Genomic DNA, 230686 nt, shown 5'->3' on the forward strand with positions numbered 1-230686 from the left:
TATTCCGCCCGCCAAAGGGAAGTACGCCACCAGCTGAGAACCGCCATCATGTGAGTTTTCATCATCAGACACTCTTGTTTGTTTATGAAGCTAACGTTTTTAAAACGTAAGCTTTCTGAATCGGTTTGTCACGCTGTTCATTTCTGAACTGTTCCGTGAACTTGCGTACTAGTAAACTAGTTCAGCGATGTAAAGTCAACCCTCTTTTTCATGCACTTCCCCGCTTTAGTGCGGCTGTTTTGTGCAAAAAGTGTTATCGCACCGTTGCAGTGCATCACGTTCAGGTGAAAATCATCCCTAACGTGAAAAGCCCTAACGCGTTATGATGGGTGCTGCATTCCGAAACAGGTTAATTCCCCACGTGACGACGACTTTACCCGTAAACACTTCATCTTCAGCAGACGATCAGACCACCAGCACTGCATTCACGATTTACGATCTTCACAGCCATACCACGGCGTCGGACGGCTATTTAACGCCGGAAGCCCTGGTTTCGCGTGCGGTGGAAATGCGGGTGGGCGTTCTGGCGATCACCGATCACGACAGTACCGAAGGGCTGGCGCGGGCGGCACAGGCCATTGCTGAAAATCAGCTGCCGTTGCAACTGGTGAACGGTGTTGAAATTTCTACATTGTGGGAAAACCATGAAATCCACATCGTCGGGCTGGGCATCGACCCTTCGCATCCGGCGATGATCGCGTTACTGAAAGTACAGGCCGATTTGCGTCAGCAACGTGCGCAGGAAATGGGCCGTCGTCTGGCGAAAGCGCGTATCGAAGGTGCATGGGAAGGCGCGTTGCGTCTGGCCGATGGCGGTGCTGTCACCCGGGCGCATTTTGCCCGCTATCTGGTGGAATTTGGTGCGGCTGACAATATCGCGCAGGTGTTCAAAAAATTCCTCGCCAAAGGCAAGACCGGCTACGTTCCGCCACAGTGGTGTACAATAGAACAAGCGATTGATGCGATTCATCAGTCTGGCGGGCAGGCCGTGGTCGCCCATCCGGGCCGTTATGACTTGTCCACAAAATGGCTGAAACGCCTGCTCGCGTTCTTTGCGGAACAGGGCGGCGATGCCATGGAAGTCGCGCAGTGTCAGCAGGCACCCAATGAGCGTGCGCAACTGGCGGCTTACGCCCGTGACTATAATTTGCTCGCCTCGCAGGGATCTGATTTCCATCAGCCTTGTTCGTGGATTGAGCTGGGGCGCAAACTTTGGCTTCCCGCAGGCGTTGAACCGGTATGGCAACACTGGCCGGTCGCCGGGAAACAGCCTGAAATTGAACCGGTCTGAAGCCCGACCGCAGAAGAAGAATTAAGAGGGAACAATGAGTCAATATTTTTATATTCACCCCGAAAATCCGCAGCCACGTCTGATTAATCAGGCGGTTGAATTGCTGCGCAAGGGCAATGTGATCGTTTATCCGACGGACTCAGGCTATGCGCTGGGTTGTCGTCTGGAAGAAAAGAACGCGATGGAGCGCATTTGCCGCATCCGTCAGTTAGACGGAAACCACAACTTTACTCTGATGTGCCGTGATCTCTCTGAGCTGTCCACTTACGCTTACGTGGATAATTCGGCATTTCGTCTGATCAAAAATAACACGCCGGGTAACTACACGTTCATTTTGAAAGCGACCAAAGAAGTGCCGCGTCGCCTGATGAGTGAGAAGCGTAAAACCATTGGTCTGCGCGTGCCGTCAAACCCGATTGCTGTCGCATTACTCGATGCACTGGGTGAGCCGCTGATGTCCACCACGCTGATGCTGCCGGGCAATGACTTTGCGGAATCTGATCCGGAAGACATCAAGGATAATTTAGGCAAGCTGGTTGATCTGGTCATTGACGGCGGATCCCTCGGTCAGCAACCGACCACGGTGATTGACCTGACTGAAGCGTCACCGGAAGTGATCCGTGAAGGCGCGGGCGATCCGGCACCTTTCCGCTGATCTTCCCGTGAGTCATATGTGGCATTTTGTTTGAAAAATAATCAGCCCGTAACGTCCTTAGCGGGATACAAATTACTGATAAATGTGTATAATGGCGGGCTGACTTTTTTGTAAGTCATTGTATCACTACGCAATAACTGAATTTTGGCGGGCAGATGGCGAATCACGTCATGCTGCCGGCTCCCCCCGACGCCTGTGAAGGCGACAAATGAGGCTGCTCAATGAGCGAGAAGTATAATTCCCAGAAGCACACCAGCGATAAAGCCAAACCGGCACGTCCATCTGGTGACAAGCCAAAAAGTGGCAGAAATTCCGGCGCAGCTAAAAGCCGTCCGGAACCGTCACGGGCTGAAAAACGCGGCGAAAAGCCACGTACTGACAAACCACGTACAGATAAACCACGCAGCGACAAGCCGCGTTCAGACAAACCACGTTCTGACGCAGGCCGCGGCGATTCACGCACCGAGAACTCCCGTATTGAAAAACCACGTACAGGCAAACCGGGTCGTCCGGAAAATGCCCGTGGTGAAAAACCTCGCGCGCCGCTAAAACCGCGTGGTACCAAACCTAAAGCTGAAGCGCTGTTTGATGAAAACGGCGAAGAAGAAGAAGTGAAATACCAGAAGCCGAAGAACGCGCTGGACAGCACCGAAGGACAAAGCGAAAAGCTGCAAAAAGTCCTGGCGCGTGCAGGCCACGGTTCACGTCGTGAAGTTGAAGCGATGATCCAGGCGGGCCGCGTCAGCGTTGACGGTAAAATTTCTACGCTGGGCGACCGCGTGGAAGTCACCGGCGGCACCAAAATTCGTCTTGATGGCCACGTTCTGTCAGTGATGGAATCTCAGGACACTGTCTGCCGCGTGCTGGCGTACTACAAGCCGGAAGGCGAGTTGTGTACGCGCAGTGATCCGGAAGGCCGTCCGACCGTCTTTGACCGTCTGCCAAAAATGCGCGGTTCACGCTGGATTGCGGTAGGGCGTCTGGACGTTAACACCTCCGGCCTGCTGTTATTCACCACCGACGGTGAACTGGCTAACCGCCTGATGCACCCGAGCCGTGAAGTTGAGCGCGAATATGCCGTACGTGTGTTCGGTCAGGTTGATGATGAAAAAATCAAACAACTGAGCCGTGGCGTGCAGCTGGAAGACGGTCCTGCGGCATTCCGCTCGATCAAATTCCAGGGCGGTGAAGGCCTGAACCAGTGGTACAACGTGACCCTGACAGAAGGGCGTAACCGCGAAGTTCGTCGTCTGTGGGAAGCCGTTGGCGTGCAGGTCAGCCGTCTGATCCGCGTGCGTTATGGTGACCTGAACCTGCCTAAAGGCCTGCCTCGTGGCGGCTATAAAGAGCTGGATCTGCCAGACATCAACTATCTGCGCACACTGGTCGATATGACCGAAGAAACCGTCAGCAAACTGCCGGTTGAACGTGACCGTCGTCGTGTGAAAGCTAACCAGATCCGTCGTGCTGTTAAGCGCCACACTCAGGTTGCACCGGCACGTCGCGCAACCGGACCGGCAAAACGGGGTTAATCGCTGACAAGCGAGGCACTTGCGTCTATGCTCATAAACCGCAGTCAGTGACTGCGGTTTTTTTTGCTCAAAATTCAGGGCATAACGTCATTTCTGACGAATGTTGAATTAACAAACAGAAAGCAAGGAGCCGATTATGATGCTGATCACCGGCGGTGCCCGCAGCGGCAAAAGCCGTTTTGCCGAGCAGGTGGCTGAAAAACGTGGCGGCGAGGTGCTGTATATCGCCACCTCGGTCGTGACCGATGCCGAAATGGCGGAGCGCATCCGTTATCACCAGCAACAACGTCCGGCTCACTGGCATACTTTTGAAAGCTATCGTGACCTGGGTAATGTTGTGCGTGCGCATCAGGCGCAGTTTCCGACCATTATTATCGAGTGCATCACGACGCTTATCACCAATCTTCTGTTTGATATTGCCGGTGAAACACCGCCGGAAGAGATGGATTTTGACGCGATAGAACAGCACATTTTTGCGCAAGTTGCACAGCTGATGGAAGCTGCGCAACATCCTGAATCCGAGGTGATTATTGTCACCAACGAAGTGGGCATGGGTATCGTGCCGGACAACCTGCTGGCGCGGCGTTTTCGTGATATCGCCGGGCGGGTAAATCAGCAACTGGCCGCCGCAGCGGACGACGTTTACCTGATTGTCTCCGGCATTCCGCTACCGGTAAAAACATCGGAATAAAACCACTCAGAAAAGGGAATTTATTATGGCTTTTGGGCGGCAGTTTCTGGCGATGTTGCAGTTTCTTACCCGCATTCCGGTGAAGGAACGATGGTGCGACGGCGTTGATCTGAAAGAGTATTCCCGCGGGATTGTCTGTTTTCCGCTGGTCGGACTGGTGATGGGTTTACTTACCGCGCTGGTATGGTGGACTGTCATGCCGCATGTCGGCGCGCTTGTCGCGGCAATCGCCGTTGTCATCGCGCACATTATGCTGACCGGCGGTCTGCATCTCGACGGATTAGCTGACAGTTGCGACGGTTTGTTTTCGGTACGCAGCCGCGAGCGGATCCTTGAAATCATGCGCGACAGCCGCATCGGCACTAATGGCGCGCTGGCGCTGATTGTAGCCGTTGTACTGCGGACAGCGCTGATTTATCAGATGAGTGCGGACGGATTGCCGGTGCTGGCGCTTCTTATCGTCACGCCGGTTGTCGGGCGGGGCATGATGGCGGTGATGATGTACCGTCAGGCTTATGCCCGCGAATCGGGAATGGGCAATTTATTTATCGGTAAAATCAGTGAAGGGCGCTTCGGTGTCACATTGCTGCTGATGGCGGCGCTCGTGTTGTTCATCGGCGGGTTATCATCCCTGTTTGCATTGCTGGTGACGCTGCTGTTTGTCTTCGGCTTCCGGCGTTTTGTTGCCAGCCGCATTGGCGGTCAGACCGGTGACACCCTGGGGGCAGCGTGCGAATTAAGTGAACTGGTCTTCCTGTTTTTCCTGCTATGGCACTGAGATAAAGGACAAAATAATGAAACTGTATCTGATACGGCACGGACAAACTCAGGCTAACGTAAGCGGCGTTTTTTGCGGCAGCAGCGACATTGCGCTGACTGCTGAAGGTGAGCGACAGGCGCAGCACGTCGGCCGCCAGCTGGCTTCTGTGCCACTCGATGCGCTGATCCACACCGATATGCGCCGCAGCCGCGATACGGCGGCGATAATTGCTCACGGACGCGAACTGATGATGGAAACTCAGCCTCTGTTGCAAGAGATGGCGTTTGGCGACTGGGAAATGCGCCATCACAAGGAGCTGGAAGCCTCGCAGGCTGAAGGTTATCAGGCCTGGTGTCAGGACTGGCAAAAGGCCGATGTCCCGCAGGGCGAATCTTTTACAGATTTCACCCTGCGTATCCGTCAGGCTTTGCAGCAGCTGCATTTGCGTCCACAGGTAAGCCGGTTAGCGATCGTAGCGCATCAGGGTTCGCTCAGCCTGTTGCTGGCGATGATGCTCAAACTGGCACCCTCCGACATGTGGCGCTTCCCGTTTAAGCAGGGCTGCCTGTGTGAAATCGATCTCAGTCATGGCGCTTGTGTGATCCAGCGTTTTAACGACAGCGGTATTTAACTTTTTAAAATAATAAGGACAACCCGATGGCTTCGCTGGCAAATATCCTCCGTCAGATTGCTGAACCTGATACACAGGCCGCGCAGAAGGCGGCACAACGGCTCGACAGTCTGGTTAAACCGCTGGGCAGCCTTGGCCGCCTGGAACAACTGGCGATCCAGCTGGCCTCCATTCGTGGCAATCAGCCGTTGCATTTTCCGAGCAAAGAAGTGCTGGTGATGGCTGCCGATCACGGTGTGTGGCAGGAAGGTGTCACGCCGTCTCCGCAGGTTGTAACTGCCATTCAGGCGGTGAATATTGTGCAGGGGAAAGCCGGGGTTTCCGTGCTGGCGAGAGCGGCCGGTGCGCAGGTTACGCTGATTGACTGCGGGATCATTGGGCCGGATATTCCTGGTACGCTCAACCATAAAGTGGCGCAGGGAACGGGAAATATTGCCACCGGCCCGGCGATGACGCGCGAACAGGCTGAGTCATTGCTGATCTGGAGTGCAGAACGGGTGATAGCTAAAGCTGAAAGCGGCTTATCGCTGCTGGCTGTCGGCGAACTCGGTATGGCAAACACCACGCCCGCAGCGGCGATGGTCGCGGTGCTGACCGGTGCTCAGCCTGCACAAACCGTCGGACTGGGTGCTAATTTGCCACCGGACAGACTGGCGCATAAAATCAGCGTGGTGGAAAAAGCCATTGCGGTCAATCAGCCTGATCCGTCAGATGCAATGGATGTGATGGCGAAAGTGGGGGGCTTTGAACTGGTGGCGATGGCGGGTGCCATGATGGGAGCGGCAGCTGCCGGTATTCCGCTGGTGCTGGATGGTTTTCTTTCTTACGCATCCGCGCTGGCGGCATGCCAGATTGCGCCTGCGCTGAAACCCTATCTCATTCCTTCACATCTTTCGGCAGAGCAGGGCGCGACGCTGGCGCTTGAAGCACTGGGCCTGACACCGTATTTTGATCTGAACCTGCGGCTGGGCGAAGGCAGCGGCGCGGCGCTCGCGTTACCGCTGATTGATGCCGCCTGCGCGATTCATAACGAAATGGCGACGCTGGCAGAATGTCAGATAGAGCTTTAACCGGTGAAACAGGGCGTCACCAGTCGATGCCCTGTTGCGCCATAATACCGGCGTCAAAGGCATGTTTTACCGGTCGCAGTTCGCTGACGGTATCGGCCATTTCCAGCAGGTCACGATGACAGCCACGTCCGGTAATAATCACCGTCTGGTGCGCCGGACGGGCATTCAGGGCATCCACCACATCCTGTAAATCCAGATAGCCGAAACTGACCATGTAGGTCAGTTCATCGAGCACCACCAGATCCAACGCGGCATCGGCCAGCATGCGTTTGCCGTGCTGCCAGACAGCCTGACAGGCTTCGGTATCGGTCTCTTTATTCTGCGTCTCCCAGGTAAAACCGGTCGCCATCACCTGAAATTCTACGCCGTGCGGCTCGAGCAGGTTCTTCTCGCCGTTCGGCCATTCACCCTTGATAAACTGGATCACTGCCGCACGCATACCATGCCCGACCGCGCGGGTGACGGTACCAAAGGCCGCGGTGGTTTTGCCCTTACCGTTGCCGGTAAAAACAATCAAAATGCCGCGCTGTTCTTTGGCAGCATCAATACGTGCGTCAACCTGTTCTTTCAGTTTTTGCTGGCGCTGCTTGTGGCGATCTTCGGTCATCAGTGGCTCCGTGATTATTCTGCCGGACCGGCTTTACGCCCCGGCTGGGCATCAAAACTGATACCGGTTTTACGGCGGCTGTCATCGCCCATCAGGTAAAGATACAACGGCATGATGTCGGCCGGTGTTTTGAGTTTATCTTTGTTTTCATCGGGGAACGCCGAGGCACGCATGCTGGTGCGCGTACCGCCCGGATTGATGCAGTTGACGCGCAAACCGGTATGCTTATGTTCTTCAGCCAGCACCTGCATCATGCCTTCGGTAGCGAATTTGGACACGGCGTAGGCACCCCAGCCGCTGCGACCTTCGCGTCCCACGCTGGAGGTGGTGAAGACCAGCGAAGAACTGGCGGATTTCAGCATCAGCGGCAGTAACGCCTGCGTCAGCATAAAGGTTGCATTCACGTTAACCTGCATCACGTTCATCCAGTCCTGCAACTGAATTTCGGCCATCGGCGTAATCTCAGTCAGCAGGCCTGCATTGTGCAAAACGCCGTCGAGATGCGGTACCCATTGCGCGATTTGATCGGCAACGCGCTGGCAATCCTGCTGGCTGGCGGTCAGTAAATCCAGTGCATAAATAAAAGCCGGGCGCAGGTTTCTTGCCGCAATTTCCTGCTGCACGCTGGCCAGTTTGCTCTCAGTGCGACCCAGCAAAATCAGCTGCGCGCCGAAGCGGGCGTAGGTCAGGGCGGCTTCGCGACCAATGCCGTCGCCAGCGCCGGTAATGAGAATAATGCGGTTATTGAGCAAATCAGATTTAGGATGGTAATGCACAGTCAGTCCTCTTAAACAGGGTGCGATGTGGCGGCAAATGGCCGTCATCACATCTGGCGCACTTAATATCAAAAATGCCGGGAACGGGAGAAATTGCGCTCAACCGGGATCCGACATTTGGCGAAAATTTGGGGTGTTTTGGCAGTGATCACCGCTTGTATGCCTCAAATGGGCATGAGTTTCAATGATTAACCTAAAAACGGACAGTTCTTTTGTAACAAAATTGGAACACTGACGCACTCAGTTTTACGTACGATTGACAATGTCATATTCAAACAAGACGCCGCAGCGACGATTGTCTAGAATGTTCAACATCTTTCTGACCACGGTTTTATGACCACATAGATAAGGCGGTTTTGTGGATTTACTTTCTCTTTATGGGCTGTTTTTGGCCAAAGTTGTGACCGTAGTGATCGCCATCGGCGCACTGATCATTCTGGTGATTGGCCTTCGTCACCGTAAATCTCACAGCAAAGGTGAGTTACAGCTGATCGACTTAGGCGAACAGTACCGCGAAATGCAACGTGAAATGCGCAGTGCGCGTATGAATCCTGCCGAGCTGAAAATTCGCAGCAAGGAACTGAAGAAAAAAGACAAAGCGGAAGCCAAACAGAAAAAACTGCAGGCAAAAACCGGTGGCTCGAAAAGCAAACCGTGCCTGTATGTGCTCGATTTTAAAGGCAGTATGGATGCCCACGAAGTCACGTCGCTGCGTGAAGAAATTTCGGCGGTTCTGGCGGTGGCGACACCGGAAGACGAAGTGCTGTTGCGCCTCGAAAGTCCTGGCGGTGTGGTACACGGTTATGGCCTTGCGGCCTCTCAGCTGGTTCGCCTGCGTCAGAGCGGGATCCGCCTGACCGTTGCCGTGGATAAAGTGGCGGCCAGCGGCGGTTATATGATGGCGTGCGTGGCGGACAGAATCGTTGCCGCGCCGTTTGCCATCATCGGTTCCATCGGTGTTGTGGCGCAAATCCCTAACTTCAACCGTTTGCTGAAAAAGAACGACATTGATATTGAGTTGCATACGGCGGGTGAGTTCAAACGGACGCTGACGTTGCTGGGTGAAAACACCGAGGAAGGGCGCGAGAAATTCCGTGAAGACCTGAACGAAACGCATGTGCTGTTCAAGGAATTCGTGCATCAGAACCGTCCTTCACTGGACATTAATGCGGTAGCGACCGGCGAACACTGGTTCGGTACGCAGGCACGAGAAAATGGTCTGATTGACGCGATCGGTACCAGTGATGATTTACTGATTGCTGAAATGAAAAATCATGAAGTGATCGCGGTGCGTTACAGCCGCCGTAAACGCATGATGGACCGGTTTACCGGCAGTGCGGCAGAAAGCGCCGATCGCCTGTTTCTGCGCTGGTTGCAGCGCAGTCAGAAGCCGTTACTGTAACGCCTGAACGGGCAGAACGTTAATGGTTGTTGCTGAGCATTAAAAGCAAAAAGGGACATTATTGTCCCTTTTTTATTGTCCCGATTTACTGCAAGAGATAATCGGTAACGCTTACCTTTATTAGTCTTTTTTACGCTTAATCGACGAGATGGTATTTTTCTGAAAAAAGATGCGCCAGATGTTTAAACATATTAAATACCGCCGTGGTTTTTCTGGTCGGTAAACCGTCGTCATCCATGAAAAACTCCCCGCGGAAAACCAGCACATTGCCTTTCTGCTCAACGTCTGTCGCCAGCATTCCGTGCATGTAATCTTCGTGCTCACGGATAACCTTATTCGCCTCGACCAGTAAAGCTTCGCGGCTAATTGCCGATGTATTTTCGTGCATGATATTTACTCCCCACTATAATTGCTGACGTTATTGTAATCCCGCGACGGAGAAAACCGCAAATCTGCTGTGGGTAATCCACCTGAACGGTTGATTGTTATTTGTACTAAACAGTCAAGAGTTTGCACGGATTGGCGAAAAGAGCGTTTACGTGTTAATTAGTTTGCGTGACGATTTTAATCAGGTAGAGTGTGGGATTTTGTGGCTTCAGGTGGAATGTTTTGTTTACGCTTGGTCATTATTTGACATAAAAATGGGCGCATTCTGCTGAGCCCTGTCTGGTTAATCCCTTGCAGAATCAGTGTTTTGAACCTCTGGAAGTCAGTTCGCTCCTTCTTTTAAAGAAATGAGTTGACGTTCTGACTCACTGCCGCAATATAAAAAAAGACGTGATATTGTGCCGCGGCATAACTAGACAAAATCTTCTTCAGTTGATGAAGAATCATTCAGGTAAAGGTAATTATGGGCAAAGCTCTCGTAATAGTTGAGTCCCCGGCAAAAGCCAAAACGATTAATAAATATTTAGGAAATGACTACGTGGTTAAGTCCAGCGTTGGTCATATCCGTGATTTACCGACCAGTGGATCCGCTGCTAAAAAAACCGCCGTCTCAACCGAAGAAAAAACAAAGAAAAAAGTAAAAAAGGATGAGAAAACTGCGCTGGTTAATCGCATGGGCGTCGATCCGTTTCATGGCTGGACTGCTCAATACGAAATACTTCCCGGTAAAGAAAAGGTTGTTGCTGAGTTAAAAGCGTTAGCGGAAAAAGCTGACCATATCTATCTCGCAACCGACCTTGACCGCGAAGGAGAGGCGATTGCCTGGCATTTGCGGGAAGTGATTGGCGGTGATGACAAACGTTTCAGCCGCGTGGTATTTAACGAAATTACCAAAAACGCGATTCAGAATGCCTTCAAAGAACCCGGCGAACTGAATATTGATCGTGTTAATGCTCAGCAGGCGCGTCGCTTTATGGACCGCGTGGTGGGTTACATGGTGTCCCCGCTGCTGTGGAAGAAAATTGCCCGTGGTTTATCTGCTGGCCGTGTTCAGTCCGTGGCAGTGCGTCTGGTCGTGGAACGCGAGAAAGAAATCAAAGCGTTCGTGCCGGAAGAATACTGGGAATTGCATGCAGATTTGCTGGCGAAGAAAGAAACCGCCCTGCAAATGGAAGTTACGCATCACCTGGAAAAACCGTTCAAGCCGGTGAATAAAGAACAGACTCACGCAGCCGTTTCGCTGCTTGAGAAAGCGCGCTACACCGTGGTTGATCGTGAAGACAAACCGACCAGCAGCAAACCGGGTGCGCCGTTCATTACTTCTACGTTGCAACAGGCTGCCAGTACGCGTCTGAGCTTCGGTGTGAAGAAAACCATGATGATGGCCCAGCGTCTGTACGAAGCCGGTCACATTACCTATATGCGTACTGACTCCACCAACCTGAGCCAGGACGCGGTGGAAATGGTACGCGGCTATATTGGCGAGAATTTCGGCGATAAATACCTGCCGAAAGCCCCGCTGCAGTACAGCAACAAAGAGAACTCTCAGGAAGCGCACGAAGCGATTCGTCCTTCTGATGTGGCCGTTGTTTCCGAACAGCTGAAAGATATGGAAGCGGATGCACAGCGCCTGTATCAGCTGATCTGGCGCCAGTTTGTGGCGTGTCAGATGACACCAGCTCAGTACGATTCCACCACGCTGACGGTTAAAGCCGGTGATTATTCCCTGCGAGCCAAAGGCCGTACGCTGCGTTTTGATGGCTGGACCAAAGTGATGCCTGCGTTGCGTAAAGGCGACGAAGACAGAACCTTACCGGCGATTGAGGTGGGCACTGAACTGGAGCTGCAACAACTGCTGCCAACTCAGCACTTCACCAAGCCGCCTGCGCGTTTCAGCGAAGCATCACTGGTTAAAGAGCTGGAAAAACGTGGCATTGGCCGTCCGTCTACTTATGCGTCGATCATTTCGACCATTCAGGATCGCGGTTACGTACACGTTGAAAACCGTCGTTTCTATGCCGAGAAAATGGGCGAAATCGTCACCGATCGTCTGGAAGAAAACTTCCGCGAACTGATGAACTACGATTTCACTGCGCGCATGGAAGACGGGCTGGATCAGGTCGCTAATAACAAGGCGGAATGGAAAGCGGTTCTTGATGAATTCTTCAGTGAATTCAGCCAGCAGTTAGAAACCGCCGAGAAAGATCCTGAAGAAGGCGGTATGCGCCCGAATCAGATGGTACTGACCAGCATCGAATGCCCGACCTGTGGCCGTCCGATGGGGATCCGCACCGCCAGCACCGGCGTCTTCCTGGGTTGTTCCGGTTATGCGTTGCCGCCGAAAGAGCGCTGCAAAACCACCATCAACCTGATTGCTGATGCCGAAGTGCTCAACATTCTGGAAGGCGACGAAGCCGAAGCCAATGCGCTGCGTGCGAAACGCCGTTGCGGCAAATGCGGCACGGCAATGGACAGCTATCTCATCGATAATCAGCGTAAATTGCATGTCTGCGGTAATAACCCGGAATGTGATGGCTACGAAATCGAGCAGGGCGAGTTCCGCATCAAGGGCTATGACGGCCCGATCGTTGAGTGCGAGAAATGTGGTTCTGAGATGCACCTGAAAATGGGGCGTTTCGGTAAGTACATGGGCTGTACCAACGACGAGTGTAAAAACACCCGTAAGATCTTACGTAACGGTGACGTTGCGCCGCCGAAAGAAGATCCGGTTCCATTGCCAGAATTGCCGTGTGAGAAATCAGACGCCTATTTCGTTCTGCGTGATGGTGCGGCAGGGGTCTTCCTGGCGGCCAATACTTTCCCAAAATCGCGCGAAACCCGTGCGCCGCTGGTGGAAGAACTGAAACGCTTTAAAGATCGTCTGCCGGAAAAACTGAGCTATCTGGCCGATGCGCCAGTCGCTGACCCGGAAGGCAATAAGTCGATGGTACGTTTCAGCCGCAAGACTAAGCAGCAGTACGTATCCTCTGAGAAAGACGGTAAAGCCACTGGCTGGACGGCGTTCTTTGTTGATGGTAAATGGGTCGAAGGCAAAAAATAATTATCGCCGTCATACTTCAACGTGCCGATGCGTTGGCTGCGCTCAGTCACCCCGGTCACAGGGTTAGCCCTGCTCCAGGGGATGCCAGAGTTTGCCGCCTTGCTGCAACTTGAATTATTTAGGCGATAACCGAATGACTGCATCCTGTTGCGCAGTTGTAAAAAACCAGTCCTCCGGGCTGGTTTTTTTATTGCATTAAGATCTATCATCGCTGAGTTCTGCGTATTTTTATTATCAGTCTGCGACAGACCGCGGTTATCGTTATGTTCTTCGGGTATACATGACGTTAATAATTGATATAATTGTTATATAAAATTTATTCTTATGCACTTAAGTAATAAGTTAATGCGTCTGGGGCATAAAAAACGGTGCGTTCACAGACTTCCGGTAGTCGATAAAAAAATCATTTCCAGACTGTTCAGCCAACGGATGAACAGGGATGGCGACAGGGTTTGAAACCAGGGTGGTATGAGATATGAAATTGCAGCAACTGCGCTACATCGTAGAGGTTGTTAATCACAATCTGAACGTCAGTTCGACGGCAGAAGGCCTGTACACGTCGCAGCCGGGTATCAGTAAACAGGTTCGCATGCTGGAAGATGAACTGGGGATCCAGATTTTTTCGCGCAGTGGCAAACATCTCACGCAGGTGACTCCCGCCGGGCAGGAAATTATCCGTATTGCCCGTGAAGTCTTGTCTAAAGTGGATGCCATCAAAGCCGTGGCTGGCGAGCACACCTATCCGGACAAAGGGTCGTTGTATGTGGCGACCACGCACACGCAGGCACGTTATGCCCTGCCGAATGTGATTAAAGGCTTTATCGAGCGTTACCCGCGCGTTTCGCTGCATATGCATCAGGGTTCTCCGACTCAGATTGCTGAAGCCGTTTCCAAAGGGAATGCGGATTTCGCTATCGCCACCGAAGCCCTGCATCTTTACGATGACCTGGTGATGTTGCCTTGTTACCACTGGAACCGTGCGGTCGTGGTTCAGCCGGATCATCCGCTGGCGGGCAAAGAGAAAGTCACCATCGAAGAACTGGCCGCTTATCCTATCGTCACGTATACCTTCGGCTTTACCGGCCGCTCCGAACTGGATACCGCGTTTAACCGTGCCGGTCTGACGCCACGCATTGTTTTCACTGCCACCGATGCCGACGTGATCAAAACTTATGTACGTCTGGGGCTCGGCGTCGGGGTGATCGCCAGTATGGCGGTAGATCCGGTGCAAGATCCGGACCTGGTCACTGTCGATGCGCGCGATATCTTCACCTACAGCACCACTAAAATCGGTTTCCGCCGCAGTACGTTCCTGCGCAGTTACATGTACGATTTTATCCAGCGCTTTGCGCCGCATCTGACGCGTGATGTAGTGGATTCCGCCATTTCCTTGCGATCTAACGAAGATATTGAAGAGATGTTTAAAGACATCAAATTGCCGGTGAAATAAACCGCAACATTTTCTTTGCTGACCGCCAGTCCCACCGCCTCTGATGATGCTGCGGGATTTTTTTGTCTGTTGAACACTTTGAGCTGTTATCGGAATGTTAACAATTATTTGTGTTATCTTTAACTATGCACTTATAAGCCAGCGGGTTATTCCTTAAGGCCACGCTGAGCGCTAAAGGAGAAGCTATGTCGTCTATTCGCAAGAACAGTCTGGATAAGCTGGCGGTCCAGAACAAGGAGTTCCACTACTACAGCCTGCCACTCGCAGCCAAAACGCTGGGTGATATCCAGCGCCTGCCTAAATCCCTCAAAGTGTTACTCGAAAATCTGCTGCGCCATGTCGATGGCGACACAGTCACGGAAAGTGATTTACAGGAACTGGTCAGCTGGCAGAAAACCGGCCATGCGGACAGAGAAATTGCTTACCGCCCGGCGCGCGTTCTGATGCAGGACTTCACCGGTGTACCCGCCGTGGTCGATCTGGCGGCAATGCGTCAGGCGGTCAAACGGCTTGGCGGTAACGTCGAACAGGTAAATCCGTTATCGCCTGTAGATCTGGTTATCGACCACTCCGTCACGGTCGATGAATTTGGTGATGATCAGGCCTTTGATGAAAACGTCCGCCTCGAAATGGAGCGTAATAACGAGCGCTACCAGTTCCTGCGCTGGGGACAAAAAGCCTTCAACCGTTTCCGCGTGGTTCCGCCCGGCACTGGTATCTGTCATCAGGTCAACCTTGAGTACCTCGGGCAAACCGTCTGGTATGAAGAACAGGATGGCAAAACGGTCGCCTATCCCGACACACTGGTCGGCACCGATTCGCACACCACCATGATCAACGGGTTGGGTATTTTAGGCTGGGGCTGCGGCGGTATCGAAGCCGAAGCGGCCATGCTCGGACAACCGGTTTCCATGCTGATCCCGGATGTTGTCGGGTTCAAACTCACCGGTAAATTACGCGAAGGCATCACCGCGACTGACCTGGTGTTAACGGTCACGCAGATGCTGCGCAAACACGGCGTGGTGGGCAAGTTTGTCGAATTCTACGGTGACGGACTGGCTGACTTACCACTGGCCGACCGCGCCACCATTGCCAATATGTCGCCGGAATTCGGTGCCACCTGCGGATTCTTCCCGGTGGATGACGTCACCCTGAGTTATATGAAACTCAGTGGCCGCAGCGACGAGCAAATCGAACTGGTGAAGGCCTATTCTCAGGTTCAGGGCTTGTGGCGTAATGCTGGTGATGAGCCGGTGTTTACCAATACGCTGGCGCTGGATATGGGTGAAGTCGAGCCGAGTCTGGCCGGGCCGAAACGACCGCAGGATCGCGTGGCACTGCCGAACGTTCCCAAAGCGTTTAAAGCGGCGACGGAACTGGAGCTGGGCAACAGCAAAGCGGGGCGCAGCGATAAAGAGACGTTCACGCTGGACGGGCAGCATTATGCCCTGACCACCGGCGCGGTGGTGATTGCCGCCATCACCTCGTGTACCAACACCTCGAACCCGAGCGTGCTGATGGCGGCCGGTTTGCTGGCCAAGAATGCTGCTGAAAAAGGTCTCACCAGTAAGCCGTGGGTGAAAACCTCGCTGGCGCCGGGTTCTAAAGTGGTGACCGATTATCTTAATGCCGCCGGTCTGATGCCGTATCTGGAACAACTCGGATTTAATCTGGTGGGTTACGGCTGTACAACCTGTATCGGTAACTCGGGGCCGTTGCCGGAACCGATTGAATCGGCTATTAAAGCCGGTGATCTGACCGTCGGTGCGGTGCTTTCCGGTAACCGTAACTTCGAAGGACGTATTCATCCGCTGATTAAAACCAACTGGCTGGCTTCACCGCCGCTGGTAGTGGCCTACGCGCTGGCGGGGAATATGAATGTCGATCTGACGACCGATGCGCTCGGCGAGGACAAAGACGGCAAGCCGGTGTATCTGAAAGATATCTGGCCTTCTGCTAATGACATTGCCAATGCGGTCGGACAGGTGACGACGGAAATGTTCCACAAAGAATATGCTGAAGTCTTCAACGGTGATGCCAGCTGGCAGGCGATTCAGGTTGACGGTACGCCGACCTACACCTGGCAGGAAGATTCCACTTACATCCGCCATCCGCCGTTCTTCAGTGATATGAAAGCCGAACCGGATGCGCTCGAAGACATTAAGGATGCCCGTATTCTGGCGATTCTGGCGGACTCCGTAACCACCGACCACATCTCGCCAGCCGGTAATATTAAGGCGGAAAGCCCGGCGGGGTTGTATCTCAAACAGCATGGTGTCGAACCAAAAGCCTTTAACTCTTATGGTTCACGCCGTGGTAACCATGAAGTCATGATGCGCGGGACGTTCGCCAATATCCGTATCAAAAACGAAATGGTGCCGGGTGTGGAGGGCGGTTATACCCGTCATATTCCTTCGCAGGATCAGCTGGCGATTTACGACGCCGCGATGCGTTATCAGCATGAAAGTGTGCCGACGGCGGTGATTGCGGGTAAAGAATACGGTTCGGGTTCAAGCCGTGACTGGGCAGCAAAGGGACCGCGTCTTCTTGGCGTGCGCGTCGTTATCGCCGAATCTTTCGAACGTATTCACCGTTCGAATCTGATCGGGATGGGGATTCTACCGCTCGAATTCCCGCAGGGTGTGACCCGTAAAACGCTGAAACTGACCGGCGACGAGCAGATTAGTGTCAGCGGATTACAAACCCTGACGCCGGGGCAGGACGTCGCGGTGCATATCGTTTATGCCGACGGGCATAAAGAAACGGTCAATGCCCGCTGTCGTATTGATACCGGCAATGAGCTGACGTACTTCCAGAACGGCGGCATTCTGCATTATGTGATCCGCAAAATGCTGTAATACCTGACCTTCTGCCATAAAAAAGGGCACCTTCTTAAGGTGCCCTTAATATTTTCATCGGACTATATAGCCGTTACTTATCGAGCAGGTGACCCATTTTGGCTGCTTTGGTCGACAGGTAGCGCTCGTTTTCCGGATTACGGCCCACGATCAACGGGACGCGTTCGGTAATATGGATCCCGGCTTCAGTCAGGATTTCGACTTTCTTCGGATTGTTGGTCAGCAGACGAACGGAATCCACGCCGAGCAGTTTGAACATGTCCGCACACAGCGTGAAGTCACGCTCGTCAGCGGCAAACCCGAGCTGGTGGTTGGCTTCAACGGTGTCGTAGCCTTTGTCCTGCAGCGCATAAGCACGGATTTTATTGAGCAAGCCGATGTTACGGCCTTCCTGACGATGATACATCAGGATACCGCGGCCTTCCTCAGCAATGTGATTCAGTGCTGCTTCGAGCTGAAAACCACAGTCACAGCGCAGGCTGAATAAAGCATCACCGGTCAGACATTCAGAGTGAACTCGTGCAAGAACGGGTGTTTCACCGCTGATGTCACCAAAAACTAACGCCAGGTGGTCGTGCCCGGTGGCCAATTCTTCAAAACCCACCATCAGGAAATCGCCCCAAGGTGTTGGCAGATTGGCTTCTGCCACCCGTTTCAGCTGCATTTTACGCTCCAAAAAAACCACAAATAGTCTTGATTCACAGTGAGTATTTTACTTGTTGATGCGCATCCTACGTTCAGATGCGGCCTGTGGATAGGGAATCGGTGCCTTTCCATCATGACAGGGCACCATTTTGCCACAGTTTGCTGTTCATTTTAGCGGGAATATTTGAACGATTAGTTAATAAGATATGAATTATAACTGCATCCTCAACAATCTAAGCGTTGAGAATGTGATGCAGTGACAACGTTGCTACACTCCAATTCTTTTTTACGACTGACGGAAAGGACAACTATGTTTGATATCGCCAAACGCACCGCTCTCGGGGCTGTAATTTTAATGCTGATGCCCGCAGCGGTATGGATAAGCGGCTGGCTCTGGGTGCCGGGAGGAAATCCGGCCGTGTTGCGCCCGTTGTACTGGGTCACTGAAACCGTGAGTCAGCCGTGGGGAATCATCACCACAGTGATCCTTTGTGGTTGGTTTTTGTGGTGTCTACGTTTTCGGCTTAAACCCGCCATCGGACTGGGCCTGATTATCATCGCCTCTCTGCTGGTCGGGCAGTATGCGAAAGATTACATCAAGGGGGAAGTCCGTGAGCCGAGGCCCTATGTGGCGTGGCTGGGTACTGACCATCATATGGATGTTGAGGATTTTTACGCCCAGAAAAGGAAAGTGCGCAGCGCTCAGGTGAAAGAAGTGTTGGGCGATAACGTGCAAATCCCGCACTGGCTGAACAAAAGCTGGCAGAACGATACCGGATACGCATTTCCTTCCGGTCATACCATGTTTGCGGCTACCTGGGCTTTGTTAGGTATCGGGCTGTTGTGGCGCCGTAAGCACTACAACACGGTCACGGTGCTGATGGTGTGGGCAGTGGTGGTTATGGGCAGCCGCCTGATGCTGGGTATGCACTGGCCGCGTGACCTGCTGGCATCCGTGGGGATCAGCTGGATACTGGTGACGGTGGCCTGCTGGCTGACCGAACGTTACATCGGCCCGCTGACGCCACCGCCGGCAGAAAATCAGGAAATTCGTGAGCGCGAATGACCGGACAAAACCGGTAAGTGTTTGTCACCAAAAGGGGCGTTCGCCGCGCCCCTTTAATTCCCCGTACTGAATCCCCATATACTTCTTATTGGCCTGATGGCAGTGATATGCGCAACTTCGGATATAGTGTTTAAAATTGGTCGAAGTTGATACAGACTGCATCTAAAGCCACTGCAATATTTCCCAGCTTTGTTCGGAAATGCTAACTTATTAGGTCGGGACGAGAGTTTTTGGCATAATTCATCCGGAACATCCGGCATTACAGGAACGAATGTGAAATATCTGCTGATTTTTTTATTTTTGCTGGTCATCGTTGTGATTTCTATCACTCTGGGTGCCCATAACGATCAGACTGTGACCTTTAACTATTTGCTGGCGCAGGGTGACTATCGCGTTTCCACACTACTTGCCGTGCTGTTTGCCACCGGTTTTATCCTCGGCTGGGTCATTTGCGGGTTGTTCTATCTTCGCGTCCGTCTGTCACTGGGGCGCGCGCAACGTAAAATCAAACGTCTTGAACAACAAATTGAGCCCGCGGCTGTCGTTACGCCGCCAGCAGCATCTTATGATGTCAGCAAGGAATAATCCTCTATGTTAGAACTGCTGTTTCTGTTGTTGCCCGTTGCGGCCGCCTATGGCTGGTACATGGGGCGCAGAAGTTCTCAGCAGGATAAACAGGAAAATGCTAACCGCCTGTCGCGTGAATACGTAGCGGGGGTTAACTTCCTGCTTTCCAATCAGCAGGACAAAGCGGTCGACCTGTTCCTTGAGATGTTAAAAGAGGACAGCAGCACAGTCGAAGCGCACCTGACTCTGGGTAACCTGTTCCGCTCCCGTGGCGAAGTGGATCGCGCAATCCGCATCCACCAGTCACTGATGGAAAGCGCCTCACTGACCTTCGAACAACGCCTGCTTGCCGTCCAGCAACTGGGACGTGACTACATGGCTGCCGGTTTTTATGACCGCGCCGAAGACATGTTCAATCAGCTGGTTAAAGAGCAGGATTTCCAGCTGTTTGCGCTTGAGCAACTGTTGATCATCCATCAGGCAACCAGCGACTGGCAAAATGCCATCGATGTGGCTGAGCGACTGGTCAAACTGGGTAAAGAAAATCGCCGTAAAGAAATCGCGCATTTCTGGTGCGAACTGGCCTTACAGGCGATCGTTGCCGATGATTTTGATAAAGCGATGGGGCTGCTGAAAAAAGCGGCTGCTGCGGATAAACTCTGCGCCCGCGTCTCTATCATGCAAGGGCGAATTTTGCTGGCGCAGGGTGAATACCGCAAAGCGACAGAAGCCCTGCAGCGCGTGCTGGAGCAGGATAAAGAGCTGGTCAGTGAAGCGTTGCCGATGCTCCAGGAATGCTATCAGCACCTGAAAGATACTCTCGGTTGGGCTGAATTCCTCAAACGTTGTGTGGATGAAAATACCGGTGCGGCTGCGGAGCTGATGCTGGCGGAAATCATTCATAATGAGGAAGGGCGTGAGACGGCGCAGAACTACATTAACCGTCAGCTGCAACGCCATCCGACGATGCGCGTGTTCCATCACCTGATGGATTACCATCTTGCGGATGCAGAAGAGGGACGTGCGAAGGAAAGTCTGGTCTTACTGCGCGACATGGTAGGCGAGCAAATCCGTACCAAACCGCGTTACCGTTGCCACAAATGCGGCTTCACCGCGCATTCATTGTACTGGCATTGCCCGTCATGCCGGGGCTGGGCGACGATCAAGCCTATAAGAGGACTGGACGGACAGTGATCTTTTGACTCGCTGTCCCTCCGGCTGTCTCGTTCTGATTCTCAGTGTTACTTCTTCTTGGTGCTCGTCTTACGCGTGCTCAGTAAGGTACGCAATTTCTTGATTTCTTTGGCGGTCAGGGCTGGTTCGCTTTCTTCCGCCAGATGCTGGTTATCAATCTCGTGTTCGGTTGCTTTGGCGGCCTTTTTGCTTTTTGGCGCAGCAGGATTAAAACTCTGTTCCAGGCGTGCTGCCACTTCTGCGCTTAATGAATGTTCTGCGTCAGCGGCGGCGTTTTTGATCAGTTCTTTTAATTCAACCGGGATTTTGACGGTCAGGGTTGTTATCTCACTCATTTTTCAGCCTTTCCTTAGAGTAAAAGTAACAAGCTATGCCAGCCTTGTTGCATCGTCTAGTGATTCACAAAAATTTAATAAATCTGTCACATTATGTGTAGCTGTGAATTCAGCGTCTTGCCATGTAAAATGCGGGCGGCAAAAAAATTATTTCCCCTTTCTGATTTGAATTCACACAAGAGGCTGACGATATGAAGTCTGAAAATAACATTAACAACAATGACTTAAATACATCACCTATTGTTGTCGCACTTGACTATGCCGACAAAGCCTCTGCGCTGGCTTTTGCCGATAAGATTGATCCCCGCGATTGCCGCCTGAAAGTGGGCAAAGAGATGTTCACGCATTTTGGTCCGCAGATGGTCAAAGATTTGCAAAGCCGCGGTTTTGACGTTTTTCTGGATTTGAAATTCCACGACATCCCTAACACTACCGCACGTGCCGTTGCCGCTGCGGCGGATCTGGGCGTGTGGATGGTGAATGTTCACGCCAGCGGCGGTGCGCGCATGATGACCGCAGCCCGAGAAGCGCTGGCACCCTTTGGTAAAGATGCACCGTTGCTGATTGCAGTGACCGTGCTGACCAGCATGGAAGGCAGTGACCTGGCGGATTTAGGCATTACACTTTCCCCTGCGGATTACGCTGAGCGTCTGGCACGTCTGACCCGCGATTGTGGTCTGGACGGCGTGGTGTGTTCTGCTCAGGAAGCGACGCGCTTTAAATCTGCGCTGGGGCAGGCGTTCCAGCTGGTGACACCGGGCATTCGTCCGGCGGGCAGTAAAGCTGACGACCAGCGTCGCGTCATGACCCCGCAGGAAGCGCTGGCAGCCGGTGTGGATTATATGGTGATTGGCCGTCCGATTACGCAGTCCGCCGATCCGGCGCAGACCCTGCGTGATATCCGCGCATCACTGCGTTAAGAGGGAAACGTATGAGCAATGACAACAACAACCGTCTGGTCTATTCAACCGACAGCGGCAGGATTGATGAGCCGAAGGCCGTCGTCGCGCGCCCGAAAGGTGACGGTATTGTGCGTATTCAGCGCCAGACCAGCGGTCGTAAAGGCAAAGGCGTGTGTCTGATCACCGGCGTTGATCTTGATGATGCAGCACTGGAAAAACTCGCGGCAGAACTGAAAAAGAAATGCGGTTGTGGCGGAGCTGTGAAAGAGGGCGTGATTGAGATCCAGGGCGATAAACGTGACCTGCTGAAACAGTTGCTGGAAGCGAAAGGAATGAAAGTGAAGCTGGCTGGCGGCTGATGTACTTAAGCTGATGTGAAGAAGGCTGATGTAAACAAGATGCTGCGCCGGTCGACAGCGCAGCGTCTTTCTGTTTTTTGATTCTGTTTTTATTTGCTGACCTGATGACCCACAATACCACCGACTGCTGCGCCACCTAATGTACCTAAAGTACTGCCATCAGTCAGAACCGCACCACCCAGTGCACCGGCACCGGCACCAATTGCCGTGTTACGGTCACGTTTAGACCAGTTACCGCAGGCGGTAACAGACATCGCAAGAGTCAGAACCAGTGCAATACTGGCAACGCGTTTATTTACGAGCATCATAGTTATCTTCCTCAAAGGATTAACGTTCAGCATCATTTATAAGTATAGGTAAGTTGCAGCGTTATCACCGAAATTCACCTTGTGATCCTTCACACTACTAATAAATTTTTTGGCTGTTCCGAACCTTTATTTATATTTCGTATCATCCGGACGCACTTTTGCATCCGTTGAATTAAAATAGTGAAACCACCATTCATTCACTAGGTGAATAATCTTAATTCACCAGCGCAAAGCTTCACCGGAGCACAAAAGACTAAAGCCGGTGACATTTCATCCCTCATCTCGCCCGGCTGGCACTTTTGTGTTTGCAGCAGATCTGTACGCACTCTTTAGCGATTTGCCCCATACCTGCACACCTCCGCACCCCAGACAATAAAGCATCGCAATATGAGGGAACCAAGATGCTGAAACAACTTAAAGAGCAGGTATTAGAGGCCAACCTGGCACTTCCGCGCCACAATCTGGTGACCTTTACCTGGGGAAATGTCAGCGCTGTTGACCGCGCGCTCGGGCTGGTCGTGATTAAACCCTCGGGCGTGGAATACGACCACATGGGCGCGGACGACATGGTGGTGGTGGAACTGGAAACTGGCAAAATTGTAGAAGGCAGCAAAAAGCCGTCTTCGGATACCGATACCCATCGGGTGCTGTATCTCAATTTTCCGCAAGCGGGCGGTATTGTTCATACGCATTCGCGCCACGCGACCATCTGGTCGCAGGCCGGTCTGGACATTCCGGCCTGGGGCACCACTCATGCGGATTATTTCTACGGCAATATTCCCTGCACCCGCCGGATGACGGAAGAGGAGATTGCAGGGCGTTACGAATGGGAAACCGGCGAAGTGATCGTCAAAACCTTTGCGGAAAGAAACCTGTCACCGGCGGATATTCCGGCGGTTCTGGTGCATTCACACGGACCGTTTACCTGGGGAACCGACGCAGATAACGCCGTGCATAATGCCGTCGTACTGGAAGAAATCGCGTATATGGGGATTTTTTCGCGTCAGTTATCGCCGCAGCTGCCGGATATGCAGCCGCAACTTTTAGATAAGCACTATCTTCGCAAGCATGGAAAAAACGCTTATTACGGGCAGTAAACTACGGGCAGTAAACCTTTTGATGCCAAAGGTCAGCCCACAAGGCTGACCTTAATGCCAGCCGCAGAAAGCAGTTGCTGGTACTCGGGTGACAATTTATCGTCAGTGATCACCCTGCTGAATGCGCTGACAGGACCGAGCGGATTGAGATTGATCTGGCCAAATTTAGAGGAATCGGTCAGGACGATATTTTCCGCCCCTTTCTCTACCACCGCATTCACTACATCGGCGCGCAGCATGTCGCGACCGGTAAAACCCGTCGACTCTGTGAAACCGTCAATCCCCATAAACGCCTTGCTGAAATTCATTTGTTGCAGACACAGTCTGGTCAGCGGGCCGACCACGGTCTGACTGGTTTTCTGATACATTCCGCCCAGCAGAACCACGTCACATGGCATACTTTTCAATAATGACGCCACATAACTGCTGACGGTAATCACAGTCAGATTCTTTTTGTCAGCAAGATATTGTGCCAGCAGGGCGATACTGCTGCCGCTTTCGAAAAACACAGTTTCTCCGTCCTGAATCAATGATGCAGCAAATCTTGCCAGTTTCTGTTTCTGTGCAAAATTCGACATCATGCGGGTATCCACGTCGTCAGTCTGGATCGCGACGGCAAAACCGTGGGCCCGGCGCAGATAATGGCGCTGCTCGAGCTGGGTCAGATCATGGCGGATCGTGACTTCGGAAACCTGACAAATCTGTGATAACTCAGACACGCTGATACGTTGTTTGTCATTTACCCATTGCAGAATAATTTGTTGTCTGTCGTTCATAATCGCCCGAAAGTAAGGGCGGCCGGAACCGCCCAAAAAAAGAAATATCAGTTGAGAACATTAAAGTGAGTGTTCAGTACGGGCGATAATATCATCCTGAGCCTCCGGCGATAAGGCGGTAAAGAACGCGGAATATCCGGCCACGCGAACCACAAGGTCACGATAGTTCTGCGGCTCTTCACGGGCTTTCAGTAATGTCTCGCGGGAAACAATATTGTACTGAACATGCCAGCCGTGATGTTCCTCGAAGAAAGTCCGCAACATCAGCATTAACGTCTGGCGGTCATTTTCGTTTTCCAGTGAAGCCGGATTGAGCTTCTGGTTCAGCAATACACCGCCAAGAATTGCTTCAGTCGGCAATTTACCCAGCGAGTTAAATACGGCGGTCGGACCGAGATGATCGGTACCCGATGCCGGACTTGCGCCTTCGGCCAGCGGGGTAAAGGCTTTGCGACCATCCGGCGTTGCCGTGGTGGCTGCCCCGAAAGGCACATTGGCGGAAATTGACGACGTGCCCGCATAATACGTGCCGCCAATCGGGCCGCGACCGAAGCGGGTATTGTGATAATTCGACAGTTCGTCGATATAACACTGATAGGCGCGCACCAGCAGATTATCCACGCCGTCATGGTCGTTGCCATATTTCTCTGCGCCGTTAATCAGGCGTTGACGAAGACGCTCGCCATCCAGCCCTTCATAATCGGAAGCCAGCGCTTCAGCCAGTTCCTGCTGACCGATAGTTCCCTGCTCGAAGACCAGCTTTTTCACTGCCGCCAGACTGTTACCCAGATTGGCGATACCGACCTGCAAACCGGATACACAGTCATATTTCGCGCCGCCTTGCTTGATGGTTTTGCCGCGTTCAATGCAGTCATCGACCAGTGCGGAACATAAAATATCCTGCGCGTTTTCTTCCAGCACCGTATCGACCACGCATTCAATCTCGATTGATTTGCGGGTGTAATAACGGATCTGTTCATCCCACTGCGCAAAAACCTGTTCGAAGTTATCGAAATTACCCTGCGACAAACCGCGCTCCTGAGCCAGGAAACGGGTATGACTTTTCGCGTCTTTGCCTTGTTCCAGCGCCGCCAGCATGACACGGGCAAAGTTGATGAAACTCATGCCGGTGCAGCGGTATCCCCATTTGCCGCCGACCGCGGTTTCGATACAACCAATGGCTGCATAATCATAAGCATCTTGCTTTTCGACGCCCAGCTTAATGAATTCAGGAATGACGATTTCATCGTTGTTGAACGCAGGCATCCCAAAGCCGCAGCGGATCACCTGTACGCAGGCATCAAGGAAGTCATTACTCATACCGGCGTGATAACGCACGCTGAGGTTCGGCTGGGTAGAACGCAGTTGTCCGCAGGATTCCAGCACCGCGTAAGACAGTGGATTGACCGCATCCGCCGCCACGCCGTGATGCAAAGTCTGGCCGCCGATGGTGACGTTCTGATAAAGCGGGCTGCCTGCCGACGCTTTTGAGTGTGTGCCGGAGCGAATTTTGTTCACTTCCAGCAGTTTCAGCCAGCAGCTTTGCAGCAGCTCAATCGCCTGACCGCGTTCCAGCGTCTGTTCCAGCTCCACATCACGGCGGTAGAACGGATACAGATACTGATCCATACGCCCGAACGAAACGGAATGTCCGTTGGATTCAATCTGCAGAATCAGCTGAATGAAATAGCATAACTGCAACGCCTGCCAGAAATTCTCGGGTGGCCGGTGGGCAATCACTTCGCAGTTCGCTGCCATGGTCACTAATTCCGCACGGCGGTTTTCGCGGGTTTCAGAAATTGCCATTTCACGCGCCAGCTCAGCGAAGCGCAGAACATGATGGCTCACGGCAGTCAGGGTGATATCAATGGCCTTCAGCAACTGTTCTTTGTGCAGATCTTCCCAGTCTGTCAGCTGAATGTGGCTGCGGCGTTCGTCCACTTTATGACGTAAACCGTCAAGCCCGAGTTCCAGCAGCAGCGGGAAATTCACCGCCAGATGCGCGTCTCCTGACGTCATATTCCCTTCAGCTTTCACGATCCCGCTTTCGAGCAGCGCTTTCTGTTCGTCGGTAAACATCCCGTAGCAACGGTCCTGAACCGTCTGACCACGCCACCACGGGCAGATTTCATGCAGAACTTTTTTGTTGGCTTCGCTGACGGCAAAACCCGCACCCGGCCGGTCCACCAGCGCATCGATTTCACTTTCGATCCAGCCGACGGTGTATTCCGGGAAAATCGGCGCGGCACGGACTTCACTGGCCTGGTTCCCGACAATCAGTTCATCATGTTTGATCCAGATAGTTCGCTGGCGCAGATGTTCAGCCAGCGCCAGGGCGCGACGCACCGCCAGCGGCTTGTCGGCATGTTGCTGATAAATCTGCGTGTAATGCTGCGCGCGTTCAGTACAGACCGGTGGTTTTACGATATGGATCAGGGCATCTTTGTGTGAGCGGATCCGGGCGGAAAGGGTATTCAGATTCAGCTGGGTCATTATTCTTATCCTCTTAACTGTGAACATAGCCCTTTTTGTGCGGCGTATTCTTCGGCAAACGTCAGCAGGTCAGGGTCATTTAACGGCTGGCGCGGAGCCAGATAAGGTTGCCCGAGCAGGGCGTATTTATTGATGCCAAGTGTGTGATACGGCAAAAAGTGAATGGCTTCGCAGCCGGTTTCTTCAGCGGCAAAATCCACAATCTGCCGGATGGACGCACGGTCAGCGTTGAAATCGGGAATTAACGGAACGCGCACGATAAGCCGTTGTCCGGCAGCGGCCAGACGGCGAAAATTATCCATCACGCGTTTTACCGAGCCGCCGGTCAGGCGTCTGAAGGGTTCATCCCCGACATGTTTTAAATCGGCCAGCACCAGATCGAGCGCACCGAGTGAGGGTTCAATGTATTTCCACGGCACATGCAGACAGCTTTCCACCGCCGTGTGCAAACCTTCCTGTTTGCAGCGTTGCAGTAACGTTTGTGCTGTTTGCGGTTGCATAAAAGGCTCACCACCGGAAAGCGTGATGCCGCCACCGGTACGCTGATAAAAAGGTTTATCACGTAAAATTTGCTGCATCAGTTCATCGACATCTGCCTCACTTCCGCACACGCTCAGCGCGCCGGAAGGGCAGGTTTGTTCTATCTGACATAAATCTGCCGCAGTAAAATTTTCCTGCCGGACGCGGATCCTGCCATCCTCAACACTGACTGCATGTGGGAAGACCTGCGCGCAATAGTCACAGCCAGTGCTGCACAGGCGGGTATCGAACAAAATATCGTGGCTGGCGGAGCGACTTTCCGGGTTCTGGCACCAGGTGCATCCCAGCGAACAGCCTTTAAGAAACACGACTGTGCGGATCCCGGGGCCATCATGTGTGGAATAACGCTGCACATTGAAAATCATCTCGACACTCCTTTGTGTCTTTTTCTTCTTTCGTAATTTACATGCTTTCATTCGAAAGTGATTTTGATGATGATCAACAAATCTTCTGCTTGCAGGCGTACACTCACTGAACTTTGCATTTGCTCACATGTTTAAGGAGAGGGTTATGGAGTTGTATCTCGATACTGCTGATGTGGCTGCGGTCAAACGTCTTTCACGCATATTGCCGTTGCAGGGGGTGACGACAAATCCCAGCATTGTGGCGAAAGAAGGTAAATCGCTGTGGGAAGTGTTACCTGCGTTGCGGGATGCGCTGGGCGGTAATGGCAAATTATTCGCGCAGGTGATGGCGTCTGATGCTGAACAGATGGTAGCGGAAGCGTTGTTACTGACGCAGCGCGTATCTGGTTTAGTGGTAAAAGTCCCCGTAACCCGTGAAGGTCTGGCCGCGATTAAAAAACTGAAAGGGATGAATATCCCGACCCTCGGCACCGCCGTTTACGGGGCGGGTCAGGGGTTATTATCGGCACTGGCAGGGGCTGAATATGTCGCGCCTTACGTCAACCGTCTGGACGCGCAGGGCGGTGATGGTATTGCGGTAGTGAAGGAGTTGCAGACCCTGCTGAATCTTCATGCGCCACATGCAAAAGTGCTGGCGGCCAGTTTCAGAACGCCCCGCCAGGCGATGGATTGTCTGCTGGCAGGTTGTCAGTCAATCACTCTGCCGGTCGATGTCGCTGAGCAACTGCTCGATACACCCGCAGTGCAGGCGGCCGTCGAAAAATTTGATGCCGACTGGCGCCAGGCTTTCGGAACAACGTCAATCAGTTGATTTTCATTCCCGCCATACCGAACCCGCACAGGCAACTGCTGCGGGTTTTTTGTTTTCTGACAGGCACCTTCTGAATAATAAAAATCTGAAAATGTGATTGCGCTCCGAAATTAAATATTGACGGAATAAATTAATAAAACTACCGATCTAAAAAATAGAAACATCGTTTCAATTTATGAGGCGAGTCACTTTTATACACCTGATAAATGGATAACGTAGCGGCATTCAGTGGTCCGTTACTCTTAATCAGGTGAAAAAATATGCACATTAAACGAGCGATAGAAAAAATCCCTGGCGGAATGATGTTAGTACCCCTCTTTCTTGGTGCGTTGTGCCATACCTTCGCGCCCGACTCAGGCAAATATTTTGGCTCTTTCACTAACGGACTGATGACCGGCACCGTACCGATTCTGGCAGTGTGGTTCTTCTGCATGGGAGCCTCGATCAAACTGAGCGCAACCGGAACCGTGTTGCGTAAGTCAGGCACGCTGGTGGTCACGAAAATCGCGGTCGCCTGGGTTGTGGCGGCGATAGCATCACGGTTTATGCCGGAGAATGGCGTAGAGTTTGGCTTCTTCGCCGGGCTTTCGGTACTGGCGCTGGTCGCCGCAATGGACATGACCAACGGCGGCCTGTATGCCTCAGTAATGCAGCAATACGGCACCAAAGAAGAGGCGGGGGCTTTCGTCCTGATGTCTCTCGAATCCGGCCCGCTGATGACGATGGTCATCCTGGGCACAGCAGGGATTGCGTCCTTTGAACCTCATGTGTTCGTTGGCGCAGTGTTGCCATTCCTGGTCGGTTTTGGCTTAGGCAATCTGGATCCTGAACTGCGTGAATTCTTCAGCAAAGCGGTACAAACGCTGATCCCGTTCTTCGCCTTCGCCCTCGGTAACACCATCAACCTGAGCGTCATCGCACAAACCGGTCTGTTAGGCATATTGCTGGGCGTGTCAGTCATTGTGATCACCGGTATCCCGCTGATCCTCGCCGACAAATTTATCGGCGCTGGGGATGGCACCGCAGGTATCGCCGCGTCCAGTTCCGCGGGTGCCGCCGTGGCGACTCCGGTACTGATTGCCGAAATGGTGCCGCAGTTCAAACCTATCGCCCCGGCCGCCACGGCGCTGGTCGCTACTTCGGTTATCGTTACCTCGATACTGGTGCCGATCCTGACAGCGATGTGGTCAAGAAGAGTGAAAAACAAATCAGTGAAAGGCAAAGTGGCGATGGATCCGCCGATGGCGAGTGTCAAATAACTGGGCGTTATGGCCTCTTAGTTATGGACTTGATAGTTTCGCTTTTTCAACAGACGCTCCGCTTGCTGGCTATGTTCCAGTAATCATGGTGAGTTTGGAACCTGCGACACCTTCTCAATCAATGGCAGTTTGGATTTTGGTTTTGAATTTAAGATCATGCGGGCGATTCAGAAAACTTGCTGAACGGAGCGGGTTCGAGACGTAGGGCTCGAACACCGAGAGAAGGGACCGCGTAGCGGCAAGCTTTCCAGCCTGTCACTGTAGTAACTGAAACATAGTGTCTAGCGATAGCGCGTAGTGAAAGAGCCGGAGATTCTTAAGAGGCGCGGCGATAGGCGCCTCTTAAGGCCAGTTTGGGTGGCAGCCCAAGGTGTTGACCTTAAAGCTAGTGTGGGCGGCGAGCCCACGACCTTGACCTCAGGCAGCCAGTTAGGGTGGCTAACCCTCACAATCCTGGTGCTTTCCACATCGACGTCGTCAGCTGCCTGTCCACCAGCCCAAGCTGATCCGCATACACTTCCTGCCAGTTGGCTTTCTGCACCAGATATTTTGCGTGATTCGCCACATCCGGCTGATATTCCCGTTCCCAGCGCACCAGCGCTTCACCGGTGTCGGCGAGCGACGAATACACACCTGCAGCGACACCCGCTGCAATCGCACAACCCAGCGCGGTTGCTTCTTTTACCACCGGCACATTCACCGGAACGCCGGTCACATCACTTAAAATCTGACACCACAATTTGCCCTTCGAACCGCCGCCTGAGAACACCAGCGATTTGGCCCGTACGCCCGAAAATGCAGCGATCATATCCAGATTGCAGGCCGAGACGATGGCGGCGTTCTCTTCCAGCGCACGGAACAGCACCGGTTTGTTGCACTTTTCAGGATCGATGGAAAGATTGATGAAAGACGGGGCGGCGTGATACCAGTTCTTGAAATGCATCGCATCCGAGAATACCGGCGTCACGCCCCAGGCACCGACGGGTACCCGCGCCGCCATGTCTTCCAGCAAACTGTAGGCATCCACGCCAAGACGATGCGCCATGGTTTTTTCTTCCGTACAAAAAGCATCGCGGAACCAGCGCATGGTCAGGCCGGTGAAGAAACTGATGGATTCAGCCTGCGCCATGCCGGGAATGACGTGCGGATTGACGCGGATATTCATCTCCGGATCGGTGACCGCTTGCGGCAGATTGACAATTTGCTGCCAGAATGTACCGCCGAGAACCGCCGTCTGACCGGGACGCACCAGCCCGAGGCCGAGCGTGCCCAGTTGCGCATCGCCACCGCCCATGCCGACGGGTGTTCCGGCTTTCAGGCCGCAGGCATCCGCAGCGCGGGCCGTCACATAGCCGAGGCGGGTACCGGTTTCTGCCACCGGCGAAAGCATATCGGCGCGAAGCCCCGCCATATCCAGCAGTTCAGGGCGCCAGTTGCGGGTGGCTAAATCCAGCATACCGGTGGTGCCGGCGTTGGACGGATCCACCGCCAGCTCGCCGCTGAGCATATACGCCAGCCAGTCGCTGATCATCGTGATGGTGGCTGCCTGCCGGTAAATGTCAGGCCGGTGATGCGCCAGCCACAGCAGACGCGGCATTGCGCTCAGCGCCAGCGTCTGGCCGGAGCATTCATAGACTTCGCGTTCAAATTCGAAATCGTGGATTTCTTTTAATTCGGAGACTTCACGGCTGGCGCGGGCATCGACGTTGGCACACGCCCAGACAGGCTCGCCGGATTTGTCGTACAGCACGATGCCCTCGCGCATAGAACAGGCGGCAACGGCACTGATAGCGGAAGCAGGGAGATGCGCTTCATGCAGCGCCTGGCGAATACACTGACAGGCAAGCTGCCAGTTTTTTTGCAGATCAAACTCCATCGAACCGGGGACATCCGGCACGGCGAGATGGATCCACTCTGCTTGTCCGGCGGCAATCTGCTCACCTTCAAGATTGAAAATTACCGCCCGGATACTGCCGGTACCGGCATCCAGCGCCATCAGATAGCTACGATCGTCGTCAGAGTTCAGGGTAGGGGTCATCGTGATGTTCTCTCGTGCCAGTTTATCGGGCACCGGTTACCTGACCGCCACACCCCTCACTCCCTGCGGGTCAGCCGAGCAGCGCCAGCATGGCTCTTGCTGTGCTCTCTTCAGTAACCAGTGCGTTTATTCGTTTGCCTTTCAGTGCGGCGACAATTGCTTCGGCCTTCTCGACTCCGCCCGCTACGCCTAATACCGTCGGAATGCTGGCCAGTTCGTCCGGTGCGACGGCAATCAGTTCGTCGTGGATCGCCATGTTTTCCGCCAGCTCACCATTGCGCTGCATAAAGAACCCGAGAATGTCGCCTACTGCGCCTTTACGGCCAAATAAAAGCTGTTCGCCTTCGCTGATATAACCGGAGCGCAAAATGGTCGCCTCCTGTTTCTGGTTCAGCGAACCGATGCCGACGACGGCGATATCCGCAGCGCAGGCCGCCAGCATCACGTCGTGAACATTGCGTTCCTGACGGAAAATGGTCGCCACGCTGGCTGATGACGCCCGCAACGGCGCAGGAATAATGCTCACGCCGCAGGCTGCATCAAGCTGCCCGATACCGGTCATATACGGACCGACTCCGCCGGAAAGCGTCACCATACGGATCTGCTGAGAGGCGATAAACCCGCTCAGATGCTGCAAGGTGCTCATGGCGGTTTCGCCAAATCCCACGGCCAGCAATTGCTCTGGTTTTAACATCGTCATCAGCATATGCGCCGCGCCGACGCCCAGTCGTGCGCTCAGCGAACCGTCGGCAAGCTGGGGCAGCACACGAACCTGCTGCAAACCAAAGCGCTCAAGCAGCGTGTTTTCCAGCGACAAACAGCCCTCAAAACGCGAGTTGATTTGTACGCGGATCACCCCGGATTGCCGGCCTTTTTCCAGCAGGCGCGACACTTTAAGCCGTGTCAGTCCGAGCCGTTCACCAATCTCATTCTGGGTCAGGCCGTCGTGGTAATAGAACCACGCGGTGCGCGCCAGCAGTTCCTCTTCACCCATGCTGAATTCCGGATGGTTAGTCAAATCGGAAAGCGTTGTTTTGTCATTCATAGTGAACACTTATCAAAATGTAGATCAATTGTTCGTTAACGAAATGTTGTTAACTGTGATGTATTTGGCAAATTTCAAATGATTACTGCCCGAATCATAACGCAGAGTATATGAGTTGAACAAACTGTGATCAGGGCAAAAGTTTTCCGCGTCACCACAGACTAACTTTATGAACATTGTTAAACAATAAATACATTTGTTCACTTAATGTATCTCACCCGAGGCCAGCGTATGCAGTCCAGCGAAAACTCATCAGCAGACGCACCATCCCCGGACCTGCTGTTGCAGGTCAGCGGTGTCAGTAAAAGCTTTTCCGGTGTTGCGGTGTTGAAAGATATCGATTTCAGCCTGCAATGCGGTGAGGTACATGCACTGCTGGGCGGGAATGGCGCGGGGAAATCGACGCTGATGAAAATCATCGCCGGTGTCGAGATTGCCGACCGGGGCGAAATGCGACTTGGTGGCGCGCCGCTGGTGGCGCTGACACCTGCCAAAGCACATCAGGCGGGTATCTATCTGGTGCCGCAGGAACCGATGCTGTTTCCGAGCCTCAGCGTGCGCGAAAACATTCTTTTCCGTCTTCCCGCACACCAGGCCAGCGAGAAAAAACTGCAACAGTCGCTGACTGAACTGGGCTGCAATCTGCCGCTCGGTTCACTGGCCGGAACGCTGGAAGTGGCGGATCAGCAACTGGTGGAAATTCTGCGCGGGCTGATGCGTGATGCGCGTTTGCTGATCCTCGATGAACCGACGGCTTCGCTGACTCCCGCGGAATCCGCCCGACTGTTTAAGCAGGTTCGACACCTGACGGCGCAGGGCGTCGGCGTGGTGTTCATCTCGCACAAATTGCCGGAAATCCGCGCCATTGCCGACCGGGTCAGCGTGATGCGCGACGGTAAAATTGCGCTCAGCGGCGCGCTTTCTGAGCTGGATAACGATGCGCTGATTGCGGCTATCACACCGCAAACGCAGGCCGCGGCGCTGCCCGCAGAACAAAAGCTGTGGCTGGATTTACCGGGAGCACGGCGTAATTCGTCGGGAAACCAGCCGGTCTTGCAGGTGCAAAATCTGACCGGTGAAGGGTTTATCAATATTTCATTCAGCGCCCGCGCCGGGGAAATCGTCGGGCTGGCAGGCGTTGTCGGCGCTGGGCGCACCGAACTGGCCGAAACCCTGTATGGCCTGCGGGATGCACAAAGCGGTCAGGTGCTTTTGTTGCAACAGGACATCAGCGGGTTTAGCACCTTACAACGTCTTAGAAAAGGGCTGGTGTATTTGCCGGAAGACCGGCAGGCGTCCGGCCTTTATCTGGATGCGCCATTGAGCTGGAACACCACATCGCTCACGTTCAACCGTCACAGCTGGTGGCTGAATATCAAACGTGAGGCGGCAGTGCTGGAGCGTTATCACCGTGCGCTGGGTATCAAATATCGCGACGGGTCGCAAACTGCCCGCACGCTTTCCGGCGGAAATCAGCAGAAATTGCTGATTGCGAAATGTCTGGAAGCCCAGCCCGCGGTGCTGATCGTCGATGAACCAACGCGCGGAGTTGATGTTTCTGCGCGAGCGGATATTTATCAGCTGCTGCGCAATGTCGTCGAACAGAACGTGGCGGTGATCCTGATTTCTTCTGATCTGGATGAAATTGAAGGGCTGGCCGACCGGGTCTTTGTCATGCATCAGGGCGAAATGAGTGGAGAGTTGCAGGGCAGCGACATCAACGTCAGCAACATTATGCACATCGCGTTTGGTAATCACGCCAAAACCCCCGCCACCGGAGGATCTTCATGCTGAAGCGGATACAAAACAACCGTGAACTGACCGCGCTGATGGCGATCATCGCCTTGTTTGCCTTACTCGGCGCGATGGACAGGCAGTCGTTCAGCTTTCAGACGCTGGGCATGATTTTCGGCAGCGCACAAATTCTGATGTTGCTGGCGATGGGCGCGACGGTGGTGATGCTCACCCGCAATATCGACGTGTCGGTCGGTTCCATTACCGGCCTCTGCGCCGTGACGCTGGGGGTTTTGCTCAACAGTGGCATGAACCTGCCGCTGGCCTGTGTGGCAACTCTCGGCACCGGTTTGCTGGCGGGATTATTTAACGGCGTGCTGGTGGCCTGGCTGCGCATTCCGGCGATTGTCGCCACCCTCGGCACACTGGGTTTATACCGCGGGCTGATGTTGCTGATGACCGGCGGCAAATGGATTGAAGGCTTACCTGCAGGACTGAAATCGTTGTCCGAACCGGTGTTTCTCAGCGTTTCATCGCTGGGCTGGCTGGTGATGGTTTTACTGGTGGCGATGTTCTGGATGCTCAGCCGAACCGTATTTGGCCGCAGTTTTTACGCGGTGGGCGATAACTTACAAGGTGCGCGGCAACTGGGTGTCGCTGTGAACCGCGTACGCATTCTGGCGTTCGGCATCAACGGCATGATGGCGGCCATCGCCGGTATTGTCTTCGCCTCGCAAATCGGCTTTGTGCCTAATCAGACCGGTAGCGGACTGGAAATGAAAGCCATTGCCGCCTGCGTACTGGGTGGTATCAGCCTGCTCGGCGGCACCGGATCTATACTCGGCGCGGTGCTCGGCGCGTATTTCCTGACACAAATCGACAGTGTGCTGGTGCTGTTACGCCTTCCTGCCTGGTGGAACGATTTTATCGCCGGACTGGTGTTGCTGGCGGTGCTGGTATTCGACGGCAGGTTACGACAGGCGCTGGAGAAAAACCTGCGGCGTCAGAAATATTCACGCTTCCTGACGGCCAGTCCGCCGCTTCAGAAGAAACCTGCTGAACGTAAATCTCAGCCATCAAAAAATACCAGCCGTCGGTTAAGTACCAGCAAAAAAAGCGGGGTGATGTGATGAATAAACTCCAACAATATGGCTGGGAAATCGCGCTGCTGGCGTTACTGGTCATCGAAATCTTACTGTTCGGTTTCGCCAATCCGCGCATGCTGGATGCGAATACGCTGCTGTTCAGCACCAGCGATTTCATCACCATCGGAATTGTGGCATTGCCGCTGACCCTGGTGATTGTCAGCGGCGGCATCGACATTTCCTTCGGTTCAACCATCGGCCTGTGCGCCATCGCGCTCGGCGTACTTTGTCAGGCTGGCGTGCCGCTGGCACTGGCGATCATCATGACGCTGGCGCTCGGCGCGGCCTGTGGTTTGCTGAATGCGGCTCTTATTCTTTATACCGGGGTTAACCCGCTGGTCATCACGCTTGGCACGCTTTATCTGTTCGGCGGCAGCGCCTTACTGCTTTCCGGGCTGGCGGGTGCGACGGGTTTCGAGGGTATCGGTAATTTCCCTGATGCGTTCACCAACTTTGCTAATCAGGTGGTGATGGGGCTGCCGATGCCGCTGGTGATCTTCCTGCTGGCGACGCTGTTTTTCTGGCTGCTGATGCACCGCAGTCGCACCGGTCGCAATGTCTTCCTCATCGGACAGAATGCCCGCGTGGCGCGCTATGGCGCATTGCCGGTCAGCCGCACGGTGTTTGCCCTTTACGGGATGACCGGCCTGGCCTCTGCGGTTGCCGCCATCCTGATGACGTCTTATTTCGGCTCAGCCCGTTCTGATCTCGGCAACGCTTTGCTGATGCCCGCTATCACGGCGGTCGTGCTTGGCGGCGCCAATATCTACGGCGGTTCAGGTTCCATTCTCGGCACGGCGCTGGCGACGCTGCTGATCGGGTATCTCCAGCAGGGCTTGCAGATGGTCGGCGTCTCCAGTCAGGTTTCCAGTGCGCTGTCCGGCGCGCTATTGATCCTGGTAGTCATCGGTCGTTCTGCCAGCCTCAACCGTGGTCTTATCCGCAGTGTTTTCCAGCGTTATCGCCAGCGCTGGTCTGCGCCTTCTCCTTCCTTGACGTCTTCTAAATAAGCCGGGGTTAATGATGAAAGCCAACACAATGAAAACCTTACTGATTGCCAGCGCCGTAAGCCTCGCCTGCGTGAGTGCGCAGGCGGCAGAACGTATCGCGTTTATCCCAAAACTGGTGGGCGTCGGCTATTTCACCAGCGGCGGCAATGGCGCGACGGCGGCGGGGAAAGAACTGGGTGTGGACGTCACGTATGACGGCCCGACCGAACCGAGTGTTTCCGGTCAGGTCCAAATGATCAACAACTTCGTCAATCAGGGATACAACGCGATCGTAGTCGCGGCGGTATCACCGGATGGCCTGTGTCCGGCACTTAAACGCGCTATGCAACGCGGCGTGAAAGTGCTGACCTGGGATTCTGACACCAAACCAGAATGTCGCTCGATTTACATCAATCAGGGCACACCGCAACAGCTCGGCTCGATGCTGGTGGACATGACGTCCAGCCAGGTGAAGAAAGAAAAAGCCAAAGTGGCGTTTTTCTACTCCAGCCCGACGGTGACCGACCAGAACCAGTGGGTAAAAGAGGCGAAAGCCAAAATTGCCAAAGAGCATCCGGGCTGGGAAATCGTGACCACGCAATACGGCTATAACGACGCCACCAAATCACTGCAAACCGCCGAAGGGATTTTGAAATCCTACGGTGATCTCGACGCGATTATTGCACCAGACGCCAATGCATTACCGGCGGCCGCACAGGCGGCGGAAAACCTCAAACGTACCAATGTGACCATTGTCGGCTTCAGTACGCCAAACGTCATGCGCCCGTATGTTGAGCGCGGGACGGTGAAACAGTTCGGCCTGTGGGACGTGGTCAGTCAGGGCAAGATTTCGGTTTACGTCGCCGATCAGTTACTGAAAAAAGGCGAACTCAACGTAGGTGACAAACTGGATGTGCCAAACGTCGGATCGGTAGAAGTCGTGCCGAACAGCGTGCAGGGCTACCAGTATGAGGCCAAAGGCAACGGCATCGTCTTACTGCCGGAACGCGTGGTCTTCACCAAGGACAACATCGGCAAATATGACTTCTGACGATTAAGGAGAAATAAACATGGCAGATCTGGACGATATCAGAGACGGCAAGAACTTCGGCATCGGCACGCCGCAGGATAATCATGCGTTTTTCCTCAAAGGCAGCGGTCAGATGGACTGGGGAATGCAGTCGCGGCTGGCGCGTATTTTCAATCCGGAGTCCGGGCGTACAGTGATGCTGGCGTTCGACCACGGCTATTTTCAGGGCCCGACCACTGGCCTTGAGCGTATCGATATCAATATTGCACCGCTGTTTGCGCATACCGATGTACTGATGTGTACCCGTGGCGTGCTGCGCAGTGTGGTTCCGGCGGCGGTCAATAAGCCAGTGGTAATGCGCGCTTCCGGCGGTAACTCGATTCTGACTGAGCTTTCCAATGAAACCGTAGCCGTAGCGATAGAGGACGCGCTGCGCCTGAACGTCGCAGCAATGGCGGCGCAGGTGTATATCGGCAGTGAATATGAGCATCAGTCGATTAAAAATATCATTCAGTTAGTCGATCAGGGGATGCGCTACGGCATGCCGACCATGGCGGTGACCGGCGTCGGCAAAGACATGGCGCGTGATCAGCGTTACTTCTCGCTGGCAACCCGTATTGCGGCTGAAATGGGCGCGAACATTATTAAAACCTATTACGTCGATGAAGGTTTCGAACGCGTCGCGACGGGCTGTCCTGTGCCGATTGTAATTGCAGGCGGTAAAAAACTGCCAGAACGCGAGGCGCTGGAAATGTGTTTCAAAGCTATAGACCAGGGCGCATCCGGTGTGGATATGGGGCGTAACATTTTCCAGTCAGAATCGCCAATCGCCATGCTGAAAGCCGTGAAAGCGGTGGTGCATGAAAACGCCAGCGTGGCGCACGCATACGAACTGTTCCTGAGTGAAAAGGGGTGAATCATGGAAGTGACACTGGTCGAAATTAATGTTCAGCCGGAAAAGGTGGATGAGTTTCTGGAAGTGTTTCACGCCAATCATTCAGGTGCGGTGAAAGAACCGGGAAACCTGAGGTTTGATGTGTTGCAGGACGAAAATGTACCGACGCGTTTCTTTATCTACGAAGCCTATCAGGATAATGATGCTGTGCTGGCGCACAAGAAAACCCCCCATTATCTGAAATGCGTTGAAGCGCTGGAGGGGATTATGTCGGAGCCGAGGAAGAAGACAACTTTCAAGGGGATTTACCCTTGACCTGTAATTTCTAACTGCAACTGCAACTGCAACTGCAACTGCAACTGCAACTGCAACTGCAACTGCAACTTCAAAACCGTGGGCGTCGGCCCACACCGACTTGGGGGGCGGCCTATCGCCGCCACCCCCCAAGACCCCCCGGGCTCTTTCACTGCGCGCTTCGCTCGCTGACTATGTTTCATCAGCCGCAGTGATAGCCGCAAAACCCCGCCGCTGCGCGGTTCCCTTCGTTCGGGTTACAACCCGCGTAAAAAGCCACGCGGTTTTCCACCTCTCCCTCCGGCGGTATTTTGGAACCGGCCTCAGGCTTCTACTTCGCAACCTTACTGATTTTGATATGAAAAGCGGATTGGTTTTGACTTTAAGATCGCGCGGGCGATTCAGAAATCTTGCTGAGCGGAGCGGCCTGGAGACCAGAGGCTCCAGGACCGAGAGAAGGCACCGCAACGCGGCAAGATTTCCAGCCTGTCGCTGCGATACCTGAAACATAGCCAGCGCGCGGATCACGTGTTTGAAAAAGCGAGGGGAGTTCAGAGGGGAAAAGCCTTTCCCCTCTGGTCGGTTTCGGCACTGTGCGTCAGGTGACCGCAGCACTTGAGAAACCGAAATCTTCTCGAGCAGGTCTTCATTGACATTGCCCTGATGGCCAATCCGCCATTACATCAACCCTTCAAGCCTCACATATAACTCCCTGAAGACTTTCCTCCGCTCCGCATATGCCGTGTGCTTAACACTGTCTGGTTCATGCACTTGCTCAAGTGCCAGCTCCGGCAGGAACTGTTCCAGCGGTTTACCCGCATTCATCGCAATTTGCGCCAGACGCGCTGCGCCCAATGCCGGACCGACATCGCCGCCGGTGCGGTATTCCAGCGTCTTACCGCTGATATCCGCCAGCATTTGCCGCCAGTAAGGGCTTCGGGCACCGCCGCCAATCAGCGTGATGCTGTGCGGTTTCAGACCGGTTGCGTGCAACACGTCCATTCCGTCTGCCAGGGCGAATCCCACACCTTCGAGCACCGCGCGGGCAATATCGGCAGGGCCGTGCTGATGGGTCAGGCCAAACAACGTTCCCCTGGCATTCGGATTATTGTGCGGCGTGCGTTCACCGGACAGATACGGCAGGAACCAGACCGGAGAGTCCGCCGGTTGAGTTTTCTGAGCCAGATTGATCAGTTCACCCACTGAAGCGGTGCCGGTCAGATTCGCGGCCCAGTCCAGACAGGATGCGGCACTGAGCATAACCGACATCAGATGCCAGGTGTCCGGCAGCGCGTGGCAGAAACTGTGTACCGCCTGTTGCGGATTACTCAGAAATCCGTCGCTGACTGCGAAATACACGCCGGACGTGCCAAGAGAAAGCATCGCCTGACCCGTTTTGTATAACCCGACACCCACCGCGCCAGCAGCATTATCGCCGCCACCGGCGATGACTGGCACACAATCCATTCCCCAGCGGGAGGCGAGTTCCGGCAGTAACTGACCGGTAATCTGATTGCCTTCGAAAAGCTCCGGCATGTGTTTACGCGTCAGGCCGGTTGCACTAAGCATTTTGTCGCTCCAGTCGCGTTTCGCTACGTCGAGCCACATCGTGCCTGCGGCGTCAGACATATCTGAAGCAAAAACGCCGGTCATCAGCCAGCGAAGATAATCTTTGGGCAGCAATACTTTGTCTATTTTCGCGAACAACTCGGGTTCGTTTTCGCGCAGCCAGAGCAGTTTGGGCGCCGTAAAGCCGGGCATCATCAGGTTGCCGGTTATCTGGCGGGAGTCCGGGAGTTCTGCTTCCAGTTTCCCGCACTGGCTAAAACTGCGGCCATCGTTCCATAAAATTGCCGGACGCAGAACCTGATGCTTTGCATCAAGAACCGTGGCGCCATGCATCTGACCCGTCAGGCCGACCGCTTTTACGCTTTGCAGGACATGTTGCTTAGATAATGCAGACACCGCGCGGTCTGTTGCAGTCCACCAGTCGGCAGGATTTTGCTCAGACCACAAAGGATGGGGACGGGAAAGGGTTAACGCCTCACTGTGGTTGGCGACCACCCGACCTTCTTCGCTAAGCAAAATGGCTTTGACGCCAGACGTGCCGAGATCTATTCCGAGATACATATTTTTCCCTTATCTGTTAACCCGTTTCCAGAAAGATTTACGCCCTGCGATACCGCACAAAGCGGGCAGGGCGTCAGCTTATTTTACAAGATTAACCAAACAGATAACGGTTAACCAGATTCTCCAGACGTTCCTGCTGGCCGCTCTGGTGCTGAGGTGCCAGCGCGTTTTGTTGCGCGTAGTTGCTCAGCGATTCCAGAGACATTTTGCCTTGCAGGATCTGCTGACCCAGTTCTGTATTCCAGCCTGCGTAACGCTGTGCAACGTGTTTATCCAGTTCACGGCTTTCAATCATACGTGCCGCCACTTTCAACGCCAGCGCCATGGTATCCATGCCACCAATATGGCCGTAGAACAGATCATATTTGTCGGTGCTCTGACGACGCACCTTAGAGTCGAAGTTCAGACCACCGGTGGTGAAACCGCCGGCTTTGATGATTTCATACATCACCAGCGCATTTTCTTCCACGCTGTTCGGGAACTGGTCAGTGTCCCAGCCGCACTGCGGGTCACCGCGGTTAGCATCGACGGAACCAAAGATCCCAAGGGCAATGGCGTTGGCAATTTCATGATGGAATGAGTGACCTGCCAGCGTCGCGTGGTTCGCCTCGATATTTACTTTGATCTCTTTTTCCAGACCAAACTGTTTAAGGAACCCGTAAACGGACGCCACGTCATAATCATACTGATGCTTGGTCGGTTCCTGCGGTTTTGGCTCAATCAGCAGGGTGCCCTGGAAACCAATTTTGTGTTTGTGCTCAACCACCATTTGCATGAAGCGACCCAGTTGTTCACGTTCCTGACGCAGGTCGGTATTGAGCAGCGTTTCATAACCTTCGCGGCCACCCCACAACACATAGTTTTCACCGCCGAGCTGTTTAGTGGCGTTCATCGCATGAACAACCTGCGTCGCTGCCCAGGTATAAATTTCAGGATTTGGATTGGTTGCCGCACCCGCGCCGTAACGTGGATTGGTAAAGCAGTTCGCGGTGCCCCACAGCAGTTTAACGCCGCTGGCTTCCTGTTTTTGCGCCAGAACATCGGTCATCACGGCAAAATTATTGATGTATTCTTTAATCGTCGCGCCTTCCGGCGAGACATCAACATCGTGGAAGCAGTAGTAAGGCACATTGAGTTTCTGGAAGAATTCGAACGCCACATCTGCTTTACGTTTCGCCAGCTCCAGCGCATCGCCGGGTTGTTGCCACGGACGATCAAATGCGCCCACGCCGAACATATCATTGCCGTTCCAGCAGAATGTGTGCCAGTAGCAGGCGGCGAAACGCAGATGCTCAGCCATCGTTTTGCCGAGGATGACTTCTTCAGGATTGTAATGACGGAATGCCAGCGGATTAGTGCTGTTAGCACCTTCGTAGCGGACGGCGTCAAGCTTGTCGAAATATGCGTGCATTGAAAACTCCTTGAAAACGGGCCCAGCGGGACTGGGTAGCTGAAGCTCTATCTTCGGAGGAGATGTTAAATCCCACAATTACGTTATTTCACACTCAATTTAATAGAATTATTAAGTGTGCGGTAGATCGCATAAATAAGCAGTTTTCTTCATGATTTTTATTAAACTTCCACGATGTCTCGATAATAAAAAGTCTTATCGTGCGCGTATTACAGGCAAACCATGATCCCCATCATAATTCCTGAAATAAACAAAAAATCGTAATGCAGTGATTAAAATCTGCAATTGCCGATTAATTACCCAGCGACAACAATCCTTGTGTCATTGCTGTACGAACTCTTCTGTATCTGCCTCTACTTATTCTTATAAAAGGTCTGACATGATGAAAATGAATAAAATAATTCTTTCTGCCTGTGCCGCATTAGTGCTTTTCAGCCAGTCAGGGTTGGCGAAAGAAATTAAAATTGGTATGGCTATTGATGACTTACGTTTAGAACGCTGGCAAAAAGACCGTGATATTTTTGTGGCTAAAGCCAAAACGCTCGGTGCCGATGTTTTTGTTCAGTCTGCGAATGGTAATGAAGAAACCCAAATGGCGCAGATTGAAAATATGATCAACCGTGGCGTCGATGTGCTGGTGATCATTCCTTATAACGGACAAGTGCTGAGTAATGTTATTGCCGAAGCCAAACAGGAAGGCATAAAAGTGCTGGCGTATGACCGCATGATTAACAACGCCGACATTGATTTTTATATCTCTTTTGATAATGAAAAGGTGGGTGAACTTCAGGCACAAAGTCTGGTTGAACGCGTACCCCAAGGCAATTATTTCCTGATGGGTGGCTCGCCGGTGGATAACAACGCCAAGCTTTTCCGCGCCGGTCAGATGAAAGTGCTCAATCCGTTAATCAAAGACGGCAAGATAAAAGTGGTGGGCGATCAATGGGCTGATGGCTGGTTGCCTGAAAATGCTCTGAAGATTATGGAAAACGCGCTGACCGCCAATAACAACAAAATCGATGCCGTCGTCGCCTCCAACGATGCGACCGCCGGTGGCGCCGTGCAGGCGTTATCTGCACAGGGTCTGGCGGGTAAAGTCGCGATCTCCGGTCAGGATGCTGATCTTGCGGCGATCAAACGTATCGAAGCGGGTACGCAGACCATGACGGTTTACAAACCAATCACCAAACTGGCCAATGATGCTGCCGAAATTGCCGTGCAGTTAGGCAAAGGTGAAACGCCAAAATCTAATGCGACATTAAATAACGGTAAAAAAGAAGTGCCTTCGTATTTATTAACACCGATTCAGGTGGATAAAAATAATATTGATAGCACCGTGGTGGCTGACGGTTTCCATAAGAAATCAGATCTCTAATTTTTCAATATTTTTCTACGAAAACAACACTTCTTTTTGACGTGTTGTTTTTGCTGGAGGTAAACATGCCAGATCAATATGAAAAATTACCCCTGCTGGATATGCGAAATATCACCAAGAAATTTGGTGCGGTAAAAGCGGTTGATAATATTAGCCTGACGCTGGCCGCAGGCGAAGTGTTATCCCTGTGCGGCGAGAACGGGTCCGGAAAATCGACATTAATGAAAGTGTTGTGCGCAATTTATCCGCACGGAACTTTTGAGGGGGAAATTTATTTTTCAGGTGAACGACTTACTGCAAAAGGTATTCGTGATACCGAACAAAAAGGGATTGCGATAATTCATCAGGAGCTGGCGCTGGTAAAACAACTGAGCGTGCTGGAAAACATGTTTTTGGGCAATGAGTGGGGCAGCTTTGGCATGCTCGATACCGATAAAATGTATCTGCGCTGTCAGCGTATGCTGGCGCAGGTCAAACTCGATATCGATCCGCATACGCTGGTGGGCGAACTGGGATTAGGACAGCGGCAGCTGGTTGAAATTGCTAAAGCCCTCAACAAGCAGGTGCGTTTGCTGGTGCTTGACGAACCCACGGCGTCTCTCACTGAAAGTGAAACCGCGATTTTGCTCGATATTATCCGCGATTTGCGCCATCACGATATCGCCTGCATTTATATTTCTCACAAACTGAACGAAGTGAAAGCTATCTCCGACAAACTTTGCGTCATCCGTGATGGACGTCATATCGCCACCTGCAATGCGACCGGCACGTCGGAAAAAGACATCATCGCTATGATGGTGGGCCGCGAACTCACTGAGTTATTCCCCCCGCGTGAGCGGCAGATTGGTAATGAAATTTTGCGCATTGAAAACCTCACTGCGTGGCATCCGGTGAATCGCCACATAAAGCGGGTGGATAACGCCGGTTTTACACTGCGTCAGGGCGAAGTGCTGGGCGTCGCAGGGCTGGTCGGTGCAGGCAGAACAGAAATGATGGAGTGCCTTTTCGGTGTTTATCCGGGGCGCTGGTCAGGAGATGTGTGGCTGGAAGGCCATAAAGTGCAAATTACCGATTGCCGTGATGCCATGCGCCGTGGCCTGGCGATGGTGCCCGAAGACCGCAAACGCGACGGCATCGTGCCGGTGATGGCGGTGGGCAGCAATATCACGCTGGCAGCGCTGAGCCAGTTCAGCGGTGGCGGCGTTCTGCGTGAAGCGCAGGAACAGCACACCATCAGCGAATCGGTGAAACAACTAAAAATCAAAACATCTTCTCCCGAGCTGGCAATCGGAAGGCTCAGCGGCGGCAATCAACAAAAGGCCATTCTGGCGCGTTGTCTGCTGCTTAAACCAAAAATCTTAATTCTTGATGAACCTACGCGCGGAATCGATGTGGGTGCAAAACATGAAATCTACAAACTGATCGGCCAGCTCGCGGCACAGGGAATGGCAATCATCGTTATCTCATCAGAGTTACCCGAAGTGCTTGGACTGAGTGACCGCGTCGTGGTGATGCATCTCGGGCAGGTGAAAGCCTGCCTGGAAAATAACAATTTAAGTCAGGAGCAGGTCATGGAAGCCGCATTGAGGAGTGAAGCTTATGTCTAAATTTCCCCAGCCAGGGGCCCCTTCCGCCGCCGTCAACGAGAGCGGTTCAGAGGCCGTGCTATCGGTCAAAAAACTGAAAAGTATCAACCTGCAGGTTTTTGTCATGCTGGCGGCGATTGCGGTGATTATCGTGTTTTTCAGCGTGACCACCGACGGCGCGTATATCAGCGCGCGTAACGTTTCTAATTTGCTGCGCCAGACCGCCATTACCGGCATTCTGGCCGTCGGCATGGTGTTCGTGATTATTTCTGCGGAAATCGACCTGTCCGTCGGCTCGATGATGGGTTTACTCGGCGGCGTGGCGGCAATTTTTGACGTCTGGCTCGGCTGGCCGTTGCCACTGACCATCGTGGTGACGCTGGCGCTTGGATTGTTGCTTGGCGCATGGAACGGCTGGTGGGTGGCGTACCGCAAGGTGCCGTCATTTATCGTCACGCTGGCAGGGATGCTGGCGTTTCGCGGCATTCTGATTGGTATCACCAGCGGCACCACGGTGTCACCGACGACGCCTGCGATGTCGCTGATTGGTCAAAGCTACCTGCCGGATACCTTAGGTTTTGGTATCGGTGCAGTGGCGCTGGCGCTGTTTATCGGCTGGCAATGGCACCGGCGTAAACAGCGTGCAGCTCTCGGGTTGCCGGTGAGCGCGGCTAAAAACGATGTCACCCGTCAGGCACTGACGGCCATCATTGCGCTGGGTGCGATATATCTGCTCAACGACTATCGCGGGGTGCCGACGCCGGTGCTGATTCTGGTCGCTCTGATGCTGGGCGGCATGTTTATGGCGTCCCGCACCTCATTTGGTCGTCGTATTTATGCCATTGGTGGCAACATCGAAGCGGCGCGGTTATCCGGCGTGAACGTTGAGCGCAGCAAGCTGGCGGTATTTGCGATAAACGGACTGATGGTCGCTATCGCCGGTCTGATCCTCAGTTCACGTTTGGGCGCGGGTTCGCCATCGGCGGGTAATATTGCCGAACTGGATGCCATTGCCGCCTGCGTTATTGGCGGAACCAGCCTGGCGGGCGGGGTGGGGAGTGTTGCGGGTGCCGTAATGGGCGCTTTCATCATGGCATCGCTGGATAACGGCATGAGTATGCTGGACGTGCCAACGTTCTGGCAGTACATCGTCAAAGGCGCGATCCTGCTGCTGGCGGTCTGGATGGATTCGGCCACCAAGAGACGCGCATAAATCCACCGCTGTGGCGGTGATTATACGAGGCAATGCAGGAAAACCTGAGGAACCTCACATAATCACTATGCCAAATCAACCTAAGCCATTGCGCTGTGCTATTGACCAACGCAATCAGCCTCATTCAGTTAGCGCAATGAATGAGGCTTAGTCTATTAGAAACCGGTGAGAGACAGGCATGTTTGAGAAACGTTATCGGATCACTCTGTTATTTAACGCTAACAAAGTCTACGACCGTCAGGTAGTAGAAGGTGTGGGTGAATATTTACAGGCCTCACAAAGCGACTGGGATATCTTCATTGAAGAGGATTTCCGCTGCCGTATAGATAATATTAAAGACTGGCTCGGCGACGGTGTCATTGCCGATTTTGACGACAGGGAAATCGAGACGTTGCTTAAGGATCTCAACGTTCCCATCGTCGGCGTCGGAGGTTCTTATCATCAGGAAGACGATTATCCGCCAGTGCATTACATTGCCACCGACAACTACGCGCTGGTTGAAGCGGCCTTTATGCACCTCAAAGAGAAAGGTATCAACCGCTTCGCATTTTATGGTTTACCTGATGCGGGCGGGAAACGCTGGGCACAGGAGCGCGAGCATGCCTTCAAAAAACTGGTATCGGCCGAGCAATATCAGGGTGTGGTGTATCAGGGGATGGAAACCGCGCCGGAAAACTGGCAGCACGCGCAAAACCGGCTGGCCGACTGGATCCAGACCTTGCCGCAGCAAACCGGCATTATTGCCGTCACCGATGCCCGGGCACGGCATCTGTTGCAAGTCTGTGAGCATCTGAATATTCCGGTGCCGGAAAAGCTCAGTGTCATCGGCATTGATAACGAAGAACTGACGCGGTATTTGTCGCGTGTGGCGTTGTCTTCGGTGGTACAGGGGACGCGGCAGATGGGATACCGGGCGGCAAAACTCCTGCATCAGTTGCTGGATCAGCGCGATTTACCCTTACAGCGCATTCTGGTGCCACCGGTGAAAGTGGTTGAGCGCCGTTCAACTGATTTCCGTTCTTTGCGCGATCCGGCGGTTATCCAGGCCATGCACTATATCCGTTATCACGCCTGTAAAGGGATTAAGGTAGAGCAGGTTCTTGATGCCATCGGGATGTCGCGTTCGAACCTGGAAAAACGCTTTAAAGATGAAACCGGGCAAACAATCCACGGTGTGATCCACGAAGAGAAACTCGACCGGGCGCGCAATCTGCTGGCGGCGACGTCGATTTCAATTAATGAGATCTCGCAGATGTGCGGCTATCCGTCGCTGCAATATTTCTATTCGGTATTCAAAAAAGGCTACGAAATGACGCCGAAAGAATACCGGAGTATTCACGGCGAAAGTGTCTATCAGGACGTTTAGAAACCACATAAAAAAAGCCCCGTTGTGAGGGCAACGGGGCAAGGCAGACCTTCCGCTTTTTAAGGTTCGACGACCTTTTGATAACCGGCAAGCATCAGAACCGGCGGCTTACCGCTTTCTTTTGCTTCGACACTGATGGTGCGGCCGGTCCGTTCGCCGCCTATGTAATACGCCACTTCGGTTTGCCCTGCAGCAATAGCTGCTCGCACGGCTTTATCGACATCGACATAGCGGAATTGCTGAACGTTATCCATATACAAACTGGCATCCGCAGTATATTTGAATGACGGTTTGTTATTCCAGTTCACTGTATTTTCATCCCAGCCATCAGGTGTGGTTGGGTAGAAGAAAATAGTAAAGGCACTGGTATCAGAAATATTTCCATTATAGATGCGGATTTTATATTTAAAGCTTACGCCGGGGTAATCATCCACATTTGGCGGTAAAGCGGGAATTTTGAATTTAATTAATGCCAGCATTTGTTTATGATAATCGCGGCTGGAGTTTCTCCAGTCATCCTGCACTAATAATGTCGGGACGCTGCCATAATTATTTTCGGCATCGGTTTGATTGCTGACATAGGTATCAGCTTCTGCATCGGTATAGCTGTAAGGGATATTCGTCGAGCACTCCATAGAATAATTCATGCAACGGTCAGCCATGAATTTGGTTGCATCTTCTGTCCACCCATTCATGAAATCACCATGTGCGGTGTAAATACTGCCCCAAAGTGGTGTCAGATGACCGTCAATCATCTGAGGATCCAGTGATAACTTGATTTTACTGACATCCAGCGATTGGATCTGAGGAAGAACATACGCAATGTTCATATTCACTGAGGCAATTTTGACCGGATGGTCGGCCGGACATTTCCCTGAATTGTCGCTGTAGACGGCATTTTTTGTGCCCTTGGCTTTCAGGTTGACACCATCCCAGCAGTTAGGAAACATCACGGCAATATTGAACTGCACGGCATCGCCAGCGGAGCGCAGGCCGCAGGTCTGGTCGGCAGTGTGGGTATAACCATTACCATTTGCACATAAGAAATTAACCTGAGGATTCGGCCCCGAGCCCCGGTGATCACCCGCCAGTAACTGCAAACCGTGCGGATAAGCGGTGATAGGGTACTGTGCAACGTTATTTGCCTGATAATAAATTTTGATGTAGGACGGGTTCACCACCTGACCATCAGGTAACATCATGGTCGGCGCCCAATAACCGGTGCTGTCCGCCGCGTTATTACAGGTTGTACCAGAATGCAGGAGAAGGCTTTCTGCCGTAGAGAAGGCATCGGTGGAGCGGTTACCCACAAAATCATGGGACATTGCCATGCCTGGCATTCCGGGCATTAATATGGCGTCATCCGGTTTCATATGACTGAAACTACACACCACGTTAGCCTGTCCGTCAGCAGCCTGAACGGACGGTAGCGATATTCCTGCGCAACAGGCCAGCAGCAAAGAAAAGTAAATAATAAGCTTCATAGAGGTATCCTTTGAAAGGCGCAGATAATATATCTGACGGTGGTGTCATGTTTAAAAATAAAGAGAAAACTCCTGAGTAATAAAGGGGTGAACTTATTATTTTCATTATGTGGCAGACACGCACGTAAAATCAGATGAAATAATAAAACGATGATGTGTTTTATAACGATGAGTACAAATGAGTGATGCTGAAATTGACGGGAATAAAAAACCCGCTACCTGTGGAGGTAGCGGGGCTGGTTAATGATAAATTTTATAACGTAATAACGTACTTTTTGCAGCCCGTCACCGGGGTCAGGACGACGCCCTGCACCTGAGTGGCCGAGGTACCCTGACTGAAACCGCTTATCTGCGCGATATTGCGCAGACAAATTGTCCAGCCAGGCGCGTCACCTTCACAGGTCAGGGTAATGGTGTTGCCGTTGCGCGCTGCGCTGAGGCTGAAGATCTTCTTCCCGTTCAGATCCGTGATAGCACTTTCCGCTACCGCACCGTCTTCCAGTTCAAATAAATGGAATTCGGTTTGCTGACTGTAATCGTAATCCGGTTTCTGGTCGTTACTGCCGAGTGCAAGCAACGTGTTCGGGCGGACATACAGCGGCAGGCTGTCGAAGCCATGCTGCTGACGATGCCAGCGTGAACCTTCTGCGACTTCGTTATTCAGAAGATGCGTCCAGCGACCCTGCGGCAGATAGAAATCGACGTCGCCTTCTTCGCTGAAGACCGGCGCAACCAGCAAATCATCGCCCAACATATACTGGCGGTCGAGATAATCGCAGGCCGGATCTTCCGGGAATTCCAGCATCATGGCGCGCATGACTGGCGTTCCGTGGCTGGCTGCCTGTGAAGACGCAGGATACAGATACGGCATCAGGCGGCATTTAAGTTGCGTGAACTGGCGCACGACATCACAGGCTTCATCGTCATAGACCCACGGCACACGATAGGATTTGCTGCCATGCAGACGGCTGTGACTTGATAGCAGGCCGAAAGCGCACCAGCGTTTGTAAATGTGCGCCGGTGCGGTATTTTCGAATCCACCGATATCGTGGCTCCAGAAACCGAAGCCAGACAATCCGATAGATAACCCACCGCGCAGGCTTTCCGCCATTGATTCGTAGGTAGCGTAACAGTCACCGCCCCAGTGAACCGGGAATTGCTGAGCACCGACCGATGCTGAACGGGCGAACAGCACGGCTTCCGATTCGCCGAGTTTGTCCTGCAATGTTTCGTACACCAGTTTGTTGTATACGAACGCGTAATGGTTGTGCATTTTCTGCGGGTTGCAGCCATCATGCCAGACCACGTCGGTCGGGATGCGCTCGCCGAAATCGGTTTTGAAACAGTCCACACCCATATCCACCAGACGTTTCAGATGTCCTGCATACCATTCGCAGGCCTGTGGATTAGTGAAATCCACAATGCCCATTCCGGCCTGCCATTTGTCCCATTGCCACACGCGACCGTCCGGACGTTTTAGCAGATAACCTTTTTCTTTGCCTTCATGGAACAGCGGTGATTTCTGACCAATATACGGGTTGATCCACACACAGATTTTCAGACCGCGCGCTTTCAGGCGTTGCAACATGCCCTGCGGATCCGGGAAGGTTTGAGGATCCCACTCGAAATCACACCACTGGAAGGCTTTCATCCAGAAGCAGTCGAAGTGGAAAACGTGCAACGGCAGCTGGCGTTCCGCCATACCATCGATAAAGCTGTTCACCGTGGCTTCATCGTAATTAGTGGTGAAAGAGGTCGTCAGCCACAGACCAAATGACCAGGCAGGCGGCAGCGCAGGGCGGCCGGTCAGACGGGTATAGCGGTCGAGCACTTTTTTCGGCGTCGGGCCATCAATGACGAAATATTCCAGATACTCGCCTTCCACGCTGAACTGCACTTTTGAGACTTTCTCCGAGCCCACTTCAAAAGATACACATTCTGGATGATTCACCAGCACGCCATAGCCGCGGTTGGTGAGATAGAACGGAATGTTTTTGTAGGATTGCTCCGTGCTGGTACCGCCATCGCGGTTCCAGGTTTCGACAGTCTGACCGTTTTTAACCAGTGCGGTGAAACGCTCACCGAGACCGTAGACCGTTTCGCCGACGCCGAGATCCAGACGCTCCATCATGTAGGTTTTCTGCGAGTTCGCGTCCTGCACGTAGCCATTAGATTTGGCGACGCTGCCGGTTATCCGGCGACCATTGCGCAGGAAATCCAGCGTCCAGTTATTGCCTTTGGTCACACGCACACAGAGGTCACCGCTGTGCAAAGCAGCGAATTCCTCGTTATCTTCAAATCGCAATTCCGGTGTGTCGGATTGCAGCAGCGGATAGTGCGGGCCTTTATCGGTTTCGCCGTCAAAGTGGGTAATGCGCACACCAATAACACCGGTTTGCGGCGAGAAAAATCGCAGCGTGAACAGCGGTGAATCCAGCTGGCTGGCACGCTCTGACGCATCTTTCGGCGCGGCGTAAACCACCATGTCGTTGCCTGAGCGCTGTACCTCAAACACCTGTAGCGGGTGTGTGAGTGTGAGACCGTCCTGGATCAACCAGTTACCGTCACTGATTTTCATAATGAATTCCTCCTTTAGCCCTTCATCCTTCGCGCTGACTCTGCGTTGGCTGCCTTCGCCAACCCCGGTCACATACCTGTGTATGCTCCCGGGGATTTACTCAGTTGCCGCCTTGATTCAGCACGAATGATTTTGGGCATGTTCAGTTAAATCAATTTCAGTTTTTCAAAAACAAATTCATTTCATAAATTCTTGCTGATTACGGCGGATGCCCTGAGCCACTTCATCGAGAATGCGGCGCAGCAGCGGGGTGCGCAGAATGTAATAGCGTTTGCAGATGATGGCGCTCAGCAGATAGCAGACTGCCGGAACCAGAGTGAATAACGCGATAATGCTTGTCAGGGTGGCCGCATTTTGAGTCGTGGCACCGGACTGATAACCGGAACCTGCCAGCATCCATCCAATCATCGCGCCGGCCAGTGCCAGACCGAGTTTCAGTACAAACAGGGTGCCGGCGAAACTGATACCGGTCAGACGCTTGCCGTCGTTCCATTCGCCGTAATCGACGGTGTCGGACATCATGACCCACTGGATTGGCGTCACGAGCTGGTGCAGAACACCGATGACGAAGATGAAGATAAACATCAGCACGCTGCCGTTCACCGGCAGGAAGAACATGCCGATGCTCAGTACCGCCAGAATGGCGTTGGTCCACCAGAACACGCTGACTTTGCATTTCCAGTCAGTCAGCGGTTTAGCCAGTGCGCTACCGAACAGGTTGCCGACCGAATACACGCCGAGGAACCAGGCGAACAGCACCGGATTGCCGAGAATATAAGTGACGTAATACATCATGGCGCCACCGCGAACCGCGACCGCCATAATATTGAGGATGGTCAGCAGGCCGACAATGCGCCACTGATCGTTGTGCCAGATATCACGCAAATCTTCGCGCATGGTGCCGGTCGGTTTGCCCGGGTCGACACGCTCTTTGGTGGTCGCGAAACAGATCGCCAGCATGACGGCAGCGACAATTGCCAGTACCGCGATCCCGCCCTGATAGCCGAGTGCTTTATCTTCACCACCGATGTAATTCACCAGCGGCATCATCAGCACCGTACTCAGCATCCCGCCGGCGGTGGCCAGCACGAAGCGGTACGATTGCAACGAAATACGCTGTGTCGGGTCAGAGGTGATCACGCCACCCAGCGCACAATAAGGGATATTCACCACGGTATACATCAGCGTCAGCAGCGTATAAGTGATGGCGGCGTAAATCATTTTGCCGGTCATGCTGAGCTCAGGCGTGGTGTAGGTAAAGACGCAGACGATACCGAACGGGATAGCACCGAACAGTACGTAAGGACGGAATTTCCCCCAGCGGGTGCGGGTGCGGTCGGCCAGTAATCCCATGCAGGGATCAGAAATTGCGTCCAGCGCGCGGGCGAGCAGGAACATGGTACCGACATAACCGGCCGGAATGCCGAAGATATCGGTATAAAAGAACATCATGTAAAGCATGACGTTATCGAAAATTATGTGACTGGCCGCATCGCCTAATCCATATCCAATCTTTTCCTTGACCGAAAGGATCTCAGTACTCATTGCTTCAATGTCCGTATGAAATGGGAGAGTAGGAGTTTTAACGTTTACAAGGCGTTGAGGCTATTGAGATTTTTGTTTCTGAAATTATGTTTCTTTATTTCTGTGATCGCGCGGGGCAAACGGGGAAAAGTTGAGCGGAACAAACGGGCGAAGTACTGAACAGCGAAGTAAAACCTCCCGTTTCCGGGAGGTCTGAGGCGGTTACTTTTTGTATTTTGCTTCCAGCGTCGCAAACCACGGCGCAGTGAAATCTTCAGATTTTCCCCAGCCCGGAATGATTTTACTCAGGCCGGTCACGTTGATGCCCTCCGGCTGGCTGAGCAGCAGGGATTGAGGAATGGTTTGTGCCGGGAATTCGTAAGTGGCAGGCGTTTTCTCACCGGCAATTTTCAGGGCCACGATACGCAGGTTCACGGCGCCGATCAGCTGAGTATCGACAGCGGCGGTCATCTGCCATGGGCTGCCTTTTTCGCGCATCAGCTGAAGATCCTGATTCGACACGTCGATGCTGTAGAGTTTGATTTCAGTACGGCCATTCTCTTTCAGGGCCTTATATGCGCCCTGGCTGAAGGCATCCCATGCACCCCAGATCGCATCAATCTGACCTTTCGGGTATTTCGCCAGTATCGCGCCGACTTTGTTCGCCGTATCGCCCTGAACGTCAGATGACACCGCGCCGATAGACTCCAACTGATGAATACCCGGATTCTCTTTCAGAATGGCTTCGTAAGTTTTCTGGCGACGTTCCATTGGCGGGAAACCGGCTACCCACAATTTGACGATATTGGCTTTACCGTTGAAATCTTTCACCAGCTGGCCCACAGACGCTTTTGCCAGCGAAGCATCGTCCTGACGAGTCACCGTGACGCCTGGAATATTCTCCGGCACTTCGGTATCAAAGGCAGACACCGCAATACCGGCAGCGGCGATGCGTTTCACCAGCGCTTCAGAGTAAGGTCCGCGACCTTGCGAAAGGATGATGCCGTCGTATTTCTGGCTAATGGCCTGATTGACGAAATCCTGGAATTTGGCGTCATCGCCGTTGCTCAGGAAGGTATCGACTTTAAACCCAAGCGCACGGCCTTGTTTGATGGCACCGGCCAGAAACTGGGTGGTGTTGTCGTCGGAGCCGAGATTACGGATAACCGCGATGCGGACAGGGCCGTTGTGCTGGGCAATGGTCGCCGGAACGGGCGCTGGCGTTTCACCTGCAGCGAAGGCGGGTACAGCTGAAAACAGGCTCAATGCCAGCAGGGATGCGGATATTTTTCTCATTATACTGTTCTCATTATATTGCTCTTATTATTAAAGAGGTCCGTCGGACGCGGTTTTTCTGGTGTCATTTTTAACTGAGGATGTACAGAAGTCTGTCTGTCCAGACGTCTATTCTGCCGGGGCAGTTTACCGGTATGTTAAGAAAGAGGGAATGCCTTGTTGTTATTATATTTCGGCCAGGCGTTATTCCTGTTGGTTATAGGGAACGAACCGTCGCACAGCAAAATCAGTCACATGGCCTAAACTGAAACTTCACCTCTGAATTTCATTCTTAACAATGCCTCCGGGAGAAGCCTTATGTCCTTTTCTTTCCGCGACACATTATTGCCTGTTTTTACCCTTTTCCTGATATCCGCTCACGCCGGTGCCGCGACGAAGTCACCGGTTCCGCCACCCGCAGCGGGCGCACAAGTGACGGAACTGGCGAATGGCTTAGATCATCCCTGGTCGCTGGCTTTTTTGCCGGATAATCAGGGGGCGCTGATCACCGAACGTAGCGGACAGCTTCGTTTATGGAAGCCGGACGGCGGGCTTTCTTCGCCGCTGAAGGGCGTGCCACGCGTCTGGGGCAGCGGACAGGCCGGTTTGTGGGATGTGCGTTTATCGCCGGATTTTGCCAGCAATCGTCGGGTGTATCTGACTTTCTCGCAGCCGGGTGAAAAGGGCGAACCTCATGCTGCGCTCGGCTACGGCACATTGTCGGCGGATAATAAAACGCTGAGTAATTTTAAAGTGATCTTCATTCAGCAACCGGCCCTGCAAAGCGGTATCAATCTTGGCGGTCGCATGGCGTTTGATGATAAGGGCAATATTTATCTGTCCACCGGCGATAACAATCAGCGCATTAATGCCCAGCATCTGAATCAGCTACAGGGCAAGATTTTGCGCCTCACGCCGGAAGGTGGCATACCGCAGGACAATCCGTTTGTGCACGACAAGAATGCGAAGCCTGAAATCTGGACGTACGGCAACCGCAATCCGCAGGGGCTGGCCATCAATCCGTGGAGCGGAGCGCTGTGGGAAACCGAACACGGGCCGCGCGGTGGCGATGAAGTGAATTTACCGCAGCCGGGGAAAAACTACGGCTGGCCGCTGGCGACGTTTGGGATTAACTATTCCGGTCAGCCGATCCCTGAAGCGAAAGGGACGACGCTGGCGGGCGCGGAAGATCCGATTTACTACTGGGAGGTGTCGCCTGCGCTGAGCGGAATGGCGTTCTATAACGCGCAGACATTCCCGCAGTGGAAAAACTCGCTTTTTGTCGGGGCGCTGGCGGGTGAATCACTGATCCGCCTGACGCTTGACGGCGATAAAGTCACTCATGAGGAACGGCTGCTCAGCGATCGTAAAGAGCGTATCCGTGAGGTGCAGGTCGGCAGCGACGGGTTTGTGTATGTGCTGACGGATGAGAGCGACGGTAAGTTGCTGAAAGTTGCGCCACAAAACTGAAGTTATTTAAAGCAACAGGCGGTGAGAAATGACCGCCTGTTGCAGGTTAAATTGAAGCCAGGATTAACCGACGCGAAGACCGGTCAGCTCAGGGGCAACATCACGCGCTTACAGAAAGCCGGACGCTGCTGAAGTTGCTGATACCAGCGTTCCAGATTCGGATGCGCCTGACGTTCAATATCAAGACGGAACCAGGTATCGGCGTAGCAGGCAACCGGAATATCCCCGATGCCGAACTGCTCACCGGAGAACCATTTTTGCTTCGCCAGCACGGCGTCGGCAATCGCCCAGTATTTTTCAAATGCCGCCATACCCGCCGCGACCACCGACATATCGCGTTCTGCTTCCGGCGTGCGCACCAGCGTCAGGAACACCTGACGAAACGGTACGGTCAGCGAGTTACTGCACCAGTCCAGCCATTTATCCGCTGCTGCCCGTTGTTGCAGATTGTCCGGCCAGAAAGCTTCTTCGCCGGAACGTTCTGCCAGATAGCGCAGAATGGCATTGGATTCCCACAACACGAAATCGTCGTCCTGCAGACAAGGCACCAGCCCGTTCGGGTTTAGCGACAGATAAAGCGGTTCATTGTTTTTGCCATACACGCCGCCGGCATTGATGTGCTGAAAGGTCATATTCAGTTCATCGAGCAGCCACAGTACTTTTTTGACATTGCTTGAATTTTCGCGGCCCCATAGGGTGAGCATCCGGAACTCCTTGTTTTTAATAGGGGAAAACAGAAGGTGTACACCTTTCTGGCTAAGACTATAGGCCACGGTCAGTGATTAAGCGACGTGAAAAAAGTAACACTCAGCAACAGGATCTCCCGCCGCTGAGTGCTGCTGAGGCGAAATCAGCGCTGAGTTTTTTGTGCTTTAAACAGTGACCAGACGCTGAGCAGGGCGACAACCATCAGATAGTAACCCGGTGCCAGACTGCTGCCGGTGGCGGAGATCAGCAGCGTACAGATGAACGGTGCAAAACCACCGAAAACAGTCACCGCAACGTTGTAGCTGATCGCCATGCCGCTGGCGCGGGTGGTTATCGGGAACAAATCCGCCATCATCGAAGGCACGGTAGAGAAATACACCGATTTCAGCAGTGCCAGCCAGCTAATAAGCAGCAGCAATGACATCGCCGACGTGTATTGCAGCATCAGCCAGAACGCCGGATAAATGGTCAGCAGCAACAGAATCAATGAGCCCCACATCAGCGGCAGACGACCAATTTTCTCTGCCCACAGCCCCATAAACGGCGTGACTACCGTCAGAATAATTCCGGCGGCCAGCGTGGCGCTGAATCCGGCGGAAGCAGGCAGATGCAGCGTTTTGGTCGCGTATGTTGGAACATAGTTCAGCATGTAGTTGATGGCGGTAGACACCACCATCAGGCCGATGGCTGTAAAGAACAGACCTTTCTGTGAACGGACGATTTCTTTCAGCGGAGAGGCCGTCTTTTCGGCTTTACTGAAGCTTTCCGATTCTTTGATATGGCGGCGGATATACAACCCGACCGGGCCGATCAGCAGACCGAAAATAAACGGAATACGCCATCCCCAGTCCTGTAACTGCGTTTCGCTCAGGACGGCGGATAACCCCAGCCCGAAAGCCGAGGCCAGCAGCGTGCTGGCACCCTGCGTGGCGAACTGCCAGCTGGCGATAAACGCTTTACGCTCCGGAAAATGTTCGACCAGAAACGCCGTCGAACTGCCGAATTCCCCGCCTGCGGAAAACCCCTGAATCAGCCTGGCGGCCAGTATCAGCAGCGGTGCCGCCATGCCGATAGTGGCGTAAGAAGGCGTGATAACGATAATCAGCCCGCCGATCATCATCAGGCTGATGGACATCAGCAACGAGGCTTTGCGACCGTGTTTATCGGCGTAAGCGCCCAGAACAATGGCACCCAGAGGGCGGATCAAAAATGAAACGCCGAAACTGCCAAATGCCAGCAGCAGGGAGACGGTCGGGTCTGACGTCGGGAAATACGCATGGGCGATATAGCTGGCGAAAAAGCCGTAAATAGCGATATCAAACCATTCCAGTGCGTTACCGATACAGGTCGCGAACAAAGTTTTCATCAGGCTGGGCTTTTCTGCCGTTGAGCCTGCGTGTTGAGATGTGGCGCTTAACTGGCTCATTTTGCACCTCCGGCGTGGGCAAGATGCTGTTCCAGCAGGCGGGGACCGCGCTCACCGAGATCCCACAAAAGATGAGTCATGATAGCCAGCCCCTCGCGGGCCACGGAAATCAGCATATGTTCGTTAACGCCATGCTGGCCGCAGGCCGGATAAGAGTGCGGAACCCAAAGCGTCGGCAAACCGAGAATGTCGGCAAAGACATCATTAGGCAGCGAACCGCCCAGATTTGGCAGCAGTGCCGGTTTTTTGCCGGTTGTCAGCTGCATGATATCCAGCGCCCAGCCGACCAGCGGGTCGGTCGGATCAAATCGTGTCGCCGGTGAGCCGCGTACAAATTCCACATCGACCTGCGGGAAACCGTGAGCATCCAGATGTGCGCGCACGTGCTCTGCCAGATTCTGCCAGTCGGTGCCGACCACAAACCGCAGCTGACAAACTGCTGTAGCATTGCCCGGAATAGCGTTCATCGGGCGCTGCGGATTACCGGTCAGGAACGACAGCACTTCCAGCGTATTCCACGCGTACAAACGCTCGGTTGGCGTCAAACCCGCTTCGCCCCAGTTCGGGTCAGTTTGCGGATCGCTGGCACCACCACCCACATCGACATCACTGAGGATCTCACGGATAGCCTCGCTGACCGCCGGTGGTTTCAGTGCCGCAACCTGCAGCTGACCGTGCTGATTCACCAGCGATGCCAGCGCATTCGCCAGCTGCGTACCCGGATTGGTGAGCAGACCGCCCCAGTTTCCGGAGTGATAGGCATTGTCGCGTGCGTTAATCGTCAGACGGAAATTCACCGCGCCCCGTGAGCCGAGGAATAATGTCGGGCGTTCTGCGCTCAGACGCGGACCGTCCGAGGCCAGAAAAATATCGGCGCTCAGTTCTTCATGATAATCACGGCAAAGTTCAGCCAGCCCCGGAGAGCTGATTTCTTCGCCCATTTCAAACAGCAGTTTGCAGTTGAATCCCAGGCGGCCGCCGCGGGCTTTGAAAATCTGCTCCAGCGCGGCAATGTTGACGCTGTGCTGGCCTTTATTGTCGGCACTGCCGCGTCCGTACCAGCGGTCACCGTCCTCTTTAAGCTCCCACGGCGATAAATCCTGCCGCCAGTTTTCATCGTCGCCAAACACCACATCACCATGGCCGTAACTCAGTACGGTTGGCAGGTTGCTGTCTTCAATGCGCGTGGCAATCAGAAAAGGACGGTGTGAGGCATGAGGATTTTCCACGCTGAGCAGGCTGAAACCCATCGCGGAAAGTGCCGGTTTGATCTCTTCATCGAGATAGCGCGCCAGTTCTGCGTCGCGCTGAATACTCTGGCTTTCAGTCGCAATAGCGACCCTGCGTGCCAGAGTTCGTTTATATTCACCCTGATCGAACCAGGCCAGCGCCTGTTCAACGATATTTTCCGCTGTCATATGAAACCTGCTTGTAATTGTTTTGAGGATTTATTGTTGGTTTTTTTAGCAGTTTCACTCTAAGCGCTGCGCAAGCGTTGCCACAATAATAATAATTGCAACTTAGCGTTGCTTTTATTGTAATGCTCATCTGCACAGTTATGAGGCAATAAAGTCATGCAAAGTTCGGAGATCCGCTATTTTCTGGCGGTAGCGAATACGGGGTCACTGAGCGGGGCGAGTAAGCAATTATTTGTCGCCGTATCTGCCATCAGCCGCCAGATCCAGCGGCTTGAAGAGCGCATCGGTGCGCCGCTTTTTGAACGTCATGCCCGCGGGATGGTGCTTAACGATGCCGGGCAGATCCTCGAAAACCACGTGCGTAAAAGCATGATGGATATGGAACATGCAATAGCGGAAATTCAGGGGCTGAATGCGGTACGCCGCACGGTGATCCGCATGGCCTGTACCGACGGGCTGGCGTTTGATCTGCTGCCGCAGTTGTTTTCACAGTTCAGACACGATCATCCCGGCGTGATGTTTTACCTCAATGTCGGTACGGCGGTGGAAGTGTCGGAAATGATCCATAAGGGGGAAGTGGACTTCGCCTTGCAGTTCAGCCTGGTGGCCGAGCGCGGCGTGGATATCATGGCCTCTTTTCCCGCACCGGTGAGGATGGTCATGCGGCCGGATCATCCGCTGGCTGGAAGCCATGTGCAACTGACTGATTTACATCCGTATCCGCTGGCGATGAACGAGCAGGGCAGCACCATCCGTCAGCTGTTTGATTTGTCATGCCGGATGAGCGGCGTTTTTCTCGAACCGGCGGTGAGCTGTAACCGTTTCTCTGTGTTGTACGATTTTATGGTGCATACGCCCGGCGCGATTGCGGCATGCAGCCATTTTTCCATTATGTATAAAGCGCGCCGCGACAATCTGCGCGTCAAACCGGTGAACATTGAACAGCTGAATCAGCGGACGTTGCAGTTGCAGTCACCGGCTGGAAAACGGCGTTCCGCTGCGCTGACGCAATTCATCGAGTTTGTTCGCGGTGAGATAGCGCGGGAAAGCGAAGCGTTTATCCGTGATTTTGGTCTGTAGGTAAAAACATCTTTCTTCAGCAGGTGGCCTGTTGCAGATGTGGATAACGCGACCAGTGCTGAGAAAGCCAGCCCTTTTCGGCCGCGATATTTTGCAGCGCCTCGCCGGGATTAATCACCGTCGACACGTCGGCAAATTCCAGCAAAGGCTGATCGTATAACGTGTGACTGTAGGCAAATATTTGCTGATAAGCAGGGGGCTTGCGGGTTTCCAGCCAGAGTTTCAGCCGGTCGAGGCGACCCTGATGAAACGTCAGATGGCCTTCCACCACACCGCTGAACCGCTGATTGCTGACGCCCGCCTTTAACCCGATACCAGCCTGCGCGCCAAGACGTCTCGCCACCGGTTTCACCAGATGTTCGCCGGAGGCCGAGACAATCAGGATTTCATCCCCGCGCGTCCGGTGCCACTCCAGCTTTTCACGTGCCTGCGGATACACACGCGGCATGATATCGCGGTGAATAAACCGCTGAACCCAGTTCGCCACGGTCGGGCAGCTCAGACCGCTCATCGGGACAAAGGCACGGGCAAGATAATCACTGTATTGGGCGGCAGATTGCGGGGAAAACTGTGTACCGGCGACTGAATTTTGTGCAGGCAGGGCATGCAGGCGGTAATGACAGAGTTCATCCGAAGAGACATAACCCTGAGAAATCAGCCAGTGCAGCCACAGGTTGTGGCTGTCATCACAAATCAGGGTATGGTCGAGCTCAAAAATGGCGAGATCCATGGTGCGGATTCCCTCAGCTGACAGTCTTCATTCAGCGTAGCGCAATTTTGGCGTTTGAGTGTTTTGTGAACGATATTGCCACGTAATCTTAATAAACCGATTTACCCGGCGTGAAAACGAGTCCACAGGCTGATCAGTGCCCAGGCGGCCAGCGACCAGCAGGCGACGGCGGCAATCAGAGCGTAAGGTAATTTCATCGAACCGATGAAAAAATATAAGGAAAGCAGATACACCATGTAGGGGATGACGGCCCACAGGCCGAAAATGATGGTGGTGCGTAGTGCCTCGATATTGCGTTCAGTGCCGACTATATAATGGGCGATCAGAGCGAAAGTCGGGAACAACGGCACCAGCCCGGCAATGTAATAGTTACGTGTTTTAGAGAGTATTCCGATCAGGATCACGACCAGTGCGCCAGTCAGTGCTTTAAAGACTAAACCTGCCATTTCTGCCCCTGCCATCAGTTCACCCACGTTGAAGTCACGTTGTGAATAAGCCGTTTATTGTTATAGATATTTTGTATGTGTTTGTATGCCAAATTGCCGCACATGTTTGAAATGGTCAAGCACTGACTGCCGTTTTTATCGCCAGGTGAATCTGCGCAAGCAGCGGAAAACTTTACTATTCTTAAGATCTTTACACTATTTAGGTTTATTCCCGACGCGGAAAGCAGTAGGTTTTACACCTGACAGACTTGCACAATCTGATTGAAAGATAAGATAAATTTCAGTTACCCGGACAAAAGCGCTGATACCTATGACAATTTCTTCCCCATTCAAACGGACTTTCATTTACGCGCTGGGCAGTGGAATACTCCTGCTGGCGCTTCCCGCCGCTCAGGCGGATACCGGCCCCGTCGCCCCTCAGATTAATGCCAAATCCTGGGTGTTAATGGATTACAACAGCGGGAAAATCATCACCGAATCTAACCCTGATGCCCGTCTCGACCCGGCCAGCCTGAGTAAAATTATGGTCAGCTATGTGGTCGGACAGGCGATCAAATCTGGCAAAATCAAATCCGATGATCTGGTTTCTGTCGGCAACGATGCCTGGGCAACCGGAAATCCGGTATTACGCGGCTCCTCGCTGATGTTCCTTAAACCGGGCGACCGCGTGCCGGTGTCCGAACTCAATAAAGGCATCGTCATTCAGTCGGGTAACGATGCCAGTATCGCGCTGGCCGATTACGTTGCGGGTAGCCAGGATTCATTCGTCAATCTGATGAACCGTTACGCAGAACAATTGAAACTGCAAAATACGCATTTCAAAACAGTTCACGGGCTTGATGCGGATGGTCAGTACACCTCCGCCACCGATATGGCGCTGCTTTCACAGGCCTTAATCCGCGATACGCCGGATGAATATGCGCTGCACAAAGAGAAAGAATTCACCTTCAACCACATCAAACAGATCAACCGTAACCGCCTGTTGTGGAGCTCAAACCTGAACGTTGACGGGATTAAAACCGGCTACACGTCAGGCGCGGGTTATAACTTAGTCTCCTCGGCCAGCGATTCAACCGGCATGCGCCTGATTGCCGTGGTGATGGGCGCGCCAAGCGACCGTATCCGCTTCAGCGAAAGCGAAAGCCTGCTGACATGGGGTTTCCGCTTTTACGAAACGCTGACGCCGATTAAAGCCGGTGATGCATTTACCAGTCAGCGCGTCTGGTTTGGTGAGGAAAAAATGGTGCCGCTGGGTGTCGCGGAAAATGCGTCGCTGACGATGCCGAAAGGGCAGTTGAAGAATCTCAAAGCCAGCTTTAATCTGACCAACAAGCAACTTGAAGCGCCGCTGGCGAAAAATCAGGTGGTGGGTACGGTAGATTTCAGTCTGGACGGTAAAGTGATTGAACAGCGTCCGCTGGTCGCATTGCAGGAAGTGAAGGAAACCGGCTTTATTGGTCGTATCTGGGACTTCGTGATGATGAAAATCAGCGGTCTGTGGGCAAGTATTTTTGGGAAATAAAACCCTGTCATCCCTCAGGCTGTCTCTGCGGTAGCTGCGTTTGTTCACCCCGGTCACTTACTGATGTAAGCTCCGGGGTTTCACACACTTGCCGCCCTGATGCAACTCGAATGATTCAGGGGGAGCAGTTGTTAGTTCTGTACCCAGCCTTTCTTAATCGGGAAGGCAAATCCGAAGCGGTAAACCTTACACATCATCGCGTTAATCTGCTCACCGAACAGGTTCCACACCAGTTGTGCGAACAGGCAGCCGAGCATCCCCACCAGTAAACCGCCGACCATATCCAGCGGCCAGTGAACCCCCAGATAGACGCGTGACCAGGCGATACCCACGGCGGTCACCATCAGTAATGCGCCGGACCACAGGCGATGCCAGAACAGGAACGACAGGGCGAAGGTGAAGATGGCGGTGCCATGATCGCTCGGGAATGAACTGTCAGGGGCGTGCTGGATGAAGGTATGTCCGAAACCCTCCACAAAAGGGCGTGCATGAGGGAATAACAGCGATAACGACTTAGCGGTCGCCATCGCAAAAAGAAGGGCAATGGCTGTTTTGCTGACCAGAACGCGTTGCTGGCCAATGTTCTCGCGCTGTCCCCAAAGCCATAGACCAGCAATCAGCAGGGGGACAATGATAATCAGGTCATTGGCCAGAAATGAGGCGAACTTGATCAGCATCTCCGGCGAGGCCGGCGTCGCATTAATCCAGAGAAAAACCAGATGGTTCAGCTGTTCCATTAAACTACCCTCGAATAAACAGGCCAAAATAGCCTTCAAAAAATTGCGATCAATCAGTCACCCTTCATAAACGCCGGATACGTTAATAGGCGTGGTCACGGAGGTAAAGTGGACGTCGTCTGAATATCCGCAGTCATTGAGCAACGGTATAGTTTCGCGATGAAATGAAGTGTAAACAGAAGAACTTAAGGAAGCCTTAAGCAGGCGGGAGGACGAGCCTCCCGGCGGTGATGCCTGACTGGATAAATGAAAGAAAAGATTTCAGAAAGAGGGGGTATCAGGGGGGGGAACGATTAACGCGGTTTTCGCACTGACATCAGGAACAGCATTGGTCGTTCGGCTTCCTCAGCAAGGTCCGGATAAGCGGCAATCTGCTTAGCAGAAGGGCCCCATTCATCCAGATGACAGATAACGAATCCTGCTTCAATCAACAAATTGATATAAGTGCCGAGCTTCCGGTGCTGCTTAATAACGCCTTCTGCAAACCAGTCAGTGACGCGCTGGCCTTCACGCTGATAACCTTCCACCGGCCAGGTTTTATGACCTTGCCCGTTGAGTTTCCAGCCCGGCTCTGAAGGCGCGGTATACATCGGATGCTCGGCGGAGAAGACGAAATCCCCCCCTGCTTCCAGCGCCTGATAAACAGTACGGAACATCGCGGGCAGTGCGTCAATGTAATGCAGAGTCAGGGAACTGTAGGCAAGGTTGAAAGAAGCTTCGGGTAAGGATAGCGTCTCCAGGTCGCGTCTTTCATAGCGGATAACCGTATCCGGGGTCATGGAACGGGCCTTATCCAGCATTTTTTCTGAGACATCCAGGCCGAGAACGTCATCTGCGCCCATTTCACGTGCAGCCCGGCAAAACCAGCCGTAGCCACAACCCAGATCGACCACGCGCGCGTTTTTCATGTCTGGCAGCAATGCTTTCAGGGAAGGCCATTCCGGTGCGCCGTCCAGCCCGAACTGCGAGCGTCCGAGTTGGGCATAGCCATCGAAAAAGGCCTGATCATCGTAAATATTTTGTGTCATGAGAATGACTCCTATAAAAATAGTCTTAACTGCCAATTCATTTTGGCCTGAATAGTGTAGTGAAAAATTTTATAAGAGAGCAATGAAATGGAGATTCGTAAGGCCGTTTTTGCTGATTTAAGTGTATTACAACGTCTCGGGCGGGAGACCTGTCGCCATTATTTTGGTAGTTTGTGGCAAAATAGTGACGAGCCGGATGCATCAGATGGCTGAGACTGCCTATGTGACGGCCACACAGACGACTAAATTGTGGATGATGAAAAAGGATATCAATGATTAAAATACGCCTGGGCGGCCTGTTTATTACACTGGAAGCGGGAGAAGATATTCCTTACGCGCCGGAATATTGTGAACATTACACTTACCTTTTTCATCCGGTAGAAGGCGGCTATGAAATTTTGCGTTACGATGCATATTCTGGCTGGCATAAACGCCCGGACCAGTTATTTGAAGACGGACATCAGGCATTTGTATTTGCTTATCAGGCGTACCAAAATGAATGGAATCAGACCGACGGGCGGTTAGGCGGTAAAGATCAACATCTCGAACGTATTATGTAATAAACATGTGTACAAATAGATCCATCAGCCTCCCAACCCGGAGGCTTTTTTGTGGATGAAATTGCAACCCTGCCACCGCAGATATACAAAACATTACATTAGGCTTTTCAATATCCAGATTATGTTTCCATGCCATAGTTCCGCAGCGAAATGATTATTATCATCAGGCATCACTGCAAAGATAATAGTAATTACTGGGTGGGGTAATCGTAGTCAAGATTATGTTTTATATGGTTTTATTATTATGAGCTGATGATTTTTTAAACTTAAACCAATGCCAAACGAAAACAACTTCAAATTTTTTTCGGTTGCAACGGAACTTATCCTGGATTATTTTGACGGCCATCAGTTCCAGACCCTAAAGAAGAAATATAACTTCACGGTGGGCTGAGAATTAACTTGCCGGGTGGCAATTTAGATAGCTTCCAAATAATCAAGGATATTGATGATGAAATTACGCGCACTTTCTCTGGTAATTCCTGCTCTGATGATGGCCGGCACTGCTGGCGCTGCCGAAATTTATAATAAAGACGGCAACAAACTCGATCTGTTCGGTAAAGTCGACGGCTTACATTATTTCTCCAGCGATGACAGCACTGACGGCGACCAGTCATATATGCGTTTGGGTTTCCGCGGTGAAACCCAAATTAATAGCGAACTGACCGGTTACGGTGAGTGGGAATATCAGGCAGCTCTGAATTCTCCGGAAAACGCTGATAACAACAACTTTACCCGTGTTGGTTTTGCAGGTCTGAAATTCGGCCAGTGGGGTTCACTGGATTACGGCCGTAACTATGGCGTGATGTACGACGTCGCGGCATGGACCGACGTATTGCCTGAATTCGGCGGCGATACTTACGGTGCAGACAACTTCATGTTCCAGCGTGCTAACGGCGTGCTGACCTACCGTAACAAAGATTTCTTCGGTGTTGTTGATGGCCTGGATGTTGCTGTTCAGTATCAGGGCAAAAACGGCAGCGCGACCGAATCTAACAACGGCCGTGACGTACTGGCTCAAAACGGCGACGGCTACGGCATGTCCCTGTCTTATGACCTGGGCGAAGGCTTCAGCGCTGCAGCAGCCATGATGGCTTCAGACCGTACCGCCGAGCAAAATGGCCGTAACAATCCGGCAATCATCGGTAACGGCGACAAAGCGACTGCTTACAGCGGTGGTCTGAAATACGATGCGAACAACATCTATCTGGCCGCGATGTACACCCAGAGCTACAACGCAAACCGCTTCGGTAAAGCAGGCAGCACCGCTTACGGTTACGCGGACAAAGCGCAGAACTTTGAAGCGGTAGCGCAATACCAGTTCGACTTCGGTCTGCGCCCGTCTATCGCATATGTTCAGTCCCACGCACGTAATATCCCGGGCTACAGCAACCAGAACCTGACCAAATATGTTGATGTTGGCGCGTCTTACTTCTTCAACAAAAACATGCTCACTTACGTTGATTACAAAATCAACCTGATGGACGACACCCGTCTGACCCGCGACGCCGGCATCAACACCGATGACGTTGTGGCTGTTGGTCTGGTTTATCAGTTCTGATAAACCGACGCTGCCCTTATTGGTGAGGGCGCCTGCGTCTCATGTGTCTGGATCCCCTGCCGAAAGGTAGGGGATTTTCGTTTACATTCAACTTTTCTTCACATTGATGGCTCAGGCATGATGGCGTGAACGTTTAACGACATCTTCCGACGACAGAGAGCCGCTATGACCGATTTCGCTACACCTAATCTCCCTTCCCGAAACTTCAGCGCGACACAAGATTTCTATGGCAGTTTTGGCTTCACCACGACCTATGTCGATGACGGCTGGCTGATCATGACCCGCGGAACCCTCACGCTGGAATTCTTCCTGCACACAGATCTTGATCCGCTCACAAGCTGGTTCAGTTGCTGTTTACGCGTCGATGACGCCGATGCCATGTTTGCTGCTTTTAAAGCCGCAGGTATCGGCGAGGATCCTCATTCACGTCCCTGCGTTCATCTGCCTCAAATCCAGTCAGGGATGAAAATGGGCGTCATGATTGATATCGATGGAACATTGGTGCGGGTGATTGAGAATGAGTCATAGCAGAACGGGAGATAGTTAAAGGAGCAAAAGAAATAATTTGTGGCAGGCTGAGATATCACCAGGGTAGAAATGGAAATTTATTGATATCATTACGCACAAATTATTTCTGTTTCCTTACAATTTACCAACAGGATGTTGGCTCATGATTTACGATTGCTTTTTGTTTTATGACGAGGATATGTTGTTAGATATCCGTCTTAACACACTCTATCCGCATGTTGACTGGTTTGTCATCGTTGAGTCGCGATACACATTTACGGGCAAGAAGCGGGAGAAACTCCATTTCGATATCAGCAAATATGAGAAATTCAAAGACAAGATTATTTATGTAATCAATGAAGCTGTCCCCGTCATTCATGATAAATCCTTTAAGTCTAATTGCTCAGTCGTTGAAGCTGGACAATCTGATCCCTGGGAAAATGAGACTGTGGCACGCAATTCCATCATGTTGGGACTTAAAAATGCGCAGGATGATGACATCATCATCATTTCTGACGTTGATGAAATAATAAACCCGGAAAGCATTTCTCAGTTCAGCCATTTCCATCTTTGTACCATCCTGCATCAGAATTTCTACAACTATAAATTTAATATTCAGGTACTAAACAATGATGGGTCGGCGCGCAAATGTAAGTTGCCGAAGATGGTTAAGTTCAAAGTGCTGAAGAAATTCTTTTTATCCCAACCTGATTTGCTAAGAAATGTGAAGCGAAGGGGATCTGTCATCAGGGATAGCTGGCTGCGCTGGAACTGGCTGAAGTACAGAACTAAAACGCTGAATAATGGGGGATGGCATTTCTCGTGGGTTATGACTGATGAGCGGATCTCAGAGAAAATGTCTACCATCTCTCACACAGAACATAACACCCCGGAATTCAACAACCCTGATCATATCCGCCGCTGCGTTGAAAATAATCAGGATTTATGGAACCGGCAAAGAGTCATGAAAGTGATCCCGATGACCAAAGAGTTCTTCCCTGATTATCTGGTTAACAAAAAAGATGAACTGGCAGCGTTTATCCGTCAGGAAAAATCGATCACAGATAATTGAGTTGATTTTAAAGGGATTTTGAATCAGAAAAGAAAAAACCCATCAATCTTGAACCTAACGAGGCGGGATTGACGGGCTCTCCAAATTTGGGGACTTCAAAGAAAAGCAGTGGCACTAATTAAGACTACAGGTAACTTTAAAAGTTCGTTCCATGTGGCAAAAATTTAAAAAAATTATTGATTTTTTTTTGCCACATTACGGTTCAATGAGTTACGTCATGCCCCGGGCCAGATGATGACAATCAATGTCCCGGCGAGTGTCAGCAATACGTTAGCAATCGCGTAGGTTCCTGCATAACCGAGTGCCGGAATGTTACTACGTGCGGTATCACTGATGATTTCCATCGCAGGGGCACAAGTTCGTGCGCCCATGATGGCGCCGAACAGCAGCGCGCGGTTCATGCGTAACACATATGCCCCGAAGATAAAGCAGATCACCACCGGTACCAGGCTGACGATCAGGCCCGAAAGCAACATCTGACCACCAACCGCGCCAAGCCCGTTATTGATACCTGCACCGGCACTCAGGCCGACGCCCGCCATAAACACCATCAGGCCAAACTCTTTCACCATATTCAGCGCACCCTGCGGGATATAACCAAAAGTAGGGTGATTGGCCCGCAGGAAGCCCAGCATGATCCCGGCGAACAGCAGGCCTGCTGCATTGCCGATACCAAAGCTGAAGTTTTTAAACTGGAAGGTGATAAGACCAATCATCAGGCCGACGATAAAGAAGGCGCAGAAGGCCAGCAAATCGGTGAGCTGGCTGTGAACGGAGATAAACCCGATACGCTCCGCCACGCTTTTGACGCGTTTCGCATCGCCGCTGACCTGCAAGACATCACCTTTATTGAGAACGATGCTGTCGTCGATCGGCATTTCAATCTGGCTGCGGATCACGCGGTTCAGGAAACAACCCTGATCGGTCAGGTTGAGCTGGCTCAGACGTTTACCGACGGCATGGTTATTTTTGACCACCACTTCCTCGGTCACAATGCGCATGTCGAGCAGGTCGCGGTCGAAGACTTCCTTACCGTTTCGGAAACTCGGATCAAGACGCGAATGCGCATCCGGATAACCCACCAGCGAGATCTCATCGCCGACCTGCAACACCGCGTCACCGTCCGGCGTCGCCAGAATGCCATTACGGCGGATGCGTTCGATATAGCATCCGGTCTGGCGATAAATGCCCAGTTCGCGCAGATTTTTGCCATCCGCCCAAGCCACCAGTTCCTGTCCGACGCGATAGGCGCGGATCACCGGAAGATAGACTTTGCGTTTGCTGTCAGTATCCAGGCCACGTTCGCGTGCTATTTGCTGGGCGCTGGTCGGTAAATCCTGATGTTGTAGCTTCGGCAGATAACGCGCGCCGAAAATCAGACTGACCAGTCCGATCAGATAGGTCAGGGCGTAACCGAGACTCAGATTGTCCAGCTCAGAACCGAGAAGATTATTGCCGCCCATGGTGTTGCGCAGGGTATCCCCGGCGCCGACCAGAACCGGCGTCGAGGTCATGGAACCGGCGAGCATACCGGCGGTAAGGCCGATATCCCAGCCAAACAATCGCCCGAGCCCGAGAGCCAGCAACATGGCGCTGCCGACCATCACCAGTGCAAGCATGAAATAATTTTTGCCGTCGCGGAAGAAAATCGAAAAAAAGTTCGGTCCGGCTTCCACGCCAACACAGAAAATAAACAGCATAAAGCCGAGGTTCAGCGCTTCGGTATTGATGCTGAAATGCTGCTGACCTAAAAGCAGCGAAACCACTAATACGCCAATAGAATTTCCGAGCTGGACGGAACCCAGACGAATTTTCCCCAGACACAAACCGAGTGCCAGAACCACAAATAATAACAGGATGTAATTCCCGTTTAACAAACTAGCGACGTTTATATTCACAAGGATAACTTATTGTTTACCAACAAATTCTTGATATAGGAGAATGTAAAGGATAAATTCAGAAACGGAAAATTCCTACTTAGCTGGCACCGTCTGAACAGCCCCGGGAAGTGGAAATTGGGTTTCGGGCGTCATTTTAGTCACAGAACGCCAGTTCAGCCAGAGAAATGCCCGTATAAATCTTCTGAAAGCTTTTTTTGTGTTTCGCGGGATTGCGGAACGCGCTGGGGAAATGAGCCAGAAGGCTCTGACAGGTAATAAAGAACGCATTTTGTGCAGAGAACCTGTGAATCTCGCCAACTTTAAGGAGGAAGTAAAATGGCCATTTGGCGAAAGGTACTAGCGACGTTTATTTGTTTCATGATGTTCTTAATTCTTTATATTATATTAAGGAATGGTTGGATTGTTGTTATAAGTATCGCGCCGGGCCCTGAATACGGGCTGCTATTATTTTTACTACCCGGCATGGTGACGTCGCTGATTTCCCGTGACTCGGCGATATTTTCCTCCCTTGTCGGAGGGCTGGTTTCCATTCCTGTCTGTTTTTTATTGCGTCTGGCCTTTTACCCACGCGTTCGTCCACTGGTTCAGGAATTAGCTTATGCCACCAGCGCGATATTCTGGTGTGTTCTGGGCGCTATGCTCGTGCAAATGCTGCTCATCGCTTACCAGCAGTTCAGGCAACACTGACATGTGATGATGTCGAGGCCATAAAAAAGGCGCTCATTGAGCGCCTTTTTGCTGTGTGTATGTCTTTATTTTTTTGCGGATCAGTTGCTGAACAACGCCAGATGCTCTTTGGCATAGGCTTCAAAATCAGTGCAACCGCCGATGTGTTTCTGATCCAGGAAAATCTGTGGAACCGTTTCAACCGGTTTACCCACGGTTTTTTCCAGGTCGGCTTTAGTGATGCCTTCCGCGTGGATGTCGATGTAACGGAAGTTGAAATCATCACGTTCTTCAGTCAGTTTTTCAGCCAACTCTTTAGCGCGCACGCAATAAGGACAGCCAGGACGCCCGAAAATTACTGCAAACATGGAGACTCCTTTGTTAATACCAGCAAGATAAAATGAAAGGGGAGTGACTATTTTTGTTATCCACATCACCTTTTTGATGTCGCTACTATGCCTGTTGCAAACCATAAAAAAAAGCAGGAATTACCTGTCAGTCCGATACCTTTGACCTATCCAAATGAACCTGCTGCTGTTTTTAGCTGCCACACATTGTTGCACCAATTGATGCCGCAAGCCTTGCAAACGGTGCTCACAGCATGAATGATTGATACAGATTTCTCCTCACTTACACCATTCAGGAATTTTTTAATGACGCCGACTATCGACCTTTTGCGCTCTCACCGTTCAATTCGCGCCTTCACCGACCAGCCGGTATCCGAAGAACAACGCGAAGCCATTATTAGCGCTGCACAATCAGCATCGACTTCCAGTTTCCTGCAATGTTCTTCTATTATTCGCGTCACCGATCCTGCGTTACGCGAAACGCTTGTGCAGTACACCGGCGGCCAGAAATATGTCGCCAGTGCGGCAGAATTTTGGGTTTTCTGCGCCGATTTCAACCGTAATTTGCAGATCAATCCCGAAGCTGAACTTGGCCTTGCCGAACAGCTGCTGCTGGGTTGCGTGGATACCGCGCTGATGGCGCAAAATGCCATGACGGCGGCAGAATCGCTCGGTCTGGGCGGGGTATTTATAGGCGGGATCCGTAATCAGGTTGAAGATGTTGTCACGCTGCTGAAATTGCCAAAATTTGTCATGCCGCTGTTTGGTTTTTGCATCGGTACGCCAGCACAGGATCATCAGGTGAAACCGCGTATGCCACAATCCATGCTGGTTCACGAAAACAGTTATCAGCCATTGGATAAAGCGGTACTGGCAGAGTACGACGAACAATTAAGCGAGTATTATCTGCAACGGGACAGCAATGCGCGTCGCGATACCTGGAGCGATCTGATTATGCGCACGCTGAAAAAGGAACAGCGTCCGTTTATGCTGGACGCTTTGCACAAGCAAGGTTGGGCAACACGCTAAAACGGCGACGGAGTGTCGGATGAAAATTGCAATTCTCTCCCGTGACGGGTCTTTGTATTCGTGTAAGCGGCTGAAGGAAGCAGCAGAATCCCGCGGGCATGAGATAGATATTATTGACCCGCTTTCCTGCTATATGAATATCAATCCGGCCGCGCCAAGTGTGCATTACCGTGGACGTCAGCTCGATATTTATCAGGCGGTGATCCCGCGTATCGGTTCTGCCATCACTTTTTATGGCACTGCAGTCTTACGCCAGTTTGAAATGCTGGGCAGTTTTCCGCTCAATGAATCGGTGGCCATTACCCGCGCGCGCGATAAATTGCGCTCTATGCAGATTCTGGCTCGCGAATGCATCGATTTGCCGATCACTGGTTTTGCCAATGCTCCGGATGATACGTCGGATTTGATTGCACTGGTGGGCGGTGCGCCGCTGGTGGTGAAACTGGTGGAAGGCACGCAGGGCATCGGCGTGGTGCTGGCGGAAACCCGTCAGGCGGCGGAAAGCGTGATTGACGCATTTCGTGGCCTGAACGCGCATATTCTGGTGCAGGAATATATTCGTGAAGCGCAGGGGCGTGATATCCGCTGTCTGGTCGTGGGTAAGAAAGTGGTGGCGGCCATTGAGCGTCAGGCCAAACCGGGTGATTTTCGATCCAACCTTCATCGCGGCGGCACGGCGGCTAAGGTCAACATTACGTCACAAGAGAAAGAGATTGCAGTGAAAGCCGCGCTGACGTTGGGGCTGGACGTCGCCGGCGTGGATATTCTGCGGGCAAACCGTGGCCCGCTGGTGATGGAAGTCAACGCGTCACCAGGGCTGGAAGGTATCGAAACGACCACCGGGCTGGATATCGCCGGTATGATGATCGACTACATTGAGCAACGGGCTCGCCCCGGATTTCGTCTGAAATCCGGGGGCTAATTCTTATTTAGCCGCGCTAATGTCCATCAATCCGGTATTGATCGTAGCGCTTACCGGCATAATTCCGTAAGCTATGACCCCTTCGTAATGCCGATAGCGTTACGAAGGGTTTGTTTTTTCCGTTGTGTTGAACTCGTGAGGCATTCTATGGATTCGCTCATCGTCCCTGATTTAGCGCTGCTTCGGCGCTGGCTGGATCAGCTGGGCATCTCTTTTTTCGAGTGTGATTCCTGTCAGGCTCTCCATTTGCCGCATATGCAGAATTTTGATGGCATTTTTGATGCCAAACTCGATATCGTAGATAACGTTATTTTGTTCTCTGCGCTGGCCGAAGTAAAACCGACGGCGCTCATCCCGCTGGTCGCTGACCTGAGCTCAATTAATGCCAGCTCGCTGACCATCAAAGCGTTTGTCGATATTCAGGATGATAATCTGCCGAAACTGATTGTCTGCCAGTCGCTGACTATCGCGGTAGGCGTGACTGAAGAGCAGTTTGCTTTCTTCCTGCAACAGGCAGAAGAGCAGATGTCGATGATTATTCTCGAAGCGCACGCCAATGACTTGCTGTTTTTGGGTGATGAAGAAGAAGGTACGCCGGTGACTTCCGTGAATTTACCTTTGCTGCACTGATTTTTGTGTCATCTGCCATTTCCCTGATGGCGGTTATTTCTGTAAAGACCTTTTCCCCCTTTGAAGATCCTTTTCTGCGAGCCGTGTTTATTGCGGCTCCGCTGCCTTTATTCGCTTTCGCCATAAGTTATGCTGGTATTGTGTCATTGTTGCCAGATATTTCACTTTGTTAAAAGGCAAAATGCCAGACGGTATAGACTAAATCTGCATAATTAATCGATAAACGCCGGTTTTGCCTCGCGAGGCTGGTGCGCAGGGGTTGCAGGCGCTATGCTTCTGACTCTGCATCACGCGTGATTACGTCGTAAAACCAAACGGTTAATTCGCAGGCAGCGTATGCGTCAACGTTGAATGCCTATGCACATTCGTGGATGGCAGTTGGCCTTAGTGTGAAAGGTTTTGTATCCGTTCCAGTGATACAAATTCAATTTTATATTCCCCTGTCTTGGAGGTAGTAACGGATGTTCACCCTGCGTAAAAAGTGGTTATCGGGTGTTGTCGCCGGTCTGGTTATGGCTGCGTCCGTCACAGCGTCTGCGGAAGAAAAAACGCTGCATATCTATAACTGGTCTGATTATATCGCGCCAAATACCGTGCCTGATTTCCAGAAGGAAACCGGCATTAAAGTGGTTTACGACGTGTTTGATTCCAACGAAGTACTGGAAGGCAAACTCATGGCAGGCAGCACCGGTTTCGATCTGGTGGTGCCATCGGCCAGTTTCCTTGAGCGTCAGCTGGCGGCAGGCGTCTTCCAGCCACTCGACAAGAGCAAACTGCCTAATTACAAAAATATGGATCCTGATCTGCTGAAGATGGTGGCGCAGCACGATCCGGGTAACAAATACGCAATCCCTTATCTGTGGGCGACCACCGGCATTGGTTACAACGTTGATAAAGTGAAAGCGGTTCTGGGTAAAGATGCGCCGGTCGACAGCTGGGATTTAGTACTCAAGCCTGAAAACCTCGAGAAACTGAAAAGCTGCGGTGTTTCCTTCCTCGATGCACCTGCGGAAATTTACGCTACCGTGCTCAATTACCTGCATCTGGATCCGAACAGCACCAAAGCGTCTGATTACACCGGTGCGGCCAACGATCTGCTGCTGAAACTGCGTCCGAACATCCGTTATTTCCACTCTTCCCAGTACATCAACGACCTGGCGAATGGCGATATCTGCGTCGCTATCGGCTGGGCAGGGGATGTGATGCAGGCGTCTAACCGCGCGAAAGAAGCGAAAAATGGCGTGAACGTGGCGTACAGCATTCCTAAAGAAGGGGCGCTGGCCTTCTTCGACGTGTTTGCTATTCCTGCGGATGCCAAAAATCTCGACGAAGCCTATCAGTTCCTGAATTACCTGATGGAACCGAAAGTTATCGCGCAAATCAGTAACACTGTTTACTACGCCAGCGGCAACAAAGCCGCGACACCACTGGTGAACGAAGATGTGCGTAACAACCCGGGCATTTATCCACCGGCAGACGTTCAGGCGAAGCTTTTCACCCTGAAAGTTCAGGATCCGAAAATCGACCGGGTTATCACCCGTTCGTGGACCAAGGTCAAAACCGGCAAGTAATACTCTTCATCCTTCAGGCTGCCTCTGTGTTGGCTGCGTGAACGCGCCCCGGTCACTGACTTGTGTCAGCTCCCGGGGACTTGCTCACTTGCCGCCTTGATGCAACCAGAATGATTTTGAGTATCGTTAACGCGGCTCCGCTTATTGATGGCGGGGCCGCTGACGTTTTGCTTCCGGCTGTATTTTGGGCATACAGATCAGGCACTTTTCCCCCTGACTGTTATGCTTATTTGAATTGCTTCATTTTGATACCGGAGATTTCTCTGAGTGAACGACGCTATCCCCCGCCCGCAGCCTAAATCCCAGAAGGGTTTCACGCCTTTGCTGGAAATCCGCAATCTGACCAAATCTTTTGATGGTCAGGCCGCCGTTGATGACGTGAGCCTGACCATTTACAAAGGCGAGATTTTCGCACTGCTCGGCGCGTCCGGCTGTGGAAAATCGACCCTGTTGCGTATGCTGGCCGGTTTCGAGCAGCCTACGCAGGGCCAAATCGTACTGGATGGCGTAGATCTTTCGCAGGTGCCGCCTTATCAGCGTCCGATCAATATGATGTTTCAGTCATACGCCTTGTTCCCGCACATGACGGTCGAACAAAATATCGCGTTCGGCCTTAAGCAGGACAAACTGCCGTCGGCAGAAATCAAAAGCCGCGTGGCGGAAATGCTGACGCTGGTTCACATGCAGGAATTTGCTAAACGTAAGCCGCATCAGCTTTCCGGCGGTCAGCGTCAGCGTGTGGCGCTGGCGCGCAGTCTGGCGAAACGGCCAAAGTTATTACTGCTCGACGAACCGATGGGCGCGCTGGATAAAAAACTGCGCGACCGCATGCAGCTGGAAGTGGTGGATATCCTGGAGCGCGTCGGCGCGACCTGCGTCATGGTCACGCACGATCAGGAAGAAGCGATGACCATGGCCGGGCGTATCGCCATCATGAACCGCGGTAAGTTCGTGCAAATCGGTGAGCCGGAAGAAATTTACGAGCACCCGACCAGCCGTTTCAGCGCCGAATTTATCGGCTCTGTAAATGTTTTCGAGGGCGTGCTGAAAGAGCGTCTGGAGGATGCGCTGGTTCTGACCTCGCCGGGGCTGAAGCACCCGCTGAAAGTGGATCCGGATGTCTCCGTGGTCGACGGTGTACCGGTGTTTGTGGCACTGCGTCCGGAAAAAATCATGTTATGCGAGGAAGTGCCGGAAGACGGTTGCAACTTTGCTGTCGGTGAAGTGGTAAACATCGCTTATCTCGGCGACCTGTCGATTTACCACGTCCGGCTGCACAGCGGACAGATGATCACCGCGCAATTGCAGAACGGTCATCGTTTCCGCAAAGGCATGCCAACCTGGGGCGACGAAGTGCGCCTGTGCTGGGAAGCCGACAGCTGTGTCGTGCTGACTGTTTAGGGGGGATGAAAATGTCTGTAATCTCCGAAGCGCCGGCCAGTAAACCTCCGGGCGGATTTAAAGCTTTCACGGGTCGTCTGCAACAACGCCATGGCCGCAAACTGGTTATCCTGCTGCCGCTGGTGTGGTTCCTGCTGCTGTTTTTACTGCCTTTCCTGATTGTTTTCAAAATCAGTTTTGCAGAAATGGCGCGGGCTATTCCGCCGTATACCGATCTGGTCTCCTGGTCAGACGGTATGCTGGATATCGCGCTTAACATCGCCAACTACATCGGCCTGACGCAGGATCCGCTGTATATCGATGCCTATCTGCAATCACTGCAAGTGGCGGCCATATCGACACTGCTTTGTCTGCTGATTGGATATCCGCTGGCGTGGGCGGTGGCGCACAGCCGCACTTCGACGCGCAATATCCTGCTGTTGCTGGTGATTTTACCGTCGTGGACCTCATTCCTGATCCGCGTCTATGCCTGGATTGGCATTCTCAAAGACAACGGTGTGCTGAATAACGTGCTGCTGTGGCTGCATGTTATCGATCAGCCGCTGGTAATTTTGCATACCAATCTGGCGGTTTACATCGGCATTGTGTATTCGTATCTGCCGTTTATGGTGTTGCCGATTTACACCGCGCTGACCCGCATGGATTACTCGCTGGTGGAAGCGGCGCAGGATCTGGGCGCTCGTCCGATGAAAACCTTCTTCAAAGTGATAATGCCGCTGACCAAAGGCGGGATTATTGCCGGTTCGATGCTGGTCTTCATTCCGGCGGTAGGGGAATACGTGATCCCGGAACTGCTCGGCGGGCCGGACAGCAATATGATAGGTCGTGTTCTGTGGCAGGAATTCTTCAACAACCGCGACTGGCCGGTGGCTTCCGCTGTCGCAGTGGTCATGCTGTTGCTGTTGATCATGCCCATCTTGTGGTTCCAGAAATACCAAAACAAAGAGCTGGGAGACAAAGAATGAATCAGTTACCGGTTGTCCGTTCGCCGTGGCGAATTCTTATTCTGGTGCTCGGCTTTACGTTTTTGTATGCCCCGATGCTGATGCTGGTTATTTATTCGTTTAACAGCTCCAAGCTGGTAACGGTCTGGGCGGGCTGGTCTACCCGCTGGTATACTCAGCTTTTTCACGATTCCGCGATGATAAGTGCAGTCGGAACCAGTCTGACCATTGCCACCGCTGCCGCCACAATGGCGGTGATTGTTGGTACGCTGGCCGCAGTGGTGATGGTGCGTTTTCAGCGGTTTCGTGGTTCGACCGGTTTTGCCTTTATGCTGACCGCGCCGCTGGTCATGCCGGATGTCATTACCGGTCTGGCGTTGTTGTTGCTGTTTGTGGCGATGGGCCACGCGTTTGGCTGGCCTGCGGAGCGCGGCATGTTCACCATCTGGCTGGCGCACGTGACGTTTTGTAGCGCGTACGTAGCCGTGGTGGTCTCTGCGCGTTTACGTGAACTGGACCGTTCGATTGAAGAAGCGGCAATGGATTTAGGTGCAGCGCCGCTGAAAGTGTTCTTTATTATCACGCTGCCGATGATTTTACCGGCGCTGATTTCCGGCTGGTTGCTGGCGTTTACGTTGTCGCTCGACGATCTGGTTATTGCCAGTTTTGTCGCCGGACCGGGTTCGACCACTTTACCGATGCTGGTCTTTGCCAGCGTGCGTATGGGCGTCAACCCTGAAATAAACGCGCTGGCGACGTTGATCCTGCTGGTGGTTGGGATCATCGGCATGATTGCCTGGTGGTTTATGGCGCGTGCCGAAAAGCAGAGAAGAAAGGAAATTCAGCGCGCTGCGCAGCGCGAATGATTAAGGGGATAGTATGAGTATTAACAACAATAAGGAAATCATGAGGAAGTGAAACTGGCATTTATCCCTGTTCCCGTGATGATAGGTGCGTCGGCAATTGTCGCGACGCGCTTACTCGAATTCATTTTACTGTTCGATGCCATGGGCTTTTCAGGGCTGATGAGTTTTATCGAAGTCAGTGCAGAGTCCTGGCTGAACTGTTTCATCATGCTGGCCAGCTTGCTGATTGTTCTGGTCGAATGCCGTGCTGCCTATGCCATGATGCGCGGCCGTCGCTGGGGGCGCCGGGCGTTTATCGGTTGTCAGGTGATTGTGGTCGGTTACATGCTGCTGGCCTCATTTGACTGGTTCGGGCCACGCATCTTTCGCTTTAACGTCGAAACTCAGGGCGAATTTCTCTATGCGCTGCTGATGCAAAAAATCCCTGATATGGTGGTGCTTTTCCTGTTGTATGCGCCTGCCAGCAGCCGCAGATACTTCTCGCGTAAAAAGTCGAACGAAAAAAGCAGCCCGTCACAAATAGCCAAAGCGTAAGTGAGCCTTTCCCGGCGCGCAGTGGTAAACTGCGCGCCAGTTTTTTCCGCATAATCTGACCGGACTTTTTCATGCATTGCGCACTTTACACCGCAGGAACCTGCCGTTCCTGCCAGTGGCTCGACAAACCTTATTCACAACAGTTAGCCGACAAGCAGCAGGATCTCAGTGATTTGCTGTCAGATTTGCCGGTGGGTGAATGGTGTGAACCGGTCACCGGCGCGGAAAGTGCCTTTCGCAATAAAGCCAAAATGGTGGTCAGCGGCAGCGTGGAGCGTCCTTTACTTGGGATGTTGCACCGCGACGGCACGCCGGTGGATTTGTGTGAATGTCCTCTTTATCCGGCCAGTTTCCCCGCAGTATTTTCAGTCCTGAAAACCTTTATTGCCCGCGCCGGACTGACGCCTTATAACGTGGCGCGTAAGCGCGGTGAGCTCAAATTTCTGTTACTGACCGAAAGCCAGAAAGACGGCGGCATGATGCTGCGTTTCGTATTGCGTTCTGAAACAAAACTGGCGCAACTGCGCGCCGCGCTGCCGTGGTTGCAACAACAGTTGCCGCAGCTCAGGGTAATTTCTGCCAACATACAGCCGGTACATATGGCGATCCTCGAAGGCGATACTGAAATCCCGCTGACGGACGTGCAGCGTCTGGAAGAAGACTTTAACCATGTGCCGCTGTTTATCCGTCCGCAGAGTTTCTTCCAGACCAACCCGGTGGTGGCTGAAAAACTCTACGCTACGGCGCGTGACTGGGTGAGGGCGCGGGGTGATATTCAAAGCATGTGGGATTTGTTCTGCGGCGTCGGCGGTTTTGGTCTGCACTGCGCAACGCCGCAGATGAAACTGACCGGTATCGAAATCAGCGCGGAAGCTATTTCCTGTGCAAAAGAATCGGCGGCGCGTCTGGGGTTGCAAAACGTCGAGTTTCAGGCGCTGGATTCGACCGGTTTCGCGACCGGCAAAGGCGAGGTGCCGGATCTGGTGCTGGTGAATCCGCCACGTCGCGGCATCGGTAAAGCGTTGTGTGAGTACCTGAGCCACATGGCGCCCGACACCATTCTTTATTCAAGCTGTAACGCTAACACCATGGCGCAGGATCTGGCATTACTGCCGGATTATCACATTCTGCGTGTCCAGCTTTTCGACATGTTCCCGCATACCGCGCATTACGAAGTGATGGCATTATTAGAGCGGCGATAATATATCCCGACCGGTCAGCGGAACGATTAATCAGAACATATAATCAGCTCAGATAGCTGCGGCTTATCCAATCCACAAAGCCACAACATATTGTGATATAAGGATATTTATTCCTCATTTGTGCCCGCGGATAAATTTTCGTAATGTCTCCCGGCGACTTTGATGTGGTACATTAACCGCATTAATCATAAGGGAATTATTTTCATGGATATGAAAGAGCAGGCACAGCGAAACAGCGATGCCGCCCATCAGGCGGCGGCTACCCCATCAGGTTGTAAGGCCTGCCAGCGTACCGGCATTCCGGTATTTCCGTTACGTGTGGCCGTGGTTCCCGGCAGCCTGATGCGAACCGACTGGCATCCGTCGGTTCCTGAACAGACTGTTACCCTCGCCAGCCGTGAATTCAAATATTCCCTGCGTACTCTGCGCATGGGCTACCTGTATGTGCTGCTCGATAAAAGTGTCTGGCAGGCGTACGAGGTGACCGCCGAGGGTTGCCTGCGGCAGTTTAATGCCCATGAGATGCCCGAAGGAATGACGGTAAATCCGCTGGCAGAAGCCTGCCGAACAGCGGGTCACGACATCATCGCAAGCTTTATTAATCTCGATGACAACCTGTACAGCGAGGCCTGGCTGGCGTTCAGTTCTGATCCGTGGACGCAAACCGTGCTCGATGATTACCAAAACTTCCTGCGCCCGGACAGTCGTTTCACCAAAATCTCTCTCTCTGATCTGAAGGATGCACCGGCAAACCTGCCCGGAGCGCTGGTTATCGATCCGTCACTAACGTCGTTGAAAGAGAACGTGGCGGAGTTTTCGACGGTGTTTTTCCCGGACGTGATCCGGATTGGTGAGAAGGTATCGGGCAGTGTACACGGTTTTTATCCGCGCCGGGATCCGGACAAACAGCGCCAGATGGGGATGAAAATCGCGGAAATGGGGATGCGCTACGATTGCCGGATAGTGGCACTGCCGCTGAATGACAGTGTGGGCGTGGTGCAGGAGCTGAACAATAGCCGGATGCAGATAGCCGAGTACACCCAGGCCTATATTGAGCAACCCGGCGTTTTTCACCGGCATATGATTTCTGAAGCCATCACGGATTACCTCCGGAAGCTAAAAACCGGCATCGCTGAAAACGCGCATCCTGAATTTGACCTTGACCCGTCAATGTATGTGCTGGCCGGACCATCATTCGGAAAAGCACCGCGCATGATTTCAAAAGATGATGTGGCGGAAGCGAGCTTCTCAGAGCAGCGTGCCCGGCTGATGACCAACTATGATGAACCTGCAAGGGCGAAATTTGCGCAGGAATTTGAAGACTATTTCAGCACCCCCCAGCGTTTGCTGACGGCGATCGATAATGACCTCGCGGCCTGGTACCGGTCTGAGGAATGGCTGTCGCTTATCCACCATGACTACTCCCCGGAGACCAGCGTAAACAGTTGGGTGGCACAGACCTGCACGCTGGCGGCCTGTGTACAGGGGGGCGCGATGGGCGCGGCGACAGATAAGGTCTGGCAGGAAGAGTGGCTGACGAAAGGCACCTCTCCTGCCTATCTGGGCTTTACCGGCATGGATCCATCACAGCTGGACAGCGTATTCAACTTTGGTAACTACAAAACTATCCTGACCTCGGATGATTTTGCGAATGCGCTGAAAAGCCCGATTGTGCAACGAAGCCTGAGTAGCAGGATGCTGGCGGCCAGCGGATCCGTCGGGCGACTGGGGGACAAGCTGGACGAGTCAGCCCGCAAGGGGTTTATGTGGATGACCCAGGCCGCGATGCTAAGCGCCGGTGAGCCGGTGGTGCTCCTGCGCTACCGGACGACGGTGGGTGAGTTGCAGGCGCAACTGCAGCATTCTCCGGCACTGGCCTTGTCGGTGGCAAGTCATAGCGACGTCTTTGGCGGAACAGGTCATCAGGGGAGCAGTGCAGCACGGATAACCGCCATTATGGCGGCTCAGGGGAAAATGCGGGATAGGGTCGTCGACGTCGAATTCAGTGCGCCGGGAACGGTTGCAGGGTTGCGCAAGATGACCCCGGCTGCCGGTGTTACGCAAAAAGTGGCCAGCAACCCGCGGCTGCTCAGTGCATACCATGACGTGTTTATCTCCGGACTGTCACTGGCGGAGAAAGGCACAGGCGAAGCGGTGCTGCGCACAACGCCGGAGGGCCTGAGGTATTACCGTGAACTGGGGCGCCGGATGGTCAGCGGCGACAGTGCTGGCCTGATTTTGGGGGCCGGGCTGATGGGGCTGCAGATGTACCACTGGCAGAAATTGTCGGCCCGGCTGAAAGCGTCAGTAGGTAACGATGTGGATATGACGGCGGACACGGCAATCAGCACGTTGCTGCTGATTGAGGGCTTCTCTGAAGTGATGGGTTTTGCCTACAAGCTGTCAATAAAACAAAACTGGCTGATACTGAGTGCATCGGAGCAGGTACCGGTGCCCGTGCGGTTTGGCGCCGTGTTGGGTGGGATTGCGGGGGTTGTTGATGGTATACGAAACGGGGTGCATGCCAGTGAGTCCTTTGGTGCAGGAGATAAAAATGCCGGAGATTATTATGTAGCATCTGCATTTACTTCTGTTGCGGGGGGAGTTATCTCCGTCATTTATGGTGCTCAGGGAGCTTTTGCTCTGACGGCTATTACCGAAGCTGGGATTATGCTGACACCATTTGGTTTCGCGTTCCTCATGCTGATTGCGGGAGCAATGCTGGCGGCGAAAGCCAGTGCCCTGCGCAGTACACCGCTTGAAATCTGGCTGCGGCGTACCTGCTTTGGCATTCCGGCCAGGCGGCATCCCGGGGATATCGTCTGGCATGCGGAAAGTATGAATGACCTGGCGGAGGCCATGGTGGATTACCGGGCGATTGTCAGCGGAATGGTGGCGGATGTGGCATTCGGGGGCACCACTACGCTCCAGACGGTGCCCTATAGTCGGGTAGAGTTCAGGGTGGCGCTGCCTGGCTGGGATGCCGCGAAAGGAGGCTGGTCGGTGAAAGTGACCCGTGACGGTGACAGCGGGGTGCTGTTTTCTGAGTCACAGGGTGCGCCCGGCCGGGATGACCATCAGCAGAGTATGCGTGCATCGGATTACTACGCCGGTACCCATGAGCTGACGGTCGAGCAGGGGACACTGGTGATGAACGGCACTGTCTGGGCGGAACAGAGCCGGACGCCGGGCGTCACGATGGTGGCGGACTACTGGGTAGACAGCGCAAAGCCGGATACGCAAATGAGCCTGACCGTCAGAGCTGAACCATCGTGGGTGAACAGTGACACCACGCAGCAATGGAGCATCAAGTGATGGGGAGAAGAACATCCCGGCTGATTAAACCGGTCAGAGGCTGGAGTGAAGACCTGCCTGATCCGGAAGAAGAACAAAGGGTGTATCCGCGTCTGATCCGGGTGAATGAAATTAATGATGTGTGGATGGAAATCCCTCGTTATGTGAATTATGGGTGGGGGGGGCAATGGTTTGCTGCTTGGGTTTCTATATTGGCTTTTGGGATTCTATTTTCTCTCGGTCTTTTTCCAGATTTTTTTTCTGATATATCATCTTTTTTATTAGGCAGCCTACTGATTTTTCCATCAGTTTCACTGGTCATTTATATCTTTAGATCTGCTCTGTTTGAACCTCGTGGCGCACCTGTTCGCTTTAACCGTAAGCAGCAAAAAGTGTATGTCTACGAGTATAAAAAAAGCATCTGGCCGTGGGCTCGCTGGCCGGTGACGATCAAGGTATTTGACTGGGCGGATATTCAGGGGGAGCGGGTTGAGATGTCCGGACATGCGGACTGGGGGCACCGTGTTTACTGCGCGGTTTGCCGTCCGGGCACGTATCAGGTGGTGGATCGCTTTGTCCTGACCTGGACCGTGGGCAGTATCCATGACGTGTATGGACTATGGAGCGCCTGTTGCCAGTATATGCAGGGAAAAGCCGTGTCTGATAAACCGCTTCGAACCGATACACCGCCGGACTGGACGCCGTTCAGAACCGTCCGCTGGCCTGAAGAAATGGATAAGGCTTCCCGGGCCGTGCCTGAGTGGAGCATCAAATGATGGGGAGAAGAACATCCCGGCTGATTAAACCGGTCAGAGGCTGGAGTGAAGACCTGCCTGATCCGGAAGAAGAACAAAGGGTGTACCCGCGTCTGATCAGGGTGAATGAAATTAATGATGTGTGGATGGAAATTCCTCGATACGTGAATCATGGATGGGGGAGCTCGTGGTTTTTTGGAATAATGGGTGTGTGTTGTCTTATTTTTCTTACATCGCTTTACTCGGAAATAGGAATGCTTTCGACTCCTGTCGGATTATTGCTTATTTTTGCATTACTTTCTTTCGTGGTGTTTCTTTTAAGAACCGCGTTTTTTGAACCTCGTGGCGCGCCTGTTCGCTTTAACCGTAAGCAGCAAAAAGTGTATGTCTACGAGTATAAAAAAAGCATCTGGCCGTGGGCTCGCTGGCCAGTGACAATCAAGGTATTTGACTGGGCGGATATTCAGGGCGAGCGGGTTGAGATGTCCGGACATGCCGACTGGGGGCACCGTGTTTACTGCGAGGTTTGCCGTCCGGGCACGTATCAGGTGGTGGATCGCTTTGTCCTGACCTGGACCGTGGGCAGTATCCATGACGTGTATGGACTATGGAGTGCCTGTTGCCAGTATATGCAGGGAAAAGCCGTGTCAGATAAACCCCTTCGAACCGATACACCGCCGGACTGGACGCCGTTCAGAACCGTCCGCTGGCCTGAAGAAATGGATAAGGCTTCCCGGGCCGTGCCTGAGTGGAGCATCAAATGATGGGGAGAAGAACATCCCGGCTGATTAAACCGGTCAGAGGCTGGAGTGAAGACCTGCCTGATCCGGAAGAAGAACAAAGAGTCTATCCGCGTCTGATCCGGGTGAATGAGATCAATGATGTGTGGATGGAGATCCTTCGTTATGTCAATTATGGATGGGGGGGGCAATGGTTTGCTGTTATCCTTTTACTCTGCTGCTCACCATTATGTTTATGGTTTCTCCTGCTACCGGGATTTTTCCACAACGTCCCAACATCCCTGATTTTTATGATCATCACTGCTTGTTTTTTTCTAGTTTCATTTGTTTTAATTCATCTCAGGTCTGTTCTGTTTGAACCTCGTGGCGCACCTGTTCGCTTTAACCGTAAGCAGCAAAAAGTGTATGTCTACGAGTATAAAAAAAGCATCTGGCCGTGGGCTCGCTGGCCGGTGACGATCAAGGTATTTGACTGGGCGGATATTCAGGGGGAGCGGGTTGAGATGTCCGGACATGCGGACTGGGGGCACCGTGTTTACTGCGAGGTTTGCCGTCCGGGCACGTATCAGGTGGTGGATCGCTTTGTCCTGACCTGGACCGTGGGCAGTATCCATGACGTGTATGGACTATGGAGTGCCTGTTGCCAGTATATGCAGGGAAAAGCCGTGTCTGATAAACCCCTTCGAACCGATACACCGCCGGACTGGACGCCGTTCAGAACCGTCCGCTGGCCTGAAGATATGGATAAAGCTTCCCGGGCCGTGCCTGAGTGGAGCTGAGCTCATTTAACCCCGATGGCAGCGAAAAGCTGGGTTTGTTGTTGTAAATAACTGTGCAGTACTAAAAGCCAGGCGTTAATCCATCGCCAGCTGATTCATGATCAGCACGATCTTATCCAGGATCTCACTGAACAGATGCTCGCTGAACGGGGCGAGCATCGGCATCATCAGGCCTATCGCCAGAATACCGATGCTGAGCGTCAGCGGGAAACCGATAACGAAAACGGAAAGCTGTGGCGTGACACGGTTTAACAGGCCGAGCGCCATGTTCAGCGTCAGCAGCAATGTCACAATCGGTAATGCCAGCATCATTCCGCCGCTGAACACGATACTGCCCGCTTTGGCGACCGCCATAAACCCTTCGGCATTGACCGGATTATGGCTGATAGGCAGGGTGTGGAAGCTGTCAGCCAGCAGGGAAATCAGCCACAGATGCGCGTTAAACGTCAGGAACAACAGCACCGCCAGCAGGTTTAAAAACTGCGCCAGCAGCGGAGTGTTCAGGCGATTGCTCGGGTCATAAAACGTGGCAAAAGAAATCCCCATCTGCAAACCCATAATCTCACCCGCCATACGAATAGCCGCAAATGCCAGTTGCATGGTGATGCCTAACGCGGTGCCAATCATGATTTGCTGCATCGCCAGCCACAGCGCGGGGGTGGAGAAAATCGGCGTGTCCACCGGTGGCAGAGAGGGGGCAATCAGGAAGGTAATCATCATCCCCAGACCGAGTTTCACCCGGTTAGGGACTGACTTTTCACTGGTGATCGGCGCAGTGCTGATCAGCGCCAGAATTCGCAGCAGAGGCCAGAAATACATGCTCAGCCATCCGGCGAGCTGGGTGCTGTCGAAGGAAACCATAGATTACCCAATGATGTACGGCAGGTTGGAAAACAACGTGCGCATGTAATCGAGCAGCAGATTTAGCATCCACGGACCGGCGATAACGATAGTCGCTACCACAGCCAGGATCTTAGGGATGAATGACAGCGTTTGTTCGTTGATCTGCGTCGCCGCCTGCAACAGGCTGACGATAAGCCCGGTGACCAGCGCGGCCAGCAACAAAGGCGCAGCAACGGCTAATGCCACTTTCATCGCCTCATTGCCCAGTGCCATTACCGATTCAGGAGTCATAAGATTCTCGTAAAATGCGAACCTGCTTGGGCTAGCTCACTTGCCATTTTGTCCTCCGGCAGTGCTCGCACTCCTCACGTACTTATGTACGCTGCGGGTGCTCCGCGCTGGCGGCGAACAAACTGGCTGCGACGCTGACGCCCATTAAGTTTTGCGTTTTGAATTAACTGTAAAAACTCTGCGCCAGTGATCCGAGCAGCAGTTGCCAGCCATCGACCAGGACGAACAGCATCAGCTTGAACGGCAGCGAGATGGTGGCAGGTGGCACCATCATCATCCCGAGGGCCATCAGTACGCTGGCGACCACCAGGTCGATAATCATGAACGGAATGAATACGGTGAAGCCAATCTGGAACGCCGTTTTCAGTTCGCTGGTCACGTAGGCCGGCAGCAAAATACGCATCGGCACCGCTTCCGGACCCGCCAGCGGAGGGATGTTCGCCAGTCGTGCATACAGCGCAAGGTCGCTTTCACGGGTCTGGCGCAGCATAAACTGGCGTAAAGGCTGAGCGCCTTTGTCCATCGCTTCCTGCATGGTGATTTTGTTTTCAGTAAACGGCTGATAGGCATCGCTGTAAATTTTGTCGAATACCGGCGCCATGACGAAAAAGGTCAGAAACAAACCCAGCCCCAGTAATACCTGGTTTGGCGGCGCAGAGGGTGTACCCAGCGCATTGCGCAGCAGGCCGAGCACGATAATGATGCGGGTGAAACTGGTACACATCAGCAGCATTGCCGGTAACAGCGTCAGCGTGGTGATAAATACCAGCGTCTGGATCGGCAGTGACCAGTTTTGTGCACCGTTGGACATCTGCTGGCTGATGATCCCCGGCAGTTGCGCGAATGCCGACGGGCTGATTAACAGCAGCAGCGGCAGGCAAAAGGTAAGGGGGGATTTCATTATTTTCTTCACGACGGACAGAGTCATGCCTGCTTTCCCGGACGTTTCAACATTTTCTGCATCAGCTGACGGAAATCAGCGGGGGCGTTATTGGGATGGCCTGAATCCGGCGTCTGTTCAACCGGCGGCGCGCTCAGGGTATGCAGCGGGGTGATGTTTTGCGCGGTCACGCCCAGCACCAGCCAGGTGTTATCGACTTCAACAATCACCACTTTCTCACTGCGTCCGACCTGCACGCTGGCAGTCACTTTCAGCAGCTTGTTATTTTTCGACTGTGGCGCGAAACCGGCGCGCTTCACCACCCAGCCGATAAACAGGATCAGCAACAGAATGCCGCCAAGCACGGAACTGACCTGCGTCAGCACAGAACCGGCGGGCATTGCCTGAGGCGCTGCCTGCGTGGTGGCATGGTTTACCGGGCCGGAAATGTACGGAGAATCCGTCGCGGTATTCTGGCTCATCAGCGGCTCAGACGACGCATACGTTCGGATGGCGTGATGATGTCGGTGATGCGCACGCCGTATTTATCGGCGACGACAACCACTTCACCCTGGGCAATCAGATAGCCGTTGATCAGGATATCCAGCGGCTCTCCGGCCAGACCGTCGAGTGCCACCACCGAACCCTGCGAAAGTCGCAGCAGTTCTTTGATGGTCATTTTGGTGCGACCTAATTCAACGGTCAGTTTCACCGGAATATCGAGGATCATGTCGATATCCTGCAAACTGCCGGTTCCGTCCTGGGCACCCAGCGCGGCGAAAACACCGTCAGTTGACGCTTTCGCGCCGCCCGCAGACTGTTGTTCGTTAAACGCATCAGCCCATAAATCGTCAACGTTATCCGATCCGGCGTCAGACGGTTTATTGGTGTCACTCATGGGGCTGTTCCTCATCTAGAGAATTTAAAATTGGGTTGATCAAATGTTCAACGCGCAGGGCGTATTGTTCGTTTAAGGTGCCATATTGGCTGGTCAGCACGGGCACGCCATCGACATGGGCAATCAGACGATCCGGTTTTTCAATCGGCAGAACATCGCCCGGCTGAAGCTTGAGGATCTGCGACAGGCGCAGCGGAATTTCGACGAAATTCGCCACCAGTTCCAGCTCTGATTGCTGAACCTGAGTGACCAGATTTTCGCGCCACTGACTTTCTTCATTACGTGAGTTTTCGACCGGCGGATTGGTCAGTAACTCACGCAAAGGTTCGATCATGCTGAACGGAATACAGATGTTGAAATCACCGCTCAGCGCACCAATCTCCACGTGGAACGGCGTGGTCACCACGATATCGTTCGGGGAAGAGGTGATGTTGGTGAATTTGATCTGCAATTCCGCACGGACATATTCCACGCTCAGCTTGTAAACACCGCTCCAGGCATCTTCGTAGGCATCGAGTGCCAGCGTGAGCATGCGTTTGATGACCCGCTGTTCAGTGTGGGTGAATTCGCGTCCTTCCACTTTGGTCGGAAAACGGCCATCGCCACCGAACAGGTTATCCACCGCGATAAACACCAGGCTTGGCGCAAACACAAACAGAGCGGTGCCACGCAAGGGTTTCAGGTGGATCAGGTTGAGGTTAGTCGGTACCGGCAGGTTGCGGGCAAACTCGTGGTAAGGCTGGATTTTGATCGGCCCTACGGTGATGTCCGGGCTACGGCGTAACAGGTTAAACAGCCCCATACGGAAATGACGGGCAAATCGCTCGTTAATGATTTCCAGCGCCTGTAACCGCTCGCGAACAACGCGGCGTTGTGTCGTGGGGTCAAAAGGTTTTACGCCGTCATCAGCCGCGGCGGCCTGTGCGGTTGCCGTATTATCGGGTGCGCTGTCACTGTCACCATTGAGCAGCGCGTCGATCTCGGCCTGTGAAAGAAAGCTGTCGCCCATAATTTGTTTATCGCAGTATGAAAGCAGTGAAAAGCACGTCGTTGATCACCTGAGGGGGCTGACCTTTGACAAGTGGCGCATCCAGAACTTGTTTGATGTCCTGAACCAGCTGTTGTTTACCGGCTTCGCTGACTAAATCAGAGGTTTTCTGACGGGACAGGAGCAACAGCAAACGGCTGCGGACTTCAGGCAGATATTCGTTAAGCGTAGCGCGGTTCTTTTCATCCGGCAGACGCAAGGTCAGGCCGATATACAGCACGCGATCCGGGTCGTTATCCGGCGTTTGCAGGTTAACGGTGAAGGTGTCGAGCGCCAGGAAAATAGGGGCCGCAGGCGGTTCATTCTTCTTCGCTTCCGCAGCCTGCGCTGCAGTTACGGGCTGTTTATGCAACATCCACCAGGCGTAACCGGCTGCACCACAGGCTCCGATGGCAATCAGTAACAGCAGAATCATCATTAACGGGCGCTTTTTCTTACGCGACGCCGAGAGAGCAGAGTCAGACATGGATGAGGCGATTTCCTGTAAGTATGAGCAGAGTTGCGAGGGAACCGCGAAGCTGCTGAGTCAATTCTGACAATGATTATCCCGCTTATCCTGTTGTTCAATAGTCAGAATAGGCGGGAAAAATAAGGTCAGCTCTGCCGTTTGAATTAAGGTCGCACAGGCAGGGCTGAAACATCAGGTAACGATTATGCGAAGATATCCACGCTATTGTTGCCACCGATCCGCTGGGCGATAGACGCCGGAACCGGCAGGGCGTCGCTGGCAGATGTCGTGCCGCCGCCATTAAATGCAGCCCAGCTGGCCGCATTCCCTTGTTGTGAACCGGACTGACCGCTTTGCTGCTGCGCCTGTTGCCACTGCGAACTGTCGCTGCCGACGCTGCTCTGACCGAGGCTGATGCCGTTGTCGGCCAGCGCCGTTTTCAGATCCGGTAACGCGGCTTCAATGGCAGAGCGCACGCCGCTGTGGCCGGAGACAAAGTGCAGCTGCGCCTGATTGTTTTCAATCTTCATGCTGATTTGTATCGAACCTAAATCTTCAGGATGCAGACGAAGTTCAGCGGTTTGTTGTCCCTGACGGTTAAACATCATCACCTGCTGACCGAGCTGCTGCTGCCATTCCGGCGTACCGAGCTGTGCGTTGAGCAGCGGGGTAGACGGGGCGGTAACCGCGGTGGTGGTGGTCGGCGTGGTGGAAACCGGCGCAGATGAAACGGCAACCGCCGCGGTGTTCAGCTGATTCAGCGACTGCGTGCTGTTATCCAGCGCGCTGCTGTCGTTCTGCTGTAACGCTGCGGCATTGCCGCTGGCGGCGCTCATTGAAGCCAGCGCACTGCTGAAATCAGGTGTATTTGCGGTCGTGGCTTTACTGGCGGCATGTTGTGATGACGCGGTCGTCGTATTCGCCGCAGTGGCAGCTTTCGGATCGGTATCGGTGACGGCAGTTTTACCGTCACCGGTCAGTAAAGAAGACGCGGTCAGACCAGAAAGCAGCGAGCTTTTTTTGTCTGCACTGGTGGCGTCATCGCTGGGGGTCTGCGTTGCCATCGCACTGGCGGTTTGCACCTGCTGTGCCGGTTGCTGCTGCGCGGCTAACTGCGCGAACAGCGCCTGCAATGGCAGGGTATTGGCATCGTCAGTTTTGCTGTCTTTGTCTTTATCGCTCAGCCCGGCGTTTTTTACCGTCGATGCATCGCTGCCTTTCAGGCTGCCATTCGGCAATACCTGAATGGCGGCAATCATTTTGCTCAAATCACTTTCATCAAGCATCAGACTGCCGTCGTTTTCGCCGGTGGTCACCGCCTGAGTCAGCGTGGCTTTATCGACAGTTTCGCCTTTGGCTGAAATCTGCTGACCGAGTTTGGCTAACGTGCTGGTCAGTTTAGGGTCGAGTTTCGAGCCGAGCTGGGCTTCCAGCTGGCTGGCGAAATCGGCCGGTGAAGTCGCCGTGCTATCGCTGATCGCTGATGCGTCAGCCGCAGAAGCGGTTGCTGATGATGAACTGCCGGACGCCGCGCTCGCGGTGGTCTTTGCCGTGGTCACGGCAGCAGGCAAAATATTCAGATTCATGATTGTTTCTTCCTGTGTGCGCTGCGCTGGGCGAACTCATCGTTCTGTTTTTGATCGAGCTTGTTTTCCAGAGAACGCTGTTGCTCACTGGCGCGGGATTGCAACGTCTGGTAGGCATTGAGCCGTTGCTGCTTGTCCTGCCACTGGTTTACGGCGGCGTTAAGCCGCTGATCCCACTGCTGTAATTGTTTGCGGTGCTGATCAATCGCCACTTCCAGCGTGCCGATAAACTGCTGGTAGTTCTGCCAGGTATTCGCCGCAATCCCGCCGGTCATGGTGGTATTGAGCTTTTCCCGGTACTCACGCTGATAGTTGAGCAGCATGGTGAGCTGTTCTTCAGCCTGATGATGTGACTGCCTGATTTGCCCCAGATGACTGGTGGCCTGATCCAGCGCTTTTTGCGCCAGAGAACAAAGGGTGATCAATGGTGATGCGTTTTCCATCTGATTTACCTTTATCGGTTAAAAAGTTAGCCCGGGAACAACATATTCAGTTCCAGACAGGCGTCTTCGTAGGTACTGCGTTCCATGATGTCCTGCTGGAGGAAGTTCTCCATTTGCGGATACAGTTTTATCGCGCGGTCGAGCATCGGATCGCTGCCTGCGGCGTAAGCGCCGACGCTGACCAAATCGCGATTGCGCTGGTAGCTGGACAACAGTTGTTTGAAATTACGCACACGCCCGTACTGCGCGTCATCAATCAGCGATGTCATGGCACGGCTGATAGACGCTTCGATATCAATCGCCGGGTAATGTCCCGATTCCGCCAGACGGCGTGATAACACGATGTGCCCGTCAAGAATGGCGCGGGCAGAGTCAGCAATCGGATCCTGCTGGTCGTCGCCTTCAGTCAGTACGGTATAAAACGCGGTGATCGAACCACCGCCGCTGATGCCGTTACCGGCGCGCTCGACCAGCGCAGGCAGTTTGGCAAACACGGAAGGCGGGTAGCCTTTGGTGGCCGGAGGTTCACCGATAGCCAGCGCGATTTCACGTTGCGCCATCGCATAACGAGTCAGGGAATCCATAATCAGCAACACGTGCTGACCGCGGTCACGGAAATCTTCGGCGATGCGCGTGGCATACGCCGCACCCTGCATACGCAGAAGAGGGGAAACGTCAGCCGGTGCGGCGATAACCACCGAACGGGCGCGACCTTCGTCACCTAAAATGTTCTCGATAAAATCTTTTACTTCACGGCCACGTTCACCAATCAGCCCGACGACGATCACGTCGGCTTTGGTGTAGCGCGCCATCATGCCGAGCAGCACGGATTTACCGACACCGGAACCGGCGAACAGACCCATGCGCTGACCGCGACCGACGGTGAGCAGGGCGTTAATGGCGCGGACGCCGACGTCCAGCACATCGGTGATCGGTGTACGTTGCAGCGGGTTAAACGGTGGCGTAATCAGTGCGGCGCGATAACCGGTATCCGGCGGCGGCAAACTATCGAGCGGTTTGGCGCTGCCATCCAGCACGCGGCCCAGCAACTGCGGCCCCAGCGGCAGTTGTTTGCCTGCGCTCTGACCATCCGCGGCGATACGGGCATAAACCCGCGCACCTGGCAAAATCCCTTCGACTTCTTCCAGTGGCATCAGGAACAGACTTTGTCCGTTAAAGCCGACCACTTCACTTTCGACTTCCTGCACTGCTGGCCCGTCGTGGCGCTCAATCAGACACGTTGCGCCCAAAGGTAACTGCAGGCCGGTGGCTTCAAGGACCAGACCCGTTGCCCGCGTCAGACGGCCATAACGGCGAACCGACGGCGTGCGGGCCATGCGTTTTTCCGCGTCATCAAGCGTTTTCAGCAGGCGGCTCAGGCGGGCGGTCATCAGAGATCTCCCGGTGCCGCAAGACGGCACAGTTCATGCCAGCGGGTAGCCAGTGACGCGTCCATGTCGCCATCTTCCGCGCTGACTTTGCAGCCACCGCTGTGGATCTGGCTGTCGGCAAGCAAACGCCAGCCGTTCATGCTCAGGCTGGCACCAAGCTGTTGCTCGACGCGCTCGAAATCGGCCGGATTGACACGCAGCTGCGGTTTGCCTTTAAACATCGGCTCCTGCTGGATCAGCTGTTGAATCTGATTAAGCAGGGCAGAACCGTCACAAATCGGTGCCTGACCAATAATCTGTTTGGCAGCGGTCAGCGCCATCTGCATGAGTCGCGAGGCGATCACGCTGTCCAGGGCATCCAGCGTTTGCTGGAAATCCGACACCATATGCTGCCAGTGCTCAGTCAGTACGGCCTGCTGTTGCTGGCCTTCCTGCAAACCCTGTTGCTGTCCGGCTTCCTGACCTTGCTGGAAACCGGCGGCGTAGCCTTGTTTCTGACCGGCTTCCAGACCCTGCTGGAAACCCTGCTGTTCAGCGCGACGTTGCAGATTCAGCAATTCGTTCTGATCGACCTGAAGTTTGGGTTGTCCGTCGTCCGGCTCCTCTTCGCTGTCAGCCAGCAAAGGTTCATCGGGTTTGCTGAAAACAGGGACTGCGAGGTCGCCCGGTCTCCACGGCTGCCACGGCAAGGCATTAATACGTTCGGCGTTACGCTCTTCAGCGGTTTTCTTTTCCGGCGCAGGTTTGTCGGACATCGGGTTATCAGACATAGGAGTCCTCGCCGCCGCCAACCATCATTTCGCCGGATTCTGCCAGACGACGCACCGTCTGCAGGATAGCTTTCTGTTCGTTCTCGACCAGAGACATACGCATCGGGCCGCGGTTCGCCAGGTCGTCGCGCAGGATATCGGCCGCACGCTGGGACATGTTGCGCAGGAACTTGTCGCGCAGCGGCTGTTCCGCCCCTTTCAGTGCCACCAGTAACGATTCGCCTTCGACTTCCTGCAACAGGCGCTGGATACTGCGGTCGTCCACGTCCACCAGGTTTTCGAACAGGAACATCTCGTCGATAATTTTCTGTGCCAGCTCGCCGTCGTAACCACGAACGGCTTCGATAACCGCTTCTTCCTGCTGCGTTTTCATCAGGTTGATGATTTCTGCCGCAGTACGAATACCCCCCATCTTCGAACGTTTGAGGTTCTGGCCGTCGAGCAGGTTGTTCAGCACTTCGGTCAGTTCCGCCAGCGCCGCTGGCTGGACACCGCCGAATGTGGCGATACGCAACATGACGTCGTTACGCAGACGCTCGTCGAACAGCGCCAGAATATCTGCCGCCTGACCCCGTTTGAGGTGGACAAGGATGGTGGCGATAATCTGCGGATGCTCGTCGCGGATAAGATCGGCAGCCATCAGCGGTTCCATGAAGTTCAGTGTCTCCATGCCGCTGGTGGTTTCGCGCGATTCCAGAATGTCTTCCAGCAGGCTCGACGCACGTTCCTCGCCGAGCGCTTTGGTCAGAACCGCACGCAGGTATTCGCTGGTGTTCACGCTCAGCGCCGCGTACTGCTCGGACTCGTCTTCAAACTCGTTAAGGACTTCCGCCAGTTGCTTGTTAGAAATCTGATGGATGTTGGCCATCGCGCCACTGATTTGCTGGACTTCGCGAGGGGAGAGGTGCTTGAACACCTCCACCGCGCGGTCTTCGCCCAGGGTTATCATCAAAATGGCGCTTTTTTCGGTTCCGGTCATAGTCATGGTTGTTCGGTACTCATCCATTGGCGGATAACCAGGGCGACGATACGAGGATCCTTATCGGCCAGCTCCTGAACACGTTGAGTCTGCACTTCGACGCTGACGCGTTGCTGTGAACGCTTACGTTTCTCCAGCTCGTCGTTGCTGAGTTTGACCGGTTTGCTGCCTTCAGGCTGCGGCAGGGACGCGGCAAGAGCGGCTGCCGCTGCGGCATCTTTCTCTGCCTGCTGTTTGCGCAGCATCGGACGAACCATCTTGCGCCACAGCAGCCAGGCCACAATCAGCACCAGTAACCAGCGACCGGCATTGAGCAGTTGATCGAAGAACGCCTGTTGTTTCCAGAATGGCAATTCGCCGGTGTCGTCGGCCGCTTCGTTGAACGGTGTATTCACCACGTTCAGCGTATCGCCGCGTTCCTGCGAGAAGCCCATCGCTTCACGCACCAGATCATCAATTTTCTTCAGCTGATCGTCAGTCAGCGGTTTGGCTTTGCCGTCCGTACCAACCTGATAGTTAACGACGACTGCCGCAGACAGACGCTGAACGGCACCGGCGCTGTGCTGGGTGTGAGTGATGGTGCGATCCACTTCATAGTTCGTGGTTTCATCACGACGACGGTTAGAAGGACCGGAAGAACTGGTATTGCTGGCGGTGTTCTGCGCGTTATTACCGGCCTGATTCTGTGCGCCGTTAGCATTATTAGCCGCTGGCGGATTGGTCACCGGCGCGGTTGCAGCCGGTGCTGGCTGATTGCTCAGCGCGCCCGGCACGCCACCAACAGCAGTCGCGCCAGTCTGATCACTGGTGCTTAACTGACGCGAACGCACTGCTGCTTTATCCGGCGAGCCGTTCGGCTGATAATTTTCATCCGTCTGTTCGCGGCTGGCGTAATCAATCTGCGCGGTGATTTGTGCGTGAACGTTGCCGTTACCGACCACCGGTTGCAGGATGGATTCGATACGACGTTGCAGGCGGCCTTCCACTTCATTGGCATATTTCAGCTGGGAAGCATTAAGGTCGCGGCCATTGTTATCGGACTGCGTCAGCAGGTGACCGCTCTGGTCAACCACAGTGACGTTAGCCGGAGGCAATCCTGAAACGCTGCTCGACACCATATAAACGATGGCGTTGATCTGACCGTCATCCAGCGCGCGACCCGGTTGCAGGTTCAGCGTTACGGAAGCGGAAGGATTTTTTTGTTCGCGGACAAACAGGGAAGGCTTAGGAATAGCTAAATGCACACGGGCGCTGGACACCGGACCGAGAGTTTCGATGGTGCGGGAGAGTTCACCTTCCAGCGCGCGTTGGTAATTAATCTGCTCGCTGAACTGACTGATACCAAACTTTTCCTGATCCATCAGTTCAAAACCAACAGCGCCACCTTTCGGCAAACCGGCAGCCGCCAGTTTCAGACGCGTTTCATACACTTTATCAGCAGGAATAAGCAGTGCGCCGCCATTATCAGAAAACTGATAAGGGATATTCATCTGAGTCAGCTGAGTGACGATGGCACCGCCATCCTGGTCACCGAGGTTGCTAAACAACACCTTATAAGTAGGCTGTTTGGCCCACAGCATCATCACAACAACAATAGCCACGGCGGCCGCAGCAGCGATGGCGATAGGAATTTTTGGGTTGGCGCGCAGGCGATTAAGCAACGCAGTAAAACCGCTTCGAGGGGTTTCTGCGCCGGCTATTGCGGAACTCATACAAGATCCCTATTTAGCTGTTGGATGGTGGTGTTCATGTTGTCTCTTAACAAAACAGACTCCCAGGTGGCGCAATCGTTGAAGCGTGACATTTATCAGTCCTCCATAAAGGCAGGCCTATTTTCTAGGTGAGCCATTATTTGCCCCTCAAGGCAAAGTTAATGGCCCGATAAGCCATGGTTTTTAGGTTCAATTACCGCGTTTAGGAAAAAACTGATGTGATAGGGTGTCATTCCATGAAATAGGCCATTTGTACCGTGACACCCCGACAGACGGAGAAAACATGTCAATTCAAGGCATTGAGAGCGTTTTACAGCAGATGCAGGCCACTGCCATCCAGGCAGGCGCGGCACCGCAGACCGATACGGCATCAGAAGCGGGTTTCGCCAGCGAATTAAAAGCGGCATTAGGCAAGATCAGCGAAACGCAGAACAACGCGAAACTGGAATCTGAAAAGCTCGAGATGGGCGTTCCCGGCGTCAGCCTGAACGATGTGATGGTCGATCTGCAAAAATCGTCAATTTCACTGCAACTGGGGGTTCAGGTCAGAAACAAACTGGTGGCGGCGTATCAGGATGTGATGAACATGTCGGTGTAAATAAACTGGTTTTCAAATTTCATAATGAAATCAATTAAATTGTACCTGTAATCCGAAGGGGTTAGCGGGGGCAGTTTATTTGTGTTTGGGAATGAAAAGAATTTATTTCCACACAATTTGGTGTTTTTGATTTTTAAAAACAAATGTCTGAAAACCGGTATTAGAAAAACAAGGCGGTAAAACGATTAATAATTGTCCTCGGCGTCTTTAGCCGCTGATTTCATTACTCTCCATGCCACCAGCGCTGCCAGCAGAATAAAGATAACCAGAGAAATAAGTAAAATTGTCAAAGCCCTAATCCTTCAATGTATTTGGAAGGTCGCCGTGGACTGTCGCCATGTACTGAAGCGGATGTTCAAACTATAGCGGCAGTTGAAGCACTGCGGCGAAAATGAACATCATTCAGTGAATACAAGAATTGCGGCTCAATACTATTATCGGCACGAAGTAACCACAACGTGAGGGGCAGAGGAGAATTGTTGCAAATTGTTTAGTTACGTTATTATTGCAATGTAATGGGTTGTAAGCGGATTCAAGAAAAAATGTTACCAATGTCACAAAATTGTCCTTTGCATGTGCAGGTTTATTTGCAAGAATCGCAAAAAAAATCGCTTCACCTGCATAAAGCACCTGCTCAAAATGATAATCCGTCCTCCCCGTCACTGGTTCTTGCGTTTGTTCGCCTGGCATGGCTCCGTCCTGCCCAGTATTTTGTTCCGTCTGAGTCTCAATCTGCTGATGTCACTGGCTGCTATCCTCAGTCTGCCCTGGTACGAGACGCTGGGCGTTAAGCTCACGCTGGCGCCTTTCAGCCTGCTCGGGGTGTCCATCGCAATCTTCCTCGGCTTTCGAAACAGCGTGGCCTATTCACGCTATACAGAAGCCCGGCAGCTGTGGGGCGGATTGCTGATTGCCTGTCGTACGTTGCAAAGTCAGGTGATGGCGGTATGTCCGGGTGAGGCGCAGCGTGTGACAGCACTGTTGCTGGCATTTTGTTACAGTCTTAAACATCAGTTGCGCCACAGCGATCCGCGTCCTGATCTGGAGCGTTTGCTGGGTGAGGATGCAGAAGACATTCTGTCGCGCCGCGCACAAACCAACATGGTGCAGCTGCGGCTGTCGCAATGGCTGGCCGAACGTCGCCGGACCGGCGAGCTGTCAGATGTGGTGTATGCACACATGGACACCACACTTTTACAGCTTTCTCAGGTGGTCGGCGGGTGCGAGCGCATCGTCAGTATGCCGATCCCGTTTGCTTACGGTCTGTTGCTGCACCGGACGGTCTATTTATTCTGTAGCCTGTTGCCGTTCGCGCTGGTCGTTGATCTGCATTACATGACGTTGCTGGTGTCGGGATTTATTTCCTACACTTTCCTGTCGCTGGACACGCTGGCGGAAGAGCTGGAAATGCCATTTGCTTATGCCAATAACCACCTGCCGATGGATGCCATGTGTACCAATATCGAGATTAACTTGCGTGAGATGAACAACCAGACGCAGCTGCCGGATACGCCAGTGCCGGATAAACATTTTCGTCTCAGCTAGATGTGACGGATTGCACGGAATGAACATTATTTGTGCGATGAATGGGCAAAACTCTTAATATTCACAAGACTGTCATAATTACGAAACAAAAGTGAAATAACCTGTTTGGGCAAACACAAATCCAATCTGTTCTCACGAGGTATTTATGTCAGTCATTCAGGCCAAATCATTGCACGAAGCCGAAGACCTGCTTAATTCCGGTATAGTGAAAAAAGTCGAACTGGCTTTTAATATTAACAGTGATGAGTTTTTTAAACTCGCGCTGGAATGCGGTGACCGGGGTGCGAAAATCACTAAGGGCAAAGAACACTTTGTTATCACCTTCAAAAAGTGGGTTATTCCTTCCAATGATCTCACGGCAACGAAAAGCAACGTTTTGATGTAATGGCTTTTCGCGTCTCCATAACACTGTCAGAAGGCAGCGTTATGGAGATATTTGTTTTCCTGCCTGTAACGCTTTATGCCACCGCTTTCATCATATAAACACTGAGCGGATCCGGTGCCTGCTGATAATCCCCAAATGCCTGCGTCCGTGAATAACCCAGTTTCTCGTACAGGGTAATGGCCTTTTCCTGAAACACGCCCGTTTCCAGAAACAGCTCCCGGTGTCCCAGCGCTTTCAGTTTCTTTTCCATTGCGGCGATCAGCAGTGATGCGATACCTTGCCCGCGAAACAAAGGATTTACATAAACCCGTTTCATCTCAGCCAGCCCCTGTCGGGTAATGTACAGGCAGGCGCAACCGGCCCAGTCGTCATCTACCTTCGCCATGAAACAGGTAATTTCACCTTCATCAAGCTCAGTGATGTTAATCCCCTGAAAAGATTCAGGCGGATAAAGCGGGTATTGATACGCGTCCAGCTCTGCAATAAGCCGGGTTAAATGCGGGTGGGTGGCATCGGTTTCAAAAATCTGGGCACTCACAGCGTGGGCTCTCATCGCAACAAAATGGACACGTATTCTTAACCGGAATTACACCAAAAACAAGGGAGCAAATAAGGGAACTGTGGCTGAAAGCCGTGCAGACGCAGGAAGAGTGTGAAATTTAATGATGATCTGGAAACGTCTGTCAGAGTTGTCTGATTTTCAACCACTGCGTTCTTTTTATAGGTTATACCTAATTCATTTCAGTAACATTTATCCGACGTGATTAATGTATACAATGAAATAACTCTGTGTGATTAATAGAAGGCGCATGATCACTCAGGGTGCAAAGCAGTAAAATATAAGAAATTGATTCTAAGGATAAAAATATGGCTGTCTATCCTGTTGGCGTTTTTGTCACGCTTACTTTTACACCAGGTTTGTTTGAAGTTGTCGCTGTGCTGGATGAGCTTACGCCAGTGCAATACCAGGTCATGAATGTGGAGACCGGGAATGTGATCCGGGTGAATGAAAACTTCATCCGGGGGATTATAAAACCCTAAACTTCAACGCATTAAGCTTAAGAGATCAGAGGCCGGACAGGAAAACTGTCCGGCCTTTCTTATTCATCAGGTTCATCAGGAAACACGTTTATCAGGAAACACGGATCCGCGTTCAGGTTAATCAGGCATCAGGTTGTTAAAATCGTCTTCATAGAGGCCACGGCACTCTTGCATAAATTCCGGGTAGCCCAGTTCTGATGTCTGAACTTCGCGGCCCAGGCGTTTTTCCAAATCCTCGTGAAACCACTCAAATTCGCCATGCAGAATGCCGGTAAAACCGGTCAGGATGATGCATTGCTCTGGCGTTAATTTTTTCACGGCCAATCCTTATGATGTTTTGAGCACAATAAATGCTGAAAGAGAGAAGTGCTTCACGCCGGTATCCGGCAGGACGCGGTGACATATTCTATCCTTTAATTAATCTCACTGGAAAACAAGGAGTCACATATGGATCAGGATCTGTTCGAACAGGCACCGTTGCCGTTGCTTACACGTTTTCAGGTAGGCGACCGGGTAAAATTACTCACGTTTCCGGTGGGTGTTCATCCGGCCAGTTATCAGCTTGATGTCGTGATCACCAGCATTCAGGATGGCGAATTTGAGGGGGAAATTCTGCGCATCGCCCCTCTCGGACGGCTGGGACATCATGAAGCGCACTTTACGCTGGGCGGTCATGTCGCTTTCTTTGCCAGAAACATTCAGGGGATGGCGGCTTAAAAGCAAAAACCCCGCGAAACGGGCGGGGTTTAATGACTTCATCATAATGTGTTGCGGGTTACATCAGGGGCTTGACGTGCTTGGTCAGCGCCTGGTTACTTAATTCATCAGCCTTGATTTTCGAACAATTTCCGCAATAGCCAACGAGATACCAGTTCCCGTCTGCCCCTTTTTCCGGATTCACTTTGTAGCGCTCGTTTTGCTTACCGTAAAATTCGCGCTCTGCGTGCTTTGATGCATCTTCCCAGAAGCACAACGAAAACTGATGGCATTTATCGACATGCCGTTGTCCGTTGCGACTTCCTCCAACCAGTAAATAATGATACTCAGACATGCATGCTCCTTTTCCCAATGTGGGCAATTATCCTGACAACAAGTTTCGAACTCGTTTCACCTGGAAAAACCATCTTAAAGACTGCACAAGAAGCACTGCTAAAAGGGTGCGCTGAGGGCTACCCGTGACACTTTTTTAAATTCCTTAAAATTATAGAGCACGATGGGGGACTGGCTGGTGAAAGCTAAAAATATGTGATGAAAGTCACTTTTTATTTTTCTCTGAGTGTGACATTCCTCTTACAACAAATTGAGTTGTTGTGCTTCATCGCCGTTATCGGGCTTTTTCTGCTTAGGTTTTCGCGGCTTAGCGACGGGAACAGGGCGCTGCATTTCGATATTCAGCCAGTGCATGATTATCGTAACGGTATAATCTTGCTGGGTTTTTGACATTTCGCTATGCGCGGGAATGCCATGCCATTTTTCCAGACATCCCCGGCAGCAGGTGGCGGTCGCGTGTTGCGCGATAAATACCGGATGGCCGCGCATAGGTGTCTGTTTCCCATCATTTTGCGGTTCGGATGGCGCAAGACGGCTGGCAATGAAATCTGCAGCGTGGCGGCTGATGTCTGCCGCGCCTTTATCCTGACAATAAGAATACTCTTTCGGGCCAAGATGAAAGCGCTGGCGGAAGGGCGAGGCTGCCAGGCGCTGAAAAACAGCTTCAGTGGAAAACATTGTCATTTGTCCGTTAAAAATCTACACGCTGAAATAGCGGGTCAAACCTTATCAGCTCAGCCTTTCGCATTGATGCCCACGTGCTAGTCTGGCCTGACTGATTCACTAACCCGGCAGGCTCCCGCGATGGCAGAGAAACATGTTATAGATTTGGTCATGACGGTCAACAAACACGCCGAAGAAACTGCCATGCAACAAATGATGTTGCGCAATTTTATCATCGTGATGTGCCGCAGCATGACCGAAGAGCAAAAAAATCAGGTGAGATGGCAGATGCGTCAGATTCATCAGGTCACAGATGCGGAGTACCGTGACGGGGATGTGCAGTTACTGGAAAAAGCCCGCCGTGACGTAGAAATCATGCTCGAGCTGATCAATTAGGTTTCATCTGATGTCCGGGGCACAGGGCGATGGTCTATCATTAAGTTAATGATAACCAAAGGGAGATAAGTATGGGATTTTGGAGAGTGTTAATCACTATTCTGGTGCCGCCGCTGGGCGTGCTGATAGGTAATGGTTTTGGCGGTGCGTTTCTGCTGAACATCATTCTGACACTGTGTGGTTATCTGCCAGGCTTGATCCACGGCTTCTGGGTTCAGACACGTAAGTAATCGTCAGAACCCTAAAGATACAGCGTTTTGAACGTAACCCGGTTTTGACCCTTACAGGTCAGGCCGGGTTTTCTTTTGGCCAATATCTACAGGCACTCTGCATCAGGCACTATGCATCAGAACAGAGAGAACAACATCACCACGGGCAGGCTCATAGGCCAGGTGAAACCGATAATGCCGGAGGTTAACAATCTTATTTTAATCGTGTCACGGCTCACCAGAAGGGTAAACAACACCGCAATACCCAGTCCGCCCCAGTAAATCGTCTTAATAACTTCCCACCAAACGTGCACAACTGACCCCTGAATATGGATAAAAATGACGGCGGGTATGATATTCCGTTAACATCTGGTAATCAATTATTGTGTGATGTTACTCAAGCTTTTGTTGTGTGGCGCTTTGGTGTGAATTGTTATATTTCTTCGGTTGTGCCTTGCGTCTGCGCCGAAAGAGGGCGCAAATGTCCGCGAATAGCGGTCGGGGCGAAGCCAAAACGTTTACGAAAACGCTCCGCAAAACGTGAAGCACTTTCGTAGCCGACCTGATGGGCAATATGCGAAATCGCCAGATCTGTACATTGCAAAAGCCGCAGGGCATGGGTCATGCGTACATCAATCATCAGATTTCTCAGGACACAATCTTCTGCCGCCAGACGTCTTCGCAGCATCACCTCGTTCATCATCAGATTTTCGGCCACTTCTGCCGCCGTAAATGATTTATGCAGATTATTGATCAGCAGTTCGCGTACCTGTTCTGTGACGGTTTCAGGGTGTTGCAGCGAATAACGCACGCCGAGTTGTGATAACCATAAGAGTTGTTCGATCATGCGGTGGCGGGTAATGGCTGCGGGCAGGCCGTGGTGCCAGAGAATGGCGCTGTGCGTGTCGGTAAAACTTTGTTTAAAGGCGGTGGGAATATGCGGAATAACCTGTAAGTTTTCGACAGAGATAAGCGGCGGACTAAAGCCGGTGGCATGGAGTCCGGCATCGGTGAGTAACTGATGATCCCACGCCATAATGGCGCTGCTAAACGGGCCGTTATCGGAAAGATGGTGTGTCAGGCTCAGGGTTTGTCCGCTGTTAAGAACCAGCATTTCGCCGGATTGCAGCGTAACCTGTTGTTCCTGATAGTTTATTGAAAGACTGCCATTCTGAACAAGGATCAACTGTGGCTTATTAATATAAACATCATGAATAAAAAGTTCACTGTGCTGAATAAGCAGTGAAATAGTTCCTATCCCTGGTGTCACTTTTATTTTACGAACCATGTTGATGATGCCCGAAAAAAGACGACCGCAATTTGTTGCTTGCTGCCTGATATAAAGTTCCCGCTTATGCTGATACAAACAGGCTGCCGGATGGAACGTGTGTCACAAGAGAAGACCAGAGAGTGCCAGCCCTGGCAGCCAGGCGCTCTCTGCCTCTGAAAACTTTTTGTACAAGAAATATTGAAAAGTAAAACCAACTTAACTTTAAATTTTTCAGGGATCAATAATTACTGGCGATCGCCAAATGCAATCGAACGGAGATCAATCTTTCCGTAAGTCATATTTACTTGTTGTTGTTTTGACGACTGCCCGATCAGCTCGGTGAGTTTTTTCATCCGCGCTTGTAATAACGTTTTAACCGTATTTTCATTATCCAGAATGATACGCAAATAACGGCGGATATCATTCTGAACCATGATCGATGTCTGTTCTGACATCGGTAACTTCGTCGTTGCATCTACTGCTTTAACGTAACTGACTTCGAGCTCGACCAGCTCATCCCATTTCTCTTCATTCGCCAGCCGCAACATCTGCTCGCTTAAAGACAGGATCAGTTGATATTCATTAACCAGATACTGATGTTGATCCATTATATTGGTCCTGCGACGGGTGGTAGTTTGGGCCGATTTGCCGCCAGGCATCGGCGATGTTTTCAAGCAAGGCCAGCACTTCCGTGATGGCCTCTTGATCGTTGTGTAAATTGGCATGTAATAAACGACGGACCATATAGGAATAAAGCGCTTCCAGGTTATCCACTAATTCAGGATCGCCTTTCTCGCGACTTAATCCGGCTTTCAGTCCGCTGTCGATAATATTTATAGCCATAGACAGCGATTTGCCTTTTTCGGCAATGCTGCCTTGCTGGATAAAAATACGGGCACGGATCAGGGCGCTGCGCGCCCCGTCAAATAACATGGTGACCAGCTGATATGGCGTGGCGCTCATGACGCCACTTTCGAGGCCTACCTGAGCATAGGCGTCGGTTCCTTTAGGGTTATACATGGCTTTCTATCCTTACGAACTAGAACTTGAAGTTGTCATTGCATCGAACTGCTGCGTTAGATAATCCGCGGTGCTGTTGAGCTTTTGTATAGCCACATCAAGTGCTGTGAATTGCGTTTTATAACGGGCAATAGTGGTGTTAATACTGTCGTTGACCTTGTTGTATTGCTCGGTCAGGCTTTTCAACGTGGTATTAACGGCTGTTTTTGCTGTCGCAATGGTGCCGCTATCGGTATTGAGGAAAGTGACGTTGAGATTATTAATTCCTGTGATAACCCCGGTTGTTTTACCATCCCCCAACAGCATGGTTTTAAGATCGCTAGTGCTATTACTCAGCGCTGTATCGAGTTTATCGCTGTCGACTTCAAGATTACCCGTATCAGGATCTGTTGTGATCCCAATGCTTGCGAGTGAGCTAATTCCATTGGAATTAAATGCTGAGGTTACAGCAGTCTTAAGCTTTGACTGAATCGTGCGTAAGGCACTGTCACCTAACAGAGCGCCATTACTGGTGTCTTGTGTATCGGTGTTACTGTCTACCGCGGTGTATTTGGTCAGATTTGTGAAGGTGGTTTGCAATGCATTATACGCGGTCACAAATGCCTGGATCTTGGTGCTGGCATCGCTGGTGTCTTTCTTCACAGTCAGCGTCGCGGCGCTGTCAGTGGTTGCCAGCAGATTTAGCGTCACCCCTTCTGGAGCATCGGTCACTTCATTGCTCTGACGTTCAAGAGCAATGCCATTTACGCTGAGTTCAGCATTTTTCGCTTCAGCGTTCTGCGTCATGCCACCGGTGTTGGTTGCAGAGTCATAACCAATGAACGCGTTCAGCGTGTCATCGCCGGTGACGCTCAGGGTCATTTGCGAATCTGTTCCGGTATCGTTCGCGGACACAATCAACTGATAGCTACCGTCAGATACCTTCAAAATACTGGCAGTAACGCCCGCATCTGCACCATTAATGGCATCACGCATCCCGGCTAATGACGTCTGGGCATCGGTCAGAGAAATAGTGACCGGCTTGCCATCGCCCTGAGTGATGGAAAGGGTGCGAGTCCCTGATGTTGATGTTTCGCCCAGCGCGCTGCTGCTATCAGTCGCTGTTCCTGAAACCAAAACTTGCGCCTGCGCCAGTTGCGTAACGTTTACCGTATATTTGCCTGATGCCGCGCCAGCCGCTGTCGTTGCAGTAAATGCGGACGTGTTGCTGGAGGTTGCTGTTGTTGATGCGTAAACATCTGCGCTATTTAGGGCGGAAGTGGCATCAGCAAATGTCTGCAGTGAACTTTGCAAAGTTCCATAAGCAGTCAGCTTCGCGCTGTAGCTGGTTTGCGCTGTAGTGATCGGGGTTAAACGCGCTTTTTCTGCGGTCGTCAGGTTATCCAGCAAGGTGGATAAATCTAAGCCTGAGCCGATACCTAATGAAGAGACAGTGGCCATATGTATCCTTTACAAGTTGTATAAGAGTCTTTAAGCCCTATCGGCACGACGGAGAAAAAGTTTAATGGAATGCAACAAAAAGTAATGGGCTGAATAGGCGGTATAAGGAAGGGTAATTCTCAAGGTAAGAAATCGAAGTTTTTTGAGAAATAATTCTAAAGGTTGCGGGTGTAGCGCCGATACAAGTTTGGACGGTGATGAACGCCGTGGGCAATAAGCCCGAACCCTTAACCAGATTTGAAGGAATACACTCATGGCTCAAGTTATCAATACCAACACGCTGTCTCTGATGACTCAGAACAACCTGAACAAATCCCAGTCCGCACTGAGCACCGCTATCGAGCGTCTGTCCTCCGGTCTGCGTATCAACAGCGCAAAAGATGACGCTGCTGGTCAGGCGATTGCTAACCGCTTCACTTCAAACATCAATGGTCTGACTCAGGCTTCACGTAACGCCAACGACGGTATCTCCGTTGCGCAGACCACTGAAGGTTCACTGAGCGAAATCAACAACAACTTACAGCGTGTTCGTGAGCTGTCTGTTCAGGCTGCTAACGGCACCAACTCCGATTCCGACCTGAAATCAATCCAGGACGAAATCACCTCCCGTCTGTCTGAAATCGACCGTGTATCTGGTCAGACTCAGTTCAACGGCGTGAAAGTACTGGCTTCCAACCAGACTATGTCTATCCAGGTTGGCGCAAACGACGGCCAGACTATCGATATCGACCTGCAGAAAATTGACTCATCAACTTTAGGCCTGAGCGGCTTCAGCGTCCAAAGTCCAACCACTTTGACTACCGGTACAGCTATTACTACATTGGGTACCGCTGGATCTACGGTGGCAATTGATGATGCTGCAATTGCCACGAGTGTTGCTGGGTTTGCAGGCGGTGCGGCTGCGTATACGTTGTCAAAAGATAGCACTGGTGCTGTATTTGCAACGGTGACAGGTTCCAGTACTCCGGCAGAGAACGGCATCTATTCCGTCAACGTAGCCGCAAACGCCACGGCAGGCACAGCTCGTGTTGCAACACTTGGAACAGTTGGTGCGACTCCAGGTGCAGGTAATACAACGATTACCGCTGCTACTGCAGCAGTTGAAGACAGCACAGCTCCTGCTACTACCGTTTCTATCGGTACAGACACTAACACCGCTTCTATTACCGGGGCGGCACTTTACAAACTTCAGGACGCAGACGGTAAAGATACCGGCGTTTATGCTCTGAAAGGTACCGATGGTAAGTTGTATGCAGCAAATGTAGACGCAACTACTGGTGACGTATCTGTTAAAACCGCAACTTATAAAGATTCTACTGGCACTTCTCAGACTGCTAAAGTTGAATTAGGTGGTTTAGACGGTAAAACTGAAGTTGTTACTGTTGGTACTGGTTCGGATGCAAAAGTGTATAAAAGCGCAGATTTGTCAGGTGCTGATTTGTCTAAAGACACTCTGACAGCTGTTCCAACGGCTAAGACTACTGATCCGCTGGAAGCTATCGACGCAGCAATCAGCAAGGTTGATGATTTCCGTTCTTCACTGGGTGCGATTCAAAACCGTTTCGATTCTGCCATCACCAACCTGGCGAACACCACCACCAACCTGCAGTCCGCACAGAGCCGTATTCAGGATGCTGACTACGCAACAGAAGTTTCAGCAATGTCTAAAGCACAGATCCTGCAGCAGGCGGGTACTTCAGTATTGTCTAAAGCTAACCAGGTTCCTCAGTCTGTACTGTCCCTGCTGCAATAATTGTCTTCGCAGACAAATTACGCAGTCCGGTCATAAACAGCTTAAACCCCGCTTCGGCGGGGTTTTTTTTAACCAAAATTTACGATTCAGTGGGTTAAATGAAAACCATTCGCTGGTATAATTTAGGATAATCTTTATGTTGTGATGGTTTTTTATACCATCGTTCGCGCGTCGTGATGGGCAGTCAAAAACAGAATGTGCGAGACATAATCAAAATAACCGCGCTTTTCTGGCCTTATTCAGCCGATTGAACAGCAAATAGCACTGGCACAATGATACTGACCCTCAATTTGCCAGGTTACGACAGTGAGCGATCTGTATACCGCCGACGGCGTGATAGACAAAAATTCTTTGTGGCAGCGCTATGTTCCGCTCGTGCGCCATGAAGCCCTGCGTTTGCAGGTGCGGCTTCCCGCCAGCGTAGAGCTTGATGATCTACTGCAAGCGGGAGGGATCGGCCTGTTAAATGCGGTTGAGCGTTTTGATGCGATGCAGGGAACGGCGTTTACTACGTATGCCGTCCAGCGTATCCGCGGTGCAATGCTTGATGAGTTGCGCAGCCGCGACTGGGTACCACGCAGCGTCAGACGTAACGCGCGCGAAGTGTCTCAGGCGATGCATAGCGCAGAACAAAAATTAGGGCGACCACCGAGTGAAGGAGAGGTGGCGCAGACGCTGGATATTCCCATTGAGGAATACCGGCAAATATTAATGGACACGAACAGCAGCCAGTTGTTTTCATATGACGAGTGGCGTGAAGAGCACGGCGATACTGCCGAGGCATTGATGGAAGGGCACGAAGAGGCCAACCCGTTACATCATCTGTTGGAGGGCAATTTGCGCCACCGGGTGATGGAAGCTATCGATGCGTTACCAGAACGGGAAAAGATGGTACTTACGCTTTACTACCAGGAAGAGTTGAATTTAAAAGAGATCGGGGCGGTGCTGGATGTCGGGGAATCCCGGGTAAGCCAGCTCCACAGTCAGGCGATTAAGCGCTTGCGCACACGTCTGGCAAACGACCACTGATCCGCTTTTTCCTGGCCGGTTATACATTTTATATCCCTTATCAGGAATAAATTTATGCCAGCGGGAATCAAAACAAGGCCTTTAAGCCGTTATCTTAAAGATTTTAAACACAGTCAGACTCACTGCTCACAGTGTGCAAAAGAACTCGACAGGATGGCCTTGGTGTTTCGCGGGCAAATCATCAATAAAGAGGCCATCGCCAAGATGGACCAGCCTATTGATGATGACGTGTGGCACAACCTGTCGCAGGAACTGACCGCACTGTGTCGTTTTTGCAGTGAGATAAGCTGTAACAGCCATTCGTCTTATTTCGACATTATGGCGTTTAAACAATATCTGTTCGAACAGACTGAGATGAATCACAGCACGGTGCGCGAGTACGTTGTCCGCCTCCGCCGTCTGGATGAAATCCTCTCTGCCAATAACTATCCTCTGGATAAACTTTCCGGGGACAGTATCCACCAGCGGATCATCAGTGATTTGCCGGTGGCGGGACACGATAACTACCGTATTGCCCTGCGCAAATACGACCAGTATCTGGCCTGGCAGAAATCTGCATAACGCAACACACAAACAGGCTCCTGCGGGGGCCTGTTTTTTTGTCTTGCATCCCGCTCTGCGCAAAGTATAAATTCTTCATATACTGACTTTATTACCATTCTCCAGACTCTACCCAACTTCGACTATAACGACTTCGCACGGCGACACGTCTGTGCGTCAGGGGAACATTGTGCCTGCTAAAATTTCTTTGCTTAAAACCCGGCTGGAAGCCTTTGACCGTCTCGAACTCTTAAGCAGCCCGACGCCGCTGGAGAAACTGCATCGTCTCTCGGAATTCACCGGACGCGACATTTACATTAAGCGCGACGACATCACCCCGCTGGCGCTGGGCGGCAACAAGCTGCGTAAGCTGGAATATCTGGCGGCAGCCGCGCTGGCAGAAGGCGCGGATACGCTGGTGACCGCCGGGGCTATTCAGTCTAACCATGTGCGTCAGACGGCAGCCGTGGCAGCCAAACTGGGTCTGAAATGCGTGGCGCTGCTGGAAAACCCAATCGGCACCACAGAAGCCAATTATCTGACTAACGGTAACCGTCTTCTGCTGGATTTATTTAATGTGGAAGTGGTGATGTGCGAGGCGCTGCATGATCCGATGGCGCAGCTGGCAGAACAGGCAGAACGTCTGGAAGCGCAGGGGTTCCGTCCGTACGTTGTGCCGGTCGGCGGCTCGAATGCGCTCGGTGCGCTGGGCTATGTGCAATGCGCACTGGAAATCGCCGAGCAGTCTTCGGCCAATTTTGTTGATTTTAGCGCCGTCGTGGTGGCTTCCGGCAGCGCCGGAACGCACGCCGGGCTGGCGGTAGCACTGCATCACCTGATGCCAGACACGCAACTGATTGGCGTGACAGTGTCACGCAGTGCGCAGGATCAGCGTCCGAAAGTGGAAGCCATTGCCCGTGAAGTGGCAACATCGCTTCAGTTTGATGACAACGCGCCACAGATTATTTTGTGGGATGAGTATTTTGCTCCGCGCTACGGTGAGCCGAACGAAGCCGGAATGGCAGCAGTAAAACTGCTGGCAGAGCAGGAAGCCATGCTGCTGGATCCGGTGTATACCGGCAAAGCGATGGCCGGATTGCTCGACGGCATCGAGCGCGGTTTGTTCCCGGATGAAGGCCCGATCCTGTTCATTCACACGGGTGGCGCACCGGCACTGTTTGCGTATCATCCGCAAGTTTGATCGCCTAAAATGCGCTTATGCTTTTTTGAGCTAAGATTATAGAATTATATTCCTGATAACTGATGCGACCGGTGCTACTGTGCGCAAATCAGTAAGGCATATAACTTTTTATAATGAACAATAATTGAGGTGAATATGGGTTTTTCAGCGTTACGTCGTCGTTTAGTCCTCGGGGCAGTGGCCGTGACATTATCCACCGGGCTTATCAGCAACAGCTTTGCGGATGAAGGTTTACTGAAGAAAGTCAAAGATCGCGGCACATTGATCGTCGGTCTTGAAGGCACGTATCCTCCGTTCAGTTTCCAGGGTGAAGACGGCAAACTGACCGGTTTTGAAGTGGATTTCGCTGATGCGCTGGCACAGCACATGGGCGTGAAAGCTAAACTGCAACCGACCAAGTGGGACGGTATGCTGGCTTCACTGGAATCCAAGCGTATTGATGTGGTTATCAACCAGGTGACCATTTCTCCTGAGCGCCAGAAAAAATACGATTTCTCTACGCCATACACCGTGTCCGGTATTCAGGCGCTGGTGAAGAAGGGCGCAGAAAGCTCGATTACCAAACCTGAAGATCTGAAAGGCAAAAAAGTCGGCGTGGGTCTGGGTACTAACTACGAACAATGGCTGCGTGCGAACGTGCCAGGTGTTGATGTCCGTACTTATGATGATGACCCGACTAAATATCAGGATCTGCGCGTAGGCCGTATCAATGCGATTCTGGTTGACCGTCTGGCGGCACTGGATCTGGTGAAGAAAACTGGTGATACCCTGGCTGTTGCAGGCGCACCGTTCTCCCGTCAGGAATCCGGCGTAGCAATCCGTAAGGACAACCCTGAACTGCTGGCGGCGATCAACACGGCGATTGCTGAAATGCAGAAAGACGGTTCACTCGCGAAGATCTCTGAAAAGTGGTTTGGTGCTGACGTGACGAAGTAATGCTCGTCATAACTGAACTTGCCCCGGCGTTAGCTGCGCTTGCTCGCCCGAATCACTTACCTGTGTAAGCTCATCGGGACTCGCGCACTTGCTGCCTTGCTGCAAGTTCATTTATTTAGAGCATATGTGAATATCTCAAAGATCCAGAAAATCTAAAGGTCTTAGATGCAAGAAAGTATTCAACTGGTGCTGGATTCAGCACCATTTTTATTGAAAGGTACCCTGTTTACCCTTCAGCTCAGTCTGGGCGGAATGGTCTTCGGGTTGATTCTGGGCTTCATCCTGGCGCTGATGCGCCTTTCGCATTTCTGGCCGCTGTCGTGGATATCGCGTTTTTACGTGTCCGTATTCCGTGGCACGCCGCTGATTGCTCAGTTGTTCATGATTTATTACGGCCTGCCGCAGTTCGGTATCGAGCTGGATCCTATTCCGGCGGCGATGATTGGCCTGTCTTTAAACACCGCGGCTTACACCTCGGAAACCCTGCGTGCGGCGATTTCGTCGATTGAAAAAGGGCAGTGGGAAGCGGCGGCAAGTATTGGTATGAGTCCGTGGCAGACGCTGCGCCGCGTGATTTTACCGCAGGCCGCGCGCACGGCGCTTCCGCCGCTCGGTAACAGCTTTATCGGTCTGGTGAAAGATACTTCGCTGGCCGCCACCATTCAGGTGCCGGAACTGTTCCGTCAGGCGCAGCTGGTTACCTCGCGCACGCTGGAAGTGTTCACCATGTATCTGGCCGCCTCCGTTATCTACTGGGTGCTGGCGACCGTTTTATCCTTCCTGCAAAACCGTCTGGAAGACCGCGTTAACCGTCAGGATCAGGAGCCTTCATGAGTACTATCGACGTAAAGCAACTGACTAAAAAGTTCAACAAGCAGACGGTGTTACATGGTATTGATTTGCAGGTGAATGCCGGAGAAGTCGTGGCGATTATCGGGCCGAGCGGTTCCGGTAAAACCACGTTACTGCGCAGTATTAATCTGCTGGAAGAGCCGGATGGCGGCACCATCAAAGTCGGCAATATCGAAATTGATGCCAGTAAGCCAATCAGCAAGCAAAAAGATAAAGTGCGCGAACTGCGCAAACAGGTCGGTTTTGTCTTCCAGAACTTCAATCTGTTCCCGCACCGCTCTGTGCTGGAAAACATTATTGAAGGGCCGGTGATTGTGAAGGGCGAGCCGAAAGAAAAGGCTATCGCCACCGCGCGTCAGTTGCTGGAAAAGGTCGGATTAAATGGCAAAGAAAATGCCTATCCGCGACGCCTTTCCGGCGGTCAGCAGCAGCGTGTGGCTATTGCCCGCGCACTGGCGATGAACCCGGAAGTGATTTTGTTCGATGAACCGACCTCAGCGCTGGATCCGGAGCTGGTCGGCGAAGTGCTTAACACTATCCGCGCACTGGCGCTTGAGCATCGCACCATGGTGATCGTGACGCATGAAATGAGCTTTGCCCGCGATGTCGCGGACCGGGCGATCTTTATGGATCAGGGCCGGATCGTGGAGCAGGGGCCCGCGAAAGAGCTGTTCTCTAATCCGCAACACGCCCGCACAAAACAGTTCCTCGAGAAGTTTTTGGCTCACTAATAAAGCCTGGTCTGCTCCTTCCCCTGCGCAGGGGAGGAGTACGGCAAACCTAAAAGAGTTATTCGTTCCCCTTGTTCTCACGATGAGATCTTATGACGCTGAAAGCCCTAAATCCTGAATACCTGCAAAAGAGCGATCTGATAAACCTGCTGATTGCCATTCCCGCCGGGATTGTCGCCGCGCTGGTGACGATTGCATTTCGCGGGGCCATTTCAGGTGTCAACGGCCTGATGTTCACGGACGGCAGTGACATCACCAAAGCTTTCAACGAATACCCGAAACTCATCTGGCCGCTGATCACCACCGCCGGTGGCGTGATTGCCGGTTTCATCCTGATCCTGGCGCTGCGTTACGAAAACAAACACGGCAAGATGCCCGATTATCTGGATGTGATTGATCAGCGTTTGCCGGGCATTCCGGTAGTCAGCACCGTATTGCGCGGGTTGTCGTCACTGGCCAGTATTGCCAGCGGCGGTTCAATTGGTCGGGAAGGGGCGATGGTGCAACTTTCGGCGCTCAGCGGCAGTCTGCTCGGGCGCTTTTCACGGTTTAAAGGCGTCCATCAGTCGGATATTATCGCGATGGCCGCGGCTGGCGGGCTGGCGGCGGTGTATCACGCCCCGTTTGCCGGTGCGCTGTTTGTGGCAGAAATCGCCTTCGGCGTGACCGCCGTGCAGCGGCTGATCCCGCTGTTCATTTCGGCCTCGGTCGCAGTGCTTACCGTGAGATCGCTGACGGACTACGCGCCGCTTTATCTTTATTCCTCTGTGTCTTTCAGTCCGTCTCCCGGCGCGATTTTAACCGTGCTGATTATCGGCGTGGCGACGGGGATCCTCGGGCCGTTGTTTATCTCGTCTATTGATAAAGTCCGTCAGTGGATGAAACCCATTTCTCATCCCGCGCTGCGTCTCGGGCTGGGCGGACTGGGTGTCGGGCTGGTGGCGATGATTTCGCCGCTGGTGCTCGGTAACGGTTTTGAAGTCATCGATTTAATTCTTAACAATGGCGACTTACAGACGTCGTTGCTGGTGCTGCTGATCCTGAAAATTGTCGCGACGGCGATCACCATCGGTTCCGGTGCGGTGGGCGGATTATTTACGCCATCGTTACTGATTGGTGCAGCGGGCGGGGCGCTGGTCTGTACTTTCCTGCAATGGCTGGGATTTGATCCCGGTCCGGTCGGGCTTTACGCCGCCATTGGCATGAGTGCGCTGCTGGCAGCGACCAGTCACGCGCCGCTGATGTCGATCATGATGGCGTTCGAAATGACCCTCAACAGTTCGCTGCTGTTCCCGCTGATGCTGGCGACGGCGATCTCTTATGTGGTGGCTTCCCGCCTTAAAGTCGGCGGAACCTATCCGGTGCTGGCACGGCATAATGCGCGGTTTGCGGCGAAAAATGCCTTTGAATACAGCACGGTGGCCTCGCTGATTTCACCGTGTTCGAAAATGTACGTTGATGCCTCGCTGTCTGAAGTGGTCAGCGAAGGGCTGAAACAGCGCACGCGCTATGTGTACGTGGTGGATCGGGAAGAGCGTTTTCTCGGCGTGGTGCCGACTAACGTGGTGGCCGCCGGTCTTATCGATGGCAGCGTGAAATCCGACAGCCCGATGGACTCATTTATCGAGCAGGAGTTCACCACGATTTTCCAGCAAGCCAGCTACGAGCAGGCATGGGCGATGTTCAGCAACTCGCCGCTGGAACGTCTTCCGGTGCTGGAAGATGCCGAATCGCGGCGGTTACTGGGCGTGATCACTAAAGCTTCACTGCTGAATAAAGCCAAAGATTTCCTCTGACTTACAGCCGGTTTGCTCAATGGAAACCGGCTGCTTTCTAAAATACCCCTCATTTTCCATATCCTCCCGTCCTGCATAAAAGGGCTTGCCTGTTTTTAAATTACATACTGTAAATCAATAAGATGACGTTTCCCCTGCTGATACCTCTTTGGTGGTATCTGGCGTTATGTAAAAAAATACACGACGGAGCGGCCTTGATCGCAATCAAGTAGACGCGCGTGTGGGATGAATACCCTGAGGCCAAATTGAGCAATGAAGTTGTATTCCCCGCCATTCACATAATGACAAAGCGCAAATAAGCCTTTGCACAGGAGAGTTCCGGATGAGCAAGTTTCTTGACCGGTTTCGCTATTTCAAACAGCTAGCTGAACCTTTCGCTGACGGCCACGGCCAGACGCTGGATACCAATCGTGACTGGGAAGACGGCTACCGCAGCCGCTGGCAGCACGACAAAGTGGTGCGATCCACACACGGTGTGAACTGCACCGGTTCATGTAGCTGGAAGATTTACGTTAAAAACGGTCTGGTCACCTGGGAAACCCAGCAGACCGATTATCCGCGCACCCGTCCGGATCTGCCGAACCACGAACCGCGTGGCTGCCCGCGTGGTGCCAGCTATTCCTGGTATCTCTACAGCGCAAACCGCCTGAAATATCCCCTGATGCGCAAAAAGCTGATCCAGTTATGGCGTGAAGCCAAACTAAAACACAGCGATCCGGTCGATGCCTGGGGCTCGATCATTAATCAGCCGGAAAAGGCCAAAGAATATAAAGCTGCGCGTGGTCGCGGTGGTTTTGTGCGTTCAAGCTGGCAGGAAGTGAATGAGCTGATTGCCGCGTCCAACGTTTATACCGCCAAGACTTTCGGTCCGGACCGCATTATCGGTTTCTCGCCAATCCCGGCGATGTCGATGGTGTCTTACGCATCCGGCGCTCGTTATCTGTCGCTGATCGGCGGCGTGTGTCTGAGCTTCTACGACTGGTATTGCGATTTGCCACCGGCTTCTCCGCAAACTTGGGGCGAGCAGACCGACGTGCCGGAATCGGCTGACTGGTACAACTCTTCATATATTATCGCCTGGGGCTCTAACGTTCCGCAGACCCGTACGCCGGATGCCCACTTCTTTACCGAAGTGCGTTACAAAGGCACCAAAACAGTCGCCATTACGCCAGATTACGCCGAAATCGCTAAGATTTGCGACCAGTGGCTGGCACCGAAACAAGGCACAGACAGCGCGCTGGCGCTGGCAATGGGCCATGTAATCCTTAAATCTTTCCATATCGATAATCCAAGCCAGTACTTCACTGATTACGTGCGTCGCTATACCGACATGCCGATGCTGGTGATGCTCGAACCACGCGAAGACGGTTCCTATGCCGCAGGCCGTATGCTGCGTGCGTCTGATCTGGTAGACAATCTCGGTCAGGAAAATAACCCGCAGTGGAAAACCATCGCCTTTGACGAAAACACCGGCGAGCTGGTTTCACCGTTAGGTTCTATCGGTTACCGCTGGGGCGAAAAAGGCCAGTGGAATCTGGAATCCCGCGAAGGGAAAGAACATAAAGACGTTAGCCTGAAGCTGAGCCTGCTCGGCGATCACGACGAAGTGGTCAGCGTGGGTTATCCGTACTTCGGCGGCGCGGTCAGCGAGCATTTCAACAGCGTCGCGCTGGATGAAATCCTGATGCACAAACTGCCGGTCAAACGCCTGCAACTGGCGGATGGCAGCACCGGTCTGGTCGCCAGTGTGTATGACCTGACGCTGGCGAACTATGGCATTGAGCGCGGTCTGAACGATGAAAACTGCGCGCAAAGCTATGACGAAATCAAAGCCTATACGCCAGCCTGGGCCGAGAAAATTACCGGTGTTTCTCAGCAGAACATTGAGCGCATCGCCCACGAATTTGCCGATAACGCCAACAAAACCCACGGTCGTTCGATGATCATCGTCGGTGCCGGGATGAACCACTGGTATCACCTCGACATGAACTACCGCGGTTTGATCAACATGCTGATCTTCTGTGGTTGCGTCGGTCAGAGCGGTGGCGGCTGGGCACACTACGTCGGACAGGAAAAACTGCGTCCGCAAACCGGCTGGCAGCCGCTGGCGTTTGGCCTCGACTGGCAGCGTCCGCCACGCCAGATGAACAGCACGTCGTTCTTCTATAACCATTCCAGCCAGTGGCGTTACGAAACCGTCGCGCCGCAGGAACTGTTGTCCCCGCTGGCGGATAAATCCAAATTTACCGGCAGCATGATCGACTATAACGTGCGCGCCGAGCGTATGGGCTGGTTGCCGTCTGCGCCACAGCTGAGCGTTAACCCGCTGCGCATCGCGGAACAGGCGAAAGCCGCCGGTTTATCGCCGGCTGATTTCACCGTGGCAGCGCTGAAAGAAGGCAGCGTGCGCTTTGCTGCTGAACAGCCGGACAATCCGCAGAACTTCCCGCGCAACCTGTTCGTCTGGCGCTCCAACCTGCTGGGTTCTTCCGGTAAAGGCCACGAGTACATGCTGAAATATCTGCTGGGTACTGAACACGGTATTCAGGGTGATGATTTAGGCATTCAGGGCGGTGTGATGCCGGAAGAAGTCGAATGGCAGGCGCAGGGTGGCGAAGGCAAACTGGACCTGGTGGTGACGCTTGATTTCCGTATGTCCAGCACCTGTCTGTATTCCGACATCGTTCTGCCAACCGCGACCTGGTATGAAAAAGACGACATGAATACCTCGGATATGCATCCGTTTATTCATCCGCTGTCAGCGGCAGTCGATCCTGCCTGGGATTCGAAAAGCGACTGGGAAATCTACAAAGGCATCGCCAAAGAATTCTCCCGCGTCTGTGTCGGTCATCTTGGCATCGAAACCGATGTAGTGACGTTGCCTATCCAGCATGATTCTGCTGCTGAACTGGCGCAGCCGTTTGGTGTGGAAGACTGGAAAAAAGGGGAATGTGACCTGATCCCGGGGCGTACCGCACCGCATCTGATGGCCGTTGAACGCGATTATCCGAATACTTACGAGCGCTTCACGTCGGTCGGTCCGTTGCTGGAAAAACTCGGTAACGGCGGTAAAGGCATCAGCTGGAATACCGACAGCGAAGTCGATTTACTGAAAAAACTGAATTACACCAAAGCGGATGGCACCGCCAAAGGCCAGCCGATGATTAACACCGCGATTGATGCGGCAGAAGTCATCCTGACGCTGGCACCGGAAACCAACGGTCAGGTGGCAGTGAAAGCCTGGGCGGCGCTGAGCGAAAATACCGGCCGCGACCATACGCATCTGGCGCTGAATAAAGAAGACGAGAAAATCCGCTTCCGCGATATTCAGGCGCAGCCGCGCAAAATCATCTCCAGTCCGACGTGGTCGGGTCTGGAAGATGAACACGTTTCTTACAACGCCTGTTACACCAACGTGCATGAGCTGATCCCGTGGCGCACGCTGTCCGGCCGTCAGCAGATTTATCAGGATCACGCGTGGATGCGTGCGTTCGGTGAAAGCCTGCTGGTGTACCGCCCGCCAATCGACACCCGCGCGGCGCAGCCGTTGCTGAATGCGAAGCCGAACGGTAATCCGGAAATGGCGCTGAACTTCCTGACGCCGCACCAGAAATGGGGCATTCACTCCACCTACAGCGACAACCTGCTGATGCTGACCTTAGGTCGCGGCGGCCCGATTGTCTGGCTGAGTGAAGACGATGCGACAAAACTGGGTATCGAAGATAACGACTGGATCGAAGCGTTCAACGCCAACGGTTCACTGAGCGCCCGTGCGGTGGTCAGCCAGCGCGTTCCGGCGGGGATGACCATGATGTATCACGCGCAGGAACGCATCGTGAATATTCCGGGCTCTGAAATCAGCCAGCAGCGCGGCGGTATTCACAACTCCGTTACCCGCGTTTGCCCGAAACCGACTCACATGATCGGCGGCTATGCGCAGCTGGCATACGGTTTTAACTACTACGGCACGGTCGGTTCTAACCGCGATGAATTCGTGATTGTGCGCAAAATGAACCGCATCGACTGGTTAGACGATGAAGGCAATGACTACGTGCAGGACGCCGTGCAACAGGAGAAAGCCAAATGAAAATTCGTTCACAAGTCGGCATGGTGCTGAATCTCGACAAATGCATTGGCTGCCACACCTGCTCCGTGACCTGTAAAAACGTCTGGACCAGCCGCGAAGGGATGGAATACGCGTGGTTCAATAACGTGGAAACCAAACCGGGTCTGGGTTATCCGCACGACTGGGAAAACCAGGAAAAATGGAAGGGCGGCTGGATCCGCAAAATCAACGGCAAACTGCAGCCGCGTATGGGCAACAAAGCCAACCTGCTGCATAAAATCTTCGCCAACCCCCACATGCCGGAAATCGATGATTATTACGAACCGTTTGATTTTGATTATCAGCATCTGCACACCGCGAAAGACAGTAAACATCAGCCGGTAGCCCGTCCGCGTTCACTGCTGACTGGCAAACGCATGAAGAAAATTACCGGCGGCCCGAACTGGGAAGACGATCTGGGCACCGAGTTCAGCAAACGTTCTGCCGATCAGAACTTTGCCAACATGCAGAAAGAAATGTACGGCGAGTTCGAAAATACCTTTATGGCGTACCTGCCGCGTCTGTGCGAACACTGCCTGAACCCGGCGTGTGTGGCGACCTGTCCGAGCGGTGCGATTTATAAGCGCGGCGAAGACGGCATCGTGCTGATCGACCAGGACAAATGCCGCGGCTGGCGTATGTGCCTGACCGGCTGTCCGTACAAAAAAATCTACTTCAACTGGAAAAGCGGCAAGTCAGAAAAATGTATTTTCTGTTATCCGCGTATCGAAGCGGGCCAGCCAACGGTCTGTTCCGAAACCTGCGTTGGCCGTATTCGCTATCTCGGCGTGGTGTTGTATGACGCCGACCGTATTGCCGAAGCCGCGTCAGTTGAGAACGATAAAGATCTCTACGAAAGCCAGATGAGCATCTTCCTCGATCCGAATGATCCTGAAGTGATCGCCCAGGCTGAAAAAGACGGCATTCCGATTTCCGTGATGGACGCTGCGCGCCAGTCGCCGGTCTATAAAATGGCGATTGAATGGAAGCTGGCACTGCCGCTGCATCCTGAATACCGCACATTGCCGATGGTCTGGTACGTGCCGCCGCTGTCTCCGATCCAGTCCGCTGCCGACGCCGGTGCATTACCGCACAGCGGCGTGCTGCCGGACGTCGAAAGTCTGCGTATTCCTGTGCAATATCTGGCGAACCTGCTGACGGCGGGCGACACCGCACCGGTGCTGCGTGCGCTGAAACGTATGCTGGCGATGCGTCACTTCAAACGTGCTGAAACGGTGGACGGCATCTCGGATACCAGCGCGCTGGAGCAGGTCGGATTGTCTGCGGCGCAGGCGGAAGAGATGTACCGCTATCTGGCGATTGCCAACTACGAAGACCGTTTCGTGGTGCCATCCAGCCATCGTGAACAGGCGCGTGAAGCCTTCCCGGAAGCCAAGGGTTGTGGTTTCAGCTTCGGTGACGGTTGTCACGGCAGCGACAGCAAATTCAACCTGTTCAACAGCAAACGCATTGATGCCATCGACATCGGCGCGAAAACAGAAAGGAAGGGCTAATGAACAGTTTACGCATCATCGGCCTGCTGCTGGATTATCCGTCCGAAGACTTGTGGGAACACAAGATGGAGCTTCTCGAGGCAGTGACTCAGTCTGCTGAACTGGACTCTGAGCAGCGTCTGGATCTGGCGCTGTACATCACGGATTTCTGTAAAAGGGATCTGCTGGATGCGCAGTCGGCGTATACCGGTTTGTTCGATCGCGGCCGCGCCACATCGTTACTGTTGTTTGAGCACGTGCATGGCGAATCCCGTGACCGTGGTCAGGCGATGGTTGATCTGATGGAGCAATATCGCGAAGCCGGGCTGGAAATTGACAGCCGTGAGCTGCCCGATTATCTGCCGCTGTACCTGGAATATCTCACCACGCGTGACGAACAACAGGCCCGCGACGGCCTGCGCGATATCGCGCCAATCCTGGCCTTGCTGAGTGCCCGTTTGCAGGAGCGTGACAGCCATTACGCCGAACTGTTTGATTTACTGCTGGCGATGTCCGGCAGTGAGATCGCCACCGCAACGGTGCGCGAAGGGATCAAACAGGAGGCCCGTGATGACACGCCTGCCGCGCTGGATGCGGTATGGGAAGAGGAGCAAATCAAGTTCCTCGGTGAGCAAAGTTGTGCGTCGGGTGAAGAAGCCGCGCACCAGAAACGCTTTGCCGGTGCGGTCGCACCACAGTATCTGAACCTTGATGAAATGCCTGCGGGGGAACCACGCAAATGACCGACTTCCTCAACAACTTCTTTTTCAATATCTATCCGTACCTGTGCGGCACGGTATTTCTGGTCGGCAGCTGGCTGCGTTATGACTACGGTCAGTACAGCTGGCGCGCGGGTTCCAGCCAGTTGCTGGAGAAGAAAACGCTGCGCATTGCCTCGCCGTTGTTCCACGTCGGTATTCTCGGCATTATCGCCGGTCATGCCTTCGGGATGCTGACGCCGCACTGGATGTATGAATCCTTCCTGCCGGTGCCGGTGAAACAGCAAATGGCGATGTGGGCGGGTGGCGCGTGTGGCGTGATGACCCTGATCGGCGGCGGTATGCTGGTGTGGCGTCGTCTGAGCAACGAGCGTGTGCGTGCGACGTCCAGCTTTGGTGACATCATGATCCTCATTCTGCTGGTGGTGCAATGTGCGCTGGGTCTGAGCACCATTCCCTTCTCTGCACAGCATATGGACGGCAGCGAAATGATGAAACTGGTCGGCTGGGCGCAGTCGGTTGTGACATTCCGTGGCGGTGCAGCCGCGCATCTGGACGGCGTGGCGTTTATCTTCCGCGTGCATCTGGTGCTGGGGATGACCTTATTCCTGCTGTTCCCGTTCTGCCGCCTGGTGCATATCTGGAGCGCGCCGGTGGAATATCTGACCCGTCGTTATCAGCTGGTACGTAATCGTCGCTGATTGACCTTCACGGATTGTGAAATGACGGTTTTGACATAAAAACGAAGGGCGCTATGATGCGCCCTTATCTTTTTTTTATTGCTCAAGGACGCATCTGATGGCCACCCCAAGACAACCCATGACCGTAGCCCGCCGTTTACTTCGCAACAGCCTGATTCTGCTGGTTATCGGCATTGTTGCCACCCTCCACGGTTTAGTGGTCGGCAGCCCTGAAACCCCGCCGGGAGAAATGGCGCCCCAACTGATGCTGGGCATCTGGTTTATCTTTATCGGCTGCGTGATGGCGTTGATTAGCTGGCTGGTGATCAGGAACAAGAAGAAAAAAGGGGAGATCTGAGGGCGAGGTTGAATAACCTTAAATTCAACTTCAACTTCAACTTCAACTTCAACTTCAACTTTAAGGTCGTGGGCGTCGGCCCACACCGACCAGAGACCCGGTAACGCGCGGGCCTCTGGACTCCGCGCTTTTTTTACTGCGCGCTGTCGCGGGTATGACGGACATGTTCTGGCGCATTGGTGAGTGGCGCAAATCCAGGTGCTTCGCACTGCCTTCTCTCGGTCTTCAAGCCATAGGTCTTGAAGCCGCTCCGTTCAGCTGAATTTTAATCACGCCAGTCAACTTTTCTAAAAGATAAACCCTTGGGTTTTGAATTTAAGATCGTGCGGGCGATTCAGAAATCTTGCTGAATGAGAGGTTGCAGACCCAAGGCTGCAATCCCGAAATGAAGGGACCGCGCAGCGGCAAGATTTCCAGCCTGTCGCTGCGATACCTGAAACATAGCCAGCGAGCGGAGCGCGCAGTGAAAGAGCCGGAGATTCCTAAGAGGCGCGGCGACAGGCGCCTCTTAGGGCCAGTTTGGGTGGCAACCCAAGGTGTTGAACTTGACCTTGACCTTGACCAAAGTCGGTGTGGGCCGACGCCCACGGTCTTGACCTTGAGGCCAGTTTGGGTGGCAACCCAAGGTCTTGGTCTTGACCTCTGGCCGCCACCGGAACACTTACAGCATTATCAGCATCATATACGCACAGAACAACGCCAGGTGCGCAGTACCATTAAGCACATTGGTACGCCCGGTCGAGAACGATATCTGGCACAGGATCATAACCGCCAGCATCACCACAATGTTCGCTGGCGCCAGGCTGAAAATCAGTTCCTGACCGGTCAGGGTGGCAATCACGGTGACCGCAGGAACGGTCAGTGAAATCGTCGCCAGCACGGAACCGAAGAATAAATTCATGGCACGCTGTACCTGATTCTTCAGTACCGCTTTCAGGGCACCCAGACCTTCAGGAGAAAGAATAAGCAACGCGACCAGGAAGCCGGTGAACTGCGCAGGGGCGTTCAGTTCGGTCAGCAGACTTTCCAGCGGGTTGGCATTGAATTTGGTAACGGCAATGACCAGCACCAGATGGACAATCAGCCAGAGCGTGTGCGTCAGATTACTCTTTGAAGACGGTTTTCCGTGTCCATCTTCTTCGCCTTCATCTTCATGCTCGTAAATAAACAGACTCTGGTGGGTTTTGGTCTGAATAAGCAGAAATACGCCGTACATCGCCGCTGAAATTACCGCAACGAACAACGCCTGTGGCGTGGAGAAGTTGCCAGCGGGCAGGGCGGCAGGCAGAACGAGAACGATCACCGCCAGCGGGAAAATCGCCATCAGATACTGTTTGATACCACCGAGATTGACATATTGGGTGGCAAATTTACGACCACCAAGCAGCAGGGCAACGCCTACAAGACCGGCAGTAACAATCATGATGATCGAGAATAAGGTGTCACGCATCAGCGCCGGAGCGGCATCGCCTGTCGCCATCAGGGCCGAAATCAGACTGACTTCGAGGATGACCACTGAAAGGCTGAGGATGAGTGAGCCGTAAGGTTCGCCCAGACGATGTGCCAGGACATCGGCGTGACGTACCACGCTGAAGGCACTGGCGAGAATACCGACCAGCGCGATTAAATTGATGCCGACGACTGAGGCAAAGTTACTGCTGTTGCCCCAGAAGACGAGAACGATAAGGGCAGCAATAGGGAAAATCAGGGAGTATTCCTGATGGCGGGTTTTTACTTTTGGATGTTCCTGTGAAGACACCATGATGATTATTCTCCTTATAAACACTCACGAATTTACAACCGCCTGTCTGTCGGTTGTAAGCAAAATGCATAGCAGCATAAAATTGTAACTCGTTAAGTATAGTAGATAAATTAATCTGTTAACAGTTTATTATCATGACTCATCTATAAAAACTGTTATGACAGCTATTTTTTGTTGCGTGAATCAAATAAATGTCAGTTTAATCTCAACTTAATTTTCATTGTTAATTATTCAAACATAATAAAAACAATGGCTTGATTTTTAATAATGGGTTTATGCGGGTAATGCGTCAATTTTTGTAAATCACCCCTATACCCACATGAAAAATCGGAGAAATCTGGCGTTTTTTAGCCCGCAGGCTGAGATTTGGAATAATCTGGCTGAGTCACCTGAGGTTAGCAGCTAGACTTACCCCTGTGCGCCTGAAGCGCTCACATTAAATGTAACGATCATGAACGCCATGAAAAAGGAGCAAGTTATGCCTTATCAGAACCGCTCAGCGTTGCCTGACTCTGTTCGTCATGTTCTTCCAGCACATGCGCAAGACATCTATAAAGAAGCCTTTAACAGCGCGTGGGATGAGTATGCAAAGCCAAAAGATCGTCAGGGTGATGATTCCCGCGAAGAGACCGCGCACAAAGTCGCGTGGGCCGCAGTAAAACACAGCTATAAAAAAGGCGATGACGACAAATGGCATCCTAAAAAATCCTGATGTCGGCGGCGGGTCGGGGAACGCCTGACCCGTTATCTCTCACACTTCCGCCTGTATCCTGCCGGTTTTGGTGTTATTTCCCTCTTAAATGTCAATATTCTTACAATGTTCACAAAATAATCATTTTATTTTCGTTTTGTGATCGCTCTCAATCTTGATTGCAACGAAAGAAACGAATAAGGTTTCATCAGACAGGGTGATAATAAAATTCCGAATCAACCCAGCCAGCGCCTCAAGTTAGGGCGAAAACTGTCCGATAACCTGATCAGTCCACAACCACGATAGCGGAGAACACAGCGTCAACAGCATGGCATGTTCAAAAGTAAGTCGTACCAAAGGGGGAATGAATGTTAACTCGAGATTTCCTGCGTAACGCAGATTGTAAAACAGCATTCGGCAGCATTGACGAATCGATGCTCCTGACCCCTGAACAACGTGCCGCCTCACTGAGCTGCACACTGGCGCGTCGCCCCGATAACAGCCCCGTGTGGATTTTTGGCTACGGTTCGCTGATGTGGAATCCGGTTTTCGATTCCGAAGAGGCGCGGCCTGCCATTTTGCGCGGCTATCACCGTGCCTTCTGCTTACGTCTGACTTCAGGGCGCGGAACCCATGCGCAACCGGGCCGCATGCTGGCGCTGCGTGATGGCGGGCAGACCACCGGGCTGGCATTCCGTCTGCCGGAAGACAAACTGCACGAAGAACTCGAATTGCTGTGGAAGCGTGAAATGCTGACCGGCTGCTATCGTCCGACCTGGTGCGAGTTAGAACTCGATGATGACCGCACGGTGACAGCGCTGGTATTTATCATGGACTCCTCACACCCGCAGTACGAAGCGGATACCGATTATCAGGTTATCGCGCCCCTGATTGCGCAGGCCAGTGGTCCGCTGGGCACCAACGCACAGTATTTGTTTGCCCTGGAAAAAGAGCTCAACAATTACGGTATGCGTGATGACTGCATGAGCGAACTGGTAAAACAGGTACGGATGCTGCTGTCGGTCACGCCCGGCTTTGATGTGCCCGGCCTGAGTTAAAGACTTTCCCCCTTCAAACTGCGCGGGCCCTCCGCGCAGTCTTATATCCCCCAGCGATTTTGCTGCCTGACGTTTTTTCTGTGAAGAAGCGCAAGGCGACTGCAACGACTGAAACGTCAAAAATCCTTCTGGAAGCAGTATCCCGTCTCTGGCTATTGGTAGTTAGCAGCCATTAAGCATTCCGCTATTGTTGCGCCTGTTGTCACTCAACGCCTTCAACTATCCTTTACATGGGGATAGTTATGGCACAGTATAGGGAAGCTCAGGGGCATGGATGAAAGCTATATTTGTTGAATTACCCGCTTTTGAAGCAAACCGTTCGGCGTATATGTCCGACGATGAATACCGGATCCTGCAAAATGCGTTATTGCTTTTCCCCACTTGCGGGGATGTGATTATGCATACCGGGGGATTACGCAAACTTCGGTTTCTTGATCGTCAGAGGAATAAAGGCCAGCGGGGTGGTACGAGGATTATTTATTACTGGTGGGTCGCAAAATCGCATTTTCTTCTCATTACGGTGTATGGAAAAAGCGAAGTGAATGACCTGACATTCGCGCAAAAAAGATGTTAGGACTGCTGTTGAAACAGCATAAGGCGAAACAAGAATGACGATGAAACGGGATCTGTTTACTGAGATTGCGGACGGCCTGAATGCATGGGGTGAAGCCGGTCAGGGTAAGCGTACGCTTAAAACGGTGGAAAGAACTGTCGATCGTGAAGTGAGGTTGAGCGCGGTGGAATTAAAAGAGATTCGGGAGAACCTGAATATTTCGCAGGCGGTATTTGCCTATTACCTGCAAACCGCGCTGACAACCTATCAGAACTGGGAACAGGGCAGAGCGAAACCTAACCGTCAGGCCATTTTGCTGATAAAGCTGGTCGAAAAAGACCCGGCGACATTAGAGCAGCTGGCGGGTTTGGTATAAATATCGTGGATATGAATTGTCGTGCGGGAGAAGTGCTGAGGGGAAAGCGTTTCCCCCCGTCTGGCTCTACACAGAGATCTTGCGTACGGTTTGCCCCGACACGGTTTCCTGCCCGTTCGGTCCGTAGAATTTCTGCGTCTGGCTGGCATTGAGAATAGCCAGCGCCTCGGTGTTATAGGCAATTTGTTTGCCCAGTAACATGCCGTTATGGCGATTGATCTGACTCAGTTTAGTGGTCAGTTGCACGACTTCTTCCCACATTGCCGTGATTTCCGGCTGACGCTGCCCTTGTGGATCTAAGTAGGGGGCATTTTGTTTCAGGCGCTCGTCATGCTGACGACGCTGCTTATCAAGATAGTCTACCGTAGCTAACAGTGAGCTTTTCTGCTCGGTGATATGTTGCAGGGCAGCACCATTAACGCGGCCCGAGCAAAGTATCGTTTGTTCGTGATTAATCACTTGATCCAGAGCTTGCAACGTTTCAACCAAGGTAGTCATGGTCTTGATAAAGTTCTTCATCGGGCCTTAATACCTTCCAACTATCGTCTTTAATCCTGAAGCCTCAGTTTAAAGACCTTTGAGATAATCCTGCGTGTCCTGCAACAAAGCATCGGCAATTTTGCCGGTATCCATGGTCAGTTTGCCATCACGGATAGCTTGTTTCAGTTCGTCGACACGTGCCGTGTTGATGTCCTGAGCACTGGACTGAGTCAGAGACGCTTGCGCTGAACTCAGGGTCACCGCCGTACCGCTGGTGGTGGTGCCAGAAACGGTACCTTCTTTGCGCGCAGTCTGAACAGAAGCTTCAGAAGGATCGCGCTGCTGGATCGAAGTTAAAGGTGAAACACCTTGCGTGCGATCGATAGCCATAATCTTTTCTCCGGTTAGGGTATTCAGGGCTGTTAATTAACACAAAAACCCTAAAAATGCCGTCGTGAGACGACTCTGATACGTTTGTTATCGACATGTGGCGAAATAACTTTAGCCTTTATTGCAACTTTTTGTCCAAAAGTGGTTGCAATACAGGGTTAAATCTCCACTGTCACAGAGCCGTCCGGGCCGACCATCCCGTTCACAATCACGCCTGACGGCATTCTGATCCGCACCGAGTCATTCGCTGCTGCATTATTCATCGCCTTTCCGGCACTCGACACATTGAATCCACTGCCTGTTGCCTGAACCTGCACTTCCTGTCCTGCATGCACCATCCACGGACGTCGTAACATCGAAAGCGTTAACGGCTGACCAATGCTGATATTGCGCAGCGTAATGCCGTTAATCGCCTGTTTGCTGTCGAGAATCGCCTTCGGTGGCAATAAATCCAAACGGCCTGTTTTTTGCTGCAAATCCGTTTCTGCCAGATGCGCGCCCGACGGCACATTTTTCGCCGCGACCCAGTAGGTGCCGCTGACCTGTACCTTGGTCTGCACATAACTCTTTTGCCCGTTACAGTTCACCGCCACTGACACATTGCCCCAGGTACGGCTGTTGGGCGAAAGCATAAATTGTGGTGATAAACACTGTGGCTGACGCGCCGCGGGTGTGGTGACCAGCACCGTCACCTGCATTCCGCTTTGCGAATATTGCTGGCGGAAGAACTGCTGGATTTGCGAGGACAGCAGTGTATCGCTGTTCGCCGAAGCTGGCACGCTTGTGACCTGCTCGTTTTTCACGGGCACAGACTGTGCATAACTCGCCGCACCGGATGTCGCACCCAAAAAGATGCAGCCCAGTGTGATACCGAAACGACGGATTCTCTGCCTGTTCATACGCAATTCACCTTTGTGCCAACTTACTACTGGCGACAAGTCTACGCGCACTTTTCAATTCCTAAAGGAACAAATAGCGGACGATTTTGCGCTTATTCAGACGATAGGCAGTTGACACTCGCATTTATGCTGTCGACTCCAAAATCTCACTTTGCGGAGGGCGCATGCTCGACAAATTGAACGCCGCACTACAGTTCCAACAGGAAGCGCTCAACCTGCGTGCCCAGCGGCAAGAAATACTTTCAGCCAATATTGCCAACGCCGACACCCCAGGGTATCAGGCGCGCGATATCGATTTCGCCAGTCAGTTGCAGAAGGTGATGGAGCAGGGGCGCGCGAGTGGCAGCGGTATGTCTTTAGCGTTGACATCCGATCGCCATATTCCGGCGTCGAACGTCCAGCCTGCAGATATGGATCTGATGTATCGGATCCCTGACCAGCCGTCAGCCGACGGTAACACGGTCGATATGGATCGTGAACGTACTAATTTCGCGGATAACAGCGTGCGCTATCAGACCGATTTGACCGTCCTCGGCGGCCAGATCAAAGGGATGATGTCGGTGCTGCAAGGATAATAACCCATGTCAATGCTCGGTATTTTTGATATCGCCGGTTCTGCGCTTGCCGCGCAGTCTCAGCGCCTGAACGTCAGTGCCAGTAACATGGCCAACGCCGACAGTGTGACCGGCCCTGATGGCCAGCCGTACAAAGCGAAGCAGGTTGTTTTTCAGGTGGATGCGGCACCGGGGCAGGAAACGGGCGGCGTGAAAGTGGCGCAGGTCGTTGATGATCCGTCTCCGGACCGCCTGGTCTTCCAGCCGGGCAATCCGATGGCGGATGCCAAGGGCTATGTGAAGATGCCAAACGTAGATGTGGTCAGCGAAATGGTGAACACCATCTCCGCTTCCCGCAGTTATCAGGCCAACGTCGAAGTGCTTAACACCACCAAGTCGTTGATGATGAAAACCCTCACTCTGGGGCAATAGCGGAGCGAACCATGGCCATTACCACGTCGATTAATGACACCACAGACAACACCACGATCACCAGCACCAGTTCCGGCGGTTCGTCCACTACGGGCGCCAGTTCTGCCGATGATTTATCCAGCAGTTTTCTGACGCTGTTAGTCGCACAGCTAAAAAACCAGGATCCGACCAACCCGATGGATAACAGTCAGTTGACCAGTCAGCTGGCACAGATCAGCACCGTGAGCGGGATTGAAAAACTCAATACCACACTCGGCAGCATTTCGGGGCAAATCACCAGCGGTTCTTCCGTACAGGCCAGCTCCCTGATTGGTCACGGCGTCATGGTATCCGGCAGCGCCATTCTGGTCGGCAGTGACACTGACGGCACCGTCAGCACCACGCCATTCGGTTTTGAGCTGGAAACAGCATCCGATACCACCACGGCCACCGTCAGCGATTCCACCGGCAAAGTGGTGAAAACCATCTCGCTGGGCGGCCAGACCGCCGGTGTTCACAGTTATACCTGGGATGGCACGCAGGACGATGGCACCAAAGCACCGGATGGCGGCTACACCTTCAGCATCAATGCCCTGAACAACGGACAGCAAATGGTCGCGACACCGCTTAACTATGCGCTGGTCAATGGTGTCACCACCAGTTCATCAGGCACCACAGCACTGGATCTCGGGGTGCGGGGAACCGCTTCCGTCGATTCAGTTCGCCAGATTTTGTAAGCCGTTGGCTCACTTCCTTCGCAGGAAGAAGAGCTGAAATCCTTAACTTCATGCAGCAACTACACACAGTAAAATGGAGCTAACATGAGCTTTTCCCAAGCAGTCAGCGGCCTGAGCGCGGCATCCACCGACCTGGACGTGATCGGTAATAACATCGCCAACTCCGCCACCGTGGGTTTCAAAACAGCGACCGCTTCTTTCGCCGATATGTTTGCCGGTTCTCAGGCAGGCATGGGCGTTAAAGTCGCGGCTGTTACCCAGAACTTTAACGATGGCACCACGACCAACACTTCACGTGGCCTGGACGTGGCGCTGAGCGGCAACGGTTTCTTCCGTCTGGCCGACAGCAGCGGTACGGTTTATTACTCGCGTAACGGTCAGTTCTCCCTTGATGCTAACCGCAATCTGGTGAACTCGCAGGGTCTGAGCGTGACAGGCTATCCGGCAACGGGTACGCCACCGACCATCGCCGCCGGTGCGCAGCCTACCGCGCTGAGCGTCCCGACCACCATGATGAGTGCGAAAGCCACTACCGCAGCCACCATGGTCGCTAACCTGAACTCTACCGACACGGCTATTCCGGCAGCGAAGACATTCAATGCTAACGACGACACCACGTACAACTACGTCAACAGCATCACCACCTATGACTCTCAGGGTAACGCGCACGATAACAACGTGTACTTCGTGAAAACCGCGTCCAATACCTGGGATTTGTACTCACTCGACAGCAGTGTGGCCGGTTCTGCCGCCACCAAAATGGGTACGCTGCAATTTGATACCAGCGGCGCACTCGCCAGCGCAACCCAGGCTGACGGCACTGTCAATGCTGACGGTTCCCTGCCGATCGTGATGAATACCTCCACCAACGGCACCGTGACGCCGCAGTCTGTTGGCCTGAACTTCACCGGCAGTATCCAGCAGAGCACCGGCAGCGACAGCATCGGTTCCCTGACGCAGGACGGTTACGCCGCAGGCCAGATGACCGGTTACACCATCAATGATGACGGCACCATCACCGGCACTTACTCCAACCAGAAAACGCAGCTGCTGGGACAGATTGTCCTGAGCTCCTTCTCTAACCCGGAAGGTCTGCAATCTGAAGGCAACAACGTGTGGACGGCAACGTCGTCTTCCGGTCAGGCCGTTAACGGTGTGGCAGGCGCGGGTGGTTTTGCCAGCATGACCAGTGGTGCGCTCGAATCTTCCAACGTCGATCTGAGTGCTGAACTGGTGAATATGATCGTTGCTCAGCGTAACTATCAGTCGAACGCGCAAACCATCAAAACTCAGGACTCCATCCTGAACACGCTGGTTAACCTGCGTTAAGACGCTCTTTTTTACTTTGAGAACAGGGCAGCACTATGGATCACGCTATCTACACCGCGAGCGGCGCAGCGAGCCAGACACTGGTTCAGCAGTCGGTCACGTCAAGCAACCTTGCTAACGCCAATACACCCGGCTTTCGCTCGCAACTTTTAGCCATGCGCGCGGTGCCGGTGGAAGGTCAAAGCCTGCCGACTCGTACGCTGGTCACGGCGTCCACGCCGGGCGCAGACATGACGCAAGGCAAACTTAACTACACCGGCCGTCCGCTGGATGTGGCTTTACAGCAGGACGGTTTCCTTGCGGTGCAGATGCCTGATGGCACTGAAGCTTATACCCGTAACGGCGACATGCAGGTGTCACCGACTAACCAGCTGACCGTACAAGGTCATCCGGTGATGGGGGATAACGGCCCGATCGAGGTTCCGCCGAACTCACAGCTGACGATTTCTGCGGACGGCACTATCGCCGTGCTCGAAGCCGGCGCTGACCCGAACACCATGGGACAGCTCGGTAAGCTCAAGCTGGTGAAAGCCGCAAACAGCGAAGTGACCCGTGGCGACGACGGCATGTTCCGTCCGACCCCGGCCACGGCGCTGGCGCGCGGTGCCGCTTTACAGGCCGACCCGACCATTCACGTGATGCCGGGAACACTTGAAGGCAGTAACGCGGATCCGGTGTCGACCATGGTTGACATGATTGCCAACGCCCGCCGCTTTGAGATGCAAATGAAAGTCATCCACAGCGTCGATGAAAATGAACAGAGTGCCAACAATCTGCTGTCAATGAGCTGATGATGGCAGAGGAGTAATGACATGATCCCATCGCTGTATATTGCGAAAACCGGTCTGGATGCGCAGCAGACCAACATGGACGTCATCGCCAACAACCTGGCGAACGTCAGCACTAACGGCTTTAAACGCCAGCGTGCGGTATTCGAAGACCTGCTTTACCAGACTGTCCGCCAGCCAGGTGCGCAGTCTTCTGAGCAGACCAACCTGCCATCGGGTTTGCAGATTGGTACCGGTGTGCGTCCGGTGTCGACTGAACGTCTGTTCTCGCAGGGCAACCTGTCGCAGACCAGCAACAGTAAAGACATCGCCATCAAAGGCGAAGGTTTCTTCCAGGTCCAGCTGCCGGACGGCACCACCGCGTATACCCGCGACGGTTCTTTCCAGGTGGATCAGAACGGTCAGCTGGTGACGTCGAGCGGCTATCAGGTGATCCCGGCCATCACTATTCCGACCAATGCGCTGAGCATGACGGTTGGTCGTGACGGTATCGTCAGCGTGACCCAGCAGGGGCAGACGGCGGCACAACAAGTTGGTCAACTGACGCTGAGCACCTTCATCAACAACAGCGGTCTGGAATCCATGGGTGAAAACCTTTATCAGGAAACCCAGAGCTCCGGCGCGCCAACCGAAAGTACTCCGGGACTTAACGGTGCCGGCCTGCTGTATCAGGGTTATGTCGAAACCTCGAACGTCAACGTCGCGGAAGAGCTGGTCAACATGATCCAGACGCAGCGCGCTTACGAAATCAACAGTAAAGCCGTGTCTACGTCGGATGAAATGCTGCAGAAACTTTCGCAGCTGTAAGTGTTTAGTACGTCATAACTTTTAGTACGTCATTACTTTTTGTACGTAACAACTTTTAGTACGTAACAACAAAGTGAAAGTGGCTGTCGCAGATTCGGGCAGCCACAAAAACAAGAGGGCTGGGGCCGGATGGCGTCAGTCCTGAACCGGTTCAGATCCCTACCAGGTCGATTTTTTTAAGGCGAAACTGTGGTGAGCAAAAAAATAACGTCGGTAATGACTTCTTATACAGACCGACCAGGCAAGCTGGTGCTGCCGCTGTTAATCACGTTACTGGCGAACGGCTGCGCGTATATGCCGCATACCCCGCTGGTACCCGGAACCACCACAGCGACCCCTGCGCCCGCCGCACCGCCGGTGCCTAACGGTTCGATTTTCCAGTCCGTTCAGCCGATGAACTATGGTTATCAGCCTCTGTTTGAAGACCGCCGTCCACGTAACATCGGGGATACTCTGACCATTGTCTTGCAGGAAAACGTCAGTGCGAGCAAAAGCTCCTCGGCGAACGCCAGCCGCAACGGGTCAACCACCTTTGGCGCCGCCACTACGCCGCGCTACCTGGAAGGGCTGTTCGGCAATGCCCGCGCCGATCTGGATATGTCCGGTGCCAATACCTTCGCCGGTAAAGGCGGCGCAGCAGCCAATAACACTTTCAGCGGCACCCTGACCGTGACGGTCGCGGAAGTGCTGGCTAACGGCAATCTGAAAGTTGTCGGTGAAAAACAAATCGAAATTAATCAGGGAACCGAATTCATCCGGTTCTCCGGTGTGGTCAACCCGCGCACCATCAGTGGTGCAAACGCCGTTATCTCCACGCAGGTGGCAGATGCGCGCATCGAATACGTGGGTAACGGCTACATCAATGAAGCGCAGAACATGGGCTGGTTGCAGCGGTTCTTCCTAAACTTATCGCCGTTATAACGAGGCAATCATGCGAAAACTACTTTCCGGTGTTATCTGTCTGGCGATGTCCGCCCTGGTGGTACTGCCCGCATCCGCTGACCGTATTCGTGATCTGACGACGGTACAAGGCGTGCGTGATAACGCCCTGATCGGCTACGGCCTGGTGGTCGGCCTCGACGGAACCGGTGACCAGACCACGCAGACACCGTTCACCACTCAGACCCTGACCAACATGTTGTCCCAGTTAGGGATAACCGTTCCGGCCGGGACCAACATGCAGCTGAAAAACGTGGCTGCCGTGATGGTGACTGCCAAAATGCCAGCGTTCTCGCGTGCCGGTCAGGCGATTGACGTCGTCGTTTCCTCTATGGGTAACGCCAAAAGTATTCGCGGCGGCACCTTGCTGATGACGCCGATGAAAGGCGTGGATAACCAGGTTTATGCACTGGCGCAGGGTAACGTGCTGGTCGGCGGGGCGGGTGCGTCTGCCGGTGGCAGCAGCGTAACGGTTAATCAGGTGTCCGGCGGTCGTATTACCGGCGGCGCAACCATCGAACGTGAACTGCCAAGCACCTTCGGCACCGAAGGCGTGATCAACCTGCAACTTAACGATGAAGATTTCAATCTGGCGCAGCAGGTCAGCGACGCCATTAACCGTCAGGGGATGGGCACCGCGTCGGCGCTGGATTCCCGCAATATTCAGGTCATCGTGCCGCGCGGCAATACGTCGCAGGTGCGCATTCTGGCGCAGATTCAAAATATCGAAGTCAACGTCGGGCCAATGGACGCGAAAGTGATTATCAACTCCCGTACCGGTTCGGTGGTCATGAACCGCGACGTGACGCTGGATAACTGTGCGGTCGCACAGGGCAATCTTTCTGTGGTCGTCGATCGTCAGAACGATGTCAGCCAGCCAAACACGCCGTTCGGCGGCGGTCAGACCGTGGTGACGCCAAACACCAATATTTCCGTGCGTCAGTCCGGTGGCTCTATTCAGCAGGTGCGATCCAGTGCCAGCCTGAATAACGTGGTCCGTACCCTGAACGCGTTAGGCGCGACGCCTATCGACCTGATGTCCATTTTGCAGGCCATGAAAACAGCCGGCTGCCTGCGCGCTGATTTGGAAATTATCTGATGAGCGATCTGATGTCGATGTCCGGTGCTTTCGACCCGCAAGGGGCGGCGTACGATGCCAATTCCCTCAACAAACTGAAGCGGGATGTGGGGCAAAATCCGCAGGCGCATCTCAAAGAAGTAGCGAAACAGTTTGAAGGCGTATTTGTCCAGATGATGCTGAAAAGTATGCGTCAGGCATTGCCGCAGGGGGGCATTCTCGATAACCAGTCCACCAAACTTTATACATCGATGTACGATCAGCAAATTGCACAGGACATGTCCGACAAAGGGTTGGGCATGGCCGATATGATGGTGGAACAGCTGACCGGCGGCTCTAAACAGCCTTCGGAGCTGTCCGGTACGGTGCCGATGGCGCTTGACGGTGAAGTGCTGAAAAGTATGCCGGTGCAGGCGATGGAACAGTATCTGCGTAAAGTCATTCCGACCGCCCCGGATCGCACCACCGGCGGCGCACCTTTACCTGCCGACAGCGGACAGTTCGTGTCCAGCCTGAGCATTCCGGCGCAGGTGGCGAGTAAAGACAGCGGGATTTCGCATCAGCTGATCATGGCGCAAGCCGCGCTGGAATCCGGCTGGGGACAGCGCGAGATACCGACCGCTGATGGCAAACGCAGCTTCAACCTGTTTGGTATCAAAGCGGGCAGCAGCTGGGACGGCCCGACCACCAATATCACCACCACCGAATACACCAACGGCGTGGCGAAAAAAGTCCAGGCCAGTTTCCGCGTTTACGGCTCATATGTGGAAGCCATCAGCGATTACATCAAACTGCTGACCAGCAACCCGCGTTATGCCCAGGTGGCCTCCGCCAATACCCCTGAACAAGCCGCGCATGAACTGCAACGCGCAGGCTATGCCACCGACCCGAATTATGCCGACAAACTGGTCAGCGTTATTCAGAAAATTAAAGGGGCAGGCGAGCAGGCGGTTAAGGCTTATGGCCATGATTTAAAAGATATCTTTTAGATCCCCAAATCCTCGTTTTTTTTCTCAAGTTTTGGCGGTGCAGGCCGATAACCAGATCAGAATGGGAAAAGGGGAAAGCCCCGATTCAGTTCCCTTAATTACACGGTGGTAAAAAAGGTCACCGGCAGACAAAAGGTCACTCATGTCCAGTAGCTTAATTAATACCGCAATGAGCGGACTGAACGCAGCGCAGGCCGCGCTCAGTACCACCGGGAACAACATCGCTAACGTCAGTGTGGCCGGTTATAACCGTCAGACGGCGATCATCACCCAAAGCAACGGCAACTCCACCTCCGCCGGTTACATCGGTAACGGTGTGACCGTGACCGGCGTGAACCGTGAATATAATTCCTTTGTAGTGACCCAGTTGCTCGGCGCCAGCGCCACCGGCAGCGCGCTCTCAACGCAGCTGGATCAGGCAAGCTCAATTGATGACCTGCTGGGCGACAGCTCAACCGGCATCGACGCCACCATGTCCACCTTCTTCAAAGGCCTGCAAACCCTGACCAGCAATGCCAGCGACAGCTCGGCACGTCAGGCGGTTCTCGGCGAAGCGCAGGGCTTAACTGCGCAGTTCAACAGTTCAGCGAAATACCTGAACGACATGAACACCGCGGTGAATCAGCAGATCACGCAGAACGTTGACCAGATCAACACCTATGCGGCGCAGATTGCCAAACTGAACACGCAGATCACGGCAACCCGTGGCAGCACCGGTCAGGAACCTAACGCTTTGCTCGATCAGCGTGACCAGCTGGTCAGCCAGCTGAACGACATTACCGGTGTGACCGTGACACAGCAGGACGGCGACACGTACAACGTCTCCTTTGCTAACGGCACGCCACTGGTGAGCGGCGGCAACTCTAAGACGGTGGTGGCCGTGGCTTCCAGCGCGGATCCGTCCAAACTGACCGTCGGTATGACTCAGCCGGACGGCACCGTTTCTGAAATTCAGGAAAGCCGTCTGACCACCGGATCTCTCGGCGGCACACTGGCGTTTCGTAAAGACAACCTCGAGCCGGCCATCAATCAGCTCGGGCAGCTGGCGCTGACCTTCTCTGATGCGTTCAACAGCACCAACAAAGCCGGTTTTGATCTCAACGGTGACGCAGGGACAGATTTCTTCTCTTACACCGGCGCAACGACCGTAGGTAACACCAAAAATACCGGCACCGCCGATGTCAGCGTGGCGTACAAAGATACCACCGCGGTGAAAGCCAGTGATTACACTATGGCCTATAACGGCACCAGCTGGGATGTGACCCGCGTTTCCGATGGCGCAAAAATCACGCCAACGGCAGGCACCGACAGCAGCGGCAATCCGACCATGGAATTCGACGGATTATCGGTTTCTGTTTCTGGCACGCCATCGACCAATGACAGCTTCACCATCAAAACTGTCAGCAACGTGGCGGGAAGCATGGGGGTGGCGATCACCGATTCTTCACTGATTGCCGCTGCCAGCGCAACCGACAGCGGTGTGAGCGATAACACCAACGCGCAAAAATTACTGAACTTGCAGACCGCCAAACTGGTGGAAGGCAAGTCTACGCTGTCCGGCGCTTACGCCAGCCTGGTGAGCAACGTCGGGAACCAGGTGGCGACACTGACCACCACCAGCACCGCGCAAAGCAATATCGTGACGCAGCTGACGACGCAACAGCAGTCTATTTCCGGGGTTAACCTCGATGAGGAATACGGCGATCTGCAACGTTATCAGCAATATTATCTGGCTAATGCCCAGGTTGTGCAGACGGCGTCGACGATATTCGACGCCATTATAAATCTCCGCTGATCCCAGAACTGATAAGGAACTGATGCCATGCGCCTTAGTACCAATATAATTTACCAACAAAACATGGATGCGGTGCTGGATGGGCAGAACCGTTTCCAGGCGACCGGTTTACAGCTTTCTACCGGCTCGAAAGTCAGTAAGCCTTCTGACGATCCGCTGGCGGCTTCACAGGCCGTGCTCGTGCGACAGGCGCAGTCTGAAAACAGCCAGTTCTCTGTTGCGCGTACTTTTGCTAACCAGAGCATGAGTCAGGAAGAATCGATTCTGTCGAGCGTGACGTCCACCATTCAGGATGCGCAGACGCTGATCGTACAGGCCGGTGATGGCTCGCTGAGTGACGATGACCGTTCTTCTCTGGCCACCAAGCTGGAAAGTCTGAAATCGCAGTTAGTGAATATGGCGAACAGCACCGACGGTAACGGGCGCTATATTTTCGCCGGTTATAAAAGTGATACCGCGCCTTACACGCAGGATCCGACCACCGGTGCGGTGACGTATTCCGGCGGCGATACGGCGATCACCCAGCAGGTTGATGCCAGCCGTACCATGACCATCAACCACACGGGTAATCAGATTTTCAACTCCCTGACCGGTGATGCGAAGAAAGAACCTGACGGCACGACCGGCGAATCCGATATCTTTAAGACGATCGACAGCGCGCTGACCGCACTGAAAACGCCTTCAGCGGATTACACCTCGGATACTGAATATTCCGACGCGATCGATAAAGCCAACCGTGGCCTGAGCAACTCCCTTAACAACGTGTTGTCCGTGCGCTCTGAGCTCGGTACGCAAATGAGTGAGCTCGACAGTCTCGATACGCTCGGTGATAACCGCGACGTGACCAACTCCACCAAGCTCAGCAATCTGGTTGATACCGAGTGGACCTCAGCGATTTCGACCTACACGCTGCAACAGGTTGCACTTCAGGCGTCATACAAGACCTACAGCTCCATGCAAGGTATGTCGCTGTTCCAGATGAACTCGTAATCCCTCCGGCGCGCCCGCATCGCGCGCCCGTTTTATCCTCTTCATAATCTGCTGCCAGTCCGCCAAATGCGGGCCGGCAGGCATTTTTCTGACTGTACTTAAACCGGGTACTCTCAGCTTTGTATGTCGTCTTTCTAAGGTTTGGCGACATACATCTTTTTCCCTCTTCATATTTCAGACTGGCTCAGCGTTGGCTGCCTTCGCGAACCCCGGTCACATACTTGTTGTATGCTCCCGGGGATTCGCTCAGTTGCCGCCTTGATCCAATCCGAACTATTTTGAGGGGCGTAGAGTGAGGTGATTATTCGTTAATGACCAAACATGGCGAGTAATACCGGGAACAGGAACGGAGCGAGGAGGGAGGTGATGATCCCGCAGATGACCAGCGCCAGGGAGCTGAAGGCGCCTTCCTGATAATCCATTTCTGCGCAGCGGGCGGTACCGAGGGCGTGTGAGGCGGTGCCCATTGCCAGTCCGCGTGACGCTTTGGTGGTGATCTTTAATATGTTCAGGATCGTATGACCAAATACGGCGCCAAGGATGCCGACGAAAATCACGCAGACCGCGCTGATGGCCGGAATGCCGTTAATGGACTGTGCCGTCGCCATGGCAATCGGCGTGGTGACGGATTTCGGTAACACCGAGGCGGCAATCTGTGGTGTTGCACCCATCCATAACGCGATTGCCGTGCCGGTGACCATGGCGACGACGCTGCCGATAAAGCAGATGCTGATGATGGATTTCCAGCGGGCACGGATCTGATGCAGCTGTTCGTACAGCGGAAACGCCAGTGCCACTACAGCCGGTTGCAGCAAATCATTGAGGATTTTACTGCCGGCGAAATAGCGGGCGTAAGGAATATGGGTCACCAGCAGCAACGGGATAATCACCACCATCGACATCAGTAACGGATTCAGCAGCGGCATTTTGAGTTTGATAGCCAGTTTGCGGGTGGCGAAAAAGACCAGCAAGGTCAGCGGAAGCGACCACAAAATATCAATCATTTTCTTTCTCCGCTTTGTCTGTCACCACGCCGCGTTCACCGTGGATATAGTGGGAACAATACGCGACAACCAGTAACACGATAATCGTACTGACCAGACAGGACACCACCAGCGGGCCGAACTGCGTGCGCAGCTGCTCGTAATAGTTCATCACCCCGACGCCTATAGGCACAAACAGCAGCGCCATATAGCGGATCAGAATGTTGCAGCCGGGTTTGACCCATTTAAACGGCAGAATCTGCGTGGAAAGCAGGGCGAATAAGATCAGCATTCCGATAATGCTGCCCGGGATCGTCAGCGGCAGAAGAGATGAAATGGCATTCCCGGCGAATAAACACAGATAAATCAGAATAAATGCCCGGATATATTGGAATGCCAGAGAAGTTGCATTGCTCATGGTGTTTCACCCAGTTGAATGATGCATTCATCATACAATTAAGATGTGATCTGCGCCACATAACTCAGTATGAAATTTAGGAATGAAGTGTATGCCAAAACCGCAGGGTTTGGCTGCTGAAATGACTCATATCCCCCGTATAATCAGCCGCCGATGGCCCTTGTAATAGTGTCTGTCGCTTTGCCCGAGCTCGTCCCCGTTTGTACAGTAACAATGCCCCGCCAGAGCCCGTCCTGCGGCTTTAATAACCAATCAGATAACGTTATTCAAAATTAGCATAACGATAGTATTTATCAGACTTTCTGGGAAGTTGAAGAAACTTTACACTCAACAAAACTTTAGCAATTTCGCTACTTTGGAGAGTCTGACCTGATGAAAGCTTTATTACCGTCCGTCCTGTTTACGGCTATTGCGGCTACTTTCGCGGTTCAGGCCGCCACACCGCCGGACACGCTGGTCATCGCCCAGTCCATTGATGACACTTCCAGCTTTGACCCGGCGCAGGGCTTTGAGCTGACCACGGTTCAGGCTTTCAACAATATTTATCAGCGTCTGGTGCAGTCAGATCCTAATAACCCGATTGATCTGAAACCCACGCTGGCGAATTCCTGGGAAGCGGGCAAAGATAACCGCAGCCTGACGTTTACCCTGTCGCCGAAAGCCGTGTTTGCCAGCGGTAATCCGCTGACCGCCGATGACGTGATTTTCTCGCTGTCACGCGTGGTGAAACTTAATCTCGAACCTTCTTTCATTCTGACTCAGCTGGGCTGGACTGATAAAAACGTCGATACCCTCCTGACGAAAGTCGACGATCAGCATGTGAAAGTCAGCTGGACCGCCGATGTCAGCCCGTCTTTCGTGCTGAGCCTGCTGTCTGCGCCGGTATCCTCGATTGTCGACAGCAAACTGGTGAAAGCTAACGCGACGGCTGACGACCTCGGTCATCAGTGGCTGAGCAACCATTCTGCCGGTTCCGGTCCGTATCAGATCCGTAACTATATTCCGCATGAAGTGGTGATCCTCTCCGCCAACCCGACGTCTCCTGAAGGCGCGCCGAAGCTGAAAACTATCCTGATTAAAAACGTACCGGATCCGGCTGCTCGCCGTCTGCTGATTGAGCAGGGCGATGCGGATATGGCACGCAACCTCGGTTCGGATCAGATGGCGGCGCTCGAAGGCAAAAAAGGCGTGAAACCGCTCGCCGTGCCATATGCCTCGTTATATTTCATGCAGTTCAACGCCAAAGCGTCTCCGGCGCTGGGCAATCCGGCCTTCTGGGAAGCGGCGCGTTACCTGTTCGACTATAACCACATCGCGCATGACCTGATGAAAAACCAGTTCCAGGTGCATCAGTCGTTCCTGCCGGAAGGTTATCTGGGCGCGCTGAACGATACGCCATACACCTATGACCCGGCCAAAGCCAAAGCGATTCTGGCGAAAGCCGGGCTGACCAACGTCAGCTTTACTTTGTCTACCGCCAACCAGCCGCCGTATCTGGATATCGCTCAGGCGTTGCAGGCCAGCTTCGCGCAGGGCGGCGTGACCGTTAAACTCGATCTGGGTTTAAGCTCGCAGATTTCCACTAAAGTGAAAGCGCATGAATACGACGCCTATATGTCTTCATGGGGCCCGGACTATTTTGACCCGAACACCAATGCTTCCGCGTTTGCTTTCAATCCGGAAGATGGCAGCAAAACGCTGGCATGGCGCGCCAACTGGTCGATTCCTGCGCTCAATAAACTGACACTGGCGGCGATTGCCGAGCCGGATCAGGCTAAACGCGTGGCGGATTACCGTCAGCTGCAACTGGAAGTGCAGAAAAACTCACCGTTTGTCATCGGCTTACAGGCTAAAAGCCTGATCGCCGTGCGTGACAACATTAAGGGCTACGTGCAGGGCATCAACCCTGACATGGTCTTCTACAGCAAGGTCACCAAGTAATGACAGACAGTTCAACGCCCGCCGGATTCGTCCGGCAGGGTTGGCGCTGGTCAGGCCGTCTGCTGACCGGCGTGATTTCGCTGGCGCTGACGTTGCTCGGCCTGCTGGCGTTCACCTTTACGCTTTCCCATCTTGCCCCGATTGACCCGACACTTCAGGTGGCGGGCGATCACGCCAGTGAAGCGACCTATGCGCAGGTGCGTCGTGATTTAGGTCTCGATCAGTCGGTACCGGTGCAGTTCGCCCGTTATCTGGATCATCTGGCGCACGGCGATATGGGGATTTCCCGCATCACCGCGCAGCCGGTCGCCAGCGATTTGATGCGCACTTTCCCGGCGACCGTCGAACTGGCCACCTGTGCCATTCTGCTTGGCGGATCGCTCGGCATTTTGCTGGCGCTGCTGGCGGTCTGGAAACCAGGCAGCTGGCTGGATAACGTCGCCAGAATGGTGTCGCTGCTCGGGTATTCCGTGCCGATATTCTGGCTGAGCCTGCTCGGTCTTTTGCTGTTTTACGCAGTGCTGCACTGGGCGGGCGGTCCGGGACGACTGGACGACTTGTATATGTACACCATGACGCCGCGCACCGGATTTGTGCTGATTGATACCTGGCTTTCCGGCGACCGCGACATGTTCTACAACGCCATCAGCCATTTGTGGCTGCCGGTAACCGTGCTGGCGATGTTGTCGATGGCGGGCATTACCCGTCTTCTGCGCGCCTCGATGCTCGGTGAAATGAACAAAGAATACGTGATTCTGGCGCGTTCCAAAGGCGCGGGCAGGGCGCGGGTTTTACTCTGCCACGTCTTCCCGAATGTGCTCGGAACACTGATCACCGTGCTTTCGCTTTCCTACGCCAGCCTGCTCGAAGGCGCAGTACTGACCGAAACCGTATTCGCCTGGCCGGGTGTCGGACGTTATCTGACTACCGCGCTGTTCGCGGCAGATACGCCAGCTATCCTTGGCGCGACGCTGCTGATCGGTACCTGTTTCGTGCTGCTGAACGCACTGGCTGACGCCCTTACTTATTTGCTCGATCCGCGGACCCGGTAGTTTTCGCTTATGACACAACAAATGATCCCTGAACAACCAGCGCAGGTCGAAATCGAGACTACCGTCTGGAAGCCTGCGCGACGCATTACCACGCTGAGCGTCGGACTGGTGCTGGTCGCCATTCTGGTGCTGACCGCGCTGCTCGCACCTTTACTGGCACCGTTTGATCCGAACATTCAGCACATCGAACTGCGCTTACTGCCGCCTTCACATCAGCACTGGCTGGGCACCGACGGTTTTGGCCGCGACCTGCTTTCCCGTGTGATTTACGGCGCGCGTCCGACGCTGCTGCTGGTGTCACTGATCCTGGTGCTGACCATTCCGGTCGGCCTGCTGATCGGCATCAGCGCCGGTTATATCGGTGGCTGGTTCGAGCGCATTCTGATGCGTCTGACCGACATCGTGATGTCATTGCCAAGTCTGGTAATGGCGCTGGCGCTGGTGGCTATTCTCGGTCCCGGCCTGATGAACGGGGCGCTGGCGCTGGCCTTTACCAGCTGGCCGCCGTTTGCCCGTCAGGCGAGGGCGGAAACGCTGGCACTGCGCCGCAGTGATTATCTGGCCGCGGCGCGTATGCAGGGCATCGGCGGATTGCGCCTGATGTTTGGTCACATCCTCCCGCTGTGTTTACCGAGCGCCGTGGTGCGGGCCGCACTCAGCCTCGGCGGCATTATTCTGGCATCCGCCGGTCTGGGCTTTCTCGGCATGGGTATTCAGCCGCCGACCGCGGAATGGGGCTCGATGGTTGCCGAAGGCAGTAAAGTGATTTTCGACCAGTGGTGGGTCGCCGCTGCACCGGGTGGGGCAATTCTGTTTGCCAGCCTGGCTTTCAACCTGCTGGGCGATGGCCTGCGTGACAAAATGGATCCACGACATGGCAACTGATTCCTTAAATACCGACAAACTTGTCGCGAAAGATCTCACCATTTATCTGCCGGGCGAACGTCCGCTGGAACTGGTGAAATCCCTTTCACTCAGCGTCGGGCAGGAACGCGTGGCGCTGGTTGGCGAATCCGGTTCCGGTAAATCCCTGACCGCCCGTGCGCTGATGGGGCTGCTGCCGCATCCGTGCCAGCTGCGTGCTTCGCAACTGACGCTGGGCGATCACGACCTGACCACGTTAAAGGAACGCGAATGGAACAAACTGCGCGGCAATCGTGTTTCGATGGTGATGCAGGATCCGAAACATGCGCTGAATCCGACGCAAAAAATCGGCAAACAGGTCGAAGAGCCGCTGCGTTTGCATACGCGTCTCGGGCGTAAAGAGCGTCAGGAAAAAGTAGCCGACATGCTGAATGCCGTCGGTTTGCCCAATCCGGCTTTTCTGCAACAGCAATATCCGCATCAGCTTTCCGGCGGGATGGGCCAGCGCGTGATGCTGGCGATTGCGCTGATCAACGATCCGCAGTGGCTGATCGCCGATGAACCGACGTCGGCCCTGGATTTTGACATGCGTGAACAGGTGCTGGGCTTAATCGAACGTCTGGTCGAACAGCGCAATATGGGGCTGATCCTGATCAGCCACGACCTGCAACAGGTGGCGCACTACTGCGAGCGCGTACTGGTGATGTATAAAGGCGAACTGCTCGATGAATTGCCTGCGGATCAGCTGGCACATGCCACGCATCCGTATACCCACACGTTATGGTCGTGCAGACCGAGCAAATTTACCCACGGCGAACGCCTGCCGGTGCTGGATCGTGCGCTGCTGGCCTCTTTAAAACAGGAGCCGAATCATGAGTGAGGCAATTGCTGAACTGCATCAGCTGAGCGTGTCCCACCGTCAGGGCGTTGAAGTCCGCACCGTGGTACATAACGTCAACCTGACGATTAATAAAGGTGAGTGCTTCGGGCTGGTCGGGCCGTCCGGTTGCGGTAAATCTTCTCTTTTGTGGGTACTGGCGGGGCTGAACGGTCACTGGGACGGCGGCCTGACGCTGCTCGATCACCACGTAAAACCCGGCAAGCCGTTCACCGGCAGTCTGCGCCGTGACGTACAGATGGTGTTTCAGGATCCCTACGCCTCGCTGCACCCGAAACACAAGTTGCTGCGCACGCTGGCTGAACCGTTAAAAATCCTTAAAGAGCAGGATATCGAACAAAAGATTGCTGAAGGATTCCGTCAGGTCGGGCTGGATCCGGCGCTGATGCACCGTTATCCGCATCAGCTTTCCGGCGGCCAGCGCCAGCGCGTGGCGATTGTGCGCGCGCTGTTGCTTAAGCCTAAGCTGTTATTGCTCGATGAACCCACGTCTGCGCTCGATATGTCAGTGCAGGCGGAAATCCTTAACCTGCTCAACGATCTTAAAGCCAGCAGTGACCTGACCATGATTCTGGTGAGCCATGATGCGGACGTGATTGACCATATGTGCGACAGAGCCGTACATATGGCAAAAGGAGTTGTTCTGAGTTAATTCGCTGAGGAGCCAGCCGGGTTGCTCACTGTCAAAATTCACCCCCGAACTGGCCTGCTGAGGCCAGCTTTGGCAGCAAAAAAAATCCATCCGGTTTAATTTCAATAAGAATATTCCTAGTTGCCATTCCATTGCTATCTTGTTTAAACTTTGTTTAGTAAGGATCCCGGCAGATTTTTATCCTGAAATAATACAAACATCTGACATTATTTGGGATATTGCCCACGCTCGCTGGTTTTTTCGAAATTATTAACCTAATCTTAAAATTTATTCCCAGATCAAAATTCCAAAAGTGGCTTGATAAAATAAAGCGAGGATTTAATCAAAGTAAGGAATAATTAATGGCGTGGAAAAGAAGAGAGAAAGTGGCAATTATGGAACCACTTTCGATGGTCAGTGATGTAATGTCGCAGATCCTGAGAGAAGAGAGTGACATTATTATTGAAGGCACACTTTCTAATTTCATATCCCTCAAGTCTTTGCTGGAATTGCGAAAATTGGATGTGGTTTTCAGTGAGGTTTATGATGTCAATACGTCTATTATTGAAGGCCTGGATTTCTTAAGAAAACTTAAAGCACAATTCCCCGCCATTGATATGATTATTCATACTGAAATAGAAATTCCTGCTTTACTGATTCAGAGTAATGCAGATGCTATCTATATGAAACAATTAGGCATTGAGGGCTGCCGTGCTTCCGCAGCGCAAATCCTTAATGCAACGAGCATGGTGAGCGTACTCTTTTACGAAGACAGGAAACTTCGTTACGATTTCGAAATACTGAGCGATTATGAATGGGAAGTGCTGATTATGTTCAGCCAGCAAATGAGCATTACTGAAATTGCGACGAAAATGAAAACCCAATATCGACGCATCAGCCGGGTGAAGCACATCATTATGGATAAACTTAAAGTGAGTAATAATGTGGCATTCAGTCAGTTCATGGCACTTGCCGGAAGCAAGTTTGGCGAGTATCCGCCGGTTTCTTTAAAATAATATTGCATCAATACTTTCATTTCAGGCACACCATGAAAACCGCAAAATCTGTTGGCCGGCCTTTATTATTTCTGTCAGGTACCTTGCTGGTAGCCACATTTATCCTGATTGTCACACATCTCGTCATCGCGACGTATGATCGTGACTATCTGGCTTCCTATGCCCGACACATCATGACGCGCGGACTGGAAGTTGCTGATGAGTCCGGTAAAATCGTCAGTAAAGTGAATGCCATACGCGATGAAACATGCAGTGATAAATTTCTCGATGAAATTCGTTATCTCTCATTTACCTCGGTATTTATCTCAGACATTGGCTACATCCGTGATCACCAGCTGAAATGTACGGCGATGCGCGGCCGTTTACCGGAGCCGGTGACGATGTCGGTGCCCGATGCCATCACCCGTTATGGTCAGCGCATATGGACATCCTTCAGCGGCATTGTAGACCCGCGGATCACCGCCGATATGATGGAATCGAAGAACGTTCTGCTTTTTCCGACACCGGCCGCATTTCGTGACATTTATGTTCCATATAACGGCTTCGGTGCCGTGCTGATCAACCACCGGCACGACCATGTTTTCAGGCTGTTTGGCGACACCGCCGGACTGGTGCGGGATGTTAACGAAATGCAAGGTTTTGCGTGGTGGCACAAAGCCCGGTTCACGGAATGCAGTAAACGATATGATATTTGCGTGATGGCCAGAAACACTCAGATCGGACTTTTTTCCCTTTCAGCCACGGCGACAGTATTTATTATTCTTGCAGCATTAGCAGCCGGTGGAATGTTTACTTTCGCACTCCTCCAATACATCAGTAATACCCGTTCATTACAGAATAAACTCAGGATGGCGATCAGCCGGGATGACATTTATATCAACTATCAACCCTTTGTGGATATTGATACCGGCAGGGTGATTGGGTACGAAGCGCTGGCCCGCTGGAAAGAGGTAAACGGCGACAATATACCACCGGATGTGTTTATCAAACTGGCTGAGTCGACACATCAGATTAAGGCACTCACCCGGTCTGTCGTCACGCGGACGCTGACAGAAATCGCACCACTCTTACGGGAGAATAACGCTTTATTTGTGAGTATTAACATCACTACCGCGGATGTGACTGAGGCGGATTTCAGGGTGTTTCTCGAAGAAGAGGTCGATAAAAGCAGGCTTCACCGCAAACAAATTGTATTAGAAATCACGGAACGTTCGACGGCAGACCATCGGCTGCTCAAAGAGTCATTAGCCCGGCTGAGAGATTACGGCTACCGCATTGCGCTGGATGATTTCGGTACCGGTTATTCCAATCTGGATTATCTGAGCAAGTTATCGTTTGATTTTATTAAGATTGACAAGATCTTCACCGATTCTGTTGGCAGTCAGTCAGTCAGTTTCAAAATGCTGAAAATGATGCTGGAAATGCTCGCCCAGACCGGTGCGACCATTATTGTGGAAGGAATAGAAGAACAGCATCAGGCGGACTTTTTCCTGAAAGAATATCCACGCATTGTCGGACAGGGCTGGTTTTACGGCAGGCCGGTGGATATTGATAAAATCACCTCCTGAGCGTGTCAGACTGGGGCCTTGTGCCCCTTTTATCTTTGTACCTCCATCATCGGGTCAATCCGCTTTATTTTCACCTCTCATGATTTCCATCTTCTATCTCGCATCTGCTTGTCTAAAGCACATCAATGTCGCCATGGTTTTCCCATTTGAGCGTTTTTAGTGATTCTTGAGCGACATCAATATTTACTCAGTCCTGACATAAATATCATTCTGAAAATATTCAATCTGGTTGTAATTGATATTTCCGGTTAAATAACACGCCGAATGATTATTTTGCGATCTGTTAATCATCTTAATGGCGCAGTTTATAGGCGGGCGTTTAATTATATTTAGAATATTCCTAGTTAAGAAATCGTAAGGAAGGAATATGTTTTCGAGATGTTAATTAAAATTGCAGATTATTTCTCTGGCAGGAAAACGGATCTACATCAATTTAGTGGATTAGTGTATGAAATAACTCACATCAGAAGAATAATTCACTAATTTATGCGTTTTTGACGAGATTGATTGCCGAAAAAGGTCGTGACTTTATAGTGACTAGCACTGGCAGCGTACCCGGCGAAGGGACCTGCCAGAAGGAAATTAATCTAATGGAGAAAAGACGTGAATAAGAAAATTTTAGTGGCTTGTGGTTTACTGGTAGCGGGTTATTCAATGACGGCATCTGCTGTATCTGATAACACTATTTCGTTTCAGGGCGAAGTCACTGATGAAACCTGTTCATTGACCGTAAATGGTAATGACACTGCGCCAATTATCTTATTACCTACTGTCTCAACGTCTGATTTATCTGCGTCAGGTGACGTAGCGGGCGCGACGACATTCGAAATGGGTGTGAGTGGTTGCACAGGTAGTACTGACTCAACAGCTATTAGCACGGTATTTGTCGGCAATTTGGTTGAAACGACAAATGGCACTTTAGGTAATACTGGTACAGCAGAAAACGTAACAGTTCAAATTCTGGATACAAAAGGCACTGAGATTGACTTAAGTTCAACCTATACGGCCGAAGGCGATCTGACTTTAGCTGCAGGTGACACGGCTTCGACCGCGACATATACCGCTCAATATTATGCGACTGATGTTGCTACAGCAGGTACTGTTGCGGCTTCACTGCAATATGCAGTGACTTATCAGTAAGCGTTAAATAATCGCAAGATGGCAGAACGCTGCCATCTTATTTTATATCATGCGGCGTGCCACTGATATCCGATAAAATTATAAGTTTAATGTTCATATGTTTAATAATCGCAATCTGATTAAAAAAACAACTGGTTTATTTCTGTTGTTGATATTATCACTATTCTCTGTAATGGCATCTGCCAGTGTCACTATGATTGGCAACCGGATTATTTACCCCTCAGATAACGCTTCAGTAGACGTTGAATTTCGTAATAAAGATATCATTCCTTATGCCGTGCAAACTTGGCTGGATGATGGAGACACTGAGTCAACACCCGCAACAGCTAAGGCTCCGTTTAATGCTTCGCCGGCACTCTTTCGAATTGCGGCCAACGGCGGACAGGTGCTTCGTATTGCCTTTAATGGCAGCGTAAATTTGCCGCAGGATCGGGAATCTGTTTTTTACTTTAATTTCCTGCAAATACCCCCGGTGAATGTGGGTGAAGAAAGTGCTCAGCAAAAGAATAAAATGCTAATCATGTTAAAAAACCGTGTGAAGGTTTTTTACAGACCCGTTGCCATTGCCTCCGGAAGTAAAAAGTTTTTTGATAAAATTAATGTCACTTCTCAGTTAAAAAATGGTGGAACAGTTATCAACATTGAAAATAACTCCCCATTTTATGCATCAGTGATTGATGTGAGAATTAAACACGGAAAACAGGTTTACAAACAAAAAACGGAAATGATTGCGCCGTTTTCTAAAGGAAGCGTTCTGTTCAAAAAAATCCAGGATATTAAAGGTGCGACAGTTATTGTTGATTATCTCAATGATCAGGGTGCAAGGATGAGCCACGAATATGAAATTAGTTACTAATCATAAAATACTGACGCCATCGCTATTAACTTTATGTGTTCTCGCTAATTACAGTCCCGTGGCATTAGCTGAAGATTTCTATTTTGATCCCAGCTTGCTGCAGGGTTCTGGCGTATCAGTGAATCTGGATAAACTTAACGAAAAGGTTGTCTCGGCGGATGCGGGAATCTATCGCGTAGATCTCTATGTCAATAATAAGCTCGTTAAAGAAAATACTGAGATCACCTTTAGCCGTAAATCTGAGGGTGATAATGTCGCTGTTCAGCCTTGCCTGAATGCTGAAGCTATAAAACTGATCCAGCTAAAAGTGGATGCAGTCAGCTTAATACCTGTTGATAAACAATGTATGTGGTTTTCCGATCTCTCAAAAGCCTCATCATGGGAACTGGAACAGTCAACACAGAAACTGAAACTGCTGATCCCGCAGAGCTTACTTTACCGTCAGCCACGCGGTTATATTCCGGTCTCTCAGTGGGACAGCGGCGGCCTGGGGTTATTTGTTAAGCACAACACGAATTATTATGAGACCAGCAACACCGGCGGTTATAAAACCAAAAATCTGTGGAGCGGGCTGAACAGCGGCACCAATATTGGTCTTTGGCAATTAAGAAATCAGTCAAATCTGCGCTATACCGATAATAACGGGCGCACCAGTCATAAATGGACCAGCGTGCGCACCAATGCACAGCGACCTCTGCCATCAATTAATTCCCTGGTGACGCTGGGTGACAGTTATACCAACAGCAGCCTGTTTGGCAGCCTGTCTTTCAATGGCGTCAAACTCGCCAGCGATACCCGAATGATGCCGCAGGGCAAACGCGGTTATGCGCCAGAAGTTCGCGGCGTTGCCAGTACCACTGCGCGCGTTGTGGTCAGCCAGCTCGGTAAAACCATTTATGAAACCGTGGTATCGCCAGGCCCCTTTGTTATCGACGATTTATCTAATACCAAAGGTCAGGGCGATCTTCAGGTCACGGTCATTGAAGCTAACGGGCAGACATCCTCATTTACCGTTCCCTATTCTGCGGTGCCAGATTCTATTCGCCCTGGCTCATGGAACTATGAACTTGCACTTGGAAAAGTGCGGCAGTATTACAGTGTGGATAACGAATTTGTCGAAGGTGTCCTGCAACGGGGGATAAGCAATCGTTTCACGGGTAATGCCGGTATTCGTCTGGCGAAAGACTACGAGGCGTATTTGCTGGGTGGCGTCATGGCTACACAGTTTGGGGCTATCGGACTCAATACCACTTATTCACATGCCGTGGCTGAAAATAATAAAACCCAGTCAGGCTGGCGTGCGGAAGCCAGTTACAGCAAGACTTTTACTACCGGCACTAATCTGACACTGGCGGCATACCGCTACTCGACTAAAGGTTTCCGGGATTTGCAGGATGTGCTGGGTGTAAGGCGAGCCGCTGAAAATACCACCACTTACTATTCGGATACGTTGAATCAGAAAAATCAGTTCAGCGCGACCATCGCCCAAAGTTTTAATACGTTCGGGTCTCTTTCCCTGAATGCCAGTACGTCAGATTATTACAGTAATAATTCACGTATTACTCAGATGCAGCTGGGCTACAGCAATAGCTATAAAAAGATCAGCTATAACATCAACGTTGGCAGACAGCGCACCAGTTACAGTACCCGCAGCAACTACTACAGCGATGCGGATAATAGTGATAATCGTCAGAAATATACAGAGAACACCATTTCAATAGGTTTCTCAATGCCGCTGGACTGGGGAGATTCACGTTCAAACGTGGCATTCAACATGGCGAAAAATAAAAGCTCTGAGTCCGGGACCACCAGCGTATCGGGCAGCTTCGGTGAGAAGAGTAATTCTTCTTATTCTGTATACAGCGGTGTAGAAAATTACCAGGAAAACGGTAATAAAATAACCTGGGGTGGTTCATTGCAACAAAATACCTCTAATGGAACGTTCCGTGGATCTTATTCTCAGGGCACTGGTTATAAACAGTATGGATTGGGTACATCGGGTACGCTGCTTATTCATCCGGGGGGAGTGACCTACGGACCTTATGTCAGTGATACGTTTGCGCTGGTGAAAGCCAAAGGCGCCAAAGGGGCAGAGATTAAAAACGGGCAGGGCGCGAAAATAGACAGCTTCGGGTATGCCATTATGCCTTCGTTATCGCCTTATCAATATAATACCGTCAGCCTTGACCCCAGAGGGCTAAATTCCAGTGTGGATATTCAGGGTGGGAGTCAGCAGGTCGTGCCTTATTCCGGTGCCATTGTTCAGATTAATTTTGAAACGGTCTCCGGTAAACAAGTATTAATTAACACTACGCTCGATGGCGGTCAGATGATCGCGATGGGCTCGGACGTAACCGATAAAGATGGAAATAATATAGGCATGGTCGGTCAGGCCGGGCAGATTTACGCACGTATTAATGATCGTTCCGGCGTGCTGTTTGTTTTATGGGGTAAGGAAAAGTCCGAGCAGTGCCGGATTAATTATCAGTTACCTGCGAGTGATGATAATGAGTTTTTACAGCTGACGCTGCCATGTGAATTCGAGTTTGTGGGGAAATAATGATTAAACTACGTAGTCTTATTACCGGCGTATTACTGTTAGCTCCGTTAATAACGCATGCGGATTGCAGAAAGGTTACCAGCACATCTCTTTTGTCAAGTGAGGTGATTGCGGCAGGATATACCGCTACTACCTGGGCCGGTGGTGGTAATTTTTTGAATGGTCCCAGCGGATTGCCATCTGTTATTTCATTGAGTACAAGCAGCGATTTCATGCCGGGAGGAACTTTACTTGCCACGTCAACAGCAAGTTTCCTGACAGCTTCAAACTCGAAGGCATACACCTCTAATCAGATATTATATCGCTGTGCACTAGCAGATGCAGATTCTTTAGAAGAGTTGTATGTCACTCAATCATATTATCTTTATGCTGGCAGGACGTTAACTACCGATATTGAGAGTGCGTATCATACCTATGTTAATGGGGTCGCTGTCAGGTTAACAAATATGAAAACGGGTAAATATTACGAGAGTGGGTGGCAAGCAAGAACACTTACTTCGGATGAGTGGGTTCAGGATGATACTTATATTTACATTCCGGCCAGTGCATTTTCTGATACTTTCGTGGAAGTTTTTAAAACTGATTCAACGGCCTATACGGCGGGGAATTCAAGTGCAATCTATAGTTATGGTTCAGTAGCATCAGGGTTTATCGCCTTTCGCGGCCCTGGTTTAAACACCGCTTCCTTAGTTGATGGCGCATTAGAGACTGTTATCACGGGATATTATGATAACTGGCCTGGACAGATTTCAATGTACCAAAATGTCACCTTTGTGCGTGGCGCTATGTGTTTGGTAAAAGATTACCCCTCAGTCGTATTATTACCGACGATGAGTATTTCATCTTTAAATAGTGGGGAAGCCAGCCAGAGTTCATTTTCAATTAGCCTGAAATGTGAAGATGCTGCTGTTTCCAGTGTTGGTACAACTGCAGCATCAACCGCTGTTGCAATGGGTTTTCTGGTCAACCAACCCACGGCTGTCACAGCAGCAACTAACCTCGGGCTGACGACAAGCTCCGGAGGGCTTACACATTTGCTGGACACTAATTACGGGAGCAGCGGCTCGGCATCCGGCGTGGGGATCAAAATCTATAATGAAAGCGGCACAGCCCTTACTTTACTGCCCAGCAGAACAACCAGAACAGGCAATTTGGGCGGCTGGTACGCCTATAAAGATCTGACCACCAGTCAGGGCGATTCTACGGACGGTGTCACAACGTACACCGGAAATTTTACGGCGTCTCTGGAGGCAATCAGTGGCGAAACAGTGACAGCGGGGAGCGTCAATGCGCAGTTACAAGTGGTGGTCAGTTTTCAATAAAGTTACCGTTGCGGCGGGGATTATGCTCTGTTGCACGGCGTTTCACGCCAGCGCGGTGGTTAATGCGGAAAAGACCCGTGTGGTGTTCAACTCGGGAATCATCGCCGAATCACTGTCTTTAGTGAATTCCGAGAAAGAACCGGTGGTAGTGCAGGTCTGGACGGATAACGGTGACCCGACGGTGAGCCCGGACAAGGTCCACACCCCGATTGTCATCAACCCGCCAGTGTTCAAAATGAAACCGGCGGAGATCCGTAATATTCGCCTGTTGCTGGTTTCTGCCGGAAGCCTGCCACAAGATCGTGAAAGCGTGTTTTGGCTGAATATCTACCAAATTCCGCCAAATACCGAAACACAGCATAAAGATGAAAAACGCGTCGTGCTGCCGTTAAAAATCCGCATGAAAGTGTTTGTCAGGCCGGAAAAAGTGGGGGAGCTTAAGGAAAGTGATGCACAGAAATTGCAGTTCAGCATCGACCGTGAGGCGGGCAGTAAAACACTGTTGATACAAAATCCGACGCCGTGGCACCTGACGCTTTCTTCACTTCGTTCGGGAGAGACGGAGTTACCCGGTGTGATGGTGGCGCCTTTCACTTCAGAGCGGGTGGAAATTCCGGCAGGGAAAAACCTGTCAGATAAAGTGGAATACGACGTTATCAATGATAATGGTACGCGATGGCAAGCCAGCCAGAAATTAAAATAATCATCCGCAGGTTTTTTATTTTAATGATAAAAATGACTTTAGCATTTGATTGGAAATGATTAACTGACCGGTTGCGCCGATCTTCTCTTGTGACTAATTTTTGATGGCAGGGACAATGGAATAATGTCCACCTACGGAATCAGTCACAGGAGAGGCATTTTGAAATCAATAATGAAAACCGGGATCGCGATTTTTATTGTCGTAATGACGATGACCGGTTGTTCCACGCATCAGTATGACCCTGCTTTAGATAAACAAATTACTGACTTCCAGAGCAAAGCCGACCGTCAATTTGTGGCCTGGACTGCGCAGGCAATGACTGACAATACGCAACCCGCCTCGCCGGTTGTCGCCTGCCATGCGGCGCTCGTGGTCGCAGGGCAAGCGCTTTTGCTGATTTCCCCCCTTTCGGAACCCGACAGTGCGTTCTTTAATTCCGCTGAAACGGATTTAGCACTGATTGAATCCCGCACCAAAATCTTAAATAACAATCCTGCTATCGAACAGCAGATGTCTGGCCTGAGAAATATCTTCTATCAGATTAAATATAAAAGGCAGCATTGTTCGCAACAGGATTCTCCGGCGTATATCACTCTTCAGCGTAAACAGGTTGCTGTGATTATGCAGTCGATGCTGACTTATGAGCTGGTATTAAAAAATGGTACAGAAGCAGTCAATAAATAATAAAGGTGAATACGATGAGTGATATTTTTGATGTTAAAGACAGGGCTATTGCGGCCGCAAAAGCTTCACTGGGGACAAACTGGAATACGGTGGCAAACAGTGCCGTCCCGCAGATTGAAGCCTTACTTCAGCTGACCTGGGAGATTGAAAAAGGTAAAGGCAGTTTCCGGTCGGGAGAATATGAATCTTTGCTGGCGACACAGAAATCCACCTTTGTGGCGGTGCTGGCGACCTATGAAGCGATCACCGAGGAGATTGCCTGGCAGGCACTGAATGCGGCCTTTGCCGTGATTTTAAACGGTGTACGCAAACTTCTGTGAAAACGGTCTTCCGGCGGGGCGGGTCTAAAATTATCTTTATCGATAACCATTTTCATTTAGACTGACGGACTTGCCCGCCTTCGGGGCGTTTCTATGAGGATGCCTGATGCTCCGCCGTTTCTTCTCTTATTACGTTCCTTATAAAAAGCTGTTCTTCCTGGATTTCGGATGCGCCATTCTGGCCGGGTTACTGGAACTGGGTTTCCCGATGGCGATCAAAACCTTTATTGATAAGTTGCTGCCCGCACACGACTGGGTGCTGATCATTGGCGCGACCGTCGGTTTGCTGCTGATTTATGTGATCAACACCTTACTGATGGCGATTGTGAACTACTGGGGACACGCGCTGGGCGTCGGGATTGAAACTGACATGCGTGCTCAGGCGTTCAGCCATTTACAGAAACTGTCTTTCCGTTATTACGACAACACCAAAACCGGTCACATCATTACCCACGTCACCAAAGATCTGGAAGAAGTGGGGGAGATTGCGCATCACGGCCCGGAAGATGTGTTCATTGCAGTGATGACCTTTATCGGTGCGTTTATCCTGATGGCGACGGTACATGTCCAGCTGGCGCTGATGACCATCATTATTGTTCCGGCAATGACCTGGATGGTCAGCCGTTATGGTGCGCAGATGACCGACACCTGGCGACGCCTGTTCGGGATGGTGGGTAATTTCAACGCACGTATAGAAGAAAGCATCGGTGGTATTCGCGTGGTGAAAGCCTTTGCCAACGAAGATCATGAGCAAAAGCTGTTTGCGTCGGATAACAATAACTACCGCATCACTAAGCTGAAAGCCTACAAAATCATGACCGCAAGTCTGACGCTGAGTTATCTCAGTACCCGTCTGGTGCAGATTATCGTGATGATCGCCGGAACCTGGTATGTGATTAATGACCAGCTAACGTATGGCGGATTTGTCGGTTTCCTGTTGCTGGTGGAAGTGTTTTTCCGACCAGTGGCGAAAATCAGCTCAGTACTGGAAAGCTATCCGAAAGGGATTGCTGGTTTTAAACGCTTCACGCAGCTTATCGATACCTCACCGGATATCACTGACCGGCCGGGCGCACAGGTGGTCAGTCACTTACGCGGTGACATTCATTACGACAATGTCGTCTTCGGCTACACGCCGGTGAGCAAAATTCTCAATGGCATCACGCTTTCTATTAATGCCGGAGAAACGCTGGCGTTCGTCGGGCCTTCCGGTGCGGGGAAAACCACCTTGTGTTCGCTGCTGCCCCGTTTTTATGAGCTGGACAGCGGCAGCATTTCCATCGATGGCATTGATATCCGCGACATGACCCAGACTTCGCTGCGTCATAACATCGGCATCGTGCAGCAGGATGTTTTCCTGTTTGGCGGGACAATCCGCGAGAACATTGCTTATGGTAAGCTCGATGCCAGCGAAGCGGAAATTCGCCTGGCCGCCAGTCGCGCACGCCTTGATGACGTGATTGACGCGTTGCCGCTGGGTATGGATACCGTGATTGGTGAGCGGGGCGTGAAGCTTTCTGGCGGTCAGAAACAGCGTTTGTCGATCGCGCGAATTTTCCTCAAAAACCCGCCGATCCTGATCCTCGACGAAGCAACGTCCGCACTGGATACGGCGACCGAACAGGCCATCCAGCAGTCACTGGCGGAACTTTCTGAAGGCCGCACCACGCTGGTGATTGCTCATCGTCTGGCAACTATTCAGAATGCCGACCGCATTATCGTGGTTGATAAAGAAGGTATTGTTGAGCAGGGCACGCATGAGTCTCTGCTTGCTCAACAGGGTCGTTACGCACAACTTCACGCCGCGCAGTTCCGCTAATCTTCAGCGTCCTCCCTGGTAACGGGGAGGGCCGTCTTACGGATTTCTCGCCACTCAACAGCAAAATGTTCCCCGAAAATTTCCTGATCCGCCTGAGATATGCTCTTTCTTTTAATATGCCCGTTGTAAATAAAAGCCCGTTTTGAATAAAAATAACCCAATATGGGCAATGGGAAATAGTCAACTTCGTTCAATTTAATCACTCAGGTAATTATTGCCTCTCTGAATTTGGCTTTATTTTGTTCAGCATCCTTATTAAAAATCCTAATCGGCAAAAAATTGCGTAGTACAAAAATCTTATGGCTGCTTTTTCTATTAATTAGATAATGAAGTTCACATCAAAATGATTACCATGCTATGCACTATTTAAATGCAACGCCTTTTCAGATAGCACTAATTCCTTAACGATTGTTAACAGAAAAAAACCTTTTGATAAAGGTGATCCCGCTTGCAACTACTTTACAAATTTACAAACTATTTGCACATTAATGGTGCAATGCACTGTGATGGTGCAAATTGTTATGCGAAAACCGCATATAATCAGGGGCTTAGCGCCTTATGGTAGAAACATGATGTTACAACTCTTTACTCAAAAAAGACTTATCGAGGCGAACTTTTCCATTTTAACTTTTCGTGCTCAGTGTTAAGGTTCAAATCGTTTTACAGACAGACGTATTTTAAAACATGTACAAATACTCACAGCCCGATATTTCAGTCCTATAAAAGAACGGGCATGAGAAATCCTTTATAAAAAAATCAAGGAAACTTAAATAATGATGAAGCGCAGTGTGTTGGCCTTAGCGGTCTCTTTAATTGCAGTGGGTTCTACCGCGAATGCAGCTGAGATTTATAATAAAGACGGTAACAAACTGGACCTCTACGGTCGCGTAACCGCTAAGCATTATTTCTCCGATGACAAAAGTTCTGACGGCGACATGACTTATGCGCGTCTGGGCTTTAAAGGCGAAACTCAAATTAACGACACACTGACCGGTTATGGCCAGTGGGAATATAACATTCAGGCTAACCACGCAGAATCTCAGGGCGACCTGGGTAACAAAACCCGTCTGGGCTTTGCTGGCCTGAAAGTGAAAGATTTCGGTTCTTTCGACTACGGCCGTAACTACGGTGTTGTTTACGACGCACTGGGCTTCACCGATATGCTGCCAGAGTTTGGTGGTGATACCGCTAACTCCGATAACTACATGGTAGGTCGTTCAGGCGGCCTGGCCACTTACCGTAACCAGGACTTCTTCGGTCTGGTCACTGGCCTGAACATTGCCCTGCAATACCAGGGTAAAAACGAAGGCGACGGTCGTGCATCTACTAAAGCGAACGGCGACGGTTACGGCGCATCCATCGATTATGAAGATATCGCAGGTTCCGGCATCGGTGCTGTTATCGCAGGTTCTTCATCTGACCGTACTAACGCACAAAGTGACTCCGCTATCGGCGGCGGTGATAAAGCGTCTGCATGGGCAACGGCTCTGAAATACGATGCTAACCAGATTTATCTGTCTGCAATGTATAACGAAACCCGTAACCTGGCACCAATCCCAGGCGGCTACGCGAACAAAACTCAGGGTTATGAGTTAGTGGCACAGTACCAGTTCGAAAACGGTCTGCGTCCGTCAATCGGTTACGTGCAGTCTAAAGCGAAAGATGTTGAAAACGGTATCGGCGATGTAGACCTGGTTAAATACTTCGAAATCGGTGCGACTTACTACTTCAACAAAAACATGTACACCTATGTTGACTACATGATCAACCAGATCGATGACAACAACAAACTGGGCGTAAGCTCTGATGACATCGTTGCTGTAGCACTGACTTACCGCTTCTAAGTTAGTGAACTAAATTATTACCCCATTCTGTGTCTGAAAAAGGTAATCGCAAAGGCAGAGTTTCATTGGCTCTGCCTTTTTTTGTGCCTGTCATTTCTCCCTCCCTGACCGCGTTCCTCATTTTCAAATAACCATAATAAATTCATGTAGCTAAGCCTATAGCCGCAGGTTATACCCCAAAGCCAAACAAGTATTCGTCAGCCGCTTTCTCCCGTGGAATATTTACCGGGTCTTATTAAAACCCATTAAAAAAAGAATCCCGGAGAAACTGACATGCAGCAAATTCCAAAGCCGTATCTTTTATTCCTTGGTGATGTGATGGATCCGCTGGCCGCGAAAACCGCGCGTGGCATTCACGTCTGGCGTCCTGAAGCCTGCGTCGGGCAAATTCGTCTGGCGACGGATTCGGTGTCACTGGGATTGCCCGAACTCGACATCGAAACGGCCAAAGCGCAGGGCGCGAAAACCATGGTGCTGGGCACCGCGAACTCCGGCGGTAAATTACCGACACACTGGCTGGATTCGATCAAAGCGGCGATCCGCGCCGGGCTTAACGTCGCCAACGGCCTGCATCAGGGGCTGAACGACATTCCTGAGCTGGTTGAACTGGCTAAAGAGCATCATGTAGCGCTGTTTGACGTGCGTCACATGCAACCGGAGCTTGATACCGGCACCGGCAAAAAACGCAGCGGTAAACGTATTCTCACCGTCGGTACCGATTGTTCGGTCGGCAAAATGTACACCTCGCTGGCGCTGGAAGCGGCCATGCGTGAACTGGATTTAAAAGCCGATTTCCGCGCAACCGGCCAGACCGGTGTGCTGGTGGCGGGAGCGGGCATTGCGATTGATGCAGTGATTGCCGATTTTATTTCCGGCGCGGTCGAAGCGCTGTCTCCGGCCAATGACGACGTTCACTGGGACATCATCGAAGGTCAGGGCTCGCTGTATCACCCGTCTTTTGCCGGAGTCAGCATGGGGCTTATCCACGGCGCGCAGGCGCATTTATTGGTGATGTGTCATGAGCTAGGTCGCCCGCATATGCGCCATCTGCCACACCAGTTTATGCCAACGCTGCGTCAGTGCCTTGATACCAATCTGGCGGCTGCCAGCCTCACCAGCCCGGATGTCAAAATCGCCGGTTTCTCGCTGAATACGTCGGCGGTCAGCGAAGAAGAAGCGAAAATCGCGCTGGCTGAAATCAGCGAAGAATTCGGCGTGCCTGCCACTGACCCGGTGCGTTTTGGCATCAAAAATATCGCGCAATGGATTAAGGACAACGGCTGATGACTCAGATGACTTTCCAGTCCGTCGAACTGCCGCTGGCAAAGCCGTTTGCGATTTCCCGTGGTACACGCACCGCTGTCACGGTGGTGCGCGTTTCCCTGACCGACGGCGAATTTACCGCCGTCGGAGAATGCACGCCGACCGCCCGTTATCAGGAATCGCCACAAAGCGTGTGCGAACAACTTGAGCTTATCCGCTCGCAGGTGGAACAGGGGCTGAGCCGCGACGCATTACAGCAGGCGTTGCCAATGGGATCGGCGCGTAATGCCCTCGATTGTGCAATGTGGCGTCTTGATGCGGCAAAACAGGGCAAGGACCTGTGGCAACTGCTTGATATGCCGAAGCCTGTTTCCGTGATTACCGCGGAAACGCTGAGCCTGGATTCACTGGGAAATATGGCGAAAGCGGCAGAAGTGGCCGTTGCCGGTGGCGCGCAGTTGCTGAAAATCAAACTCGACCGCGAGCAGATAATAGAGAAAGTGGCGGCAATCCGCGCCGCTGCGCCACACGCCACGCTGGTGGTAGACGCGAACGAGGCCTGGTCGGGTTTAGATCTCGGCAGTGTGTTTGAGGCGCTGCATGAATTGAACGTGGCGATGATCGAACAGCCACTTCCTGCCGGTAATGACCACGATCTGGTGCGTTGTTTGCATCCCATTCCTGTCTGCGCCGATGAAAGCTGTCATGAACGTGCCGATATCGAAGGCCTGCGCGACCGTTACGAGATGATCAACATCAAGCTCGACAAATGCGGTGGCCTGACAGAAGCGCTGGCGATGACCGGCGTGGCGCGGCAGTTCGGTTTGCGGATTATGGTCGGTTGCATGCTCGGTTCTTCCATCGCCATGGAAGCCGCGCTGCCGGTGGCGGTGCAGGCAGAACGTGTCGATCTCGACGGGCCAATCTGGCTGTCGCAGGATGCCGAACCGGCATTGCGTTATGAACACGGTGAAGTCTGGCTTTAACAGTTCAGCCTATAAAGGAGGCGTTTATTGATGACAGTGCCCATTTTGCAGATTAACGATTTGTCGGTGACGTTTTCCGGCCGGCAAGGCAAAACGCAGGCGCTGAAAGGCGTTTCCTTCTCGGTGAATAAAGGTGAAGTGGTGGCGGTGGTCGGCGAAAGCGGATCTGGTAAGTCCGTCACCTCACTGAGCGTCATGGGGCTGCTGCCGGATTCGGCGCACATTGACGCGGGCAGTATCGAATTTTTTGGCCGTAACGGCACGCGTCATGCGCTGACGTCGATGTCCGCAGAATCACGCCGGAAGCTGCGCGGCCAGGAAATGTCGATGATCTTTCAGGAGCCGATGACCTCGCTCAATCCGGTGCTGCGCGTTGGCGATCAGCTGACCGAAGGGCTGCTGGATCATGGCATCGCCAGTAAAGCCACGGCGCTGAATAAAGCCCGTGAATTGCTGAAACAGGTTCGTATTCCTGACGTCGAACGCATCCTCAGATGTTATCCGCATGAACTCTCCGGCGGCATGCGTCAGCGGGTGATGATTGCGCAGGCGCTGGCCTGTGATCCGGCATTGCTGATTGCCGACGAACCAACAACCGCGCTGGATGTCACGGTGCAGGCGCGCATTCTGCAAATTCTGCGCGACCTGCAACAGGGCACCGAGATGTCGGTTCTGTTCATTACGCATGACATGGGCGTGGTGGCGGAAATCGCCGATCGTGTGGTGGTGATGTATCAGGGCAAAGTCGTGGAGCAGGGCAGCGTGACCGAGATTTTCGCCAACGCCCAGCATCCGTATACCCGCGCATTGCTGGCCGCCGTACCGAAACTGGGTGATATGCAGGGACTGAAATGGCCGCGTCGCTTCCCGCTGTTAGCCGCCAAAACCGGTCAAAATTTTTCGCCCGAAAAGCAATCGGTTGCAGGTGATCTGCCTCACATTCCGCCAGCGGAAGACGACCAGAAAACCGCTGATTATGCTGCGCCACCGCTGCTCGACGTGCGCGGGTTGCGCGTCTGCTATCCGATCCGTTCCGGCGTATTGTCAAGCGTGACCAAAGAAGTCCACGCCGTTGAGCAAATTGATTTCTCCATCTGGCCGGGCGAAACGCTGGCGCTGGTAGGCGAGAGTGGCTGCGGCAAATCCACCACCGGCCGCGCAATCTTACGGCTGGTCGGCAGTGAATCCGAAAGCATTCATCTCGAAGGCAAAGAAATTACCCTGATGCGCGACACGCCGTTTCAGGCGGTGCGCCGTCAGATCCAGATGGTGTTTCAGGATCCCTACGCTTCACTCAATCCGCGCCTGACCGTCGGCTTTTCCATTGCCGAACCCTTGTTACTGCACGGCCTGAAAAAGTCGCTGGCCGACGCCACGCCGGTAGTGAATCAGTTGCTGAAAAGCGTCGGTCTTGAACCTTCCCATGCGCGGCGTTATCCGCACGAATTCTCCGGCGGACAGCGTCAGCGTATCGCCATTGCCCGCGCGATGGCGTTGCAGCCGCAGGTGATTATTGCTGACGAAGCGGTGTCGGCGCTGGATGTGTCGATTCAGGCGCAGGTAGTCAACCTGATGATGGATTTACAGCGCGATACCGGCGTGGCGTGGTTGTTTATTTCGCACGACATGGCCGTCGTGGAGCGTATCGCCAACCGCGTAGCGGTGATGTACAGCGGACAGATTGTGGAGATTGGTCCCCGCGATGACGTGTTTAGTAATCCTCAACATTCCTATACCCGACGCCTGCTCAGTTCGGTGCCGGTGGCGGATCCGACGCAGCGTGCGTTGCGTCAGTTCGATGATGTGGAAGTGAAATCGCCGGTGCATCCGGCGGGTGTACAGATAGAAAAACTCAAATATTCCCGCGTCAGTGAACATCACTGGGTCGCACAGGGATAACTCAACTTTCTTTTTTGGGACACACAGGAGAACACCATGCATTCGACTTTACTGCGTAAGAGCCTGCTTGCCGCCGGACTGGCGCTTTGCTTTGCGGCGTCCGCTCAGGCCAAAGATTTGCGTATTTCCATGTATGCGGACGTGACCGGTTTCGACCCGCACGACACCACCGATACGCTGAGTTATTCCATTCAGAGCGGCATCTTTGAACGCCTGTTCCAGTTCGACAGCAAGATGGCCGTCGTGCCGGTGCTGGCGACCGATTACACCAGTAACAGCGATGCCACCGAATTTACCATCAATCTGCGCCACGACGTGACCTTCCAGGACGGTACGCCCTTCAACGCCGACGCGGTAAAAGCTAACCTAGATCGTCTGGCTAATCCGGCCAGTCACCTGAAACGTAACTCGCTGTTCAGCATGATTAAATCCGTCGAAGCCGTCAGCCCGTACCAGGTGAAAATCACCCTCAACAAACCGTTCGGCGCGATGATCAACACCCTCGCGCATCCTTCTGCGGTCATGCACAGCCCGGCATCCCTGAAACAATATCCGAATGAGCAGGATCTGAGTGTGCATCCGGTCGGCACCGGCCCGTTCAAGTTTGTGGAATGGCAGCAGGGTAAAGACGTCAAGCTGGTGAAATACGACAACTACTGGCAGAAAGGCTGGCCGAAAGTGGATTCCGTCACGCTGTATCCGACGCCGGAAGATTCCACACAGGTGGCAAAACTGAAATCCGGCGGCGTGGACGCGGTCTATCCGTTGCCGTCCGATCTGGTGGATACGGTGAAAAGCGATCCGAAGCTGGATATCGCGCAGGATCCGGGCATCTATCTGTATTACATCGCCTTTAATACGCAGAAAAAAGAGTTCTCGGATGTGCGCGTCCGTCAGGCGATTAACTACGCCATCGACCGCAATCTGTGGCTGAAAGTCGGTTTCGCCGGTCTGGGATCGCCGTCCACTTCGCCGCTGCCGAAAAATGTCCAGTTCTATCAGAAACAAACCACGCCGGATTACAGCTATAACATTGCCAAAGCCAAAGCGCTGATGAAAGAAGCCGGATATGAAAAGGGCTTTGACGTTGAAATGTGGAGCTCGAACAAGACCGACCGTATCCGCAGCGCGCAGTTCCTGAAGCAACAGCTTTCCCTGATTGGTGTGCGCGTGAAACTGGTGCCAATGGATTCCGGTACGCTGACGCAGCGTCTGTGGAGCACGCCGAAACCGGCAGAGGCGAAAGTAGAAATGTATTACGGCGCCTGGTCGGCCTCGACCGGCGATGCAGACTGGGCGTTGCGTCCGCTGTTTGCCACCGAATCCTGGATCCCGTCCGCGTATAACGTCTCTTATTACAGCAACAAACAGGTGGATGCGGCGATCACCGCCGGTCTGCAAACCGCTGACGTCGAAAAACGCAAAGCGGCGTATGCCGATGCCCAGAAATTGTTGTGGGCGGATGCACCGGTGGCCTATCTCGGCGTACCGGACAATCTGGTCGGCAAAAGCAAAGACCTTTCCGGCGTCTATATGCTGGCCGACGGCTCGCTGATTTTTAATCAGGCACAGTTTAAATAAGCGTTTTGCAATATCGCCTCCCCGTGTGCGGGGAGGCTGCTTACCGAATTCAGGGAAACACTTTTATGCTGACCTATTTTATCCGCCGGATACTGGAAATGATCCCCGTTTTACTGGTGGTGTCGTTGCTGGTTTTCGGCTTTATCAAGCTGCTGCCGGGTGACCCTGCGCGTATTTACGCCGGACAGGATGCGCCGATTGAGGCGGTTGAGTCAGCACGGCAACTGCTTGGCCTTAACGATCCGCTGCCCGCGCAGTACTGGCACTGGCTGAACGGTATGGTTCACGGCGATCTGGGCACGACGTATCGCACGCGTCAGCCGGTGTTAAGTGTGATTGAAAGCGGTTTTATGCCAACGCTGTTGCTGGCGCTGGCGGGCTTCGCGTGGTCGGTGGTGCTCGGGCTGGTGATTGGCGTGGTGTCAGCGCTCAAACGAGGAAAATGGCAGGACTGGACACTGATGAGCATGGCGGTCGGTGGAATTTCCATGCCGCCGTTCTGGCTCGGGTTATTGCTGATCCAGTTTGTCGCCATGCCGTTCGGGATATTCGCCGTCAGCGGCTTTAATTCGCCCGCTGACATTATCTTACCGGCGATCACCCTCGGTTCCTCGGTGGCGGCAGTGATGGCGCGCTTCACCCGCTCGGCGTTTCTCGACGTGGCGCAGGAAGATTACGTGCGCACCGCCAACGCCAAAGGATTACGTGCGCGGCTGGTGACGTGGAAACACATCATGCGCAATGCGCTGATCCCGATTATCACCATGCTCGGCTTGCAGTTTGGTTTTTTGCTCGGCGGCTCAATTATTGTCGAAAGCGTATTTAGCTGGCCGGGGCTCGGCTGGTTACTGATTGAATCCATCAAAACGCAGGATCAGCCGGTCATTCAGGCGCTGGTGATGCTGTTCGTGTTTGAATTTATTCTGATAAATCTGCTGGTTGACCTGCTTTATGCGGTGGTAAATCCGGCAATCCGTCTGCGTTAGGAGCTGCTCATGACCGATCCTGTCTCTGTGCTGGAAGAAACCACACCGGCTGCGGTAGCCTCGCAAAACGATGATATCCGTTCGCCGTGGTATGACTTTTTCCACACGTTTCTTCGCCATCCAATGGCGCTGGTGTCCGGCGGATTTATCCTGCTGCTGGTGCTTGTGGCGATATTCGCGCCGTGGCTGGCACCTTTCGACCCGATGACGCCGGACTGGATGGCGCTGGGTGTCGGCCCGACGCCGGAGCACTGGTTTGGCACCGACGATTTGGGACGAGATGTTCTCAGCCGCATCATCTATGGCGCGCGCATATCCCTTTATGTTGGCATTTTCTCCGTGACGCTCGGCATGATCGCCGGTGTATTGCTCGGACTGCTGGCCGGATATTATGGCCGCTGGCTCGATATGCTGATCATGCGCGGTTCCGACGTCTTATTTGCCTTTCCGGGCATGTTGCTGGCCATTGCCGTCGTGGCTATTCTCGGACCGGGGCTGAATAACGTGATCATCGCGGTCGCGGTATTCAGCGTGCCGGTATTTGCCCGCATCGTGCGTGCCGCCACGTTATCGATTAAACAAAGTGCCTACGTCGAAGCGGTTCGCTGCGTAGGCGCACCGGACAGGGTGGTGATTTTGCGCCATATTCTGCCGGGTACGCTGTCGAATGTGATCGTCTATTTCACCATGCGTATCGGCACCAGTATTCTGACGGCCGCCAGCCTGAGTTTTATCGGTCTGGGGCCGGAACCGGACGTGCCGGAGTGGGGCAATATTCTGGCGATGAGCCGCAATATGATGATGGCGGGAAAATGGAACGTCAGCGTGTTCCCGGGGCTGGCGATATTCCTCACGGTTCTGGCATTTAATCTGCTGGGCGACGCGCTGCGGGATACGCTGGATCCTAAACTGAAAAAGTAATAGCCACTGAACAGCTGAAACGGAAAACTGATGCATCCGCAACAACATGAAGATGAATTTCAGCAGCAGGCGCTGTCTGCTTTGCTGCAACGCTGGCGCACCTCGCGCCAGATTTTTCGCCCGCGCTTCCCTTGTGGTGCCACCAATTCACTGACTGATGTGACCGGCGTGACTGTCGGACACAGCACGCTGGCCGCCGGAGATGTGCAGACCGGCGTCACCGCCATCGTGCCGCCCGGCGATAATCTGTATGAAAAACCACTGCCGTGCGGCGTGGCGGTGTTAAACGGTTTCGGCAAACCGATGGGGCTGATTCAGGTGATGGAACTGGGCGAACTGCAAACGCCGGTGCTGCTCAGCAATACCTTCGCCACTGGCACATTATTCAACGCGATGGTGAAACGCAGCTGCCAGCAATTCCCGCAAATTGGCCGCCCGGATTCCACCATCAATCCGGTTATCCTTGAGTGCAACGATTTCTATTTAAACGATATTCAGGCGATGGCAGTCAGTGAAGACGATGCGCTGACCGCACTCGACGGCGCGACAAAAACATTCGCCCGTGGCAGCGTGGGTGCCGGACGGGGCATGAGTTGCTTCGGATTAAAAGGTGGCATCGGCACGGCCTCACGCTGGTGCGAAACGCTTAACGCGACATTAGGCGTACTGGTGTTGGCGAACTTTGGCAAACTCTCTGAACTGACCCTCGACGGCGTGCGCGCCGGAGATGCCATCGCCCAAATCCAGACGCAACTGGCCCCGCAGGCTGATGCGGGTTCGATCATTATTGTGATGGCCTGCGACCGTTATCTCGACAGCCGCCAGCTCGGACGCATCGCCAAACGCGCCGGTGCCGGGTTAGGCCGTCTCGGCAGTTACTGGGGGCATGGCTCAGGGGATATCGCGCTGGCGTTTTCCACGAAACGTGACGGTGTCACATTACCGGATGCCGAACTGGAACCTTTACTGGCGCTGGCGGCAGATGCCACAGAACACGCTATTATTGATGCCTTGATGAGTGCAGAAACCGTCTGTGGATTCGACAGACATTACCGGCTGGGGTTGAGTGAAGTATTAGATAATCTGGCGAACTAGCCTGGCTCCTTCCCCTCTCACGAGGGGAAGGCTGGGATGGGGTGTGGGTTTCGCCTCCGTCTGGTAACCAAACCAAGAAGGGAACGACTAATGAAAGTGTTTATCTCTGCGGATATTGAAGGTATTGCAGGCGTAATGCGCCCGGAACAATGCAGTCCGGGTAATGCGGATTACGACGCTGCCCGTGCGCTGATGGAAGGTGAAGTCAACGCCGCCATCGACGGCGCTTTTGCCGGTGGCGCGATGGAAGTCACCGTTGCCGACAGCCACGCAATGATGCAAAACCTGCGTGCCGATAAAATCGACCCGCGTGCCCGTCTGGTACAGGGTAAACCGCGCGGATTGTCAATGGTCGAAGGATTGCAGCAACAGCAATACGACGGCCTGATGTTTGTCGGCTATCACACTGCCGCGGGCGAAAACGGCGTACTGGCGCACACCATTAATGGCCGCGCCTTTTACCGCGTTAAACTCAACGGCAACGTGGTCGGCGAAAGCGACTTATACGCCGCTGCCGGTGCGGAACTCAACGTTCCATTGTGGCTGGTGACCGGCGACGATCACCTCGAAACCTGGATCCGCCGTTATTACCCTGAATCGCAATATGTCTGCGTCAAACGGGCGATTTCCGCCAATGCGGCCGAGTCTGACAGCCCGTCTATCGCCTGTGCCAAAATCCGCAAACAGGCGACTATTGCGGTCAGCAAACCTGCACCGCTCACCGCCGCAAGATTCAGCGCGCCTTATCATCTTGAGCTGATGACCGCTAAACCGGTACTGGCAGATTTGTTTTGTCTGATCCCGGGCGTTGAGCGTCTTGATGCGGTCACTGTCGGGTATCACAGCCCGACCGTCGCCAACATTATCAGCCTGTTAAGTGCCTTCTCGTACTTAGCGACCACGCAGAAATAGGGCAGGAATGCGTTTACGCCACATCGAAGTGTTTCAGGCGGTCTTACAGGCGGGCAGCGTCAGCGGCGCGGCGCGTTTGCTCAACGTGTCGCAGCCCAACGTCAGCCGCGTACTGAATCACGCTGAGCAGCAACTGGGTTTTACCTTGTTCGACCGAACGCCGCAGGGATTAATCGTGACGCCGGAAGGGCGGCGGTTAATGCCGGAAGTCGAGGCGCTTTTCAGCCATATTCAGGCCATCGGCGAACTGGCGGAACAGCTGCGACAAGGCGAAGGCCAGCATGTACGCATCGGTTCTGCGCACGCGCTGGGGCACAGCGTGATGGCACCGGTTCTGGTTGATTTCCGCCGTCAGACGCCCGGCGGCAGCGTCGAACTGGTGACCGGACATTTCAACACCCTGAGTCAGGACCTGCTGCAATACAAAATGGATTTCGCGCTGGCGTTCGGCGAGCAGGCCACACAGGAACTGGTCGCTGAGTCGATTTATCAGGGCAATATGGTGGCGCTGCTGCCAAAAGATTCGGACGTCGAAGGGCCGGTATCGCTCGCCTGGCTGTGTGACAACGATCTGCTGATGTTGCAGCAGCAGGATCCGCTGGGTCAGGTGCTCAACCGCGTCCTGCGTGAAAACGGTCTGATGCCGCATTCTGCGCTGTTCATCAAAACCTACTCGGTGATCGCTGACATGGTGCTGGCTGGTGGTGGTGTTGGTGTGGTCGATACCTTTACCGCCCGGCGGTATGTCGATCAGCTGAAGATTGTGCCGGTGGTGGAACCGCTGCCGTTTGAGGTGATTCTGCTGAGCAGGCGGGACCAGCCGGCATCGCAGGCATCGCTGAGGTTGAGGCAGCTGATAAAACAAAAAGTGGGGGAGTTGAAAGGAGTGCCTTTCGATCCCGTTTAGTTTTTAATTTCAAATTCAAATTCAAATTCAAGGTCGTGGGCGTCGGCCCACACCGACTTGGGGGACGGCTTATCGCCGCCGCCCCCCAAGACCCCCCGGGCTCTTTCACTGCGCGCTCCGCTCGCTGACTATGTTTCATCAGCCGCAGTGATAGCCGCAAAATCCCGCCGCTGCGCGGTTCCCTCCCATCGGGTTACAACCCGCGCAAAAAGATGCGCGGTTTTCCACCTCTCGTCCGGCGGTATTTTGGAACCGGCCTCAGGCTCTTAATTCACAACCTGACTGATGTTGAAATCTAAAAACTGTCTGCCTTTGAATTTAAGATCGTGCGGGCGATTCAGAAATCTTGCTGAACGGAGCGGCCTGGAGACCCAAGGCTCCAGGACCGAGAGAAGGGACCGCGCAGCGGCAAGATTTCCAGCCTGTCGCGGTGATACCTGAAACATAGCCAGCCAGCGAAGCGCGCAGTGAAAAAGCGCGGGAGTCCAGAGGGCGCGCGCTTACGCGTCCTCTGGGCCAGTGTGGGCGGCGAGCCCACGACCTTGACCTTAAGGCCAGTTTGGGTGGCAACCCAAGGTGTTGACCTTAATGCCAGTTTGCACAGCATGTGCAAAAAACTAATTAATTTTTGCCCCGAGTACCTCAACCCTCTCAATCCCCCTCCTGACATCTTCAAATGTAATATCGCCTGGCATGTTCGCCATATCCGGCGTGCTCAGGCTCCGGTCGATAATCACCGCCAGATCCTGCTCCGTCAGATCTGTCGCGATATGCGCTAACTGCGTGGGAACGGCGCTGGCGCGGGCGAGGGCGATAGCGGTCAGCAACTCCTCGTCGCTGCGGTTTTCCAGTGCCAGCAGGCACAGATTGCCGTAGCCGACCAGCAAACCATGGGCGATGTGTCGGGTTTTCGGGCAGGCGGTGAAACCTTCATATAATGCGTGGGAAGCGCCAGTGTGGGCGCCGTTGCTCATGATGGAAGTCAGTCCGGCGTAGAGGAAAATGGCGTCGAGTACCTGTTCGAGAGCGTTGTTGGCTTTGCCGTCCTGCACCGCAAAACAGGCGTCAGCGGCGAAGTGTTCAATAAGCGTATAGCAGAGTTCACTGTTGGTTCGGGCGACACCCGCCAGGCCGGTAAGCTGACTGAGGTCGCTGATGGCGCGATATTCATACCATTTTGCCAGCGTATCGCCGATCCCCGCCGAGAGCCATTCAAGAGGGGCTGTTGCCAGCAAATCAGCGTCGATGACCGCGGCGGCGGGGCCGCAGGGTAACGGCATCATGTCGCGGAACTCACCGTCCTGATGATACCGGAACGCCAGCGACGTCACCGCTGAACAGGTGCCTGCAATGCTCGGTAAGGTTACTACCGGAATATTACAGGCCACGCCAGCCGCTTTGGCGGTGTCCAGGGCTTTGCCGCCGCCGGTGGCGATAATCACTTCCACGCCTTGCGTGCGGAACACGTCGGCCAGCCGGTTGATTTCCTCCTGACAACAGACGCCGCCGAAGATTTCACTGCCCAGATAACTGACCATCTGCTGCTCAAGCTGATCGGCGACTTTCGCCTCGACGCTGGCAATGGCGCGTTGGCCGCCCACTAACATTGCCCGCTGGCCTAAACGTCCGCACATCGCGCCCAGATGTTTAATGGCGCCGCGTCCGCGCAGGACGCTGGCAGGAAATACCAAACGATGGGTGAACATGCATGCCCTCATAAACCGGAGTGTTTTATGAAGTATAGAAGGCGCGCCGTGTAACGGAGGAATATCAGCGGCGGTGCTGTTGTACCGCCTCGTGAGTTTTGCGCAATGCCTCACGCGCGCCCGGCAGACGCTGCGCCACGCCGATATACAGGCAGTCGATAATCAGCAACTGGCTGGTGCGGCTGGCCATGGCAGCGGCACGAAAACCCATTTCGCGATTGCTGGTTCGCAGCACAACATCGGCTTTGCGGGCGACGGCGGCGCGACCATTGGCGGTGATCGCCAGTGTCGTTGCGCCGGCGGCTTTAGCCTGCGACAGGGCTTCCACCACACCGGCGGTTTTACCGGAGTGAGAAATCGCCAGCGCGACATCCCCGGCAGCAAGCTGACAGGCGCTCACCAGACTTTCATCGGTGCTGCCGTAAGTCTGGGCGACAACGCCGATACGCCGCAGTTTCTGGCAGAAATCCTGCGCGACCAGCGCCGACGCACCGGCGCCGTAAATATCAATCCGCCGGGCCTGCGAAAGAAACGCCACTGCCTGTTCGAGCGTCACCGCGCTCAGTAACTGCGTGGTTTCATTCGCGCCTTTAACTTCAAATTCCAGCAGCTTTTGCAGGATTTGCTTAGGCGAATCGTTCTCGCCGATATTCGCGGCCAGCGGCATATCGACAGGCATCGGGCTGGAAGATTCTGCCGCTAACGCCAGCCGCAGCGCCGGATAGCCGCTGAAACCGAGCCGTTTGCTGGTGCGTACCACCGTGGCGGTGCTGGTTTCCGCGGACTTTGCCAGCTCCGTCACACCCATATTGGCGACGCCCGGCGGGTCGAGCCGGATCATCGTGATGATGCGCGTTTCCGCCGGAGAAAAGCTGCCCTGTAATGCGTTCAGTCGCGCCTGCAAATGGGTGTCACTCATGGTTATTCGTCCAGATCGCGTAAATGGTCGTCTTTGCGCAACGACATCAGCGCAAACAGGCTGACCACGCAGGTGGCGACCACGTAATACGCCGGAATATCGAGATTGCCGGTTTCTTTAATCAGGCCGGTGATGATAAGTCCCGCACAGCCGGAGAACACGGCGTTCGACAATGAATAGGATAATCCCAGACCGGTATAACGCACGCGGGTCGGGAACATTTCCGCCAGCATCGCCGGACCCGGACCGGCAATCATGCCGATCGTTGCACCGGCAATCAGCACCGCAATGCCTTTTGCCAGCAGGCTGCTTTCAGGATTTTGCAGCAGATGCAGCAGCGGGAAACTCAGCACAATCACCGCGAATACGGCAATCATCATCACTTTCTTGCGACCGATTTTATCGCTCAGCCAGCCGGAGGGCAGAATAGCCAGCGCGAAACCGACGTTTGCCAGTACGGTTGCTACCAGCGCCTGTAAAAATGTGGCGTGCAGCGAGGTTTGCAGATAAGAGGGCATGACCACCAGGAAAGTATAACCGCCCGCAGACCAGCCCATCATGCGCCCAATCCCCAGCGCGATGGCCTTAGCGGTGGCAATGGCAGAGGCTTTTTCCGCCGCCGTTTTCTGCACTTTCGGCTCTGCTTTTTTACTGGCGACAAAGTTTGGCGTTTCATCGAGTTTCAGGCGCAGATACAGCGCCACCAGCCCCATCGGCAGTGCCAGCAGGAACGGAACACGCCATCCCCAGTCTTTCATCTGCGCTTCAGGCAACGTCTGAACCAGCAACGCCACCAGCGCTACGCCGGTCAGCAAGCCCAGCGACACGGTAAACGACTGCCACGCGCCATAAATGCCACGTTTACCTTTCGGTGCAAATTCGGTCATCAGCGACACCGCTCCGCCAAATTCACCGCCCGCAAACAAGCCCTGGAACATGCGCATCAGCGTCAGCAACAGCGGGGCGGCCACACCAATCTGCGCGTACGTCGGCAGCAAACCAATGATCGCCGTGGCGAGTGTCATCAGCAGAACGACGGCAATCAGTGTCGGCTTGCGGCCAATGCGGTCACCGATGCGACCAAAAATAATCGCGCCAACCGGACGGCAGAAAAACGCCAGCGCGAACGACGCATACGTCAGGAGCAAACCGGTCATGCCGGTCTGGCCTTCCAGCGTGAAAAAGTTACCGGCGATGATCGTCGCCAGATAGCCGTAGACACCGAATTCATACCATTCAATAAAGTTGCCGACCGAACCGGCGACGAGTGCGCGACGTGACTGGCTGGCGCTGGCGACTGCGGGAGAAACCTGGCGGGTCATCATAAACCTCACAAGAAAAAGAAAAGGGCGGGCGAATTAAGATGTAAATAATTTTCTAAATTTCGGTGATTATTATGTCAATAATTTTCATGTATTGAACAAAATAAAAGCGGGAAGTGTGGGGTCAGGCAGGTTTTTTGGCATAAAAAAAGGCTGCGCCTCGGAAGGAGCAGCCTGTTTAACGCGGTGCGATTACAGCGTGTGGATGTCGATGCCGTCACCGATATTGCTTTTCTGGTAGTAAGCCCGCGGGACTTCTACCTGATACTGTTTGTCAGCGTAAGCGACTTCCAGAATAAAACGTTCGTTCTCATAAGATTCCACCGGAATAAATCCGAAGAATCCTTCCGTGACGCTGATCGTCCGGGAAGACGGAATCGCGTAACGATGAACAATCCTTGCTCTGAGCGGTTCTTGCTTGCCAGTTAACGTATTCCATACGCGGTTAACGGGTTGCGCCAGAGAATCAATCACCTCTGAGGCCAGCGAGTTAAGAGCGGAGGGCCAGCTCTTCGGTGTTTTCATAGTCATGATAAATACCTCGTTGGTCTATATAACCCAATTCTTATAATTATCCGCTGCTAAGATCCAATCATTTTTTACGCTAAGTTTATTCAGGTTTTGTAAGTGGCTGGCAGATCTGCAAATTACTCCGCGAGAGTTTTACGTCTTTTGCCAGATTTTCGCTCTGCTAGCAATAACGGGCAGGAAGGACACATGGCGTGATCGGCCAGATCGTAGCGCAGACAACATTGCTTGCGGTATTGCGGGCTGTCAGGGTCGGAGGGATCTTCCGCACGCAGCGGCTGGAATAACGGATTTTTGCCGCCATAACGCAGCTCCCGCGACGCCATCAGTTGCATACCGTCAGAGATATCGGCATTGACCAGTTCCGCCTGTTTGACGCCCCAGCCGACGCGTATTGCGGCGTTGCTCCAGTAAATGCCTGGTTTCAGACCGGAGAATTCGGCCAGCGCTTCGCAAACAGGGCGTAATTGCTGCTCGATCATCACATCGAAACGCGCCATAGGCTCGGCAGACGTCAGCGCTTCGCCTTCGCCATCCAGATAAATCTGCGCCGGTAAGCCTTCTTCCTGCATACACAGATAGACATTTTCAGCAGCGATTGGTAACTGCCAGCCATGGCGCAAGGAGACGATCACCCAGCTTGGCAGCAGGGTGGCGAAATACCATTGTGACCACATCGAGATCCGCGCCCGGCGTGTATCGCACTTCGCGGCATCGGCCGCATTGGCGTCCAGATAGCGTTTGAGCACGCTGGCACAACCTTCCGCCGTCGTAAGATGCGACATCGGCACGGCGTTAGTCACCAGCGGCGACATCGGTTTGAAAGTGTCGGCGACCCAGCTCACAGGCGTTTCGCGGAAACTGTCGAGGAGTGTTTGCATCATTGCGTTATGAAGTCATTCGGCTTGGTAAATCATGGGAATAGAGTAACGAATATTAAAGCGGAATAGTAATGATTTCGATTTAGATTGAGGGTTTTTGCCTCCCGCTGTTCAGGGGAGGCCGGGAGGGGGTTTAGCAGACGACGCTGACACCCGCTTGTTTCAAAATCTCACGCACAATTTTCTGTTTGTCATTGCTCAGCGGCAGAGCCGGTTTGAGTGAATGCACCGGCATTCCGCTGATGACCTGTGAAATGGCGTATTTAATGACGTTATAAATTGGCGTATCCAGCGTGTAAAGCGGCGGCAGAAATGACAACCGTTGTTGCAGTGCGACGGCGGTGGCGAAATCTTTCTCTTTAAAGGCGCGGTAAATTCCGCAGGTCAGCTGCGGGGCGAAATTGGCGCTGGCGGGGATTGCACCATCGCCGCCGAGGATCAGCGTACCGAACAGATATTCATCGTACCCGGAGAACACCGCGAAATCAGGGCGCTCAGGTTTCACGGCCTGTATCGTTTCGCGGATGTGGTTCAGGCTGTCGACGGTGTCTTTCAGGCCGACAATGTTCGGGCATTCCAGCGCCAGACGTTTGATCAGACTGACGGGCAACGGCTGCCCGGTCAGCCCCGGATAGTTGTACATAATTACCGGTAAACCCGCGTTTTCAGCAATCGTGCGGTAATGCAGATACAGCGCTTCTTCAGTCACCGGATTGTAATAAGGATTCACCACCACCACGCCGTCCGCGCCGATGCTTTTCGCGTGCTGCGCGAACGCCAGCGTTTCTGCTGTGCCCGGATGCGCTGCGCCAATCAGAACGGGAACGCGTCCTGCGACATGCTGAGTACAGAACTCCGCCACTTCGTGACGCAGCGCCTGTGACATATGCGCAAATTCCCCGGCACTGCCGAGAAAAAACAGGCCGTTTACGCCGCCTGCAATCGTAAAATCAATCAGACGCGCCATCCCCTGACGGTCAAGCTGCTCGTTCTCATTCAGGATTGTCGCGACAGGTGGGATCACGCCATGAAACAGTGGACTGGTCATACATTCGTTCTCCATATGAAAGTGCAAAGTACTCAACACTCCATTTATAGAACGCTGTTTCAACTTTTTATAGCGATGGGATCGAATTACATAGATTTAGCGAATATTTGGAAGGGAAGTCACAAAGGCGGATTAATTCCTTCCTCTCATAAAAGAGGAAGGAAAACCAAAACTACATCACCAGCGCCTGTCCGTCTTTGCGCGATTCGGTGCCCGCCAGATAGCCGCCTGCCGGATTAGTGACAATTACCTGCGCGCCGCCGAATGAATGGCCCCCGAGCGGGTCTTCGACGATCAGCTCATGCCCCATCGCGCGCAGTGCAGCCAGCGTATTGTGATTGAACGTCGATTCGATCGCCACCTGACGCCCGCCGTTGATCCGCCAGCGTGGCGCATCTATCGCGGCCTGCGGATTTTGTTTATACAGCATCACGCGCAGCGCCAGTTGCAGATGTCCCTGTGCCTGCATCGGACCGCCCATCAGGCCAAATGACATCAGCGGTTTACCTGCGGCGTCCTGTGCAAAGGCCGGAATGATCGTATGCAGCGTGCGTTTATTCGGTGCGACACAGTTGGCATGTGCCGTGTCGAGAGTAAATCCACAGCCACGGTTTTGCATGCTGAGACCGGTGCCCGGCACCACGACGCCGGAACCAAAGCCCATGTAATTCGACTGAATGAAAGAGACCATCATGCCGCTGGAATCGGCCGCTGTCAGATACACGGTGCCGCCCGGACGCGGTGCGCCGTAGGTCACGTCGCTGGCTTTGCTGCGGTCGATCAGTTTCGCGCGTTGAGCCAGGTAATCGTCGTTAAGGAACAGTTGCGGATCGAAGAACATATGCTCGCTGTCGGTGACGTGCTGATCCAAATCCGCCAGCGCCAGTTTCATCGCTTCAATGCACAGGTGCGTGGTTTCGACCGAGTCCACCGGCTGGCTGCCGATATCCAGTTTGTCGAGAATGCCCAGTGCGATCAGCGTGGCGATACCCTGACCATTCGGTGGTAGTTCATGAACGGATCCGCCCGCGAAAGACTGTTGCATGGTTTCCACCCAGTCGGCTTTGTGATTCGCCAGGTCGTCCAGCGTCAGCGCGCCGCCGTGGGCCTGACTGTTCGCCACCATTTTTTCTGCCAGTTCACCGCGATAAAACGCTTCGCCTTCGGTTTTGGCGATCAGCTCTAATGAATCCGCCAGTGCCGGATTACGGAAGATTTCACCGATTTTCGGCGCACGACCTTCGGGCGCGAAACACTCCATGAAGCCCGGCTGGTTATGCAGTTTTTTGACCGCGATTTCCCACAGGCGGCCAATCAGCGGCGATACCGGAAAACCGTTACGGGCATAATCAATCGCCGGCTGTGCCAGCGTGGTCAGCGGCAGGGTACCGAAGCGTTTTGCCAGCGCCACCCAGCCGGAGACTGCGCCCGGTACGGTGACGGCATCCCAGCCGTAAGTCGGCACGGCGTCCAGACCTTTAGCGGCGAAATAGTCCGGTGTCCACGCGGCGGGTGAGCGGCCTGAAGCGTTCAGTCCGTGGGCTTTTTTGCCGTCCCAGATAATAGCGAACGCGTCGCTGCCTGCGCCGTTGCCGCTCGGTTCAAGCACGGTCAGCGCGATGGCGGTGGCGATGGCGGCATCGGCGGCATTTCCGCCCAGCATCAGCATTTTCATACCGGCCTGTGCGGCCAGCGGTTGTGACGCGCAGACCGCATTAGCCCCCATCATCGACGGACGCAGGGTCGGATAAGCTACGTTAAAATCGTAATTCTCAGACATGTTTCTTCCTTAAAAAAGCGGCAAATGTTTTATTCAGAACGCGGGTCGAGCGCATCACGCAGCCCGTCACCCAGCAAATTGAAACCCTGTACGGTCAGGAAAATCGCCAGACCGGGAAAAATCGACATCCACGGCGACTGCTCGAGGAAACTGCGCGCAGTATTAAGCATCGCACCCCAGGAGGCGCCCGGCGGTTGCTGGCCGAGGCCGAGAAACGACAGGCTGGCTTCGGTGATGATCGCCGAGGCAATCGCCAGCGTCGCCTGCACCAGAATCGGTGACAGCACGTTCGGCAGCACATAGCGCCAGAGGATCCAGCGGTCGGGCAGACCAATCGCCCGCGCGCCTTCAATGTATTCCTCGTTGCGGATACTCATCACCTGCGCTCGCGTCAGGCGGGCGAAAATCGGCATGGCGGAAAGTCCGATGGCGATCATCGCATTGCCCAGACTCGGACCGAGGAACGCGCCCAGCGCGATCGCCAGCACCAGAAACGGACACGACAGCAGCGCCTCAACCACGCGGGAAATCACGCTGTCCAGCCAGCCTTGCCAGAAACCGGCGATAAGGCCGAGCGGCACGCCAATCACAATCGCGATAATCACCGACACACAACCGGCCATCAGCGACGTGCGTGCCCCCCAGAACAGGCGCGATAAAATGTCGCGGCCCAGCTCATCGGTACCCAGCCAGTGCAGGGCAGAAGGCGCTTTACGCACTGCCATGAAATCAGCTTTGATCGGATCAAACGGTGAAATCCACGGTGCAAGTAAAGCCAGCAGGGCGAAGGTGACGACCAGTACTGCGCCAATCACCGCGCTTTTATTACGCAAAAATTTGCGCAGCACACGGTTAGGTTCGCGAACCGAGAGTGACGTTGTCACGGAAATCACAGATACAGTCATCTCAGGCTCTCCGCATACGTGGGTTGACCAGCACATACAACACGTCGGCCAGCAGATTCATCAGCAGAAAACCGACCGCGACCACCATTACCACGCCCTGAACCACGGCGTAATCACGGTTAAACACTGAATCGACAATCATTTTGCCAAAGCCCGGAATGGTGAATACCTGCTCGCTGAGCACCGCGCCGCCCAGAAGTTCGCCGAACAGCAAGGTCGTCAGCGTGATGATCGGCACCAGCGCATTGCGCAGCGCGTGTTTCATGATCACCTTTTTCGGCAGCAGTCCTTTGGCACGGGCGGTACGGATGTAATCGGCTTTCAGCACTGCAATCATCGCCGCACGCGTATGGCGCATCAGCGTGGCGGAAAGGCCGGTACCGAGCACCGCCGCAGGCAGCAGCATGGTTTTCAGGTTTTGCAGCGGATCTTCTGAGAACGGCACGTAACCGGACGCCGGAAGCCAGTGCAGTTTCACCGAGAACAGCATAATCAGCAGCACACCCAGCCAGAAATGGGGGATCGAAATCCCCGACAGCGCCAGAAAATTGGTGCCGTTATCTATCCAGGTGCCTTTGTTCACCGCCGCCAGCACGCCCATAGTGATGCCGATGATCAGCGCCACAATCATCGCCAGCAGCGACAGTTCGAGCGTCACCGGCAGTTTGCTGGCGATCAGCTGTAACACCGGTTCCTGAGTGCGCAGCGAGGTGCCGAAATCACCGCGCAGCGCGTTGCCGACCCAGTGGAAATACTGGCTGGGGATCGGATCATTCAGATGGTATTGCTCGCGTAACTGCGCAATGACTGCCGGATCCCGTTCCTCGCCAGCCATCGCGGTGATCGGATCGCCCGGCAGCAATTTCTGCAAAGAGAACACCATCAGCGTGACCAGAAACAACGTCGGTATGGCTGAAATCAGCCGTTTCACCACCAGTTCTAACATTGTCTTTCCTCAGGCAATTACTTGTTCAGCGCCAGACCCTGCAAACGGATCAGCCCGTCGGCGTAAGGCACGAAACCGGTCACTTTCTTGTTGATACCGAAAATGCGCGGTTCGAAGTACAGATACACCAGCGGATCGTCGAGGTTTTCCTGTACGACGACCTGTTTGTAGAGGGCTTTACGCTTCTCCACATCGCTGGTCAGACGGGCTTCCTGCAACCACTGGTCAACCTGCGGATTGCTGTATTTGCCATCGTTCAGACCGCCTTTGGTATTGAGGAACGAGAAGATATTACCGTCGGGATCCGGGCGTCCTGACCAGCCGGACATGCTCATTTTGAATTCACCGCTTTGCTGGCGATCCAGCAGCGTGGCGTATTCGGTCATTTGCAGATTCAGGTTGATGCCCGCTTCGCTGACCATCGCCTGAAGCACCTGCGCAACCTGCTGGGACGTCGGGTTGTTGGCGACCAGGAAATCAATGGTCAGCGGCGTTTTCACACCGGCTTCCGCCAGCAGCGCTTTGGCTTTTTCGATATCGCGTTTTGGCACCGGAATGTCGGCGTGATACGGGCTGGCAGGCGAGAAGGCCTGATTCGCCGGCGTGTACTGCCCCTGGAACACCACCTGATTCAATGCGTCGCGGTCAATCGCCAGCGATAATGCCTGACGTACACGGGCATCTTTCGCCAGCGGTGTATTGGTGTTGGCGGTGCCGTTGGCGAGGTTAGTTGTCAGCCCCATATACCCCAGGCCAGTGGTGCTGGCCAGTTGCAGATTGCTGTCGGCTTTCACCGTGGCGGTGTCGCTGGCGGCAATACCTTCGGTGATATCCAGATCACCCGCACGCAGGTTAGCCAGGCGCACGGACGCATCCGGGATCGGCAGGAACACCACTTTATCGAAGTGATACGCGGCTTTGTTCCAGTAATTCTCAAACCGTTTCAGCACGATGCGATCCTGCTGAACGCGGCTGACAAACTCATACGGGCCGGAACAGACCGGATGCGCGGCTACGTTGCCCTTGGCCGTTGCCTCTGGCGCCATCATGGTGCCCGCGCGGTCAGTCAGTTGCATCAGCAGCGCGGCATCTGCCGTTTTCAGATGGAAAACCACGGTGTACGGCGCGGTGACTTCCACGGATTCAACCGAGGACAGCTCACTTTTACGCAAAGAACCCGGCAGCGTCAGATAACGTTCGATGTTGTATTTCACCGACTGCGCATCGAATTTTTCGCCGTCCTGGAAGGTCACGCCTTCGCGCAAATTCAGGGTCAGCGTTTTGCCATCCTCGCTGTATGCCCAGTCTTTCGCCAGACCCGGTACGATTTGCAGATGCTGATCGACATCCACCAGCCTTTCGCACATGGCGCTGAACACGAAACGCCCGTAATAGGTGCGCGCCGTGGCCGGATCCAGCATGTCAGGATCGCTGCCAAGGCCGATACGCAGGGTACTTTCCGCATGGGTGAGGCCCGCAGACGTCAGCAACATGAAGGCCGGAATGCAGGCAGTTAAGCGGGGTGCAAATTTCATGGTCGGGTTCCCAGAGTTGATGTCGGAGTGGAAAGTGAAAGCCGGTTCTGGCTCGCTTGTTCAAACAGCGCACGCCGTAAGGTGAAAGCGGCGGACGGCGGCGGAACCAGCACCGAAGTGCGATCCCGTTGCAGTTCGCTCCAGCGGTGGCAGGCCACCATGCGGTTGTCACTGACGGTTTCAAGTTGCGGCTCCACCAGACGACATTCGTCGGTGGCGTAGGCGCAGCGGGTATGGAAACGGCAGCCGGTCGGCATATTGGCCGGATTGGGCATATCGCCCTGCAGCAGTGGGACCGGACGTTTCACCCCCGGCGCGAGCTGTGGCGCGGAAGCGATCAGCGCCTGGGTATACGGATGCAGCGGCTGGTCGAAAATGTCATCGGTGCTGGCGAGTTCGACGATTTGCCCGAGGTACATCACCGCCACGCGGTCGCTCATATGGCGGATCACCGCCAGACCGTGCGCGACGACGATCATAGTCAGGCCAAACTGCTGTTTAAGATTTTCCAGCAGATTGACTACCTGCGCCTGTACCGACACATCCAGCGCCGACACCGGCTCATCACCCAGCAGCAGTTTTGGCGATGACGCCAGCGCACGCGCAATGCCGATACGCTGGCGCTGACCGCCGGAAAACTCATGCGGATAACGGTTACTGAATGCGGCGGGCAGGCCGACGGTGGTCAGCAGTTCGCGCACTTTGGCCTGCCTGTCCGCTTTGCCGCTGACGATGTTGTGCAACCACAGGGGTTCGCCAACGATTTCTTCTACCGTCATGCGCGGGTTGAGCGAGGCAAACGGATCCTGAAAAATGATTTGCAGGTCGCGGCGCAGCTTTTTCATCTGGTCAGCAGAAAACAGTTTCAGGTTTTCGCCTTCATAAAACACGTCGCCGTCGGTGGCGCTGAGTAACTGTAATAAAAGACGTCCAAGGGTCGATTTTCCCGAGCCGGATTCGCCGACAATCGCCAGCGTTTCGCCATGCCAGACGCGCAGCGAAACGCGATCCACCGCCTGCACGATTTTGGGTTTCGTGAACAGCGTTGAAGGGCCTTTGAAGACTTTGGTCAGCCCGGCGGCTTCCAGAATGGGGCGGGGTGCGAGACTCATGCGCAGGCTCCTTCAGCGGACAGGGCAAAAAAATTTTCCAGCGGCGCATAAAAACAGGCGACGTGGTGCGAAGACTGATGCAGCGGACGCATCGCCGGACGTTCCTGATGGCAGCGCGCATCGGCAAACGGACAGCGCGTCGAAAACCGGCAGCCTTTCGGCATGTCTTTCGGCAACGGTACGGCGCCGGGAATGGTGGAAAGCGCGCCCTGACGCGAGGCCAGCGACGGCATCGATCCCATCAGCCCGATGGTGTACGGATGCTGCGGATTATTGAAAATATCGGCCACCAGACCCTGTTCGACGATTTGTCCGGCATACATCACCGCCACGCTGTCAGCGACTTCCGCCACCACGCCGAGGTCATGGGTGATCAGCAATAATGCGCTGCCGGTTTCCTGCTGAATGCGGTTGAGCAGGGCGAGGATCTGCGCCTGAATGGTGACGTCCAGCGCGGTAGTCGGTTCGTCGGCAATCAGCAATTGCGGACGGTTGATCAGCGCCATCGCAATCATCACCCGCTGGCGCATACCGCCGGAAAGCTGGTGCGGATAAGCGTCCATCCGCAATTCCGGCGCAGGAATTTGCACCTTTTTCAGGATTTCCAGCGCCTGCATTCGTGCCTGTTTTTTATCCGCACCCTGATGACGCACTACGGCTTCAGCGAGCTGATCGCCGAGTGTCAGCGCCGGATTGAGTGAGGTCATCGGTTCCTGAAAAATCATCGCCAGCTCCAGACCGCGCAGGTCTGCGTACTGGCGTTCAGATAGCCCGAGCAGCGAGGTGTCATTCAGGCGGATATCGCCCTGCAACACATTGGCGCTGGCAGGCAATAGCCCCATCAGCGCCAGCGATGTCACGCTTTTGCCGCAACCGGATTCCCCGACCAGCGCCAGCGTTTTACCGGCTTCCAGCTGCAAGGAAATGCCGTCGAGCACGGTCGCGGGGGAGCCGGAAAACTGCACCCGCAGGTCGCTGATATGTAACAGCGGCGTGACGGGTTTGGCCGGGTCAGTCATCAGTAAAATCCTCGTCATCATCATTCAGGGTGGAAAGAAACGCCTGTTGCAGCGCCAGAAGGTGCTCGCGCATGACTCTGGCGGCCTCTTTGGGCTGGCGTGCGGCGATGTGTTCTACGATGCGCTCATGGTGATCGTCGTAACGGTTCAGGCGCTCCTGATTTCGTGCGGCGTTACGCACCGCCAGCCAGCTTGGATCACGGCGGATGGCATCGACGGCATCGAACAATCCAAGTAACAGCCGGTTACCGGCGGCATCGGCAATTGCGCGGTGAAATGCGCTGTCCCACAGTTCAATCTGATCCGGATCGCCGCGCGACATGGTTTTCACCTTGTCGAGCAAACGGCGCATCAGCTGTATCTGTTCCGGCGTGGCGCGCAGTGCGGCGTATTTCGCCAGCCCCGGTTCTAGCTGCAAACGCGCTTCCATCACTTCCTGCAAGTTCGATTGCTTCGGTAACGTCTGTAAACTCAGCGGCTGCGCAGGACCGTTCGGCCCGATAAACGTGCCTTTCCCCTGTTTGCGCCACACACGGCCTTCTTCTGCCAGCACATCCAGCGCCCGGCGGATTTCACGGCGGCCGACGTCAAACATTTGCATCAGATCGCGTTCCGCCGGTAACGGCTGAGTCTGATCGGGATGCTGCTGTATCAGCTGACGCAGCTGTTCCAGTGCTGAGTTCGAGGTCCCGTTAGAAGGGGACAGCGCCCCGGAATTTGTTGGCATATTTCAGTTTCCCGCTGGGAATAAAATCGTTAATCAGTCCTTTGCATTTTCTGAACCAATTTTTTAATGGTTCATGAGAAACTTAGGCAGAACGGGAAATTTGTTTTTAATTTCAAACGACTAAAAATTACACACTTTAATTGGAAGATCGCTTTCAGTATTTATAAGGTGTTGATATATGGCTGATATGCACACGCGTGGTGCGTTAAATTAATGTTAACGGATCGTAATGGTGCGTGGTGTGGCGGTATGAGAAGTAGATCAAATAAGCGTAATAAGTTGGCTAATGGTTCGCTATATGGTTGCTTCACCAAAGAAGGAAAGGGTCGGGCGGGGTATTAAGGAATAATTCGCAAGTCGTAGCGGACACGGGCAGTGGTTTCGTCTGCAAGTTTGTGAGTACTGGTCAGGTTTTCGCAGAGTAGCCAGGGCAAAACCCAAAATAATCTGCCTTTGAATTTAAGATCGTGCGGGCGATTCAGAAATCTTGCCGAACGGAGCGGCCCGGAGACCCAAGGCTCCGGGACCGAGAGAGGGTATCGCGAAGCGGCAAGATTTCCAGCCTGTCGCTGCGATACCTGAAACATAGCCAGCGAGCGGAGCGCGCAGTAAAAGAGCCGGAGATTCCTAAGAGGCGCGGCGACAGGCGCCTCTTAGGGCCAGTGTGGGTGGCAACCCACGGTCTTTGTTTGGGGTTATCGTCAGAAATAACAGCCATATATACCGCTGTTCCCCCGATCACTCCCGACAAAACCCGTGTCTAATACCTATCATCAGAGGGGTGCAAACCCAACCAGTCTTGACTCTGAGGGCTGAGGCCGTCCGAAGAAATATCCCTGGAACAACGTACAACCTTCTTCTTTCAGACGCCGGAACTGCTCGTCGGTTTCCACGCCTTCTGCTGTGGTCTGAATGTCCAGACTGCGGCTCATGCCAGTGATGGCGCGGATGATCGCCAGTGCTTCGCGACTGTCCTGCATGTCATTGATGAACGAGCGGTCGATTTTGATTTTGTCGAACGGGAAGGAGCGCAGATAACTCAGCGACGAATAACCGGTGCCGAAATCATCCAGTGCAATGCGCACGCCGAGCGCCTTCAGTTTGCGCAGGATGCTGATGTTTCCCAGTGTGTTATCGAGCAACACCGATTCGGTGATTTCGACTTCCAGACGCGACGGATCCAGCCCCGAGGCTTCCAGCGCAGATTCCACCACAGACACCAGCCCGCTGTTTTTAAACTGGATCGGCGAAAGGTTTACCGCAACCGTCTGATTGCCTTTCCATGTGGTGGCTTCGCGGCAGGCCTCGTGCAAGGCAAATGAGCCAAGACTGTGGATCAGTCCTGTTTCTTCCGCAATCGGAATGAAATCGACCGGCATAATCAGCCCGTTTTCCGGATGCTGCCAGCGCATCAGCGCTTCATATCCGATGACGGCATCATGACGTGCATCGGTGATCGGCTGATAATAAAGACGCAGCTGATTACAGGTAATCGCATCGCGTAAATCCATTTCTACCACGCGGCGTTTGCGGGCGGCGGCATCCATTTCGATTCGGAAATCTTCGTAGCGGTTACGGCCATTACGTTTGGCTTCGTACAGCGCCATATCTGCGCAACGCAGTAACTGATCCGGGGTGTTTTCTGCCGAATCTGCCAGCGCAATACCAATGCTCAGACCGACAGACAGCGAATGGCCGTCGATGATCACTGGCGGGCGCACTGATTCAATCAGTCGTTTAGAAATCTGATGTGCCGCTGAAATGTCTTTCAGTCCCGGCAGCACCACGGCAAATTCATCGCCGCCAATGCGCGCCAGCGTATCGTCATCACGCAGCGTCATGCGCAGGCGTTTGGAAATCGCGCGCAGCAGTTCATCACCAATCTGATGGCCCAGTGCGTCGTTGACGTTTTTGAAGTTATCGAGATCCAGACACAGCGTGGCGGTGTGGCTATGGCTACAACTGTCACGTTGCAGGGCTTCGCTCAGACGCTGGCTGAACAGTATGCGGTTCGGCAGGCTGGTGAGATTATCGTGATGCGCCATATGATGAATTCGGGCATGTGCAGCCTGTTGATCCGTCACGTCGTCGGCAATCATCATCACGTAGCTGGTCTGCGGATCGTTGCCGCGGATCACCGAACTGGTGGTTTGTAACGTGCGGTCGCCGATGGCGGTCAGCAATTGCTGTTCGCTGCGGTGAACACCTTCTGCGCGCAGACACTCGTCCGACTGCTTATTGATAAAGGTGCTTAGCCCTGAACCCATGCAATCCTGCGGACGTTTACCGAGCATTTTTTTACGTGAAATGCCCAGTAAACGTTCTGCCTGACGGTTAACCAGTAAGATCTCGCGGGAAACCGCATTCTCAACAATCACGGATGACGGGATATTGGCGATGACCGTATTCAGAAACTGCGAAAGGGAAGCAAGTTGCTCACTGTTAGATTCAGCCAGTTCTTTGGCCTGTAACAATGCCTGTTCGGCTTCACGACGTTCTGTCACATCGCGGGTGATTTTGGCAAAACCTATGATTTCACCGGCTTCACGCAACGCTTCAATAATGATGTGCGCCCAGAAGAGAGTGCCATCTTTGCGCTGTCGCCAGCCTTCGGATTCATAGCGGCCGGTCTCGCGCGCCGTTTCCAGGCCGTGCTGTGGCCAGCCGCTTTTGCGGTCTTCTTCGGTGTAAAAACACGAAAAATGCTTTCCGACTATTTCCTCGGGCGTATAACCCTTTGCCCTCTGCGCACCGGCATTCCAGTTCGCAATAATGCCATCGGGTTTAAGCATGTAAATCGCGTAGTCTTCTACGCGCTGAACCAGCAACCGATACAATACATCAGAATCTTCGCTCATTTTATTTTGCCTGCTAGCCTGCCGCCTTTACGGGGATCCTTCCGTACTAAAGTCCGGCTAAATAGTGCGCCTGTCCCGACGCATTTTTGCTGTGATGTGCGGATGAAACGTTAGCATAAGATAATTCTTACTTCGCCAAATTTTGCTTCTAACGTGCTTAAATTTAAGCGTATTTAGCAAAAAGATCGGCCTTAAGTGAAATTCACTCTTTGGGTTTTAAATAGCACGGAAGTTATCGGCAGACGGGGAAGTAACTTTAATAAAAAGGCACACAACGTTCAGGCGTTACACGTGTTTAATCAGCATGCAAAAAAGCCGCAACAGTGTGCGGCTTGTCATGAAATTGTTTAGCCGCGATGTTCGGGCTTATTCATCTCCGGCTTTGGTTTCACCTTGTGATGAACCGGCACCGGTTTAGCTTTGTGATGCGCAGGCTGATGATGAACAACCGGCTTGTGCGTTTTATGTACCGGCTGCGGCTCTTTAACCGGCGGCTGATGCGGGCCTTCAGCAAAGACGCTGACACTCGCAACCAGCAGCGCTGCGCAAAGAACAACCATTCCAGATTTTTTCATTTTTGTTTCCTGTGTCCCGTCATGACGGTGGATCATGTTCACGCGCACAATGCAGGGCAAAGGGATAAACGACAATTCGGAAAAGGCTTAATCGGTGGTGTTTAACGGATAATTTAAACCGCGTTTACGGAAAGCTTAAGGAAGAGCCGGTCCGCTCGTCACCGATTCCCGCAAAATAAGCTCTGATACAAACTTATTCTGTTCGGACAAATAACCGCCATCGAGCATGGAAATAATCTGGCTGATGACTTCACTGACCATATCGCTGACCGGATCTTTCACGCTCGACAGCGCCGGAATAAGAAACGCCGCAGTCGGGATATTATCAAACCCGATCACCGAAACATCGGCGGGGACGGCAATTCCGTCATCATTCAGTTTCTTCATCGCGCCGATCGCCATTTCATCGTTACTGGCAAGAATGGCGCTGAATGTCTGACCGGCGGCGAGCAGGGCTTCTACGGCGGCGGCACCGCTGGCTGCTGACCATTTACCGGGGATAATCAGTGCATCATTTATTGGTAAACCAACTGCCATCAGCGCCTCTTTATAACCTGACAGGCGCTCAATCGCGGTCGGGGAATCCATCGAGCCGGTAATAAAAGCAATATTGCGATGGCCGCGCTCAATCAGCGCATTGGTGGCCTGGAGACCTGAACCTTTGTGATCGCAATAAATACAGTGGCTCTGATGTTTTCGTAATTTACGGTTCACTACCATCACCGGCTTATTATATTTATCGATGATGTCATCCATTTCATCGACGGATAAAAAGCGCGGATAAATAATAATGCCGTCGCAGCGCAAATCATGCAGAAACTGAATGGCTTCGCGTTCCTCTTCGGCGCTGTGTTTGCCATCGACCAGGATCAGCTGACGTCCGTTGGCATCGAGTTTTTTTGCCGCCTGTGAGATTAACTCGCTGAAATAATTGCCGTTATACAGGGTGTTGGTGACCACCAGTCCGATGCACATGGATTTGCTGGTCGCCAGATTCCGTGCCAGCAGATTTGGCCGGTAGCCCGCTTCCTCAATCGCTTTAAACACCTGATCTTTGGTTTCCTGGCTCACATATCCCTTACCGGAAAGCACTCGGGAAACGGTGGCTTTGGAAACTCCTGCTTTATTAGCCACTTCCTGCATTGTTGACATCAGCCGCACCCCAAAAAGAAAAATTATCCGTCATTCTACACATTCCGCGCGTTTTGCGATGAATTGAGCCCGGCTCAACGCCAGCGGGAGATCGCCATCACAAAAATAAAACAGCGTTGCAGATTTTTATTGATGTCAGGAATAGAACTGCACATTCTCGTATGAAACCGGTTACCTATCGTTTCACAGCCTTTCAGAAAAGAACCAGTACGTTGCATAAAAAGCGGTTTCACAGAAGCCAGGGCTTCTGAAAAACATTCATAACCCTATGAATCCGAGAGAGTTGTTCTCATGTCTAAAAATTTTGCAGCAATATCACAGTCGGTTGTCGCGGCAATCGGTGGTGCAGAGAATGTGGCAGCAGTGACGCACTGCATGACACGCCTGCGCTTCGTGCTGAATGACGAATCTGCCGTCGATACCGCCACGCTGAAAGCCATTACCGGCGTGATGGGTGTGGTGCGCAATGAAAAACAGTGTCAGGTAATCATCGGTAACAACGTTTCTCAGGCCTACGCTGAAGTGCTGAAACTGCTGCCGGAAGGCTTTGCTGCGGCCAGTGATGACGCGCCGGACAAAAGCAAAATCACGCTCAAACGGATTGGATCCGGCATTCTGGATGCGCTGATCGGCACCATGTCACCGCTGATCCCGGCGATTATCGGTGGCTCGATGGTCAAACTGCTGGCGATGATCCTGGATATGACCGGCGTCTTCGACAAGGGGGCCTCAACGCTGATTATCCTCAACACCATCGGCGACGGCGCGTTCTTCTTCCTGCCGGTGATGGTGGCGGCGTCGGCGGCAGTGAAATTCAAAACCAATATGTCGCTGGCGATTGCCATTGCCGGGATTTTGGTGCATCCGGCATTTATCGATTTAATGGCGAAAGCGGCGCAGGGACAGAAAGTCGAATTTATCGGTATTTCGGTGACGGCGGTGAAATACACTTACACGGTTATTCCCGCGTTGTGCATGACCTGGCTGCTGTCTTACATCGAAAAATGGGTCGATCGTATTACGCCGGTAGTGACCAAAAACTTCCTCAAACCGATGCTGATCATGCTGATTGCGGCACCGGTCGCCATCATGCTGATTGGCCCGCTGGGTATCTGGATCGGTACCGGGATTTCGGCGGTGGTGTACACCGTTCACAGTTATCTCGGCTGGCTTTCGGTCGCCATTATGGGGGCGGCCTGGCCGCTGCTGGTGATGACCGGCATGCACCGCGTGTTCACGCCAACCATTATTCAGACCATCGCCGAAACCGGCAAAGAAGGGATGGTGATGCCGTCGGAAATTGGCGCGAACCTGTCGCTGGGCGGTTCTTCGCTGGCGGTCGCATGGCGTACTAAAAACCCGGAACTGCGTCAGACGGCGCTGGCGGCGGCGGCATCGGCGATTGTCGCCGGGATTTCCGAACCCGCGCTGTACGGCGTGGCGCTGCGCCTGAAACGTCCGCTGATCGCCTGTTTAATCAGTGGTTTCATTTGCGGTGGCGTGGCCGGATTAGGCGGACTTGCCAGCCATTCGATGGCGTCGCCGGGGCTGTTTACCAGCGTGCAGTTCTTTGACCCGTCAAACCCGATGAGCATTGTCTGGGTCGCGGGCGTAATGATCCTCGCGGTGGTGATTTCCTTTTTCACCACGCTGTTACTCGGATTTGAAGATATTCCGGTGGAAACCGTGGCGCCAAAAAATACAGCGCCGGAATCAACGGTTCCCGCCGCCTTTGCGGTTTCGCAGAGCGCAGTTAAATAAATTAAAGGAGAGGATTTCTCATGGCAGCATCAGCATTTCCTGAAGGTTTTTTATGGGGCGGCGCGATTGCCGCAAATCAGGCTGAGGGTGGCAGTTTTGAAGGAGGAAAAGGCCTGACCACGGTCGATATGATCCCGCACGGCGCGCACCGTCTGGCGGTTAAAACGGGTCAGGAAAAACGTTTCTCACTGAAAGAAGACGAGTTTTATCCGGCGCATCAGGCGATTGATTTCTATCACCGTTATAAAGAAGACATCGCGCTGATGGCCGAAATGGGCTTTACGGTGTTCCGCACGTCGATTGCCTGGAGCCGGCTTTATCCCAACGGCGATGAACTGACACCGAACGCGGAAGGGATCGCGTTTTATCGCGACGTGTTTGCCGAATGCAAAAAGTACGGCATCGAACCGCTGGTCACGCTGTGTCATTTCGATGTGCCGATGCATCTGGTGATCGAATACGGGTCGTGGCGTAACCGTAAAATGGTCGAGTTTTTTGCACGTTATGCGCGTACCTGCTTTGAGGCGTTCGACGGACTGGTGAAATACTGGCTGACGTTTAACGAGATTAATATTCTGCTGCACAGCCCGTTCTCCGGGGCGGGTCTGGTCTTCGAAGAAGGTGAAAATCAGGAGCAGGTGAAATATCAGGCCGCGCATCATGAGCTGGTTGCCAGCGCTTTAGCGACCAAAATCGCCCATGAAGTGAATCCGCAAAATCAGGTCGGTTGTATGCTGGCGGGCGGGAATTTTTATCCGCAAACCTGCAAGCCTGCGGACGTCTGGGCAGCGTTGCAGAAAGATCGCGAAAACCTGTTCTTTATCGACGTGCAGGCGCGCGGCGAATATCCGACGTACACCCGGCGGGTCTTTGCAGAGAAGGGCGTGAACGTGGTGACGGAACCGGGCGACGCAGAGATCCTGAAAAACACCGTCGATTTCGTCTCGTTCAGTTATTACGCCTCACGCTGCGCATCGGCAGACATGAACGACAACAACAGCAGCGCGGCCAACATCGTCAAATCGCTGAAAAACCCCTACATCGACGCCAGCGAATGGGGCTGGGGAATCGATCCGCTCGGCCTGCGTATCACCATGAACATGATGTACGACCGCTATCAGAAACCATTATTCCTGGTGGAAAACGGCCTCGGCGCGAAAGATGAAATCAACGCGCAAGGTGAAATCAACGACGACTACCGCATCAGCTATCTGCGCGAGCATATTCACGCGATGGGCGAGGCGATCACCGACGGCGTGCCGCTGATCGGCTACACCTCTTGGGGTTGTATCGATCTGGTTTCCGCTTCGACCGGCGAAATGAGTAAACGCTACGGCTTTGTTTACGTCGACCGTGATGATGCCGGAAATGGCACGCTGGAAAGAAAAAGAAAAAAATCGTTTTACTGGTACAAGAAAGTGATCGCCAGCAACGGCGTGGATCTGGACTGATTCTGCAAAGGGGAATATCTGCATCTCCGATATTCCCCTTAACCGGAAAGCATTAATCATTCATCTTATTTACTGCCGTTATTTCCGCCATTATTTATGGTGATTAATATTATTATCCGTAACAAACGTGCAATATAATTATCTCATTGTATGCAATAGAATTTTTCACTCCGGCTTATCCCTTCGCTCTATTTTAATTTCACACTTTGTCACCGCATTAAAATCCCCTGATAGCTGCGCAAATCAGGTAAAAAGAGTGTGATCTCAACTCCATAACCTGAGCAATTAATTTGCAGCCATTCTCTGCAGAGAATAAAAGACAGCTAATAATGTCAGTTAATGCATTTAACTTCAGGAGCGATGAATGAAACAGCAGTGGAGCAGGGAGCAGGCATCCGTGTGGAGCCAGCAACAAGGCTGGATTTGTGGATTTAACTATCTGCCACGCACGGCAGTGAACTGGACGGAACTCTGGCAGCGCGAGACTTTTGATGCGCCAACTATCGATCAGGAACTCGGCTGGGCGCATGAGGCGGGTTACAACCAGCTGCGCATCAATCTGCCGTTTATTGTCTGGCAGGATGATCGCGACGGTTTGCTGGCGCGCATTGACGCGTTTCTGGCGATTGCCGCCCGTTATCAGATTAGAGTGATGCTGACGCTGATGGATGACTGCGGGTTCTCCGGTGACGAACCGTTCCTCGGACCGCAAAAAGCGCCGGAACCGGGTAAACATAACAGCCAGGCGGCAGCCAGTCCGGGGCGCGATGTGGTGTGTAACCGCGATATGTGGCCGGAAGTGGAGCGTTATGTGCGCGATATTGTCCGTTATTTCCGCACCGATGAACGTATCGCCATCTGGGATTTGTATAACGAGCCGGGCAACCGTGGCACCTTTGCCAGCGGGCTTGAGGAAGTGTCATACGATGAAAAACTCGAAGTCTTTGCGCTGGAACTGATGCAAAAGGCGTTTGTCTGGGCGCGGGATGAAGATCCGCTTCAGCCGCTGACTGTCGGCGCATGGCATTTCTCGCAGGATCCGGATGAGCCGGAAAACGAGTTTTTCACCCATCCCATTGATGTCGAAGCGGCAAAACTTTCCGATATCATCAGTTTCCACGCCTACGTCGCCACGCCGAAACTTTTGCAGGCGTTGCGTTTCTGGCAGAAATTTGACCGTCCGGTGTTATGTACCGAATGGCTGGCGCGCCACGTCGGCAGCGTGTTCGAGGAGCAACTGCCGCTGTTCAGCGCATTCAATGCGGGCTGTTATCAGTGGGGATTAGTGCGCGGTAAAACGCAGACCACGCTGCCGTGGCCCTCGGTGCGTAAGGGCAATCACGATTATGCGCATTTGTGGTTTCACGATGTGCTGGATGAATACGGCATTCCGTTCCGTCGTGCAGAAATGGACCTGGTTCGCCGTTTAACACGAATGAAATAACGCTCAGGGCAGTGATTTATTCAATGCGTCAGGTTTTACGGCAGGCAATATGCGTCTCATATCTGTCCTGAACATTGATATCGCCTGATGCAGAAATTATAAAAAAAAAGCCTTCGCGAGCGAAGGCCAGTGAATGATCACTAAAATTTAGTTTTGGAACGAGAGACGTGCTCCCGGAACGATGTTAGTACCCTTTAGAAATTTGGCCTGAGAAATCGCGTTAAGTAATTAAAGAAACTTCACCTGTGATTTCAGCAGAATTCGAGCAGGGTGATTTACGATGAAAAAAGCCGCCCGGGAAGGGCGGCAGCGCTTCAGTTTTAAGACTCCGGTTCCGCCCTTTTCCCGGCCAGCATGGCTAAGAAGTCATATTTCTGCTGCAACTCTTTCTCTGCCGCCGCATACAACATTTCTGCCACTTCCGGCTGCTGGGAATTCAGGCGACGGAAGCGTTGCTCGTTGTTGAGCGTATCCGTCAGACCACTGGAAGGTGGCCTTGAATCCAGTGCCAGTGCCGGTTTACCTTCTTCCACGCGACGTGGGTCGAAGCGGTACAACGGCCAGAAACCGGTGGTGGTCAGCTGTTTCATCTGGTCATGGCTGAGCGCCAGATCGTAACCGTGTTCTTCGCACGGACTGTACGCGATAATCAGCGACGGCCCCGGATACGCTTCGGCTTCCTGAATGGCTTTCACCGTCTGGTTCAGCTGCGCACCGAGCGAAATTTGCGCCACATACACATGACCGTACATCATCATGCTGACGCCCAGATCCTTACGCGATTTCCGTTTACCCTGTTCGGCAAATTTCGTCACCGCGCCAAGCGGCGTGGCCTTCGACTGCTGGCCGCCGGTGTTGGAATAACACTGGGTATCGAGCACCAGCACGTTGACGTTTTCCGTCAGGCTCAGCACGTGATCCAGCCCGCCGAAACCGATGTCATACGCCCAGCCGTCGCCGCCAATCAGCCAGATAGATTTATCCACCAGATAATCGGCGTCGGTCGCCAGCTGACGTGCATCCGGCGTATCAATGTCTGCCAGAATGTTACGCAGCGCCGTGACATGTTCGCGTTTCACTTCCGGCGTGGACGTCTCATCGCGCAGGCCGCCTAACAGCTCTGCGGGAATATGTTCTTCCAGCGAGGCGACTAAACGCAGCACGCGACGGCGATGCTGATCGACAGTCAGACGGAAGCCCAGCCCGAATTCGGCGTTATCTTCAAACAGCGAGTTTGCCCAGGCCGGACCGCGGCCATCGGCGTTGGTGGTGTATGGCGTTGAAGGCAGGTTGCCGCCATAAATTGAAGAACAGCCGGTGGCGTTGGCGATCAGCAAACGATCGCCGTACAGCTGGGTCAGCAGTTTAATGTAAGGCGTTTCGCCACAACCGGAGCAGGCACCGGAATATTCGAACAGCGGCGTGATCAGCTGCGACGTGCGGATATCGATACGTTCCAGCGTGGTTTTGTCAATTTCCGGCAGTTTGAGGAAGAAGTCATAGTTGGCGCGTTCTTCTTCCAGATGCTCAATGCGGTCTGCCATGTTAATGGCTTTGATGGACGGATCCTGACGGTCTTTTGCAGGACACACTTCCACGCACAGATTACAGCCGGTGCAGTCTTCAGGCGCAACCTGCAATACGTATTTCTGGCCGCGCATGTCGCGGGATTTCACATCCAGAGATTGCAGTGCAGACGGCGCGTCTTCCATAAACTCCGGCTGAACCACTTTGGCGCGGATGGCGGAATGCGGACAGGCCGCGACACAGTGGTTGCACTGAGTACACAAATCCGGCTTCCAGATCGGCACTTCTTCGGCAATGTTGCGTTTTTCCCATTGCGTGGTGCCTGTCGGCCAGGTGCCGTCCGGCGGGAAAGCCGAAACCGGCAGGGCATCGCCAAGACCGGCCAGCATGGTGGCGGTGACGGTTTTGACGAAATCCGGCGCAGCGTCGGACACAATCGGCGGGCGTTTGCGCGGGTTTTCCGGAATCGCCTGTAACGGCACTGATACCAGTTCTTCCAGCGTGGCCGCCAGCGCCATCCAGTTGCGGGTGACGATTTCCTCGCCTTTGCTGCTGTAGCTGCGGGCAATCGCGCCCTGCAATTCCGCCAGCGCCTGTTCGCCCGGCAAGATCTGCGTCAGGTGGAAGAACGCCATCTGCATGACGGTGTTAATGCGCGCGCCGAGTTTGCATTCGCGGGCAATTTTGGCGGCGTTGATCACATAGAAACGGGCTTCGCGCTGGATAAGCGTCGCCTGAACTTCCAGCGGTAAACGTGCCCAGACTTCATCGGCGCTGAACGGCGTATTGAGCAGGAAAATACCGCCCGGACGCAGGCGTTCTGCCATCTGATACAGATCGATAAACTGCCACTGATGACAGGCGACAAAATGCGCCTGGCTGACCAGATACGCGGATTTGATCGGCTTCTCGCTGACGCGCAGATGCGACACCGTCAGACCACCGGCCTTTTTGGAGTCGTAAACGAAATACCCCTGCGCGTACATCGGTGTGCTGTTGCCGATAATCTTGATGTTGTTCTTGGTGGCTGATACCGAACCGTCGCTGCCAAGCCCGTAGAACAGGGCTTCTAGCGAAGCGTGCTGCGGTAAATCTTCCTCCACCACCGGCAGGGAAAGGCCTGTCACGTCGTCATAAATGCCGACGGTAAAGCGCGGACGTGGCTGACTGAGTGACAGCTCGCGGAATATCGACATCACGCAGTCGGGGCCGAACTCTTTAGAGGACAGCCCGTAACGTCCGCCGGTCACTTTTGGCAGCGAATCCCGTTCGCCACGGCTATACGCTTCTGCCAGCGCGGTCATCACGTCGAGGTATAATGGCTCAGCCAGCGCGCCCGGCTCTTTGGTGCGATCGAGCACTGCAATGCTTTTCACCGTCTGCGGCAGCACGGATAACATATGTTCGGCGCTGAACGGACGGTAAAGACGCACTTTCAGCACGCCGACTTTCTCGCCGCGCGCATTCAGGGTTTCAATCACTTCTTCTGCGGTGCCGATGCCGGAACCCATCAGCACGATCACCCGTTCTGCCTGCGGATCGCCGACATATTCGAACGGCTTATATTCGCGGCCGGTCAGGGCGGCAAACGCATTCATGGCGTCGATAACGTGCTGACAGGTCGCGTCGTAATACGGATTGGTAGCTTCGCGTGACTGGAAATAGGTGTCCGGGTTAGCAGACGTCCCGCGGATCACCGGATGATCCGGCGAAAGGGCACGTGCGCGGTGCGCGTCAATCTGCGCCTGCGGCAACATTTGCTGGAGCGTGTCATCGCTCAGTGGGGCAATTTTGTTGATTTCGTGCGAGGTACGGAAGCCATCAAAAAAATGAATAAACGGCACACGGCTGTTGAGGCTGGCGACCTGAGAAATCAGCGCGAAGTCTTGTGCTTCCTGCACGCTGGCAGCAGAGAGCAGGGCGCAACCGGTCTGGCGCACGGCCATCACATCGGAATGATCGCCAAAAATCGACAGCGCATGGGTGGCGACGGTGCGCGCCGCGACGTGCAGCACGAACGGCGTCAGCTCACCGGCCAGTTTGTAGAGCGTCGGGATCATCAGTAACAAACCCTGCGACGAGGTGAAGGAGGTCGACAGCGCACCGGTCTGCAATGCGCCGTGAACGGTAGAAATCGCCCCGGCTTCGGACTGCATTTCCATTACTGTCGGGACATCGCCCCACAGATTTTGCTTTCCTTCGCCAGACCACGCACCGGCAATTTCGGCCATGGTGGAACTTGGTGTGATCGGGTAGATGGCAATCACTTCGTTAGTGCGATAAGCCACGGAAGCGACTGCGTTATTACCGTCAGTGGTGATCATGGAATACCCTTTTGCGTTGCTCACAATTGCGGCCAGCAGGAAATTCGGTTTGCTGGCAAGAATGATAAAAGCTTAGCAGAGGGCGGATTAATCGATTTATCCTGATTGTGTGCAGGGCTATTTCGCTCTATTTTTGAACCGGTTACGCAATGACCCGCGGTGTAAGGATTTTTATTAGCCGCTGCCAGAAAACAAACACTCAGCAGCGGCTAAATAGGAGAATGAGGAAATCAAACGGCGATTAATTAATATCGATGCGTTTTATTCCTTTCACCGACATCAGCGCCTCGTACAATTTATCCACGCTCTGTTTCGGTCGCAGGATCACATCCAGAACCAGTTCACATTTACTTTCATCTTCGTCGCGCTGATTCACTTTGATATGACCCGGACGTATACGCATTTTCTGTAACGATAATAACACCGCAGGCACGCTTTCCGGCATCAGGCGTATTTCGATTAAATGGTGATGGCCGACCCAGTGATTGCTGATCTGGCGAAAGACTTCCAGCACAATTAAGGTCATGAAAGCGCCATATATACCGATTTCGTACAACCCGCTACCAATCACCAGACCAATGGCGGCGGTCACCCACAAACCGGCGGCGGTGGTTAAGCCTTTTACAATCTGTTTTTGAATAATGATGGTCCCGGCGCCGAGGAAACCCATCCCGCTGACGACCTGTGCGGCGACACGGCTGGGGTCGAAACTGACGTGGGTTTGCATCAGGATATCGGCGAAACCGTATTTCGACACAATCATAAACATCGCGCTACCGATACCCACCAGAATATGGGTGCGTAATCCGGCTTCTTTCGCGCGCAGCTGACGCTCAATACCGATTAAGCCACCCAGGGCTCCGGCGAGGGCAATACGCAGGAGAAAATCTGTCAGCATAAAAAGGCTCCTTGTTGATTATATTTTCCAGTGTATGTAGACCGAAAAGAGGTTAATAACCGTTAATTTTATTAGCAGAAGAAATAACCAGGCGAAATAAAATGTGTCTGAGTGTTTAAATACGCCCTTTTTTTAGGAAAAAGTTGATGTTATTTCTCCGGAGGGCTCGACGGCGATGAAAAACGTCGGATATGATGGCGATTCGAAAAAAATTCCCCCGTCATATTCAGGAGCAGGACAGATGATCACTGCGTTTCGCGTGTTACTGGCCGCGGGTGTGCTGGTGTTAGCCGCATGCAGCAGCCACGACGATTCGGCTGATGTTGTGCAAAAAGGCAACAGCGTTAATATCGGACAGCGCACCGTTAATATAGACAGCCCGGCTTATGCAGCCTGTTCCATGGCGGGAGGCCAGTTACGAATGGCGCCGCAGCTTGATGGCAGTCGTGTCGGCATGTGTTCGATGGCGAATGGCCGTCAGTGCTCTGAAGGCGCGCTGATGCAGGGACTCTGTAAAGCCTGATAAAACGCCAAACTGGTGTTTGGCGTTTTTGCATTCGTGCTACGACATACCTGCTCTTACATACGGTCTTTCAGACGATATACCAGCTGGTGTTTGCCCTGCGTCAGGGTCAGTTTGTGATCCTGCAGGGTCACTGCCGCGCCGTTATTCAGAACGTCGCTGATCACGTGATCCCATTTATTCAGATTTTCATCCGGGCACAGCATCATGGTGGACGCCAGGCCTTTCACGGTCAGCACGTTGTTTTGCAGCTTGCCCTGACCCATGAAGTTGTTACACATTTTGCCGGAAACATGCATGTTTGAGCCGAATTCGATTTCCGGAATACGCCCCTGCGCCGCAGGAACCGTCTGACCATCGACACTCAGCAGTTCAAAGCGGTGGTGCTGCAGGTCGTTTTGTTTCACAGTAGTGTCTTGATTCATGCTGCAGGCACCCAGAGTCATCGCGGCGGCCAGAATAAACAGTGACTTCTTCATCTTCTCTCCTGAGAAATATTCCTTTAGCACTCGCCATGTCGATACATTCAACTGACTTATGCAATATTTGTCGGAGTATTATAGCGTGAATGGATGGTCAAGTTAACCCTTGCTGTATTTCTCCCGTCATCTCCCCATCATAAAAGCGTCATTTTAGCCCGATAGGTTATGCCCATCACGAGTCAGAGAGACACCGGCGGCATGAGCTATTTATCACTTCACCACATCCGAAAATCCTGGGGCAATAAAGTGGCACTCAACGACATCAGCTTTGATGTGGAAGAGGGCGATTTCATTGCGTTGCTGGGGCCTTCCGGTTGCGGGAAATCCACCATGCTGCGCACGATTGCCGGCCTGGAATCCGCGGACAGCGGCGCGATTTATTTCCAGCACACAGACGTGACCGCGCTCACACCGTCACAGCGCAAGCTTTCTATGGTGTTCCAGTCCTACGCACTGTTTCCGCACATGAACGTTCGCGAAAACCTGTTATTCGGATTGCGGGCGCGCGGCGAGGATAAACGTCATTTCGCTTCGCGGTTACAGGAAGTCAGCAAACTGATGGAGCTGGAACCCTTGCTCGACCGGCTTCCGGCGCAGCTTTCCGGCGGACAGCAGCAGCGTGTGGCGCTGGGCCGGGCGGTGATTGCCAATAACAAGCTGTGTCTGATGGATGAACCGCTTTCCAATCTGGACGCCAAGCTGCGTCAGAGTATGCGTCGTGAGATCCGTGCGATTCAGAAAAAACTTGGCCTGACGATGGTGTACGTCACCCACGATCAGACCGAAGCGATGAGCATGGCGGACAAAATCATTCTGCTCAACGACGGGTGTATCGAACAGCACGACACGCCGGACAATCTCTATAACAACCCGACCAGCATTTTTACCGCGCAATTTATCGGGGCGCCACCGATGAACATTTTGCCGTTAGAGCGCCGCGGTCATCACCATTATCTGGCCACCATGTCCTTGCCGGTGGTGGAAAATTTTCATCAGGACGCTATCAGTCTGGGGCTGCGTGCAGAAGATATTCAGCTGATTGCCGCCGAAAACGCCAGCCTGACCGCGCAGGTGATAAGCCACGAATACATGGGTGCGGATACTCTCATCGCCTGCGCCTTAGCCGGATATGCGCAACCGCTGACGGTCAAAGTCGCCGGGATGAAACGCTACGCCGAAGGCCAGTCCGTCGGGTTGCAGTGGGCGACGGGCGCACAATATTTTTTCTTCACAGCGGACGGAAAACGCTGTTATCAGGCGGAACAAGCCTGCCAGCCTTCAGATAACCGCGTCGCCGTGTAGCAGGTTTTTTTGAGTCACTTTTATTCTTACAACGACTATTACCGAAGGGAACATCATGTCTATTGCGCACCGTCTCTCACGTCTGACCGCAGCGATGCTTTTAATCACCGGAACCTCGGCTTTTGCGGCGGATCCTGTGAAATTACAAATGTATTACCCGATCGCCGTGGGCGGAAAAATCAGCCATACCGTGGATACCCTGGTGGAAGATTTCCAAAAAACACATCCGGATATCAGCATTCAGCCGGTGTATACCGGGGATTACGCCACCACAGTCACCAAAGCGCTGACCGCGTTCCGTGGCGGCAATGCCCCGCAAATCGCGGTGATTGGCGACATTGAAGCCTATTCGCTGATCGACGCGGGCGCGATTTTGCCGGTCAGTGACCTGGCAAATGATGCAGACGGCAAAAAATGGATCGACGGTTTTTATCCGGCCTTTATCCGCCATATTCAGGATAAGGTGTGGGGGATCCCGTTCCAGCGTTCAACCGTGGTGATGTACTGGAACAAACAGGCGTTTGAGAAAGCCGGGCTGAATGGCGATACGCCGCCAGCAAACTGGCAGCAGGTGGTGGATTTCGGCAAAAAACTGGTGGTACGTGACGGTAATGAAGTGAAGCAGTGGGGTATCGAAATTCCTTCAACGCCAAATGGTTACTGGAACTTCCAGGGGATTGCCGCCACCAACGGCAGCCATCTGGATAACGGCAAAGGCACGGCGGTCACCTTTGATACGCCGGCTAACGTCGAGACGCTGCAATGGCTGACTGATTTGTCGCAAAAAGACGGCGTATCACCAAAAGGCACTATTGCCTGGGGCACCACGCCGCAGGACTTTATCGACGGTAAAACGGCGATGATGGTGACCACCACCGGCAACCTGACTACCGTGCGTGAAAACGCCAAATTCCCGTTCGGTGTGGCGATGTTGCCGGAGAAAACCCGGCGCGGCAGCCCGACCGGCGGCGGCAACCTGTACGTTTTCAAAAACACCACACCGGAACAGCAGAAAGCCGCCATGGCGTTTATCCGCTGGGTTTCTGCGCCTGAGCAGGCCGCTCGCTGGAGTATCGCGACAGGCTACGTCGCCACATCACCCGCCGCTTGGGAAACGCCGGTCATGCAGGATTACGTGAAACAGGTGCCGCAGGCGCTGGTGGCGCGTGAGCAGCTTAAATATTCCCAGCCGGAGCTGTCGACGTATAACAGCGTACAGATCCAGGAACTGCTGAATCACGCGATCGAAGCCGCCGTGACGCAGGCCAAAACGCCGGCAGACGCGCTGAGTTCGGCGCAGAAACAGGCCGACCGCCTGCTGAAACCTTATCAGTAAGGACCGGCATGAGCATCCTGCACACTGTTGCACCGGCCGCCCGCACTCGCGGACTGTCTTTACAGCTTTATGGTTATCTGCTGCTGTTGCCCGCGCTCTGTTTTTTGCTGTTGTTTACCCATTATCCGGCGATGGCGACGGTGTGGGAAAGCCTGTTCAGCGCCGCGCGCAGCGGGCATTCCGCGCAGTTTGTCGGTCTGGATAACTTCCGCGCACTGCTCGACGACGACATCTTTATGCTGTCGCTGCGCAATAACCTGCTTTATGCCGTGATCACCATCCCGCTGTCGGTCATTCTTGCGCTGATGATGGCGCTGGCGGTGAACCGTCGCCTGCGCGGTAACGCCATCACCCGCGCGGCGTTTTTCATTCCCTCGCTGCTGCCGATGGTGGCGATTGCCAACCTGTGGCTGTTTTTCTACACGCCGCAACTCGGCTTGCTCAACAAGCTGCTGGCGCTGTTTTCGCTGCCTGCGGTCAACTGGCTCGGTGAGCCCGGCACGGCGCTTTACAGCCTGATGGCGGTTTCCGTGTGGCGCGAAGCCGGATTCTTTATGATTTTTTATCTGGCGGCGCTACAGCAAATCGATCCGCGTCTTGCCGAAGCTGCTGAAATTGAAGGAGCATCAAAACGCTATTTCTTCTTTCGCGTGCAGTGGCCGTTACTGATGCCGACCACGCTGTTTATCCTGATCAATGCCTCGATGAATGCTTTCAGGATTGTCGATCAGGTGATTGCCATGACCAACGGCGGCCCAAATAACAGCACCAGTTTGTTGCTCTTTTACATCTACCGCACAGCGTTCAGTTACTGGGATTTGCCGGCCGCGTCAGCCATGACAGTCGTCCTGCTGGTGATCCTCGCCGTCATCGCGCTGATCAAATTTAATCTGCTGGATAAAAGGGCGCACTATCAGTGAATCGTTTTTCTCTCAGCCGTTTTTCCCTGAACCTCGCCATCTGGCTGGCGGCTTTGCTGTGGTTTTTGCCGGTGCTGGTGGCTGTCTGGGTATCCATTCATCCGGCCTCTGCGCAGGGCAGTTTTTCACTGTTTGCGCCGCTGACCTTGCAGAATTTTATCAATGCCTGGAACGCGGCTCCCTTCGCCCGTTACTTTCTCAACACCACGTTGCTGGTGCTGATGATTGTGATCTGCCAGCTGATACTGGCGACCCTGGCGGCGTATGCGCTGGTCAGATTTAAACTCAAAGCGGGGGGATTTATCTTCGCGCTGATTTTGTTGCAACTGATGATAAGTCCCGATGTTCTGATCCTGAACAACTACAAAACCATTGGTGCGCTGGGGCTGCGTGACACGCTGGCCGGTATTGCGCTGCCGTATTTTGCTTCGGCGTTTGCCATCTTCCTGCTGCGCCAGACGTTTAAAAGTATTCCGCTGGTGCTGGAAGAAGCCGCCATCGTGGAAGGCGCCAGCCGGTTCTATATTCTGCGCAAAATCTACATCCCGCTGGCGAAACCGATTTACGTCGCCTTTGCGCTGGTTTCCATCAGTTTCCACTGGAACGATTTTCTCTGGCCGCTGGTCATTACCGATTCGGTGAAAGTGCGGCCGGTTACCGTCGGACTTCAGCTGTTTTCCGCGCCGGAACAAGGCGTGCAATGGGCGCTGATCAGCGCCGCCACGCTGATGACCGTGCTGCCATTACTGGTGCTGTTTCTTATCTTTCAGCGCCAGTTCGTTCAATCTTTTATGCGGGCAGGGATCCGATAAGCACCTGACAGGAGAATATTATGACCGTCACGACTTCATCCCCTTTGTTATCTGAGCGGCAGGCACAGGCGCTGGGCAATGTGAGTTCATTGTACGAGCTGCCGGAGGTGCATGATGCGCTGGTAAACGGCGCACGGCTGCGGTTCGGGCTGATTGCGGATCCACAATATGCAGATGCCGATCCGCATAACATCCGTTATTACCGCAACAGCCTGAATAAACTGGCTACGGCTATTAATGAGCTGAATGACTTAAAACTGGATTTTGTCGTCACATTGGGTGACCTGGTGGACAGAGACTGGACCAGTTTTCAGGCGGTTCTTGACCGTTATGACGCGCTGCGACATCCGCATGCGGTGCTGATCGGCAACCACGATGCGCAGGTGATTTCTGAACATCTCGGCGCGCAGAAACCGGCAATGGGTCTGCCGAAAAGTTATTATTCGTTCAGTCTGCCGGGCTATCGTTTTCTGGTCATTGACGGCAACGACGTCAGTTTGTACTGCAATCATGCCAACGGCGACGACCATCAGCTGGCTGAATATATGCTGGAAGAACTGACCGAATGCCAGCAGTCGCAGGCGCAGCCGTGGAACGGTGCGGTAGGTCGCAAACAGCTGGAATGGATTGAACAGAATCTGCGAGAAGCCCGCGAGCGGCGTGAAGTGGTGCTGGTTTTCGGGCACTACCCGCTGACGCCGGTAAACAGCCATAATCTGTGGAACTGCGAGACGCTGGTCGAACTGCTGTGCCGTTATGACGTGCGTGCTTATTTCGCCGGTCACGACCATCGCGGCGGCTACGATCGTGTCGGGAATACCGATTTCATAACGCTCAAGGGAATGGTCGACGGCGAAAATAGCCTGCCGTTTTCCTCGGTGACGCTGGCCGATGACGTGCTGACCATCACCGGTTATGGCACGGAAATCAGCCGGGTACTCAGTCGCTGATAACTTAGTCGCTGACAACTTAGCCGATGACAGCGACAGCAGAAATAAAAAAGGCTCACCACAGTGAGCCTTACCCGTTTTACGATCCTTATGCGGTCAGCAGATTCGGGCAGTGAACGCCTTTCGAAAGCTGATCAATATTCATCAGCGTGGTTTCTGAAATGCTGGTCAGCGCATCGCTGGTCAGAAACGCCTGATGGCCGGTGAACAGCACGTTGTGACATGATGACAGGCGGCGGAATACGTCGTCGAGGATCACTTCGTTGGAGTTATCTTCGAAGAACAGATCGCGTTCGTTTTCGTAAACGTCCATGCCCAGCGCGCCGATTTTTTGTTTTTTCAGCGCATCAATCGCGGCGGTGGCATCCAGCAATGCGCCACGGCTGGTGTTGACGATCATCACGCCATCTTTCATCTTGGCAAACGCACCGGCATTCAGCATGTGGTGGTTTTCCGGCGTCAGCGGACAGTGCAGCGAAATCACATCGGATTCAGCATACAGCGTATCCAGATCGACATATTCAGCGCCGAGTTCCAGCGCCAGCGGGCTTGGGTACGGATCGTAAGCCAGAATGCGCATACCAAAACCTTTGAGAATACGCATGGCGGCCACGCCGATTTTACCGGTCCCGATAATGCCGGCGGTGCGCTGATACATGTTAAAACCGATCAGGCCTTCCAGTGAGAAGTTGGCTTCACGGGTGCGCTGATAGGCGCGATGAATGTGACGGTTCAGACACATCATCATACCCACTGCGTGTTCGGCCACCGCTTCCGGCGAATAGGCCGGTACACGCACCACCGAAATCCCCAGCTCTTTCGCTGCATCTAAATCGACATTGTTAAAACCGGCACAACGCAGGGCGAGGGTTTTAATGCCAAGGGTTGCCAGTTCCTGTAACACGTCGCGGCAACCATCGTCGTTAACAAAAATACAGACTGCATCAGAACCTATCGCTGTTTTCGCCGTTTGCGGGGTCAGCAGAAAATCGAAAAATTCCAGTTCATAGCCATAATGTTGATTGACCAGTTCCAGATATTTCCGGTCGTAATTTTTAGTACTGTAGACAGCCACTTTCATGGTGTTTCTCCGCAGTGAGTTTGAATCTCTGGCGAAACGGTTTCCACCTGTTTTATAAGGAATAAACAGTTTCAGAAACAATTCGCAATATGCTACCAAACTAGCAGAGCGCAGGGGCGCAGACAATTTTTCCCGTGCTATTTGGCTCAGGTGTTCTGGCAATCCGGCCATCAGTTGTTACGCTAATTATGATATCTTGCGGGCGGTTAGGTCATTTAGTGAAGTATAAGACAAGGCTAGTCATGAGGAACGGACTGAAGAGAAGCGCGCAGATACTCCTGAGTATAGTGGTGATTGTCGCATTGCTGATGTGGGTGTTATGGAAAACCGTGCCGCGCTGGTTGCCCGTTGTGGCCGGGCACTGGCTGCCCGCAGGCACGCAACTGACGCTCAAAGGCGCGCCGCGCTGGGCTGACGGAGTACTTCAGTTGCCGGGCGTGAGTTATGCCGCCGGTGACTGCCAGCTTGCCACCGCGCGCAATGCCCGCCTCAGCCGTCATGACGGACAATGGGCGCTGAAACTGGACGCCCTGAGCGTCGACACCGCCTGTCTGGCTAAAATGCCGAAAAGCGACAGTCAGCAGACGCTTTCGCTGGCCGATATTCAGCAGATGTTGCCGCCCGGCGATATCAGCATTGATCATCTTTCTGTCACGCCCTGGCAGCGCTATGCCGGTCAGTTGCAGATCAGTAATGCTGGCGGCACGCAGCATCTTTCCTTTAATGGCGAATCGCTGAAACTGGACGCGGTGCTGGACGGCAACCGTCAGCTGGCGATCCATTCCTTCAGCCTGACGCCACCGGGCAGCGACCAGCCGGTCACGCTGAGCGGCAAATTGCTGCTGCCTGCGACGTTAGATACGCTCCCGGAATCCGGCGAACTGCACGCCGAAATGCAAACGGCGCAGGTGCCCAACCCGCTGGATATTCAGCTCAGCTGGCAGGCGACTGAAGGCGTGCTGACGTTGACAGAAAAAGACAGCCAGCAGCCGTTACTGATGCTGCCGTGGAAACTGAGCAATAACGTTTTAGACATTACGCAAGGACAGTGGCGCTGGCCGTATGCCGCGCAACCGCTGGCCGGTGGCGTAAATCTGACGCTCAGTGACTGGACGCCGACGTTCGATCAAACCAATATCACGGCGCGGCTGAACGTGCTGACGCAGGGGCACAATGGTAAGGCGAACGTGGTGCTGACCATGGGGCCGGGTCGTGTCGGGCTGCTCGACAGTAATCTCGATTTCCGCCTCACCGGACAAGCCAATTTGCAGGCCACTTCTCTGAGTGCGTCGCTTCCCGGCCAGCTCAGCGGTTCGGTTCTGAATCCGACGCTGTCACTGCGCAGCGGTTCACTGCTGCGTGCGTGGGGGAAACCGACGCCGGAGCTGACGATCAGCGATGCGCGCTGGCCGCTGGCGGGGGTAAAAGTGTCGGCTGAAGGTGTCAGTGGGCCACTTCAGGCCATTCTTAAAGCACGCCACAGCTTCTGGGGCGCGTTTGATTTACATCTCAGCGGTAAAGCGCTGACATTCTGGCCAGATATCGGCCAGTGGAATTTCAACTACTGGGGCAACGGTCATCTGCCGCCGCTTAACGGTCGCTGGGATATGTCCGGCAAAGGCCAGTGGCATGACAATCTCATCAGCATTAATTCGCTTTCCACCGGTTTTGACCGGCTGCATTACGGCCTCGTCGATGTCGATGCGCCGCGTCTGACACTGGAACATCCTCTGCAATGGAAACGTCCGCCGTCTTCGCGTTTTAAACCGCAGTACCCTGATTTACCGACAGAATTTAAAGGTGACATCAAACTGGTGGCGAAAAAAATTGCGCTGGAGAACGGCGGATATCTGCCTCCGGCAACGCTGGCGTTACAGCTCAGCGGCGACAGCCCCGACAGTTTCACGATGCGCGGCATGCTTGATGCCAAACCGATTGGCCCGATCCGCCTCAACGGGCGCTGGGACGGCGAACGTCTGCGCGGCGAAGGCTGGTGGCCTAAACAACAACTCACCGCGTTCCAGGCACTGCTGACGCCGGATCTGAACATCAAATTACGTGCAGGATCGTTCTACGCGCAGTCGGCATTCTCGGCGGCACGCGGGCAGGGATTTGTCGCTGGCGGCCACTGGGTAGTGAAAAACGGCGGCTTCTGGATGAAGGACGGCGACCTGAGCGGGCTGGATTTCAGTCTGCCTTATCGCCTGAAAGATCAGGTCTGGCAGCTCGGCGTGAAAAAACCGGTGACGCTGCGCATCGGCGAAGTGAACAATCTGGTCAAAATGCAGAATGTGACTGCTGATTTGCAAGGTCATTATCCGTGGAGTGAAGAGACGCCGCTGACCCTGAGCAATCTCGGTGTCGATATGCTGCGCGGGCATCTCAGCCTTTCCGCGCTGCGTATGCCGCAGCACGACGCGGCGGTGCTGAAGTTCGACAAGATCAATCTCAGCGAACTCTTCACGGCGCTGAAACCGAAACAACTGGCGATGTCGGGCGTCGTCTACGGTGAACTGCCGCTGTACGTGGAAAATCCGCAGTGGATCATCCATAACGGCTGGATCAGAAATGACGGTGGCCTGACGCTGCGCCTCGATCCGCAATTCGCGGACGCGATGGCCAGCGGGAATTTCGCCAATAACATGGTGATTGGCCTGCTGCGCTATCTGGAAATCAGCCGTTCTGATGCGCTGGTCAGCCTGGATAATCTTGGCGTGCTGTCCATGAAAGCGAAAGTGGACGGGGTGAACTACACCGACACGACGCACGGCGGTGACAAAGAAAAACGTGAAATCGTCCTCAACTATTCCCACGAGGAAAACATCTACCAGCTCTGGCGCAGCTTGCGCTTTGGCGACAATCTTCAGGAATGGCTGCAACAGCAGATGTCTTTGCCTGCGAATGCGCTGTCAAAAGGCTCCGCTGCGGCCGGGCAGAAAAAGGATCCAACAGTGAGGAAGGAACAATGAAACTGCAATTTGCAGGACCGTGCGTGGCGCTTTGCGTAGTGATGCTCAGCGGATGCGTACCGCGCATCGAACTGGCTGCGCCGAAAGAGCCGATCACTATCAATATGAACGTGAAAATTGAACACGAAATTCATATCAAAGTGGATAAAGACGTGGAAGATCTGCTGAAAAATCAGAGCGATTTATTCTAGGAGCCACTATGTCCGCGATAATTTTCAATAAAAATGGCCTCAAAAGAATCAGCCTGATGTTGCTGGCCGGTGGGTTGCTGTTTTGCAGTCAGGCGTTCGCATTAACGCTCAACGAAGCCAAGCAACAGGGGCGCGTGGGCGAAACGCTCTCCGGTTATCTGGCACCGCTGAAACAAGACGCGGAAAGTGTCGCGCTGGCGTCAAAAATCAACGAGGCGCGCAAACAGCAATACCAGCAGGTGGCGCAGGAGAATAACGTCAGCACTGACGATGTGGCAAAACTGGCCGGACAGAAACTGGTCGCCAGAGCCGGGAAGGGTGAATACGTCCGCGGCATTAACGGACAGTGGTTGCAGAAATAGGGTTTACAGAAGAGAGCGGGTGATTTTTGGGGAAAAACGGCGCAAAAAAGCGCGCCTCTCGGCGCGCAATAGTTTTATCACAACAACATCTGAGCGTAACGGACAGATTCTTAAGTGAATGATTGCTCAGATTGTGATCACTGCAATTATGCGGCAGCCAGCTCTTTGATAGCGGCGTCAATGGCAGCTTTCGCATCAGTCTGTGCTTTAGTCGCCACTTCAGGACCGTATGCAATGCCTTCAGCGTAAACGAATTCTACGTCGCTCATTCCCAGGAAGCCCAGGAACAGAGACAGGTATGGGGCAACCAGATCGCTTGGGGTGTCTTTATGAATACCACCACGGCTGGTCAGAACGATAACACGTTTGCCTTTCACCAGACCTTCAGGGCCTTTCTCGGTGTATTTGAACGTCACGCCAGCACGGGCAACCAGGTCGAAATAGGTTTTCAGCTGAGTCGGGATGTTGAAGTTGTACATTGGTGCAGCGATAACGATCACGTCATGCGCCTGCAGTTCGTCGATCAGGGTGTTAGACAGCGCCAGCGCTTCTTCCTGACGTGGTGTCAGCGGAGCATCGGAAGGACGCAGTGCGCCAACCAGTTCGCCATCTAATACAGGGATTGGGTTAGCCGCCAGATCACGAACTGTTACGGTAGAACCGCTGTTTGCAGACTGATACTGTGCAACCAGGTAATCGGCCAGTTGGTTTGACTGAGAGAAGTTAGCCAGAATGCTTGATTTCAGAACGAGTACTTTGCTCATTAGTGAGTTCCTTAACTGTGTGGTACATAGGGTGTTGGTTTTTATAACCAGAACGTTCCCCGAATGGAACTTACTTTATTCAGAAAGCTTATGCAGTGATAGCGCAATATTTAGAGACCTATCATCGATTTTTTTGAACAACTTCAAATCCGGTCGCAAAATCACCCGTTTTCAGCATCTTCAATACCTTGTGTTAACATAGACGCAAGCAGGCAAGGCGTGAACCTTCCTCATCCCCCATTCAGATTCAGCTGGCGCAGATGATGTGCTCTCCGGCTGACATGTAACAAGGAATTCCGATCGTGAAATCACCGCTCGCGGCATTATCAGCGCAGTTAGACGGGCTGATGCTACGTGACCGGCAACGCCTGCAACGTCGTTTGCAGGGTGCCAGAAAGATGGATAAACCCGAAGCACTCGACGCGTTAAGTGCTGAAATCCAGACCGCTATCAACGAGAGCCTGAAGAAAGTCAGCGCCCGTGAAGCGTCACGGCCAAAAATCAGCTATCCGGAAAACCTGCCGGTCAGCCAGAAAAAAGAAGACATTTATAACGCTATCCGCGACCACCAGGTGGTGATTGTGGCGGGCGAAACCGGCTCCGGTAAAACCACGCAGATCCCGAAAATCTGCATGGAACTCGGTCGCGGGATCAAAGGCGTGATTGGTCATACCCAGCCGCGTCGTCTGGCAGCGCGCACCGTGGCCAACCGTATTGCCGATGAGCTGGATACCACACTCGGAAACACGGTCGGCTATAAAGTCCGTTTTAACGATCAGGTCAGCGAAAACACGCTGGTTAAGCTGATGACCGACGGTATTCTGCTGGCGGAAATCCAGCAGGATCGCATGCTGATGCAGTACGACACGCTGATCATCGATGAAGCGCATGAACGCAGCCTGAACATCGACTTTATCCTCGGTTACCTGCGTCAGTTGCTGCCAAAGCGTCCGGATCTCAAAGTCATTATTACCTCGGCGACCATTGACCCGCAGCGGTTCTCGCGTCATTTCAATAATGCGCCAATCATTGAAGTGTCTGGCCGGACGTATCCGGTCGACGTGCGCTATCGCCCGATTGTTGATGATGCCGACGATGTGGATCGTGACCAGTTGCAGGCGATTTTCGATGCGGTCGATGAACTCGGTCGCGAAAGCATGGGCGACATCCTGATTTTCATGAGCGGTGAACGTGAAATTCGTGATACCGCTGATGCGCTGAACCGTCTGGATCTGCCGCACACCGAGATTTTACCGCTGTATGCACGACTGTCGAACAGCGAGCAGAACCGCGTGTTCCAGTCGCATTCCGGTCGCCGTATTGTGCTGGCGACCAACGTCGCCGAAACCTCGCTGACCGTGCCGGGCATTAAATATGTGATTGACCCCGGTACCGCGCGTATCAGCCGTTACAGCTTCCGCACCAAAGTGCAGCGTCTGCCGATTGAGCCGGTGTCTCAGGCGTCCGCCAACCAGCGTAAAGGACGTTGCGGACGTGTGTCCGAAGGTATCTGTATCCGTCTTTATTCGGAGCAGGATTTCCTGTCGCGTCCGGAGTTTACCGACCCCGAAATTCTGCGCACCAACCTGGCGTCCGTTATTTTGCAAATGACGTCGCTGGGGCTGGGCGATATTGGCGCATTCCCGTTCGTGGAAGCGCCGGACAAACGTAATATTCAGGATGGCGTGCGTCTGCTCGAAGAGCTGAACGCCATCAATAATGCCGTCGATGGCCGGTATACGCTGACGCCGCTGGGCCGTCAGCTGGCGCAGTTGCCGGTGGATCCGCGTCTGGCACGCATGGTTCTGGAAGCGCAGAAAAACGGCTGTATGCGCGAGGTGATGATTATCACGTCCGCACTGTCGATTCAGGATCCGCGTGAACGTCCGATGGACAAACAGCAGGCGTCCGATGAAAAACATCGCCGTTTTGCTGACAAAGATTCAGATTTCCTGGCGTTCGTGAACCTGTGGGATCACCTGAAAGTACAGCAGAAAGAGCTGTCTTCGGCGCAGTTCCGCAAATTATGCCGCAGCGATTACCTCAACTATCTGCGCGTGCGTGAATGGCAGGATATCTATACTCAGCTGCGTCAGGTGGTGAAAGAACTTGGCCTGCCGGTGAACAGTGAACCGGCTGAATATCGCGAAGTTCACTGCTCGCTGCTGACCGGCTTGCTGTCGCATATCGGTCAGAAAGATGTGGATAAACAGGAGTATACCGGCGCGCGCAACGCACGTTTTGCCGTCTTCCCGGGCTCCGGATTATTCAAAAAGCCGCCGAAATGGGTGATGGTTGCCGAGCTGGTGGAAACCAGCCGCCTGTGGGGGCGCATTGCCGCGCGTATCGAACCGGAATGGATTGAGCCGCTGGCGCAGCATCTGGCGAAAAGCAGTTACAGCGAACCGCACTGGGAAAAAGCGCAGGGTGCGGTCATGGCGACGGAAAAAGTCACGCTGTACGGCCTGCCGATTGTGGCGGCGCGTCGTGTGAACTATGGCACAATTGATCCGGTGGTTTCCCGCGAGCTGTTTATTCGTCACGCGCTGGTGGAAGGCGACTGGCAGACGCGTCACGCGTTCTTCCGCGCTAACCTGCGTCTGCGTACCGAAGTCGAAGAGCTGGAACACAAATCCCGTCGCCGCGATATTCTGGTCGATGACGAAACCCTGTTCCTGTTCTATGAGCAGCGCATCGGGCAGGAAGTCGTGTCTGCGCGCCACTTTGATACCTGGTGGAAAAAACAGCCGCAGGACAGCCTGAACTTTGAAAAAAGCATGCTGATTAAAGAGGGCGCGGGCAACATCAGCGCCCACGATTACCCCAACTTCTGGCATCAGGGCAATCTCAAACTGCGCGTCACTTATCAGTTTGAACCGGGTACGGATGCCGACGGTGTGACGGTGCATATTCCGTTGCCGCTGCTCAATCAGGTGACGGAAGAAGGTTTCGACTGGCAGATCCCTGGCATTCGCCGCGACCTGATTATGGCGCTGATTAAATCGCTGCCAAAACCGGTTCGCCGCAATTTTGTGCCGGCACCGAATTACGCCGACGCTTTACTCGGTCGCATTAAACCGTTCGAAATGCCATTGCTCGATGCGATGGAAAAAGAGCTGCGTAAGATGAGTGGCGTGACGGTGTCACGTGAAGACTGGCAGCTGGATCAGGTGCCCGATCATCTCAAAATGACCTTCCGCATTGTTGATGACAAAAACAAAACGCTGCGTGAGGGCAAAGACCTGCTGGCACTGAAATCCGGCCTGAAAGAGCAGGTTCAGCAAACGCTGTCTGCGGTGGCGGATGACGGCATCGAACAGCGCGATCTGCATGTCTGGAGTTTTGGTACGTTGCCGGAACGCTACGAGCAAAAACGTGGCGGCTACGAAGTGAAAGCCTATCCGGCGATTGTCGATGAGAAAGACAGCGTGGCGATCCGGTTGTTCGACAGTGAGCTGGAACAGCAACAGGCGATGCTCAGCGGTATGCGGCGTTTGCTGTTGCTGAACATTCCTTCTCCGGTCAAATACCTGCACGAGAAGTTGCCGAACAAAGCCAAACTGGGGCTGTACTTTAACCCGTACGGTAAAGTGCTGGATCTGATCGACGACTGCATTTCCTGCGGTATCGACAAACTGATTGCTGAATCCGGCGGCCTGGTGTGGCGCGAGGAAGATTTTGCGAAACTGCATGAGCACGTACGCGCCAATCTGAATGAGACGGTGGTACAGATTGCGATTCAGGTGGAACAAATCCTGACGACTGTTTTCAGCATCAACAAGCGGCTGAAAGGACGGATTGATATCACCATGGCGCTGGCGCTTTCAGATATCAAAGCGCAAATGTCCGGGCTGATTTATCGCGGATTCGTGACGCAAAACGGCTGGAAGCGTCTGCCGGATACGCTGCGTTATTTGCAGGCGATTGAACGCCGGATGGACAAACTGGCCATGGATCCGCACCGCGACCGCGCACAGATGTTAAAAGTGGAAAACATCCAGCAGCAATGGCAGCAGTGGTTCAACAAACTGCCGCCGGTGCGTCAGCAAAGTGAGGATGTAAAAGAAGTGCGCTGGATGATTGAAGAGCTGCGCGTCAGCTACTTCGCTCAGCAACTGGGCACGCCGTATCCGATTTCGGATAAACGTATCCTGCAGACCATGGAACAGCTGGTTTAACCGGTTCTCTAAACTAAAAAACCGCCTTACAGACTAAGGCGGTTTTATTATGCTCTGTAACGGTGATTCAGACGTTTACTGAACGGGAGCCGTCACCGGTGTGCTGGCGCTGATGACACCAGAAGACAGCGTGTTCAGTGCGTCACGAATGGCCGGAACGGCCAGCGCGCGGTTGTCTGCAAGATAGCGATCCTGCGCGGCAGGCGCGGAACTTTGAATCGCGACCAACGACCAGCCGTCAGCATTTTTCAGTAACAACGGCGAACCGCTGTCGCCCGGCAGCGTGTCGCAGCGATGCGATAACACGCCCGGTTGTGCCCAGCCTGTCACCAGACAATCCTGATGCACGTATAAATCATCCAGATGATCTTCCGGATAGCCTGCCTGTGTCACTTTTCGGCCTTCCTGCTTGAGCAGCGCAGTCAGATCATCGCGTGAACCTTCCCACAACGGCAGGGGTTTGATCGGCAACGCCAGCTTTTCATCCGTCAGACGGACCAGCGCGAAATCGAACGGTGCGGCTTTTGGCGGAACGATCCAGCCATCGCCATCGGCTTTCAGTTTCTTACCGAGCTTAGGATCCACCAGGGTTTGCAATGCCGTTATCTGATAACGCCATTTCTGATTGTGAGAAATAAAACGCAGGGCAATGACTTTGTCGATCTTACCCGGAGGCGCGAGAACACAGTGACCGGCGGTGAGGACCAGATGTTTGGAAATCAGGGTGGCGGTACATAAATTACCGCTTTCGGTTTCAATCTGCCCGATGGCCTGCCACGGCCAGTGCGCCGCCGCAGAAACCTGAGTTCGCTGATCGTGACCGAAGAACAGGGCCGTTTTTTCTTTTAAGCTGATTGAAGGTGTGTCGCTGTCTGCATCATCCGGAGAATCTGCATGAACAAGAGGACTGGCGGTAAAACAGAAAAAGCACAAAAAAAGCGGTAACGCGATGCGCATAACATTCTGACCTTGAAAACAGGGAGAACCCGATAACCAGTTATTATGGAACGATTATAGACGGTTATCTTTCGTGTTGGATAGATTTGTCTGATAACTCAATCTTTTGAGAAGATGACGGACGTCATCCGGGATACTTCAGAAGTAGAAGAACAGGGTGATCAGACCGCAGAGGATCAGAGAGCACAGGGTGATTTCGAACAGGTAGCGGCGCAGCATCTTCCATCAGTACCTCAAGATAAAGAACCGGAGAAAAAAACACCCGGCGAACCGGGTGTTAAATCATCAGTCTTGATAATGGTGAGTAGATACGCTCACAAAGACTTCTTACTGACTACTTATGCTGCTGGCGTTGCTTTTGCAGCTGGTGCAGCTTTCTTAGCATGTTTCACGTGTTTTTTAGCAGCCTGGGCTTTCTGAGCTACCGGTGCAGCTTTCTTAGCATGTTTCACGTGTTTTTTAGCGGCCTGAGCTTTCTGAGCTACCGGTGCCGCTTTTTTTGCATGTTTCACGTGTTTTTTAGCGGCCTGAGCTTTCTGAGCTACCGGTGCAGCTTTTTTAGCGTGTTTCACGTGTTTTTTAGCAGCCTGAGCTTTCTGAGCTACTGGTGCTTTCTTAGCTGCTTTTTTGTGTTTCTTGGCAGCCTGAGCTTTCTGCACAGGTTTTTTATGCGCTTTATGCTTAGTTGCATGAGCCGGAGCAGCGGTAGTTGCTGTTGCAGCGGGTGCTGGCGTTGCAGTGGTTTCAGCAGCGAAAGCAACTGAAGACAGGCCCATTGCAGCGGCAACAACCAGAGCTAATACTTTTTTCATGTGTAATTCCTTAAGAATCTTAGTTTAAGTGTCCACCCCACTGCGGGGCCGGTGAAAGAATAATAGGCATGTGGATCGCTGCTGTCCGTGAGTGATTGGTATCGGCGTGTAACGGAATGTACAAAGAGGGGGATTTTAGGAAAATCAGGGAATTACAGGTTGGGGGTGCGTGTGATCGGCCTTTGACTTCAACTTCAACTTCAACTTCAACTTCAATTGCAACTGCAACTGCAACTGCAACTGCAACTGCAACTGCAACTGCAACTGCAACTGCAACTTCAAAACCGTGGGCGTCGGCCCACACCGACCAGAGACCCGGTAACGCGCGGGCCTCTGGACTCCGCGCTTTTTTCACTGCGCGCTGTCGCGGGTATGACGGACATGTTCTGGCGCATTGGTGAGTGGCGCAAATCCAGGTGCTTCGCACTGCCTTCTCTCGGTCTTCAAGCCACAGGTCTTGAAGCCGCTCCGTTCAGCTGAATTTTGAGCACGCCAATAAACTTATCTAAAAAACTAAAATCATCGGTTTTGAATTTAAGATCGTGCGGGCGTTTCAGAAAGCTTGCTGAATGAGAGGTTGCAGACCCAAGGCTGCAATCCCGAAATGAAGGAACCGCAAAGCGGCAAGCTTTCCAGCCTGTCGCTGCGATACCTGAAACATAGCCAGCGAGCGGAGCGCGCAGTAAAAGAGCCGGAGATTCTTAAGAGGCGCGGCGATAGGCGCCTCTTGAGGCCAGTTTGGGTGGCAACCCAAGGTGTTGTCGGTGTGGGCCGACGCCCACGGTGTTGACCTTAAGGCTCATGGGTGCCCAACTCAAACCCTATCTCCTCTCCTTATGCCTAAATCACCCATCTATATCCCTTTTTGTTAGTGGCACCGCCTTCATCCGTTGTGCAATTCTCTGACTTACAAAAGAAAAACAGGTCTGTATTTGTTCTGAATACTCCACTTTGAAAAATTGGGGCATAAGCCCTCTGAAGACTATTCATAAGGAAAAACGATGGCTGTCATTAACGTAAATAAAACCAAGATTGCCGCCGGATTGTTTCTGGCGCTCAGCACGATTTCTTCTTTTGCCGCGCACGCAGATCAGCTGGCGGACATCAAGAAAGCCGGTGTGGTGAAGGTCGCGACCTTCGATTCCAACCCGCCGTTTGGGTCTGTGGATGCCAAAACGCATGACATCGTGGGTTATGACGTAGATTTCGCTAAAGCACTGGCGAAAACGCTGGGCGTGAAATTGCAACTGGTGCCGACTAATCCGGCGAACCGCATTCCGTTGTTACAGTCCGGTAAAGCGGATCTGATTGTGGCTGATATCACCATCACGCCGGAACGCGCGAAAGTGATCGACTTCTCCGTGCCGTATTTCGTCACCGGCCAGCAGTTCCTGGTGCCGGCAAATTCGCCGGATAAACTGGATGCGTATGCCACGGCGCGTATCGGCGCGGTGAAAGGCACCACCGGCGAGCAGGAATTGCATAACCGCTTCCCGCAGTCCCGCGTGCTGTCTTATGACGATATTCCGCTGGCACTTTCTGCGCTGCGTAATGGCAACGTGCAGGCCATTACTCAGGACAGCACCATTCTGGCGGGTTTGCTGGATGGCGCGCCGGACAAAGCAAAATACAAAGTGCTGCCTGAATTACTGAGCAAAGAAGAGATTGGCGTGGGCGTGAAAAAAGGCGAAACCAGCCTGCTGAAAGTGGTCAATGACGAGCTGCTGAATCTGGAGAAAAACGGTCAGGCGGTCAGCATTTATAACGTCTGGTTCGGTCCGCAGACTAAATCACCTCAGCCGCGTCTGTTCAAAATCGAAGCCAAATAATCTGTTTTATGCAAGGTAAGACACATGCAGCAAGACACTCTCTCAACCGCAGCGACGTCTGCGGTTTTTTCACATTCATCCGCCGGAAAAACGGCAGCCGTTGAATTCCGCCAGGTCAGTAAATCTTTTGGTCCGCATGAGGTTATCCGTAACGTGGATTTGCGTGTGGACAGCGGCGAAGTGGTGGCAGTTTGCGGGCCCTCCGGTTCGGGAAAATCCACGCTGATCCGGCTGATTAATCAGCTGGAATCGGTCAGCAGCGGTGAAATTCTTATCGCTAACCAGCCGACGCGCAATCTCAAAGGCGCCGCATTACGCCAGTTGCGCACGCACATCGGCTTTGTATTTCAGCAGTTCAACCTGTATGCCCATCTCACCGCCGAAGACAACGTCAGTCTGGCGCTGATCAAAGTACATGGCTGGAAGAAAACTCAGGCACGCGAAAAGGCACGTGCATTGCTGACACGCGTCGGGCTGGGCGATAAAGCGCTGCATTATCCTGAGCAGCTTTCCGGCGGTCAGCAGCAGCGGGTGGCGATTGCCAGAGCGTTAGTCACCGATCCGGGCATCATTTTATTTGATGAACCGACGTCGGCGCTGGATCCGGAAATGATCGGCGAAGTATTACTGGTGATGCAGGAACTGGCGAAAAGCGGCATCACCATGATTGTGGTGACGCACGAGATGAGTTTTGCCCGTGAAATCGCTGACCGGGTGATTTTCATGGACGGCGGTGAAATTCTTGAACAGGCGCAGCCGGAAGATTTCTTCCTGCGTCCGCAACATCCGCGTGCGCAGCGGTTTCTGCAGAAAGTCCTGTTCCCGCTGCATCCGCAAAGCGGAGACGCGCTATGAACTGGCATCCCGACTGGGCTGGCGTGCTGACCGGCCAGCCTCTGCAATGGATAATAGCCGGCTTCCTCACCACGCTGTATGTCAGCATTGTTGGCAGCCTGCTCGCCACGTTACTGACGGTGTTGCTGCAGGCGCTGCGCCTGAGTTCGTCGCGTCTGGCACGCGGTGCGGTGGCAGCCTTTGTCTCTGTTTTTCGCAACACGCCGCTGCTGGTACAACTGCTGTTCTGGTATTTCGCGGCGTACGGCGCGCTGCCGCAAAGCTGGCGTTTTTATATCGGCGACAACCATCCGTGGGCGACGTTTCCGGGCAACATTGCGTGGCTGACGCCGGAATTTCTGTGTGCGGCCTGGGGGCTGGCACTGTTCACAGCGGCGTTTCTGGTGGAAGAAGTGCAGGCCGGGCTGAATTCTGTGTCTAAGGGCCAGACCGAAGCGGCGATTTCTCAGGGGTTCAGCCGTAAAACGCTGCTGCTTTCGATTCTCCTGCCGCAGGCGCTGATCAACGCGTGGCAGCCTATCACCGGCCAGTATCTCAACCTGATGAAGCTTTCCTCGCTGGCGACAGGTATTGGTTTTTCGGAACTGACGTATCAGGTCAGCCAGATAGAAAGTTATAACGCGCACGCCTTTGAGAGTTTCGCCGTCGGGACGCTGCTGTATCTGGCGCTCGGACTGATCCTCGGCTGGCTGATGACGGCGTTTGGCCCGAAACGACCGCAGCACAGGCCACAGGTGGTAATGAAGGAGGAAACCCGCGATGGAGTTTGACTGGTCTGTTATACACGATAATTTCACTTATCTGTTGTGGGGAAGGCTGGCGGATGGCGAGCCGGGCGGAGTATTGCTGACGCTAATCATGGCGGCATCGGCGGGCTTTCTGGCGTTACTGTTCGGTGTGCTGATGGCGGCGCTGGCGTGGCGTTTCGGCGGCTGGACGCGGAAAATCCTGTTTATCTGGGCATCGTTTATCCGCGGTATTCCGCTGATATTCGTGATTTTCTGGCTGTATTTCCTGCTGCCGGTGGTATTTGGCGGGTCGATCCCCGGACCGATGACGGTGATTCTCGCGCTGGCCTGGTTTACCTCGGCGGCGGTGATGCATTCGACGCTGGCCGGTCTGGAAGCCTTGCCGCGCGGGCAAACTGAAGCGGGAATTGCGTCCGGCATGAGTGACGGTAAAGTGCTGTTGTTCGTGCTGTTACCGCAGGCGTGGCCGAATTTGCTGCCGTCGTATCTCGGGCTGCTGATCTCTCTGGTGAAAGACACGTCGCTGGCGTTTATCGTCAACGTGCCGGAACTGACCACCGTCGCCGGACAGGTGAATAACCGGGTACAAATTTATCCGGCAGAAATCTTCCTGCTGGTCGGGCTGATGTATTACCTGCTGTGCGCCTCGCTGGCGTATCTGGCCGGTAAATCGATAAAACGTCGTCAGGGGTTGCGGACGTAAAAGAAAACCCCGCCTGGTTCCGGCGGGGTTTTCAGACTGGAGAGACGGCAGGTTTATTGTCTTTTGCTGACTGACGTTAATTCTGTATCCACACTCAGATCCCGGTCGAACCATTTTTCAGAAATCTTCTTCAATGTCCCGTCTGCCCGTAATTCGCCCAGTGCGACATCCACTTTCTGTTTCAGTGCTTCTCCGCGCGCATCTTTCCTGAACGGCAGGGCGACCTGTTTCAGGCCAAACGGTTCACCGACAACTTTCAGCGGCAGATTTTTATGCTTGATCTGCCCGAGCAGGATCACCTGGCCGGAAACATAGGCATCCACTTTTCCCTGCGCCACGCTGTTAACCACCACATCCATCCCCTCGAAGGTCACCAGCTTGATTTCATTTTTCGGGTCAAACTCTTTCAGGACTTTGGCATAGTTCGAACCGAGATCGGCGGCGACGGTTTTGCCTTTCATGTCCTGCAAACCATGAATGGTGGTGTTGTTTTTACTCACCGCTAACTGCGCCGCTGAGTAATAGTAGGGCGCCGAATAATCATATTTTTTGCGCCGCTCCGGCGTGTCGGCGAAATTGCCCACGGTATCCACTTTGCCGGTTTCCAGAGAGCCCAGCACGCCCACCCAGTCGGACGTTACCCATTCAACTTTATAGTGAATCTTACCGGCAACGGCGTTGAGAATGTCCGCGCTGAAACCTTTGATGGTGTCGCCCTCTTTGAAATAGTGCGGATAACCGTCCGGTGTCGCACCCACCCGCAGAACCGGTTCGTCATCCGCTTTTTCGGCGGGTTTATCACATGCGGTCAGCAGAAGAGGGAGCGAACAAATCGCCAGTGTTAACAATCGCATAACATAATTTCCTGTTTAACCAGCATAAGGTTTGCCGAGATGTTTTTCGAGGCGACGCTGTAACTCACTGAAAATGATGGTCAGCGCCCAGTAGACCAGCGCCACGGCGAAATACGCTTCGAAGAATTTCAGCGATTCTGTAGCCACCATTTTTCCGGCGGCCAGCAGTTCGCTAACGCCTAAAGTGAACGCCAGCGAAGAGTTCTTGATCAGGCCGATATACACGTTGCCGGTCGCCGGAATGGCATTGCGGCAGGCTTGCGGAAACAGAATGCGGCTGGAGGCTTTAAACATGCTCAGTCCGGAGGCCAGAGAGGCTTCCAGCTGCCCTTTATCAACAGAGTCGATGGCGGCACGGAAGATTTCCGCCAGATAAGCGGACGTGTTTAAGCTTAAACCGAGGATCACCGCATTCATGGCGCTCAGTGAATTCATCGAAGGAATAATTTGCGGCAAACCAAAATAAATAATCAGTAACTGCACCAGAACCGGCGTGCCGCGAAAGAAGGAAATATAAAGGTGGGCGAAAGCCGCGGGTATTTTGCCGGCCCTGAGTAACAGGGCGAAAATAATACCCAGAACGGTAGCCAGCAAAATGGAAAGCAATGAAATCAGCAAGGTCACGGGAAGATAAACGAGGATCTGCGGAATAACGCCGAGCATATAAGGAAAATCAAAATTCATTGTGCAAAGTTCCGTGTACGGCCATCAGGCAAAATCGTGTAAGAAAGAACGGGTGCGGTTCGAAGAGCCGGTCTGGAAGATTTTGGCCGGTTCGCCTTGTTCGATAATATGGCCGTGCTCCATGAAAAATATCCGGTCAGAGACATCCCGTGCAAAACTCATTTCATGCGTCACGATCATCATGGTTAAGTCGCGCCCGGCCAGTCCTTCAATCAGGTTCAGCACTTCACGGCGCATTTCAGGATCCAGGGATGACGTGGGCTCATCGAATAAAATGACCTGCGGATCAACGGCCATGGCGCGGGCGATGCCGACGCGCTGCTGCTGTCCGCCGGAGAGTGTGCCGGGATAAGCCGCCGCTTTGTGCGCCAGACCCACCTGCGCCAGCAATTCTTCACCCCGTTCGCGCGCCTGCGCTTTGTTCAGTTTTTGGGTAAAACGTAAGATCTCAGTGATGTTTTCCAGTGCGGTTTTATTTTTAAACAAATTGTAGTGCTGAAATACCATCGAAGTCTGGCGGCGAAAATCGGCTGTTTGTCTGCGGGTGAGTGTGTCCGCATTAATGTGTTTATCTCCAATCTGGATCTGGCCGGAATCCGGCCTGACCAGCAAATTCAGCGAACGTAACAGAGTGGATTTCCCGGAACCTGAGGGGCCAATAATCGACACCACTTCACCTTTATTCACGGTGAAATTAATATCCGACAGGGCAGGGAATTGGTTAAATGATTTATTTAATCCGCTGACAGTGATCATGCATGCTCCCGCTGGTTAATATAAATAACGCGCATATTTCCTTAAAGGAATATTAACTTTTCGGTTGCCTGCGACAAATGCTTTAAATCGCTAACGATATGCGGGGCGTAATATTATGCATAATACCGGAGCGGATAATCTTTATTGTGCCGGTTTGAACTGACAACCGGCAGCGCATCAATCAGCTTTTTCGTCCACGGATGCGCCGGATGGTAGAACACATCATCGACATTTCCGTGCTCCACGACGCTGCCGTCTTTCATCACCATCACCCGGTCTGCCAGATGGTGCACCACGCCTAAATCATGGGAGATAAACAACAGCGCCGTGCGGTGTTCGGCCTGCATTTTTGCCAGCAAATCCAATACCTGCGCCTGAATCGAAACATCCAGCGCGCTGACCGGCTCATCGGCCACCAGCAGCGCAGGGTTAGGCGCAAAGGCACGGGCAATCGCCACTCGCTGACGCTGTCCGCCGGACAATTCACGCGGATAACGGTGCAGAAAACTGTCGCCAAGCTGCACTTCATCCAGCAACTGACGGACGCGGTTGCGGCGTTCCTTACCAAAAATGCCCACGCTGTCGAGGCTTTCGCCGATGATTTTTTCAACGTTATAGCGCGGATCAAATGAACTCAGCGGATCCTGCGCAATCAGCTGGATACCACGACGTTGCAGTCTGCGCTGCGCTTCCGGAACCTGGCTCCAGCGCTGCCCCTGAATTTCTATCGTGCCGGATACCGGTTCGGTCAGCCCGAGGATCATCCGCGCCAGCGTGGTTTTCCCCGAGCCCGATTCGCCGACAATGCCCAGCGTTTCACCGGCAAACAGTTGCAGACTGACGTGACTGACCACGGTTTTACCAGCGTACGCTTTGCTGAGATGACGGGCTTCCAGCACCGGATTAGAAACGGAAATATTGCGTGCAGGCAGCGGTTCACCACGTTTGCCAGAAAGCTTAAGACCGCGCGTCGCGGGGCTGGGAACCGCCGCCAGTAGCTGTTGCGTATAGGGATGGTCCGGCGCGGACAGCAGCTTTTCGCCGCGACCTTCCTCAACCACTTTGCCCTGATGCATCACCAGAATACGGTCGGCCAGTTGCCCGACCACCGACAAATCGTGGCTGATCAGCAGCAGGCTTTCGCCTTTATCGCGCCGCTGTTGCAGCAAATCCAGGATCTGTTTTTGCACCGTCATGTCCAGCGCGGTGGTCGGTTCATCGGCAATCAGTAAACCGGGATTTCCGGCCAGTGCGGTGGCAATTAAAACCCGCTGGCGTAACCCTCCGGAAAGCTGATGCGGATAGGCACTGAGGCGGTTTTGCGCATCGGGAAATCCGACCGATTTCAGAGAGGCGATCACCTGTTCGCTGAGCAACTTCGGATCGGTTTTGCGGCTGGCGGTCAGCGCATCGCGAAGCTGCCGCCCGACCGGCCGTAACGGATCGAGCGACACCAGCGCGTCCTGCAATACATAGCCAATCTGGCTGCCGCGAATTTTACGCCAGCGCCGCTGGCTGGCGCCAAGCATGTCTTCACCGCCAATCACAAAACGATCGGCAGTAATACGCGCTTTGCCATCCTGTAAGCCAAGCAGGCTGCGGGCTGTCACGGTTTTCCCTGAGCCGGATTCACCGACAAATGCCACGGATTCCCCGCGACGCAGTTGCAGATTCAGCCCGCTGACGGCGGCTTTTTCACCCTTTGCCGACGGAAAGAAAATCGACAGGTTTTGGATATCAATTAACAGTTCGTCGCTCATGGACGTTTTCCTTCGAAAGTGGCCTGCCAGTAACGCCCGAGTGTGTTGACTGAAATCACGGTCAGGGTGATTGCCACGCCCGGCCAGACGCCAATCCACCAGGCATTACGCAGATAATTACGGCCTTCGGCCAGCATCAGCCCCCATTCGGCGGTCGGCGGTTGCGGGCCCATACCGAGAAAACTCAGCCCGGCGGTGCCGATAATCGCCGTGCCCAGCCCGAGCGTCGCCAGCGCCGGAACGTGCGCAATGGCGTGCGGCAACACATGCCGCCAGACCAGCACATGGCGCTTCAGCCCCAGCGTGCGCGCCTGTTCGACATAGCCGGAAGACATCACCAGAAAGGTTTGTGCCCGCACTACGCGGGTGAAGCGGGGTACTGACGCCACGCCGAGTGCGAAAATCAGATTGGTGGTGCCGGGACCGGTAAAGGCAATCAGCATCAGCGCCAGCAGCAAATCCGGAAAGGCTGAAACCACGTCCACCGCGCGGCTGATCAGCTCATCCAGCGGCCCTTTGAATAAACCCGCCAGCAGGCCAAGCAGGGTGCCTATACTGACCGCGACAACCATCGCCGCCAGGCTAATCAGCAGGGAATAACGGCTGCCATAAATGATACGCGCCAGCACGTCGCGGCCTAACTCTGTTTTTTGAGTGACTGCCTCAAATTCAGGGTTGCTGGCGTCGGCCCACACCGACAGAACTTTGGGTTCGCCGCCCAAACTGACCCAAAGGTCAAGGTCGTGGGCGTCGGCCCACACCGACCAGAGACCCGGTAACGCGCGGGCCTCTGGACTCCGCGCTTTTTTAACTGCGCGCTGTCGCGGGCAAAAGGGACATGTCCTGTTGCATCAGTAAGTGGCGCAAAATGTCATCGCTTCGCGATTCCCGAATTTCAGATTTCGAGCCTTGGGTCTCGAACCGTTCATTCGGTGCCATTTTTGATCACGCCAATCAACCTTTTTAAAAGATGAAAAACAATCCCGCTTTTGAATTTAAGATCGTGCGGGCGATTCAGAAATCTTGCTGAACGGAGCGGCTTCGAGACCTATGGCTCGAAGACCGAGAGAAGGAACCGCAAAGCGGCAAGATTTCCAGCCTGTCGCTGCGATACCTGAAACATAGCCAGCGAGCGGAGCGCGCAGTGAAAGAGCCGGAGATTCCTAAGAGGCGCGGCGATAGGCGCCTCTTAGGGCCGGTTTGGGTGGCAACCCAAGGTCTTTATGTGAAGATTGATTTTAAGACGCGAGTGCGGCGTCCCGCACAGAAACAAACTGATTCTCCGGCTCACTTAACCCCAGATTCCCCCGCAGGGTCTGCGCCTCATAGTCCGTCCGGTATAACCCGCGTGCCTGCAAAATCGGGATCACGCTGTCGATGAAATCATCGAATGCCGTCGGGGTGCCGCCGCGAACGATAAAACCGTCGGTTGCGCCTGAGGTGAACCAGTGTTCCAGACCGTCGGCGATGTCTTCGGCAGTGCCAGAGAAGGTCGGACGCGGTGTGGCGGCTTCCAGCGCGGCCTGTCGCAGTGTCAGTCCGTGTTCATGAGCGTTGCGTTTGATTTCATCTGTCGTGCTGCGGAAACTGTTTTGCCCTAAATCTCCGATGTCCGGGAAGGGAGCATCCGGATCGTATTGCGCAAAATCGTGATGCTCAAAGTAGCGGCCTAGATAATCCAGCGCGCTTTCCAGCGTCACCAGTTGCGCGGTTTCCTGGTACTTGCGTTCGGCATCGGCAGGCGAGTCGCCGATAATCACGCTGATACCCTGGAAGACGCGGATGTCCTCAGCGTCACGGCCGTGTTCTGCTAACTGGCGCTGGACGTCGAGACGGAATTCGCGTGCCAGCTCCGGGGTTTCCTGACGGGTGTAAATAGCGTCGGCAGCTTCGGCGGCAAAGGCTTTACCCTGTTCAGATGCTCCGGCCTGAAAGACTACCGGACGGCCTTGCGGCGAGCGTCCGACGTTCAGCGGCCCCTGGACCGAGAAGTATTTACCGTGGTGATTGAGCGTGTGCAGTTTCTGTGGCGCAAAGAACTGGCCGGTGCTTTTGTTGCGCACAAACGCGTCTTCTTCCCACGAGTCCCACAGGCCTTTCACCACGCTGACGTATTCGCTGGCAATGCGATAACGTTCGTCATGTTCCGGATGTTTATCGCGGGAGAAGTTTTTCGCCGAACCTTCTAGCGGCGAGGTCACCACGTTCCAGCCCGCACGGCCACCGCTCAGATGATCGAGGCTGGCGAACTGGCGTGCTACGGTAAACGGTTCGCTGTAAGAGGTCGATAATGTCGCCACCAGGCCGATTTTTTGAGTCACCAGCGACAACGCTGAAAGCAGGGTAATCGGCTCAAAACGGTTGAGAAAATGCGGAATAGATTTCTCAGTAATATAAAGTCCGTCGGCGACAAATAAGAAATCAAACTTAGCCTGTTCGGCTCGTTGTGCTAATTGCTGGCAGAACTGAATATTAATACTGGCATCAGCGACGGCATCCGGATGACGCCATGCGGACATATTTCCGGACGCACCCTGAATAATGGCACCCAGACGTAACTGTTTTTTCTGACTCATTGATTCATCCTTAAGATTATATTATTCAGCCGCCGTTAAGCCAGCGTGCGTAATTCAGCGACAGAGCGAACCAGCAGCGCCTGCTCCTGGGCATCAAAAGCCTGCTGATTGAGAATTTTGCGCAGATACACCAGTTCGACGCCCAGCGGATTGGTCGCCCGATGAAACGGCTCGTAACCGCGTCGCTGATACAATGCGGTCAGCCACGGATGGTTTACCGCCGTCGCCAGATACACCGCCGGTGATTTCAGCGTGTCGCGTAAGAATGTTTCTTCGACGTAGCGGATAATTTCATTGCCAAAACCCTGACCCTTGGCGTGTTCCGCCACTGCAAACCAGTGAACAAACGGCCACGGCGCAAGATGATTTTTCGCAGGCGTCCACAGAAAACGCGTGGTCAGCGTCGCCGTCAGTACGCCGTCTTTTTCCAGCACATACGTGGTTTCATTGCGGATAACATCCCGCACATCCTCAACGCTGGCGCGGGTGATGGTGAAATGAATGCCATGTTCCAGCAGCGGCGCGTAAGCTTTTTGCAAAAGGCTGTGCAGCGCAGCCGCTTCTGATTCCTGAGCAAGGCGGATCACGTGGCTCATCGTGTGTCCTTAAGCCAGCGCAACGCTGGACGTGGCTAACAGTTCGAGGGAACGCAGGCGCGCACGGGGCTGAGAAACCGGCGTATCAATGATAAATTCTTCCACACCGTACCTTGCCTGCAACGCTTCCAGTTGCTGATGAACATCCTCACCGGTGCCGTACAGCACTTCGGACTGACGTTCTTCAATACGATGAGATTTGGCTTTTGACTGACGCAGATACGCCTCAACCTGTTCCTGGCTGCCGACGTTGACGCTTTGCCCGTCGCTGGTGATAACGCGATATCGCTGCGTTTTATCCACCAGCCGTGCGGCCTGTTCGGTGGTGTCAGCGACAATTACCGGCACAGCCAGAAGCGCGCGTTTGCCATGACTGTCGTGCGAATAAGCGGAAAGGGCGCTGGAAATATCGCGCTCGTCGGCATTCAGGTGCGCAGCAAAGACGAAATTCCAGCCGAGACTGGCAGCCAGACGGGCGCTTTGTTCGCTGGCACCTAATAAGAAACGTGAGGCGGACTGCGGTGGCTGTGGGGTAGCAGAAAGCGCATCGGCGTCTTTGCCTCTGACGGGCACTGAAAGCCAGTCGTCGAGCTGACGCAATTGTTCCGCAAAATCGCCCTTACGTGCCGGATCCACCGCGTATTGCAGCGCATGGGTCGAAAGCGGTAATCCGCCCGGCGCTTTGCCAATACCGATATCCACACGGCCGGGGGCAAGTGACGCCAGCTGATTAAAATTTTCCGCCACTTTATACGGACTGTAATGTTGCAGCATGACGCCGCCGGAACCCACCCGCAGGTGCTGCGTATGCGCGAGGATCCAGGCGATCACGATTTCCGGCGAAGAGATCGCGAGTTTGTCAGTATTATGATGCTCCGCCAGCCAGAACCGGTGATAGCCCCAGCGTTCTGCATTTCTGGCGAGTTCCAGCGTCCGGCGTAATGCTCCTGCGGCATCTTCATGCTCATCGAGCGGACTTTTTTCCAGCAAACTTAAACGGTATCCCATCGTTTTTCCCTTTATTCGCAACACGTCGTTAACAGGGATTATTAAAGTCAGGAACAAAAGATGTAAAACAACAATAGTTGCTATGGAGTTGCGGGAGATGAGAATGGATGTGGGGGGCGTATCACATGTGCTTTGAGCTCAAGCTCAAGCTCATGCTCAAGCTCATGCTCAAGCTCAAGCTCATGCTCAAGCTCAAGCTCAAGCTCAAGTCAAATTCAAAATCAAGGTCGTGGGCGTCGGCCCACACCGACCAGAGACCCGGTAACGCGCGGGCCTCTGGACTCCGCGCTTTTTTCACTGCGCGCTGTCGCGGGTATGACGGACATGTTCTGGCGCATTGGTGAGTGGCGCAAATCCAGGTGCTTCGCACTGCCTTCTCTCGGTCTTCAAGCCATAGGTCTTGAAGCCGCTCCGTTCAGCTGAATTTTGAGCACGCCAGTCAACTTTTCTAAAAGATGAAAAACAATCTGCCTTTGAATTTAAGATCGTGCGGGCGATTCAGAAAGCTTGCTGAACGGAGCG

The 230686-nt window shown here is 53.2% G+C and carries 213 protein-coding genes and 1 other annotated feature (1 of these 214 running past the window's edge); of the genes, 127 read left to right on the forward strand and 86 right to left on the reverse strand.

Going from position 1 to position 230686, the window contains the following annotated elements:
• Window positions 1-38: a sequence feature (Trp leader region), on the reverse strand; it reaches 65 nt to the left of the window's first position.
• 392 nt (window positions 39-430) lie between these two features.
• From EC840_RS15210 to cobT, 7 genes are all read left to right on the forward strand, one after another.
• Window positions 431-1291 carry a PHP domain-containing protein gene (locus EC840_RS15210; protein ID WP_259274964.1) on the forward strand — a complete coding sequence of 287 codons (861 nt, stop codon included), beginning with the start codon at window positions 431-433 and terminating at the stop codon, window positions 1289-1291.
• A 34-nt stretch (window positions 1292-1325) separates the two neighbouring features.
• Window positions 1326-1946: an L-threonylcarbamoyladenylate synthase gene (locus EC840_RS15215; RefSeq protein WP_112288841.1), complete on the forward strand. Its 621-nt coding sequence runs from the start codon at window positions 1326-1328 to the stop codon at window positions 1944-1946.
• Between the two features lie 611 nt (window positions 1947-2557).
• Window positions 2558-3478 (forward strand): 23S rRNA pseudouridine(2605) synthase RluB, encoded by a 921-nt coding sequence (gene rluB, locus EC840_RS15220; protein WP_240783389.1) that lies wholly within the window; start codon window positions 2558-2560, stop codon window positions 3476-3478.
• A gap of 136 nt (window positions 3479-3614) precedes the next feature.
• Window positions 3615-4169 carry a bifunctional adenosylcobinamide kinase/adenosylcobinamide-phosphate guanylyltransferase gene (cobU, locus tag EC840_RS15225; RefSeq protein ID WP_132965970.1) on the forward strand — a complete coding sequence of 185 codons (555 nt, stop codon included), beginning with the start codon at window positions 3615-3617 and terminating at the stop codon, window positions 4167-4169.
• Window positions 4170-4194: 25 nt separating this feature from the next.
• On the forward strand, window positions 4195-4947 hold the full coding sequence (gene cobS / locus EC840_RS15230) for an adenosylcobinamide-GDP ribazoletransferase (RefSeq protein WP_132965972.1): 753 nt from the start codon (window positions 4195-4197) through the stop codon (window positions 4945-4947).
• Window positions 4948-4963: 16 nt separating this feature from the next.
• Window positions 4964-5560: an alpha-ribazole phosphatase gene (gene cobC, locus EC840_RS15235; protein ID WP_112288845.1), complete on the forward strand. Its 597-nt coding sequence runs from the start codon at window positions 4964-4966 to the stop codon at window positions 5558-5560.
• A gap of 26 nt (window positions 5561-5586) precedes the next feature.
• Window positions 5587-6630, forward strand: a complete 1044-nt coding sequence (cobT, locus tag EC840_RS15240) for a nicotinate-nucleotide--dimethylbenzimidazole phosphoribosyltransferase (protein WP_112288846.1) — start codon at window positions 5587-5589, stop codon at window positions 6628-6630.
• 16 nt (window positions 6631-6646) lie between these two features.
• Here the strand turns inward: cobT and cobO are convergent, their stop codons facing one another.
• On the reverse strand, window positions 6647-7237 hold the full coding sequence (cobO, locus tag EC840_RS15245) for a cob(I)yrinic acid a,c-diamide adenosyltransferase (RefSeq protein WP_112288847.1): 591 nt from the start codon (window positions 7235-7237) through the stop codon (window positions 6647-6649).
• Window positions 7238-7251: 14 nt separating this feature from the next.
• Complete coding sequence (locus EC840_RS15250) at window positions 7252-8013, reverse strand: YciK family oxidoreductase (protein WP_120161417.1); 762 nt, start codon at window positions 8011-8013, stop codon at window positions 7252-7254.
• A 358-nt stretch (window positions 8014-8371) separates the two neighbouring features.
• On the opposite strand from EC840_RS15250, the gene sohB reads away from it, so the two are divergent.
• Window positions 8372-9415, forward strand: a complete 1044-nt coding sequence (sohB, locus tag EC840_RS15255; RefSeq protein ID WP_120161419.1) for a protease SohB — start codon at window positions 8372-8374, stop codon at window positions 9413-9415.
• Between the two features lie 136 nt (window positions 9416-9551).
• Here the strand turns inward: sohB and EC840_RS15260 are convergent, their stop codons facing one another.
• Window positions 9552-9803, reverse strand: coding sequence for a YciN family protein (locus EC840_RS15260; protein ID WP_112288850.1), 252 nt, complete (start codon window positions 9801-9803; stop codon window positions 9552-9554).
• 462 nt (window positions 9804-10265) lie between these two features.
• Between EC840_RS15260 and topA the strand changes: the two genes are divergently transcribed.
• From topA to acnA, 3 genes are all read left to right on the forward strand, one after another.
• On the forward strand, window positions 10266-12863 hold the full coding sequence (gene topA, locus EC840_RS15265; RefSeq protein ID WP_132965974.1) for a type I DNA topoisomerase: 2598 nt from the start codon (window positions 10266-10268) through the stop codon (window positions 12861-12863).
• A gap of 475 nt (window positions 12864-13338) precedes the next feature.
• Complete coding sequence (gene cysB, locus EC840_RS15270; RefSeq protein ID WP_112288851.1) at window positions 13339-14313, forward strand: HTH-type transcriptional regulator CysB; 975 nt, start codon at window positions 13339-13341, stop codon at window positions 14311-14313.
• Window positions 14314-14498: 185 nt separating this feature from the next.
• Window positions 14499-17171 carry an aconitate hydratase AcnA gene (acnA, locus tag EC840_RS15275; RefSeq protein ID WP_132965976.1) on the forward strand — a complete coding sequence of 891 codons (2673 nt, stop codon included), beginning with the start codon at window positions 14499-14501 and terminating at the stop codon, window positions 17169-17171.
• Window positions 17172-17244: 73 nt separating this feature from the next.
• Here the strand turns inward: acnA and ribA are convergent, their stop codons facing one another.
• Window positions 17245-17835, reverse strand: coding sequence for a GTP cyclohydrolase II (gene ribA / locus EC840_RS15280; protein ID WP_095921676.1), 591 nt, complete (start codon window positions 17833-17835; stop codon window positions 17245-17247).
• Window positions 17836-18126: 291 nt separating this feature from the next.
• On the opposite strand from ribA, the gene pgpB reads away from it, so the two are divergent.
• The 3 genes from pgpB to lapB all read left to right on the forward strand — a co-directional run bounded on the left by pgpB (window position 18127) and on the right by lapB (window position 20643).
• Window positions 18127-18882, forward strand: a complete 756-nt coding sequence (pgpB, locus tag EC840_RS15285; protein WP_129639849.1) for a phosphatidylglycerophosphatase B — start codon at window positions 18127-18129, stop codon at window positions 18880-18882.
• A 273-nt stretch (window positions 18883-19155) separates the two neighbouring features.
• On the forward strand, window positions 19156-19467 hold the full coding sequence (locus tag EC840_RS15290) for a LapA family protein (RefSeq protein WP_095925116.1): 312 nt from the start codon (window positions 19156-19158) through the stop codon (window positions 19465-19467).
• A 6-nt stretch (window positions 19468-19473) separates the two neighbouring features.
• Entirely contained in the window at window positions 19474-20643 is a 1170-nt protein-coding gene (gene lapB, locus EC840_RS15295; RefSeq protein WP_112288853.1) for a lipopolysaccharide assembly protein LapB, read from the forward strand.
• Between the two features lie 47 nt (window positions 20644-20690).
• Here the strand turns inward: lapB and EC840_RS15300 are convergent, their stop codons facing one another.
• Window positions 20691-20978, reverse strand: a complete 288-nt coding sequence (locus EC840_RS15300) for an Arc family DNA-binding protein (RefSeq protein WP_112288854.1) — start codon at window positions 20976-20978, stop codon at window positions 20691-20693.
• Between the two features lie 191 nt (window positions 20979-21169).
• On the opposite strand from EC840_RS15300, the gene pyrF reads away from it, so the two are divergent.
• Together pyrF and yciH are read left to right on the forward strand one after the other, a co-directional pair.
• Window positions 21170-21898 (forward strand): orotidine-5'-phosphate decarboxylase, encoded by a 729-nt coding sequence (gene pyrF, locus EC840_RS15305; RefSeq protein ID WP_112288855.1) that lies wholly within the window; start codon window positions 21170-21172, stop codon window positions 21896-21898.
• Window positions 21899-21909: 11 nt separating this feature from the next.
• The gene (yciH, locus tag EC840_RS15310; protein ID WP_132965978.1) at window positions 21910-22239 is read left to right on the forward strand and encodes a stress response translation initiation inhibitor YciH; all 330 of its coding nucleotides are present in this window, start codon (window positions 21910-21912) and stop codon (window positions 22237-22239) included.
• 89 nt (window positions 22240-22328) lie between these two features.
• Here yciH and osmB read toward each other — a convergent pair whose 3' ends face one another.
• Complete coding sequence (osmB, locus tag EC840_RS15315) at window positions 22329-22547, reverse strand: osmotically-inducible lipoprotein OsmB (protein ID WP_056780657.1); 219 nt, start codon at window positions 22545-22547, stop codon at window positions 22329-22331.
• A gap of 401 nt (window positions 22548-22948) precedes the next feature.
• Here osmB and araD point away from each other — a divergent pair, with 401 nt between their 5' ends.
• Window positions 22949-23644 (forward strand): L-ribulose-5-phosphate 4-epimerase, encoded by a 696-nt coding sequence (araD, locus tag EC840_RS15320; RefSeq protein ID WP_112288857.1) that lies wholly within the window; start codon window positions 22949-22951, stop codon window positions 23642-23644.
• 32 nt (window positions 23645-23676) lie between these two features.
• Here the strand turns inward: araD and EC840_RS15325 are convergent, their stop codons facing one another.
• The 3 genes from EC840_RS15325 to EC840_RS15335 are packed head-to-tail and all read right to left on the reverse strand — an operon-like array spanning window position 23677 to window position 27818.
• Window positions 23677-24420 (reverse strand): DNA-binding transcriptional regulator YciT, encoded by a 744-nt coding sequence (locus EC840_RS15325; protein ID WP_132965980.1) that lies wholly within the window; start codon window positions 24418-24420, stop codon window positions 23677-23679.
• Between the two features lie 60 nt (window positions 24421-24480).
• Window positions 24481-26913 (reverse strand): formate C-acetyltransferase/glycerol dehydratase family glycyl radical enzyme, encoded by a 2433-nt coding sequence (locus EC840_RS15330; protein ID WP_132965982.1) that lies wholly within the window; start codon window positions 26911-26913, stop codon window positions 24481-24483.
• A gap of 5 nt (window positions 26914-26918) precedes the next feature.
• The gene (locus EC840_RS15335) at window positions 26919-27818 is read right to left on the reverse strand and encodes a glycyl-radical enzyme activating protein (protein WP_132965984.1); all 900 of its coding nucleotides are present in this window, start codon (window positions 27816-27818) and stop codon (window positions 26919-26921) included.
• Window positions 27819-27963: 145 nt separating this feature from the next.
• On the opposite strand from EC840_RS15335, the gene fsa reads away from it, so the two are divergent.
• Together fsa and kdgT are read left to right on the forward strand one after the other, a co-directional pair.
• Window positions 27964-28629 (forward strand): fructose-6-phosphate aldolase, encoded by a 666-nt coding sequence (gene fsa / locus EC840_RS15340; RefSeq protein ID WP_120161432.1) that lies wholly within the window; start codon window positions 27964-27966, stop codon window positions 28627-28629.
• Between the two features lie 260 nt (window positions 28630-28889).
• Window positions 28890-29888: a 2-keto-3-deoxygluconate transporter gene (gene kdgT / locus EC840_RS15345; RefSeq protein ID WP_132965986.1), complete on the forward strand. Its 999-nt coding sequence runs from the start codon at window positions 28890-28892 to the stop codon at window positions 29886-29888.
• Window positions 29889-30333: 445 nt separating this feature from the next.
• On the opposite strand, the gene lsrK is transcribed toward kdgT, so the two are convergent.
• Window positions 30334-31926 (reverse strand): autoinducer-2 kinase, encoded by a 1593-nt coding sequence (gene lsrK / locus EC840_RS15350; protein ID WP_165929040.1) that lies wholly within the window; start codon window positions 31924-31926, stop codon window positions 30334-30336.
• Window positions 31927-31996: 70 nt separating this feature from the next.
• A complete protein-coding gene (lsrR, locus tag EC840_RS15355) occupies window positions 31997-32971 on the reverse strand; it encodes a transcriptional regulator LsrR (RefSeq protein ID WP_112288400.1) in 975 nt (324 codons plus the stop codon).
• Between the two features lie 231 nt (window positions 32972-33202).
• Between lsrR and lsrA the strand changes: the two genes are divergently transcribed.
• From lsrA to lsrG, 6 genes are read left to right on the forward strand one after another with little or no spacing between them, the layout of a single operon-like run.
• Window positions 33203-34765, forward strand: coding sequence for an autoinducer 2 ABC transporter ATP-binding protein LsrA (lsrA, locus tag EC840_RS15360; RefSeq protein ID WP_132965988.1), 1563 nt, complete (start codon window positions 33203-33205; stop codon window positions 34763-34765).
• The gene (gene lsrC, locus EC840_RS15365; RefSeq protein WP_132965989.1) at window positions 34759-35835 is read left to right on the forward strand and encodes an autoinducer 2 ABC transporter permease LsrC; all 1077 of its coding nucleotides are present in this window, start codon (window positions 34759-34761) and stop codon (window positions 35833-35835) included. The genes lsrA and lsrC overlap by 7 nt, the downstream gene beginning before the upstream one ends.
• Window positions 35832-36860 (forward strand): autoinducer 2 ABC transporter permease LsrD, encoded by a 1029-nt coding sequence (gene lsrD / locus EC840_RS15370; protein WP_276320322.1) that lies wholly within the window; start codon window positions 35832-35834, stop codon window positions 36858-36860. Before lsrC ends, lsrD begins: the two co-directional genes overlap by 4 nt.
• A gap of 13 nt (window positions 36861-36873) precedes the next feature.
• Window positions 36874-37890, forward strand: a complete 1017-nt coding sequence (lsrB, locus tag EC840_RS15375; RefSeq protein ID WP_112288396.1) for an autoinducer 2 ABC transporter substrate-binding protein LsrB — start codon at window positions 36874-36876, stop codon at window positions 37888-37890.
• A gap of 19 nt (window positions 37891-37909) precedes the next feature.
• Window positions 37910-38785, forward strand: a complete 876-nt coding sequence (gene lsrF / locus EC840_RS15380; protein WP_132965991.1) for a 3-hydroxy-5-phosphonooxypentane-2,4-dione thiolase — start codon at window positions 37910-37912, stop codon at window positions 38783-38785.
• A 3-nt stretch (window positions 38786-38788) separates the two neighbouring features.
• On the forward strand, window positions 38789-39079 hold the full coding sequence (lsrG, locus tag EC840_RS15385; protein WP_112288394.1) for a (4S)-4-hydroxy-5-phosphonooxypentane-2,3-dione isomerase: 291 nt from the start codon (window positions 38789-38791) through the stop codon (window positions 39077-39079).
• Between the two features lie 657 nt (window positions 39080-39736).
• Here the strand turns inward: lsrG and xylB are convergent.
• Entirely contained in the window at window positions 39737-41188 is a 1452-nt protein-coding gene (gene xylB / locus EC840_RS15395; protein WP_132965993.1) for a xylulokinase, read from the reverse strand.
• Window positions 41189-41279: 91 nt separating this feature from the next.
• Window positions 41280-42599, reverse strand: coding sequence for a xylose isomerase (xylA, locus tag EC840_RS15400; RefSeq protein ID WP_129639859.1), 1320 nt, complete (start codon window positions 42597-42599; stop codon window positions 41280-41282).
• A 382-nt stretch (window positions 42600-42981) separates the two neighbouring features.
• On the opposite strand from xylA, the gene xylF reads away from it, so the two are divergent.
• The 4 genes from xylF (at window position 42982) to xylR (ending at window position 48139) form a co-directional block, all read left to right on the forward strand.
• The gene (gene xylF / locus EC840_RS15405) at window positions 42982-43974 is read left to right on the forward strand and encodes a D-xylose ABC transporter substrate-binding protein (RefSeq protein WP_120161446.1); all 993 of its coding nucleotides are present in this window, start codon (window positions 42982-42984) and stop codon (window positions 43972-43974) included.
• A 65-nt stretch (window positions 43975-44039) separates the two neighbouring features.
• Window positions 44040-45581, forward strand: a complete 1542-nt coding sequence (locus tag EC840_RS15410) for a xylose ABC transporter ATP-binding protein (protein ID WP_132965995.1) — start codon at window positions 44040-44042, stop codon at window positions 45579-45581.
• Window positions 45574-46773, forward strand: coding sequence for a xylose ABC transporter permease XylH (xylH, locus tag EC840_RS15415; protein WP_132965997.1), 1200 nt, complete (start codon window positions 45574-45576; stop codon window positions 46771-46773). The genes EC840_RS15410 and xylH overlap by 8 nt, the downstream gene beginning before the upstream one ends.
• 178 nt (window positions 46774-46951) lie before the next feature.
• Entirely contained in the window at window positions 46952-48139 is a 1188-nt protein-coding gene (gene xylR, locus EC840_RS15420) for a D-xylose utilization transcriptional activator XylR (protein WP_112289398.1), read from the forward strand.
• A gap of 59 nt (window positions 48140-48198) precedes the next feature.
• On the opposite strand, the gene EC840_RS15425 is transcribed toward xylR, so the two are convergent.
• The 4 genes from EC840_RS15425 to EC840_RS15440 form a co-directional block, all read right to left on the reverse strand.
• On the reverse strand, window positions 48199-49623 hold the full coding sequence (locus tag EC840_RS15425) for a DUF1996 domain-containing protein (protein WP_132965998.1): 1425 nt from the start codon (window positions 49621-49623) through the stop codon (window positions 48199-48201).
• A gap of 253 nt (window positions 49624-49876) precedes the next feature.
• On the reverse strand, window positions 49877-52201 hold the full coding sequence (gene yicI / locus EC840_RS15430) for an alpha-xylosidase (RefSeq protein ID WP_132966000.1): 2325 nt from the start codon (window positions 52199-52201) through the stop codon (window positions 49877-49879).
• A 177-nt stretch (window positions 52202-52378) separates the two neighbouring features.
• Window positions 52379-53746 carry a glycoside-pentoside-hexuronide family transporter gene (locus EC840_RS15435; RefSeq protein ID WP_132966002.1) on the reverse strand — a complete coding sequence of 456 codons (1368 nt, stop codon included), beginning with the start codon at window positions 53744-53746 and terminating at the stop codon, window positions 52379-52381.
• A 201-nt stretch (window positions 53747-53947) separates the two neighbouring features.
• Entirely contained in the window at window positions 53948-55021 is a 1074-nt protein-coding gene (locus EC840_RS15440) for a sugar ABC transporter substrate-binding protein (RefSeq protein WP_132966004.1), read from the reverse strand.
• A 297-nt stretch (window positions 55022-55318) separates the two neighbouring features.
• Between EC840_RS15440 and EC840_RS15445 the strand changes: the two genes are divergently transcribed.
• Window positions 55319-56470 carry a PQQ-dependent sugar dehydrogenase gene (locus EC840_RS15445; RefSeq protein WP_132966006.1) on the forward strand — a complete coding sequence of 384 codons (1152 nt, stop codon included), beginning with the start codon at window positions 55319-55321 and terminating at the stop codon, window positions 56468-56470.
• An 83-nt stretch (window positions 56471-56553) separates the two neighbouring features.
• Here EC840_RS15445 and EC840_RS15450 read toward each other — a convergent pair whose 3' ends face one another.
• The 3 genes from EC840_RS15450 to EC840_RS15460 form a co-directional block, all read right to left on the reverse strand.
• On the reverse strand, window positions 56554-57174 hold the full coding sequence (locus tag EC840_RS15450; RefSeq protein ID WP_132966008.1) for a glutathione S-transferase family protein: 621 nt from the start codon (window positions 57172-57174) through the stop codon (window positions 56554-56556).
• Between the two features lie 146 nt (window positions 57175-57320).
• Window positions 57321-58604, reverse strand: coding sequence for an MFS transporter (locus tag EC840_RS15455; RefSeq protein WP_120163057.1), 1284 nt, complete (start codon window positions 58602-58604; stop codon window positions 57321-57323).
• Window positions 58601-60022: a M20 family metallopeptidase gene (locus tag EC840_RS15460; RefSeq protein ID WP_132966010.1), complete on the reverse strand. Its 1422-nt coding sequence runs from the start codon at window positions 60020-60022 to the stop codon at window positions 58601-58603. The genes EC840_RS15455 and EC840_RS15460 overlap by 4 nt, the downstream gene beginning before the upstream one ends.
• A gap of 156 nt (window positions 60023-60178) precedes the next feature.
• Here EC840_RS15460 and EC840_RS15465 point away from each other — a divergent pair, with 156 nt between their 5' ends.
• On the forward strand, window positions 60179-61102 hold the full coding sequence (locus EC840_RS15465; protein WP_129639868.1) for a LysR family transcriptional regulator: 924 nt from the start codon (window positions 60179-60181) through the stop codon (window positions 61100-61102).
• A 16-nt stretch (window positions 61103-61118) separates the two neighbouring features.
• Here EC840_RS15465 and EC840_RS15470 read toward each other — a convergent pair whose 3' ends face one another.
• Window positions 61119-61832: an HAD family hydrolase gene (locus tag EC840_RS15470; protein ID WP_132966012.1), complete on the reverse strand. Its 714-nt coding sequence runs from the start codon at window positions 61830-61832 to the stop codon at window positions 61119-61121.
• A 101-nt stretch (window positions 61833-61933) separates the two neighbouring features.
• A complete protein-coding gene (locus EC840_RS15475; RefSeq protein ID WP_132966014.1) occupies window positions 61934-62278 on the reverse strand; it encodes a GlpM family protein in 345 nt (114 codons plus the stop codon).
• A gap of 310 nt (window positions 62279-62588) precedes the next feature.
• Here EC840_RS15475 and EC840_RS15480 point away from each other — a divergent pair, with 310 nt between their 5' ends.
• Window positions 62589-63800 carry a serine hydrolase gene (locus EC840_RS15480; RefSeq protein WP_112289387.1) on the forward strand — a complete coding sequence of 404 codons (1212 nt, stop codon included), beginning with the start codon at window positions 62589-62591 and terminating at the stop codon, window positions 63798-63800.
• 131 nt (window positions 63801-63931) lie between these two features.
• On the opposite strand, the gene ybjG is transcribed toward EC840_RS15480, so the two are convergent.
• Both ybjG and EC840_RS15490 read right to left on the reverse strand, forming a co-directional pair.
• Window positions 63932-64537: an undecaprenyl-diphosphate phosphatase gene (gene ybjG / locus EC840_RS15485; RefSeq protein WP_132966016.1), complete on the reverse strand. Its 606-nt coding sequence runs from the start codon at window positions 64535-64537 to the stop codon at window positions 63932-63934.
• Window positions 64538-64830: 293 nt separating this feature from the next.
• A complete protein-coding gene (locus tag EC840_RS15490; protein WP_132966019.1) occupies window positions 64831-65565 on the reverse strand; it encodes a class I SAM-dependent methyltransferase in 735 nt (244 codons plus the stop codon).
• A 272-nt stretch (window positions 65566-65837) separates the two neighbouring features.
• On the opposite strand from EC840_RS15490, the gene EC840_RS15500 reads away from it, so the two are divergent.
• From EC840_RS15500 to EC840_RS15515, 4 genes are all read left to right on the forward strand, one after another.
• A complete protein-coding gene (locus tag EC840_RS15500) occupies window positions 65838-66125 on the forward strand; it encodes a hypothetical protein (protein ID WP_112289384.1) in 288 nt (95 codons plus the stop codon).
• Window positions 66126-66573: 448 nt separating this feature from the next.
• Window positions 66574-67683: a porin OmpC gene (ompC, locus tag EC840_RS15505; RefSeq protein ID WP_112289383.1), complete on the forward strand. Its 1110-nt coding sequence runs from the start codon at window positions 66574-66576 to the stop codon at window positions 67681-67683.
• A 165-nt stretch (window positions 67684-67848) separates the two neighbouring features.
• Entirely contained in the window at window positions 67849-68211 is a 363-nt protein-coding gene (locus EC840_RS15510) for a bleomycin resistance protein (RefSeq protein WP_112289382.1), read from the forward strand.
• 142 nt (window positions 68212-68353) lie between these two features.
• Window positions 68354-69262 carry a benzoate transporter gene (locus tag EC840_RS15515; protein ID WP_132966021.1) on the forward strand — a complete coding sequence of 303 codons (909 nt, stop codon included), beginning with the start codon at window positions 68354-68356 and terminating at the stop codon, window positions 69260-69262.
• Window positions 69263-69477: 215 nt separating this feature from the next.
• Here the strand turns inward: EC840_RS15515 and EC840_RS15520 are convergent, their stop codons facing one another.
• Entirely contained in the window at window positions 69478-71160 is a 1683-nt protein-coding gene (locus tag EC840_RS15520; RefSeq protein ID WP_112289380.1) for an aspartate:alanine antiporter, read from the reverse strand.
• A gap of 318 nt (window positions 71161-71478) precedes the next feature.
• On the opposite strand from EC840_RS15520, the gene ybjM reads away from it, so the two are divergent.
• A complete protein-coding gene (gene ybjM, locus EC840_RS15525; RefSeq protein WP_129639874.1) occupies window positions 71479-71850 on the forward strand; it encodes an inner membrane protein YbjM in 372 nt (123 codons plus the stop codon).
• Window positions 71851-71930: 80 nt separating this feature from the next.
• On the opposite strand, the gene EC840_RS15530 is transcribed toward ybjM, so the two are convergent.
• Window positions 71931-72197: a GrxA family glutaredoxin gene (locus EC840_RS15530; protein ID WP_013575818.1), complete on the reverse strand. Its 267-nt coding sequence runs from the start codon at window positions 72195-72197 to the stop codon at window positions 71931-71933.
• A gap of 285 nt (window positions 72198-72482) precedes the next feature.
• On the opposite strand from EC840_RS15530, the gene nfsA reads away from it, so the two are divergent.
• The 13 genes from nfsA to EC840_RS15595 all read left to right on the forward strand — a co-directional run bounded on the left by nfsA (window position 72483) and on the right by EC840_RS15595 (window position 86843).
• Window positions 72483-73205, forward strand: coding sequence for an oxygen-insensitive NADPH nitroreductase (gene nfsA / locus EC840_RS15535; protein ID WP_132966023.1), 723 nt, complete (start codon window positions 72483-72485; stop codon window positions 73203-73205).
• 19 nt (window positions 73206-73224) lie between these two features.
• Entirely contained in the window at window positions 73225-74127 is a 903-nt protein-coding gene (gene rimK / locus EC840_RS15540; RefSeq protein ID WP_129639876.1) for a 30S ribosomal protein S6--L-glutamate ligase, read from the forward strand.
• A gap of 147 nt (window positions 74128-74274) precedes the next feature.
• Window positions 74275-74757 (forward strand): YbjN domain-containing protein, encoded by a 483-nt coding sequence (locus EC840_RS15545; protein ID WP_112289376.1) that lies wholly within the window; start codon window positions 74275-74277, stop codon window positions 74755-74757.
• 461 nt (window positions 74758-75218) lie between these two features.
• Complete coding sequence (gene potF, locus EC840_RS15550) at window positions 75219-76328, forward strand: spermidine/putrescine ABC transporter substrate-binding protein PotF (protein ID WP_112289375.1); 1110 nt, start codon at window positions 75219-75221, stop codon at window positions 76326-76328.
• Between the two features lie 267 nt (window positions 76329-76595).
• Window positions 76596-77729: a putrescine ABC transporter ATP-binding subunit PotG gene (gene potG, locus EC840_RS15555; protein ID WP_129639877.1), complete on the forward strand. Its 1134-nt coding sequence runs from the start codon at window positions 76596-76598 to the stop codon at window positions 77727-77729.
• A gap of 11 nt (window positions 77730-77740) precedes the next feature.
• Window positions 77741-78694, forward strand: a complete 954-nt coding sequence (gene potH / locus EC840_RS15560; protein WP_112289373.1) for a putrescine ABC transporter permease PotH — start codon at window positions 77741-77743, stop codon at window positions 78692-78694.
• Window positions 78691-79539, forward strand: coding sequence for a putrescine ABC transporter permease PotI (potI, locus tag EC840_RS15565; protein WP_129639878.1), 849 nt, complete (start codon window positions 78691-78693; stop codon window positions 79537-79539). The genes potH and potI overlap by 4 nt, the downstream gene beginning before the upstream one ends.
• 48 nt (window positions 79540-79587) lie before the next feature.
• The gene (locus EC840_RS15570) at window positions 79588-80073 is read left to right on the forward strand and encodes a YbjO family protein (protein ID WP_112289371.1); all 486 of its coding nucleotides are present in this window, start codon (window positions 79588-79590) and stop codon (window positions 80071-80073) included.
• 71 nt (window positions 80074-80144) lie between these two features.
• Window positions 80145-81275: a 23S rRNA (uracil(747)-C(5))-methyltransferase RlmC gene (rlmC, locus tag EC840_RS15575; RefSeq protein ID WP_129639879.1), complete on the forward strand. Its 1131-nt coding sequence runs from the start codon at window positions 80145-80147 to the stop codon at window positions 81273-81275.
• A 204-nt stretch (window positions 81276-81479) separates the two neighbouring features.
• Complete coding sequence (locus EC840_RS15580; RefSeq protein WP_132966025.1) at window positions 81480-84590, forward strand: T6SS effector BTH_I2691 family protein; 3111 nt, start codon at window positions 81480-81482, stop codon at window positions 84588-84590.
• Complete coding sequence (locus EC840_RS15585; protein ID WP_132966027.1) at window positions 84575-85345, forward strand: DUF6708 domain-containing protein; 771 nt, start codon at window positions 84575-84577, stop codon at window positions 85343-85345. Before EC840_RS15580 ends, EC840_RS15585 begins: the two co-directional genes overlap by 16 nt.
• A 233-nt stretch (window positions 85346-85578) precedes the next feature.
• The gene (locus EC840_RS15590; RefSeq protein WP_243701076.1) at window positions 85579-86088 is read left to right on the forward strand and encodes a DUF6708 domain-containing protein; all 510 of its coding nucleotides are present in this window, start codon (window positions 85579-85581) and stop codon (window positions 86086-86088) included.
• On the forward strand, window positions 86073-86843 hold the full coding sequence (locus tag EC840_RS15595) for a DUF6708 domain-containing protein (RefSeq protein WP_243701077.1): 771 nt from the start codon (window positions 86073-86075) through the stop codon (window positions 86841-86843). The genes EC840_RS15590 and EC840_RS15595 overlap by 16 nt, the downstream gene beginning before the upstream one ends.
• A gap of 75 nt (window positions 86844-86918) precedes the next feature.
• Here EC840_RS15595 and fliR read toward each other — a convergent pair whose 3' ends face one another.
• The 13 genes from fliR to fliF all read right to left on the reverse strand — a co-directional run bounded on the left by fliR (window position 86919) and on the right by fliF (window position 98132).
• Window positions 86919-87704, reverse strand: coding sequence for a flagellar biosynthetic protein FliR (gene fliR / locus EC840_RS15600; RefSeq protein WP_120163041.1), 786 nt, complete (start codon window positions 87702-87704; stop codon window positions 86919-86921).
• A gap of 3 nt (window positions 87705-87707) precedes the next feature.
• Window positions 87708-87977 (reverse strand): flagellar biosynthesis protein FliQ, encoded by a 270-nt coding sequence (gene fliQ / locus EC840_RS15605; protein WP_104922231.1) that lies wholly within the window; start codon window positions 87975-87977, stop codon window positions 87708-87710.
• 163 nt (window positions 87978-88140) lie between these two features.
• Entirely contained in the window at window positions 88141-88878 is a 738-nt protein-coding gene (gene fliP / locus EC840_RS15610; RefSeq protein WP_120163065.1) for a flagellar type III secretion system pore protein FliP, read from the reverse strand.
• A gap of 23 nt (window positions 88879-88901) precedes the next feature.
• Window positions 88902-89258 (reverse strand): flagellar biosynthetic protein FliO, encoded by a 357-nt coding sequence (fliO, locus tag EC840_RS15615; RefSeq protein WP_232829993.1) that lies wholly within the window; start codon window positions 89256-89258, stop codon window positions 88902-88904.
• An 80-nt stretch (window positions 89259-89338) separates the two neighbouring features.
• Window positions 89339-89755, reverse strand: a complete 417-nt coding sequence (fliN, locus tag EC840_RS15620; RefSeq protein WP_112291796.1) for a flagellar motor switch protein FliN — start codon at window positions 89753-89755, stop codon at window positions 89339-89341.
• Window positions 89748-90764, reverse strand: a complete 1017-nt coding sequence (gene fliM / locus EC840_RS15625; RefSeq protein ID WP_132966031.1) for a flagellar motor switch protein FliM — start codon at window positions 90762-90764, stop codon at window positions 89748-89750. The genes fliN and fliM overlap by 8 nt, the downstream gene beginning before the upstream one ends.
• A gap of 7 nt (window positions 90765-90771) precedes the next feature.
• Complete coding sequence (fliL, locus tag EC840_RS15630) at window positions 90772-91269, reverse strand: flagellar basal body-associated protein FliL (RefSeq protein ID WP_120163038.1); 498 nt, start codon at window positions 91267-91269, stop codon at window positions 90772-90774.
• Between the two features lie 185 nt (window positions 91270-91454).
• Window positions 91455-92837, reverse strand: a complete 1383-nt coding sequence (locus EC840_RS15635; protein WP_132966033.1) for a flagellar hook-length control protein FliK — start codon at window positions 92835-92837, stop codon at window positions 91455-91457.
• Window positions 92834-93280: a flagellar export protein FliJ gene (gene fliJ / locus EC840_RS15640; RefSeq protein WP_112291790.1), complete on the reverse strand. Its 447-nt coding sequence runs from the start codon at window positions 93278-93280 to the stop codon at window positions 92834-92836. The genes EC840_RS15635 and fliJ overlap by 4 nt, the downstream gene beginning before the upstream one ends.
• Window positions 93281-93306: 26 nt before the next feature.
• Complete coding sequence (gene fliI / locus EC840_RS15645; RefSeq protein ID WP_112291788.1) at window positions 93307-94671, reverse strand: flagellar protein export ATPase FliI; 1365 nt, start codon at window positions 94669-94671, stop codon at window positions 93307-93309.
• Window positions 94671-95426: a flagellar assembly protein FliH gene (gene fliH / locus EC840_RS15650; RefSeq protein WP_165929045.1), complete on the reverse strand. Its 756-nt coding sequence runs from the start codon at window positions 95424-95426 to the stop codon at window positions 94671-94673. Before fliH ends, fliI begins: the two co-directional genes overlap by 1 nt.
• 7 nt (window positions 95427-95433) lie before the next feature.
• Entirely contained in the window at window positions 95434-96426 is a 993-nt protein-coding gene (gene fliG, locus EC840_RS15655) for a flagellar motor switch protein FliG (protein WP_112291784.1), read from the reverse strand.
• The gene (gene fliF, locus EC840_RS15660) at window positions 96423-98132 is read right to left on the reverse strand and encodes a flagellar basal-body MS-ring/collar protein FliF (RefSeq protein WP_112291782.1); all 1710 of its coding nucleotides are present in this window, start codon (window positions 98130-98132) and stop codon (window positions 96423-96425) included. Before fliF ends, fliG begins: the two co-directional genes overlap by 4 nt.
• A gap of 283 nt (window positions 98133-98415) precedes the next feature.
• On the opposite strand from fliF, the gene fliE reads away from it, so the two are divergent.
• Window positions 98416-98730 carry a flagellar hook-basal body complex protein FliE gene (gene fliE / locus EC840_RS15665; protein WP_120163032.1) on the forward strand — a complete coding sequence of 105 codons (315 nt, stop codon included), beginning with the start codon at window positions 98416-98418 and terminating at the stop codon, window positions 98728-98730.
• A gap of 402 nt (window positions 98731-99132) precedes the next feature.
• On the opposite strand, the gene EC840_RS15670 is transcribed toward fliE, so the two are convergent.
• On the reverse strand, window positions 99133-99420 hold the full coding sequence (locus EC840_RS15670) for a hypothetical protein (protein WP_132966037.1): 288 nt from the start codon (window positions 99418-99420) through the stop codon (window positions 99133-99135).
• On the opposite strand from EC840_RS15670, the gene EC840_RS15675 reads away from it, so the two are divergent.
• Both EC840_RS15675 and EC840_RS15680 read left to right on the forward strand, forming a co-directional pair.
• Window positions 99370-100275: a bestrophin family ion channel gene (locus EC840_RS15675; RefSeq protein ID WP_112291802.1), complete on the forward strand. Its 906-nt coding sequence runs from the start codon at window positions 99370-99372 to the stop codon at window positions 100273-100275. The genes EC840_RS15670 and EC840_RS15675 overlap by 51 nt on opposite strands.
• 145 nt (window positions 100276-100420) lie before the next feature.
• Window positions 100421-100660, forward strand: a complete 240-nt coding sequence (locus EC840_RS15680) for a hypothetical protein (RefSeq protein WP_112291778.1) — start codon at window positions 100421-100423, stop codon at window positions 100658-100660.
• Between the two features lie 73 nt (window positions 100661-100733).
• Here the strand turns inward: EC840_RS15680 and EC840_RS15685 are convergent, their stop codons facing one another.
• Window positions 100734-101198, reverse strand: coding sequence for a GNAT family N-acetyltransferase (locus tag EC840_RS15685; RefSeq protein ID WP_112291776.1), 465 nt, complete (start codon window positions 101196-101198; stop codon window positions 100734-100736).
• A gap of 329 nt (window positions 101199-101527) precedes the next feature.
• On the opposite strand from EC840_RS15685, the gene EC840_RS25290 reads away from it, so the two are divergent.
• On the forward strand, window positions 101528-101701 hold the full coding sequence (locus EC840_RS25290) for a hypothetical protein (protein ID WP_165353196.1): 174 nt from the start codon (window positions 101528-101530) through the stop codon (window positions 101699-101701).
• A 117-nt stretch (window positions 101702-101818) separates the two neighbouring features.
• Here the strand turns inward: EC840_RS25290 and EC840_RS15690 are convergent, their stop codons facing one another.
• A complete protein-coding gene (locus EC840_RS15690) occupies window positions 101819-102019 on the reverse strand; it encodes a hypothetical protein (protein WP_112291774.1) in 201 nt (66 codons plus the stop codon).
• Between the two features lie 129 nt (window positions 102020-102148).
• Between EC840_RS15690 and EC840_RS15695 the strand changes: the two genes are divergently transcribed.
• Entirely contained in the window at window positions 102149-102418 is a 270-nt protein-coding gene (locus tag EC840_RS15695) for a hypothetical protein (RefSeq protein ID WP_112291772.1), read from the forward strand.
• A 58-nt stretch (window positions 102419-102476) separates the two neighbouring features.
• On the opposite strand, the gene EC840_RS15700 is transcribed toward EC840_RS15695, so the two are convergent.
• Together EC840_RS15700 and EC840_RS15705 are read right to left on the reverse strand one after the other, a co-directional pair.
• Window positions 102477-102752, reverse strand: coding sequence for a hypothetical protein (locus EC840_RS15700; protein ID WP_112291770.1), 276 nt, complete (start codon window positions 102750-102752; stop codon window positions 102477-102479).
• A gap of 239 nt (window positions 102753-102991) precedes the next feature.
• On the reverse strand, window positions 102992-103429 hold the full coding sequence (locus tag EC840_RS15705; RefSeq protein WP_207914764.1) for a DUF4186 domain-containing protein: 438 nt from the start codon (window positions 103427-103429) through the stop codon (window positions 102992-102994).
• 126 nt (window positions 103430-103555) lie between these two features.
• On the opposite strand from EC840_RS15705, the gene EC840_RS15710 reads away from it, so the two are divergent.
• The gene (locus EC840_RS15710; protein WP_112291766.1) at window positions 103556-103810 is read left to right on the forward strand and encodes a hypothetical protein; all 255 of its coding nucleotides are present in this window, start codon (window positions 103556-103558) and stop codon (window positions 103808-103810) included.
• A 71-nt stretch (window positions 103811-103881) separates the two neighbouring features.
• A complete protein-coding gene (locus tag EC840_RS15715; RefSeq protein WP_015690040.1) occupies window positions 103882-104040 on the forward strand; it encodes a YqaE/Pmp3 family membrane protein in 159 nt (52 codons plus the stop codon).
• Window positions 104041-104156: 116 nt separating this feature from the next.
• Here the strand turns inward: EC840_RS15715 and EC840_RS15720 are convergent, their stop codons facing one another.
• The 5 genes from EC840_RS15720 to fliD all read right to left on the reverse strand — a co-directional run bounded on the left by EC840_RS15720 (window position 104157) and on the right by fliD (window position 107749).
• Complete coding sequence (locus tag EC840_RS15720) at window positions 104157-104333, reverse strand: GhoT/OrtT family toxin (RefSeq protein ID WP_112291764.1); 177 nt, start codon at window positions 104331-104333, stop codon at window positions 104157-104159.
• Window positions 104334-104452: 119 nt separating this feature from the next.
• Window positions 104453-105307 (reverse strand): helix-turn-helix domain-containing protein, encoded by an 855-nt coding sequence (locus tag EC840_RS15725; RefSeq protein WP_129639887.1) that lies wholly within the window; start codon window positions 105305-105307, stop codon window positions 104453-104455.
• 227 nt (window positions 105308-105534) lie between these two features.
• Entirely contained in the window at window positions 105535-105897 is a 363-nt protein-coding gene (gene fliT / locus EC840_RS15730) for a flagella biosynthesis regulatory protein FliT (RefSeq protein ID WP_132966041.1), read from the reverse strand.
• Window positions 105872-106309, reverse strand: a complete 438-nt coding sequence (gene fliS, locus EC840_RS15735) for a flagellar export chaperone FliS (RefSeq protein ID WP_132966043.1) — start codon at window positions 106307-106309, stop codon at window positions 105872-105874. Before fliS ends, fliT begins: the two co-directional genes overlap by 26 nt.
• A 12-nt stretch (window positions 106310-106321) precedes the next feature.
• A complete protein-coding gene (gene fliD, locus EC840_RS15740) occupies window positions 106322-107749 on the reverse strand; it encodes a flagellar filament capping protein FliD (protein ID WP_132966045.1) in 1428 nt (475 codons plus the stop codon).
• Between the two features lie 253 nt (window positions 107750-108002).
• On the opposite strand from fliD, the gene EC840_RS15745 reads away from it, so the two are divergent.
• From EC840_RS15745 to EC840_RS15805, 13 genes are all read left to right on the forward strand, one after another.
• Window positions 108003-109502 (forward strand): flagellin, encoded by a 1500-nt coding sequence (locus EC840_RS15745; protein WP_132966046.1) that lies wholly within the window; start codon window positions 108003-108005, stop codon window positions 109500-109502.
• A gap of 306 nt (window positions 109503-109808) precedes the next feature.
• Window positions 109809-110531 (forward strand): RNA polymerase sigma factor FliA, encoded by a 723-nt coding sequence (locus tag EC840_RS15750; RefSeq protein ID WP_112291754.1) that lies wholly within the window; start codon window positions 109809-109811, stop codon window positions 110529-110531.
• A gap of 54 nt (window positions 110532-110585) precedes the next feature.
• A complete protein-coding gene (fliZ, locus tag EC840_RS15755; RefSeq protein WP_095922218.1) occupies window positions 110586-111092 on the forward strand; it encodes a flagella biosynthesis regulatory protein FliZ in 507 nt (168 codons plus the stop codon).
• A gap of 169 nt (window positions 111093-111261) precedes the next feature.
• The gene (locus EC840_RS15760) at window positions 111262-112272 is read left to right on the forward strand and encodes a D-cysteine desulfhydrase (protein WP_132966048.1); all 1011 of its coding nucleotides are present in this window, start codon (window positions 111262-111264) and stop codon (window positions 112270-112272) included.
• Window positions 112273-112407: 135 nt separating this feature from the next.
• Window positions 112408-113208 (forward strand): cystine ABC transporter substrate-binding protein, encoded by an 801-nt coding sequence (gene tcyJ / locus EC840_RS15765; RefSeq protein ID WP_120163023.1) that lies wholly within the window; start codon window positions 112408-112410, stop codon window positions 113206-113208.
• A gap of 165 nt (window positions 113209-113373) precedes the next feature.
• Window positions 113374-114042, forward strand: coding sequence for a cystine ABC transporter permease (gene tcyL / locus EC840_RS15770; RefSeq protein WP_112291747.1), 669 nt, complete (start codon window positions 113374-113376; stop codon window positions 114040-114042).
• Complete coding sequence (gene tcyN, locus EC840_RS15775; RefSeq protein ID WP_120163022.1) at window positions 114039-114791, forward strand: L-cystine ABC transporter ATP-binding protein TcyN; 753 nt, start codon at window positions 114039-114041, stop codon at window positions 114789-114791. The genes tcyL and tcyN overlap by 4 nt, the downstream gene beginning before the upstream one ends.
• A gap of 92 nt (window positions 114792-114883) precedes the next feature.
• Window positions 114884-116587 carry a chloride channel protein gene (locus EC840_RS15780; protein ID WP_132966050.1) on the forward strand — a complete coding sequence of 568 codons (1704 nt, stop codon included), beginning with the start codon at window positions 114884-114886 and terminating at the stop codon, window positions 116585-116587.
• Window positions 116588-116909: 322 nt separating this feature from the next.
• Complete coding sequence (locus EC840_RS15785; RefSeq protein WP_132966052.1) at window positions 116910-120674, forward strand: nitrate reductase subunit alpha; 3765 nt, start codon at window positions 116910-116912, stop codon at window positions 120672-120674.
• Entirely contained in the window at window positions 120671-122206 is a 1536-nt protein-coding gene (narH, locus tag EC840_RS15790; RefSeq protein ID WP_132966054.1) for a nitrate reductase subunit beta, read from the forward strand. The genes EC840_RS15785 and narH overlap by 4 nt, the downstream gene beginning before the upstream one ends.
• Window positions 122206-122928 carry a nitrate reductase molybdenum cofactor assembly chaperone gene (gene narJ / locus EC840_RS15795; protein ID WP_132966056.1) on the forward strand — a complete coding sequence of 241 codons (723 nt, stop codon included), beginning with the start codon at window positions 122206-122208 and terminating at the stop codon, window positions 122926-122928. Before narH ends, narJ begins: the two co-directional genes overlap by 1 nt.
• Window positions 122925-123605, forward strand: coding sequence for a respiratory nitrate reductase subunit gamma (gene narI, locus EC840_RS15800; protein WP_132966058.1), 681 nt, complete (start codon window positions 122925-122927; stop codon window positions 123603-123605). Before narJ ends, narI begins: the two co-directional genes overlap by 4 nt.
• A 97-nt stretch (window positions 123606-123702) precedes the next feature.
• A complete protein-coding gene (locus EC840_RS15805; RefSeq protein ID WP_129639897.1) occupies window positions 123703-123942 on the forward strand; it encodes a hypothetical protein in 240 nt (79 codons plus the stop codon).
• A 661-nt stretch (window positions 123943-124603) separates the two neighbouring features.
• Here the strand turns inward: EC840_RS15805 and chaA are convergent.
• Window positions 124604-125704, reverse strand: a complete 1101-nt coding sequence (gene chaA, locus EC840_RS15810) for a sodium-potassium/proton antiporter ChaA (protein WP_129639898.1) — start codon at window positions 125702-125704, stop codon at window positions 124604-124606.
• 478 nt (window positions 125705-126182) lie between these two features.
• On the opposite strand from chaA, the gene chaB reads away from it, so the two are divergent.
• The 4 genes from chaB (at window position 126183) to EC840_RS15830 (ending at window position 128382) form a co-directional block, all read left to right on the forward strand.
• A complete protein-coding gene (gene chaB, locus EC840_RS15815) occupies window positions 126183-126416 on the forward strand; it encodes a putative cation transport regulator ChaB (protein WP_112289791.1) in 234 nt (77 codons plus the stop codon).
• A gap of 347 nt (window positions 126417-126763) precedes the next feature.
• The gene (locus EC840_RS15820; RefSeq protein WP_132966060.1) at window positions 126764-127453 is read left to right on the forward strand and encodes a gamma-glutamylcyclotransferase; all 690 of its coding nucleotides are present in this window, start codon (window positions 126764-126766) and stop codon (window positions 127451-127453) included.
• A gap of 274 nt (window positions 127454-127727) precedes the next feature.
• Entirely contained in the window at window positions 127728-128027 is a 300-nt protein-coding gene (locus EC840_RS15825) for a toxin (RefSeq protein WP_132966062.1), read from the forward strand.
• 34 nt (window positions 128028-128061) lie between these two features.
• A complete protein-coding gene (locus EC840_RS15830; RefSeq protein ID WP_129639900.1) occupies window positions 128062-128382 on the forward strand; it encodes a helix-turn-helix domain-containing protein in 321 nt (106 codons plus the stop codon).
• Between the two features lie 66 nt (window positions 128383-128448).
• Here the strand turns inward: EC840_RS15830 and flgN are convergent, their stop codons facing one another.
• The 3 genes from flgN to flgA form a co-directional block, all read right to left on the reverse strand.
• A complete protein-coding gene (flgN, locus tag EC840_RS15835; RefSeq protein WP_112289795.1) occupies window positions 128449-128901 on the reverse strand; it encodes a flagellar export chaperone FlgN in 453 nt (150 codons plus the stop codon).
• A gap of 48 nt (window positions 128902-128949) precedes the next feature.
• The gene (gene flgM / locus EC840_RS15840; RefSeq protein WP_112289796.1) at window positions 128950-129252 is read right to left on the reverse strand and encodes a flagellar biosynthesis anti-sigma factor FlgM; all 303 of its coding nucleotides are present in this window, start codon (window positions 129250-129252) and stop codon (window positions 128950-128952) included.
• Between the two features lie 158 nt (window positions 129253-129410).
• Complete coding sequence (flgA, locus tag EC840_RS15845) at window positions 129411-130151, reverse strand: flagellar basal body P-ring formation chaperone FlgA (RefSeq protein ID WP_165929041.1); 741 nt, start codon at window positions 130149-130151, stop codon at window positions 129411-129413.
• 164 nt (window positions 130152-130315) lie between these two features.
• On the opposite strand from flgA, the gene flgB reads away from it, so the two are divergent.
• From flgB to flgL, 11 genes are all read left to right on the forward strand, one after another.
• Complete coding sequence (gene flgB / locus EC840_RS15850) at window positions 130316-130726, forward strand: flagellar basal body rod protein FlgB (protein ID WP_112289799.1); 411 nt, start codon at window positions 130316-130318, stop codon at window positions 130724-130726.
• 6 nt (window positions 130727-130732) lie between these two features.
• Window positions 130733-131137 (forward strand): flagellar basal body rod protein FlgC, encoded by a 405-nt coding sequence (flgC, locus tag EC840_RS15855; RefSeq protein WP_112289801.1) that lies wholly within the window; start codon window positions 130733-130735, stop codon window positions 131135-131137.
• Between the two features lie 11 nt (window positions 131138-131148).
• Complete coding sequence (flgD, locus tag EC840_RS15860; protein WP_112289802.1) at window positions 131149-131853, forward strand: flagellar hook assembly protein FlgD; 705 nt, start codon at window positions 131149-131151, stop codon at window positions 131851-131853.
• 84 nt (window positions 131854-131937) lie between these two features.
• Window positions 131938-133182, forward strand: a complete 1245-nt coding sequence (flgE, locus tag EC840_RS15865) for a flagellar hook protein FlgE (RefSeq protein WP_129639902.1) — start codon at window positions 131938-131940, stop codon at window positions 133180-133182.
• Between the two features lie 35 nt (window positions 133183-133217).
• Entirely contained in the window at window positions 133218-133973 is a 756-nt protein-coding gene (locus EC840_RS15870; RefSeq protein ID WP_112289805.1) for a flagellar basal body rod protein FlgF, read from the forward strand.
• A 21-nt stretch (window positions 133974-133994) separates the two neighbouring features.
• Entirely contained in the window at window positions 133995-134777 is a 783-nt protein-coding gene (gene flgG / locus EC840_RS15875) for a flagellar basal-body rod protein FlgG (RefSeq protein ID WP_120163011.1), read from the forward strand.
• A 216-nt stretch (window positions 134778-134993) separates the two neighbouring features.
• Window positions 134994-135698, forward strand: coding sequence for a flagellar basal body L-ring protein FlgH (locus EC840_RS15880; protein WP_120163010.1), 705 nt, complete (start codon window positions 134994-134996; stop codon window positions 135696-135698).
• A gap of 10 nt (window positions 135699-135708) precedes the next feature.
• A complete protein-coding gene (locus EC840_RS15885) occupies window positions 135709-136815 on the forward strand; it encodes a flagellar basal body P-ring protein FlgI (RefSeq protein ID WP_129639903.1) in 1107 nt (368 codons plus the stop codon).
• Window positions 136815-137783 (forward strand): flagellar assembly peptidoglycan hydrolase FlgJ, encoded by a 969-nt coding sequence (gene flgJ / locus EC840_RS15890; RefSeq protein WP_120163008.1) that lies wholly within the window; start codon window positions 136815-136817, stop codon window positions 137781-137783. Before EC840_RS15885 ends, flgJ begins: the two co-directional genes overlap by 1 nt.
• 142 nt (window positions 137784-137925) lie before the next feature.
• Entirely contained in the window at window positions 137926-139578 is a 1653-nt protein-coding gene (gene flgK, locus EC840_RS15895) for a flagellar hook-associated protein FlgK (protein WP_132966066.1), read from the forward strand.
• Between the two features lie 27 nt (window positions 139579-139605).
• Complete coding sequence (gene flgL / locus EC840_RS15900; RefSeq protein ID WP_112289816.1) at window positions 139606-140568, forward strand: flagellar hook-associated protein FlgL; 963 nt, start codon at window positions 139606-139608, stop codon at window positions 140566-140568.
• 308 nt (window positions 140569-140876) lie between these two features.
• Here flgL and EC840_RS15905 read toward each other — a convergent pair whose 3' ends face one another.
• Window positions 140877-141572: a CidB/LrgB family autolysis modulator gene (locus tag EC840_RS15905; protein ID WP_129639905.1), complete on the reverse strand. Its 696-nt coding sequence runs from the start codon at window positions 141570-141572 to the stop codon at window positions 140877-140879.
• Window positions 141565-141969 carry a CidA/LrgA family protein gene (locus EC840_RS15910; RefSeq protein WP_112289820.1) on the reverse strand — a complete coding sequence of 135 codons (405 nt, stop codon included), beginning with the start codon at window positions 141967-141969 and terminating at the stop codon, window positions 141565-141567. The genes EC840_RS15905 and EC840_RS15910 overlap by 8 nt, the downstream gene beginning before the upstream one ends.
• A 372-nt stretch (window positions 141970-142341) precedes the next feature.
• On the opposite strand from EC840_RS15910, the gene EC840_RS15915 reads away from it, so the two are divergent.
• The 25 genes from EC840_RS15915 to EC840_RS16035 all read left to right on the forward strand — a co-directional run bounded on the left by EC840_RS15915 (window position 142342) and on the right by EC840_RS16035 (window position 171737).
• Entirely contained in the window at window positions 142342-143910 is a 1569-nt protein-coding gene (locus tag EC840_RS15915; RefSeq protein WP_132966068.1) for an ABC transporter substrate-binding protein, read from the forward strand.
• Window positions 143910-144962 (forward strand): ABC transporter permease, encoded by a 1053-nt coding sequence (locus EC840_RS15920; protein ID WP_112289823.1) that lies wholly within the window; start codon window positions 143910-143912, stop codon window positions 144960-144962. The genes EC840_RS15915 and EC840_RS15920 overlap by 1 nt, the downstream gene beginning before the upstream one ends.
• A gap of 21 nt (window positions 144963-144983) precedes the next feature.
• Window positions 144984-145847, forward strand: a complete 864-nt coding sequence (locus EC840_RS15925) for an ABC transporter permease (RefSeq protein ID WP_132966207.1) — start codon at window positions 144984-144986, stop codon at window positions 145845-145847.
• Window positions 145837-146706, forward strand: a complete 870-nt coding sequence (locus EC840_RS15930) for an ABC transporter ATP-binding protein (protein WP_132966070.1) — start codon at window positions 145837-145839, stop codon at window positions 146704-146706. The genes EC840_RS15925 and EC840_RS15930 overlap by 11 nt, the downstream gene beginning before the upstream one ends.
• On the forward strand, window positions 146699-147376 hold the full coding sequence (locus EC840_RS15935; protein ID WP_132966072.1) for an ATP-binding cassette domain-containing protein: 678 nt from the start codon (window positions 146699-146701) through the stop codon (window positions 147374-147376). The genes EC840_RS15930 and EC840_RS15935 overlap by 8 nt, the downstream gene beginning before the upstream one ends.
• A gap of 341 nt (window positions 147377-147717) precedes the next feature.
• Window positions 147718-148371, forward strand: coding sequence for a response regulator transcription factor (locus EC840_RS15940; protein ID WP_132966074.1), 654 nt, complete (start codon window positions 147718-147720; stop codon window positions 148369-148371).
• Between the two features lie 32 nt (window positions 148372-148403).
• Window positions 148404-149939, forward strand: a complete 1536-nt coding sequence (locus EC840_RS15945) for an EAL domain-containing protein (RefSeq protein ID WP_132966076.1) — start codon at window positions 148404-148406, stop codon at window positions 149937-149939.
• Window positions 149940-150593: 654 nt separating this feature from the next.
• Window positions 150594-151079, forward strand: coding sequence for a fimbrial protein (locus tag EC840_RS15950; RefSeq protein WP_112289852.1), 486 nt, complete (start codon window positions 150594-150596; stop codon window positions 151077-151079).
• Between the two features lie 97 nt (window positions 151080-151176).
• Entirely contained in the window at window positions 151177-151935 is a 759-nt protein-coding gene (locus tag EC840_RS15955; RefSeq protein ID WP_132966078.1) for a fimbria/pilus periplasmic chaperone, read from the forward strand.
• Window positions 151919-154495, forward strand: a complete 2577-nt coding sequence (locus EC840_RS15960; RefSeq protein ID WP_132966080.1) for a fimbrial outer membrane usher protein — start codon at window positions 151919-151921, stop codon at window positions 154493-154495. The genes EC840_RS15955 and EC840_RS15960 overlap by 17 nt, the downstream gene beginning before the upstream one ends.
• Window positions 154495-155817 (forward strand): fimbrial usher protein StbD, encoded by a 1323-nt coding sequence (gene stbD, locus EC840_RS15965; protein ID WP_132966082.1) that lies wholly within the window; start codon window positions 154495-154497, stop codon window positions 155815-155817. The genes EC840_RS15960 and stbD overlap by 1 nt, the downstream gene beginning before the upstream one ends.
• Window positions 155783-156520: a fimbria/pilus periplasmic chaperone gene (locus EC840_RS15970; protein ID WP_132966084.1), complete on the forward strand. Its 738-nt coding sequence runs from the start codon at window positions 155783-155785 to the stop codon at window positions 156518-156520. Before stbD ends, EC840_RS15970 begins: the two co-directional genes overlap by 35 nt.
• A 159-nt stretch (window positions 156521-156679) precedes the next feature.
• Window positions 156680-157204, forward strand: coding sequence for a hypothetical protein (locus EC840_RS15975; RefSeq protein WP_132966086.1), 525 nt, complete (start codon window positions 156680-156682; stop codon window positions 157202-157204).
• A gap of 14 nt (window positions 157205-157218) precedes the next feature.
• Window positions 157219-157524 carry a hypothetical protein gene (locus EC840_RS15980; protein WP_112289838.1) on the forward strand — a complete coding sequence of 102 codons (306 nt, stop codon included), beginning with the start codon at window positions 157219-157221 and terminating at the stop codon, window positions 157522-157524.
• A gap of 106 nt (window positions 157525-157630) precedes the next feature.
• Window positions 157631-159343 carry an ABC transporter ATP-binding protein gene (locus tag EC840_RS15985; protein WP_120162994.1) on the forward strand — a complete coding sequence of 571 codons (1713 nt, stop codon included), beginning with the start codon at window positions 157631-157633 and terminating at the stop codon, window positions 159341-159343.
• A gap of 773 nt (window positions 159344-160116) precedes the next feature.
• The gene (locus tag EC840_RS15990) at window positions 160117-161187 is read left to right on the forward strand and encodes a porin (protein WP_120162993.1); all 1071 of its coding nucleotides are present in this window, start codon (window positions 160117-160119) and stop codon (window positions 161185-161187) included.
• A gap of 273 nt (window positions 161188-161460) precedes the next feature.
• Entirely contained in the window at window positions 161461-162471 is a 1011-nt protein-coding gene (dgcN, locus tag EC840_RS15995) for an N-acetyltransferase DgcN (protein WP_132966088.1), read from the forward strand.
• On the forward strand, window positions 162471-163436 hold the full coding sequence (gene dgcA, locus EC840_RS16000) for an N-acetyl-D-Glu racemase DgcA (protein ID WP_132966090.1): 966 nt from the start codon (window positions 162471-162473) through the stop codon (window positions 163434-163436). Before dgcN ends, dgcA begins: the two co-directional genes overlap by 1 nt.
• Window positions 163437-163466: 30 nt before the next feature.
• Window positions 163467-165335: an ABC transporter ATP-binding protein gene (locus tag EC840_RS16005; RefSeq protein WP_132966092.1), complete on the forward strand. Its 1869-nt coding sequence runs from the start codon at window positions 163467-163469 to the stop codon at window positions 165333-165335.
• Between the two features lie 36 nt (window positions 165336-165371).
• Window positions 165372-166916 carry a glutathione ABC transporter substrate-binding protein gene (locus tag EC840_RS16010; protein ID WP_129639918.1) on the forward strand — a complete coding sequence of 515 codons (1545 nt, stop codon included), beginning with the start codon at window positions 165372-165374 and terminating at the stop codon, window positions 166914-166916.
• A 65-nt stretch (window positions 166917-166981) separates the two neighbouring features.
• Window positions 166982-167902, forward strand: coding sequence for an ABC transporter permease subunit (locus EC840_RS16015; protein WP_112292023.1), 921 nt, complete (start codon window positions 166982-166984; stop codon window positions 167900-167902).
• 9 nt (window positions 167903-167911) lie between these two features.
• On the forward strand, window positions 167912-168823 hold the full coding sequence (locus EC840_RS16020; protein WP_112292021.1) for an ABC transporter permease subunit: 912 nt from the start codon (window positions 167912-167914) through the stop codon (window positions 168821-168823).
• 30 nt (window positions 168824-168853) lie between these two features.
• Entirely contained in the window at window positions 168854-169918 is a 1065-nt protein-coding gene (locus EC840_RS16025) for a P1 family peptidase (protein ID WP_132966094.1), read from the forward strand.
• A gap of 90 nt (window positions 169919-170008) precedes the next feature.
• A complete protein-coding gene (locus tag EC840_RS16030) occupies window positions 170009-170830 on the forward strand; it encodes a M55 family metallopeptidase (RefSeq protein WP_120162987.1) in 822 nt (273 codons plus the stop codon).
• A gap of 7 nt (window positions 170831-170837) precedes the next feature.
• Window positions 170838-171737: a LysR family transcriptional regulator gene (locus EC840_RS16035; RefSeq protein WP_132966096.1), complete on the forward strand. Its 900-nt coding sequence runs from the start codon at window positions 170838-170840 to the stop codon at window positions 171735-171737.
• Between the two features lie 617 nt (window positions 171738-172354).
• Here EC840_RS16035 and EC840_RS16040 read toward each other — a convergent pair.
• The 16 genes from EC840_RS16040 to EC840_RS16115 form a co-directional block, all read right to left on the reverse strand.
• On the reverse strand, window positions 172355-173443 hold the full coding sequence (locus tag EC840_RS16040; protein ID WP_132966098.1) for an iron-containing alcohol dehydrogenase family protein: 1089 nt from the start codon (window positions 173441-173443) through the stop codon (window positions 172355-172357).
• A 64-nt stretch (window positions 173444-173507) separates the two neighbouring features.
• Window positions 173508-174362 carry a MurR/RpiR family transcriptional regulator gene (locus tag EC840_RS16045; RefSeq protein ID WP_132966100.1) on the reverse strand — a complete coding sequence of 285 codons (855 nt, stop codon included), beginning with the start codon at window positions 174360-174362 and terminating at the stop codon, window positions 173508-173510.
• 2 nt (window positions 174363-174364) lie between these two features.
• Window positions 174365-175684 carry an MFS transporter gene (locus EC840_RS16050; protein ID WP_112291667.1) on the reverse strand — a complete coding sequence of 440 codons (1320 nt, stop codon included), beginning with the start codon at window positions 175682-175684 and terminating at the stop codon, window positions 174365-174367.
• A 192-nt stretch (window positions 175685-175876) separates the two neighbouring features.
• Window positions 175877-176215, reverse strand: a complete 339-nt coding sequence (locus EC840_RS16055) for a hypothetical protein (RefSeq protein ID WP_013575718.1) — start codon at window positions 176213-176215, stop codon at window positions 175877-175879.
• Between the two features lie 116 nt (window positions 176216-176331).
• Window positions 176332-177096 carry a siderophore-iron reductase FhuF gene (gene fhuF, locus EC840_RS16060; protein WP_112291665.1) on the reverse strand — a complete coding sequence of 255 codons (765 nt, stop codon included), beginning with the start codon at window positions 177094-177096 and terminating at the stop codon, window positions 176332-176334.
• 130 nt (window positions 177097-177226) lie between these two features.
• Window positions 177227-178141, reverse strand: coding sequence for a dihydrodipicolinate synthase family protein (locus tag EC840_RS16065; RefSeq protein WP_129639926.1), 915 nt, complete (start codon window positions 178139-178141; stop codon window positions 177227-177229).
• Window positions 178142-178313: 172 nt separating this feature from the next.
• Entirely contained in the window at window positions 178314-179921 is a 1608-nt protein-coding gene (locus EC840_RS16070) for a gamma-glutamyltransferase family protein (RefSeq protein ID WP_132966102.1), read from the reverse strand.
• 29 nt (window positions 179922-179950) lie between these two features.
• Window positions 179951-180826 (reverse strand): ABC transporter permease, encoded by an 876-nt coding sequence (locus tag EC840_RS16075; protein ID WP_132966104.1) that lies wholly within the window; start codon window positions 180824-180826, stop codon window positions 179951-179953.
• 1 nt (window position 180827) lies between these two features.
• Window positions 180828-181772, reverse strand: coding sequence for an ABC transporter permease (locus EC840_RS16080; protein ID WP_013575713.1), 945 nt, complete (start codon window positions 181770-181772; stop codon window positions 180828-180830).
• Between the two features lie 17 nt (window positions 181773-181789).
• Window positions 181790-183265 (reverse strand): ABC transporter substrate-binding protein, encoded by a 1476-nt coding sequence (locus EC840_RS16085; protein ID WP_243701082.1) that lies wholly within the window; start codon window positions 183263-183265, stop codon window positions 181790-181792.
• Window positions 183266-183303: 38 nt separating this feature from the next.
• Window positions 183304-184419 (reverse strand): oligopeptide/dipeptide ABC transporter ATP-binding protein, encoded by a 1116-nt coding sequence (locus tag EC840_RS16090; protein WP_129639929.1) that lies wholly within the window; start codon window positions 184417-184419, stop codon window positions 183304-183306.
• Window positions 184416-185438, reverse strand: a complete 1023-nt coding sequence (locus EC840_RS16095) for an ABC transporter ATP-binding protein (RefSeq protein WP_132966108.1) — start codon at window positions 185436-185438, stop codon at window positions 184416-184418. The genes EC840_RS16090 and EC840_RS16095 overlap by 4 nt, the downstream gene beginning before the upstream one ends.
• A complete protein-coding gene (locus EC840_RS16100; protein WP_132966110.1) occupies window positions 185431-186165 on the reverse strand; it encodes an FCD domain-containing protein in 735 nt (244 codons plus the stop codon). The genes EC840_RS16095 and EC840_RS16100 overlap by 8 nt, the downstream gene beginning before the upstream one ends.
• 773 nt (window positions 186166-186938) lie before the next feature.
• Complete coding sequence (locus tag EC840_RS16105) at window positions 186939-189023, reverse strand: EAL domain-containing protein (RefSeq protein WP_132966112.1); 2085 nt, start codon at window positions 189021-189023, stop codon at window positions 186939-186941.
• A gap of 347 nt (window positions 189024-189370) precedes the next feature.
• Window positions 189371-189598: a hypothetical protein gene (locus tag EC840_RS16110; RefSeq protein ID WP_120163975.1), complete on the reverse strand. Its 228-nt coding sequence runs from the start codon at window positions 189596-189598 to the stop codon at window positions 189371-189373.
• Between the two features lie 135 nt (window positions 189599-189733).
• Window positions 189734-190750 carry a LacI family DNA-binding transcriptional regulator gene (locus EC840_RS16115; RefSeq protein WP_132966114.1) on the reverse strand — a complete coding sequence of 339 codons (1017 nt, stop codon included), beginning with the start codon at window positions 190748-190750 and terminating at the stop codon, window positions 189734-189736.
• Window positions 190751-191041: 291 nt separating this feature from the next.
• Here EC840_RS16115 and ascF point away from each other — a divergent pair, with 291 nt between their 5' ends.
• The 3 genes from ascF (at window position 191042) to EC840_RS16130 (ending at window position 195406) form a co-directional block, all read left to right on the forward strand.
• A complete protein-coding gene (gene ascF, locus EC840_RS16120; RefSeq protein ID WP_132966116.1) occupies window positions 191042-192511 on the forward strand; it encodes a PTS cellobiose/arbutin/salicin transporter subunit IIBC in 1470 nt (489 codons plus the stop codon).
• A gap of 20 nt (window positions 192512-192531) precedes the next feature.
• Complete coding sequence (locus EC840_RS16125) at window positions 192532-193962, forward strand: 6-phospho-beta-glucosidase (RefSeq protein ID WP_132966118.1); 1431 nt, start codon at window positions 192532-192534, stop codon at window positions 193960-193962.
• A 364-nt stretch (window positions 193963-194326) separates the two neighbouring features.
• Window positions 194327-195406: a cellulase family glycosylhydrolase gene (locus EC840_RS16130; RefSeq protein WP_132966120.1), complete on the forward strand. Its 1080-nt coding sequence runs from the start codon at window positions 194327-194329 to the stop codon at window positions 195404-195406.
• Between the two features lie 320 nt (window positions 195407-195726).
• On the opposite strand, the gene nifJ is transcribed toward EC840_RS16130, so the two are convergent.
• Both nifJ and EC840_RS16140 read right to left on the reverse strand, forming a co-directional pair.
• The gene (gene nifJ, locus EC840_RS16135; RefSeq protein WP_132966209.1) at window positions 195727-199257 is read right to left on the reverse strand and encodes a pyruvate:ferredoxin (flavodoxin) oxidoreductase; all 3531 of its coding nucleotides are present in this window, start codon (window positions 199255-199257) and stop codon (window positions 195727-195729) included.
• A gap of 241 nt (window positions 199258-199498) precedes the next feature.
• Window positions 199499-200155, reverse strand: a complete 657-nt coding sequence (locus EC840_RS16140) for an MgtC/SapB family protein (RefSeq protein WP_112287264.1) — start codon at window positions 200153-200155, stop codon at window positions 199499-199501.
• A 241-nt stretch (window positions 200156-200396) separates the two neighbouring features.
• Here EC840_RS16140 and EC840_RS16145 point away from each other — a divergent pair, with 241 nt between their 5' ends.
• Window positions 200397-200678, forward strand: coding sequence for a DUF333 domain-containing protein (locus EC840_RS16145; protein WP_112287263.1), 282 nt, complete (start codon window positions 200397-200399; stop codon window positions 200676-200678).
• Window positions 200679-200734: 56 nt separating this feature from the next.
• Here EC840_RS16145 and hslJ read toward each other — a convergent pair whose 3' ends face one another.
• Entirely contained in the window at window positions 200735-201157 is a 423-nt protein-coding gene (hslJ, locus tag EC840_RS16150; RefSeq protein ID WP_120163981.1) for a heat shock protein HslJ, read from the reverse strand.
• A gap of 201 nt (window positions 201158-201358) precedes the next feature.
• On the opposite strand from hslJ, the gene EC840_RS16155 reads away from it, so the two are divergent.
• Genes EC840_RS16155 through EC840_RS16175 form a run of 5 tightly spaced genes read left to right on the forward strand, consistent with a single transcriptional unit; the run spans window position 201359 to window position 206480 of the window.
• Window positions 201359-202462 carry an ABC transporter ATP-binding protein gene (locus EC840_RS16155; protein ID WP_120163982.1) on the forward strand — a complete coding sequence of 368 codons (1104 nt, stop codon included), beginning with the start codon at window positions 201359-201361 and terminating at the stop codon, window positions 202460-202462.
• A 55-nt stretch (window positions 202463-202517) separates the two neighbouring features.
• The gene (locus EC840_RS16160; RefSeq protein ID WP_129639936.1) at window positions 202518-203798 is read left to right on the forward strand and encodes an ABC transporter substrate-binding protein; all 1281 of its coding nucleotides are present in this window, start codon (window positions 202518-202520) and stop codon (window positions 203796-203798) included.
• Window positions 203799-203806: 8 nt separating this feature from the next.
• A complete protein-coding gene (locus EC840_RS16165) occupies window positions 203807-204718 on the forward strand; it encodes a sugar ABC transporter permease (RefSeq protein WP_132966122.1) in 912 nt (303 codons plus the stop codon).
• A complete protein-coding gene (locus tag EC840_RS16170) occupies window positions 204715-205530 on the forward strand; it encodes a carbohydrate ABC transporter permease (protein ID WP_129639937.1) in 816 nt (271 codons plus the stop codon). The genes EC840_RS16165 and EC840_RS16170 overlap by 4 nt, the downstream gene beginning before the upstream one ends.
• A gap of 20 nt (window positions 205531-205550) precedes the next feature.
• The gene (locus EC840_RS16175; RefSeq protein ID WP_132966124.1) at window positions 205551-206480 is read left to right on the forward strand and encodes a metallophosphoesterase; all 930 of its coding nucleotides are present in this window, start codon (window positions 205551-205553) and stop codon (window positions 206478-206480) included.
• Window positions 206481-206568: 88 nt separating this feature from the next.
• Here the strand turns inward: EC840_RS16175 and EC840_RS16180 are convergent, their stop codons facing one another.
• Window positions 206569-207561 carry a 2-hydroxyacid dehydrogenase gene (locus EC840_RS16180; RefSeq protein ID WP_129639939.1) on the reverse strand — a complete coding sequence of 331 codons (993 nt, stop codon included), beginning with the start codon at window positions 207559-207561 and terminating at the stop codon, window positions 206569-206571.
• 242 nt (window positions 207562-207803) lie between these two features.
• On the opposite strand from EC840_RS16180, the gene EC840_RS16185 reads away from it, so the two are divergent.
• From EC840_RS16185 to EC840_RS16195, 3 genes are read left to right on the forward strand one after another with little or no spacing between them, the layout of a single operon-like run.
• A complete protein-coding gene (locus tag EC840_RS16185; protein ID WP_132966126.1) occupies window positions 207804-210530 on the forward strand; it encodes a YdbH family protein in 2727 nt (908 codons plus the stop codon).
• Complete coding sequence (locus tag EC840_RS16190) at window positions 210527-210721, forward strand: YnbE family lipoprotein (protein WP_112287254.1); 195 nt, start codon at window positions 210527-210529, stop codon at window positions 210719-210721. Before EC840_RS16185 ends, EC840_RS16190 begins: the two co-directional genes overlap by 4 nt.
• An 8-nt stretch (window positions 210722-210729) precedes the next feature.
• On the forward strand, window positions 210730-211083 hold the full coding sequence (locus EC840_RS16195) for a YdbL family protein (RefSeq protein ID WP_198659658.1): 354 nt from the start codon (window positions 210730-210732) through the stop codon (window positions 211081-211083).
• A 146-nt stretch (window positions 211084-211229) separates the two neighbouring features.
• On the opposite strand, the gene EC840_RS16200 is transcribed toward EC840_RS16195, so the two are convergent.
• Complete coding sequence (locus tag EC840_RS16200) at window positions 211230-211847, reverse strand: FMN-dependent NADH-azoreductase (RefSeq protein ID WP_112287253.1); 618 nt, start codon at window positions 211845-211847, stop codon at window positions 211230-211232.
• Window positions 211848-212149: 302 nt separating this feature from the next.
• On the opposite strand from EC840_RS16200, the gene hrpA reads away from it, so the two are divergent.
• The gene (gene hrpA, locus EC840_RS16205) at window positions 212150-216025 is read left to right on the forward strand and encodes an ATP-dependent RNA helicase HrpA (protein WP_132966128.1); all 3876 of its coding nucleotides are present in this window, start codon (window positions 212150-212152) and stop codon (window positions 216023-216025) included.
• Between the two features lie 75 nt (window positions 216026-216100).
• On the opposite strand, the gene EC840_RS16210 is transcribed toward hrpA, so the two are convergent.
• Both EC840_RS16210 and asr read right to left on the reverse strand, forming a co-directional pair.
• On the reverse strand, window positions 216101-216982 hold the full coding sequence (locus tag EC840_RS16210) for a serine protease (RefSeq protein WP_132966130.1): 882 nt from the start codon (window positions 216980-216982) through the stop codon (window positions 216101-216103).
• Window positions 216983-217320: 338 nt separating this feature from the next.
• Window positions 217321-217794 carry an acid resistance repetitive basic protein Asr gene (gene asr / locus EC840_RS16215; protein WP_113878248.1) on the reverse strand — a complete coding sequence of 158 codons (474 nt, stop codon included), beginning with the start codon at window positions 217792-217794 and terminating at the stop codon, window positions 217321-217323.
• 1001 nt (window positions 217795-218795) lie between these two features.
• Here asr and EC840_RS16230 point away from each other — a divergent pair.
• Genes EC840_RS16230 through EC840_RS16245 form a run of 4 tightly spaced genes read left to right on the forward strand, consistent with a single transcriptional unit; the run spans window position 218796 to window position 221930 of the window.
• Window positions 218796-219623 carry an ABC transporter substrate-binding protein gene (locus EC840_RS16230; RefSeq protein WP_112288538.1) on the forward strand — a complete coding sequence of 276 codons (828 nt, stop codon included), beginning with the start codon at window positions 218796-218798 and terminating at the stop codon, window positions 219621-219623.
• A 24-nt stretch (window positions 219624-219647) separates the two neighbouring features.
• A complete protein-coding gene (locus tag EC840_RS16235; protein WP_132966132.1) occupies window positions 219648-220478 on the forward strand; it encodes an amino acid ABC transporter ATP-binding protein in 831 nt (276 codons plus the stop codon).
• Window positions 220475-221248 carry an amino acid ABC transporter permease gene (locus tag EC840_RS16240; protein WP_132966134.1) on the forward strand — a complete coding sequence of 258 codons (774 nt, stop codon included), beginning with the start codon at window positions 220475-220477 and terminating at the stop codon, window positions 221246-221248. Before EC840_RS16235 ends, EC840_RS16240 begins: the two co-directional genes overlap by 4 nt.
• A complete protein-coding gene (locus EC840_RS16245) occupies window positions 221238-221930 on the forward strand; it encodes an amino acid ABC transporter permease (RefSeq protein ID WP_132966136.1) in 693 nt (230 codons plus the stop codon). Before EC840_RS16240 ends, EC840_RS16245 begins: the two co-directional genes overlap by 11 nt.
• Before the next feature lie 53 nt (window positions 221931-221983).
• Here EC840_RS16245 and EC840_RS16250 read toward each other — a convergent pair whose 3' ends face one another.
• The 8 genes from EC840_RS16250 to EC840_RS16285 all read right to left on the reverse strand — a co-directional run bounded on the left by EC840_RS16250 (window position 221984) and on the right by EC840_RS16285 (window position 230164).
• Complete coding sequence (locus tag EC840_RS16250) at window positions 221984-222784, reverse strand: amino acid ABC transporter substrate-binding protein (RefSeq protein WP_132966138.1); 801 nt, start codon at window positions 222782-222784, stop codon at window positions 221984-221986.
• A gap of 15 nt (window positions 222785-222799) precedes the next feature.
• Entirely contained in the window at window positions 222800-223468 is a 669-nt protein-coding gene (locus EC840_RS16255; protein ID WP_112288533.1) for an amino acid ABC transporter permease, read from the reverse strand.
• 24 nt (window positions 223469-223492) lie between these two features.
• Window positions 223493-224224, reverse strand: a complete 732-nt coding sequence (locus EC840_RS16260; protein WP_132966140.1) for an amino acid ABC transporter ATP-binding protein — start codon at window positions 224222-224224, stop codon at window positions 223493-223495.
• Between the two features lie 113 nt (window positions 224225-224337).
• Window positions 224338-225984 carry an ABC transporter ATP-binding protein gene (locus tag EC840_RS16265; RefSeq protein WP_132966142.1) on the reverse strand — a complete coding sequence of 549 codons (1647 nt, stop codon included), beginning with the start codon at window positions 225982-225984 and terminating at the stop codon, window positions 224338-224340.
• Window positions 225981-226685 carry an ABC transporter permease gene (locus EC840_RS16270; protein ID WP_338068971.1) on the reverse strand — a complete coding sequence of 235 codons (705 nt, stop codon included), beginning with the start codon at window positions 226683-226685 and terminating at the stop codon, window positions 225981-225983. The genes EC840_RS16265 and EC840_RS16270 overlap by 4 nt, the downstream gene beginning before the upstream one ends.
• Before the next feature lie 537 nt (window positions 226686-227222).
• Entirely contained in the window at window positions 227223-228560 is a 1338-nt protein-coding gene (locus EC840_RS16275; RefSeq protein WP_129639950.1) for an LLM class flavin-dependent oxidoreductase, read from the reverse strand.
• A gap of 35 nt (window positions 228561-228595) precedes the next feature.
• A complete protein-coding gene (locus EC840_RS16280; protein WP_120162462.1) occupies window positions 228596-229156 on the reverse strand; it encodes a GNAT family N-acetyltransferase in 561 nt (186 codons plus the stop codon).
• A 9-nt stretch (window positions 229157-229165) separates the two neighbouring features.
• Window positions 229166-230164, reverse strand: a complete 999-nt coding sequence (locus EC840_RS16285) for an LLM class flavin-dependent oxidoreductase (RefSeq protein WP_132966144.1) — start codon at window positions 230162-230164, stop codon at window positions 229166-229168.
• Window positions 230165-230686 lie beyond the last annotated feature (522 nt).

The sequence above is a fragment of the Rahnella sp. JUb53 genome, from assembly GCF_004346065.1.
Classification (GTDB): Bacteria; Pseudomonadota; Gammaproteobacteria; order Enterobacterales; family Enterobacteriaceae; genus Rahnella; species Rahnella variigena.

Coding starts and splice junctions, on each gene's coding strand:
- EC840_RS16260 (WP_132966140.1), bottom strand. CDS start 224,224: ATGATCACTGTCAGCGGATTAAATAAATCATTTAACCAATTCCCTGCC.
- EC840_RS15725 (WP_129639887.1), bottom strand. CDS start 105,307: ATGGTTCGTAAAATAAAAGTGACACCAGGGATAGGAACTATTTCACTG.
- EC840_RS15870 (WP_112289805.1), top strand. CDS start 133,218: ATGGATCACGCTATCTACACCGCGAGCGGCGCAGCGAGCCAGACACTG.
- flgC (WP_112289801.1), top strand. CDS start 130,733: ATGTCAATGCTCGGTATTTTTGATATCGCCGGTTCTGCGCTTGCCGCG.
- ompC (WP_112289383.1), top strand. CDS start 66,574: ATGAAATTACGCGCACTTTCTCTGGTAATTCCTGCTCTGATGATGGCC.
- narI (WP_132966058.1), top strand. CDS start 122,925: ATGACCGACTTCCTCAACAACTTCTTTTTCAATATCTATCCGTACCTG.
- EC840_RS16250 (WP_132966138.1), bottom strand. CDS start 222,784: ATGCGATTGTTAACACTGGCGATTTGTTCGCTCCCTCTTCTGCTGACC.
- EC840_RS15325 (WP_132965980.1), bottom strand. CDS start 24,420: ATGAACGACAGACAACAAATTATTCTGCAATGGGTAAATGACAAACAA.
- EC840_RS15545 (WP_112289376.1), top strand. CDS start 74,275: ATGGATTCGCTCATCGTCCCTGATTTAGCGCTGCTTCGGCGCTGGCTG.
- lsrF (WP_132965991.1), top strand. CDS start 37,910: ATGGCAGATCTGGACGATATCAGAGACGGCAAGAACTTCGGCATCGGC.
- EC840_RS15930 (WP_132966070.1), top strand. CDS start 145,837: ATGGCAACTGATTCCTTAAATACCGACAAACTTGTCGCGAAAGATCTC.
- lsrK (WP_165929040.1), bottom strand. CDS start 31,926: ATGACCCCTACCCTGAACTCTGACGACGATCGTAGCTATCTGATGGCG.
- acnA (WP_132965976.1), top strand. CDS start 14,499: ATGTCGTCTATTCGCAAGAACAGTCTGGATAAGCTGGCGGTCCAGAAC.
- EC840_RS16280 (WP_120162462.1), bottom strand. CDS start 229,156: ATGAGCCACGTGATCCGCCTTGCTCAGGAATCAGAAGCGGCTGCGCTG.
- hslJ (WP_120163981.1), bottom strand. CDS start 201,157: ATGAAGAAGTCACTGTTTATTCTGGCCGCCGCGATGACTCTGGGTGCC.
- nifJ (WP_132966209.1), bottom strand. CDS start 199,257: ATGATCACCACTGACGGTAATAACGCAGTCGCTTCCGTGGCTTATCGC.
- EC840_RS16265 (WP_132966142.1), bottom strand. CDS start 225,984: ATGAGCGACGAACTGTTAATTGATATCCAAAACCTGTCGATTTTCTTT.
- EC840_RS16210 (WP_132966130.1), bottom strand. CDS start 216,982: ATGCGCATCGCGTTACCGCTTTTTTTGTGCTTTTTCTGTTTTACCGCC.
- flgN (WP_112289795.1), bottom strand. CDS start 128,901: ATGAAGAACTTTATCAAGACCATGACTACCTTGGTTGAAACGTTGCAA.
- EC840_RS15465 (WP_129639868.1), top strand. CDS start 60,179: ATGCAAAGTTCGGAGATCCGCTATTTTCTGGCGGTAGCGAATACGGGG.
- EC840_RS16175 (WP_132966124.1), top strand. CDS start 205,551: ATGACCGTCACGACTTCATCCCCTTTGTTATCTGAGCGGCAGGCACAG.
- EC840_RS16145 (WP_112287263.1), top strand. CDS start 200,397: ATGATCACTGCGTTTCGCGTGTTACTGGCCGCGGGTGTGCTGGTGTTA.
- EC840_RS15990 (WP_120162993.1), top strand. CDS start 160,117: ATGATGAAGCGCAGTGTGTTGGCCTTAGCGGTCTCTTTAATTGCAGTG.
- EC840_RS16245 (WP_132966136.1), top strand. CDS start 221,238: ATGGAGTTTGACTGGTCTGTTATACACGATAATTTCACTTATCTGTTG.
- EC840_RS15435 (WP_132966002.1), bottom strand. CDS start 53,746: ATGAGTACTGAGATCCTTTCGGTCAAGGAAAAGATTGGATATGGATTA.
- EC840_RS16035 (WP_132966096.1), top strand. CDS start 170,838: ATGCGTTTACGCCACATCGAAGTGTTTCAGGCGGTCTTACAGGCGGGC.
- EC840_RS15440 (WP_132966004.1), bottom strand. CDS start 55,021: ATGAGAAAAATATCCGCATCCCTGCTGGCATTGAGCCTGTTTTCAGCT.
- fliR (WP_120163041.1), bottom strand. CDS start 87,704: ATGGTTTCCTTCGACAGCACCCAGCTCGCCGGATGGCTGAGCATGTAT.
- xylA (WP_129639859.1), bottom strand. CDS start 42,599: ATGCACGCATATTTCGACAAGCTTGACGCCGTCCGCTACGAAGGTGCT.
- fliZ (WP_095922218.1), top strand. CDS start 110,586: ATGCCAGCGGGAATCAAAACAAGGCCTTTAAGCCGTTATCTTAAAGAT.
- EC840_RS15500 (WP_112289384.1), top strand. CDS start 65,838: ATGATTAAAATACGCCTGGGCGGCCTGTTTATTACACTGGAAGCGGGA.
- fliT (WP_132966041.1), bottom strand. CDS start 105,897: ATGGATCAACATCAGTATCTGGTTAATGAATATCAACTGATCCTGTCT.
- tcyL (WP_112291747.1), top strand. CDS start 113,374: ATGCAAGAAAGTATTCAACTGGTGCTGGATTCAGCACCATTTTTATTG.
- EC840_RS16230 (WP_112288538.1), top strand. CDS start 218,796: ATGGCTGTCATTAACGTAAATAAAACCAAGATTGCCGCCGGATTGTTT.
- ybjM (WP_129639874.1), top strand. CDS start 71,479: ATGGCCATTTGGCGAAAGGTACTAGCGACGTTTATTTGTTTCATGATG.
- lsrR (WP_112288400.1), bottom strand. CDS start 32,971: ATGAATGACAAAACAACGCTTTCCGATTTGACTAACCATCCGGAATTC.
- EC840_RS15950 (WP_112289852.1), top strand. CDS start 150,594: ATGACGGCATCTGCTGTATCTGATAACACTATTTCGTTTCAGGGCGAA.
- flgG (WP_120163011.1), top strand. CDS start 133,995: ATGATCCCATCGCTGTATATTGCGAAAACCGGTCTGGATGCGCAGCAG.
- stbD (WP_132966082.1), top strand. CDS start 154,495: ATGATTAAACTACGTAGTCTTATTACCGGCGTATTACTGTTAGCTCCG.
- rlmC (WP_129639879.1), top strand. CDS start 80,145: ATGCATTGCGCACTTTACACCGCAGGAACCTGCCGTTCCTGCCAGTGG.
- EC840_RS16100 (WP_132966110.1), bottom strand. CDS start 186,165: ATGCCAACAAATTCCGGGGCGCTGTCCCCTTCTAACGGGACCTCGAAC.
- EC840_RS16075 (WP_132966104.1), bottom strand. CDS start 180,826: ATGACTGTATCTGTGATTTCCGTGACAACGTCACTCTCGGTTCGCGAA.
- lsrA (WP_132965988.1), top strand. CDS start 33,203: ATGCAGTCCAGCGAAAACTCATCAGCAGACGCACCATCCCCGGACCTG.
- flgE (WP_129639902.1), top strand. CDS start 131,938: ATGAGCTTTTCCCAAGCAGTCAGCGGCCTGAGCGCGGCATCCACCGAC.
- flgL (WP_112289816.1), top strand. CDS start 139,606: ATGCGCCTTAGTACCAATATAATTTACCAACAAAACATGGATGCGGTG.
- narH (WP_132966054.1), top strand. CDS start 120,671: ATGAAAATTCGTTCACAAGTCGGCATGGTGCTGAATCTCGACAAATGC.
- osmB (WP_056780657.1), bottom strand. CDS start 22,547: ATGATGCTCGTAAATAAACGCGTTGCCAGTATTGCACTGGTTCTGACT.
- EC840_RS15215 (WP_112288841.1), top strand. CDS start 1,326: ATGAGTCAATATTTTTATATTCACCCCGAAAATCCGCAGCCACGTCTG.
- cysB (WP_112288851.1), top strand. CDS start 13,339: ATGAAATTGCAGCAACTGCGCTACATCGTAGAGGTTGTTAATCACAAT.
- EC840_RS15530 (WP_013575818.1), bottom strand. CDS start 72,197: ATGTTTGCAGTAATTTTCGGGCGTCCTGGCTGTCCTTATTGCGTGCGC.
- EC840_RS15470 (WP_132966012.1), bottom strand. CDS start 61,832: ATGGATCTCGCCATTTTTGAGCTCGACCATACCCTGATTTGTGATGAC.
- asr (WP_113878248.1), bottom strand. CDS start 217,794: ATGAAAAAAGTATTAGCTCTGGTTGTTGCCGCTGCAATGGGCCTGTCT.
- EC840_RS16085 (WP_243701082.1), bottom strand. CDS start 183,265: ATGTTGCTGACGTCTGCGGGCCTCACCCATGCGGAAAGTACCCTGCGT.
- EC840_RS15920 (WP_112289823.1), top strand. CDS start 143,910: ATGACAGACAGTTCAACGCCCGCCGGATTCGTCCGGCAGGGTTGGCGC.
- EC840_RS16025 (WP_132966094.1), top strand. CDS start 168,854: ATGCATCCGCAACAACATGAAGATGAATTTCAGCAGCAGGCGCTGTCT.
- EC840_RS16240 (WP_132966134.1), top strand. CDS start 220,475: ATGAACTGGCATCCCGACTGGGCTGGCGTGCTGACCGGCCAGCCTCTG.
- EC840_RS16040 (WP_132966098.1), bottom strand. CDS start 173,443: ATGTTCACCCATCGTTTGGTATTTCCTGCCAGCGTCCTGCGCGGACGC.
- EC840_RS16275 (WP_129639950.1), bottom strand. CDS start 228,560: ATGAGTCAGAAAAAACAGTTACGTCTGGGTGCCATTATTCAGGGTGCG.
- EC840_RS15260 (WP_112288850.1), bottom strand. CDS start 9,803: ATGCACGAAAATACATCGGCAATTAGCCGCGAAGCTTTACTGGTCGAG.
- tcyN (WP_120163022.1), top strand. CDS start 114,039: ATGAGTACTATCGACGTAAAGCAACTGACTAAAAAGTTCAACAAGCAG.
- fliL (WP_120163038.1), bottom strand. CDS start 91,269: ATGTCTGACTCTGCTCTCTCGGCGTCGCGTAAGAAAAAGCGCCCGTTA.
- dgcA (WP_132966090.1), top strand. CDS start 162,471: ATGACTCAGATGACTTTCCAGTCCGTCGAACTGCCGCTGGCAAAGCCG.
- lsrB (WP_112288396.1), top strand. CDS start 36,874: ATGAAAGCCAACACAATGAAAACCTTACTGATTGCCAGCGCCGTAAGC.
- rimK (WP_129639876.1), top strand. CDS start 73,225: ATGAAAATTGCAATTCTCTCCCGTGACGGGTCTTTGTATTCGTGTAAG.
- EC840_RS15960 (WP_132966080.1), top strand. CDS start 151,919: ATGAAATTAGTTACTAATCATAAAATACTGACGCCATCGCTATTAACT.
- EC840_RS16080 (WP_013575713.1), bottom strand. CDS start 181,772: ATGTTAGAACTGGTGGTGAAACGGCTGATTTCAGCCATACCGACGTTG.
- potI (WP_129639878.1), top strand. CDS start 78,691: ATGAATCAGTTACCGGTTGTCCGTTCGCCGTGGCGAATTCTTATTCTG.
- EC840_RS16055 (WP_013575718.1), bottom strand. CDS start 176,215: ATGACTATGAAAACACCGAAGAGCTGGCCCTCCGCTCTTAACTCGCTG.
- lsrG (WP_112288394.1), top strand. CDS start 38,789: ATGGAAGTGACACTGGTCGAAATTAATGTTCAGCCGGAAAAGGTGGAT.
- EC840_RS15700 (WP_112291770.1), bottom strand. CDS start 102,752: ATGTCTGAGTATCATTATTTACTGGTTGGAGGAAGTCGCAACGGACAA.
- EC840_RS15335 (WP_132965984.1), bottom strand. CDS start 27,818: ATGATTTTCAATGTGCAGCGTTATTCCACACATGATGGCCCCGGGATC.
- narJ (WP_132966056.1), top strand. CDS start 122,206: ATGAACAGTTTACGCATCATCGGCCTGCTGCTGGATTATCCGTCCGAA.
- EC840_RS16030 (WP_120162987.1), top strand. CDS start 170,009: ATGAAAGTGTTTATCTCTGCGGATATTGAAGGTATTGCAGGCGTAATG.
- topA (WP_132965974.1), top strand. CDS start 10,266: ATGGGCAAAGCTCTCGTAATAGTTGAGTCCCCGGCAAAAGCCAAAACG.
- EC840_RS15455 (WP_120163057.1), bottom strand. CDS start 58,604: ATGAGCCAGTTAAGCGCCACATCTCAACACGCAGGCTCAACGGCAGAA.
- EC840_RS15940 (WP_132966074.1), top strand. CDS start 147,718: ATGGCGTGGAAAAGAAGAGAGAAAGTGGCAATTATGGAACCACTTTCG.
- EC840_RS16130 (WP_132966120.1), top strand. CDS start 194,327: ATGAAACAGCAGTGGAGCAGGGAGCAGGCATCCGTGTGGAGCCAGCAA.
- nfsA (WP_132966023.1), top strand. CDS start 72,483: ATGACGCCGACTATCGACCTTTTGCGCTCTCACCGTTCAATTCGCGCC.
- EC840_RS16070 (WP_132966102.1), bottom strand. CDS start 179,921: ATGTCTGAGAATTACGATTTTAACGTAGCTTATCCGACCCTGCGTCCG.
- fliI (WP_112291788.1), bottom strand. CDS start 94,671: ATGACCGCCCGCCTGAGCCGCCTGCTGAAAACGCTTGATGACGCGGAA.
- EC840_RS15330 (WP_132965982.1), bottom strand. CDS start 26,913: ATGACCCAGCTGAATCTGAATACCCTTTCCGCCCGGATCCGCTCACAC.
- EC840_RS15585 (WP_132966027.1), top strand. CDS start 84,575: ATGGAGCATCAAGTGATGGGGAGAAGAACATCCCGGCTGATTAAACCG.
- EC840_RS15785 (WP_132966052.1), top strand. CDS start 116,910: ATGAGCAAGTTTCTTGACCGGTTTCGCTATTTCAAACAGCTAGCTGAA.
- yicI (WP_132966000.1), bottom strand. CDS start 52,201: ATGAAAATCAGTGACGGTAACTGGTTGATCCAGGACGGTCTCACACTC.
- flgD (WP_112289802.1), top strand. CDS start 131,149: ATGGCCATTACCACGTCGATTAATGACACCACAGACAACACCACGATC.
- EC840_RS16065 (WP_129639926.1), bottom strand. CDS start 178,141: ATGACCAGTCCACTGTTTCATGGCGTGATCCCACCTGTCGCGACAATC.
- EC840_RS15300 (WP_112288854.1), bottom strand. CDS start 20,978: ATGAGTGAGATAACAACCCTGACCGTCAAAATCCCGGTTGAATTAAAA.
- EC840_RS16110 (WP_120163975.1), bottom strand. CDS start 189,598: ATGAAAAAATCTGGAATGGTTGTTCTTTGCGCAGCGCTGCTGGTTGCG.
- pyrF (WP_112288855.1), top strand. CDS start 21,170: ATGAAGTCTGAAAATAACATTAACAACAATGACTTAAATACATCACCT.
- EC840_RS16095 (WP_132966108.1), bottom strand. CDS start 185,438: ATGACTGACCCGGCCAAACCCGTCACGCCGCTGTTACATATCAGCGAC.
- EC840_RS25290 (WP_165353196.1), top strand. CDS start 101,528: ATGGCTGTCTATCCTGTTGGCGTTTTTGTCACGCTTACTTTTACACCA.
- EC840_RS16255 (WP_112288533.1), bottom strand. CDS start 223,468: ATGAATTTTGATTTTCCTTATATGCTCGGCGTTATTCCGCAGATCCTC.
- dgcN (WP_132966088.1), top strand. CDS start 161,461: ATGCAGCAAATTCCAAAGCCGTATCTTTTATTCCTTGGTGATGTGATG.
- EC840_RS15910 (WP_112289820.1), bottom strand. CDS start 141,969: ATGAGCAATGCAACTTCTCTGGCATTCCAATATATCCGGGCATTTATT.
- EC840_RS16105 (WP_132966112.1), bottom strand. CDS start 189,023: ATGAGCGAAGATTCTGATGTATTGTATCGGTTGCTGGTTCAGCGCGTA.
- EC840_RS15670 (WP_132966037.1), bottom strand. CDS start 99,420: ATGCCAGGCGAACAAACGCAAGAACCAGTGACGGGGAGGACGGATTAT.
- fliN (WP_112291796.1), bottom strand. CDS start 89,755: ATGAGTGACACCAATAAACCGTCTGACGCCGGATCGGATAACGTTGAC.
- cobS (WP_132965972.1), top strand. CDS start 4,195: ATGGCTTTTGGGCGGCAGTTTCTGGCGATGTTGCAGTTTCTTACCCGC.
- xylH (WP_132965997.1), top strand. CDS start 45,574: ATGTCTAAATTTCCCCAGCCAGGGGCCCCTTCCGCCGCCGTCAACGAG.
- xylR (WP_112289398.1), top strand. CDS start 46,952: ATGTTTGAGAAACGTTATCGGATCACTCTGTTATTTAACGCTAACAAA.
- EC840_RS16115 (WP_132966114.1), bottom strand. CDS start 190,750: ATGTCAACAATGCAGGAAGTGGCTAATAAAGCAGGAGTTTCCAAAGCC.
- cobT (WP_112288846.1), top strand. CDS start 5,587: ATGGCTTCGCTGGCAAATATCCTCCGTCAGATTGCTGAACCTGATACA.
- EC840_RS15825 (WP_132966062.1), top strand. CDS start 127,728: ATGAAAGCTATATTTGTTGAATTACCCGCTTTTGAAGCAAACCGTTCG.
- lsrC (WP_132965989.1), top strand. CDS start 34,759: ATGCTGAAGCGGATACAAAACAACCGTGAACTGACCGCGCTGATGGCG.
- EC840_RS16165 (WP_132966122.1), top strand. CDS start 203,807: ATGAGCATCCTGCACACTGTTGCACCGGCCGCCCGCACTCGCGGACTG.
- EC840_RS15985 (WP_120162994.1), top strand. CDS start 157,631: ATGCTCCGCCGTTTCTTCTCTTATTACGTTCCTTATAAAAAGCTGTTC.
- EC840_RS16015 (WP_112292023.1), top strand. CDS start 166,982: ATGCTGACCTATTTTATCCGCCGGATACTGGAAATGATCCCCGTTTTA.
- fhuF (WP_112291665.1), bottom strand. CDS start 177,096: ATGATGCAAACACTCCTCGACAGTTTCCGCGAAACGCCTGTGAGCTGG.
- EC840_RS15705 (WP_207914764.1), bottom strand. CDS start 103,429: ATGTTTTCCACTGAAGCTGTTTTTCAGCGCCTGGCAGCCTCGCCCTTC.
- fliP (WP_120163065.1), bottom strand. CDS start 88,878: ATGAAATCCCCCCTTACCTTTTGCCTGCCGCTGCTGCTGTTAATCAGC.
- fliO (WP_232829993.1), bottom strand. CDS start 89,258: ATGCCCGCCGGTTCTGTGCTGACGCAGGTCAGTTCCGTGCTTGGCGGC.
- EC840_RS15695 (WP_112291772.1), top strand. CDS start 102,149: ATGGATCAGGATCTGTTCGAACAGGCACCGTTGCCGTTGCTTACACGT.
- flgA (WP_165929041.1), bottom strand. CDS start 130,151: ATGAACAGGCAGAGAATCCGTCGTTTCGGTATCACACTGGGCTGCATC.
- EC840_RS15425 (WP_132965998.1), bottom strand. CDS start 49,623: ATGAAGCTTATTATTTACTTTTCTTTGCTGCTGGCCTGTTGCGCAGGA.
- EC840_RS15515 (WP_132966021.1), top strand. CDS start 68,354: ATGATTTACGATTGCTTTTTGTTTTATGACGAGGATATGTTGTTAGAT.
- EC840_RS15805 (WP_129639897.1), top strand. CDS start 123,703: ATGGCCACCCCAAGACAACCCATGACCGTAGCCCGCCGTTTACTTCGC.
- EC840_RS15980 (WP_112289838.1), top strand. CDS start 157,219: ATGAGTGATATTTTTGATGTTAAAGACAGGGCTATTGCGGCCGCAAAA.
- EC840_RS15935 (WP_132966072.1), top strand. CDS start 146,699: ATGAGTGAGGCAATTGCTGAACTGCATCAGCTGAGCGTGTCCCACCGT.
- EC840_RS15680 (WP_112291778.1), top strand. CDS start 100,421: ATGTCAGTCATTCAGGCCAAATCATTGCACGAAGCCGAAGACCTGCTT.
- EC840_RS15710 (WP_112291766.1), top strand. CDS start 103,556: ATGGCAGAGAAACATGTTATAGATTTGGTCATGACGGTCAACAAACAC.
- EC840_RS15945 (WP_132966076.1), top strand. CDS start 148,404: ATGAAAACCGCAAAATCTGTTGGCCGGCCTTTATTATTTCTGTCAGGT.
- flgB (WP_112289799.1), top strand. CDS start 130,316: ATGCTCGACAAATTGAACGCCGCACTACAGTTCCAACAGGAAGCGCTC.
- EC840_RS15490 (WP_132966019.1), bottom strand. CDS start 65,565: ATGACACAAAATATTTACGATGATCAGGCCTTTTTCGATGGCTATGCC.
- fliS (WP_132966043.1), bottom strand. CDS start 106,309: ATGTATAACCCTAAAGGAACCGACGCCTATGCTCAGGTAGGCCTCGAA.
- fliJ (WP_112291790.1), bottom strand. CDS start 93,280: ATGGAAAACGCATCACCATTGATCACCCTTTGTTCTCTGGCGCAAAAA.
- flgK (WP_132966066.1), top strand. CDS start 137,926: ATGTCCAGTAGCTTAATTAATACCGCAATGAGCGGACTGAACGCAGCG.
- EC840_RS15885 (WP_129639903.1), top strand. CDS start 135,709: ATGCGAAAACTACTTTCCGGTGTTATCTGTCTGGCGATGTCCGCCCTG.
- tcyJ (WP_120163023.1), top strand. CDS start 112,408: ATGGGTTTTTCAGCGTTACGTCGTCGTTTAGTCCTCGGGGCAGTGGCC.
- fliH (WP_165929045.1), bottom strand. CDS start 95,426: ATGTCCGACAAACCTGCGCCGGAAAAGAAAACCGCTGAAGAGCGTAAC.
- EC840_RS15635 (WP_132966033.1), bottom strand. CDS start 92,837: ATGAATCTGAATATTTTGCCTGCTGCCGTGACCACGGCAAAGACCACC.
- EC840_RS16050 (WP_112291667.1), bottom strand. CDS start 175,684: ATGACCCGCCAGGTTTCTCCCGCAGTCGCCAGCGCCAGCCAGTCACGT.
- EC840_RS16045 (WP_132966100.1), bottom strand. CDS start 174,362: ATGAGTGACACCCATTTGCAGGCGCGACTGAACGCATTACAGGGCAGC.
- potF (WP_112289375.1), top strand. CDS start 75,219: ATGTTCACCCTGCGTAAAAAGTGGTTATCGGGTGTTGTCGCCGGTCTG.
- chaB (WP_112289791.1), top strand. CDS start 126,183: ATGCCTTATCAGAACCGCTCAGCGTTGCCTGACTCTGTTCGTCATGTT.
- EC840_RS15510 (WP_112289382.1), top strand. CDS start 67,849: ATGACCGATTTCGCTACACCTAATCTCCCTTCCCGAAACTTCAGCGCG.
- EC840_RS16190 (WP_112287254.1), top strand. CDS start 210,527: ATGAAACTGCAATTTGCAGGACCGTGCGTGGCGCTTTGCGTAGTGATG.
- xylF (WP_120161446.1), top strand. CDS start 42,982: ATGAAAATGAATAAAATAATTCTTTCTGCCTGTGCCGCATTAGTGCTT.
- araD (WP_112288857.1), top strand. CDS start 22,949: ATGCTGAAACAACTTAAAGAGCAGGTATTAGAGGCCAACCTGGCACTT.
- fliM (WP_132966031.1), bottom strand. CDS start 90,764: ATGGGCGACAGCTTTCTTTCACAGGCCGAGATCGACGCGCTGCTCAAT.
- ascF (WP_132966116.1), top strand. CDS start 191,042: ATGTCTAAAAATTTTGCAGCAATATCACAGTCGGTTGTCGCGGCAATC.
- EC840_RS16005 (WP_132966092.1), top strand. CDS start 163,467: ATGACAGTGCCCATTTTGCAGATTAACGATTTGTCGGTGACGTTTTCC.
- EC840_RS16010 (WP_129639918.1), top strand. CDS start 165,372: ATGCATTCGACTTTACTGCGTAAGAGCCTGCTTGCCGCCGGACTGGCG.
- flgJ (WP_120163008.1), top strand. CDS start 136,815: ATGAGCGATCTGATGTCGATGTCCGGTGCTTTCGACCCGCAAGGGGCG.
- EC840_RS15955 (WP_132966078.1), top strand. CDS start 151,177: ATGTTTAATAATCGCAATCTGATTAAAAAAACAACTGGTTTATTTCTG.
- EC840_RS15460 (WP_132966010.1), bottom strand. CDS start 60,022: ATGACAGCGGAAAATATCGTTGAACAGGCGCTGGCCTGGTTCGATCAG.
- EC840_RS15830 (WP_129639900.1), top strand. CDS start 128,062: ATGACGATGAAACGGGATCTGTTTACTGAGATTGCGGACGGCCTGAAT.
- EC840_RS15745 (WP_132966046.1), top strand. CDS start 108,003: ATGGCTCAAGTTATCAATACCAACACGCTGTCTCTGATGACTCAGAAC.
- EC840_RS15450 (WP_132966008.1), bottom strand. CDS start 57,174: ATGCTCACCCTATGGGGCCGCGAAAATTCAAGCAATGTCAAAAAAGTA.
- lapB (WP_112288853.1), top strand. CDS start 19,474: ATGTTAGAACTGCTGTTTCTGTTGTTGCCCGTTGCGGCCGCCTATGGC.
- EC840_RS15880 (WP_120163010.1), top strand. CDS start 134,994: ATGACTTCTTATACAGACCGACCAGGCAAGCTGGTGCTGCCGCTGTTA.
- EC840_RS15480 (WP_112289387.1), top strand. CDS start 62,589: ATGACAATTTCTTCCCCATTCAAACGGACTTTCATTTACGCGCTGGGC.
- flgM (WP_112289796.1), bottom strand. CDS start 129,252: ATGGCTATCGATCGCACGCAAGGTGTTTCACCTTTAACTTCGATCCAG.
- EC840_RS15905 (WP_129639905.1), bottom strand. CDS start 141,572: ATGATTGATATTTTGTGGTCGCTTCCGCTGACCTTGCTGGTCTTTTTC.
- EC840_RS15970 (WP_132966084.1), top strand. CDS start 155,783: ATGCGCAGTTACAAGTGGTGGTCAGTTTTCAATAAAGTTACCGTTGCG.
- EC840_RS16195 (WP_198659658.1), top strand. CDS start 210,730: ATGTCCGCGATAATTTTCAATAAAAATGGCCTCAAAAGAATCAGCCTG.
- pgpB (WP_129639849.1), top strand. CDS start 18,127: ATGTTTGATATCGCCAAACGCACCGCTCTCGGGGCTGTAATTTTAATG.
- fliF (WP_112291782.1), bottom strand. CDS start 98,132: ATGAGTTCCGCAATAGCCGGCGCAGAAACCCCTCGAAGCGGTTTTACT.
- fliG (WP_112291784.1), bottom strand. CDS start 96,426: ATGACTATGACCGGAACCGAAAAAAGCGCCATTTTGATGATAACCCTG.
- EC840_RS16285 (WP_132966144.1), bottom strand. CDS start 230,164: ATGGGATACCGTTTAAGTTTGCTGGAAAAAAGTCCGCTCGATGAGCAT.
- fsa (WP_120161432.1), top strand. CDS start 27,964: ATGGAGTTGTATCTCGATACTGCTGATGTGGCTGCGGTCAAACGTCTT.
- EC840_RS15580 (WP_132966025.1), top strand. CDS start 81,480: ATGGATATGAAAGAGCAGGCACAGCGAAACAGCGATGCCGCCCATCAG.
- cobO (WP_112288847.1), bottom strand. CDS start 7,237: ATGACCGAAGATCGCCACAAGCAGCGCCAGCAAAAACTGAAAGAACAG.
- cobU (WP_132965970.1), top strand. CDS start 3,615: ATGATGCTGATCACCGGCGGTGCCCGCAGCGGCAAAAGCCGTTTTGCC.
- fliD (WP_132966045.1), bottom strand. CDS start 107,749: ATGGCCACTGTCTCTTCATTAGGTATCGGCTCAGGCTTAGATTTATCC.
- EC840_RS15715 (WP_015690040.1), top strand. CDS start 103,882: ATGGGATTTTGGAGAGTGTTAATCACTATTCTGGTGCCGCCGCTGGGC.
- EC840_RS16020 (WP_112292021.1), top strand. CDS start 167,912: ATGACCGATCCTGTCTCTGTGCTGGAAGAAACCACACCGGCTGCGGTA.
- fliE (WP_120163032.1), top strand. CDS start 98,416: ATGTCAATTCAAGGCATTGAGAGCGTTTTACAGCAGATGCAGGCCACT.
- kdgT (WP_132965986.1), top strand. CDS start 28,890: ATGCACATTAAACGAGCGATAGAAAAAATCCCTGGCGGAATGATGTTA.
- EC840_RS15475 (WP_132966014.1), bottom strand. CDS start 62,278: ATGGCAGGTTTAGTCTTTAAAGCACTGACTGGCGCACTGGTCGTGATC.
- EC840_RS15445 (WP_132966006.1), top strand. CDS start 55,319: ATGTCCTTTTCTTTCCGCGACACATTATTGCCTGTTTTTACCCTTTTC.
- EC840_RS16235 (WP_132966132.1), top strand. CDS start 219,648: ATGCAGCAAGACACTCTCTCAACCGCAGCGACGTCTGCGGTTTTTTCA.
- EC840_RS16155 (WP_120163982.1), top strand. CDS start 201,359: ATGAGCTATTTATCACTTCACCACATCCGAAAATCCTGGGGCAATAAA.
- EC840_RS15925 (WP_132966207.1), top strand. CDS start 144,984: ATGATCCCTGAACAACCAGCGCAGGTCGAAATCGAGACTACCGTCTGG.
- EC840_RS16160 (WP_129639936.1), top strand. CDS start 202,518: ATGTCTATTGCGCACCGTCTCTCACGTCTGACCGCAGCGATGCTTTTA.
- EC840_RS16180 (WP_129639939.1), bottom strand. CDS start 207,561: ATGAAAGTGGCTGTCTACAGTACTAAAAATTACGACCGGAAATATCTG.
- xylB (WP_132965993.1), bottom strand. CDS start 41,188: ATGTATCTCGGAATAGATCTCGGCACGTCTGGCGTCAAAGCCATTTTG.
- yciH (WP_132965978.1), top strand. CDS start 21,910: ATGAGCAATGACAACAACAACCGTCTGGTCTATTCAACCGACAGCGGC.
- EC840_RS16185 (WP_132966126.1), top strand. CDS start 207,804: ATGAGGAACGGACTGAAGAGAAGCGCGCAGATACTCCTGAGTATAGTG.
- EC840_RS16090 (WP_129639929.1), bottom strand. CDS start 184,419: ATGAGTCTCGCACCCCGCCCCATTCTGGAAGCCGCCGGGCTGACCAAA.
- EC840_RS15820 (WP_132966060.1), top strand. CDS start 126,764: ATGTTAACTCGAGATTTCCTGCGTAACGCAGATTGTAAAACAGCATTC.
- EC840_RS15675 (WP_112291802.1), top strand. CDS start 99,370: ATGATAATCCGTCCTCCCCGTCACTGGTTCTTGCGTTTGTTCGCCTGG.
- chaA (WP_129639898.1), bottom strand. CDS start 125,704: ATGGTGTCTTCACAGGAACATCCAAAAGTAAAAACCCGCCATCAGGAA.
- fliQ (WP_104922231.1), bottom strand. CDS start 87,977: ATGACTCCTGAATCGGTAATGGCACTGGGCAATGAGGCGATGAAAGTG.
- EC840_RS15590 (WP_243701076.1), top strand. CDS start 85,579: ATGCTTTCGACTCCTGTCGGATTATTGCTTATTTTTGCATTACTTTCT.
- potH (WP_112289373.1), top strand. CDS start 77,741: ATGTCTGTAATCTCCGAAGCGCCGGCCAGTAAACCTCCGGGCGGATTT.
- ybjG (WP_132966016.1), bottom strand. CDS start 64,537: ATGGAACAGCTGAACCATCTGGTTTTTCTCTGGATTAATGCGACGCCG.
- EC840_RS15915 (WP_132966068.1), top strand. CDS start 142,342: ATGAAAGCTTTATTACCGTCCGTCCTGTTTACGGCTATTGCGGCTACT.
- EC840_RS15780 (WP_132966050.1), top strand. CDS start 114,884: ATGACGCTGAAAGCCCTAAATCCTGAATACCTGCAAAAGAGCGATCTG.
- EC840_RS15410 (WP_132965995.1), top strand. CDS start 44,040: ATGCCAGATCAATATGAAAAATTACCCCTGCTGGATATGCGAAATATC.
- cobC (WP_112288845.1), top strand. CDS start 4,964: ATGAAACTGTATCTGATACGGCACGGACAAACTCAGGCTAACGTAAGC.
- EC840_RS16140 (WP_112287264.1), bottom strand. CDS start 200,155: ATGCTGACAGATTTTCTCCTGCGTATTGCCCTCGCCGGAGCCCTGGGT.
- EC840_RS16125 (WP_132966118.1), top strand. CDS start 192,532: ATGGCAGCATCAGCATTTCCTGAAGGTTTTTTATGGGGCGGCGCGATT.
- EC840_RS16200 (WP_112287253.1), bottom strand. CDS start 211,847: ATGAGCAAAGTACTCGTTCTGAAATCAAGCATTCTGGCTAACTTCTCT.
- ribA (WP_095921676.1), bottom strand. CDS start 17,835: ATGCAGCTGAAACGGGTGGCAGAAGCCAATCTGCCAACACCTTGGGGC.